Below are 230686 nucleotides of genomic sequence, written 5' to 3' on the forward strand. Positions count from 1 at the left end.
CGCCGCCCAGAGGGCGAAGAGGCCTGCCAGGGAGTAGCCCCCGATATAGCAGATTTTCGCGTTCTCCGGACAGATGTCCAGGAGCTCCCGCAGGGTATCCTTCGCTCCGCCCCCGAAATCCTGCCTGCCGAAGACGGCGGGCGCTTTCCAGGGGGACAGGCAGAGATTCCAGTCACTGACCCTGCACGCCAGGAGGCGGAAGTCTTCCCCCGCATTTTCCCGGATCAGGGCAACCTCCTGTTCCATGGTTTTTAGGTCATTGTCGTCCACCATCTGGAGAAGGACGGTTTCCGCATTTTTCTTTCCGTATTCCAGCACTTCCATCAGCATGTTTTCCCCATCAGGATGACTTCCTTCTCCCTGGTAAAGCCATATTTCTCATAGAAGGCGGGGAGGTTCCCCTCCGCGGCCGTGATCAGGTGAATGCCGGCGATTCCCTGCGCCTTGAGATCGGCGAGGCAACGTTCCATCAGCAGGCCTGCGATCCCCTGTTTCTGGTAAGCGGGGGCGACGGCAAGGTCATTGATCTCAAAGGTGCGCCCATAGTGAAAAAGCATCGATGTCCCGAGGAGGAAGCCGGCGACCTGGTCATCGACGAGGTATTCCAGCCCGTAACACTGCCTGGATTCCAGAAGCTCGGTCACGTGAATAATAGCATCGCTGGTTTTCCAGGCATCGTTCCAGGGCTCCCCGGAAAATGCTTCCGCATAGATTTTACCGTAAATTGCCGCGTGCTCGATGACCGCAGGCCTGATTTCTTTGCTCATGATTTCTGGTTCCTTTCTTTGCGTGTATGCATTAACTCGATCGGGCCGGCGATTCGGCCTTGCCCCGGAAGTTTTCCCGCATGCGCTGAACAGGTTCATTTTCTCATGTTTTGCCTTCCATGTCAAAATTCCCGGTGCCATATATCGGTCAGTATCAGGGGCATTACCGCGGGACATAGAAAAGCCGCGGCAGATCCGGATTTCTCCTCTGCCGCGGCTGAATTTTCCAGTCCGATCAATAATTGGCCCTTCCGGTTGTTGGAAGATTATCAATGATATTTGTTACAAACTTGTAAATTTCTGGGCAATTTGTCGTGAGCCAGCCCGGATCGTCCATGAAGATCCGGAAGGATTCGGCGAAAATCTCTGAGGAAGTGTAGACGTTGACTGCGGAATTCCGGTCGAAGCCGCCGATCACGTTTTTATCTTGCGCAGCCAGCGCGCTGAATTCACTTGAGGTGGAGCTGAGCGCTCCGCGGTACATCAGCATGCAGTCGTCCATCATGTGGCCGGTCTCGTGGATCAGTGTCTGATCCGGGGTTGTCCCCTCGGTGTCATAGAAGATCACCGCGGCGAAATCTGTGTGGGTGACTGTCCCGTCGCTGTAGTAATAGTAGGAGAACCGCATCGTCTCCCCGGCGGGGAGAGTGCCCGGGTTCTGGAAGTTCGGCACATTTGCGGCGTGCGCCTTGTCGGTGACCAGATAGTGGAAGCCGGCGACCGCGGCCATCGTCCGGACATTGTCCGGAAGGGAATCAAATGCGTTTATTACGGATTCTTTCACGCTGTCCGGCGTGCCGTCATAAAAGCAGAGCGGCGTTCCGGCCATCTGGGTGAAGCCGGACGGGATGCTTGTGTAGGTTGCGAAAGATGCACCGGCTACAGTGGTATTGCCCGCTGCGAGTGCCGGGAATGCGGAGCTGACCGCAAGGATCAGGGTGAACAGAAGAACGGCCAGTTTTCGATTCAGCGTTTTCATAAAAAACACCTCTTGTTCAACAGGAATTTTGTTAGCAACGTATCAATCTTTGTTAACAAGGTTAATTATACACGGGTTTTTCGTAGTTTATGTTAAGGCTTTGTTACAGAAGTATTCTGGAAAGTTTGCCTGTTATATGATAATGCAGTATCATGATTTCACAGGGCGCAGCAGGCGCGAAGGAGAAGATAAATATGAACGAATATCCCACACTCCCGGAAGGGCTTTTTCTCAGGGAGACCGCGCACGGCCTCGTGCTGACGGATGGAAATCTGGAGATCGGCGGCGATTTCTCCAAAAATCTGCGGCGGCTCCGCCAGAGCAATCTGGAGCGGGAGCTGATTGTCCGCGCATGCCGTATCCGCGGCGCGGAGATGCCGCTGACCGTGGTGGATGCCACCGCCGGCCTCGGGGAAGATTCCCTTCTTCTTGCCGCGGCGGGCTTCAAGGTGCGGATGTACGAGTATGATCCGGTTCTCGCCGTGCTCCTTGCCGACGCGCTCCGGAGGGCGGCGGACGACCCGGCGCTCGCGGAGGCGGCAGGCCGGATGGAGCTCTGCCCGGAGGACAGTATCCCGGCGATGAGGAAGCTCCCTTTCCGCCCGGATGTGGTCCTTCTGGACCCGATGTTCCCGGAGCGAACGAAGAGCGCGCAGGTGAAAAAGAAATTCCAGCTCATCCACAGCCTGGAGAAGCCGTGCACGGACGAGCGGGAACTCTTAGACGCCGCAAAGGCGGCCGGGCCGCAGAGGATCGTCATCAAGCGCCCAATAAAGGGGCCGCTGCTCGGCGGGGTGAAGCCGGATGCCGTGTATGCAGGGAAGGCGGTCCGCTATGATGTGCTGATTTTCCCGGCGTGACCGGGGTTGTATGCCGGAAGCGGGGGGCTACAGAATGGCGGATTCTCCCCGTGCTCCCCGGAACCGGCGAAAACCCGGCGAAAATTTGACAACTTTCCCCCGCGGAATTACTATTACCATAAGAAAACAGCGTGTTTTTGGGACGCCTCGCCGCGGGCGGCGCGGAGCAAGGAGGAAAGATGGACGCACAGGAGAACTATCAGCTCTGGCTTGAGAAAATTCCGAAAACCTCACCACTCTACGGGGAGCTTCTGGAGATCCGGGGCGATCAGGCGGCGGTTGAGGACAGGTTCTATAAGGAGATCTCGTTCGGAACCGCCGGCCTCCGGGGGATCTGCGGCGCCGGAACCAACCGGATGAACAGCCTGACCGTTGGCCGGGCGACCCAGGGGATTGCGAACTATATCCGGCAGGCAGGAGGGAGCGCGCGGGGCGTCGTGATCGCTTACGACTGCCGCTACCACTCCCGGGAGTTCTCGGAGCTCGCGGCGGAGATCCTTGCTGGCAGCGGCATCCGGGCGTACCTTTTCCCGGAGCTTCGGCCGACGCCGGAGCTCTCCTTCACGATCCGCCGTCTCGGTGCGGTCGCCGGCATCAATATGACCGCAAGCCATAACCCGAAGGAATATAATGGCTATAAGGTGTATTGGTCGGACGGGGCACAGATCTCCGGAACAGTCTCCGACGGGATCCAGAGGGAGATTCTTTCCCTGGATCTTTTTGCGGATTTCCGGCGGATGCCGCTTGCGGACGCTGTCCGCGAGAACCTCGTCGTGATGCTCGGGGAGGCAGATGACCGGGCGTATCTGGATTATGTCCTTTCTATGGCGGAAAGGCCGGCTAGGGAGCTTGACCTTACCGTCCCGGTGGTTTACACGCCGCTCAACGGGGCGGGATCGAAGCCGGTCAGGCAGATTTTCCGGGAGAGAGGATTTTCCGGGTTCCATATGGTATCCGAGCAGGCGGATCCTGATCCGGAATTTACCACGGTCGGCTACCCTAACCCGGAGGATCCGAAGGCATTTGCCCTGGCGGAGAAGCTGGGAAAGGAGACGGGGGCGGAGCTCCTCATCGCGACAGACCCGGACAGTGACCGGATGGCGGTCGAGATTGCCGATGGCGCCGGCGGCTTCCGGTTTCTGAACGGCAACCAGGCCGGAGCGATGCTGATCGCCTATATGGCGGAGAGCTTGCGCGCGGGGGGCAGGCTTCCGGCGCGCGCCGCGATGATCAAATCCATCGTCACCGGCGATTTCGGCGCGGCGATCTGCGAAAGCTACGGGATCCGGGTGTTCGAGGCGCTGACCGGTTTCAAGAATATCTGCGGGCGCATTCCGGAGATTGAGAAGGCGGGGTACCGGTATTTCTTTGCCTATGAGGAGAGTATCGGCTGTGCCCCGGGAGAACAGGTCCGGGACAAGGACGGCATCTGCGCCGCGATGCTGATGGCGGAGATGGCGGCTTATTTCCGGAAGAAGGGCATGCATCTCAGGGATGCCCTGGAGGAGCTTTATCGGAAGTACGGGTATTTCGCGGAGCGGCAGATTTCCCTGGTTCTCACGGGTGAGGCGGGAGAGCGGAAGATCCGCGCGATTATGGCAAGGCTCAGGGAGGAGTGCCCGGCGGAATTTGCCGGCATCCCGGTGGCGGAAAAAACCGATTATCTGCATGGCCATGCGGATATCCCCGCATCGAACGTGCTGAAATTCCGTCTCGCGGACGGCAGCTGGTTCGCGGCCAGGCCATCCGGAACAGAGCCGAAGCTGAAATTCTATTTCTACACGAAGGCAGGTTCGGAGAGGGAAGCTGCGGAGCGGGCAGACCGGATCGCCGGCGCGGTGATGGCATTCGCGGAGGCAGGGAACTCCCGGGGAGCCCGATGAGAAGGGGGCAAAATCGGGCGGGGAGCCTTGTGAGAAAGACCCAAAATCGGGCGGGGAGCCGCTGGAGAAGGTTCCGGCGCTCCCTGACGGTGCTCATGATCTTCTCCGTGCTCATCCTGGCCCTGCCCGGCTGCGGTGCGGGAGGATTATCCTCCGGTGGCTCCGCCGCGGAGGAGGGAACGGACGGCTACCGGGAATTCTCCGCCGGAAGCGGGGAGACGCAGGAAAACCGCGGAACCGGAAGGACGCTCTCGATCTCCGAGGCATCCACCATGTCGCCGGAGCAGGAGGAGTGGCAGGAATATCTGATGCCGCACGCTGAGCAGTACGTCAATGTCCGCGAGAAGCCCAGTGAGGATTCCGCTGTCGTGGGCAAGCTCTATATGGGGAGCCGGGCGCACATCGAGGAGAAGGGGGATACCTGGACCCGGGTGGAGTCCGGGAAAGTCATCGGCTACGTCATGAACAAATACTGCTATTTCGGGGATGATGCCCTGGAATGGGCGAAAGAGAACTGTGACACGCTGGCGACGGTGACCGGGGAGGGCGTCAGGGTACGCAGCGCGGAGAGCCAGGATTCGGACATCATGGCTCTTGTGCCGAACGGGCAGAGGATGCTGGTGGATCCCTTCGCGGACACCGGCGCAGGCTGGGTGGCTGTCCTCCTGGACGGCACGGATCAGACCGGCTATGTCCGGTCGGATCTGATCAAGATTTCTTATAAGACAACAAAGGCGGTCTCCATCGAGGAGGAGGAATCCAGCATCGCGGAATCCAAGGCCGCGGTGGAGGCAAGCATCGCCGCGGAGAAGGCGGCGCAGGAATCCCGGGATGCGGAGTCCCGCGCCGCCGCCAGATCCCAGGAGGCAGCGGCGCAGGCTGCTGCGGACGCCTCCCGGGCGCAGGCTGCCGCGGCGGCGAAAGAGAAGGCGAAAAAAGCCCAGCAGAATAGCTCGGAGCTTCGCCTGCTTGCCGCCCTCATCCAGTGCGAGGCCGGCGGCGAGCCATACGAGGGGCAGATTGCCGTGGGCGCCGTGGTCATGAACCGGGTCAGGAGCGGAAAATTCCCGAATTCCATCCGCGGTGTCATTTACCAGGGCGGGCAGTTCACCCCGGCAGGAAATGGCTCGGTGGACCGGGTGGCCGCGGCAGGGCCGCGCTCGTCCTGCCTGAAAGCGGCGACGGCGGCGATGAACGGCACCGACAATACCGGCGGCTCGCTCTATTTTGGCCGGTCGGTCAGCGGGACACCGAAGGCAGTGATCGGAAATCATAAATTCTATTGAGAGAAATTCTGCGCAGGGGGGAATGCTTCATGTCTTCGATTCGTCCGGAAACTGTTGAGAAAAAGTCTGCTGTGCGGAACGGCATCGGCCACCTGTTTTTTGCCGTTCTTGCTATCGCACTGGAGGGCGCGGCGATCGTCATGCTCATCACGCGGTTTGTCGGCTATGCCGAGGAGCTGACGATTGCAAGCCGCCTGTTCTCTATGGTGCTGATCCTCCTCATCTATGCGCAGCACAAGACGGCATCCATGAAAATGCCCTGGATCATGCTGATCATGGCCTTCCCGATCTTCGGCGTGACGTTCTACCTGCTGGTCGGCCTCTCCGGCTCAACCAGGAGGATGCGGGACCGGTTCCTCGCGATTGATCTCCAGCTCTTTCCCATGATGGGGCGGAGCGATGAGCGGATTGCCCGCGCAAAGAAGGAGCGCAATCCCTCCGCGAGCGTTTTCCGCTATATCCAGGATTATGCCGGTTTCCCGGTATTCCAGAATTCGGACGTCGTGTACTACAAGAACGCCTCCGAGGGGCTTGAGGCACAGAAGGAGGAGCTTCGGAAGGCGGAAAAGTTCATTTTCATGGAGTATCACGCGATTGAGGACGCTGAGGCATGGCACGGGATCCAGGAGATCCTGGCCGAGAAGGCGCAGAACGGCGTTGAGGTCCGGCTGTTCTACGATGATATCGGTTCTGCCTCCTTCATCAGCGGAGATTTCCGGCGGAAGATGGAGCACCTGGGCATCCAGTGCCGGGTCTTTAACCCGGTGACGCCGACGCTCAATATTTTCTTCAATAACCGCGATCACCGGAAGATCACGGTTGTTGACGGGAGAGTGGCCTTTACCGGCGGATACAACCTGGCCAATGAGTATTTCAACATCACGCACCCCTACGGGTTCTGGAAAGACACCGGCGTGCGCGTCGAGGGGGATGCGGTGAAGAGCTTCACCGTGATGTTCCTCGAGATGTGGAACGCGATCCGGGCGACCGACGAGGATGACCGGAACTTTGACCGGTTCTTCCCGCAGATCCCCTACCGCGCGAAGGAGCCGGGGGGATATGTCCAGCCCTTCGCGGATTCCCCCATCGATAACGAGCAGGTCGGGGAAAATGTCTACATCAGCATTATCGAGCAGGCGAAGGATTATGTCTGGTTTGTCACGCCCTATCTCATCATCACCGACGAGATGACGCACGCCTTCGGCCTTGCCGCCAAGCGCGGCGTCGATGTCCGGATCGTCACGCCGGGCATCCCGGACAAGCGGATTGTCTACGGGGTCACCAGATCCTACTATAACGGGCTCGTCCGGAACGGGGTGCGGATCTACGAGTACACGCCGGGCTTCTGCCACGAGAAGCAGTGCGTCTCCGATGACCGGATTGCCACCTGCGGGACGATCAACCTGGATTACCGGAGCCTCTATCACCATTTTGAGGACGGCTGTCTCATGGCGGACTGCAGCGCGGTGATGAAGGTCAAGGAGGATTTTCAGGAGACGTTTCCGGTCTGCCGGGAAGTTACCGAGAAATACAGGAACGGGAGATCGCGGTTCATGCGGCTCTATCAGCTGGTGTTCCGTTTGATCGCGCCGCTGCTTTAAAAGAAAAATCCGACCGCCAAATGCGAATCATCGGAGGAACGGAACATGAAAAATCAGGAATATACATTTTTCGCTTCGATCTCGCGGATGAAGTACATCGCGCGCTGGGCGCTCATGCGGAATTCCCGCGAGGAGACCCTGAGCGAGCATTCTCTGGAAGTAGCGATGATCGCCCACGCGCTCTGCACGATCGCGAATATCCGGTACGGGGCGTCGGTTGACGCGGACCGGGCGGCGCTCATCGGCCTCTACCACGATGCCGCGGAGATCATTACCGGGGATATGCCGACGCCGGTAAAGTATTTCAGCGAGGAGATCCGCGATGCCTACCGCGGGGTGGAGCAGGCGGCGGAGGAGCGGCTACTCGGGCAGCTGCCGGGGGATCTCCGGCCGGTCTATGCAGCAATTTTTCATGGGGAGGACACCACGGAGGACCGCCACCTGCGCCGCCTGGTGAAAGCCGCGGACAAGATTTCCGCCTACATCAAGTGCATCGAGGAGGAGAAAGCCGGGAACACCGAATTCCGGACCGCCAGGGAGACCATCCGCGCGGCAGTCCGGCGGATGGAAGAGGAGGATCCGGAAGTCGGTGATTTTGTCCGGGAATTTCTCGGCGCTTACGGGAAGACGCTGGACGAGCTGTCCGGGTAAGCAGCCAAGACCAGCTCACGGGGAGCCGCCCCCTCCGGAATTGCCGGTGAAGTTGATTTCTTCACAGATTCAGGGATAATGTAAATATTATTTTTTTGGAAGGAAGGTAATTTCAGAGAAAAACAGTTCTGTTGTGCAGGTGCAATGATAAATGCAGCAAAGATTATGAGGGGAATCAAAAGAAAATAGAGAAACAGGATGCCCTGTTTTGGCACGAAGCGGGAGATCGATTTGTAAAGATTGGTAGTTCAATTTTTAGAAATGTGAGGCGGTTAACATGAAGTACGGAATGAGAAAACCCAGTCTAAAGAAATCATTGAGCGCCAGAACAAAGGGAAGAGCAACCCGTGCTGTGAAAAAGGCATTGATTCCGGGCTATGGGAAGAAGGGAATGGGTATTCTTCATCCGAAAAAGGCAATCTATAACAAGGTCTATCGGAAGACCACCTTTGGACTGGGCGATCTGTTTAAGCTTTTTAAGTGATCGCAATGCGATTGGAAAGCTATTGTCAACATAAAAACTATGAGTACAACAACGAATCTGATTGACGAATATATCAATAACCAGGATTCGGCGCATAGAAGCAATTTGTATGCTGTCCGGGACACGATCAGAGAGCAGCTGCCATTTGCGGAAGAGAAAATCTCCTGGTCAATGCCGACGTGGTGGAAAGGACGCAACATTATCCACTTTGCGGCGGCAAAGAGACATATAGGGATCTACCCGGGACCTGAAGCGGTGGAACATTTCGCCGGAGAACTCATGAAACGTGGTTTAAAATTCAGCAAGGGAGCCATTCAAATCCCTTATGGCGATAACCTTCCTCTTGATCTGATTGCGGAAATTTCCCGTTGGTGTGGAGAACGCAATTCTGAAGGGGCATGCTGAAAAACGCTTCGAGGAAATGTGATATCCCGATCTTAGCGTGACAGCCTGGTTTTGAAGGATGTGGTTGAATGAAGGCTTCAATCAGCGAAGTAAAAGAGAAAATTGCCCCGTATGTCCACAGAGCATTCCTCGACCGAGAATGCATCAATGAACAGGATCTCCCGGCAGTCAAAACTCTTCTGCGGCCGTATTCCAACGTCAGGGTAAGCATTGAGAAGACCCGGCACGATGACGGATATCTTGACTGTGTGATCAGCGCAGATGCTTTCCTGGGCGGCGGAACGCTCCGATATGAGATCCGCGATAACGGGAGGAGAAAGAAATATTATGATCCGCTCGCATGGATCGATGAGATAGAGAAGTGGGACGCACTGTTCTTCTGAACGAAATTGTGCAGACATTCCTCTGCCATTGACGATTCCCGACGATCAGCTGGAGCTGAGCGCAGCAGCCAGCAGAGCGAGACAATAATCACCGAGATAATACTCATATCGGAGAGATTGGCGTGTCAATCCCGGATTTTCTTGCCTGTTCTTCCTGATCCTTCCGGTCAATATGATAGATTCGGCTTCCTTTCTTGAAGAGGCTGCCAGTCTGATGGAAGTGGAACGGCACGCCGTATTCGTCACACTGCATCTTTGTGATGATGATCCAGCCATAGTCGCAGAGCCTCGCACCTTCCCCGGATTCTCCGCCGCAGGAGACACATTCGATCTGATCGTGGTACCGTTCCAGATACTTTTCAATATGGATTTCCTCAAGCATCGGTTCGTGGATGATTTCCTTGTGGCGGATCGGAAGATTCAGAAAGACGGGGAGACGCCGGTCTGTCTGATACTGATTTTCGCAGGTGCAGCAGATGTGGACATTCTCATATCCGTCGCCCCAGTCCTCCGGGAGTCCTTCATAGAACCGCTCCGGGCGCTTGGTGACAAAATAAAACTGCAGATCCGAGCGGATCTTCATCATCTGCCAGGCTTCGGGACGCCATGCATCGGCGCCCGGATGAAAGAAGTCCGAGGTGAAGCAGGTCATGACCGTGCCGTCTTCCGGCTTCAGCTTATAGTTCCCATGCCGGTCTTTTTTCACCGGAAGGCTGAAGGAGGCTGTCTTCTTCACGATGGAGGCATCCCGGCCAAATTCGGCATCACGCCGGTACACATAGCAGTTTTGGCATCCGGGACTGCATTTGGTGCAGCCGTGCCATGAGCGCCTCTTTTCCCTGCTCAGATCCCGCCTCTTGGCGGGAACAATTCTTTCACGGTCCGGTGATAGTATTCGGAGAGCCGGATCGCCACATACACATTCGGGCACTGCGTCCCGTTTTCATATCGATAAAGCGTTTTCGGATCGACTCTCAGATCCTCGGCGGCTTTGCTCCGGGAAAGCCCAGCGGCCTTCCGGGCCGCCAGCAGGTTGTTTGGTGTTTCTCTCAAGCTGCATCACCCCCCATAAGATTTTGCATGACCGATTTCGGCTCTTACCGGGTGGCACTGCACACCTTCCCGAAGATGCGGAAGTCATCGCGGTCAAGATGCACCGGGATCGGCGCATATTTCTGATTCAGGGAAATGAGAAATGTCCCGTCGCTGTCATTTTTCAGCTTCTTGACATACGCGTTGTCGTTTAGCGAGAAAATCCCGATTTCCCCGTCATCCAGCGTTTCCTGCTGGTGCACATAAACCATATCGTGATCATGAAATGCCGGTTCCATACTGTTTCCGCTGATCGTAACGGCAAAATCCACACCCTTTGCGTCCCTGGCGGGCACTTCGATGGTCGTGTAATAATCGGAATCGAGAAAATCTCCGTGCCCGGCGGATACTCTTGCATCGTAGAGCCGGATCCGGGTCATGGAAGGGCTGTCCGCGGGAGCTGCCGGATACGGGATCACGTTTGTCCCCTTGACGTAGCTCACCGGATGGACCAGCATATGAATATAGGAGAGCGCTTTCTGCTTTCCCTCGTCATTCAGCATGGACAATGGATCTTTCGGGTTATTCCCAAAATATTCCTCCAGACAGTCCGGGATCTCCAGAATCCGGCAGATATGCAGGAAAATCCGCGCGGAGACCTCATTTCTCCCGGTCTCCCAGGCGGAAATGCTCTTCTGGCTGACATCAATTCCTTCGCCCTGCAGCCTTCCCGCAAGTTCGGTCTGGGATATGTGCGCCCTCTTCCGGTAAGCTGAGATGATAGCGCCGATATTATCCATAGAATACCTCTTTCTGACATTTCTGGGTTTGCTCCGCAGCGGATATCCCGCCGCATGAAGGGCTTTATCCTTTCCCTTACAGAATAGCACCCTGTGCGGCAAAGTCAAGAGAAATACTATCAATTGTAGTAAAAACGGGCTAAAGTGTCTATTTTCAACTATCAAAAATAGCGTTATACTGATCATGCAGGGAGAAAGCACAATGCCATGTTTCTCTTTGCAGAACCTGTGATCAGCAGGGCAGAACAGCCGCCGGGAAGCATCCGGCGGAAGATCAGGGAGGTGAGAAGGATGTCGGACCGGATCATACTGCATGTGGACTGCAACTGTTTTTACGCATCGGTGGAAATGCTGTATCACCCGGAGCTTGCCGGAAAGCCGCTTGCGGTCGGCGGGGATCCGGAAGAGCGGCACGGGATTGTCCTCACGGCCAACTACATCGCAAAGCGCCGCGGCGTGAAGACCGGCATGGCGCTCTGGCAGGCGAGACAGTGCTGCCCAGATATTGTCTTTGTTCCGCCGAGAATGTACCTGTACCTGCGATTCTCCCGCATGGCAAGAGCCATTTATCAGGAGTATTCCGAACAGGTGGAGAGTTTCGGCCTGGATGAATGCTGGATCGACCTCACAGCCAGCTGCCAGGTGTTGGGCGATCATACGCAGACCATCGAAAACGGTTATCGGATCGCGCAGGAGATCAGCGCGAGGATCCGCCGGGAACTCGGCATCACGGTCAGCATCGGCGTCTCCTGGAACAAAATCTACGCAAAGCTTGGGAGTGACTATAAGAAACCTGATGCGATCACAGTTTTTGACAGGAACAACTATAAAAAGCTGATTTATCCGCTTCCGGTGTCGGATCTTCTGTATGTCGGGAGGAGGACGGAGGAGAAGCTGGAGAAGTACGGGATCCGCACCATCGGGGAGCTCGCGGAAACGGTTCCGCATTACCTTCAGAATTGGTTTGGAAAAATTGGTCTGATGCTGTCGGTTTTTGCAAGAGGCGAGGACCGGACGCCGGTGAATGACCTCGGCGTGGAGGCGCCTATCAAGAGTGTCGGGAACAGCACGACAACGCCGCGGGATCTGGTCAATGACGAGGATGTGCGGCTTGTGCTCTATCTCCTTGCGGAGAGCGTATCAGAGCGCCTCCGGAAGAATCACTTTGAGGGGCAGGTGGTTTCCATCTATGTGCGGGATACGGATCTATGGGGATACCGCCAGCAGAAAAGAATGCCAGCTCCAACCAACATCTCCAGGGAAATCGAGGAGGCAGCGTTTGCGATCTTTCAGCGGCTGTACCGATGGGAGAAGCCGATCCGGAGCATCGGGATCAGCGTCGGAGACTTAAAGCAGGAAGGGCAGCCAAGGCAGCTCTCGCTGTTCCTGAACGAGCAGTACCGCGAGCGGCAGATGCGGGCGGACCGGATGGTGACGATGATCCGCAGCCGGTACGGATACGCTGCGGTGCAGCGGGGCATCATGCACGAGGACCGGTATCTTTCGTCGTTAAATGCGACGGCGGAGGATCACATGATCCATCCGCATTCGTATCTGGAGCATGGAAATCGGAGCGGCTGTGAGACGGTGCTTTGTGCGGAAAGCAGATGACACGGTGTGCAGAGAAAACGAGCGGCATTCGGGGAAGGATCCTCACTAATACCCACAGGCAACCCTTAGTGAGTAGCCTAAGCCCTGAAACAGGGGCTACGTTAAGAGAGAATATATAGTTACCTGCGGATGTAGTACCAAGTCTGCAGCTCTAAGGTCTGTGATTAAACAGTTCAGAGGTATAGGAACAGTGTTGCAGGCGCATAAACCTCTCATTAACATTGGCGATGGTACACTTACCACCCCTCGGGGTGAGTTATTAAATCTGTTATGGATTTTGAGGAGGCTCCAGAAATGGTATATGTACTTAATATCAGCGGTCAGCCACTCATGCCGACAGAGAATTGTGCTAAGGTACGCATCCTGTTAAAGAGCGGAAAAGCCAGAGTGGTTAAAAGATGTCCGTTTACAATACAATTGATGTATAACACCACGAGTTATACGCAAGAGATTGCTTTGGGCGTAGACAGCGGAAGCAAACATATCGGTCTTTCAGCGACCACAAAGGATAAAGTATTATTTGAGTCCGATGTAGAGCTGCGAAACGACATAGTAGATTTGCTCTCTGCCCGCAGACAGAACCGCAGTGCCAGAAGAAATCGCAAAACCAGATACCGCATGCAGCGCTTCAGTAATCGCGAACGTAAAGATGGATGGCTGTCGCCTTCTGTTCAGAACAAGGTGGATACCCATTTAACGGCAATTCGTAAGATATACGAAATTTTGCCAGTCAGCAAAATCATCGTAGAGGTGGCGTCTTTCGATATTCAGAAGATTAAAAATCCTGCCATAAGCGGTGCTGACTATCAGAAAGGCGAACAGATGGGTTTCTGGAATGTGCGTGAGTATGTTCTTTTTCGTGACGGCCATGAATGCCAGTGCTGTCATGGAAGGTCAAAGGACAGGATTCTGAACGTTCACCACATTGAAAGCAGAAAGACTGGCGGCGATGCGCCGAATAATCTGATTACGCTGTGTGAGACCTGTCATACAGGCTATCACAAAGGCGCAGTCAGGCTTCCGAAGACAATCCGCAGAGGCATGCCGTTCAGAGATGCCGCATTTATGGGCATTATGCGATGGGCGTTTTACGATAAGCTGAAGGAAATTTATCCAGACGTGCATCTGCCCTATGGCTACATTACAAAAAATACGCGCATCAGACACGCCCTGCCTAAAGATCACTACATAGATGCCAGATGCATCAGCGGTCATCCGGATGCTGTCTCTGATGGTACAGTGTACTGCCAGAAAAAGGTAAGATGCCACAACAGACAGATACACAAGGTAAACTTTATCAGAGGCGGAAAACGCAGACGGAATCAGGCCCCATATGAGGTTATGGGCTTCAGGCTTTTTGATAAGGTGCGGTGGAAAGGGCGTGAGTGCTTCATCTTTGGCAGACGTTCTACAGGCAGGATGGATCTGAGACTTCTGGACGGCACAAAGCTGAATCCCTCGGTCGGATATAAGAATATGCATCTATTGGAAATGCGCAAGAACATACTCATTGAGGAAAGGAGAAAAGCGGTTCCTCCCACAGGCAAGCCTGTGGGTTTCCCCGCTAAACATTTATGACACGGTATGCAGAGAAAACGAGTGACGTACGGGAAGGGAGTTGAGCCGCATGGGCGTTTACGACTATCATCATGATTCCGGGCGATCGGACCGCCCGGAGATGCGGAGCGATGCGCCGCTTAGTGAACACACGCAGGAGACGATGGCGGTCAGTCCGCACAAGGCCTATGTCGAGGTGGTTGCGGACTTTTCCTCCGACGGGAGGATGAAGCCGCTCCGCCTCATCTGGGAAGACGGACGCAAATACGATGTGGATCGCATCCTCCGCGTGGACCGGTGCGCCAGCCTCAAGGCAGGAGGCGCCGGGATCCGGTATGTCTGCCGGATTCTCGGGCAGAGAGTCGAGCTGTACTATGAGGAGAACGGCTTCTGGTTTGTGAACCGGAAGATATCGAGGGCATAGGAAGACAGAGAGCAGGATGAAGAGTGAGTAACGAGTCCTTGACTCAAACTTCCCACATCAAAAATGGGCATGTACATTGAAAACTCAATAGTTTAACCGGAAAAAATTACCATTTCATGCTGCTGTGGCAGTCGGAAGGATTTTCATGGACTGACTGAACGTGATATCTGCTGCCTCATCCACCATGAAGGAGAACAGTTGCTGGAAGATCTTTTTCATGCTTGAATCCCCAGCACATGATGGCATAGAACACCGGGAGCAGGTCTCTGCCTACAGGTGAGAAAGAATATTCCACGTGAGGCGGAATCTCGTTAAACTGCCTGCGGGTGATCAGGCCATCGGCCTCCAGTTCGCGCAGCGTCTTGGTCAGCATCGTGTTCGTGATACCAGGCAGATCATTTTTCAGAACGCCGAACCGTATGGTATCATAGATGCAGAATTCATAGAGAATCTGGGTCTTCCATTTTCCCTGCAGCATTTTAAGAAGAGGGGTAACGGGGCAGTTTCCACTATCCGTTAAGATTCCTGTTTTCACCTTCTGCAAGTACTCTTCATAACTCATATAGTTTTGATCAGAATTCTTCTGTGATGCCTTGTCTGATGGCTTGACACTCCACACGACTAAAGTCGTGGGATTCTTGCTTCAACCACTACTGCGTTCCTAACAAGTTACCTTGTTGGCTCGTCTTACACAGTGTCCACAAGCGTAAATTCCCGTATGCCCTACGGTATTTTATATATGTCAGGCTATTGACAGCCCTTTATTTAAGATGGTTATGCTTGCGTTGGTGTCTCTATCGTGCTTTGCGTGACAATTAGGACATTCCCATTCTCTGATTGAGAGATTCTTTACAAACGGGTTCTTATACCCACAACAACTGCATGTCTGACTGCTTGGATACATAGTAGGTACTTTGATTATGTCATTTCCGTACCATATAGCCTTGTATTCAAGCATTGCAAAGAACTTAGACCATGAACAGCTTGCTATGTGTTGTGCAAGTTTATGATTACGAATCATTCCTTTTACATTCAGGTCTTCGATACAGATCGTTTGGTTTTCGCTAACAAGTATCGTTGACTGTTTTTGAAGGAAATCGTTACGCTGATTAGTTATCTTTTCATGGACTTTAGCTACCTTAACACGCTGTCTATTGCGATTATTAGAGCCTTTTTGCTTACGAGAAAGCCTGCGTTGTTCTCTGGCGAGTTTACGCATTGACTTCTCTAAATACTTAGGGTTATTGACGACATTGCCGTTGCTGTCGGAGTAAAACTCCTTTATGCCGACATCAATGCCAATCATGCAGCCTGCATTTGGTCGAAACTCTGGCTCAAAGTCAACATTCAGAACTACAAAATATTTACCCGTAGGAGTACGCTCTACCGTGACATTATTGATATGCCCGACTTCCATGGACTGTTTGATTTTGACATACCCGAGCTTCGGGAGCTTAATATACTTCCCGATTATGCGGATGTTATCGCCCTGATTGATGGTTCTGTATGACTGGTGGTTATTATGCTTACTTTTGAACTGCGGATGTCTTGCACGCTTCTCAAAGAAATTTTTAAATCCACGGTCTAAATCCCTCAAAGACTGCTGGAGTGCAATAGAATCAACATCCTTCAGGAAAGCAAAGTCAGCCTGCTTTTTAAGGTTTGTGAGCATAGCAGATGTTTGGTTATAGCCAATCTTTTCGCCATTGGAATAGGCATCGTTACGCATAGCAAGACCTTTGTTGTAGATGAGCCTGCAACATCCGAGTGTTCGGTTTATTAAGTTTTGTTGTTCCTTATTGGGGTACGCCCTAAACTTAACACCTTTGTTCATACTTACACCTACGGTCTTGTTTTTTGGGTATCTACATACCACTGAATCGTTTCGGAACTTACATTACCTGCTGTACTTACAAAATAGTTTCGAGTCCAAAGACTCGGCATTGCTTTAAGCTGTGGAAATTCTTCCCTTAATTGAAGTGAAGTACAGCCCTTAATCTGCTTCATTATGTTTGGAATGGACATAGTTGGCAGTACACTAACGAAAATATGTACATGGTCTATATGACATTCCAGAGCAAGGATCTCAATACCTTGTTTTTTACATTCAGCAGTAGTAAGTTCTTTAAATCTATCCTCAACGCCTTGGATATTAAATATTTTTCTGCGGTATCGAGGACAAAATACAAAATGGTAGTTAATCAATGATACAGTTGTTTTTGTATGTTTATATTCATTCTTCATGAATATATAGTAGCACATTTGTAGATATTATTTAATATATTATCTACGAAAAGTAAAGAGGTGGGCTATCATCCTCACGTTTGAAACCGTGGGTTTTCTCGCCCACATGGGTTATAAAAACTGAGTACTTGAATACTAATATAGATAAGGTATATTTAATGTACTTAATAAAGTCAACACATGAAGCCAGAATCACAGGGCCTGTGATTCTGGACAGTATTGTGATATAGAAGGGAAGTAAAGGTGGTGTATCAATAAATGGATCTTTTTGAATATGCGGCTGAGAGTCGGAAAGAAAAGGAAGCTCCCCTTGCTGCCAGGATGCGTCCGCAAACTTTGGATGAGATGGTTGGCCAGGAGGATATTATCGGGAAAGATAAGCTTCTTTACCGTGCGATTAAGGCGGACCGGATCAGTTCGGTCATTTTCTATGGGCCGCCCGGTGTGGGGAAAACAACGCTTGCCCGTGTAATCGCCGGGACGACATCTGCGGATTTCCATCAGGTGAACGCAACGATAGCGGGAAAGAAAGATCTTGAGGAGGTTGTCGCAAAGGCGAAAGAGAATCTGGGCGGTTACGGAAGAAAAACAATTCTTTTTATTGATGAAATCCATCGGTTCAATAAGGCACAGCAGGACTATTTGCTGCCATATGTAGAAGACGGCACGGTGATTTTGATCGGCGCGACAACAGAGAATCCGTATTTTGAAGTGAATGGTGCGCTTCTTTCAAGATCGCGAATTTTTGAACTGAAGCCGTTGTCAAAGGAGAATATTCTGACTTTAATCCACAGGGCTTTCGAGTCAGAAAGGGGAGTAAAAGCATACCATGCAGAGATCACGGAGGATGCGGCAGATTTTCTGGCCGATATCGCAGATGGCGATGCCCGCGCTGCTCTGAATGCCATAGAACTTGCTGTGCTTACAACAGATCCGGGAAGCGATGGAAAGATACATGTCACACTGAAGGTGGCAGAGGAGTGCATACAGAAGAAGGCAATCCGCTACGATAAAACCGGGGACAATCACTATGATACGATCGCTGCTTTTATTGAGTCCATGTGCGGTTCTGATCCGGATGCTGCCCTTTATTATCTGGCCCGGATGCTGGAAGCGGGTGAGGATGTGAAGTATATTGCGCGCAGGATGCTGGTAGCTGCATCAGAAGAAGTTGGCAATGCCGACCCGATGGCGATCTGTGTTGCAGCATCAGCGGCAATCGGTGTAGAGCGTGTCGGTATGCCGGAAGGAAGAATCATCCTCGCTCAGGCAGCCGCCTATATTGCTTCCGCACCGAAATCCAATTCTGCTTATCTCGGTATTGAAAAAGCATTGTCGCTGGTCCGGAAGACAGGAAATCTGCCGATTCCATCCTATCTGCAGGACTCCAGCTATAAGGGGGCAAAAAAGCTTGGCCGCGGTGTCGGTTACAAGTATGCGCATAACTATCCGAATCACTGGGTGGAGCAGCAGTATCTTCCTGATGAGATTCGTAAAGAACAAATCTATGAGCCGAATGATATCGGACACGAGAAAGACATCAAAGCGTATTTCAGAAAAATCGGGAAAGAGCCGGAGAGATACGCTTACGTTGACCCGTCGCTTTCAGGAAAGCCCGAGAAACCATGGGAAGATTGATCATAGAGAGTAAAGCAGCCTGCAAAGGCAAAGAAACAATGATTGGGCGCGATGAGATATTCCAATATGTGAGAAAAAAATATAACGTTGCAGAGGATTATCCTTTGCCGACCGCTCCGACCTTTCCGGTCATGCGGCATCCGGACACCCGCAAGTGGTTTGCGATTATCATGGATGTTCCGAAGGAAAAGCTGGGATTGGCCGGACAACAGAGGGTGGACGTTATCAATGTAAAACTAAGTGATCCTCTGCTTGTGGATGTCGTGACGCGTCAGGACGGATATTTCAAAGGATATCATTTTAACCGCGGAAATTGGATCTCCATCCTTCTTGATGGAACGGTTCCTTTCGAAGATATCTGCAGATGGATTGATGAAAGCTTCCTCGTAACGGCTTCCAAACAAAAAAATCAGGAGTATCGTCCGCCAAAAGAGTGGATTATTCCGGCAAATCCGAAGTATTACGATATAGAGCACGCGTTTGATAAGGGAAGTGAAATAGACTGGAAGCAGGGAGCGGGAATTAAAGCGGGGGACATCGTATTTATGTACGCAGCTTACCCGGTATCGGCTATTCTCTATAAATGTAGGGTTACGCGGACGAATATCCCTTACGATTATCAGGATGATCATCTTACAATCAGGACAATCATGAAGTTAGAACTGCTTGAGCGGTATCAGCCGGACAGGTTCACATTTCATGTTTTGAAAAATGAATATGGCATCTTTGCTGTCAGAGGGCCGAGAGGTGTGCCCTGTTCTTTAAGCGAAGCGCTGAAACGGGGAGGAACCCATAATTATAGCGTAACTTCAAGTTTCCGCCATCTGTAAGGCTCTCGGGGATCCGAACAGGCTTCGAATTGTGAAGATGCTTCCCGGGTGTGAAAAGTGTGCCTGCGTGATTCTCGAAGCTTTTGATATTACGCAGCCGACGCTTTCTCATCACATGAAGATTCTCTGCGACTGCGGTCTGGTCAATGTCCGGAAAGAGGGAAAGTGGAGCTATTATTCCCTGAACTGTGATGCGCTGCGGAACTTTCAGGGCTTTAAAACAGCATCAGCAGCGTGCCTGCTGTGATTCCCGCAAGACCCAGCGCGGACTTCTTCGTCAGTTGCTCGTGGAACACAAGATAGGAGAACAGCACCGTTACCAGGATGCTCAGCTTGTCGATGGGCACCACGACGCTGGCCGGCCCTTCATGCAAAGCTTTGTAGTAGCAGAGCCAACTGCCGCCGGTGGCAAGGCCGGACACGCAGATGAAACCCAGCTCGTTTTTGGGAATGGCCGCAAGCTCCCCCTGTTTGCCGGTGACAAATACCATTATCCACGACATGAACAGCACCACCACCGTGCGGATGGCAGTTCCCAGATTGGACTCCACCCCGGAGATCCCGATTTTGCCTAGGATGGCCGTCAGGCTGGCAAATACCGCCGAACCCAGCGCGTACCACAGCCATGCGGCGCTTTTGGTTTCTCCGCTACCCTGCTTTTTCTCAATCATGAGGAATGTGCCGATGGCGATCAGCACCACGCCGACGCCCTTGGCCAGGCTGATGCCTTCCTTCAGGAAGACGGCCGCCAGCAGAATGGTCAGCACGGTGCTGGATTTATCGATGGGCACAACCTTGTTCACATTGCCAAGCTGGAGCGCCTTGAAATAGCACAGCCAGCTCGCGCCGGTGGCAAGGCCGGACAGGATCAGAAACAGGAGCGTCTTGCCCGTAATCCCAGAGATGGTTCCCTGCGATCCGACCACGAACACCATCAGCCATGAGAACAGCAGCACAACAATGGTACGGATGGCAGTAGCCACGGTTGAGTCCGTTTTCCTGATGCCGCACTTGGCAAGAATAGAGGTCAGCCCTGCGAAGAGAGCTGAACCGAAGGCAAACAGAATCCACATAAATTCTTTCGCTCCTTTCCTTCCCTGATCGCGCGTACCCAAATAGGTCAGGAATCACTTATCCTTAAATAGTGTCTGCTCAACATTGGGTCCAATTTTAGCAAACTGCAAAGGTATCTGGACGGCTGCCAACCGTACAGTGCAGCCCGGAATTCTGGCGAATTGCTCACGTTGCATCGTCCATTTCGATGAACTGCGCTGTTTCCGGCCCGTATCCGCAGTCCGCAAAATAAAGCACAAAAAGATTCCCTGTAGGAATTGCGAAGAGGTTGGTGACATAGACTGATAATGCGATAGATGCCAGTGTTGTTTCAGCCAGTCTGGTCATAATGAGACCAGCGCCGTTACAACGCTTCTCCCTGCTGAAGAAGCGCTCTACCTCGATCCGGTCAGTGTTGTCTTTATACTCCTCCCGGTTAGCCTTATGATCGGCTGCGGGACGCCCCAGTCTCGGGCCGGAGATGCGGATGCCGTGCTCTTTACAGTAAGCACGGTTCGCCCTTGTCCTGTAGATCTGGTCAACAAGAACCCGTACCGGATAATGCCCGGTGCGTTCCTTATAACGTTCTACCGCATCCTGCAGGACAGAGCTCTCATTGTAAGGATCAAACTGGAGCTTCTCCAGGCGGGCGTGGCCCTTTTCGTCAATGCTGACATCATACTTGGCGCCAAACTCCACGGGAGACTTGGCTTTGCCGCGCACGATGGGACGGATATACGGCTGGCTGATGCTCACAATCCGGTCATCCACTCTGTGAGTGTTGTTATCAAACATGTACTTCTGCTGTTCGTACAGCTTCTGGACGGTCAGATAGCAGTCAATATACTTCTGTGGCAGGGCATAGCCTTCTGTCATGTATGCCTCCAGATACCGCAGATCGCGATTCAGGCAGCCAAGCTGCTTACGGATCAGGCTCCGGAGCTTCTTCGTCGGGCGTTTTTTGGCTTTCGCCATGGCAAGATATTCTTTTCTTGCGCGCCTCCGGTATGTTCTGGGCTTCGTCCATGGATGATACTGGTGATGGAAATAGTCAATCATCTCTTCGAGCTTCTCCCTGGCATCATTGAGAAGCACAAAGTCCTGAGGATACTTGATGTTGGACGGAGAACAGGTGGCATCCAGAATGAAAGTCCCCACGTTCTCCCCGTCGGCGGATTTTTCCGGTTTATCGCCGGCATGTTCCGGCGTGGCAGCGCCTGCAGCAAGGTATTCTTCATTCGCCATCATCAGAAAACGGGAATCCAGCCTGCGGCGAAAATACACGAGAACTGTCGGCTTGAACGGGCAGGTGTCCGAAAACCGGTCCATACCAATGAAGTACTGGTAATACGGGTTTTGGGCGACTTCCTTAACCAGCCTGCGGTCAGAAAGCCCCTCACGTTTCTGAATGATCAGAGCACCGAGAGCAACACGCAGAGGAAAGGCCTGCCGTCCTTCGTGTGAGGGAAAGAGAGAAGCGTACACTTTTTCCAGGCTTGTCCAGTCGATGGCATTTGCAAGCCGGACCCATTCATTGTTTTCATCCAGCGGTGTTCCACAGCTCTGGTTGAAATCAAAAATCGAAATCTGGTGCTCGGACGGTTTTTTGTACATGGCGGACTGCCTCGGATATATCAATAAGTGCAAAGAAATTAGGAGAAATTGCAAAAATCTTTGCACTTATTATACCGCAATCCGCCGTTATTGTCAGTAAATATTGCATTCTACGCTATTGAGCAGACACTAAATATATCTAATTTTTAGTGATTTTTCAATTGCACATTGAACAGGATGAACTGCCGGCATAAGCATTGAGCGGGATGAGCTGCCGGCGTGCGCATTTCGAAAAAATGTCGTGCACTTTTCGGGAAAATTCCATCGCCAGCGAATTTCACCTGGCGGGGCTCTCAGTAGATGCCGAGTACGATCAGGACAAGGGTAATTTCCACGATGCTGAGAATGATGGTCAGGGAGTTTGCGGCGCTGGCTTTACCCTCATCGCCGTTGCACATGCTGGTAAATGCGGGAGAGATGGCGCTCATCGGCCCGAAAGCGACAATCACCAGAGCCTGTCGGATGACCAGGTCAAACGGCAGGACGAAATAGCAGAAGGCAGCGAGGATCACGGCCCAGATTTGCCGGAGCACAATCATTTTGACAATATCGCCCAGATACTCCCGCTTCAACTCGAGGTGAAAGGTTACCCCGATCATCAGCATGGCCATGCAGGCATTTGCGTTTGATGCGGGGGTAAGAATCGTCAGAACGCCTTCTGGCAGGTGGAGGTTCAGGCAGGTCAGAATGAACATGGCGACATAGACCAGGAAGGCAACGCTTTTGCTCAGCCGTTTGAAGACCATCCGGACATCCAATCCGTGTTTATTCGCGGCCTCGGCCGTGTACTCGGAGGCGAAGGCATAGGTTCCGCCGGTGCACATGATCGAGTTCCCGGCATCAAACATACAGGCGGCCGCAACTCCCATAGCGGGGAGAAAATCCTGTACAAAGGGCAGGCAGAACGCGCCGATGTTGTAGGCGGAGCAGCAGAGCATGTACATCGCGCGGTCGCCGCCTTTCCGTCCACGGCTGGCAATGCCTCCGACAAGGATCATGAGGATATTTGACCCGATTCCGAGGACGGTGAGCAGCAGCAGCGTGGTGCTGATAGATGCGATTCTGGCAAAAGAGGTGACCAGTGCACAGGGAAGCGTGAAATTCAGCATCAGCTGCATGAGCGCATCTCCGGCCTCAGGACCGACCAGATGCATTTTCCGGAAAATCATCCCGATGAGAATGATGAATACAAATGCCGCTGCTTTTAGAAGAATGCCTGTCATAACCGATTGCCTCTCTTGCGTGATTTCTTCAGAAAGTATACCTGACGCCGGCGCCGCCGGGTCATGAGTACACAGATACTATAAACGGATTTCCCGCAAAAGGCAAAGACTATTGGTTTCTCTACTGCCCTGCTTTTTCTCAATCCCGCGTCCCATACGGGGTTGGAAAAAACTCATCCTTATAGTATAAAATTCTCAGCGATTTTTCAATTATGCATTGAGCAAGGTGAGGTGCTGACGGCGTATTTCGGAAGAATGCTGCGCGTTTTTTGGAAAACTCCTTTGCCAATGAATGAAGAGCCGGCACATTGGGGATAGGGGATCGGTTAAAGGGGCTGTTGCAACTCCATGATAATGGAATTGTGGCAGCCTCTATTTTTTTTGGGGGGGGGCGGTAATCACCGCATTCCGCTGAATGATTCGAAATTTGTATTCTTGAAACTTTTTCCGTGCCAGAACGATCTATATAGTAAAAGACAAACAGAAAGGTGTGTGCCCACAGTGAAAGAAATCTTATATGAAAGGCTGGTTCAGTACATTCTTGAAAATCAAGACCGATTTTATCGAATGGCTTACAGCTATACCAAACATCAGGAGGACGCTCTTGATGCCGTCCAAAGTGCTGTCTGTAAAGCGCTTGAAGCGCATGAAAGTATTAAGAATGCGGATGCAATCAAGACGTGGTTTTATAGAATATTGATCAATGAATGCCTGATGATCATAAAAAAGCGGAAGAAATTTCCTTTAGCCGCCGATGCAGCGGAACAGGAGGAAGTGGCATATTTTGAAAAAGAGTACGAACAGGGAAATGAATTAGAGCAGGAGTTGGATAAGCTGGACTTGGATGTTCAGGGCATTATCAAGCTCCGATACTTTGAGGAAATGTCCTTGAAGGAGATATCCGGTATTACCGGATTAAATCGGAATACGGTCAAAACGAAACTTTATCGGGGATTAAAGCAATTAAAAGAAGATATTCAGGAGGCGGGGTTATGGGCAGATTACAGGATTTGAAAGAGAAATACGATCAGATCGTGATTCCGGAGGAGCTTCATGTGCGTGTGGAGCAGGAAATTATGAAGTCGCGGACGCGGCAGGAAGAAGAGAACAGGGCGAATTCGAAAAAAAGATTCAAAAAAGCACTCCTCATGATGAAAGTTACCGCCGCTGCGGCCGCTATTCTATTTACTACCGCTTTAAATACAAGCCCGATATTTGCAAAAGAGGCAGCACAGCTCCCGGTCATCGGAGGGCTGGCCAAGGTGCTGACATTCCGGTCTTATCAAGCAGAAAAAGATGATATCGCGGTATCGGTAGAAATCCCATCAATTCAAATGATTGCTGACGATACCGGGATAACAACCGATGCAATCAACCATGATATTTATGATTGCTGCAAGCAGTATGCGGATCAGGCGGTTTCGGCTGCGGAGGAATACAGAACCGCGTTTCTGGCTACAGGAGGGACGCCGGAAGAATGGGCGGAGCATAAGATACGGATTTCCGTAAATTATGAGATTAAGCAACAGAATCAGGACTATCTTTCTTTTGTGGTGAGAGGTACTCAAAACTGGGCAAATGGCAATAATGAGGCTAAGTATTATAATCTGGATGTAAACACGGGGAAATATGTTACGTTAAAAGATATGCTGGGCGACAATTATTCGAAAATTGTCAATCAGAGCATTGAGAAACAGATCACGGAAAGGCAGAAAGCCGGAGAAGTATTTTTCACGCCAGAGGAAGGCGGGTTTGCCGGAATTTCCGGAGATACGAAATTCTATATTAACGGGAACAACCGGCCGGTTATCGTTTTTGAACCATATGAAATTGCACCCGGTTCGTCAGGGGAAATCGAATTTGAAGTAGGCGGAGAAAATGGATGAATGTCGGCAGATCCGGCAAATGTCCGCTTTATGTCCGCCCTGATTGTGATATAATAAGACAGGCTGCCGGGGAAGCCGGACTGGCCGCCAGGCATCTTTGCGTAGCAAATTTGCTTTACGACATGATCATATCATCAGAGGAGGAGACGATACTATGCTGGATAAAAAAGTCAGCGATCTGATCAACGAGCAGATTACGAAGGAGTTTTATTCCGCCTACCTGTATCTGGATTTTTCCAATTACTACTATGATCAGGGGTTGGATGGATTTGCCCACTGGTATGATATCCAGGCTCAGGAAGAGCGGGATCATGCCATGCTGATGCGGACATACCTGCTGAACAACGGCGTCAAGGTAGAATTTGACGTGGTGCCGAAGCCGGATAAAACGTACAGCACGCCGCTGGATCCGCTGGAGGCGGGTCTTGCACACGAGCAGGAAGTCACCAGGCTGATCAACTGCATCTACCGCGCGGCCAAAGATGTGGACGATTTCCGCACGATGCAGTGCTTCGACTGGTTTGTCAAGGAGCAGGGCGAGGAAGAGAAGAACGCGGATGACCTGATTAAAAAGTACAAGCTGTTTGGCGGCGATCCGAAAGGCCTGTACGCGCTGAACCAGGAGCTTCTGGCGCGTGTCTATACAGTGCCGTCCCTGGTTCTCTGATCGGGAAAATTTACCAGATAGGAAAACGTCTCTCGGGTGCCTGGAAAATGCACTCGTCAGGCGTTTTTCCTTACCTTCGGGCAATCCGTGCGTATCGGGAGCACTGCTTCGCGGAATGGATGCCATTCTTACCGCTAAGTGTCTGCCCCGCATATCGCTGCAGTGGAGAAGAAGAATTGATCAATTCAGGAAGCTTTTCGACAGATCTGATATTTACCAGCGGCGTGATCACGGCCTATGTGCTGATTCTGGCCGCCGTCCTCGGTGCCGTGATGGCGAGTTTCCTCACCTGCCTTGCCGGGCGTACCGTGACCGGGGAGAGCATCTGGAGAGGGAGGAGCCACTGCGACAGCTGTGGCCATATTCTCGGCCCCGCCGACCTGGTGCCGGTGTTCAGCTACCTCGCTCTCAGGGGGAAATGCCGCTATTGTCATCAGAAGATATCGGCACAGTCCTTTTTTGCAGAAACCCTTTCCGCCGCCGTCTTCGTGGCGATCATTCTGCGGCTGGGACTGAGCTTTGATGCCCTGCGCGCGATGATCCTTTACTGCATCCTTCTTGCGCTGTCGCTCATCGACCTTGCCAGTTTCACGATTCCGGACAAAGCGATTGCCACCGGGATTGTCCTCTGGGCGGCATTTCTCCCGCTCATTCACGCACCGTGGAGAGAAACACTGAAAAACGGCATGATCGGGGGATTTGTCCTCGGGGCGGGCGTCCTTGCCATTTCCCTGATGATGGACAAGATCCTCGGGCGCGAGAGCATGGGCGGCGGGGATATAAAGCTCATCTTCGTGATGGGGCTCTACCTCGGCCTTACCGGCGGCCTGTTCGCGCTGATCCTCGCCTGCGTGATCGGGCTGATCTTCATTACCGTAAGGCATCAGGGGAAAATCCCGTTCGGCCCTTCGATTTCCGCGGCGTTTATGATCGTGCTGCTCTACGGCAGGCCGTTGATTTTCTGGTACAATTCCCTGATCGGGCTGTGATGGCTCTTCACGGGATTTGCATATCCTGCTATAATGACTTCCGTTAACGCAGGTTGATAGCTCAGCCACAGCAGGCTGGCTGCATAGTTGTAGCAAGATCCACAGCAGGCTGGTTGCACAGCCGGGGCAGGTTAAGGTGTGATTCATGACGAAAACGATGTTGGGAATTGACATTGGCACCAGTTCCGTCCGGATAGCTGATGTCAAGGGCAGCCAGATAATGAAATATCTGGAAGTCCCGCTGCCGGACAATGCGGTGAAGGGCGGGCGCGTGGTTGCGTTCAACGCGCTGGCTGACGTCATCCGGACGGCGCGGAAGGAAAACCGGATTCATACCAGGCGGGCGGCGCTTTCGCTCTCTGCCGCTAACAATATTGTCATCCGGCGGATTACGATGCCGAAAATGACCGAGGCGCAGCTCATGATCAATATGCCATACGAGCTGCACGATTTCCTGAACAGCGACATCAAGGATTATTTTTTCGATTATTCCCTTGTCTCTATGGGGGAGAAGGACATGACCCTGATCGCCTGCGCGATCGGGAGAAGGACCGTTGAAAATTTCCGTGCGATGGCTAAGCTCGCGGGCATCCAGATAGAAAAGATCGTTCCGGATGTTATCGCGCTCGAGGCGGTTCTGCCCGCGCCGGATGCATCGGCAGAGGTACCCGGGGATTTCGTCATTCTCGATGTCGGCCACGGCGGGACAAGAATGTATTTCTATTCGCGTCACGCCTTCGAGATCACCCGCAATATCGATGCCGGGGCAGGCCAGATCGCGGACATCATCGCGAAGAACCGGGGCATGGACAAGCACGCGGCGTGGACGCGGCTCTCTGCCGCCGATCCGGACGTCCTGGGCGACCCGGAGGTGGACGACGAGATCGGAAGCTTTGTGGCACAGGTTATGCGCTCCATCAACTTCTACGGATATAATAATCCCGGCAACACGATCGACCGGATTTACTACATGGGTTCGGGGCTTCCGCCGAAATGCTATCTGCACCGCCTGGAAGCGGCGACGAACATGAAGTGTGAGCCGGTGGCGGACCTGCTGCCGGACGGGATCTTCGCGGAGGGCATCAACGACGGGCCGCAGGTGTACGGCTGCATCGTGGAATAACGCGGCGCGGCGGCGGCCAGAACTGCGGCCATGCGCCGGCCGGCAGAAACGCAGCGGCGGCCAGAACCGCGGTCATGCGCCGGCCGGCAGAAACGCGGCGGCGGCCAGAACCACGGTCATGCGCCGGCTGGCAGAAACGCGGCGGCGGCCAGAACCGCGGCCATGCCTCGGATAGCGGAAAGAGGGACGAACGTTGTTATCATTGAAGACAGATTTACCGCTGGGAAGAAAAAACGCCCTTCCGGCGAAGAAGTCAATCAATCTCTATATTGTCGAGAGCCACAAAAAGCAGAATGTGATCTCCCTTAGCCTATTTGGCGTGTACCTGGTTGGGCTCTACCTCTTCACGCGGTTTGCGGTCATCGGGCAGCTCCAGAGGGTGAATGCGCTCGAACAGCAGTATAGCGGCACCAAACAGCAATATGCGCTTCTGCAGTCGGAAAACTCCGATTATAACCAGATCCTCCAGGCGTACAGCCATTATGGCGACGGCGGCCTGAACAGTGATGAGAGCGCCCTGCAGGACCGCCTCGATATTCTGAAGATCGCGGAGGAGCAGATTCTCGAAAAGGATGCGCTCGAGAGCATTTCGGTCACCGGAAATCAGGCGACACTGGTGATCAACACCGAGAAGCTGGCAAATGTCTCGTCCCTGGCGGCCGATCTTGAGAACTATAGCATTGTCTCCTATGTGACGGTCAGCACGTCCACCCGGGATGAGGCGTCCGCAAGGACGTATTCCGGGCAGGGTTCCGGGGGAAATGTGCCGGCGGGGACCCCGGCTGCCAGTGTGGTCGTGTCGACCATGGATATCTATTTTAAGCCGGCGGCCTCGACGCAGGCGGCGGAGAGCGGCGCGGATGGCGCGCAGGACGGCGATGATGCGGCTTCCCAAGCGGCGGAGAGCGGCGCGGATGGCGCGCAGGACGGCGATGATGCGGCTTCCCAGGCGGCGGGGAGCGGCGCCGATGGCGCGCAGGAGAGCCAGGAGTCGTCCACGGAGGGAGGCGAAGGATGATGAATCGTAAACTCCGGAAATCAGAAATCGCCCTCATTCTTATCCTCACGGTGCTTCTCCTCGGGCTCATTTACTACCAGTTTATCTTCCGTTATGTGCAGGACGCCAAGACGCAGTACGACACGGCGGACCTGATGCTGCAGATCCAGCAGGAGGAGCAGAAGAAGGGGAAGATCGAGGACATGAAGGCTGAGATCGAGAAAAATAAGGCCAGCGGGAGCGGGGAGGTTGCAACCTACGACAACTTAAAAAATGAAATCAACGCGCTGAATGACATTTTTTCTGCCGCGGATTCCTTTAACTTTACCTTTTCCCAGGCCACGGCGTCTGGAACGACGGTGCGCCGCGTGATCAGCGCAAGCTTTACGGCGGCAAATTATCCGGCGGCAAGGGCAATCATCGAAAATCTTCATAATTGCCCGTACCGCTGCCTGATCACCGACATTTCCCTCACCTCGGCGGGATCGCAGGGGGAGAACCAGTCCCTGGCGGATGTGCAGCCCAACCTCAACACCGACAGGATCAGCGCCACGCTGAATGTCACGTTCTTTGAGACACTCTATGACGCCACGACGACCGACGGGGTCCAGGTCGAGGACGATAGTAACACGAAGGACGGAGACCGCCCGCTGACGGACATCCTCTCGGAGGAGCGCGAGAGGTACGAGAGCGAGGGAGCTGACCAGGAGACGCACTGACGCGAGCGGCAGGAGCTGTCAGATGCCGTCGGGCTGTGGCAGGAAGCCGGGAATTCCCGACTTCTGGCAAGAACACCCGCCGGCATGGGCAAAGATGCATAACGATCGGAGGAAGCGATGAGGCAGAAACGTCTGGGGGATATTCTGATTGCCTCCGGCGCCATCACCCAGCAGGAGCTGGATGAAGCGCTGAAGCACAAAAAGCCGGGAGAGCGGATCGGCGAAACCCTGATCAGCCAGGGATACATCACGCAGCAGGATGTCATCAATTCCCTGCAGCAGCAGCTCGGCATTGACTATATCGACCTGACGAAGACGCAGATTGATGCGTCGATGTCCAGGTACATCCCGAAGCAGCTCGCCCAGGACAATGCCATTGTCCCGGTCCGCGTGTCCGGCGGCAATCTCTTTCTCGCGATGGCGGATCCGCTGAATTTTATGGCTCTTGAGCAGGCGAAAACCACGTCCAAGCTCAGCATTATCCCCATGATCGCCAAAAAAGAGGCGGTCGAGCACGCGATCAATGTGCTGTACGGGAATGTGTCCGCCACGGAGGCCATGGCACAGATGCGCGCCGAGGCCGGGTTCACCGCCGATGAGGTCGATGCGGCGGAACCGGGGGGAAATGAGGCTGTCGAGGGGCCGACCATCCGGCTGGTTAATTCCATTTTCAACCGCGCTCTGGATGAGAACAGCTCTGATATCCATATCGAGCCGGTAGGGGATCACATGGACATCCGCATGCGCATCGACGGGCGCCTGCACAAGACGCTGGAGATTCCGAAGGATCTGATCGATCCGGTGATCTCGCGGATCAAGGTGATGGCCCGGATGAACATTGTGGAAAGGCGGATCCCGCAGGACGGGCGCATCGACTATAAGGATCGGGACGGTTCGCCGGTCAATATGCGTGTGAACACGCTGCCGACCATCTACGGGGAGAAAATCGTTGTCCGCATCCTCGGGCGCAACCAACGGATGCTGACGCGTGAGGGCATTGGCCTGGTATTTGACGAGGACAACGAGAAACTTAACCGGCTTCTCGCCAATACGAGCGGCGTCATCATGCTTGTCGGCCCCACCGGTTCCGGCAAAACCTCAACCATGTTCACGCTCCTCCAGGAGCTGATCAATGAACAGATCAATGTCGTCACGCTGGAGGATCCGGTGGAGTACAACATCCCGGGCGCGACGCAGGTGCAGATCAATGAGAAGGTCGGGCTGACCTTCGCGAGCGGCCTGCGCGCGATTCTCCGCCAGGACCCCGATATTATCTGCGTCGGGGAAATCCGTGACGGGGAGACCGCCGAGATTGCGATGCGCGCGGCGATCACCGGGCACCTTGTCTTCACAACCATCCACACGGAGGACGCAGTCTCTGCGATCGACCGCCTGAAAGACATGGGCGTCGAGCCGTACCTGATTTCCGCCGGACTTCGCGGGATTATTTCCCAGCGGCTGCTCCGGCGGGTTTGCGGACACTGCCGGACGGAATATACCCCGGATGCGCGGTTACTCGCCTTGCCGGGGATCAATGCCTATCCCGGGCGGAAGTATTACCACGGCGCCGGCTGCGACCAGTGCTTCCACACGGGCTACCGCGGGCGGATCGGCGTGTTTGAGATTCTGCTCATGAATGACGAGCTGCGCCGCTGCATCACCGGGAATGTGGACAAGCAGACATTCCGTGAGGCCGCGCAGAGGACCGCGCGGTACACCACGATGCTCCAGCACGCGGATCAGCTCGCGGAGAAGGGGATCACCACCGTCGAGGAAATCTGCCGGACAATCATGGTGACGGATTAGAAGGCTGTGGCGGGGAACACAGAAGCCGGGGCGGGGAAGCCGCGGGAACAAAAGTGCACAGGCAGGGGCCTGCGCAGAAGCGGAGGTACATAGGATGACAGAGATCAGCTTGGAGGATCTGGTCGCCCTGGCGGCCGGGAAGGGCGCCTCGGATATCCACTTGATTTACGGCCTTCCTCCCAAATGCCGGGTCAATGGCGAACTCACCGACCTCGCGCCGGGGATTCTCGGCGACGATGCATGCAGAAGCCTTGCCGGGCAGGCCGCGGGCGGACGCCTGGAGGAGCTGGACCACATCGGGGAGATCGATCTTGCCCGGACCATCAGCGGGGCGAGGTGCAGGATCAACCTGTTTCACCAGCAGGGGCACCTCAGCATGGCGCTCCGGATCCTCAGCGATCACATCCCGGATCTCGAGGAGCTCGGCGTCCCGCCGGCCGTCCTGGAATTTCCCGGATACCGGAAGGGCATCATCCTGGTGACCGGCGAGACCGGATCGGGCAAATCGACGACGCTTGCCGCGATTCTTGACCGGATCAACCACACCAGGCGCGGGCACATCATCACGATGGAAGACCCGGTCGAGTATATCTACAAGCCGGACAAATGCATTGTCAACCAGCGGGAGATCGGGACGGACACGAGGGATTACGCCTCCGCGATGCGGGCAGTCCTCCGGGAGGACCCGGATATTATCCTGATCGGGGAAATGCGTGATCCGGAAACGATGCTCACCGCGATGACGGCGGCGGAGACTGGCCACCTGGTGTTTGCCACCCTGCATACCAGCTCGGCGGTTGATTCGGTCGACCGAATTGTCAGCTCCTTTGACGCGAATCGCCGGGATCAGATTCGCATGGAGCTCTCGATGACGCTCAGGGCGGTTCTCTCGCAGCAGCTCCTGCCGCGGGCGGACCGGAAGGGAAGGGCGCTTGCCTGCGAGTGCATGATCAGCACCGCGGCTATTCGCAACCTCATCCGCGAGGGCAAGACCCCGCAGATGTCCTCTATCATGCTGGCAAATGCGAGCGAGGGCAGTATCACGATGGACAACTGCCTTGCCCGCCTTGTCCGTGAGGGGACGGTCACGAGAGAGACCGCGCTGGAAGCGGCGAATGACCAGGAATTTCTCAAAAAGAGGCTTTCCACATACGGGTGAGGCAGCTGCTTTCACCGGAAAAGACCAAGATCGCTTATGAAGACATATTTGTACAGAGCACAATCGACAGACGGTTCTGTGGCCAATGGCATTGTCAATGCGGCTGATGAATATCAAGCCGCCGTGCAGGTCCGCCAGCAGTACCCGATCATTCTTTCGATCAAGGAGCAGAAGGAGAAGAACGGCATCCTTTCCCGGGAGATCAGGACGAACCGCATCGATATCAAGAGCCTGGCTGTCGCCTGCGCGCAGGTCGCCATCACGCTGCGCTCCGGCATACCGCTTGCGCGGTGCATGGAACTCATCGGGAATCAGACGGAGAATAAGACCGTCCGCAGGATTTTCCAGAAAACGGCGGAAGATGTCTCCGCGGGAAATGGCCTTGCCGACAGCTTTGAGCGTAACGGGCCGAAGCTGCCCGTCACGTTCATTGAGACCGTCCGCGCCGGTGAGGAGACCGGCAACATCGAGCAGTCCTTCCAATCGATGGCGGATTACTATGACAAGCTGAACAGGACACGCCAGAAAGTGCGGCAGGCACTGATTTACCCGGTATTCGTCCTCACGGTGGCGGTGATCGTCCTCATCATCGTCATGGTGTTCGTCATTCCCTCCTTGGCAAATGCATTTGCCGATCTCGGCGGCCGGCTTCCTCTCCTCACAAACCTGCTCATCGCGATGTCGAAATTCACTTCCCGTTGGTGGGCGCTCATCGCGCTCGTCATCGTCGCTGCCATTCTGGCCTGGAGATTCTATGTCCGGACGCCGAAGGGGCGGGAAGTGCAGGGCGTCGCACAGCTGAAAATGCCCATCTGGGGCAATATCCGCAGGATGAACGGCGCGGCGCATTTTGCCAGCACGATGTCGATGCTGATCCGCGCCGGCATCACGGTCGACCACGCCGTGGAGATCACCGGGAAGACGCTGGACAACTACATCATGCAGTCCCAGATCGCGAAAGTCCCGGAGCGCCTGGAGGAAGGGCATTCCCTGGGCGACAGCCTGAAAGACTGCGACAGCTTTCCGCAGACCCTGCGGGAAATGTGCGCGATTGGCGAGGAATCCGGCGACCTCGACCAGACCCTCAAGGTCATCGGCGATTTCTATGAGAACGAGACAGACAACGCGACCAAGCAGGCGCTCGCGAAGCTCGACCCGATCATCCTGGCTGCGCTCGCGGTCTTCACGGGATTCATTGTCATCTCCATCTATCTGCCGATGTTCACGATCTACAACTATATGTAGGGCCAGGGCAGGATATGGAAAAGCCGATATTTGTGGAAAACTGCTCAGCGCCACAAAGCCGGAAAGGTTTTAAAAAAGACTGCGAGAGGTCTTTTCCAAGCCTTCCCGGCTTATAATGAATATATACAGAAACGTAACAAAATGCGATCAATTTTCTCTTTACATTCTGTCAATCGGGGACTAAGATAGGTCACTGGAAAGGAAACTATTCCAAGGAACCTTCCCGGTTTCCCGGGAGGACAGTGTTGTAAAGGGAGTGAACAATTTTATGAAGAATCTTCTGAACAGAAAATTAAGAAATAAGAAGGGCTTTACCCTGGCAGAGCTGCTGATCGTTGTGGCGATCATTGGTGTTCTGGTGGCGATCAGCATTCCGATCTTCACATCGCAGCTGGAGAAGAGCCGTGATGCGGTTACGCTGTCCAATATCAGAGCGGCGTATGCCGAGGCACAGACTGCAGAACTTACTCAGTCAAGCGATACGACAAATGGTGTCACGTACACGCCAGACGCTTCTAAGGGAACAGCTACGGTTGAGGTAAAGGGTGTTGTTTCCAAGGGAACTCAAGAGGGTTTGAATAACCTTGATCAGCTTCCGTTCGGCAACCTTGTGAGTGGCAAAGACAAATGGGAAGCTAAGGGGAGTCTCGGTGGTACTGCACAGTCATGGAAACTTACGTTCAGTTATGACGAAAATGGAAAAATTACAAGCGTGACGGCTGTCGAAGACAAATAAATTTGCCTAGAAATTTCTAATGGCCCTCTGGAGTGCATCCGGAGGGTCTTGTTTTAAAGCAGGTTTTCATTGTTCTGTGTGTACGATAGCTGGGTTACTCGGAATGATGTCGTATATCATTAAAGGGCGGTCATGATGAAAAAGAATAAGAAAGGTTTCACCCTCGCAGAGCTCCTGATCGTTGTTGCCATTATCGGCGTGCTTGTCGCGATCAGCATTCCGATCTTCAGCAGGCAGCTGGAGAAATCAAGGGATGCCGTATCTATCGCGAGCATCCGCTCCGCTTATGCTGTCGCCATGTCGGATATGCTGACCTATAACGGATATCAGGGAGAAAATGGCTCAGGAACAGGACAAAACAACTATATCCATGAGGAAAATGGCACAAGAATATATGTCAATCATGCTGGATCGAAATACTATGTTTCTGCGGTATGGGTCAAGGTAAATGTAAAAAGCAAGAAGGCCAATGACTGGAGCGGGCTTGCGGATAATCTGCCCTTTACTCTTACGGATACGAACAAAAACCCGGCAACAGTGGCTTCTACGCATCCGCACGGAGACATGGGAAAAGATTTTTCCGAAAATAAGGATACTTATGTCGCGTTCTATTTCGATTCAAAGGGAACGGGAAATTTGCAGTATGCTTATATCTTCCAGAACGGGAAATCATAAAAGATCGGTATTTGCCCAGTACCAGTCTGTTTTCCGGGCAGATGCAAATCCAGACAGAGAACGCAGTCAGCTTAAAACGGGGATGGTTTGCGATATGCCGGGAATGTTCGCAAGATGGCTTGCCAGCGGCTTCTTTGTGAGTATTCCCGGTATATATTGAACAGCTCCGGTGATCAGTAATTCGGAAAGACGGCGATGACACGATGAGAAACAAAGACGGCTTCACGCTTGCGGAGCTCCTGATCGTGGTCGCCATTATCGGGGTACTCGCAGCCATCAGCATTCCGATCTTCAGCAGCCAGATGAAAAAAGCGAGAGTGGCAGTCAACCAGGCAGATCCAGGCGAATGACAACTACCGAAATAAAGCAACAGACCCATATTAATTTCACAAAATAGACAGCGCGGAACTGGCCAGCGGCGAATGGAAAGGGGTGACACCGGATGAAGAAAAAACAGAATAGGAACGGCTTCACCCTGGCAGAACTCCTGATCGTGGTCGCCATCATCGGAGTTCTTGTCGCCATCAGCATTCCGATTTTCAGCTCTCAGCTTGAGAAAGCAAGAGAAGCTACGGATGCGGCGAATATCCGGTCACAGTACGCGCAGGTGATGGCAGAGGCGATTACCGATGACGGTGATGTCAATGGCTGGAAAATGTTCGGCGCGGTCGAGCTCAAGCAGCAGAAGGATAAATGGCAGAGCACCGGGCTTGGAAAGAATCTGGAAAGCGTATATAACCGGGTAGAAGGAAAAGATCCCAAAGCAGGCGGAACCGCGTGGGTTGAGTACAAGGATGATCAGGTCATCCTGCACTATGAAGCGGGAAATGGCTCAGGAAGCGGAAATGCTGGGGGTGGAAGTACTGGTGGAAGTGTCGGTGGCAGTACTGGCGGTAGCAGTGCCGGAGGAAGCACCGGAGGTGGAAACACTGGTGGCGAAAGCGGCTCTGGTCCTTTAGCAAATCCAGATGATATAAACACGACTACAAAGCTTCCTAATGCTTTTAATCTCTATTTCCCGGGTAACTTGATAACTCTCGGGAATATTTCTGCACAATATTTTCAAAAAAGTGCCTAAAGCACGGTGTTTCTTGGCTACTACTATTGCGAAGCCGGGCAAAATATCGTACAATAAGTTATCATAAACAATAACTTGAGGACGAATAAATGCCTAGCATTTCTTATCGCAATAACTCATCCGGCACACTTGTTGCTGTATGGCCAGGCTCTACGATTCAGACGGATCAGGGCCCCAGGAAGCAGGGGCAGAAGTACCTCGGAAAGGTGATCGACAAGGACCGCCTTATCTTCTGGAAACGGGATGAAGGTTACTTCCATTTCAATCCGGATGATCAGAGCATCACTGCACTTGAGGCAAAGGATGTCCCGAACGCGGAACAGAACCCTGACGGAGCGCGAAAAGAGCGGCATGTGCTTGTGGACTTCGGCGACTCCTACTTCCTGAAAACACTGATCGATTCGATCGGCTATAACGAAGTCCTTGACTCTCTCAAATATGTGAATCGGGACACTCTGTACGCCCTCCTTTTCTATTACATCCTTGAGGGAAAGGCGAACGTGAATGCCGACAGGTGGTATCGACAGAACTATGCATCGTACCTGTTCCCGAAGGCCAACATTTACAGCCAGCGGATCAGTGATATGCTGGCAAAGCTCGGCGACGACAGCCAGCGCAGGGACTTCCTTCTTGCGCATATCAAGTATCTGCTGAATTCAACGGATCAGGAGGTTTCTATCCTGATCGACAGCACCGGAATGCCAAACAAGTGTGATCTCCCGGTCACCCGTGTCAGCAACCATGAGGGCGATATCAATATCGAGTTCCGGATGATTGCCCTTGTTCAGCGGTCTACCGGACTGCCGATCTTCTATGAGATCATCCCGGGCAACATCGTGGATGTTTCCACGACACAGCGCATCATTGAGCTGGCGAAACAGTATCACTGCGATGTTTCTTATGCCATTGGTGATGCAGGATACTGCTGTCCCTCTACCATGGAGAAACTTGTTCTCTCTGGCATTGACTTCATGACCCGACTGAATCCCACCTATGATCTGTACAAGCAGATCCTGGATGAGCATGCCGCGGAGCTTAAAGATGACACAAATGCGATTCGGTACAGGGACCGCATTCTCTATATCGTCAAGGTCGAGACGAAGATCGCCGTCGATCAGGAAACTGGGAAGGACGTCACAGGGTTTGTTTATCTCTGCAGAGACCGCGACAGCAGCTCCTTCAAGTACACACGGCTGATGAAGACGAAGTCTGCCAGGAAGATGACCTGTGACCAGATCCTCGAGATTTCTGAGCAGCTTGGTGTTTTTGCCATCGTCACTACAAGAGACCTTCCTGTAGAGGAGGTCCTTCCGGAATACTATGTCCGCCAGGATATCGAGCAGTACTTTGACTTTGGCAAGAACTATGCAAAGTTCCTTCCGGTACGGCAGCACAACATGGAGACCCTGAAAGGACACATGCTGATTGCGTTCATTGCCACGTTTCTTGTCATCGTTATCAAGAATCGGCTCGGCATGGTGGACAGCAGGTATGTGGAGGTATCCCCGGCACTCGCCAAGGCTCTGGATGAACCTTCCGAGGATGCCATGACCGACAAAAGCGGGAAGAGCTTTCTTGAACAGATCCCAGTTGGGCAGGTTTTCAGGGAATCTCCCTCCAGCCTGTTTCTGGAACTGCGTGGTCAGAAGGCGGAGGTCTTCGACGAAGTCATTCTCCCGGAGATTCCGATCCGACAGGCCAGAGATTTCTACGATGCCTTCCGGATTGCCAGCCCTTTCAAGATCAATCGGAAGGACAATGCGCTCACCTATGTCTTCAAAGAGGGTGAGAAAAACAAACTCACAAGGAAGTACGCATTTGCACGCAAAGCTTATCTCTCGGATGATGAAATCGAGAAAAAGCGCAAGGCAAACGAGCTGATTCGCGTGAGAAAAGCGGCGGATAAGGCAGGGCTCAGGATTGCTGAGGATGATGCCAGTGGAAAATCCGTTGCTTCTTTCGACACGAATAGCAGCGATCCGTTGACAGTACCAGAAGCCGGCGTCTCAGGTGAAAAGCCAACAGATGTCATCACAGATGGCAATGGTGCAATACCTGCTCCGGACAAAGGAAAGCAGGATGCAACTTCTGTACCGCGGACAGCCGACTCTTCAGACGGAATAACGAAAAAGAGAGGCCGGGGCAGACCGCCTGGATCCAAGAACAAGAAGACCCTCGAGCGAGAGGCAGCCGAGGCAGCTGCAGGTATCGTACACGTCAAGAGAAAGCCAGGCAGGCCACCGGAATCCAAGAACAAGAAGACACTTGAGCGTGAGGCCAGGGAAGCAGATCTTTCCGGGACAAAGCGAGACGGGGCCTGAGCAACAAGCGAAGTTATCATTGAGTTCCAAAAACAGGAGCCGATTACCATGGATCCGTAATATTTAGCCCATTATTTTCCGCGGGCGAAGTTCCAAAAAGCCCGCGGTTGATGGAAAGTTGAAAAGTGTAAAGTTATCAACATACCCGGGAATTAGAGTTAATTCCTCGATAAATGAATGGAATAAGGAAATAGAAAATAAAAGCAATTACGACATTGTTCCTGGAAAAGTCTATTCCTATAATGGAAATATTTATTTTGGAACTCAAAATAAAAATATAGACAATTATTGGATTACGATTGGTAATCCGGATAAATTTACTAGCTGGAGTGCTATGGCTAAATATACTGGTACTATTAGAGAGTTGTCATACTTCACCAGTTGGGATAAAGCTGTTTCAGCCGGTGATTTGTGTAAGGTTGGTAAGGATTATTATGTTTTCAAAGATGGGGGAAATACATCATCTGGGCCAGAAAAGGAGCCTGGGCGATGGCAGAAGATTTACCTGAATGAATAAGATGATAATAAAGTTCACAGCCTGCATCATTTTTTCGTCCTCATCAGATTATATTTACACAAGGACGGTCAGATAACAATTACGAATGCGTGAAAAGAGGGCGGTACAGACGTGATGCTGTATCGCCCTCTGGCTGTTATTCTGATTCGAACTGATCGTGAAGCTCTTTAATTTCGTTTCGATAATTTCTGATCATTCGATCTGAGACCTTGAGCATGCTTGCTACCATTTGAGTTGACTGATACATATGGCAAACCAAATGCATCAAATAAGCCTCATGGAGATTTGGGAGAAGGCTTTAACAAGTATAAGACTACCTATGTAGAATTTTTATTTGATTCAAAGAAAACAGGAGACTTACAATACGTTTATATATATCAAGGGTAGAAAGAGGTAAACTAGCACATATTGATGACTTACTTTGCATTATATATTTTTGGAGGGAAAGCTAGAGGATCATCATGAATTTAGAAGACTTCACAGATAAAGAACAGAAACAAATCAACGCCGGCCTCTCTACCGCCAAAATCACCGACAAAGAGGCTGCTGACAAGATCCTTGCTCTCGTCCCACAGGAGTGGATCAAGAAGATCCCCTTCTTCGTGAGAAAGCACGCAACGACGAAAACCATCGATCGGATCGCCAATCAGTATCCTGAGCTGTATGCAGTTGCAAAGAACCCGGGAGAACTGCCGGAAAAAGAGCGTGAAGAGCTTAGAACGATCATCACGGATATCTTCAAAGAGAAGATGAACAAGCACAATATCAAATAACGGATGCCGTATCACAATACTGAATGAGCGGTTCAGAGACTTTCACTGTACCAATGACATCGATGAGACCCGGAATAAACGGACAATCCAGCCCGCTTGTTTCGGGTTTTTCAGCAATCATAGGAGGTGTGATCTCATGTGGACAAAGAACAAAAAAGGCTTCACACTAGCGGAACTTTTGATCGTAGTTGCCATAATCGGAGTACTTGTCGCGATATCCATTCCAATTTTCAGCAGTCAGCTAGAGAAATCACGATTTGCAGTAGACCAGTCAAATGTCAGAAATGCGAAGGCCACTGCGGCAGCGGAATATTTGAGCACGGGAGCCAGTGGAGAAGTAGAGTATTATTATGACGCATCCAGCGGCAAGGTTACGTCGGATTTTGCAGCAGCGAAGCAGATACCTGGCTACGGCAAATCTACGATGAAGGAAGAAGGCGTAGAAGGCACTGGTAAAAGTAATGGGATGGCAGGCATTGTTATGGTTACCATTGATACCGCGGGGATAGGAGAGGTGCGCTGGACAAAGAATGATATTGAATACGTTCGGGACGATGCTAAATCCTATCTGTCCGAAGATGGTAAGAGCCTGATCTTTAAACCGACGGGTCTGAAAATATTGTCTTTTAAGGATTCACAGACACCGCTGCAGCAGTTATCAGAAGAGGAAAAAAGTAAGGTAATCACCATTTCTTTTGAAGCAAACAATGAATATCCTGATGACCTCAGTCGAAACGGGCAGGGGAGAGGTATGAATTTTGAGAATCAGTTCAATGGATATTCCAATGTGACGAGACTTGATTTATCCGGCATCAGTCTTTCAAGAATCAAATTAGAAGACTGGAAAGCTTTACCCAGCTTGAATACCATTGTTCTTCCTACAGCGACAATTAAAGATCCCTTCAATATTCCTGGAAATTGGTACTGTGTGGATGGTGGAGAAAAGGTATACCTTCCGAAGAATAAAGACGGTTCAAGAGTGAATAAGAATACTAGTGGATTGGAAGGAAAAACTATCCATAAAGATTGAAGTTGAGTGATGATACATGATGAAGAAGAAAAACAAGAATAAAGGCTTCACACTTGCGGAAAGTCAAGTCCAAATTTGTGTGTAAATTGATTTTCTCTTAGGTGCCTGTGGCGCCGGAGGATGCCTTGCATCCCTTGGCTGTCCACAAGCTCTCTTGAAGGAGGCGTCAAGGGTGTGCGGTCAGCGCAACCTCGAAGAGGTTCCCTTGACGGCGCCTGAAAGCGTGCTATGTCTCAGGCTGCCCGGAGTTTTTGTTGTTTCTCTGCCAGTGGCCTGGGGTGAGTAACCGTGCTGGATTTGATCAGCGCTGCATATGCCGCCGGGCTGAATATAGCCCTCCTGGCATTTAGTACATCGTTCCTTTCCAACAAAACAGAATCCATCAGCCGCAGCAGCGAGCTTTCATTTGGAAAGATCCCGATGACAGAAGAACGGCGTTTCAGCTCTTTGTTTAACTGCTCTATGTGGTTCGACGTCCTGAAATGTTTCCGGAGGTATTTCGGAAGTGTCATAACAGTCCTGGCCCTTTCGAACCCTTCATCCAGGCACATCATGGCAGATTCAGCGACATCCTTGTAATCGGCGATGATCGCATCCCGCTTCTTCCGAGCGGCATCTATCATTTCGCAGTTCCACATTTCCTGAAGCTCTGCCCGGATCCCCGCCTGATATTTCTTAGGCGCTTTTTCCGAGATAACTTCGGAAAATGAAACTGGCAGCGCTGCCACGGATCATTCGGGAACACCTTGCGGGTCGCTACACCGCTGACAACCATCTCCGCCATGCTGGTGATCAGAGCGGCTTCACTCCGGGAATAGTTCTCGAAGACAAGAGTCTTGAACGGGACATTGCGATGCCTGGGTACCGTTAATGTGATCCGCCCTATCCGGGTCTTAAGTTCACGCTCCCGTGTGCCGTTGCGGCTGTCTGTGCGCTCTTCTGACCGCTCATATGGCTCTGCTTTAAGCTGGGCAGTGGATTCCTGCCATCAGTATGCTGTTAAGGCTGCTCCGGAGCAGCTCGCGGAACGCCTGATCATGATCTTTTGAAAGAAGCTGTAGAATTTCCTCCTGATTCAATGTAATATTGAGTTGAGCCATTTGTTCATCCTCCTCGGTATTATGTTGATTGTGGAGATTTTCATTATACCTAAGAGATGAGCTCTTGGCTCTTTTATTTTTTTAATTTACACCATTATAAGGGCATTACCGGTTACGCTTTCTGGAATTGCCAGAAGGTATGGAACCAGCGTATCTGCCATCCAGAAGCTGAACGCCTCCTTGATCAAAAATGTAAACCTGATCCGGGTGGGGTGGAAGATCCGGGTGAGATAAAAAGAACCTGTGGGCACCTAACAAGATGCCTACAGGTAATTTTAAGCAGAAAAATAGAGCCCGATCTCTCGATAAGGCCCTTGCAAAAGCATTGCTACTTTTTTCTTGTATCTACAGTTTAGGCGATTGGAAACCAGTTGTCAATGACTAATTGCAAAAAATCAAAGGTTGATGAAATCAGTGAATTGCCAACATAGTATTTTGGATGTCTGAGCATACGATTTCCAAATACATGGAGCTTTTGAGCTGCTTTGCTGTGTACGCCTTTACTTGTCACAATCTTATTATGCATAAAGAGAATGGAAATTAAACCCTGAATGCGTTCATTGCTCATTTGATTTGCACGGATGTTACGGTTCAAGCCATGAATATGAGAGAGCTTTTGCGTTATAAGGAAGCTTGTGCCATATCGAGAGGTGTTTCTATGCAGATCATTTATAATACAGTCGCTATGAGCACAAGCATTGCGAATATTCTTGCACTGCAAGAGTATAAATAGATTTTTTTGCATGTCTTTCGATTTAAATCGATGGGCACAGAAACGATAGAAATATAGCATGGTTCCAAGTGGTATGAGCTCGAGAAAAACCCAAACAGGAAGATTGGAGATGTATTTCTTGTAAATATCACCGGTGTAAATACTGTTTCGGTTTTGTTCTAATTCTCTTTGCAGATGTTTTTTATGCTCAGCATCAAGAGAGTTTATATAGTCAATTACGATCTGATAGCCGTCTTCATTATGATTTTCGATTTCTCGAAGCAGTTCCAGCTTGGTGAAATGCTCAATATCAAGCGATAATTGGAGAAAGGTGTATCGAAGCTCCATATCGATTATTGCGAGATCCTGAAGGTAGCCAAAGTCAAGATTGACGTATTTATCAATTGGATTCTGGTTTGCGTCAAGCTGTTTGTTGTAGTTCTTCCGATATGAAGCTACACGAAAATAGTTATTGTTATTTCTCATATAATCGGCAGCATCATTCGGCGAGACAATATGAAAAGTGATGCCCTTTTGCTGCATATGAGCAACGAGCTCTTGAGCGGATTTAATAGGTTTTACGATTGTGCCCATGAAAATTCGATTCCTCTATTGTTCTTTGGCAAGCGAATGGCAGGTATTTATAATTGATTGTACATAATTTCCTTAATAAGATCAATGAACTGATAGAGTCCATATAATGGTGTAAATTCAATAATTCAAAAGAGCCAAGAGCTCATCTCTTAGGTATAATGAAAATCTCCACAATCAACATAATACCGAGGAGGATGAACAAATGGCTCAGCTCAAGAGCTGGATGGAGATACCTTGACATAGGACCACTTTTTTACTATGCGCGACAGTTGTATGGTTTAAAGAAAAGTATTTTATTTTGCGCAGAGGTTGTTATAATGATATCTGCAAATAAGGAAAAGCAAGACATACTTTGGTAAAATTATGTTCACAGGCGGAAGTGCTTGTCACCATCAGCCCTGCCGCTTTTATCATATCCGTGTAAGATGCGCTGTCTGCCTCTCTGCGGGAGGAAAGTACGATACGGCCTGTTTCCCCGCGGTGTGAACAGAATGCCGAATGGCACAGGGAACAGCACAGAGAATCGCACAAAGATAGCATAGAGAATTATATAGAAAGGACTGGAGGATACCTGATATCCGAAAATACAAGATAAACATGACATCAGAGAAGATACAGAATGATGATCCCACAAAACTCAGACTATTGGACGATATCCCGGTGCCATACGCGGTGTTCCGGGCACTTTTTGATTCTTCCCGTCACCGGGTGGTGAATACGCGGTATCTATATGTGAATGATGCGTATTGCCGGATGGCAGGGCGTCAGAGGGAAGAATTGATTGACCGTGAGTTTCTGGAGCTATATCCTTCTCGTGATATCTGGTTTCCTTATTGCCAGCAGGCACTGGAAGAGAACAGGACGGTGCATGCATGTTTCTATTCGGAGGAAGCGAAGCACTGGTTGGATTTCACCGTAGGCCCTGCTTCCGGGAAGGATAACGTCGCATTCATCTTTACCAATGTCGATGAATCCGTTCTGAAAAGTCGGCGTGACAAGAATACCGACAATATCATCCTCCTGATTTCCAAGCTTCTGAATAATGAAGAAAATTATGAGGAAAGCATGAATCATGCCCTGGAGCAGCTCAGCGTCTTTATTCATCCGGACCGCCTGTATGTCCTGGAGACCGATGGCAAGACCGTCAGCAACACCTTTGAGTGGTGTGCGGAAGGCGTGACGCCGGAGATCCAGACTCTGCAGGATTTGAACTATAAGGAATATCTCGGCGGATGGGAGAAGTACCTGGAAAAGAGCCCAAGTGTCATCATTGCGGATATCGAGGAACTGAAGGATGATGACCTTGTGGATTACGAGAATCTGAAACGGCAGGGAATCCACCGGCTGGCTGCGGCGCCATTTTACGATAACGGGAAATTGATCGGGTATCTCGGGGCGGATAACTATGAGCAAAATGACCTTGTCAATACGCAGGCGGTTCTGACTTCGATCTCTTACTTCATTGGGGCGAAGATCGTCAATCACCGGCTGATGGAAGACCTCAACCGGCTGAGCAGGACGGATATTCTGACCGGTGTGTTCAACCGCAACGCGATGATCGGGAAGATCGCTGAGCTTGCGGGGCATCATATTCCGGTCGGCCTGATCTACGCGGATGTGAATAATCTGAAAAATACCAACGATACGGAAGGGCACGGAGCGGGAGATCAGGCCCTTCGGGACACTGCAGGAAAGCTGGTATTGCAGTTCGGGAAGGAGAATGTCTACCGGGCTGGTGGCGATGAGTTCGTGGTCATGATCCCGGAGATCGCGCAGGAAGCATTTGGCGCGGAGTACAAAGCATTTTTGGAGAAACTGGGAGGCCAAAAGCCGATGCAGTTTTCTTCCGGTGCGTACTGGTGTCCCGACAGCCGCGGAATCGAAGAAGCGCTGCGGGCTGCTGACCAGCAGATGTACGGGCAGAAGAGAAATTTCTATGAGAGAAGCGGGTTCGACCGAAGAAGAAACTGATGAGCTGAAGCGGGTTTGACCGGAGAAGGAACGATGAACAGGAAACGATTTGAGCGATGGAACTGCTATGGCCTTGAGCCGGCGCAGTACCGCTCGTGCGGGGAACAGATTGCGGCGGCGAATTGGAAATCCGCCCGGGAGATTAACCGCATCCTGATGGTCATGATGGGCATCTATGCCTTGCTAGCCATGTTCAGGGCGCTGCCCAGCGTCTTTGCCCTTTTTTATATGATTTCCCTGGGGTATACGGTGCTTGTGGAACTCCTGCTTCGGATCCTGCGCCGGGGGAAGGTGGAAAATGCCCGGGTGGCAGATATCGCCATCGGCCTTGCCTGTGCCGGGCTGATGCTGTTCGGGATTTTCGCCTCCATTGCGGATCCGCGCCAGGTGGCGACCGCGTTTCTTGTCATGCAGACGCTCTCCGCGCTGTTCCTCGGCTATCCGTTCAGGCGCATCGTGCTGTTTGAGCTTGTTTTTATGCTGGTCTTTGTCCTCAGTTCATTTCTGGCAAAAAAGCACGCGGAGGCTGCCAGCGATACGCTCAATGCGCTATCCTTCTTCCTGGTGGCGGTTTTTATCGCCTACAGTTACCACAGGGAGAGGGTCCGCCACTATCTGGTCAGCAATCATGACCACCTGATGGCGCATGTGGACAGCCTGACGGGGCTTCTGAATCACCAGTATTTCTTCGAGGAGGCTGAGCGGATCCTGAAATATGACAGGCAGGGGGAGTTTGTCTTTGCCATGTTTGACATCGACCACTTCAAGGAGATCAATGACCGCATGGGCCATCAGGTGGGGGATTACTGCATCCGCGCAGTCGCGGTGAATATGCTGTGGACCCTTTTTCGCACTTCGCCGGAATCCTGTGAAGACCTTCTCGAGGCTATATTTCCGCAGGGGAAGCAGGCGCAGATCGATAATCCGGGCGCGATCTATAAAGATTTCTACGGCTGGGGAAATGACCGGTTCGAGAAGGCCATGGCCGCCGCGGGGCGGATCGGCGGGGACGAGTTTGCGGTTCTTGCCGGCGGGCAGGATCCCATGGACAGGGTGCGGAAGATCCAGGATGCCATCCGCACCATCAGGCTTCCTGACGGCAGTGCCATCACCTGCTCGGTGGGGTGCGTGCGGGTGAATGGGTGCCGGAGTTCTCAAATTGTCTTTAAGGACGCGGACGACGCCCTGTATGAGGCAAAAGAGAAGGGGAGAGACCGGATTTGCACGGTAACTGAGGAAGACGGCCGGCCTGCTCAACCATATCGATGATCTGATATACCGGGAGAAAAAAACACATCATGCCATGCGCAGCGGAAGCTGGCGCTGGCGCCACTGAATAAATAAATTAGTGCAAAACATCCCATTTTTTCATTATGGGGGGGGGTGGAGATCCAGGAGGGTCTGAAAAGATGAATGCATATGAGCTTTCCGCTGAAACCAGGGCTTTTCTTGAGAATATCCCGATTCCGCTTGCTGTCTACCAGTATATTGGCGACCAGATCATGCCTCTTGCGGTTTCCAAGGCCTATCTTGAGCTCTTCGGGTACGGCATCTGCCAGGAAGCGGTATATGTCCTGGAGAATGACCTGTACAGGAATGTCCATCCCGACGACATTGCCAGGATGGAGCAGTATTCTTACCGCTTTGCCACCCATGATCAAGGGAATTACGATATTGTGTTTCGGAACAAGAGGGAAGACCAGCCGGAATACCACCTGATCCACGGGACGGGCAGGCACATCACGGTGGGCGGGGTAAGGCTGGGCTTCATTACCTATGCCGACGAGACGGAGAGCGCGGGCAGCGACCAGGTCGTCAAGGCTATGCTGACCTCGCTGTCCGGGAAAGATAGTTCCTCGGAGAGTTTGGAATTCGCGAAGCATTATGACAGGCTGACCGGCCTGCAGAACACGGAGCGCTTTCTTCATTCCGCGATGGCAGGGATTGAGAAGATCTGGAAAAACGGCCAGATTCCTGTGGTCATGTACTTTGACCTGAGCGGGCTGAAAAAATATAACAGCAGGTATGGGCTTCATGCCGGGGACAGGCAGATCTGCGCCCTCGCGGAGCTGATCAAAATGCATTTTGGCCGGGAGTGCGTCTCCCGGTTTGAGAGTGACCATTTTGTCGCCTATGCGGAAAATCGTCAGATTGAATCCAGGCTGCGCGCGATTTTTTCCCAGATGAGAGAATTCGGTGACGGCGATAATCTGGCTGTGAAGACGGGAATTTTCCGCTTTGAGAACGATGGCACAAGGCTGACCGACGCCTGTAGCAGGGCAAGGCTCGCATGTGATTCGATTTCTCAGACGGAGAAATCTGCGATCGCCTGGTTTGACCATACGATCCAGGAGAATACTTCCCGGAAGTTCCATATTATGCGGAATTTTGAGAAGGCACTGGAAAATGGTTGGATACAGGTCTATTACCAGCCGATTATCCGTTCTATGACGAAGATGATCTGCGGCTGCGAGGCGCTCGCGAGGTGGAAAGACCCCGAGTACGGCATGATTTCCCCGGGACAGTTTATCCCGGTGCTCGAGGAGACCGGCCAGATCTGCCGCCTGGATCTTTTTATCTTCGAGCAGGTGTGCAGGGACTATGTCCGGATACAGGGGAGTGGGGACAGCCCGGTTCCGGTATCGGTGAACCTGTCGCGGAAGGACTTTCAGCGGGATGACCTGCCGGATGCCCTGGACAGGATCTCCCGGAAGTATGGGGTGCCGAGAGAATATACCTGCCTGGAGATCACGGAGAGCGCCTTTGTCAAAAATATCGACAAGGTTGATCCGCTGATCCGGCGGTTCCATCAGATGGGATACCAGGTATGGATGGATGATTTCGGCTCCGGGTATTCTTCCCTGGGCGTTTTGAAGAGGTATTCTTTTGATGAGCTGAAACTCGACATGTCCTTTCTCCGGGATTTTGACGAGAGGTCGAAGAAGATCATTACATCCATCGTGAGGATGGCGAAGCAGCTGAATATTTCCACCCTGGCCGAGGGCGTGGAGACGGAAGAACAGTATCTGTTCTTGCGGGACATCGGCTGTGAGAAGATCCAGGGCTTTTATTTCGCGTCCCCGATGCCTGTCGGGGAGATGCCCCGGCGGATGAAGCTCGTGGGGCTTGCCGTTGAACCGGCCAGGTGGAGAGCCTATTACACGAAGCTGAGCCGCATCGATTATCTGACGGACCAGCCGCTCTGCGTTGTGGATGATGATGGTGAACGGATGACGCTCCTCTTCGCCAACCGGACTTACCGGGAGAACCTGGCGAAGGACAATGTGCGCGACCTGAAAGCGTGGGAGAACAAGATCAACACGCCGGGCAGCCCGATCCACATTTTCCACCGGCAGTTTGCCGACCAGCAGCTGAGAAAACTGGACGGCCCGAAGACGGCAGCGTATCCCTCCGGCGACCACTTTATGCAGCTCACGGGCTCCGTGGCGGCCGCACAGGATAACCGTTATCTTTATACCGTCCATATCCGGTATATCAAAATCAACGGGGAGAATTTCCAGCAGACCAGGCTGGAAACGATGAGTGATCTCTATTACCTGTGCCATGATATCGCGATCTATGACCTGGAAAATGACACGGTGATGGGTGTAAAATCTTCCCTCTCCAGCCAGCCGATGGGCGTGGGGGTAGAACAGAAGGGCAGCTCGTCGGTGATCAATGCCTGGAAGGAAAAGTACTGCTATCTGCCGGACAGGGGGCGGTATGAGGAATTGATGGATCTCTCCACGCTGAGATCCCGCCTGATGAGCAGTAAAAACGGGATCCTCACGGGGCTGTTCCGGAGCATTACCGCCGACGGGGAATACCGCTGGTTTCTCCATATCCTTGCGCCGATACAGAGGTCCGATTTCCGGAGGGTTTTGTGTGTCACGCTCGATGCGGGCTCGATGAATCCGGCATTATAAAGATTGCTGCCTCGCTCAACGGCGTCATCTGCGGACCGAGGAGTGGGGAAATAACGGAAGAGGTCCTTTGGAAAAACCTCATCCAGAATGCCAAACGCATGTATTTCTGGAAGGATGTCCACCGGAGATTCGTCGGCGCCAGCGCGAGCTTTCTCACCTATTTCGGCCTTCATTCGGTGAAGGAGCTCATCGGGAAAACGGACGAGGACATGGGGTGGCATATCAACCCCGCGCCATTTAAGGAGGACGAACAGGAAGTCCTGCGCTCCGGCAAGAAGCTGTACCTGAGAAAGGGGAACTGCATTATCCACGGGATGAACCGGGACATTATCGCCAGCAAGATCCCGGTCTACCGCGACGGCAGGGTCATCGGGCTTCTCGGCAGCGTGATTGACGCGGAGGTATGCCAGAAGTTCTTTGCGGAGGAAAAAAAGCTCACCTATATTGATCCGGTTACCTGCTTGGCCAATGCCCGGGGAATTTCGGACGGGATGTATTCCTATCTCATCGAGCGCTGGCGCACCGGGAGAAATTTCGCGATGATCGAAGTCTATGTCCCGGAATATCGGGAAATTGTGCAGCTTTACGGGGACAGCTCGGGGGACTGCCTGCTGCGGGAAATCGGGAAAATCCTCCGGGACTTCGGCGGGACAGGCTGCGTGATCGGAAGAGTTGAGGGCGCCTTTTTTTGCCTGCTGATGAACTATGGCGGGAAGGAAGAAGTGAGAGAACTTGCCCGGAAGATCCGGGCATCGGTAGAGAAGCTGCGGAAAGCCGGCCAGTGGAGCGGGAACTGCAGCGCCAGGATCACGGCAACTTACGCGGATCATGCCAGCAGGGACAGAAGCGCGTATATCCGCGGCCTGACAGACATGATCCTGAGCAGCAGGGATAATGAGGAGCTCTGAAGCCGGGAGTGCTCGGATAGGAGGAAAGGACAATGGATGCGCTGCCAATGATTTATTCTGATCTCATCAGTGTAGTGATTGTGCTTTATGTCTGGGTCAGAATGGTTATCGAACCGTCGCTGGAACGCCGGGCAGTCCGCCTGTTCCGGGACGCCGGCATCCTGCTGATCCTGGCGATTATCGTCGACCATATCTGGGAGTACTGCTATGAGTATTCGGATTTTTCAGCCGGCTCCCTGAACCGGCTGCGCGTGCTTGCAAGCATCGAATTCCTGAGTGTTCCGGCAACGCTGTTCCGCCTGATGTGGTATAACCGGAAAAGTTGGGATATCTGGGATTATGCTGCCGCGGGCGCGGACATTTGCCTGTTTATCCTGGGGATCCTGAACTGCTGGTATCCGATTTATTTCACCCTGGACGAGGAGGGCGCCCTGGTCAATGTGCCGGGCTCGGCGTGGGTTTATCTCGGCGCGCTGATCCTGTTCGGATTCGCCCTTATCCATGATTTTGTCACGGTCAGCAAGATGGACATGGAGAATGGGGTCATGATTGCCTTCGTCCTGCTCATCACGGCGCTGGGGACTGCAGATCTCTATTATTATGGGGATATCCTCTCCCTCTGGGAATCCTACGCGATCGTCTATCTGCTGTATTATTTTGCACTCGTGCGCCTCTTCGCGAAGACCGACCAGGTGACCGGGCTTCCGAACCGGAATGCCTTTGCCGTGGACTATTTCCACAAGAGGATAAGGCCGGTGCCTGTCCTCGTCTCTTTTGACCTGAACCACCTGAAAAATTTCAATGACTCCCAAGGGCATGATACCGGCGACCACTATCTGCGGTCGTTTGCACAGACAGCGCAGAAGCGGCTGCGCCCCTATGGGAGGCTGTACCGTATCGGGGGCGATGAATTCTGCCTGACCTCGTTCTCTGATCCGGATCAGCTGAGAGAGGCTCTGGGGGAACTGCAGCGTGCCGGAAAAGGCGATCCGGAGTTTGGCGATTTCCCGTTGGATTTTGCCTATGGGATGGCGGAGCGGATGCCCGGGGAGAGCAATGAGGATTTTCTCCGGCGCGCGGATGCGGAGATGTACGCGGACAAGCGCAGGGAGAAAAGTGTCTGTCCGGGCCGCGGGGAAGAATAGATCGCAGGAAGGTTTGTGCAGGAGTTTGAAGGATAATGGCTGAGTTGATCGGGACATTACATGAGTTTGTCAGAATTTTCACACGGAAGGGGCGGAACCTGTCGCTGAAGGATCCCCGGATTAAGGCGGATTTTTATTATATGAACCTGCCGTTCGGAATTGCCGTCGGGGTGATGATCTGCGGGATTTCCTTAATCGCCATGATCGGAACCTATGCCCCTTTTGCCGAGGGCTATGTTCTTGCGGAGATCAATGCCACCTGGATGTATATCCTGATTTTCTGCATAAATCTCGTGTTTTCCGCGCTCCTGTTCCGGGAACTGAAATATTCCCGGGATACCACGGGGAAACGGGCGAATTGGATCTTTAACTGGTTTATCAGTATCGATATGGTGCTGGCAAGTTTCACTTTCTACACGACGCAGGCAGGCAGCAGCTTTTTCTTTGAGTACATTCTGGTCACCATCGCCTGCCTCATCATCCCGAATGTGGAGGGCAATGCCTTCATTCGGTGTGTGGTGATCAATGTCTGCGCCATGATCGCTGTGCTCTGCTCTGCCAGGCACAAGATCGCCTGGCAGGATGTCGTGGATATTGTCGCGCTTTTTGCTGTCTGCGGGCTTGTCAACTGGGTGCGGTGGCTGAGCTTCCTTGAGGCAGAGGAGACAAAGTTTAAGGCGGAGAATAAACGGGATGAGTTCTACCGCGACAGCCGTACGGACGAGCTGACCGGCCTCCGGAACCGGGCCGGGCTTAGGGATGATTTCTCCGGTTTTCTGGGTATACAGGTGTGTGCAGCTCTGCTTGATCTCGATTCCTTTAAAATCTTTAATGATACCTATGGGCATGCTTACGGGGACGAGGTTCTCCGGCAGACCGGCAGAAAGATGCTGGAGGTTTTTGGAAAAAGAACCGACCGGTGCTACCGCTATGGCGGGGATGAGTTCCTGATCCTTTCCGCGACCGGGGACGTGACGGGATTTGCCCAGAAACTGGCAAGGCTCCATGGTCTTTTCGAACAGGAACAGAACGGGATAAAATCGCCCTGCAGCATCGGATTTGCCATGGGCAGGCCGGGCGCGCCCGAAGAGCTCCGCACGCTGATCCGGATTGCCGATAGTAACCTGTACAGCGTGAAGAACAAGAGTACCGGCAGTCTGAAGGGCAGTTTTACCCTTGCAAAGCTGAAAGATTTCTCCTTCTCCAGTACGGCTTCCGTCCTGGAAAGCCTTAGGCATGAGGAGGATGCCGTGGCGCTGTTCCAGAAAGAACACCTGGAAAATAAAGCCTGGGACATCGGCTACCTGGATATCTGCCAGTATGGGGATATTGTCGAGGAGTTTGGCAGCAGCGAGGGAAAGAAGATTCTCACGAGGGTCTGCAAGATCATCCTGCGGCATTTCCCGGATGCCCTCCTGATCAACCGCGAGAACGATCATTTTGTGCTGTATTCTGAGCTCTCCAAGGAGGAGTTCATCAGCCGCATCCGGCGCGTTCAGGAAGAGGCGGTTGGCCTGGAGGAGAGGCAGATGATCATCCTCGGGGCAGGCGTCTGCCGTCATGAGGCGTCGGAGCCGCCAATGGACTTTATCACCGGGATGTTTTACGCAAAGTATGCCTCAAACCAGGCATGGGATCTATCCTGGAGTGCCAGGTATCTCTGCGTCTACGACAGCCGGATGGCGGCACAGCTGAAAAATAAGCAATTTGTCCGCAACACGTTCTCCTCCGCGTTAAAGGAGGGGCATATTGTTCCGTACTATCAGCCGATCGTCGGGTCGCTGAGCGGGACGACCTGCGGCTACGAGGCGCTGAGCCGGTGGATCGACCCGGAACGGGGCGTGATTCCGCCTGCCGATTTTGTTCCGGTGCTTGAGCAAAGCGGGGAGATTTTCCGGATGGATCTCAGTATCCTGGAACAGGTGTGCCGGGATATCCGTGATCACCGGAATATGTTCCCGGAGAACATTTTTGTGAACGTCAATTTATCCCAGCGGGATTTCCAGTTTGGCAATATGGCGGAGGAGATCTTCAGAATTGTCTCAGCGTATGGAATTTCGAGCCGGCAGGTCCAGCTGGAGATCACCGAGTCCGCCTTCGCGGATTCGGAGATGCTCTCGGAGGCGCTGAGTAAACTGGAGAAAATGGGTTTCCAGATCTGGATGGACGATTTCGGTGTCGGCGAATCCTCTCTCTCCACCTTGCGCTATCATGAGATTGTTGGCGTGAAGCTGGATCAGTCGTTCTTTGCGGACATTGAAAACCGCCGGGCGCAGATTATCATCCGGAGCGTCATCGACCTCAGCCATGACGCACGCTGCAAGATGATCGCCGAGGGCATTGAGAACCGCGAACAGCTGAGATTTGCCCAGGAGCAGGGGATCAATTTCATTCAGGGATTCTATTTCAGCCGCCCGCTTCCGCTCGCAAAGCTGCTGGAGAGCTCCTTTGCCGGGAACCTTACGGATGATGGCATTGATCAGTACTTGTGAACTCTTCAACTGAGTTCCACTAAAAGTTCCATTTCAACTTTGGACTCTAAAAAAGTAAGGAAATATGCGGGTTCCAGCCATTGCAGAAATGAATCGGCAGTGGTATATTTAGTGTAACGGTTACACTAAATATTGGAGGAGCCATGTACCTCAATACCACGGTCAAAATACCGGAAATGAAAGGCAAAATCATTTCCAAGAAAAAAGGTGAAACGACGTATATCCTGTACCAGTATGGCAGCGAATACCATCCGGATAAGCAGTACGCTGTCCCTCTGCGGACGATTGTCGGGAAGGTATCCCCAGCGGATTCGTCACTCATGTTTCCAAACGAAAAGTTTCAGGTTTATTTTCCGGATGCCGAGATTCCGGATGTACTCCCGTTTGCATACCGAAGCTGCTGTCTGAAGATCGGCTCGTGTGTCATCATCCGGAAGGTACTCGATGAATATAAACTTGTGCCGATGCTCAGAAAGCGTTTTGGCGATGATACCGGCCTTATACTGGACCTCGTTTCCTATCTGATCGTCGATGAAGAAAACGCCGGACAGTATTATCCTGATTTCGCCTTCACTCATCCCCTCTATTCAGAGAAGATGACGATCTACAGCGATTCCAAGGTCAGCAGGCTTCTGAAATCAATCACGAAAGATCAGTGCATCGGATTTCTGGATGACTGGAATCAGAACCGGGATCACAGGAGCAGGATCTATATCTCCTATGATTCCACCAACAAAAACTGCGAGGCCGGGGATATCGACATCGTTGAATTCGGAAAAGCCAAGGACGATAAAGGCCTTCCGGTATTCAATCTCTCGATCGCTATGGATAAATCCAACCGGGTGCCGCTCTTCTATGAAGAGTATCCTGGTTCTGTTGCGGATGTTTCCCAGCTCACCTTCATGGTCGACAAGGTCATGGAGTATAACTACAAGAAGATCGGTTTCATTCTTGACCGGGGCTATTTTAGTAAGGAAAACATCCAATATATAGATGAGAACGATTATACTTTCATCATCATGTGCAAAGGCTGCAAGGCACTGGTTTCGTCATTGATCCTTGAAAAACAGGGCACTTTTGAAACAAAGCGGGAATCAGCCATTCGTGCTTACAAAGTTTACGGAACAACGACTGCCGCAAAACTCTATGAGGATGATACGAAAGAGAGATACTTCCATATCTTTTATAATCCATCAAGACAGGCTGCCGAGCGTGAGCACCTGGAGCAGAGGATTGAAAAGTTCCGGCAGTTTCTCGACAAACACATCGGAAAAGAAGCAAAATTCGGCAAGACCTATCAGGAATACTTTCATCTGCACTACGACCGGAAGGGACATTTCCAGGGTGCAGATGAAAGAACCGATGTGATCGAGCGGCAGCTGCAGCTCTGCGGATACTTCTGCATCATCACATCCGAGAAGATGACAGCCACTCAGGCATTGGTTCAGTACAAAGGAAGAGATATCTCCGAGAAACTGTTCCGCTCCGACAAGACTTTTATCGGTTCTCAGAGCGAACGGGTCCACTCATCCGAGAGTATGTCGTCCAAGATCTTTCTTGAGTTCATTGCGCTGATCGTCCGCAATCGGATTTACAACCTTCTTAAGGAGCAGATGATCCGATTGGAAACCAGACAGAAGTATATGACAGTTCCGGCAGCGATCCGGGAACTCGAAAAGATCGAGATGGTCCGCCGCAATAACAACACCTATAAACTGGATCATGCAGTTACCAAAACCCAGAAGATTATCCTCAGTTCCTTCGGGCTGGGAGATGCCGATATCCGGAAAAACGCTGAGGAGTACAGCAGACTGTTAAGCGTGGCACAAGCATTCGAGAGTAAGGAGGAACCTGACAATGGCGAGGAAGAAATCGACTGAAAGCATCGATGCTGAAATCAACAAGGTCAAATCCGATATGTCCAGGCTGCAGGACAGATATGATAAACTCGCAGACAAACTTAAGGGACTTCAGGAACAGAAACGGCGGATTGAAGCTGATGTCATCATGGATGCTTACCTCAAGAGCGGCAAGAGTCTTGATGAGATCATGACGTTTCTGAATCCCTGAAGGCGTTTAGTGTAACTTTTTTGCAGAGTTCACAGTACTATGAGTCGCTCGCGGCGGTCTATCTGGAGATTGACAGCGCGCCGGACATTTACCTGAAGGATGGAACCCCGGCGGTGTTCGGCAACGCGGTGATGGAGATCGGCCATGGCTTTCATATCCTCCGGATGAATGACCAGATGAAGAGCCTGCTTCGCGATGATGTGCAGGCGGATGGGATGGAGTTTGTCCTTAAGGAGAATAGCGGGATCGCTTCCGTTCTCCGGACCGGGGCGGGAAAAGTGCGCGCACGCCACGGCGTCTGCGATCTCCGGGCGAATCTGGAAGGACAGACCATATACGGGCAGCTCTCTTTCCTTGCGGAGGATCCGGAGCGCGGAAAGACGGCGTTTATCCTGCATCTCTCCAATTTAAACCTGGATTTACTGTTGAAGGGCGAGTGAAGGCATGCCTGGCGGCGGACGCCGCATTTACTTCATTGCGGGTTGGGATTATAATGATTCTGCCCGTGAAGATGCGCGGCATCATGGATCGCGTGATGATCGTGTCAACGTCTGACACCATGCATGCCTGCATCCAGACGGTGGTGGACTTATGGAGCAGATTGTTTGAAAAGTACATACATCTTGGAAAATGAAACACACGCAGAATGTAAGGAAGATAATCAGGAATAAGCTGGGGTCGCAGGGCGGCGCCTCCCTGCTGGTGGCGCTGCTGTTTTTTGCCATGTGCGCGGCAGCCGGATCCGCTGTGCTGGCCGCCGCGACGGCAAGTATGGGAAGAGCCGCGGATGCGGACACGGACGCGAATATCCAGCGGTACAGCCTGGAATCCGCCGCGCAGACAATCGCGGCAGCGCTTGAGGTTCACGGCGATGGCAAGGCACCGGATTTCCAGGCCAGGCAGTCATGGCAGTTTCAGCAGGTTTCCGCGGATTACGGGACGGCGGGGGATACCGGAAGCCTGAATACGGCGGATGCGCAGGTGGTTTATACCGGGACGGTGCCGTCGTCAGACATCGGCGCGGCCATCTATAGCGGGAGCGATTACCTGACGCCCACAGAATCCTATATTACCGCAGGGGATTATGTCCTGAAGGCCGGCCAGGTTGCTGCCTCAGCAGGATATCGCGTGCCCTATCCCCAGCTGGACAGTGCGTGGAGTTCCTCCGGTGACGGCAGCTCCCTCAATAACGCCTGGAACGACACCTGGACAGGCGGCAATGCCGTGCCGGGCAGCGCAGGCCAGCCTGTTCAGTCTTCCGGAAATTCAGGGCAGGTGGCACAGGGCAGCACTGGGGTGGCCAGCACCCTGGCGGATCTGAGAAATACGCTGGCCGAAGGTATCTACCGCTATTACTGGGAAATCATCAATAACGAAGAAGATGATGATGATTCCGGGGATGCCGATGGTTCCGGGGATGCCGATGATTCCGGGGAGACCGATACTTCCGGGGATACTGAGGATTCCGGCGGCGATGAGGATGACCCGTGGGATATGGCCGCGCCGCCGGATATTACGGCGAGCGAGTGGCAGAGCCTCGTCGAGGATGCGGACAGCTACACAGTTGCCACAGATCAGGATGCCCCGCTGACGATCGACGCCTCGGAGATTTCCGGTTCCATCTACCCGGTCTATGCGGATCTCTCGATGGATCAGACGTTCACGATGACGATCCACCTGTATTGTGGCAGCAAAAATGGCAAAGATACCACGAAATCCATCAGGGGAAAATGTGATGCTTATACGTCGCAGCTCTGGCTGATCGTCCGGCCATCTGCGGGTTCATCGGATGCCGGGGACGCTTCGGGTAACGAGGACGCTCAGGGTAACGAGGACGCTCCGGATGCCGGGGACGCTCCGGATGCCGTGGAGGCTCCGGATGCCGGGGACGCTCCGGATGCCGGGGATGCTTCAGCGGCGCCGGGTGCTTCAGAAACTTTGGTATCTGCAGATGCTTCAGGTGGGGAGGCGGAACCGGTCGTCAGGTTTGAGCAGACGAGCGCGCCTGCCGAGACCAGGAACCTCCCTGACCTCTATACACTGGTGGGGAAGGATCTGACGGTGAGGGCGGCGAGCCTGGATGAGGCAAAAGAGGTTGTCTCCCAGCTGTACCAGGGGAGCAATGATATCGCCCAGTTTAAAGACGCACAGGAACCGGCCGGCGGGGACGCGGAGTATACCTACGACCTTTACCAGCTCACAAAGTCTGACGCGAAGGTATCCCGCACGACATACCAGCGCACGGTAACATTTTCCATGAACTGGGAAGACGCGGAGATCACCTCAGTGGATCCGGACAGCAGGGATTCTTCAAATGCGAAGGGGGATAGTGGTTCAGCCGATGGCCAATAAATATTTGAGAAAGCTTCATGACCGGAGAGGGGAATCCCTCGCGGAAGTGCTCGCTGCCATGCTGGTGATGGCGCTCGGGATGACGCTCCTGGTCTCCATGCTTGCCGCTTCCAGCAAGCTGATCGCAAAGTCAGATTCGCGATTTTCCCGAAAAATCGGACAGAAAAACAACATTGAGGCGGTGGGAAATGTCGATGGAGCGGTTTCCTCAGGCGAGCGTCGCGGAAATCTCAAGATCACCGGGGAAAATGGCAGTGCGGTAACCGGCAAAGACCCTGATTTTTCCAGCAGCCTGAGGAATCTGAAGATTTCCCTGCCGGTGATCGGGGAAAATTCGGATAATCTTGTCCTGACGTATCGGTATGGCGGAGACAAATGAAAAAAATGCGGAGTTCGGAACAGACCAAGAGATGGAACAGGAAGGGATTCTCCCTGGCGGAGACACTGGTGACGCTGCTGATCCTGTCGTTTGTCATGGGGGGCATTGTCAGCGGTTCTTCCGCGGCGCTCAAGGTATACCGGCAGGCAAGAAGGAAGGCGGATGCGCAGACGCTGCTTTCCACCGCGATTCTCGCGCTGTCGGAAAATCTGTATTACAGCAAAAACGTGTCGTATGATTCCAGTTTCCAGGTAACGGGCTTTGATTCGGAGACGACCGGATACCGGCAGACCTATGCGAATGGTGGAACAGACGGGATCTATATCGTGCCGCCGGAGGGCGCGGATGCTTCGAGTGTATCCGGGGCTTCTGACGCCGCCGGCGCTTCCGGGACTTCGGGTGCCTCCGGGGTCTCAGGTTCTTCCGGGGGCTCTGGCGCTGCCGGCGCCTCCGGAGGTTCAGGCACTGCCGGAATTTCCGGGACTTCGGATACCGGGTTCGAGGCGCTGCCCCGGTCAGAGAGCGTGCCGGTTGTATCCGCGAAGACCCAGGTGAAGTCAGGCCTCAACCTTTATGCCTCCCTCAAGGACGGCGCAATTTATTATGATCCTGGGCATCAGTGCTACTATTTTACCGTCGAGATCCTGGACGCTTCTGACGGCACACACCAACAGCCGGTTGTGGAGCAGAAAGCATATATCCGTTCGTCATTGACGATCGGGACAGGAGACGGCCAGTAAGAGGGAAGATCTGCGGGGCAGGATAAATGTCTAGTTTGTTTGGAAAGCATCAACGATTACAAAAGTTTGAGGAAAAGCGCGAAAAAAATCATTCCGGGTTTACGCTCGCAGAGGTGCTGGTGGTTATCGCAATCATCGGCATTCTCTGCGCGTTTGGCTTTACGGGAATAGCCCAGTATCAGCGGAACCTGAAACTCACAGAGATGGATGATACCGCCCGGGAGATATTTGCCGCTGCCCAGAACCATCTCACCGAAGCCCGGTCTACCGGCGAATGGGACAGGATTTACGCAAAGAATACGGCAAATGCTTCCGGCGGGGAGAGGTTTTATTTTGGGGAAAATCTCACGGAGAAGCAGGCGCAGGCTGCGGGGATTCCGGTTCCGGACGGCGATGATTTCCGAGTTGTCCGGTACCCGGATGGCCGGTTTTCTGATGAGGACAGCATCTTTGACCGCGATAAGTCTGTGCTCGGCATCATGCTGCCGCTGGGCTCCGTCGATGAGACTGTCCGCAGGGGCGGTTCTTATGTCATTGAGTATGACGCCACCAGCGCCTCCGTCTATGGCGTTTTCTATACGGACGACAGCAGCGGGGTCACGGAGGCGGATATCTCCGCGATTGACCGGATGGATGGCGGCCGGGACAATTCCGCGAACCGGATCCGCTACAGCCGCGAGGGAAGCGGCCATCGCTATGCCATCGGGTACTATGGGGGTTCTATCGGGGCGGATATCCGGAAACAGGGAAGCGGCTCGGCGGAAGAGGCGGACGTCACCTACACGCTGGATCCGGTGAAGGTTGAGCTGGTCAACGAGGAACGGCTCCTCCTGGTCGTGACCGATCCCAACCCGGTCTCCCTGGAGAGGCAGTATCATACCCTGTACTCAAAATATCCGCACAGCACTGTCGAGCGTGCCAGCTATCAGCTGACGCTCTCTCTTCATGAAAATCATTCGGACCGCCAGGTTCTGCTCCCCGTTGGCCAGCCCGACTACGCTGACCCGGAAAATGGCGTATCGGTCTATGTCCTGGACAGTGTCACAGACGGAGAGGATAAGCAGTTTAAGCGCTTTGCCTCGGCCTCGCCGCGCACGGCGGATGCTTCTTCCAGTGCAGCGGATTCGTCAGAGGGCACAGATGGCCTGACCCTGGGCGCGGATATCTACGTCTCCGCGGAGGCTTCGGCCACATGGGGTGGCCGCACCATCCGCGCGGAGGAGAAGTCGAACGTCACCAATTCCTTATTTGCCGATCATTCGACGCCGGTTTCCGCCAGGATCGCCAATGGCCGCCATCTGCAGAATCTTTCCCAGCCGGTGTCGTCCATCAGCACGGTCACGAGCGCGGTTATCGTGAAGGATATCCGCTGGAACGGGGGAGCGGAGGACAGTTTTGCCGGCAAGATCAAGGAAGAAAATCGGAAATATGCCGGTACTGCATCAAAGCTTACCGGAACCGCAGGGGATTTCCAGCCGATCGTCAACCCGCAGCTGGAGCAGCTGAGCGGCTCGTTTACTGCCCCGGATTCATCCGAGGCCTCATCGCCATATCCAGTCCTTTCCTCCTTTACCATCCAAGGAGAGGGAAATGCGAGTGCCGGCCTGGTCGCCTCGGCAGATCATAGTATCCGGATCTCCGGGCTTACGCTGGATAGATTTACGGTGACTTCGAACGGGGGGCCTGCCGCGGTACTGCTCGGCACCGTAACGGCTGGTTCTGCGGCGCCTGGATCCGGCAGCGCGCTGCTCGTCGATCTGGTCAGTGTCAGCATCACGAATTCTTCTGTGCAATCCCAGACGGGCTCTGCCGGGCTTCTGCTTGGCGAGGCGGCTGAACAGGTTAACCGGGTACTGATCTCGAATTGCGCTTCATCCGGAAAGATTTTGGTTCAAGGCGGCATAGCCGGCGGCTTTATCGGCAGCTCCCATGCAGGATCACTCATCATCACGGATTCCGCGATCGGGACAGATCCGGCGGGGACGCCGGCAGGCGCGTCAGCCGTGCAGGCAGGCACGTCAGCCGGTCAGTCAGATACGGTGCCGGCTTCGACAGGGAAATCGGCAGGTTCGGGCACCAGCCAGCCGTTTGCGGTTTCCGGAACCGGCGCTGCCGGGGGAATGATCGGTGCATTATCGGGCAGCCTTACCGTCAGGAACTGCCGGGTGATCGGGGGAAAAGAAGGCACCGTGACGGCGGGAAATGCCCCTGCCGGCGGCTTCATCGGCGCGCTGAATGTTACCTCGGCATCCAGTTTGTCTCAGAGCTTTTCCTCGGTGTTGGTCCGCGCGGCGGGGGATGCCGGCGGATTTGCCGGGAATGCCGCCGGAAGCGGAAACCTGGTCATCGACCGGTGCTATAGCGGCGGGCGCACGGTAAATGGACAATATGCGCAGGATGCCGCGAATGTTACTTCTACCGGCACCGGCAATGCCGGCGGTTTCATTGGAAGCCTGAGCTGCGCGCTCCAGGTTACCAGCAGCTATACGACGGACTCCGCACAGAGCGCGGCGGGTAGCGCCGGCGGCTTTATCGGTTATGTGGGTGGAAGTCTTGTCGCCTCGAATACATATTGTACCGGGTTTGTGCGCGCGCAGGGTACGGGCAGCGCCGGGCTCTTTATTGGGAGCCTCGGCGACAGCGCCGCGCTTAAGGGTGAAAATAATTATTGCCTGAAAGTTCCGGGAAATGAAGGACTTGCGGTGATAGGAAATGGAAACCCTGCGGTGGGGAATGGCAGCCTGTCTTCGGATTTTGTGAAAATCGCGGAAGTGACAGATCCGGATTCACCCGTTGCGGTCAACAGTGGGCAGCAGGCAGCGGCCTTTCCCTTTGACGGGAGCATTTCCTTCAGAAAGTATCCCTTTAAGACCGTCGAGCAGCTTGCCGGCGCCGCATCGGCGTCAGGAGAGCATGTGGGCGACTGGCCGGCGGCAGATGCCGCCGCACAGCCATCGGGAGGGTGAACATCCAACCAAGAGGCCAGATTCCCGTGAAGCGGGAGAACATCCATCAAGAAGGAGAGCATCCATCAGCGTTTTTTTCTCCCGGATAAGATGATGCCGGCGCTCACCATTACCAGGGCGAGGAAGACGCGGATACTGAAGGCCTCCCTGGCCTCCCCGAGAAACAGCGCGGAGAGCAGGACGCCGAGTACCGGGTTCATGAACCCGAGAATCGTGATCCGGCTCACATCGTTATATTTGAGCAGGAGCCCCCAGAGCGTGTAGGCCCCCGCCGAGATAAAGCCCATGTAGAGGAGAAGTACCCACGCGCTTGGACCGGTCGGCTGGAGCCGGCCGCCAAGCAGTAAGCCGGCAATGGCAAGCACGATTCCGCCGCAGAAAAACTGCCAGCCGCTCAGGGTGACCGGATTTTCCTTATTTCCGAACTTTTTGATGAAACAGCCGGCAGCCGCGTTGGCGAGGGCTGCGATGACCATGCAGCCCTCGCCGGCAAAGCTGACCGGACCTGCGGCAGACGCGCCTTTGGTCACGATGAGCAGGACGCCGAGAAAGCCGATCATGCAGCCGAGAACTTTGCCTGTGGTCAGCTTCTCAAATCGGAAGACAAACGCGGCAAGAAACAGCGAGAAGAAGGTTCCGGCCGCATTGATGACCGAGCCGCGCACGCCGCTCGTGTGCGCGAGCGCGGTGTAGAAGAAGATGTACTGCAGGATGGTCTGGAACAGCATCAGCACGAAGACATACGGCCAGCTGGTTTTCTTCGGATAGAGAAATCTGTGCTGCTGGATGCTTCCCAACGTGATCACCATGATCCCGGCGATAAAGAACCGGACACCCGCAAAAACGAAGCGCGATGCCAGATCGCCGGCACCGATCGTGAACAATTCATAACCAATCTTGATCGCCGGTGAGGCGGAACCCCAGAGAAAACAGCAAATGAAGGCAAAAAAGAAGACTGCTGCCGGGCGCGTCCAGAATTTTTCTGATCCGGTTTTCGTCTGTGTTGAATCCATGTCCGTTCTTATCCCCCTGTTTTTGGCTAAGTATGATTAGGCAATACGAAAGGTATTCTACCATACCAAAGGGGTTCTTGCCAGGACTCTCCGGTATGGAGGGATGGTTTGGCCGGCAGGGGGAACCACACGTGAAGAATGGAAGTTTTCAGTTTTTTAATCCCGTTCGTCTGCGGGAAGGTTGTAATAGTCCAGAACAAAATTCCAAAAATCCTGCGCAGCCTCGGTCAGCAGCATTTTCCGTTTTCGAAGGAGACGGATGCGGCGGAAGGATTCATAATTTTTAATTTTTAAGATTTTCAGTCCGGGGCAGAGCATCCGGGCGTCATCCAGACAGGCGTTGGGCAAAATGGCTACCGCAGATCCGGAACGGACAATGTGCATTTTCAGGAGAAAGTCATCTGTCTGAAATAGGATCCGGGGCCAGAAGCCCGCATTCTGGCAGATCTGGTAGGTTATGTCATTAATGAAGGCAGTATTGACGCGCATGGTAATGAATGGGGCGTCCTGCAGAAGAGACAAATCGATGGTATCGGTATCGACGGGCAGATCATTGAAAGCAGGAAAGGCAGGACCCATGACCAGAAACATCTGTTCTTCAAACAGGGTCTGGGAAACCCAAAACTGTCCGCTGCTGCTGTCTGATACCGCATCTTCATTTGCGGAACTGCGGAGAATAAAATCTGCTTCGTGATCGGAAAGGGAGCCCATCTGACCTAAGGAGGATTGCAGAAGCATGAATTCTGTCAGGGGATTCAGCCGCTGGTATTCCGCCACACAAGGCCAGATGATGGGTGCGAAGCACCAGCAGTCGACAGTGATGCGGTCTGTGATGTCATAGATGGTATTTTTTACATCCAGGATTCCGGCATCCAGGTATTGCAGAGATTTTTCCGCATATTCCCGGAACCGTCTTCCGTTGGCATTGAGCCGGATGCGGTTTCCTATCCGATCAAACAGCGGCGTGCCGAGTTCTCTCTCCAGGGTGTGCAGAGATTTGCTCAGGGTGGGCTGCGCGATATTTAGAAAATCCGCAGTTTTGGATACATGTTCATATTTGACCAGAGCCATAAAATATCGGAGTTGCTTCAGTTCCATTCTGTCACCTCAAAGGCTTGTTATAGCTTCCAGGCTATGATAGCATGATCGCCGTAAAATTGTAAAGAATAATGAAAAATAGTAGACTTTAATCATCAGATTTGGCAATATGGCGGCTGCGCAGAGCCAGAATATGAAGAAAGCAGGTAAATATGACGAAAATCAATCGTTTTGGCAACATGATGCCTTCAGAGGAACAGAAAAGACGGCCCTACCTTCTGGATCGCACGCCGTTTCAGATTGCGGGCAATCTTTATTATGTCGGAAATGAATGGTGCAGCTCTCACCTGATCGATACAGGATCCGGACTGATCTTGCTTGATGTTCCGTGCGCTTCAGGACTGCCGGGGCTTTTGTATAATATCGACTACCTCGGATTTCATATCAGAGATATCCGGTACATTATCGTATCCCATGCGCACACAGATCATTTCGGCTGTGTCAACGCGCTGGTGCACAGGACTCATGCCAAGACATTTCTCGGAGCGGTGGATGCACAGGATATGCGGGAGCATGCGGATCGCATGGAAGCAATGAATCAGAATCTGGGAGTATATAACGAGACCTTTTCGCCAGACGTGGAGCTGCAGGACGGCGACATCATTGAACTGGGCAATACCAGGATACGCTGCGTATTTACACCGGGACACACGGTGGGCGTGATGTCACACTTCTGGGACATGCAGTATAAGGGAAAAACGATTCACGTAGGCATCTACGGAGGGGCAGGTTTTGGGTCTCTCTCGCGGAAGGCGCTGGAAAAGAACGGGTTGCCGCTTTCCATGCAGCAAACGTTTCTTTCTTCTATCGATAAGGTATGGAATGAGCCGGTAGATCTGATGCTGGGGAATCATCCATTTCACAATGATGTCTATCAAAAGTACATGCGCAGATGCAGGGGAGAGGAGGAGCCCTTCATCGATCCGACGGAATGGCACAGGTATCTGCAGGAGCTGAGAGACTGTTATTCGGAATTTCTGAAGCTGAGTGACGAGGAGATTGAACGCATGTACGCTTCTAGCCAGCTGCAGGCGTATTATGACGGCTGTTTTGAGAGCGACGGAGGGGAAGGTGAGGATACACCTGGAGAATGCGATCGTGTCAGCTGACGGATGAGGTACGGCAGCAGATGAAGGATGCGGCGGCTCCGGCGATTGAGACAGTCAAGGAGGCGGTCGGAAATGACGCAATGTATGCGGCAGTGGAAAAGCTGATTGCAGAAGCCAAGTAAAAGGGGGAAGGGGAAAACTGATAGGCATGATACCGTACGGGGTTACCTGTGCGGTATTTTTGAAAATTTACCGGCGCATTCTCGTGACTTCAGTCATGAGTTAGCCGGTAGAAGAATTTAGAAACTTTTTAGATCATGCAGGTGCCAATTACCACTGCATATGCTATAATAATTACATGGATAAAAGTGTTTATGATACAAGAGAAAATGATCTTACATATGGTCGTGGATATGTGTACAGCATTCAGTATCACATTGTATGGTGTACAAAATATCGTAAAGCAGTCCTTCGGCACGGCATCGACGATGACCTGAAAGCGTATCTGATGCAGATTGCGGCAGATTACGATTTCAGTATTCAGGCTATGGAAGTCATGCCGGACCATGTACATCTGCTCATATCCTGTAAGCCGCAATTCTGCCCGTCGAATATGATCAAAATCCTGAAGGGCAATACAGCAAGATGGATGTTTATTCATCATCCGGAACTGAAATCCAGCCTTTGTGGCGGGCACTTATGGAATCCATCCTATTGTATTGTCACGGTAAGTGACCGAACAAAGGAAATGGTTGAGCAATATATTCATTCTCAGAAAGCGAAATCATGAAGCTGACTGCCACGTATTCCGTGAAACTAAATAAGAACGGCATATCCCGTGCCCTGAAAGATACGGTTGATCTCTACAGGAAAGCTGTGGATTTTTACATTTCCGTCATTAACGGTGAGTGGGATGCTGCCTTTTGCACGATCACAACGCAGAAAGCGGCGGTTAATACAGCGGAAGCATTGTCTGTTGCGACGAAGAAGCGCCCCGCTGTGAAATACGACTTTGGCACCGGGTTCTACAAGTTTCCCAGCTACTTACGAAGAGCGGGAATTGCGGAAGCCTTTGGAAAGGTGTCTTCCTACAGATCAAACCTTGCAAACTGGGAATCTTCCGATCCCCGTACCAGGGGCGCAAGACCCGGTTTCCCGAAGGCGGGCTTTGTGTGCCCTGCCCTGTACAGAGGCAACTGCTATGTCCGCGTGGATCATTACACCGCACGGATCAAAGCTTTTGTCCGCAACACATGGGATTGGATCACAGTCCGCCTCCGCAAAACGGATGTGGATTATATCCTGCGCCACTGCCAGTTTCGAAAGGAATGTGTACCTACGCTTCAAAAACGTGGCAAGTGCTGGTATCTGGATTTTCCATTTCAGCAGGAAGGTAAGCTGCACAATACAGAGATTTTCAATCAGACCATAGTGGCGGTCGATCTTGGCATGAACAGCTGCTGTGTATGTTCGGTCATGCGGCCGGATGGCACGATCCTTGGAAGACGATTTCTCCGCCTTCCAAGAGAGTACGACTCTCTTACCCGCAAGGTATCGCACATAAAATACGCGCAGCGGCATGGCTCGAGAAGCGTGCGCCGCTTATGGAAGCTTGCTGATGGTGTGAATGATGATATTGCCGTAAAGACAGCGCAGTTTATTCTTGATACCGCTGTCCTGTACAGCGCTGACACGATTGTCTTCGAACACCTCGACCTTAGCGGCAGGAAACGCGGCTCAAAACGTCAGCGCCTGCACTTATGGAAGGCAAGACGTGTACAGGCGGTTGTCAGCGACAAGGCGCACGCCCTTTCCATGCGGATCAGCAGGATCAATGCCTGGGGGACCTCACGTCTTGCGTTTGACGGCTCTGGCAGGATCCTGCGCGGCAGGGAGTCTTCCAAGACAAATGGGAATTACAGCCTGTGTGAGTTTCAGACAGGCAAGGTATACAACTGCGATCTCAATGCCAGCTACAATATCGGGTCACGATATTTTGTGCGTGAGATCTTAAAGTCCCTTCCGGTAACGGAAGGGCAGCGCATCCAGGCAAAAGTTCCCGGATGTGCAAAGAGAAGTACCTGCACACTGTCCACACTCATTCGTTTAGACGCAGAACTCCATGCTGCGGCATAGGGTATCGGTATCTTAACTGTATCTGTGGTCAGCGAGTCCATTACTGCCGGAAGGTGGTATGGAAGCACGCGACTTTGGTCGTGTGAGACTTCACTGGATGGAGTCCGCCATCCTTTTTGCCCACCTGATCTTTACTCTTGCTGCGCCTGAGTACATCTGGATCATTATCGGGATCTGAAAACCTATATCGCTTGACTTTCTGCTAAAAATACACTATCTTAAAACCAAGAAACAAAGAAATATGTATATCTGTGCTACTCGTGGCATAGAAGGGGAGGAATAGCAACGGCGGTTATGACGGCAAGGAGATCTCACGGTATGGAACGGAAAATGATTCGCATTTCTGGAAAACGTCAGATCACGATTCCTCAGAAATATTTTGATTTGCTGGGCTTTGATACGGAAGCCGAGTGCATTTTGCGCGGCAACGAGCTGGTGATCCGTCCGGTCTCTGAGCGCAGCGGCGGTGAGTTCGCCGAAGCGATCCTGGCGGATCTGATCTCACAGGGCTATCAGGGGGACGAACTGCTGTCAAAGTTTAAGGAAACGCAGAAAAAAGTGCGCCCTGCAGTAAAGACGATGATCGATGAGGCGGACGCACTAGCCGCAACTGGCGGAAGCACTGCTTCTCTGGACGACCTGTTTGGGACGGAGGAGCGGTGATGATGTATGAGCTGAAGTTTCTGCCCGGTGCGGAGCGGTACTTCAAGAAAATTAAGGAAAAGGGACTGAAAGCCGCTTTCCGCAAAGCCTTAGAGACCGTTCAGAACGATCCATACGCAGGGGAAGCCAAGGTCGGTGATCTTGCGGGTGTGTATGGGTTTGATGTGTTCTATAATAGAACGAACTACGAGATCGCTTATCGGATCTATGAGGAAAATGGGCAGCTTGTGGTCGTGATCCTCGCGGGAACGCGTGAAAACTTTTATCAGGAATTAAAACGCTATATGAAATGAAGAAGGCCGCCCCGAAAAGAGGCGGCTTTCTTCATGCAGTCAGAGCGCGGCAGGCCATCTGCCCAGTCAGCGCGTACTTCTATAGAATTGTCCGCAGGAATTACATCACCAGGTATCCGCCGTCTACCGGGATAACCGCGCCGCCGAGATAATTGGAAGCGTCGGAGGAGAGGAAGAGCGCGGGTCCCTTCATGTCGTCGCCGGTGCCCCAACGGTGTGCCGGGATCCGGTTGGTGAGTTCCATGAAGCGCGGGTTCGCGGGGTCAGTCAGGGCTGCATTCATTTCGGTATCCATATAGCCGGGCGCCAGGGCGTTGATATTGATGCCGTAGCCGAGGAGGTCATTGCTCATGCACTTCGTGAGCTGTGCCACGCCGCCCTTTGCCGAGGCGTAAGCCGGAACAGTCTTTCCGCCGAAGAACGAAGCCATCGAGGCGATCAGGATGATCTTGCCATAGCACTTCTTCGGGCCGTTCGTAATCGGGACAACGCCATCCGCCTGTGCCTTCTTGACGAAAAGATCCGATGCGGGTCTCGCGAGCCCGAACACGGAATCCAGATTGGTTCCGATGACCTCATGCCATTCATCTGCCGGGAATTCATTGGACTGATGGCGTCTCTGGATGCCGTGGGCTACGATCAGGATGTCCAGGCCGCCGCCGAGAAGAGAGACTGCCTTTTTGAAGGCATCCTCGCCGGCTTCCAGGGTATCCAGATTTGCCGCCAGGCCGTGGCATTTGTAGCCCTTGGCGGTGTACTCGTCCGCGACATCCAGCGCGCCCGGATGCCCGGCGGTTCCTCTTTCCTTCGTTCCGATGACAACAACTTCGGCGCCGCCCTCCAGCAGGCCTTCCGCCATGCCGCGGCCAAGGCCGCGGGTAGCACCGGTGACAATGGCTTTCTTGCCAGCTACATCAAACATATTCAGAGCACTCATGGGAATCTCCTTTCGCGATCAATCGCAATGCAATATTGGATGTTTTGGGGTATCGCCAGTGTGCGCCGGATGCGGCATACACTGGCGTCTGTTCGTGTGTTTTCAGGCAAATGCCGTACTTTTCTTTATTTGACCAGGCTCGGCAGCAGAAGGGCAATCTGCGGGATGTAGGCAAAGAGGAAAGCGCAGGCAATCTCCACGGCGACAAACGGGATGAGGTTTTTCGCAACCCGTCCGATCGGCTGGCCGCTCAGGCCGCAGGAGACGAACATGCAGGTGCCGAACGGCGGGGTCGCCTGGCCCATGGCGAGCAGGAAGACGAATACCAGGCCGAATTGTACCGGGTTGATGCCGAAGGCAGCGGCGATCGGAGCCAGGATCGGGCCGAGGATCAGGTTGGTGGCGCCGACCTCAAGGAACATGCCACAGATCGTAAGAAGGATGATGACAATCAGCCAGAAGATGTACTTATTGGAGACCACAGAGAGCATCAGCGCGGTAACCGCCTGCGGAATCTGGTAATAAGAAATCAGCCAGCCGAACATCTGCGCCGTGACAACCAGGATCATCAGGTTTGCGGTGCCAACTGCCGTGTTGCAGACGATATCCCAGACGTTCTTCATGGTTACCTCGCGGTAAACCGCGATGCAGATGATGAAGCCGTAAACCACGGCGATCACCGCGGATTCTGTCGGGGTGAAAATACCGGCATAGATGCCGCCGAGGATGATGATCGGCATGATCAGCGCCCAGATGGCATCCTTGAAGGAAATCAGGAACTGCTTGAAGGAGAAGCCGCTCGACTTCGGATAATTGGATTTCTTCGCCTTGTAATAGGCGTATACACAGAGGCCGATGCTGGCGACAATGCCGGGCAGGATGCCGGACATCAGGAGGGCGGCGACGTCAGTTCCGGTGATGTTGCCATAGATGACCAGCACGATCGACGGGGGAATGACAATGCCGAGCGTACCGCCGATGGCCTGGACGGCAGCCGCATAATCTTCCGGATAGCCGCGCTTCACCATTTCCGGGTACATCAGGCCGCCGATGGCAGCGGTCGTCGCAACCGAGGAACCGGAGATCGCCGCGAAGAAGGTGCAGGCGACGATGGATACCAGGGAAATTCCGCCGGAAATCCAGCCGACGAGAGAGTCTGCAAATGCGACCAGGCGCTTGGAGAGGCCGCCCTTCGACATGATGTCGCCGGCGAGCATGAAGGCCGGGATGGCCAGCATGGAGAAACTATTGGAATTGGTGAAAATTCTCTGGGAAATAACGACCAGGGTGAGTTTTGGGTCAATCAGGATCGCTGCCACGCAGGCGAGACCCATGGCCCAGGTGATCTCCAGGCCTGCTGCCATGGCAACGAGCATGACAACGATGAGAACAACGGCTGCGGTGCTCATGCTTTTTCCTCCTTCGCTTCGTATCCTTCGACATATTCATAGGTATCAATAATAATGGAAATCCCGTTCAACAGGAAGCCGATGAAGACGATCCCATACATGATTCCCATCGGGATCAGCATAGCGGGGCTCGTCTCCGCGTGGCCGATCGCGATCATTTTCCAGCTGCTGTAGACGAACATGAAGCTGACAATGGTTGCCAAAATGCGGCGGACCATGCTGAGAATGAAGCTTGCCTTCCCCTTCACATAATTGTCGATGATTTCAATGCGGACGAAGAGGTGATCCGTCGTCGCGAGGTTTATGCCGAGGGCGATCAGGGCCACGAACAGGAAGCGGGAGAGCTCCTCTGACCAGGTGAGGCTCTTGAAAATGACGAACCGGCAGAAGGTCTGCAGGAAAACGACCACCACGATTCCGACCAGGATGGCGCCGATCAGCCATCTGTTCAGTTTCTGAAGTTTCTTGAATGCGTTACTCAATCCTTCCATAGGGAAACCTCCTACTGTGTACCCAGCGCCTGAATCTTGGCGATGGTGTCGCCGTACTTCGCCTGCCAATCGGTATAGAGATCGGCAGCTGCATCACGGAACTGCTGTTTGTCGGGCTCGGTGATTTCCATGCCCTGTTCCTTCAGATGGCCGATGGCTTCCTGGTCCATCTGGCGGCTGCGCTCACGTTCTTTCAGATTCTCCTCGTTCATGCAGTCCATGAAGATTTTCTGATACTCCTCACCGAGAGAATCCCAGGTCGCGGGGCTCATAATAATGAAGACGGTGGAGTACGCGTGCTGGGTCAGCGCCAGATATTTGTTGACCTGCGCCACATTGTTCTTATCAATAACGGTGCAGGGGTTCTCCTGCCCGTCCAGGGCGCCCTGCTGCAGGGCGGTGTACGCTTCGCCCCAGGACATCGGCGTCGCGTCGGCGCCAAGCTTCTTCCAGAAGGCGATGTGAATCTGGTTTTCCATCGTCCGGATCTTCAATCCATGGACATCGTCCACAGAATTGACCGGATGCTTGCTGTTGGTGAGGTTCCGGAAACCGGATTCCCAGATCCCCAGTCCTTTCAGATTGATCTCATCGAGCTTGCCCAGATAGCTCTGGCCGATGTCGCCAAGGAAAACCTTGTCGGCGTGCTCCGGGGAATTAAACAGGAACGGAATATCCAGCGCCTGGAAGTCCTTCATGAAATTTCCGAGGGTGGACTGGTTGACCACCGCGATATCGATCGTGTTCATCTGGCAGCCCTCGATCGTGTCAACCTCGCCGCCGAGCTGGCCGTTGTGGTAGGTTTGGATCTGATATCGTCCATTGGTTGCCTGATAAATCCTGTCGGCAAATTCATCCATAGAAATGCCGATTGCGCCATCTGCGGCAGAGGTCTGCGCCATGCGCAGGGTGATGGTTCCTTCCGGATTCTGCTGCGGCTTGTTGTCATGTGCGATGCCGACCCCGCTCAGCGCCAGTGATAATATGGTAACTGCACAGGCGATGGCGGCTGCTTTTCTTTTCATGCGGTATTCCTCCTGTCCCCTTGGTTTTCCTGATTTCAGGGAGCGGCTGCGCTCCCATTCTCGCGGTTTCTTGTACTACAAGTTACAACTATGTATTATCACTGCCGGAGACGACGGTCAAGCAAAAGCAGGGCATAATTGCCAAAATCGTCGATTTGAACTTGTTATAGTCCGGCAATATGTTGAAATTCACGAAGCTGGGAAATTAGAGAATTTAGCACTTGCAATCCAACTTGTAATGAGTATACTGGAAATTGCAAATACTTGTAATACAAATAAACAAAACCACCAAGATAAACGGCAGTGGTCCGCAGGGATCCATCCAGGAGGGAATATTATGGCAGATATGATGAAGGAAGTTGTTGTCACAGAACCGTATCATTATGAAATCCGGGAAGTTCCGGTTCCGGAGCCGAAGGATGATGAGGTTCTGATCAAGGAGATGGCTGCGGGTGTCTGCGGCAGTGATATCCATATTTACCGGGGTGAGAACCCGAATTCCCGCTATCCGCTGATCCCGGGACACGAGAACGTCGGCATCGTAGTTAAGGTTGGCAAGGATTGCAAGAAGATTAAGGCCGGCGACCATGTGGTCATCGATTATGTGCTGCGCGACGGCACCTGCTGGCAGTGCCGGCACGGCAGGGGAAATGTGTGTGAGCATGTCCTGGTTCGCGGATCCGGCACGGACGGCGGCTGGCGCGAGTACTGGACAGCCCAGGAATCCTATGTCTATAAGATTGATGACCAGATTCCCTGGAAGGATGCCGCGTTGATCGAACCCCTGACCATCGGCGAGCACAGCACGACGAGAGCAAGGGTTGCCGAGGACGACACCGTATTCATTTTCGGCACAGGCACGATCGGCACGATCATTTGCCAGGCCTGCAAGCTGAAGGGGGTCAAGACCATCATCTGCTGTGACATCAGTGATTCCAGCCTGGAGCGTGCAAAGAGGGATTTCGGCGCTGACTATACCATCAACAGCAAGACAGAGGATGTGGTCAAGAGAGTGCAGGAGATCACGGACGGGCACGGCTGCACGGTAGCGTTCGACGCCGCCGCTTTCCCGGGAAGCCTCACCTTTGTCATGACGCCGGGCATTGTCTGCAATGCGGGCCGTGTGATCCCGCTCGGCTTCTCGACCGTTCCGGAGAAGATCACCCAGCAGATGATCAACGGCCGCGAGCTGGATATCATCGGCACCCGCATGAGCCTGAACCAGTGGGAGCCCACCGCGAAGAACATGGCGGAGGGCAAGTACCACATGCAGGGCCTCGCGACGACCTTCGTGAAGTTTGAGGACATCGACCAGGTATTTGAAAATATTGTTCATCCGGATCCGGCGGTGAAGAAGACCGTCATCCTGTTCCCGGGTGCTGAGGACTGAGAGAAGGAATAAGACGTATGAATCCGATCATCAAAAATGTCAAGGTCATCTGCACGGCGCCTGAAGGGATCAATCTTGTCGTCGTCCGCGTGGATACAGACCAGCCCGGGCTCTATGGCCTCGGCTGCGCAACGCTTGCCTACCGCTGGCGCAGTGTCAGGCATCTCATCGAGACGTATCTGGCACCGCTGGTGATCGGGCGGGAGGTCAACAACATCACCGAGCTGTGGCAGCTGATGCATCAGAATGCCTACTGGCGCAGCGGCCCGATCGCCAACAATGCCATTTCCGGCATCGATATGGCCCTGTGGGACATCAAGGGGAAAATGGCCAACATGCCGCTCTATGACCTGTTCGGCGGCAAGATGCGCGCCGGCGTCCCGGTTTACCGCCATGTCGATGGGAAGGACGCGGACGAGATCTGTGAAAACATCGAGAAATACCGTTCCATCGGCGTGAAATACATCCGCTGCCAGTGCGGCGGTTATGGCGGCGGCGGATACGGGCCAGCCCCGTCCTGGGCGGCGAGGGGAGCCCATGACGGCGTTTACCTGGACAGCCGCAAGTATATGCGGGATACCCTGAAGCTCTTTGCACAGATCCGTGAAAAAGAAGGAGATTCCATCGAGCTGGTGCATGATGTGCACGAACGCATCCATCCGACGGAAGCCGTGGAGTTCGTGAAAGAAATGGAGCCGTTCCACCTGTTCTTCATGGAGGATGTCGTACCGTTGGAACAGACAGAATGGCTGCAGAGAATCCGCCAGACCTCTGTCACCCCGCTATCCCAGGGAGAACTGTTCAATAACCCGGCAGAATATAAGAAACTGATCGAGACCAGGGCGATCGACTATATCCGCGTCCACATCTCCGAGGTGGGCGGCATTACCCCGGCAAGGAAGATCCAGCAGTTCGCGGCGGAGTACGGCGTCCGTATCTGCTGGCACGGGCCGGGCGATATGAGCCCGCTCGCGCATGCGGCGAATATCCACATCGACCTGGCAGCCGAGAATCTCGGCCTGCAGGAGTGGAGCGGTATCGAACCGCCGAATTTCGTCATTCAGAAGTTGAGCGGCCCGCATGGCGCGCTGCTGGATGTCTTCCCGGGCCTTCCGGAATATGGCAATGACGGTTTTGTCTACGCCAATGACAGGCCGGGGCTCGGCGTCGATCTCAATGAGGCGGAAGCAGCCAAGTATCCCTGCAATGATGATCTCACCACCTGGACACAGACAAGGAATCCGGACGGCAGCCTGCAGACACCGTAGGAGACAGATCTTTCGGATGGGGATTCTGTGCCGGTTCTGAACAAGTACCTGTGTTTCACTTTGAAGGCCTGCAGCCGGTGCTGCAGGCCTTTAAAAGCTGCGGCAGAGCTGATATACTAATGCTTGTATGACAACATGGAAAAAACCACGGATTTGTGTTTCTGACGGCGCACGGCGGAAAATTTTGCCGGACAGCTCAGGAGGAGAGGTCAGGACATCCATTGTCAGGACACGCTGGGAATAGGACAGAGGAATGAGCGAGAAACAGGTTACCAATAAGATCATTGCGTACATCACCAAAAATATCCAGGATGGCACCTGGCAGCTGGGGAGTAAGATCCCCAGTGAGAAAGCGTTCTGCGAAGCCCTCGGGGTCAGCCGCATTTCCGTCCGGAGCGCCATCCAGCAGTTTATCGCCCTGGGCATCCTCGAGAGCCATCAGGGAAAAGGCACCTTCATCATCAATAACGACGCCTCGGCATTTACCGGCACAGCGTCCTCCGGCGCGGTGACGGCTTCGGTCAAAACCCCGGAGACAGTGGGGGAGATGAGGGATCTGCTGAAATTCCGCGCGCTGATTGAACCCGAGGTCTGCGCCGAGGTGGCGCCCTCGGCAAGCCCCGAGCTGGTTGCCAAATTAGAAGCGCTTCTTGCCGTGATGCAGCGCGCGATCAAGGATACCAACGCCTTTGTCAATGCCGACATGGAGTTCCATCTGGCGATCTGCAAGGCATTGCGCAACCCGATCCTCAACTCGATCATGGAGGAGCTCATGCGACAGCGGCTGAGCAGCTATCAGCAGCTCAACCAGGTCGTGGGCAGCTATGGCGGCATCTATTACCATTCCCTGATCATTGACGCGCTCAAAAAGCACAACGGCAAACACGCCTATAACGTGATGAAGGAACATCTGGAACACAGCATCGATGACCTGTCGCTGGAGGCGTAGATTTCCGTAAGAATGTCATCGACTGGTACGAAGATCCATTTGCGTACGCAAAAACGTATGCTATAATGAGGTCAGAAGGGAGATGATGTATTCTATGACGTCTGTGAATGCGACAACGGCAAGAAAGAATCTGTATAAACTGATTTCTGAAGTCAATGACAGCAGTATGCCAATTACAATCACGAACTGCCATGGCAGAAATGCGGTTCTGTTATCAGAAGATGACTGGAATGCATTGCAGGAAACGCTGTATCTGAACTCGTTTCCGGGTTTGGCAGAGAGTATTCAGGATGCAGACAAAGAAAATCTCTCGGATTGTTCGGATTATGATCCGGATGAGGCGTGGTGATGTATCTGGTTAAATTCAGCAAGAGAGCTGAAAAAGATAAAAAGCTTTTGAAATCTGCCGGACTGGACCTACAGGCGAAAAGGCTGTTGAATATTCTTCGCGTTGATCCGTTTCAAAATCCGCCAGCTTATGAAAAGCTCGTGGGGAATCTTCAGGGAAATTATTCCAGACGAGTGAATATCCAGCATCGTCTTGTTTATTCCGTGCTGGCGAATGAAGAAAGGTGGGCGGATCAAGCCGGAAATCTATATGAAGGGATTGTTTTCGTGAAAAGGATGTGGACGCACTATGAGTAAGGAAAGCAGACACTTTCGGCAGGATAGAAGATATGATGGATTTCTATGATTCGCACAAGGTTCTGTGTTCCTATTATGCCGTGATCAATCTCGCGGCGTTCGGCGCCTTTGCCATCGACAAGGTGAAGGCGGTCATGGGCGCCTGGAGAATCCGGGAAAATGTCCTTCTGGGGCTTTGTTTCCTTGGAGGTGGAGCCGGCGGCCTCCTGGCGATGGGAATCTGTCACCATAAGGTGAGAAAAATGCGCTTCCGGGTCGGCGTTCCGCTCGCGATCGGCGTCCACCTTGTCCTGCTCACATTTCTTGTCCGGTAAGCGGCTAATTGTAACCCCGAAGCTCCGTCATGTGCCGAACAGATTCGATGTTAACAGAAAATCCCGGAGAACCGGTATCCTGTGGCTCTCCGGGATTTTTCCATGCGCGGATTTTTCCATGCGCGGATTTTTCCATGGCGCGCAGACGAAGTCTGCGCGCAGGTTTCCACCGTTACATGCTATTCTCGCGTCTTTTTCCTCAAATCATTACAGCGCGCTAAATACGCTGCTTCCTTGATGGCAGACCGGGCATTCGACGGGCGGTGCCGTGGCGATGACGATCTCCTGGCAGATGGTGCACTTCCACGCAATCACCTGATGGAAATGGCTGCTGTCCTGGTGGCAGAGATGGCACTCTGCCGGCGCCTGTTCGCCTTCTGTCAGGTAGTGGCAGACATCACATTCCCAGAGCTTCTTCCCGTCTCCATCCCGGAACAGGGTCACCTCGCCGGTGATCTCGATGAAGACATCTTTTCCCTGGTGGCAGACCGGGCACTCGGCAGGCGGTTCGGAGCCGATATGCACCTCGCCACAGACCGTGCACTTCCAAACCCTGACCGTATTCAGGTTTTCCGGGCGGACATGGGCAAGGATCCGGCCGGGAACCCCGGCGGAAGCCGCCAGATCTCCCGCGGCGCCGCCTGCCGGCGCGTTCATCCCGGCGGCGCCGGACGCTGTATTTTGTCCCGCGGCGCCGGCTGTGTTATCCTGCCCCGGGTGCAGATCCTGATAATGCTGGAACTTTCCCGCATCTTCGCCGAGGAGCGCGCTGCGGTCGAAATACGCGGTATGGAGCATTTTTTCTGCCAGCTCGCTCAGCGGCTTCCCGTAGAAGGACTGGTAGAGCGCCAGGATCTCCGAATTCTCATGGCTTGCGCGTTTGGCGGGCGCCATGGAGGCGTCGCGCGCATAGAGGCCGTCGATGCGCTCTTTGAGCAGGGCATTTCCCTTCTCCTGCGTCCCCTTCGGCTGTCCGCCGCCGCCGATACAGCCGCCCGGGCAGGTCATGACCTCGACAAAGGCGTAATCCTTCGGGTTTGTCCTCTGCCTGTCGAGAAATTTGCGGACATTGGCTGTCCCATAGAGGACGGCGACATTGACGTCCATGTCCCCGATTTTCACGGAAGCCTCGCGGAAGCCGTCCATCCCGCGGACCGGCGTGAGCTCATAGAGCTTTTCGGGAGCCGGGGTTTTGGTGATATAGGCGTACGCTGTGCGCAGGGCAGCCTCCATGACGCCGCCGGTATTGCCGAAAATCACCCCGGCACCGGACGCCTCGCCCATCAGCGGATCGTAGCTGCTGTCCGCAAGGGACGGGAAGTCGATAGCTTCCTCCTTCGCCCAGGCGGCGAGCTCCCGCGTCGTGATGACATAATCCATGTCGCGGATATCCTCGATTCCGAGATACCTGCCGGCGGCATGCATTTCCTCCCGGCGGATTTCGTACTTCTTCGCGGTACACGGCGTCAGCGCGACATTGACGATCGACTTCGGGTCAATGCCCATTTTTTTGGCAAAATACGTTTTGATCGTCGGTCCCTGCATGCCGATCGGGCTCTTCGCGGTGGAGATGTGCGGCAGAAGTTCCGGATAATACATCTCGGCAAATTTCACCCACGCCGGGCAGCAGGATGTGAACTGCGGAAGCGGGCGCGCGGGATCCCTGCGGGTGATCCGTTCCACCAGCTCGCTCGCCTCCTCGACGATCGTGAGGTCGGCACCGAAATTGGTGTCGAGCACATAGTCCGCGCCGAGCCTTCGGAGGAGCGCGACCATTTTCCCTTCCACGAAGCTGCCGTCAGGCATGCCGAACTCTTCCCCCAGGGAAATCCGCACCGACGGGGAGGTGCTGACGATGACGACCTTCTCCGGATCCTTGATGGCAGCCTTCACATACGCTGTCTCCGGGGTCTCCCGGATCGCGCCGGTCGGACAGACATTGGCGCACTGGCCGCAATGGATGCAGACCGCGGTGTCGTCCGTGTGCGCAAGGTCATAATATCCGAGGACAGAGATGTAATCGCGGCAAATGTCTCTGCAATTCCCACATTTGATACACTTTTCCTCGATACGCTCAACGGAAGGATTTCCCGGCTCAATCGGGACACGGATTTCTGGGGATAAATGCTTGCTCATGAGGTGCTCCTTTCAGTCGCTTGGGGACTTCGCAGTGCCAAGTCCTCCGGTCAGGTCTGCCAGTTGTTTTGGTAAGACCATCATAGCGCGGAAAGGGTAAGTTCGCAATGAGACATGGGTGGAGGCGAACGGAGTTCAGGCCTCCACAAGGGTTCGGTGGGGATGGGCTCCGGCTCTCTTATCGGGGCGTGATCAGGTCGTATATCGGTGTCCGCACAATTTTTAGAAAATCATCGGAAAACTGATCCGGGGGAGTAGGATTTTCCTGGGAGAGCCAGGTTTCCACGATGGCCATTGTAGATTCAATCAGGAATTGCATGACAGCCTCATCGGACAAGTGATATTCCTTCCCCCGCGTGTCATAGTGATCCAACCCCCATTTTCCATAGGTTTTCAGGATGAAGCTGCGCCATGTGGGATCAATCGCGGTAGTGAGGAAGCACCGGAGGAGTCTTCGGTCTGGGTAAATCGTGGGAATGACACAATAAGCGAAGTAATCGAATGCGTTCTGCCCGGAAGAAGGATCATACTGCTGGAAAACGGCGGTGATTTGGCTGGTCATCTGGTTGCGCAGGTATTTCACAATATCCGCGCAATTTTTGTAATGCTTCTGATAGATTGCCTGGCGGGAAATGCCTGCCCGCCGGGCAATCTCGCACATGGAAAAGACGGGTTTCGTCGGATTTTCCAGCGCGAGATCGAGAAGCGCCTCGGCGATTCTCGTTTGCGTATCGATTTCCAAAAGCTGTGTTCCTTTCTTCTCCTCCGGCAACAGAGTGCGTTGTGAGGTGATGGCAAAAGAGTGTGAATAAAACGCGTTAGATGTATTTTAACGCAGGATGAGAAAAAGAAGAAGATAGAGAATCTTGACAACGTGTAAAGTTATCAGTTTACATTGTGTAAAGATTTTATATTAACGAAAAAGCGTGAATACATAGACAATTCTCGGAAAGAAAATTAGTATGATTACAGTGTCGAAAAACAGTCGCGGTGAACCGGGGAAATGATGGCCAAGGGCGGGAAGAATCTGCCCGGAAAGGAAAATCATGAACAAAAAAGAAGTTATTGCAGAATTTGCCAGGAAAAATCAGATCACTAAAGCTGTCGCGGCGAGGGAAGCCGATGCTTTTCTCGATACCATCAAGGAAGCGCTTGAAGCAGGGGAGAAAGTTGTCCTCCCCGGGTTCGGGGTCTTTGAAGTCTCCGAGCGCGCGCAGAGAGAGGGGAGAAACCCGCGAACAGGGGAGAGGATAACGATCGCTTCGTCAAAAATTATCCGTTTCCGGCCAGGCAAGGACTTGAAGGACAGGGTGAAAAAATGATGCGGAGAATCAAGGATAGTATTAATCCCAGTTCATCTGAAGTTCACGTTTATGTTCTGCACAATCAGAGAGATAGAGATTAATTAGCGTCTGATAAGGAATCCCCTTTTTTTCTGCAAGCGCTCGGAAATATTTTATGGTATCTTCATTGATATAGAGAGTTACCTGCTTTTTCAAACGCTTGGAATAAGGATTCCTTCTCGGATTCAAATTCTCGATATCATATTCGTCTCTCATAATACGCTCCTTCTGTTGTCTGTATAGTATTTTTGTTCAGTCTTGCTGGCTTTCCGCGCGTCACAGGCGGGATTCGAGCTTGCTGACGACATAGCGCAGACAGCCGTCCTCCAGCGGGTTGACCAGCCCGGCCTCTTTCATCAGGCCGTCGAAGAAGTCTTTCGCGGAGAGGCGGCAGAGCTTCAGGTAACTCTCCCAGGCGGCACGGTAGTCCTGATCCATGCGGATCTTATACTGCAGCGCGTTCGTCCCGGCGATGCAGTACTCGATGTAATACAGCGGGCAGTCGTAGATGTGATGCTTCCGCTGCCAGAAACCGCCATTTTCGTAGTAGGGATTCCCGGTATAATCCAGATGCGGCTTATACTGGCGCTCCAGATCCCGCCATACCCCGTGCCGCGCCTTGGGCGTGAGATCCGGGTTCGCATAACAGATATCCTGGAACTCATCCACCATCGTGCCGTAAGGAATGAAGAGAACAGAACTTTCGAAATGCATCCGCATATAGTCATTTGCCCGGGAGCCGAAGAGCAGGTTCATCCAGGGCTCGGTGAAAAATTCCATCGCCATGGAATGGGTTTCTGCCGTCTCAGCGGTGATGTCGTTATGCTCAATGATCGGGTCCGGGTATGTGAGATACCCCTGGAAAGCATGGCCGCATTCATGAGTGATCACCTCCGCGTCGCCGGAGGTTCCGTTAAAATTGGCAAAAATAAAGGGCGCATGGTAATCCGGCAGCGTGGTCATATAGCCGCCGGTTTTTTTGTTCTTTCTCCCCAGCACATCAAAAAGCCCGTGGCGGCACATAAAGTCCATGAATTCCGCGGTCTCCGGGGACAACTCCCGGTACATGCGAAGCCCGGCGTCCAGAATATCCTGCGGGGTGCCTGCCGGCGCGGGATTTCCCTCCGGGAAATAGATCTCTTCGTCGATATAGCTCAGATGGCTGAGCCCCAGGCGGATCCTGCGGCGCTCGTGGAGCTTTTCGGCAAATGGGACAAGATCCCGCTTAACCTGGAGGCGGAAATTCATGAGGTCGGACCGCCCATAGCTGTTCCGGTTCATGCGCGCATAGCCGAGGGGCAGATAATTCTCATAGCCCATCAGGCGGCCCTGTTCGGTGCGGTTTTTGACAAGCCTGTCGTAGATGTCATCCAGCTCCTCCTGGTGCAGGGCAAAGAAGGCGGAGTATTTCTCCCAGGCTTCCCCGCGGACAGCGCGGTCCGCGGCGGTCAGATAAGGCTGCATCAGGGACAGGTTCAGCCCTTCGCCCTGCCAGTCGATCCTGGCGCCGGCGAGCAGCTGGTTATATTCGGTCTGCAGCCGGTTCTCCTCCTGCATCAGTGGGATGAGCTTCGCATCTACCGATTTCATGGCGAGTTCGATATTGCGGAAGGCAACTTTCCCGATTTTTTCCTCCAGCCACGGGCGGAAGGGAGATTCATAGAGCTTTTTCCGGTACATGGTGACCAGGTTCTGGAAGGCGGGCATGTTTTCATCGTAAAATCTCTGCTCGGCGGAATAAAAGGCATCGGACATGTCGATGTCGCTCCGGATCATCGCGATCTGCTGTTCGGTCAGCACATGATTGTAGATCCGGTAAAATTGCTGATGCACGGCAAACTGGGCTTCCCCGGAATCCGCCCGGTCGAGCTTTTCACAGAGCGTCCGGAGCTCCTTCGAAACCCGGTCAAAATCAATGCGCTCATAAGGTAATTCGGAAAATGTGGTCAGCGGCATGGATAGTTAGCGCCTCCTTTTTAAGAATGGACGGAAATCATGGTCAAGCTATCCTCATCATAGCACACTTTCTCCCTGTTCAGTACATGCGGGGGGCAGCCTGCAAAACGGCAGCAAGCGGACGGCTTTGCCAGCTGCCCGCCGATGCTGCCGAAGTTCGTTTGCAATCCGGCTTCCCATGCGATATGATCGAAGAAATGGGGAAAAGACTGCAGGAAATGGGGAAAAGACTGCAGCCGGCAGGCGCGTCTGCCGGCTGCCCCGGGCGAATCTTCCGGGGAGACGAGGACGAAAGGGAAGAAACTATGGGATATTGCAGCTGGGCCGGGCTAAATGAGGCAAATCGAATTTACCATGATACGGAGTGGGGCATCCCGGTCCATGATGACCGGCACATGTTCGAACATCTGACCCTAGAGTGCCTGCAGTGCGGCCTCTCCTGGGATCTGATGCTGAAAAAGTGGGAAATCTTTCAAAAATGTTTTGATCATTTCGATTATGACAGGATCGCGGCCTATGGTGACGCGGATGTCGAGCGCATCCTGAATACCGGGGGCATGATCCGCTCCCCGCGCAAGGTCCGGGCAGTGATCAAGAATGCACGCGAAGCTCAGAAGATCCGCGGGGAATATGGCAGCCTCAGTGCGTATTTCTGGAGCTTCACAGAAGGCAAAACGATTCTCTATCAGGGGCATGACACCGGGGCGATCCCGGTGAGCAACGGCCTCTCCGACAGGATCAGCAGGGATCTGAAAAAGCGCGGCTTCAAATACGTGGGCGCGGTCACGATCTATTCCCACCTTCAGGCCTGCGGGATCATCAATGACCACGATAAGGACTGCCCGTGCTGGAAGCACATCAACGAAGCATACCCGACGGTGATTTTGCCGCGGGATCAGGAGGTAATGCCATGATACTAGTCACTACAGAGTATATTTCCGGCAGGGAACTCGAAACGCTCGGCCTTGTGAAGGGGAGCACCATCCAGACCGTCAATGTGGCGCATGACATCGGGGCAAGCTTAAAGACTCTGATCGGCGGGGAGCTCAAAAGGTATAATGAGATGATGGCGGACGCGCGGGATATCGCCACCCAGCGGATGATTGAGGAAGCACAGCAGATGGGGGCGGATGCCATCGTTGATGTGCGGTATACCACTTCTTCCATCATGCAGAGCGCGGCGGAAGTGATGGTTTACGGCACGGCGGTGAAGTATCGCTGAGGAAGCGGGAAAAATGTCCTCTGGGCTAGTCCATCTCCCGGAACAGGTTGTCAAGTGTTTAGAAATTGGCAAATGGACGGCATCATGTCGAATATCAATGACAAAATGGCAGCGATGATCTTTATTTCGTGCTGCCCCCGGGAATCGGGATCAGGAGCTTTGCCTGGCAGATGTGATCTTTCGCCGAGATGTTCAGCGAGCCGCCATAAGAACGGGCGATATAATCGACACTTTTTACACCGTAGCCGTGTTCTTCCCCGTCTGTTTTTGTGGTGAGCGGAAATCCATGGTCAAATACAATTTCTCCGGTGAACAGGTTTTCCACCAGTATCATCAATAATGATTCATGAACCGAGACCTTGACGTTAATCACCCGCTGATCAACATCATCAATTTTTTCAGATGCTTCAATCGCGTTGTCCACCAGATTACCAAAGAGCGTATAGAGATCACCAGGACGAATAAAGGAGATGCCGGAGCCGTCAGCCATGCAGGTCCACTGGATGTGCTTATCCCTGCAGATCAATCCTTTTTCCATCAGCACGGTATCCAGCGCCTTGTTTCCTGTCCGGATAGCGGTGTCGTAAACCATGATGTTGTCCGCAAGGCTGTGCAGATATGCCTTTAAGGAATTGTTTTCTTCATTTCCTACGGCACCAAGGATTTGATGTTTGATATCATGACATTTCTGGTTGATCCGGTCAATCATGCTGCTGGTGATCTCATACTGCCGTGCCTGCTGGGAGACGAGGATTTCGAGATTTTCCTTTTCCCGCTCAAGAAGCTGCCGTTCCTGTTGGACAGCCTGCATCCACAGGACATAAGAACAGCAGGTGATGTCAGCCAGCTCATAGGCGAGAGAAGGCAGAATTGGGTGAATGTCCCCCTGCATCGTCACACCAAAAACCAGAAGAAGTACGACAAGAGAAGAAGGCACATCCAGATGTTTCATTTTCCAGAAGGAATCAGTGAACAGCCGGACAGCAAGAAAACGGAAGGCGAATGTGTATAATATGACCAGGATGATAAGTTCCGGGAGAACTGCCGGTGGATTAAACAGGCGGTAAATGAATTTTAAGCAGAGAAAAATATGCTGCAATGCCAGGGAACAAATCACGGTATATATGGCCTGCCGCCAGTGGCAGTGGAGGCAGAAGCGGACCAGGGGAATACATAGCAGGAGAAAGCAAGCCCAGAAAATTTGCCAGAGCACGATATTTTGTGCCCAGCTGCGGAGCGGCAGAAGAAAATAGAGCAGAATTGTAGCCATGAAACCGATAATCATACGGCGGAAGGCATTGATGCTTCTGCTGGCAGTGAGGATAAAGAGAGTGCAAGCAGCAAGCATTTGATAAGGACCCCATAAATAGGACATCAGGTGTTGCCTCCTTCCAGATAGTCAGCGATAGCTTGAAGAAACTGTCTTTTTCTCGGACGGCTGATTTTGAGCCACTCTGTTCCGATACGAACCTCGTCTTTATTGATCGCGTTTACATAATGCAAATTCACCAGATAACATTTATTGCATTTATAGAAAGATTGCTGTCCCAGTTCTTCTTCGATGTCATGCATGGTTTTCCGGACGCGGAATACCCCCTGTTTCGCGTGAAAGGACAGGTAATGGCCATTGACTTCTACATAGTAGAGATCCCGGCTTGAAATTTTTTCCATCCCATCGGCGGTTTCCAATACCAGGCTGATGTCCTGCCGTTGCTGCAGATATCTGAGAATCCTTCGAAGCTTCAATGTCAACGCATACACATTGATGGGTTTCAGAACAAAATCTATCGCATGAACTTCATATCCCCGAATGGCCATCTGGGCAAGATTCGTAATAAACATGATCAGGACATGGGAATCCATTTCCCGGATTTTTCCGGCCAATGTCATGCCATCCATAACCGGCATATCAATATCCAGACAGAGAAGATGGTATTGCGCGTGATAAGCTTCGAGCAAAGCGCTTCCGTTTTCATAGGTATCCAGCGAAAATTCAGCGTTCAGGGCGGTTAGTGATTCTCCTATTTTATCCCGAAGATCAGCCAATTCTTTTGGATTATCATCTACCAGTGCGATCCGGATCATTCCAGAACCTCCATTGCGGGGCATATTAGGGATAGGAAAGAACAAAGGAGAGGACAAGTCCCTGTACCTGTCCTCTCTGATCCATTTTCTGCTTTCGGGTTACCTCAAATCATTATGGCTATATTGGAAATTCCCAAGAAGGCCTTTAGTCATGAATATCATTTTTGTCCGTGTCGACCTGCACGGTGTCTCCGGCGTCTGTAAATGCTGATGGGCTGTAATACCGTTTTCCATCCTGCAGCCGGTATTTGGAGATGAAATCCCATGCGAAGGAAAATTCCACCGGGATACAGTTGTGTTCACGGGCAATGGTACGGTTAAACCGGACAATGGGAACACTACTTGTCTTGTCAGCCCAGGTGTAGGTATGATATCTGCCAGTTTCCGTGTAATCCATACAGGTAGCCAGGAAGCTTTCCTTGTCATCGGCGGTGAATGCCCAGTCGATACCGTTATCTTTCAGGCAATCATGTACCCAATTATAGATTGCACTGTCTTTGGTCACAATCCATGGCTCTTTGACCAGGTCACGGCTGAACGGGTTCGGCAGAGGTTCACTGATATCTGCCTGGCCGACAGACAGGTAAGACGGCATACCATTTTCAAAGGAAAAATCCGCGTTCGGGAAGGATGTACTGCCGACAGCGGCAAAATATCCTGATTCCGTCGTGTGAGTAAGTGTCTGGATCAGACGGCAGCCCGCGGAATGGCCGCTTCCATATACCCGGGTCGGGTCAATCTTGATGCCCTCTTTTTCAGCAATCGTTCCTTCCATAATGGCCAGCGTGGATCTGCAGAAATCAGCGCTGTCATTCTGATCCCCATAACTTAAGGATGCCGCATTGCTGTTGCAGAACTGTCCGAGAATGGCAAATGCGCATTTTTTCTGATTGGCGATGTTCCACCAGTATGAGCAGTCAAAGAACGTACAGGAAGCCTGTGTACTCCCCGGGCAGATCAGGACTACCGGGACTCCATTGGGATCAGCATGATCCTTTGCACTGTCGGGCACGTAGATGAGACATTCTCTGGGATCCAACGTGCCATCTCCATCATAATCATTAAATGCTGTCACGCAGGAGAATACATCACCTTCATTTCGGTTGTCCAAAAACGGAATGGAGAGACGCGCGGATTCCAGTGCGCGGATTTCCACGGTTTTTTCTGCCCCTTCTACAGACTGGAAGGCAACGTTATCGAGCGCAGTCCCGGATTCAGCAGCTTCCCGGGCTTTGTGCATTACCGGATAGTAATCGGTCCTCAGGCCGAGTGTATTGCTATAGGCGAATACATTGGTGTACCTGGTATACATAGAGAGGAAATCACGGATTTCGCTGGCAGGCATGTCCGTATTGTCTGCAATCTTGACCTCCGAAATTCCGTAGCTGCATCCCAGATCTTTGACGACAGTATTATTATACTCCGTCTGCCATGCGTCGGAATCCGATTTTTGATGGTATACACCATCTTTTGCCGTGTCCTCTGTATCATTAACCTCCTTCCAGTAGACAACACTCGGATCGTCATCCGCATAGCCGGCAAAAAGTGTAGGAACCGGAATGTCGTTGTTTGTGATGAAGCTGTCTGACGAGATCACCCCTTCATCTCTCAGCTTGATCAGTTCCATATGGAAGGAATTGTCATCAAGGCCGGGATAGTAACCGCCTGTATTGATGCCGTTATACTGGCGGGCAGCGTTGGATGAGAGAATGTCATTGCCGGCAGAAGTCCCGCCGATAAAGGCCTGCCCGGCAACATAGCACGGGTTCGCCGAAGTCCATGATTCAAGAGGCGCACATCCTTCTTTGTAGCCGACATAATAATTACAGGAATGACCGGTGAAAGCGGAAACCATCATCCCATCCTCGGTCTGAAAGCTCCCTCTGGTCACAATACCGCCGGGATTTTTCTCTCGCAGCCCGAATGCGTCATTGGACACCGTCTCTGCCAGACAGTCATTGAGATAGCCCGCTTCATCTTCCGGAGAGCCCCATTTTCCGTTCTGCGGTTCTAGGACAAAAATCAGTTCGCCATATTCATCGGCAAGATCCGTCCATCCCTGATCTTTGAGGAACTGCAGCGTGTCCGTCACGCCATCCGGAAGCGCGAGCACGGTAATATAAGCGCGCAGGGCAGAATGTTTCCCAATGTACATTTTGCAGGTACGGCCGGAGGGAAGCGTATAGGTCATGTATCCTTCGATCGGATGATCATTTACCCGTTTTCTGTCTACTTTCAGCGTACGCTGTTGCTGTTTTGTCCACTCATTGGTTGTGATTTCGGAGTTTTCCATCAGCCAGGTGTTGAGATTAAGCGGAGTTTCCCCGGCGTCTTTCTGAACGGTCTGTGCAGTGGTCTCTGCCGGTGTCGTGGTTTCTGGCTGTACAGAAGCCTGTCCGCCTGAGCAAGCTGTCATTCCTGCGATCAGGACAAGGCTAAAGACGGCTGTGGGCAGTGTTCTGCTCATTTTTTTCATGCGCTTTTCCTCCTTCGTCTCGAAATATCGTTTCAATTCCGAATTAACAACAAAAATAAGACAAACTATCTGAAAATATGGTAGCATACTTTTATTGCCCGTTAAGAGCTTTGGCATATATTGTCCATAAAACGGCACAAACTGCCGCGGAAGATAAGAGGAAAAACCATGAAAAGTGGAGAACCAGTTGCCGGGAATCCCATCCTTCGCTAAACTAGTCATGAAACTAGGAATAAATTTGTTGAAAATTTACCGGCGCATTCTCGTGACTTCAGTCATGATTTAGCCGGTAGAAGAATTTAGAAACTTTTTAGATCATGCAGGTGCCAATTACCACTGCATATGCTATAATAATTACATGGATAAAAGTGTTTATGATACAAGAGAAAATGCTCTTACATATGGTCGTGGATATGTGTACAGCATTCAGTATCACATTGTATGGTGTACAAAATATCGTAAAGCTGTCCTTCGGCACGGCATCGACGATGACCTGAAAGCGTATCTGATGCAGATTGCGGCAGATTACGATTTCAGTATTCAGGCTATGGAAGTCATGCCGGACCATGTACATCTGCTCATATCCTGTAAGCCGCAATTCTGCCCGTCGAATATGATCAAAATCCTGAAGGGCAATACAGCAAGATGGATGTTTATTCATCATCCGGAACTGAAATCCAGCCTTTGGGGCGGGCACTTATGGAATCCATCCTATTGTATTGTCACGGTAAGTGACCGAACAAGGGAAATGGTTGAGCACTATATTCATTCTCAGAAAGCGAAATCATGAAGCTGACTGCCACGTATTCCGTGAAACTAAATAAGAACGGCATATCCCGTGCCCTGAAAGATACGGTTGATCTCTACAGGAAAGCTGTGGATTTTTACATTTCCGTCATTAACGGTGAGTGGGATGCTGCCTTTTGCACGATCACAACGCAGAAAGCGGCGGTTAATACAGCGGAAGCATTGTCTGTTGCGACGAAGAAGCGCCCTGCTGTGAAATACGACTTTGGCACCGGGTTCTACAAGTTTCCCAGCTACTTACGAAGAGCGGGAATTGCGGAAGCCTTTGGAAAGGTGTCTTCCTACAGATCAAACCTTGCAAACTGGGAATCTTCCGATCCCCGTACCAGGGGCGCAAGACCCGGTTTCCCGAAGGCGGGCTTTGTGTGCCCTGCCCTGTACAGAGGCAACTGCTATGTCCGCGTGGATCATTACACCGCACGGATCAAAGCTTTTGTCCGCAACACATGGGATTGGATCACAGTCCGCCTCCGCAAAACGGATGTGGATTATATCCTGCGCCACTGCCAGTTTCGAAAGGAATGTGTACCTACGCTTCAGAAACGTGGCAAGTGCTGGTATCTGGATTTTCCATTTCAGCAGGAAGGTAAGCTGCACAATACAGAGATTTTCAATCAGACCATAGTGGCGGTCGATCTTGGCATGAACAGCTGCTGTGTATGTTCGGTCATGCGGCCGGATGGCACGATCCTTGGAAGACGAGTTCTCCGCCTTCCAAGAGAGTACGACTCTCTTACCCGCAAGGTATCGCACATAAAATACGCGCAGCGGCATGGCTCGAGAAGCGTGCGCCGCTTATGGAAGCTTGCTGATGGTGTGAATGATGATATTGCCGTAAAGACAGCGCAGTTCATTCTTGATACCGCTGTCCTGTACAGCGCTGATACGATTGTCTTCGAACACCTCGACCTTAGCGGCAGGAAACGCGGCTCAAAACGTCAGCGCCTGCACTTATGGAAGGCAAGACGTGTACAGGCGATTGTCAGCGACAAGGCGCACGCCCTTTCCATGCGGATCAGCAGGATCAATGCCTGGGGGACCTCACGTCTTGCGTTTGACGGCTCCGGCAGGATCCTGCGCGGCAGGGAGTCTTCCAAGACAAATGGGAATTACAGCCTGTGTGAGTTTCAGACAGGCAAGGTATACAACTGCGATCTCAATGCCAGCTACAATATCGGGTCACGATATTTTGTGCGTGAGATCTTAAAGTCCCTTCCGGTAACGGAAGGGCAGCGCATCCAGGCAAAAGTTCCCGGATGTGCAAAGAGAAGTACCTGCACACTGTCCACACTCATTCGTTTAGACGCAGAACTCCATGCTGCGGCATAGGGTATCGGTATCTTAACTGTATCTGTGGTCAGCGAGTCCATTACTGCCGGAAGGTGGTATGGAAGCACGCGACTTTAGTCGTGTGAGACTTCACGCGTTTTCCATGCGGGACACCTGCGTCCAGGCCGCGTGCAGCCCGCAGCGAAAAGAGGATGATGATGAACATTACCGTATATCTCGGCGCTAATGAAGGAAACAACCCGACATTGCGGGAGGCCGCCACAGAGCTCGGAACATGGATAGGGGAAAATGGCCATGCGCTGGTCTATGGCGGTTCCCAAGGCGGGTTAATGGGAACACTCGCGGACAGTGTGCTCAGCGCGGGCGGCAAGGTTACCGGAGTTGAGCCGCAGTGCTTTATGGATCAGAAATTCGAGCATGAAGGGCTGACAAAACTGATTGTGACGAAAAATATGTCAGAGCGCAAGAATAAGATGATGGAGCTCGGCGATGCGTTTATTGCGTTCCCCGGCGGAACCGGGACACTGGAGGAAATTGCCGAGGTGATGTCAAGGGTCTCCCTGAAGCAGCTGGATGCGCCCTGTATTCTGTACAATTTGAACGGCTATTATGATCATCTGAAAGCGATGCTGGAGCACATGATTGCGGAAGGGTTATCTTCCGCGGAGCGGCAGAAAGGAATCTATTTTGCCGAAAATCTTGCGCAGATACAGGAGATCCTGGGGATACCAGGTTACCGTAAGGGAAAGGAAAAAACATGATGACCATATCACAGCTTGCAGAAAAAATGATAGTATTTTCCGAGGGCAATATCCACGATATTGACCACTTCATCCGCGTGTGGACTTATGCCAGGACAATCGGAAAACTGGAGGGGGTCGATCAGGACACGCAGTTCATCATCGAGGCCGCGGCGATCACCCACGACATTGCCTGCCCGCTCTGCCGGGAAAAATACGGGAATACCAACGGCAAATATCAGGAGGCGGAGGGCGGTCCGCTGGTGCGGAAATTCCTCGAAGGCACAGGCCTTGGCGCGGCGCAGGTTGACCGGGTTGCGTTTCTCGTCGGGCATCACCATACCTATTCTGAAATTGACGGCATAGATTACCAGATCCTCATCGAAGCGGATTATATCGCCAATGCGTCGGAAAATGGCTGGGACAGGGATACGATCAGGAACTTCCGGGACAAAATCATGAAGACGAAGGCCGGCAGGCAGCTTCTGAGTGAGGTTTTCTGCCTGTAAGCAATCTCCGGGGGAATCATCCCCCGGCAAACAATTCCCCCCGGCAAATCATTCCCCCGGCAAACAATTTCCCCCGGCAAATCATTTCCCCGGCAAACTATACTTCACGAGTTTGCGGGGGGGGATGATTTATGTTGTCATAACAACATACTTTCTTTCCTTCCCCGGCTATACTGTCCACAGAAATGCAAAGAAAGCTGCAAACAACCGAAGGAGGCAGATGCCGATGATGAATGGAGCGGTAAAGCCGGGGGAAGTTTTCCGGCTTGCGGATCTCGTGCCGTATCAGGCGGGCAAAATCGTCAATATGGACGTGATCAACAACGACAATATGAAATTTGTGGTGATGGCCTTTGACGCAGGCTGCGGGCTTTCAGAGCACGCCGCGCCTGGCGACGCCCTGATTTTTGTGCTGGACGGAAAGGCAGTCATCCGGTACGAAGGCGAAGACCACCCGATCAAGGCGGGAGAGAACTTCCGCTTCGCGCGAGGCGGCATGCATGCTGTCCAGGCGGATGGAAAGTTTAAAATGGCACTTCTGGTCACTCTTCAATAAGGAGGCAAATGATGAGATACAAGGTAAATGAGAACTGCATCGGCTGTGGGCTGTGCGCATCGACCTGCCCGGAGATTTTCTCCATGAGCGATGAGGGAACTGCTGTCGCGAAGGATATCGATGTGCCGGAGGAGCAGCAGGCTGCGGCTGCGGAGGCGAAGGACGGATGCCCGGTTGGGGCGATCGAGGAGGTTTGATGATGGAAAATAGGATGTTCTGCTATCAGTGTCAGGAAACTGCCGGGTGCAAGGGCTGCACAATTTCCGGTGTCTGCGGAAAGAAGCCGGAAGTTGCGGCGATGCAGGATCTTCTGATCTATGTGACCAAAGGCCTGTCCGCGGTAGCAACCCGGATGCGCGAGGAAGGAAAGACGGTTTCGAAGGATGTCAACCACATGGTGACGAGAAACCTCTTTATCACGATCACCAACGCGAACTTCGACCGTGAGGCGATCCGCAAGGCCATCGAGGAGACGGTTTCCGTAAAGCAGGAGCTGCTCGCGGGACTTGACAATAAAGAAGGCCTTCCGGAAGCGGCTTCCTGGAATGGCACGCCGGATACTTATGACGCGAAAGCGAAAGAGGTCGGCGTTCTTGCGACCAAGGATGAGGACATCCGTTCCCTGCGCGAGCTGATCACCTACGGGCTCAAGGGACTTTCCGCATATTCCAAGCACGCGAACGCCCTGCTCCAGGACGACGAAGAGGTTGACGCATTTATCCAGAAGGCGCTTGCGAAGACGCTGGATGATTCCCTCACCGTCAATGACCTGGTTTCCCTCACGCTGGAAACTGGAAAATACGGCGTTCAGGGCATGGCTCTGCTTGATAAGGCGAATACCGGGGCTTACGGCAATCCGGAAATTACCCAGGTCGACATCGGCGTCCGCAAGAATCCGGGCATCCTGATCTCCGGCCATGACCTCCGCGATCTGGAGATGCTGCTTGAGCAGACCCAGGGAACCGGTGTTGATGTGTACACCCACTCCGAGATGCTCCCGGCACACTATTATCCGGCATTCAAGAAGTATCCGAACTTTGCCGGGAACTACGGCAATGCCTGGTGGAAGCAGAAGGAAGAATTTGAGAAGTTCAACGGCCCGATCCTGATGACGACCAACTGCGTAGTTCCTCCGGCGGAGAGCTATAAGGACCGCCTCTGGACAACCGGTGCCGCCGGATTCCCGGGATGCCGCCATATCGATGGCGCTTACGGGGAGACCAAGGATTTCTCCGCGATTATTGCCCAGGCGAAGAAATGCCCGGCACCGACGGAGATTGAGACCGGAACCATCACCGGCGGATTTGCCCATGAGCAGGTCTTTGCGCTGGCGGACAAGGTTGTCGACGCGGTGAAGTCCGGCGCGATCCGGAAGTTCGTCGTGATGGCCGGATGCGACGGCAGACAGAAGAGCAGAGAGTACTACACCGAGTTCGCGAAGCGGCTGCCGAAGGATGTCGTGATCCTGACCGCCGGATGCGCGAAGTACAAGTACAACAAGCTGAATCTCGGCGATATCAACGGGATTCCGCGTGTGCTCGACGCGGGACAGTGCAACGACTCCTACTCCCTGGCGCTGATCGCCCTGAAGCTCAAGGAGATTTTCGGCCTCGACGATATCAACGACCTTCCGCTTGCCTTCAACATTGCCTGGTATGAGCAGAAAGCCGTCATCGTCCTCCTGGCGCTGCTGTACCTGGGTGTCAAGAACATCCACCTCGGCCCGACACTGCCGGCATTCCTTTCCCCGAATGTTGCCAAGGTACTGGTAGACAACTTCGGCATCGCGGGAATCGGAACCGTCGATGATGACCTGAAGCTGTTCTTCGGGGAATAATCAGAATAGCTGATGATTCCAAACCCCTTATCTTGCGGAGCTTTGCCCCGCGAGGTAAGGGGTTTTAGGCGCCTGAGGGTTCTGGGCGCTCCCTTTGCATCTGCTGAACAGGGGAAAGAAAAAGGAACGAAGGAATCCGGCCCGTGGGCCGGATTCCTTCGTTCCTTTTTTGATGTTTGTTGATGGACAGCTGCCGCATCAGATACGGCAGCTGCATTTTCCTATTCGTGATCCATTCGATCTTTGGTTCGGGATCAGTCTACACCGACCGCTTTGCCGTCCTGTCTCGGGTCGCCGACGCCGGTGATGGTGCCGTCTCCGTTATAGATGATGGAGTTCACGCTGCCGCTCGCGGCGGACTTGATTTCGCCATGACCCATTTCCTGGAGCTTTGCGATGGTGTCATCGGTCAGGGCGTACTGCTCAAAGCCCTTGAGCGGTTTCTCATATTCCAGCTTGTTCTTGTTGCTGCAGTTCCAGATCTTCGGCACGCAGATCGCGTCGTGCAGGGACATCTTGCTGTCGATGACACGGGAGATCGTCTGGGCAACAGAAGAGAAGATTCTGGAGCCGCCCGGGGTACCGGTGATCATGAACGGGCTGCCGTCCGCGTTGAGGACGATGGTCGGGCTCATGGAAGAGAGCGGTTTCTTGCCCGGCTCGATCACATTGACGCTGTCCTTGTCGGTGGAGAAGTCGCCCATCTGGTTGTTCATCATGAAGCCGCAGCCCTTTACCATGACGCCGCTTCCAAAGTAGTAGTTGATCGTCTTGGTCACTGCTACGCAGTTTCCGTCGATATCGCCGACGGAGAAGTGCGTGGTGTCGGTGTGCTCATAGACCGTCGGGTCGTCCGGAGCAGCTTCTTCCATCGCCTGGTCAGGATTGATCAGGGCAGCGCGCTGGTTCGCGTACTCCTGGCTGGTCAGGCCTGCCAGCGGGACATCGGTAAATGCGGTGTCCGCCATATACTTCGCGCGATCCGCGAAGGCAAGCTTGAAGGCCTCGGCGAAATAGTGGACGTACTCCGGGGAATTGATCTGCATGGAGCCGATGTCATAATTTTCCAGAATGTTCAGGATCTCGATCAGGTGGGTACCACCGGAGGACGGCGGCGGGGAGGAGATCAGCTTGTAGCCGCGGTAATCGCCCTCGACCGGGTCGTGCTCGAGCACCTGATAATTTGCCAGGTCGTCCATGGTCATGACGCCGTCGTACTCCGCAAGAGAGTCAACGAGTGCCTGGCCGATCTCGCCCTTGTAGAAGACGTCAGCACCCTGGTCGGAGATTTTCTGCAGGGTGTCCGCAAGATCCGGGTTATTGATCACAGAACCTGCGCCGTAGGGCAGCTCGTTCTCATCCCAGTAAACCTTCTGCATCTCCGGGTACTTCTGGGCGGTTTCGTAGGCGTCGTTGATCGCGTTTGCGCAGTAGGTAGAAACCGTGAATCCCTCGCGGGCGATGCGGATGGCGGGTTCCATAACCTCGGCGCGGGTCATCGTGCCGTAATTTTCCAGCATGTACAGAAGGCCGGCGCACTCGCCCGGAACACCGGAAGCAAGGCCGCCTTCCTTGGCATTGTCGTTCGGCTCACCGTTCGCGTCGACATACTTGTCGAGCGTTGCCGCTGCCGGCGCAACCTCACGGAAATCGACGAAATAGTTCTTGCCATCCGCCGTGTGGATCGTGGCGATTCCGCCGCCGCCGAGGCCGGAGGTGAAGGGCTCGCATACGCCGAGGGCAAATCCCATGGCGACAGCAGCGTCAACGGCATTTCCGCCCTTCTTCAGGATCTCCGCGCCGACCTGGGAAACTTCATACTTGGAAGCTACGGCCATAGCCTTCTTGCTGGTGGCCTCGCGGTTGTCCGTAATGCGGTTTCCTTCAGAATCGACCGTCTGGAAATCATCGACCGGATATGCCGGGATAAGTGCCGGTTTGGTCTCCTCCGCGGAAGATTCCGCGGCGCCGGTGGTCTCCGGGGCGGTCGTAGAGGTTGTGCCCGATCCGGAGCATGCCGCCATACTTACGGCGAGCGATGCTGCCATCACAGAGCTGATGATTCTCTTGTGATTCTTTTTCATTGATGCCTCCCTCATGTAGAAATGAATAGTGTCTATCTTTACATGCCATACCACGCGAGAATATATTCGATCACGCGCAGCTGGCTGTAAATGCGCTGTTCAAGGTCATCCTCCCGCCGGGTCTCCACGGTGATGACCGGAAGATGAAGAATATCGCCTGCCGTGCGGTTGATACTCCCCGCAGGCGGAGAGCCGAAGACGTTCAGCTTGGGAAAATCCGGATCACGGTCGGAGGCGGTGAGGAGGCCGAGAAACAGCTCCTCGATGCCCTGATCGCTGCCGCAGATGATGCTGTTTCCCAGGGAATCGCTGCCGTCAGTGTGGACAAGCGCCTCATGGAGATCCAGCACGAGATCCGGCTGCTGCGCACGGATGTCGTCAAAAAGCGCCGCGGCGATCTGCTCCCCGTCATTTCCCGCGGGATCCCCCGGAAAACTCCGGTTGATATCGACATTCCCATAGGTCGTCCGCTTGTCGTGCGCGGCGCCCCACGCATTGACCGGCGCGGCCACGGAGACCTTGCCCCGGGCAAGCTTCCGGGTTCCATCGGAGAGCTCACGCGCGAGTGCATTTGCGGCCTTCCAGCCGGCGGTCTCGTTGCCGTGGATGCCGCCGACGATATAGATTGAGGTGCCGGCAGCTTCCGCGGTGAAGGTTACGCGGGTGAGATCGTAGGTGTCCGAGAGGAGTGCATCCTCGCGGGACACTGTTTCCGTGGGCGCCGCAGCGGCGGACGCTCCCGCAGGCGTTTCAGTTTCCGCTTCCTCCGTGAATGCTGTGGATGCCTCAGCCGGGAACCAGACAGTGTCCGCCGCAGCCGCGGATTCTCCTTTTGCCGGGCCGGTGCATCCGGACAGGAGCGCGGCGGCGGCCACAGCGAAGAAAAGCTGTTTTTGTATTCGATAAATGTTATTCTTCATTTACTTCAGAGTTTATAAGAAATGCCTTCGGACAGCTACTTTTTCGCATTTTTCTCTCGCAAATTGTTCGGATTCCAGTGCAGGATTTGACCCGGCAGCCAGCGCGTGCATCCCCCTCGGAAAAGCCCGATGAATATATTTTCGAAAGTGCGCATTTTTTCCAGCTTGTTTTCCATGTATTGACAATTTTTAAGATGACAAAAATGGGTAGTTTTTCCGGAAATCATGACATGATAAAGTAATATATGCACAAAACGCAGATCACCCGGCAATATTCAGACAAAGGCTGACCGTATCCGCCGGGACGGCCGATTCTGCGTGCCATAGGAAAATGGCTGTGCGCAGAGAAGTATTTTCCAATGTGGGTGACAGAAGGGGGAAAACAGATGAAAAATTTAAGTATCAAGCCGGCTTTGTGCCGGGCATCAGCGGTGGTATTTCTGTCCGCCGCGCTCAGCGGTTCAGCGGCGATGGTGTCCCTTGCGGACAATTCAGCCCCGGATGACGGAAGGATCACGAAGATTCAGGCGACGACAGTGCCAAATTATTACGGGTACAAGGTATCTACCATCGACATCACTTATCAGGAGGGGACAGACCTCTCCGGTGTTCAACTGGAGGATTACGCGGTCTACGACCGCGGGTTCAACAATCCGGAATTTGGAAAATTGAAGCTCAACGGCATCCGCGTTTCGGGCAATACCGTCACCCTGACCGCAGACCTTGATACCGACAAGGTGACAGACCGTACCCGCGAAACCTACGGGACACTCTGCACCAGCTCGAACTGGTACATCGACAAGAAGGGCGGGATCCATTACGGAACGGAGGCCTCCACCGACGCCCTCGGCATCACGATTCAGCCGAATACGCTGAAAAAGGGCCTGCAGTGGCGGAAAAATATGGATCTGATCCTCGCCACCAACGGTGAGGCGTTAAGCGACGGCGTGGCGATGACTGACGGCGCCGGGAAAATGCTGGACAATACCGTCTGGGCGGAAACTATCTGCTCTGGCCTTGAGGATGTCGAGCTGCGCATGGTAGATATCGGCTGGCAGTGCAACAAATACTCCCTGCTCGGCCGCAAAGGCGAGGTGCCGGTATATGTGATGCTTCCGGACAATTATGACCCGAACCGGGAGACCCCTTACGAGGTCATCGATTATCAGTGCGGCGGCGGAGTGTGCTATTGGGAGACCACCGGCGGCGCGGAGACCCCGGCGAACAATCTGGGCTGTAACGTTGTCTATGACACGATGATGTCGAAGTGGCATGAGCTGTACCCGGATGCCATTATCATGAGCGTCAACGTCCACTCCTCGCCGATCACCAATTCCGCGGCGGAAATCGCCGGCGCGCTGGACTACGCGGTCCGCAACTGGAACGCGGACAAAGATCGAATCGCGGTTGTCGGCAATTCGCAGGGCACACTGATCTGCTCCGACCTGATCCGGCAGCGCCCCGACCTGGTCGCGGCATTTATTGAGTGCAACGGCAACTTCGGCGCGATGACCTCAGCGGACACGATCGATGGCACCCTGGCCAACAGCAGCCTCCGAAAATGGACGGCGGACGAGGTTAATGCCGTGGTCAACAATGGCGTCGCCCTCTGGATGTTCAACGGCGAGACAGACGGAGACAACCCGGCAGCGCAGCAGGATGTGATTAACGTGATGAAGGACCTCTACCGCCAGGCCGGCAAGAATGAGGAATGGATCGACCTCTTTGTGCGGGCATCCGGGCTGCAGTCCTGGAAATTCAAGTACTGGGGAGAGACCGACCATTCCGTGACCAAGGTTGTCGCCTGGAACTATCTCGACCACCCGTACACGGACGTCTGGGAAAACCAGCGTGCGCTTCGCGCCGGCGACACCTATACATTCACCGGGAAAGAGAGCACGTACAAGCATTACGACAAGACGATGGATTATACCTACCGGGTATATGCGGAGAGCGTCTCCGAGTGGCTGCGGAAGATTTTTGATGCGCAGAAGTGACGGATGATGAGGATGATTAACGGAGGAAAACTACGGAATGAGAAGGAAAACTTTGGCAGTATTCACGGCAGCAGTAATGTCGGCATCTCTGCTTTCCGGGTGCGGCGGCAGCGGCCAGACCGCTGTGAAAACAGAGGAAACGACCGCCAATGAGGAAACGTCGGAGGCAGAAACAGCTCAGGAGACTGGGGTAAGTGATACAATGAAACAGGCAGCCAAGGCAGTGGCAGACAAGGAAGCTGCCGATTATGCGGCTCAGAAATCCGCGGCAGAGGCGGCGGATCCTCTGGAAAAAATGGTTGATCTGGATACCGCCCCGGTGCCGGAGCACAATTACACAAAAGCCAATCGTCTTCCCTTGACTGGTTATATGACCAAGGCATTCGAGGATGGAAGGACGATGAAAATCTATATCGCCCGGGAAGCTCCGATCCGGCCATATTTTACCGTGATCACTGTTCCGGACGGGCAGGATACAAAGGAATTTCTGAAAAATAGCGGTTGGCAGGCAGTCGCAGATGACCGCGCTGAGGGACTGATCCTTCTGGAACCTGGCGAAAATGGCTGGGGTTCCGCAGATGAGGAGAAGGATTATCTCACGGAGGCAATCGGATTTTATAGTGGAAATACGTTCTTCAGTGTCTTCGGAGAGCATTATCTCGTCGGGTATGGCTCAGGTGCGCCGGCTCTCGAGGCGTGGGCGGCAGCTAATCCTACGCGGGTTATCAGCCAGGTTTATGTCAATACGAACGGGCTTGCATCATCCTATTTCAATAGCATTGCCGATGTGCCGTATGAAGGCAAGGCAGGCAAGTACAATGATGTTGTTTTTCCGGACGGATTCACAAAGCTGACGAACAAGGATATTGCCCTGCCGACCTGGTATATTCAGTCCGATACGGCCAAGATTGCGGACAGCCTCTCTTACTGGAAAATGGTCAATGACTGTACGGCTGAAGGAACTCCTGATGACAAACAGGGAACCATTTTTAAGCAGAGTGCAGATTCCGATGCGTGGCAGACAGAATACTTTGGAAATATCTCCGAAGTAGCGGTCAAAGAAGAAGAACCGGAAATCGTTTCAGCGGATACCACCGAGCAGATAGAAACTTTCCTTAATCACTATTCCCGATATGAGAATATCACGCCGTATGCGAATCAGCTGGTTCTGCGCGCGGATACCAATGCGCCGGGGAAGCTTGAATACAAGAATATCGAGGTGGATGGCGAAGACCGGGAATATACGGTGTATACCCCGTCTACTTCAAAAGAAAAGTATCCGGACGGTGCACCGATGCTATTTGTTTTCCCGGGTGACAGCCAGACTAACCGTGTGTTTATGGACGCGACGAGTTGGTGGAAAGTTGCAGAGGAGGAAGGATTTTCTTTGGCAATCGTCTGCGAGCAGTATAATGACCGCTCTTATGCAGTCAGCCATAAAAATACATGGCAATTTTATGAGCAGCTTCGCAGCGAGCTTCTGAACAACAGCGACTACCATCTTGACCCGACCCGTTTCTACGCGACGGGCCAGTCGGCGGGAAGCTTTAACTCCCAGTCTATGGCCATGGTATTTCCGGAGTTTTTCGCGGCTGTCGCGTCAACATCCGGCTGCCCGAATGGCGGGAACAATGCCGCGGCAATTTTGGAATATGGGAATGACAATACGATAAAATTGGATGCTATTGGGGATCCTAAGACATTTGCACCGGCAAATGAATCCATTCCGGTCTATCTGCTCTATGGACAGGGTGATGTCGCCATGCTGGAAGGAACGCTCTGGGACGACATTGACAATAATCTTGATGGCTGGGCTGCTTACCATATGAAGGTTAACGGATTGGATCTGGGGGATGGAAGCAATGCTGAAATCAGTGGAAATCATGACCGTTATCATACCTGGACATGGAACAAGACATTTGACGGAATCGAGGTTCCAATCGTAAAATTGACGGAGAATATGTACCGCGCACACAACTGCCAGCATGAAGAGATGCCGATGCTCTGGGATTATCTGAAGCATTTCAGCGATGAGACAGATGCGGACGGAAAGGTAACGGCAAGATATTACAGCCCGTCGGCATTTGAAAAGGATGACCGGATCGCCATCAACTGAGCAAATCAGTTGATAAGAATGCAATTCCCTGGTCAGAAGGAAGCGGTGCAGAGAAGAACAACGGGGCCCTGCCCCGGCCAAAAGCCGGAAGCAGAGCCCCGCAAATTTTACGCTTTAAGCGTGTGCCGGTTTGATTATGCTATTCCGCGATAAGCTGCCCGGCGTCTTGGCTGCCCGTTGATCAGTACGCCAGTGCCTTGCCGTCCCGGCGCGGGTCAGCGCCGCCGTGCAGCGTGCCGTCCTTATCAATGGAGATTCCCTGGACGCCGCCGAAGAACAGCTGCCATGCGCCCTTGTCCGTGACCTCATGCCCCATCGCCTGGAGCTTCTGGGCGGTCTCCGCCGTCACCGGGTTCACCCCGTCGGACTCGTAATTGATGTTATTTTTGGAATTGTCATAAATCCTCGCGCAGTCGATCGCATCCTGGATCGGCATGTCGTAATCGATCATCTTCTGCACCACCTGGGCGATGGTCGGGAAAATGCGTGTCGCGCCCGGTGTGCCGATGGTCATAAACGGCGTGCCGTCCGGATAGAGGACGATCGACGGGCTCATGGAAGAGAGCGGCCGCTTTCCGCCTTCAACACAGTTTGTGCTGGAAGGATCATCGCAGGCGAAGTCATCCATCTCGTCATTCAGGCAGAAGCCGGTTCCCTCGGGAACGATTTTGGAGCCGAAGCCGTAATTGACGGTCTGGGTGCAGGCCACCATGTTGCCGTCCTTGTCAACTACAGAGAACGAGGTGGTGGCATAATGCTCCAGCTCCTCCGACGGAACAGCCTCATAGGTTCCGCTCTTCTCCGGGTCAATCTGGCTGTAGCGCCACTTCGCGTACTCCTTGCTGGTCAGCTCCTTCAGCGGGACATCGGCAAAATCGGTGTCCGCCATGTACTTTGCCCGGTCCGCGAAGGCAATCTTGAACGCCTCGGAGAACATGTGGACATATTCCGGGGAATTCACCTCAAGAGACTTCATGTCCGCATTTTCCAGGATGTTCAGAATCTCGCAGAGATGCGTGCCGCCCGAGGATGCCGGCGGGAGAGAATAGATCGTATATCCCTGGTAGGAACCCTCGACAGGCTCACGCTCCTTCACCGTATAATTCTCGAGGTCGGATGCTGTCAGGACGCCGCCGTACTTCTGCACGGCATCGACAATCTTCTGCGCGTTATCGCCGGTATAGAAGGCGTCCTTGCCGTTGTCGCGGATATTTTCCAGCGTCTTCGCGAGATCCGGATTCTTCACATGGTCGCCCACCTTGCGGGGAAGGCCGTCATTCAGATAGATCCCGGCGATCTCCGGCATCGCGTTGATCAGGTTGTAGCTCTCGTCGAGCTCCTCCTTGAAGGTTGCCGTGACCACATAGCCGTCATTGGCGAGGTCGATGGCGTCCTGGAAAATGTCCTTGCGGTCTACCCCTGAGCCGTAGTGCTCGAGCAGGTATTCGAGGCCTGCTACCTCGCCGGGAACGGCAACCGACGCGCCGCCGTACTGGGACGCCGGAGCCGCCGCTGTCGCGTCCGCCCCCTCCGGGGTGTAATTCTTCGGCTGGCCGGATTCGTCCAGGAACATATCCGCGGTGGCCGCTGCCGGCGCGGTCTCCCGGAAGTCGATGACGGAGACCTTCTTCGTTTTTGCGTCATAGAGGGTCATGAAACCGCCGCCGCCGAGGCCGGAGAAATACGGCTCCACAACCCCGAGGGTGTAGCCGACCGCTGCCGCCGCGTCGAAGGCATTTCCGCCGTTCTGGAGAACATCAAGGCCGGCCTTGGAAGCGTACCAGGAGCAGCTTGCCACGGCACCATTTTTCCCGGTGGCGTCACGGTCAGTTTTCTTCTTTTCCAGGTTCTCATCATAAGGAAGCCAGACCTCCTCCCCGTGGAACGTTTCCGGAGCCGCGGTCTCGGCTGCCGCCGATTCCGTCTCGGCCACGGTTGTCTCCGGTGCGGCAGTCTGCGCAGCCTTTGAACCTCCGCAGGCGGTCACACTGCCTGCGCCGAGGAGCAGGGCCATCCCGAGTGCAATGTGTTTCTTCATACTATACCTCCCTCAAGATACAAGGTTTTCTGTCAGCTTTACTATAAAAAATATCGAAATCCGCTGCCATATATTCTCATTTTTCGCGGGAATACGAAGGAAAATTGTTGATAATGACGAAAAACACGACATGATGTTGTACATCATGACCTGCGCACACGACCCTGTGGAAAATTCCCTGACAGCGGCAGAGTCCTCGAATCGAAGGAAAATTTATCAGGCATAGTTGACAAAACCTCTCAATCAAGTTAGACTTAACTTCTGGAATTAGTTGTATATAATTTAAATCAGCCAGAATAAACACAGAGACCATAAGTTAAACACTTATGACTTTTGAAGGGAGGGATCGGCATGCTTCCGCTGTCCATGGCAAAATCAGGCGAGAGGGTGATGGTTTCCCGGATCGGTGGGACCGACGATGTCCGGCAGCATCTGCAGGATCTCGGATTTGTCGTCGGCTCCGAGGTGGAGATCGTGTCCGCGCCGGGCAATGGCAATGTTATTGTGAAACTCAGGGATTCCAGGCTCGCGATTACGGCAAAGATGGCCGAGAAGGTTATGGTGACCATGTAAGCCCAAGACGCGGGCAATTTTTATGACCAAAAGTTAGTTAAAACTAACTTTTGATATAGACGTTTATAAAGAGGAGGATGGCATGAGAACATTACGCGATGTACCGATCGGACAGGCGGCGACAGTCGTCAAGATTCACGGCAGCGGAGCACTGAAGCGCAGGATTATGGATATGGGCATCACCAAGGGGACAGAAATCCGCGTCCGCAAGGTCGCGCCGCTCGGCGACCCGGTCGAGGTGACCGTCCGCGGATATGAGCTGTCCCTCCGGAAGGAGGACGCGGATATTCTGGAGATGAGCGAGTAATCCGGAACTTCGGGAGCACGGCGGCTGTAAAGCTCTCAATCTTCTCGGCCGCATTTGAGGAACCCCGACGGTAAAGAATTCAATACTTAAGCTATCGATTTCAAAAATCTCAATTTCAAAGATCTCAATGGCGAGAAATGATCTCAAAAAAGAGAACAGTACGAAATGTACAGAAAAGAGGAATTGCATTATGGCAATCAAGATTGCGCTCGCAGGAAATCCGAACTGCGGCAAGACGACGCTCTTTAATGACCTGACCGGCAGCACCCAGTACGTCGGCAACTGGCCGGGCGTTACGGTAGAAAAGAAGGAAGGCCGCCTGACTGGCCACCGCGATATCATTGTCCAGGATCTTCCGGGAATCTACTCTCTGAGCCCGTACACCCTGGAGGAGGTGGTCTCCAGAAATTACCTGGTCAAGGAGAAGCCGGACGTCATCCTGAACATCGTCGATGGGACAAATATTGAGAGGAACCTCTACCTGACCACCCAGCTGGTTGAGATCGGTATTCCGGTCGTGATCGCCTTCAACATGATGGACATTGTCCGGAAGAACGGCGACCGGATTGATTCCCGGAAGATCGGGGAGAAGCTGGGCTGTGAGACGATAGAGATCAGCGCCCTGCACAGCCAGAATACGAAGCAGGCGGCAGAGCTCGCGATCAGGGCGGCGGAACAGGGAAAGGCAGCGGAGCTGCCCCATGTCTTCACCGGGAGTGTGGAGCACGCGATTGCCCACATTGAGGAATCGATCCAGGATATCGTCCCGGAGGCGCAGCTGCGCTGGTACGCGGTGAAGCTCTTCGAGCGCGATACCAAGGCAACTGAGGGGCTTGCGCTTGATCCGGCCGTCCTCGAACATATCGAGACCCACATCAGGGATTGTGAGAAGGAGATGGACGATGATTCCGAGAGCATCATCACTAACCAACGCTACACCTACATCCAGTCCGTGGTGAAGGAGGCGGTGAAGAAGAAGCACGAGGTCGGGCACCTCACGACCTCCGACCGGATTGACAAGGTGGTGACCAACCGGATCGCCGCACTGCCGATTTTCGCCGTCATCATGTGGGCAGTCTACTACATCTCTGTGACCACACTCGGTTCGACGCTCACCGACTGGACGAATGACACCCTGTTCGGCGACTGGATCACCAACTGGGCGACCAATGCCCTGGAGGCTGTCGGCTGTGCTGCCCCGCTGGAGAGCCTGATTGTCGATGGGATCATCGGCGGTGTCGGCACCGTGCTCGGCTTTGTTCCGCAGATGATCCTCCTGTTCCTCTGCCTGTCCATCCTTGAGGATTCCGGCTATATGGCCCGTGTTGCCTTCATCATGGACCGGATCTTCCGCCGCTTCGGCCTCTCCGGAAAATCCTTTATCCCGATGCTGATCGGCACCGGCTGCGGCGTCCCGGCGATCATGGCCTCCCGCACGATTGAGCAGGAGAAAGACCGCCGGATGACGATTATGCTTTCCACCTTCATGCCCTGCGGCGCGAAGATGGAGATCGTCGCCATGATGGCCCTCGTGTGCTTCCCGGGAAATGCCTGGGTCGCGCCGGCGATGTACTTCCTTGGCCTGGCGATTGTCGTATTTGCCGGCATTGCCCTCAAGAAGACGAAATACTTCTCCGGGGATCCGGCACCGTTCGTTATGGAGCTTCCCGCTTATCACGTTCCAACCGTGAAGGGTGTCCTGATCCATGTGTGGGAGAGGGCGAAAGCGTTCATCATTAAAGCGGGGACGATCATTTTCACGATGTGCGTTGTGATCTGGTTCCTGATGCATTTCGGCTTCACAAACGGTACATTCACTTTCCTTGAGGATAATATCGACGAGTCTCTTCTCCGCTATATCGGCGAGGTTCTCGCCTGGCTGTTCAAGCCCCTGGGCTTCGGCTTCTGGCAGGGTGCGGTCGCTTCCGTCTCCGCTGAGGTCGCCAAGGAGCAGGCGACTGCAACTCTGGGCATGCTGGCTCATGCCGCAAGCGAGGAGGAGGCAGATATGGCCGCCGCGATCAGCTCTATGTTCGGCGGCAGTGCCCTGGTCGGCCTGAGCTTCCTTCTGTTCAACATTTTTGATGCGCCCTGCATGGTAGCCATCGCAACTGCTTTCCGTGAGCAGGCGAGCAGAAAGTGGGGATGGATCACCTTCGGTTTCCAGATGGGCGTCGGTTACTTCCTCGCCATGGTTGTCTACCAGATCGGCAATATCTTTGCCGGCGGGCCGTTCACCTTCTGGACGGCGGTGGCCATCGCGGTTACCGTGACAGCGCTGTATTTCATCTTCCGCCCGAATCCGTACGCAAAGAGAAGGACGCAGAATATCAGTGCGGTTGAAGCCCGTGGCTGACCGGGATGACCGGCGAAAAATATCCTGCTGCCGAGGAGGCGAGACAGATTGCGCATGCGATCAGCGACAGCGCGTATGAAGCGCTCCGCGGACAAACGGAATCCGGGAAAACCAAAGAATAATTGTAAGAATAATCGAGAGAGCCAGTCAGGGGCAGCGCACGAAAAATGCACTGCCCCTGACGCCATTTAGCGCTGTTCCAGCGCCAGTCCGAGGATTGGAATAATTGGTATTGATATTGACAGCAGTCCTATATTGGACTAATATATGAATGGTTGCTCATATATAAAATCCAAAGCGCGGATACCGGCCCGCCCGGCGCCGCCCCCTTACCAGACGAGAGGAGATAGGATAATGGAAGAGAAAAGAGATCTTTCCCGCGACATAGAAGAGGAGGAAGATGAGGACGAGGATGAGATGTCTCCCCGGCAGAAGGGGATCCAGATCGGCATCGCCGCGGCGCTTCTTCTGGCAGCCGTCGCGATCGACCGGCATTTCCCGGGACTTTCCATGGGAAAGCGGCTTCTGATCTACCTTGTGCCGTATTTTGCCGCGGGCTTTGACGTCCTCAGGGAGGCAGTGGAAAATATCGGCCATGGCCAGCTTTTCGATGAGGATTTCCTGATGTGCGTCGCCACCATCGGCGCCCTCGCCATCGGGTTCCTCCCGGGAACCGAACCGGAATTTACCGAGGCTGTGTTCGTCATGCTGTTCTTCCAGGTCGGGGAGCTCGTTGAGGGGATCGCCGAGGGCAATTCGGAGCGGTCGATCTCCCAGCTGATCGACATCCGGCCGGATACCGCGCATGTGGAGCGCGGCGGCAGGATTGCCACTGTAGACCCGGATGAGGTCAGCGTCGGCGAGACCGTGGTGATCCGCCCGGGCGAAAAGGTGCCGATGGACGGCCGGGTCATCGAGGGAACCTCCAGCCTCAATACCGTGGCGCTGACCGGGGAAAGCGAGCCCAGAGACGTCGGGGCGGGGGATGACATCCTCTCCGGGTGTGTCAATCTGAGCGGCGTGCTCCGGGTCAGGGTGACCAAGGGGTTCGGCGAATCCACCGCGTCGAAAATCCTCGACATGGTGAAGAACGCCGGGGAGAACAAGGCAAGGAGCGAGAAGTTTATCACTCGCTTCGCGCGGGTGTACACCCCGGCCGTCGTCTTCTCGGCGATCGCGCTGGCCTTCCTCCCGCCGCTCCTGTCCGGGAATTTCCGGATGAACTTTGCCATCTGGCTTACCCGCGCGCTGACCTTCCTGGTGGTCTCCTGCCCGTGCGCCCTCGTGATCTCCGTGCCGCTGACCTTCTTCGGCGGCATCGGCGGGGCCTCAAAGCGGGGAATCCTGGTCAAGGGGTCCAATTATCTTGACGCCCTCGCCAAGGCGGACACCGTGGTCTTCGACAAGACCGGCACACTGACCCGGGGAGTCTTCCAGGTGACTGACCTTCATCCGGAGGCGATTGACGAGCACGAGCTGCTCCATCTGGCCGCCCACGTGGAGCGCTATTCCAGCCATCCGATTGCCATGTCCCTGAGAACTGCCTTCGGCAAAGAGGATGACGGCTGCACCGTGGAAAATGTTGAGGAGATCGCCGGCCGGGGCGTCCGCGCGTCGGTCAACGGGCATGTGGTCTGCGTCGGCAACGCGAAAATGATGGACGATATCGGGGCAAAATGGAGCCGCTGTGAGACCCCGGGGACGATCATCCATGTGGCGATGGACGGAACCTATATCGGGCATATCCATATCTCCGATGTCGTGAAGCCGGAATCGGCGAAGGCGATCCGGGAGCTTCGGGAACTCGGCATCCGCCGGACGGTAATGCTGACCGGCGACCGGGAAAAGGTGGCCGCTGAGGTTGCGGGAAAGCTCGGGATCGAGGAGTACCGCGCGGAACTCCTCCCGGCGGACAAGGTCAGCGCGGTGGAACAGCTTCTCCGGGAAAAGGATCATGAGAAGACCCTTGTCTTCGTCGGCGACGGCATCAACGATGCCCCGGTGCTCTCCCGCGCTGATGTGGGCATCGCCATGGGCGCCATGGGATCGGACGCGGCAATCGAGGCGGCGGACGTCGTCCTCATGGACGACAAGCCGGACAAGGTGGCAGCTGCCTGCCGCATCGCAAGAAGAACCCTTGGCATCGCCCGGCAGAATATCGCCTTTGCCATCGGGGTGAAGGTGCTGATCCTCGTCCTCGCGGCGTTCGGCCTGGCCAATATGTATATGGCCGTCTTCGGCGATGTCGGTGTCATGATCCTCTGCGTGATCAACGCGGCGAGGGCGCTCGGGAGCGGAAAGCGCCGGACAGCGGGGTAACTGCCTCCCGTGGGGAAACCGGCCGCCGAACGACTGTGGCGCCTGCCACATGCCGGGGAAGCCCGCAAAGCTGTCCGCGGGCAGCCGATGTGAGGGCGCTCTTCCGGCATGTGCTGGACAGCAGCAAAAAGTGCCGCAGGGCGCGGAAAAGTGCTTGTACTTTATCTCAGCCCATGGTAATATATCAAAGTTGACGAAAATTCACGCCGGGCGGATCCCACAGGCCGGTGCCCGATCAGGGTCCCCGCGGGAGCAAAAGAAGACGGCGGAAGAAAAACCAAACATGGAGGAAAAAACATGAGCGTCATTTCTATGAAGCAGTTACTTGAAGCCGGTGTTCACTTCGGCCACCAGACCAGAAGATGGAACCCCAAGATGGGCCAGTACATCTACACCGAGAGAAACGGCATCCACATCATCGACCTGCAGAAGACGGTCGGCATGATCGACGATGCCTACAAGGCCATGGGCCAGATCGCTGCTGACGGCGGCACTGTTCTCTTTGTCGGCACGAAGAAGCAGGCTCAGGATACCGTAAAGAACGAGGCTGAGAGATGCGGCATGTACTATGTCAATGAAAGATGGCTCGGCGGCATGCTGACCAACTTCAAGACCATCCAGAGCCGTATCGCAAGACTCAAGGAGATCGAGCAGATGTCCAACGACGGCACCTTCGACGTACTGCCGAAGAAGGAAGTTGCTGGCCTTAAGAAGGAGTGGGACAAGCTGGAGAAGAACCTTGGCGGTATCAAGGATATGAAGCACATCCCGGATGCCATCTTCGTTGTTGACCCGAAGAAGGAGAGAATCTGCGTTGAGGAAGCACAGAAGCTGGGCATCACCCTGTTCGGCATCTGCGATACCAACTGCGATCCGGATGAGCTCGACTATGTCATCCCGGGCAATGACGACGCCATCCGCGCTGTCCGCCTGATCGTCTCCAAGATGGCTGACGCGATCGTTGAGGCAAAGCAGGGCGAGGCAGAAGCAGCTGCTGCCGGCGAGGCAGAGGAAGCTCCGGCTGAGGCCTGAGATTTCCTGGGAGAATAACAGATCATCAGGTGCCGGATCGGCGGTTTCGCAGACCCGGCACTCTTTGAGAAGAGAACTGGGATAACCATTAAGAAGGGAGATTACCATGGCAATTACAGCTAAGCAGGTAAAGGAATTACGTGATATGACCGGTGCCGGCATGATGGCCTGCAAGAAGGCACTGACCGAGACCGACGGTGATTTCGACAAGGCAATTGAGTTCCTGAGAGAGAAGGGACTTGCCGGCGCAGAGAAGAAGGCCGGAAGAATCGCCGCAGAGGGCATCTGCGCAACCAAGATCTCCGAGGACGGCAAGAAGGGCGTTGTCGTAGAGGTCAATGCCGAGACCGACTTCGTTGCGAAGAACGAGAAGTTCAGAAGCTATGTTGCTGACGTAGCTGCCCAGGCACTGACCACCTCCGCTCCGGACATCGACGCTTTCCTGGCGGAGAAGTGGGCACAGGATCCGACCGAGACCGTTGCCGAGGCTCTTTCCCGCGAGATCTCCATCATCGGCGAGAACATGCACATCCGCCGCTTCAAGCAGATCGACGAGCCGAACGGCGTTGTTGTCTCCTACATCCACGCGGACGGCAAGATCGGCGTTCTCGTTGACCTCGAGACAGGCGTTGTCAATGACGCGGTCCTGGAGATGGGCAAGAATGTTGCCATGCAGGTAGCTGCCCTCAAGCCGAAGTATACCGACCGCTCCGAGGTTGACCAGGATTACCTCGCGCACGAGACCGAGATCATCACCGCGGCCGCGAAGAACGAGAAGCCGGATGCCAACGACAAGATCATCAGCGGCATGGTACAGGGAAGAATCAACAAGGAACTCAAGGAAATCTGCCTTGTTGACCAGGTCTATGTCAAGGCTGAGGACGGCAAGCAGTCCGTACAGAAGTACGTTGACCAGGTAGCCAAGGAGAACGGCACGAAGATCAAGGTGAAGGGCTTCGTCCGCTTCGAGACCGGCGAGGGCCTGGAGAAGAAGAGCGAGAACTTCGCGGAGGAAGTTGCCGCGCAGATGAAGAAGTAATTTGAATCTTCACTGACATCAATATAGAGAATGGGAATCCCGGAAATGGTGGAAGATAGATATTTTTGCCGTTTCCGGGATTTTTCTGCATGCAGGGGCGGCGAGCAGGGGCTCCGTACGAATAATCAGGTCAGCACCCTTCCAGCCCGAATTGTGGTAAAGTACACCGCAATTCGGGCTGTGGGCGGGCAGAGCGGCTGCGCCGCTTGCCCGCCCCGTAGAAAGCCAGTAATATTTGTCCGGTGAGCGAGTTCCCGGGCAAATTCCATATCTTTCTACGGGGTGCTGACCCAGATACCAAAATCTTAAGTTTTTGCTCATATTTTCTCAAATCCCCGCCGGTTGAACCCCCTTCCATTCGATGCTATACTTATCCTTGTATTTCCGCAGCAAATCAGAGGATGGTCGGATCGATGAACCATTTTGAAAAATACAAACGCCTGATCAAGATTGGCTTTGCCGCCGTGCTGGTGTTCACCATGAGCGCGGTCTACGGCTATATCTGGATCAATTATTACAACAAGATCATCTGGGCCCCCTTCTGGCGCCGGGGCAACTGGATGATGATCTTCATCTACACGGTTCTGCTGATCTTTTTTAACTACATTTACGGCGGGTTTAAAATCGGCGTCCTGGAGCGGGGCAATCTGATCTACTCCCAGATCATTTCCCTCATCGCCACAGACTTTGTGACTTATTTCCAGATCACGGTGCAGGACAAGCGGTTCACCACGCCGATTCCCCTGCTGGTGAATTTCGGCATCAGTGTGTTCCTGACCTGCCTGCTGACTTACCTCTTCTCCCGCATTTACCGCCGCATCTTTCCACCCAGGAAAATGCTTCTGGTCTGCGGGGACCATTATGATTACCATCTGATGGAGAAGATGAACTCGCGGGAGGACAAGTACCAGATCATTGCCCGGGAACATTACCGGAATGTCTGGGATAAGATGTCCGAGATCGCGCCGCAGTATGACGCGGTGATCGTGGGCGATATCCCGTCCCATGAGAGAAACCGCATGATCAAGGACTGTTTCGCCCTGGGTGTCCGCACCTACAGCGTGCCGAAGATTTCCGACATCCTGCTCAGGAGCTCCACGGATTTCAATCTCTTTGATTCTCCGCTGCTGCTCTCCAGGAACAACGGCCTGCAGGTGGAGGAGGAATTCGTAAAGCGCCTGATGGATATCATCCTCTCGCTGATCGGCCTCATCCTGACCTCCCCGATCTTCCTGATCGCCGGACTTTGTATTCATCTGACCGACCATGGGCCGGTGTTCTACCGGCAGAAGAGGCTGACCAAGGACGGAAAGGTCTTTGACATCCTGAAATTCCGGACCATGGTGGTGGACGCCGAGAAGATCGGCGGCCCCCAGCTCTCCACCGAGAACGACCCGCGCATCCTGCCAGTGGGCCGCGTTCTCCGCAGTGTCCGCCTGGACGAGCTTCCCCAGTTAATCAATATTCTCCGGGGGGAAATGTCCCTGGTCGGGCCCCGGCCCGAGCGGCCGGAGATCGCCGCCGAGATTGAGAAGCAGATCCCGGAATTCCGCTACCGTTTGAAGGTCAAGGCCGGCCTCACCGGCTACGCCCAGGTCTACGGAAAGTACAGTACCTCCTTCTACGACAAGCTGAAGCTGGACCTCACCTATATCCGGAACTACTCGATGCTGCTGGACTTAAAGCTCATCGTCCTGACACCGAAGATTATGTTCATCAAGGAAGCCTCCGAAGGCATCTCCGAGGATTCCCCGATGTACACCGAGGAGAAGGTCCGCGGAGAGAGAACCTGCAAGGATGACCTCCCGGAGGAGACCAGAGGACAGAATACATGAGAAAAGTCTTGATTGTCAGCCATGTGAGCGGCTTTGTCCCGCAATTTGAGATGAACAATGTCCGCCTCCTGCAGGAGATGGGCTGCGAGGTCCACTATGCCTCGAACTTCCACAACCCGTCCTACGGGGACGACAACCGCCGCCTCGAGGGGACGGGGATTATCTGCCATCAGGTGGATTTTGTCCGCACGCCCTACAGCCTTAAGAACATCCGCGCCTATGGCCAGCTCCGCCGGCTGATGGAAGAACACGATTTTGCCCTTGTCCACTGCCACAACCCCATGAGCGCGGCGCTGACCCGCCTCGCCGCCAGGGCGACCCACACGGCGCCGGTCATCTACACGGCCCACGGGTTCCATTTCTATCAGGGCGCACCGCTGCACATGTGGTTCATCTACGGCACCATGGAATGGCTGCTGTCCTTCCTCACCTGCGAACAGATCTGCATTAACAAGGAAGATTATGCCTTCGCGAAAAAGCACTTCCACTGCAGGAGAGTGGACTATGTGCCGGGGGTGGGGATTGATATTGAGAAGATTCGCGGCACAGCCGGCGCTAATGAGGAGAGTGCTGAGGTAGCTGCGCGCTATGACGGTGAGGGAAGACGGAATCCGGAAAATATCATTTCATCGGCAGTCAAAAGGCAGCAGATGCATATCCCGGAAGACGCCTTTGTGATTGTAACTGCCGGAGAACTGATTCCCCGCAAGAATCAGGCTGTGCTTCTCCAAATGATGAAGTTATTGAAGAAATCAGAAAAAATTGAAGAAAAACGGTCAATTCTGCTGATCTGCGGTCACGGAGAATTGGACCAGGAACTGAAAAGACTCGCGATGGAACTCGGAGTTCAGGATCGGGTCCGCTTCCTCGGCTATCGGGACGATCTCTATGATATCTATCGGGCATCCGATGTCTTTGCATTTCCTTCACTGCAGGAGGGAATGCCGGCGGCCCTTATGGAAGCAATGGCGTGCGGACTGCCCGCTGTATGTTCCGATATCCGTGGCAGTTCTGAATTGATTGATCAGGGAAAGGGCGGATATCGCGCTGCACGGAAAGATGTAGAGGAATATGCCAGATATGTCCGAAGAATCCGGGCAAAGACAGCACTTGCTGACACGATGGGGTATTATAATCAAAATAAGGCAGAAAAATATTCGCAGCGGCATATCATCCCAAGAATGGCCGGAATCTACGAATATTGGATGTCTTTTCATAATGCATGAGGGCTGTCTATGCGGAAAAAGCGAGTGCTTCACCTGTTAAAATCGGAGATCTATTCCGGTGCAGAGAATGTCGTCTGTGAGATTATCCGGAATCTTTCGGATCAGTATGATTTTTTGTATGTGGCATCCGAGGGGCCAATCCGGAAAGTCCTGACAAGGGAACATATTCCCTTTATTCTTCTTCGGCCATATAATCTGATGACACTGCGGATGGTGATTGACCGGTTTCACCCCGATGTTATTCATGCCCATGACTTTACAGCCAGCGTCTATGCGGCACTGGCGGCGGGAAGAACTGTGCCGGTGATTTCCCAGCTCCATTATGATCCTCCGTGGGTGTATCATAAAAATGTGAAGACGCTGACATATTCGGTGGCTTTAAAGAACATTCAAAGGCTGTACCTTGTCACTCCTGTCCATATGAAAAAGCTGGCTTTTTACCCTGTCTGCCGCGATAAAATCCGGGTTATAGGCAATCCGGTCAGCACGGAAGAAATCCGTGAAAGGGCGGCAGAGCAGGAGGGAGGCGAGCCATCGGATGTTTTGTTCATCGGCCGGCTGGAAGAGCAGAAGGATCCTCTCCGTTTTATCCGAATTATTGATCATCTGAAAAGGAGCGGACAATTTCATATTCAGGCAATTATGCTTGGCGATGGAAATCTGAAAAGAGAGTGTGCACTTGAGATTCATAAGAGGGGATTAAGCGGGAACATTGCCATGAAGGGCTTTGTGAACAATCCTCTTGCCTATTTGAAAAAAACGAAAGTTTTGTGCATGACCTCAAAATTTGAAGGATTTGGTCTGGTTTGCATTGAGGCGGCTTCCCTTTCTATTCCGGTGGTGACGACGAAAACTTCGGGCACGCTGAACATTTATCACGCTGCGGATCAGATTCTCTTTGACCAGGATGAGGAGATAGAAAACCGGATTACAGAACTGCTCCAGAATAAGGATGAATGGAGCAGAGCCTCCAGGCAGTCGCAGGAAATCTCGGAAAAGATGGAGAATTATCACAAGTATTTCCGACGGATCGACAGAGGATATCAGGAGCTGACAGCAAGATGATCAGTAAGACGAAGGAAATTTTCTACGCCTGTGATGGAAATTATCTCACACAGACTCTGGTGTCGGCGGAAACACTGCTTCGGCATAATCCGGACGCACAGATCACAATTGCCGGTGATCATTTTACCAAAGAAGATCAGGCGCGGGTTTATCGTCAATTTCAGGTCTGGCACAAAGATATCCGTCTGATCGATTTAAATGGATTCTTTCCTGACGCCGCATTTCAGACTGATGCTTTTCATGCGAGGTCAATTTATGCGAAATTATTCATCGATCAGATCTACGCCGGCGGCCGTGTCCTTTATCTCGACAGCGATACGGTAATCTGTGGTAAATTAGATAAATTATTTTCGATGAATCTGGGAGAGTGCATTGCGGCAGCAGTGAAGATGCCTTATCCGGAAGAATTCCGGAAGAGGATGGGTCTTCCAGCAGAGATTCCCTATTTCTGTGACGGTGTGGTATTATTTGATATCGACCGATGGAGGGAAGACGGATGTTCCAGGAAGAGCCTGCAGCTTATCCGGAAGAATAAGGGAAATCCACCGGGACAGAGTGAGGGCGTTCTGAATGCCATCCTGTCCGGAAGGATCCGGGCATTACCGCCGGAATATAATCTCATGTCAGGCCTGATCTATTACTCTGCGGACCAGATGGCCAGGTTATATGGATGCTGGGATTATTATCCGGAAGATGACCGCAAAAAAGCATTGAAGCATCCGATCATTGTTCATTATCTGCGGGAATTGTATAATCGACCGTGGTTTTTGCCATGTGATCATCCATACCGGAAGATCTACTGGAGGGCCAATGCGGAATTATTGGAACCGGGAAAGAGAAAATGGAGATTTCTTCCGGCTCATACGATCGCTACGCGGGTTCTGCGCAGAATATTTCCCTTTGACCTATTCTGCCATGCTTTTCAATACAGACATCGATGGAGAAAATGAGTAGCAATGGATAAACAATTCTTTCAATTGCGTAATCTTGCAAAATTTATACTGGCCTTTGCCGCCCTGTTTTTGATCTTTTTCTTTTCTTCCTATGAGAAGATCCGCTATAACGATGTGGACCTGATTAATGAGAACACGGATGCTCCCATTGGAGAAATCTCTGAGAACAGGGAATTTCGGCAGAACTTTCACTACGATGGACAGTATCTCTATAAGCTGGAATTTATTACAGCTTCCTATGGCAGGAAGAATTCCGGTACAATCACCATGACCGTCACCGATGATCAGGGCGGAATAATTGCGCAGGGTAAAGTGAAAGCCGGCAAATTCCGGGACAATGCCATCTACTCATTCGCGGTGGATAAGCCGCTTCATTCCGCCAGTGGTAATTACACGCTGACGATTACTGATACCGGGAGCACAGAAAACAACAGCGCGACGCTGTACACCTCGAAGGAACCGCCCTATGAGGGAAAGCTGACGATCGATGGCACGGAGACGGATATGGCCCTTGCCATGTCCATCTATGGCGGTTACGATGTCGGCAAATTACATAAATTTTACATGTTCAGCGGGATCATACTCTGCCTGCTGATTGCTGTCTGGTTTTATAATTATTGCCGGCTCAATCACGGCCATAGCACAGTCCTGGGGAACATCATCAAAGAATTTCACCGGTACCGTTTCCTGATGAATCAGCTGGTAGCCCGGGAATTCAAGACAAAATATAAGAGGTCTGCCCTCGGCTTTTTCTGGAGTTTTCTCAACCCACTGCTCACGATGATCATTCAGTACATTCTGTTCTCGACAATATTCCGCTCGGGCATTGAGAACTTCCCGGTATACCTGCTCAGCGCGACAGTTCTGTTCAACTTCTTCACGGAATCTGTCGGCAACGGATTGGGCTCCATCACGGGCAATGCTTCCCTGATTGAGAAGGTGTCCGTTCCGAGGTACATCTATCCGGTATCCCGGGTGCTCTCGTCCGCGGTCAACATGCTGATCTCGACGATCCCACTGCTTCTGACCATTATTTTTACGGGTTCACGGATAACGAAGGCTTACCTGTGCATACCGCTTATTTATATTCTGCTGATTATTTTCTGTGTGGGAATGTCTCTGTTCCTGGCAACCAGCATGGTCTATTTCCGGGACACCCAGTTTCTGTGGAGCATCGTCAGCCTGATGTGGATGTACGCGACGCCGATTTTCTATCCTGAGTCCATTGTGCCGGCGAAATTTTCCTTCATTTTCAAGATCAACCCGATGTACTATTTCCTCAAGGCGTTCCGAATGATCACCATCAGCGGCATCTCCCCGGGGATCGGGCAGTATGGCATGTGCGCACTGTTTGCCCTGATTTTCCTGATTTTCGGATGGATCGTCTTCCACAGGCATGAGAAAAACTTCGCCCTGTATTTATGAGTAGAGGATAAACGGATGGATCAGAATAAGATCATGATCAAGGCTGAGGACCTGTCGATGCGGTTCAGGCTTGCCAGCGATAAGGTCCAGAGTCTCAAGGAATTTGTCATTACTTCTCTGAATGGAAAACTGAAATTCAATGATTTCTGGGTATTTCAGGATTTGAATTTCGAAGTTCACAAGGGAGAAATTGTCGGCATCGTGGGGCGGAATGGAGCAGGAAAAAGCACCCTGTTGAAAATTATTGCCGGTGTTCTGGCGCCGACGAGGGGAAAAGTCACCCTGGGCGGCAATGTCGTTCCCATGCTTGAATTGGGTTCCGGATTCGACTTCGAGTTGAGCGGACGCGAAAATATCTATCTGAATGGCGCGATCCTGGGATACAGCAAGGAGCTCATCGATAAGAACTATGAGGATATCCTGAAATTTTCGGAGCTGGGCGATTTCATTCACGAGCCGATCCGCAACTATTCTTCCGGAATGATGATGCGGCTCGCTTTCTCCATCGCGACGATCATCAATCCCGAGATTCTTATTGTCGACGAGATTCTGGCCGTCGGCGATGAATCCTTTCAGAAGAAGAGCAAGAGGAAAATGCTGGAACTCATGGGCGGCGGGACGACGGTTCTCTTCGTCTCCCACAGTCTTCCGCAGATCAGGGAGATGTGCAACCGTGTGATCTGGCTGGATGGCGGAAGAATCCGCATGCAGGGCGACGCCAAGATTGTCTGCGATGCCTACGAGGACGTTATTAATCCGAAGCCGGCGATCCGCGTGGAGCAGAATTCGAAGCGGGATGTGGATGCGGTCAAGTACTGCATGGACATTCTGCTGATTTACACTGACGGACAAGATGTACCTGAAAAGCTGACGGTCCTCAAGGAACAATTTCTGGCGGCTAATCTGACCAGCCATGAAGTCCACGAGGATGATGTGACGGAAGAGATCATCAGCCAGTACCAGATTGCCCTTTTTTATGAGTGTGATTATCAGAAGAACGCGAGAGCCGCAGAGTGGATCAGGAAGACAAATAAACGGTTTGTTGTTTTTTCCGATGAGCCTGAACGCATTAAAGCCTGGGCTGGGAATGCTGCGTTTACGGGGGCGATGTGCCATTCCCGGGAGGGCGTACAGCTGTGGGAGCAGGCCCGAAAGGAGGTTTACTGGAATCCCGTTGCCACCACAGAGGAGTGGCAGACGGTTTCCCGGCAGGCATACCAGGAGCGGCATGAACTTCTCAAGAAGGATGTTTCCGAGCTGAAAAATGAGGAGGAGATTTATCACTATAATCAGATTCACAGAGAGGCGGAGCGCATGTCTCCGGATAAGAAGAACATCAACGTTCTGACCGGGACAGTGACAAGAGGCGCAGTTCCGCTGATCAGGGAAAAGCTGAAAGCAATCCGGGAACGTGACCCGGAAGCGGAGATCAGCCTGGTTGTTCCGTCAGGTACGGAAGCGTACTTCACCGGCGAGAATGACAAAATAAGAAAATATGTCAACAACCTGGACCTGGCGAGACAGCTGATTTTTACGGATCAGAACATCGACATCAGCAGTGACGAATTCGAGAGGACGAAGTTCAGGCGTATTTCCGGGATGGTTCACATTCCCTATTTTTCCAGTGAAACAGAGAGCGAACCAGTCAGCGATGAAAAGTCTGAGCAGTACACGACGATATATACCGGATTTCGTGCCGGCAGGTTCATGATCGAGCACATGAATCTACTGACGGCGTTCTTCTTACAGAATTTCAGTGACGGCGATAATTCGAAGATGACTGCACAGCTGGCGGCGGAACATTTCCAAAGAGGAGAAAATGTCACTGTCTTTGTCGCCGGACCGGCAGATATGGATATCAATGCAGATGGAGTCAGTGTTCCGGTTATATCCAGAGGAAAAGCAGATCTATATGCGGGAATCCACAAGGCTTTTGCGATGGATGCCAGCAGTTTCACTTTTATTCTGAATTATGCGAATATCCGCCAAAGAAGCTATTATGTGGAAAAGTGGGAACCCGGGCAGGTAACTCCGGGGAGTCTGGAGAGATTTCAGGCCAATCAGTCCTACTGCCCGCAGGTGGATGTGGAGTACTTTACCAGCTCCAGGGAATGTCAGAGATGGCTGTTGGAAAATTATGGAAAGCAGGCGGAGATGGTCAACTTATCAGAGGAATAATTGTGAATAAATCGGAATTGATTCATAAGACCCTTAAATCACTGAAAAATGATGGCCCTGTGGGCACTATGCGCAAGGTGAGAACGTATCTTGCCTATCAGAAATCTCTCAGAAGCAATGCTCCGATTCAAAATCAGTACCTGGACGTGCTCTTTATCAACGGCTGTACTCTGCCCCATCCGTCCAGGTACCGTGTGGATCACCAGATGGAAGAACTGACCATGGCCGGGCTTGCCTGTGAGAAAATTTTTTACACGGAAGCCGATGAGAGCTATGCGAGATGCGCCAGAGTTTATATACTTTTCCGCTGCCCGCACACGGAGGGACTGCAGAGACTGGTGGAGAAGGCGCAGTCTTATCACAAGGTTATTCTGTATGACATCGACGATCTTGTCATCGACCGCAGATATACAGACAGCATTCCCTATATTCAGACTCTGTCGGAGGAGGACAGGAAGGTTTATGATGACGGGGTGATCCGGAATGGAAGGATGCTTCGGCTTTGTGATGCTGCCATAACAACGACGGAGACCATGGCGGAGGAACTGCGGAAATTTGTTCCCGAGGTCTATATCAACCGGAATGTCATGTCCGAAGAGCTGCAGAAGTATTCTCTGGAAGCACTGCAGGAGGCGCCTCATCAGGTGAAAACCGATGAAGTGCGGATCGGGTATTTCAGCGGAAGCATCACCCATAACGCCGATGTCGGAATGATTCTGGACCCACTGTGCCGCATACTGTCTGAAAATAAGAAAGTCAGATTAGTTCTTGCCGGGGAGATCGATCTTCCGGAACAGCTAAAGCCATTTCAGGGCCAGATCGAAAGTTCCGGGTTCCGTCCATGGCAGAAGCTGCCCGCGCTGATCGCTTCGGTGGACATTAACCTGGTACCGCTGGAGGACACTCTGTTCAACCGAGCAAAATCGGAAAACAAGTGGACGGAGGCGGCACTGGTCAAAGTGCCCACCATTGCGAGCAATGTTGGTGCGTTCAGGCAGGTCATTCGTGACGGCATCGATGGCATTCTCTGTGGAAACACAGAGGAAGAGTGGTATACAAATCTTAACCGTCTGATCGCGGATGCCGAACTGCGAAGGACCATCGCGGAACATGCCTATGATCGGGTGACGGAGAACTGGACGACAATAGCCAACGCCTGCTCCTTTGGCCGATGGATACGCCAGACCAGAAAGCACAATATTGTCTTCAATCTGCCGGTGCTGCAGATCAGCGGAGGGCAGCTGGTCACCCTGCGCCATGCTTTGTTCATGTTCCAGTCCGGATACGAGGTTGTGATCCTCAATGACGGACATGAGACCAGCACGACGGTAAACTTTGAGAATACTGAATTTCCCGTTATTCGCTCGATGGACCACAGCTTTTTCGCGGAAGCCGACAAGGCGGTGGCGACTTTATTTACCACCGAGAAATGGGTCGCTTCTTATCCTGAAATCAGAGATCGGTATTATCTTGTACAGAACTATGAAATCGGGTTTAATGCCCCTGGAGATTTCATGAGAATCCGCGCCAGCCGTTCTTATTGCAGCGCAAAGGTAACCTATCTCACTATCTCCAGGTGGTGCGAGAAATGGCTGAAGGACAGGTATCAGGTGAATGCCGCTTACGCGCCCAATGGCTTGGATACAGAAAAATTTTACTATCAGGAAAGAGATTTTCATGGCAAAATCCGCATACTGGTCGAGGGAAACAGCGACGACGAGTATAAGAATGTGGATGAAAGTTTCCGGATCATTCAGAACCTGGACAGGTCGAAGTATGAAGTCTGGTATGTTTCTTACCAGGGTAAGCCAAAAGAATGGTATACTGTCGATCGGTACTTTAACCGGGTTCCTTACGGGCAGATGCCGGATCTCTACCGGCAGTGCCATGTACTTCTGAAATCCAGCAAGCTGGAGAGCTTTTCCTATCCGCCATTGGAGATGATGGCGACTGGCGGGCTGGTGCTTGTGCGGGAAAATGGGGGCAATAAGGAATACCTGCGGGATCATTATAACTGCCTGTTTTATGATCCGGACCGGCTTGACGAGGCAGGAAATCTTCTCAGACAAATGATTGACGATGAAGGACTGCGTTCATCTCTGATTCAGAATGGACTTGAGACCGCCGACGAAAGAAGCTGGGGTAAGGTAAGAGAGCAAATCCTGAAGTTGTATGAAAGTTAAGACGAGGGGTCAGATACATGAGAGTTCGTTTCAGCATTTTAGTGCCGCTTTTTAATACTCCGGAAGTTTTTCTGCGGGACATGATCACTTCCGTGTTAAAGCAGAGTTATAAGGAGTGGGAATTGTGCCTTGCCGATGCCAGTGACGAGGATCACAGTGATGTCGGTGAGATTGTCAGCGAGTACGCATCAGCGGACGGAAGGATCCTCTATCAGAAGCTGAGTGGCAATGGCGGAATCTCTGAGAATACGAACGCCTGTATCGATCTTGCAACCGGAAATTACTTTGTCCTGTTGGATCATGACGATGTCCTCGATCCGGAAGCACTGAGAGCAGCTGCCCGCACGATCGCCAGGACAGGGGCGGATTTCGTGTATACGGATGAGGCAAAGTTTACGAAAAATCCGGAGGAGTGGTTTTCTCCCAATTACAAGCCGGATTTTTCCAAGTATGAGCTGAGGGCGCACAACTACATCTGCCATCTGACTATTTTCAGCCGAGCTTTGTTGGACAAAGTGGGGAGATACCGGAAAGAATGTGATGGCAGTCAGGATCACGACATGGTGCTGCGGCTGACGGAAAAAGCAGACCGCATTGTCCATATTCCGGGAGTTCTGTATTATTGGAGAATTCATGAAAATTCCGTCTCCTCCGGCGTAGAACATAAGGAATATGCGATTCAGGCGGCAAAAAAGGCGGTCCTGGACCAGGTCAAAAGGAGCGGGAGAAATGCGTCGATTGTCACGCACCGGCCATTTCCGCTGATTTATGATGTGAGATATGGGATACCGAAGGATGCCAGAGTCGCCGTTATCCTGTATTCTGCGGAGAGCATCGTCAATCTCAAAGAATGCCTTACCACCCTGCAGGCTAATGAACATGACATGTGCATGAATTTCTATATTCTCTCGGATTCTGAGCAAAAAGAATATTCCAAGGTAGAAGAATACCTTCTGGAGGGAAATTCCTGCAGCGTTGTCAGGGTCAGCGGCGGAGTGGTCAGGACGATCAATCAGATCATCCATAAGATTTCGGAAAAGTATATTCTCTTCATCAATGGGAATTCCGTCATCCGCTCGGATGGCTTTGTGAAAGAGCTTTTAAACCTGGCACAGCTCGAGGACGTGGCTGCTGTCGGACCGAAGATTACGACCGATGAGCGGGTGATCTTCAGCGCGGGCATTGCGGTATGTGCGGCTATTCCCAACGGCATCGTACACCGCTTCCAGGGAGAAGTGGCGGAATCCTACGGGTACGAGGCGGGGCTGTGCCATGTGCGGGAGGCCTCCGCTGTCTCCGGCAACTGTTTCATGGTGGCGAGAGAGAAGATCCTGGCATTGGGCGGATTCTCGGAACGATACGATCGTTATTTTGCCGTCGACTACTGCCTGAGAGCCAGGGATGTACAGCATAAGATCCTCTGGACTCCTTACGCGGAAATTACGGTGCATGATCCCATTGACCGGAAATTAAAAGAGGAGGAAACGGCACTATTCCGCTCGGAAAGAAGACATCTGCTTTCACAGGAGGATCCCTATTACAATAAGTTTATTCGATATGATGTCGACCATATTCCGGATAAAAATACTCCCGCTCTTTTGCTGCAGAAAGGACTTGAGACTCTGAGGGAAAATGGAGTATCCGGGCTCCGGGAGAAGGTACGTGTCTACTATGGCGGTTCCGGGAAGCGTTCCAGTTCTCATATGAACTACGCGAGAGAGACTGTGCGGAGGCACCGCTTCTATAAAGATGTCCTGTTTGTGAATGGGTGTTCACCGGATGTGCCGCACCCGGCGCGATACCGCGTTTATCACCAGCAGGAACAGATCAATGCCTGCGGGCTGACCAGCGATGTCGTTTACTACGCCGATGTCAGCGTAGACCTGGCGCGATTCTACCGGGCCTTCATCATTTTCCGCTGCCCGTATACCGATGAAGTCGGAAAACTGATTGCAAGCGCGAAGGCAATGAACCGGACGGTGCTCTTTGATGTCGATGATCTGGTCATCGATACGAAATACACAGATACTATTCCTTATGTGCAGCAGCTTACGGGACGGGACCGGGAGATCTATGATGATGGCGTCATCAGGATGGGGAAAACCCTGAAATTGTGCGACGGGGCGATCACGACGACAGAGGCGCTTGCGGAAGAACTTGGTCATTATGTCCCGGAGGTCTTTATCAATCGGAATACAGCCTCCGATGCCATGTACCAGTATTCGGAACAGGCAATGTACAAGAGAGACATCCTCCCGACGGTGGAGAAATCCTTCCTGCCCAAGTGGCTGAGCGGAAAAGAATACGAGGAAGCCATGCGGAGGGCGGAACTCCGCCGGAATGGCCATGTCCGGATTGGCTATTTCAGTGGAAGCATCACGCACAATAAGGATTTTGAGATGATCCTTCCGGCGGTTTCCCGGGTATTGCGGGAGAATCCCGAAGTTGAACTGCACATTGTAGGCATGCTTGATCTTCCGGATGAATTGAAGCCCTTCTCCCATCAGATTGTCGCGGAACCATTTACTGACTGGAAGAAGCTGCCGGATCTGATCGCCTCAGTAGACATTAATATTGCGCCCATCACGGAGGGCGTTTTTAATGCCGCAAAGTCGGAAAATAAGTGGACGGAGGCCTCCCTGGTCAAAGTACCGACAATCGCCAGCAATTTTGGCGCTTTTCAGACCGCAATCCGGAACAATGAGACCGGATTACTCTGCTCGACGGCGGAAGAGTGGTATCAGGCGCTGAATCTGCTGGTGCACAGTGCCGATGAACGGCGCCGTCTCGGGGATAATGCCTATCGTTTTGTGAAGGAACGCTATATCACCATTTATACGGGAGAACGGCTGACGGAGTATCTGAAGAAAAAAATGCGTCCCAACATCGTCTTTGCCGTGCCTTCTCTCAACATCAGCGGAGGAAATTATGTCACGCTCAAGCATGCGTCATTTCTGAAGAAAGCCGGAAGGGACGTCTTTCTAATCAATATGGGACATGAGGATGGATGGATCCGGTTTGAAGGGGAGAAATTCCCAGTCCTCTCTCAGACCAACTCGACGCTTATGGGGAGGGTGGACTGCGCGGTAGCGACTTTCTGGGAAACGTTGTCGTATTTTGAGCGTTATCGAAACATCCGAAAACTGCGTTATCTTGTTCAAGGGTATGAAACTGATCTATATCCTGCTGGTGATCCTATCCGAATCCGGGCGGAACAGAGTTATCATCCCACACAGCCTGTTCAGTTCATGACAATCTCCGCATGGTGTGCCGGCTGGCTGAAGGATCGCTATCATCAGGAAGCCGCATATGTTCCCAACGGCATTGACTGTGGGCAGTTCTATCCGAAGAAGAGGGAGATGAGTGGGAAAATCCGGATTCTGATTGAGGGAGACAGCCAGTCCTATTATAAAAATGTGGATGAGAGCTTCCATATTGTCCAGAAGCTGGACCCGGACCGCTATGAGGTATGGTATCTTTCCTATAATGGGAAGGCGAAAGACTGGTATCGTGCGGACAGGATGTTCTATAAGCTGCCCCACGAAAAAGTGGATGAAGTCTACCGGAATTGTGATATCCTCTTAAAGAGCAGCCTGCTGGAAAGTTTTTCTTATCCGCCGCTGGAGATGATGGCGACTGGGGGATATGTCGTTGCTGTGCCTAATGGAGGAAACAGGGAATACCTGAAGGATGAAGAAAATTGCCTCTTTTATGCTCAGGGTGACATTGATGGGGCAGTGCATCAAATTGACCGCATAGCTGCGGACAGTCAGTTGAGAGATCATCTGTATCAGAATGGCCAGAAAACAGCCCAGGGCAGAGACTGGAAGAATTTTGAGCGCGTTATCCGCAATCTATACGAATAAACACGTTTAATAAAGAGGTACTCGATTTATATGAATGCCAAAATCAAGGATGAGCAGCTTTTTGCTGTGATTGCGTTTATGGCGGGAATCCTGCTGATCTTTCTGATTCCCCCTATGTGTTCGCCGGATGAGAACAGTCATTACATCAATGCATACTCGCTGGCAAGAGGAATTTTCTTTCCGACTGTGTCATCAGATGGCTATATGGGAAGAATGCTTCCGCAGAGCCTGATTGACTTTGTTGAAACCTATAATCACAAATTTGCCGGCCATCTTGATGTGCAATATACTTTTGCTGAAGCTCATCAGAATCTGACAGCTTCGGAATCTTTCGGTAATTTGGCATTTTATGATTACTGGAATGCGGACCTGAATCTCCTTGCCTACCTGCCGTCAGGCTTCGCCATCTTTTTATATCTGCAGATTTCCAAGCTGCTTCCTTCACTGATCTTGTCCAACGGCAATCTGCTGCTTGTCGGGAGATTTGGCAATCTGATTTTCTTCATTACAGCTATGTACTTTGCGATTAAGCGGACGCCATATAAAAAATCAACTTTGTTGATGGCACTGCTTCCGATGAGTATTGCCCTGGCATCGACCTTGTCCTATGACACCGTGGTCATCTCCATGACCGCTCTGTTGTTTGCGAGGCTGTCTGATCTTCTGCAGAGCGATCGAAGAGTATGCACGGCCGATATTGCCGTATTTGCCGTCTGCTCCTTTTTTCTATTCAATGTCAAGATGGTGTATGCCGCTTTCCTGCTCTGCTTATTTGCGGTTCCCATCCGAAGATTCATCGACCGAAAACAGTATGCAAGATCCATAGTGATTGTGGGAGCGTCGGGATTGCTTCCTTTTCTGCTGTTCCGCGTGTTATTTCGATTGCTGGTTAATAAGAAGAGATGGTATTATTATTCGTTCCTTCATCAGCAGTCATTGTTCCTGAGAGGCCATTTGTTTTCCTTTTGTCTTACGATCCTCCATTCCTTCCGGCAATATGCATCGTTTTATTTTCTCTCTTTTGTTGGAGACTTAGGACAGCTCGATTATCTATTACCTGTCTCACTCTGCCTGCTGCTCTGCTTTATATTACTGCTGGTGGTGATTATCGATTACGGGCAGAAACCCGTCGGTTTTTTGCTGAAAGGTGCCAACCTGGTTGCACTCCTGATTTGTCTGTATCTGACTTTTGCGGGAACTTATATTATATGGACAAGTCATGAGGTGGGAATTGGGGTGAACTACGTCTCTGGTGTTCAGGGACGGTACTTCATCCCGCTGATTCCGAGCGCAGGCATAATTCTGGCCAATGGAAGACTGAAAAACAAGGAAGCACTGACAGTTTTCCGTGATCGGATCTCTCTGATATTTATTGCTTTGTCTGTGACCTATACGGTTATGTTTACTTTCTTGCGCTATTGGGTATAAAAATAGGAGCTGTCGATGGATAAGATTGCCGTATTGATTCCCTGCTATAATGAGGAAAAAACAATTAAAAAGGTCGTCGAGGATGCCAGAAGAAATCTGCCGGACGCGGCGATTTATGTCTACAATAATAATTCCAGTGATCGGACTGCGGAGATTGCAGCTGCTGCCGGAGCCATTGTCCGGAATGAGTTTATGCAGGGAAAGGGAAATGTCATCCGGCGTATGTTCCGGGAAGTTGATTCAGAATGTTATATCATGGTGGACGGCGATGACACCTATCCTATGGAATTCGCTCCCCAGCTGGCGGATCGGGTTCTGAACCACAATGCCGATATGGTTGTCGGTGACCGGCTGTCCTCCACCTATTTTCAGGAAAATAAGAGACCCTTTCACAACATGGGCAATTCCGTTGTGCGGAGCAGTATCAATCATCCGTTCCATTGCAATGTCCGGGACATCATGACCGGATACCGCGCCTTCAGTTATGATTTTGTAAAAACCTATCCGGTTCTCTCCCGGGGGTTTGAGATCGAGACGGAGATGACTATTCATGCTGTTTATCACAACATGCAGATCGACAATGTGATCATCGAGTATCGTGACCGCCCGGAGGGCAGCGTATCCAAATTAAATACCTATTCGGATGGCATGAAGGTGCTCCTTACCATCGCGAGACTGTTCAAAAATTATAAGCCCCTTGCCTTTTTTGGCACACTCGCGGGCGTTCTGGCCGTCCTCTCACTCATCTTCTTTGTCCCGGTATGGATGGCTTTCCTGAAGACGGGCGAAGTACTCCGGTATCCTACGCTGATCGTTTGCGGATTCACCATGATGGCAGCTCTGCTGTCCCTGTTTGCGGGGATGATTCTATCCAACCAGGAAAAAAATACCCGCAGAACATTCGAAATTCTTCGGAACATCGTACATTCAGGGAAGATGGCCGATAATCAGAAATAACCATTGCGGTAAAGGGTGACACAGATGAGAACGGCGAAGAAGCAATTTATCTTTATGGCAATAAAATATGCATCTGCCATAATGCTCACGATCCTGGCGTTCAGCAGTATGCATATGAAGAAATACTTTGTCGGAAGCCTTTTGGAACTGGGCATTATTTTCATTCTGTCGAATATCCTCATAACAAAGCACAGACGTACTGCGTACATTCTGAACAGCATCCTGATTTTTCTCTATAATGTGCAGCAGATTGTCCTGACGTTCGGGATGAGTTATGTCTCATTTATCATGGTTGACAATCTGGGATCTCTGGAAGACCTGCAGGGGCGCGCTTTCGAGTACATCGCCTTCGCTGTTATTGGAACCGCGATTTCCTTCCTGCCGATCACGGAGGTTGCACTGATCCGGTTAGGTCAGCAGGTCTATCTGTCGGCGTTTCTGCTCATGGCGTGGGGATTCACGCTGATTTACGGAAATGCTTATTCTCCGATGTACGGCTATGTCTCCCTCGGAATGCAGGAATTGCAGCATGCTCAGCAGAACCGATTTATTGAGAATCAGGAGAATATGACATCAGAGTTTTATCAGTCAGATATTGGAAGTTCCGTGCAGAAACCGGCGGAACTTCCAGATCATCCGAATGTTATTCTTATTTTCACCGAAGGTCTTTCGCAGGGGGTTATCGAGGATTCCCGCAATCTCACGCCCACGATCGCGGCTTACGAGGACAATTCCCTGAACTTTGACAATTACTACAACCACACGGCAGCTACATACCGGGGGCTGATCGGGCAACTGTATTCGGGATACCAGCTGGATAATTATGACAGCAATACTCTGATTTCCCTGCAGGAGATACTGAAGGAATGGGGTTATGACACGACATTTATCAATGTAGAACCGAACAACTATAAATTTACAAAATATTTGAACAGTTTCCAGTTTGACCATCTGCTCATGCCCGAAACAGATAATATGCTGTCGGATAAAGAGGCATATGCATTATTGTGGGATACTGTTCAGGGCAAGGAGCAGGAGAATAAGCCGTTTTTCACAGCAATGTATACGGTGGGGACCCATGTATCATTTGATTCACCGGATGAGATCTTTGGGGATGGCAGTGATGCGGAACTGAATAAATTCCATAATCTGGATGCTCAGTTTAATACTTTCATGGATAAGTTTAACGAGAGCACTCTGGCAGAGAATACGGTCGTTATCTTCACCACAGATCATGCAACCTTTGTCGATGACGCCTTCCGGACAGCATTTCCGGATTATCAGCGCAGCGATGGTTTTCTGGATAGAATTCCTCTATTTATCTACTACAAGGGAATCCCATCGGAACATATTGATGTCAGAGGAAGAAATTCCCTCTGCCTCGCACCGACAATACTCGACTATCTTGATATCTCCGCGCCGAATTAATTTTTGGGTCAATCCTTATTTCATAGCATTGATGAGGCGACTTCTGATTATGATATGATCTATACCATTTCCGGAGACGAGCTGTTGACATCCGAAAATGCGATGATCACTTCTGTTGAACCGGCGATAGAGAACGTCATCAAGCAGAAAATTATGCAGTATCTCACCGCAAAAACACAGCCAAGACTGCAGAAGGATTGATGCCGTAGTTTATCTGTCCAGAGATTTCGAACAATAAAATAGATACATTATGTACCTAAACGCGTATTCGATTGACTCATTCGTGTCAAAAAAGTATAATATCGATATGTGCGTTAGGAGGGACTGGGCATGGCAGAAGAGTTTGTTCGGTTGGCGGGAGTCGATATATATAATTTAAAAAATGTCTGTGAAGGCCACATTATGCTTTCGAATAATCGGACGAAATACCAGTCCAGCATACTCGGTGTCTATGGACAAAACGGTTCCGGTAAGACTACGCTGATCGATGCATTGCAGATTTTGAAATATGTTCTGACTGGCAGACCTGTACCTGCCCAATATGCCGAGTACATCAATGTCGATGCGGATGCAGCAAGGCTCAGGTATGAGTTTGTCATCAATGATTCTGAAGGAACCAGTCATGCTTTTTACGAATTTTCCATAAAAGCTGTGAGGGATCAGTCAGGACAGAATTTGGATACCCCGTCCGACTCTGAGGATAACATAAAGGTATGCGTTTTTGATGAAGTATTAAAATTCAGCGTTGAGAATGATCGTGCAAGGATGCGCAGAAGCACGGTCATGGATACGAGAAATGCGGATATATTTTTACCTGAGAGTAAGTATCAACTTTTGTTCGGGGATGATCAGAATGTAAAGAATAAACTGCGGATTGCAAAGGCAATGGCTCTTGGCTCTTCTCAATCCTTTCTATTTTCCAGAGCAATGATTGATGAACTGCATAAGCAGGAAAATGGCAGCCATCCTGAAGAATTTGAGCTGTATGCGGCTCTCACCAGGCGGCTGGTATATTTTGGCAATTATGAGTTGTATGTCATTGACCGAAAAAATACAGGGGTTATCAGCATAAACATCCTTCCCTTGTCCTTCCAATTCACGCACGAGCCCAAGCATGTAGTGGGAACCATACCTCTGCTTCTTGATCGGCCAACGCCGGTACCGGAAATAACTTACGATGTTATAAAAAAGGTCATCAACAATATGAATATTGTTCTGACACAAATTGTGCCAGGACTTACTATTGATATGCGTGACCTCGGTCCATCGGTAATGAAGAATGGGCAGAATGCCCGAAGCATTCAGTTGATGTCCAGGAAGAACAGCAAAGAGATTCCGCTGCTCTATGAATCGGAAGGTATTAAGAAGATCATCTCGATTCTACAGCTGTTGATCGTTGTTTATAATCATCCATCAATTACGGTGGCAATAGATGAACTGGATAGTGGTGTCTATGAATATCTTTTGGGAGAGCTCCTCAGAATCATTTCTGAGAAGGGAAAGGGACAGTTGATATTCACCTCCCACAATCTCCGTCCGCTTGAGACACTGGATAAGAATTTTATATTATTTACGACAACGAATCCTCAAAACAGGTACATTCGGCTATCCCATGTGAAGTCGAATAATAATCTCAGGGATTTTTATTTCCGGGATATTGTCCTGGGTGAGCAGAAAGAAGAGGTCTATAAACCGACCAATAATGCTGAGATCGCATTTGCATTCCGAGAGGCAGGTGAGATCTTTGAGTCGTAGGAAAGTTATAATGGTCATTGTAGAGGGCCCCTCGGACGATGAGGCTCTTGAGTTGCTCTTTAACAGGATTTATGATCAAAATGTGGTTCATGTTGAAATAGTCCATGGCGACATTACAACCACAACAGACTCAGCACATATAGTTGCTAAAATCGGGGATTTCGTCAGGATAAGAAGTACTCGGTATTTTCTGAAGCAGTCGGACTACCAGGAGGTAATTCATCTGGTAGACACAGATGGATGCTTTATTCCGGATTCTTCTGTAATTCTGGACTCATCGGCAGAAAAGCCCTTCTATACAGAACAGGGGATTCGAACGGTAAATCCGGATGGAATATGCTTCCGAAACAGGAAAAAACGTGACAATGTAAAGCGGCTGGCATCATTGAATCACGTTTGGAGAAGTATTCCTTACAGTGTCTATTATATGTCTTGTAACTTGGATCATGTATTATATAACAAATTGAACAGTACAGACGAAGACAAGGAACGGGACGCGATTGCTTTTGCTAAGAAGTATAAGGATGATGTTCCTGGTTTTATCGCATATATGACCAAGTCGGATTTTTCCGTGTGTGAGGACTACAGAAAATCCTGGAATTACATTCAGGAAGATCGGCATTCACTGAAAAGACATAGCAATCTGGGAATAGCTTTCTTAAAAAGTAGCTGATATGGAGTTGCTTTGTTTGAAATAATCTGTCGGGGGGACTGTTCGGCATTTCCGTGCGTCAGCCGGGAATGCTGAACAGTCCTTCGTCTGATAGATACCGTTGAAATTTGCACCGTTGAGACCTGCGAAGCAGAAAATTGCTGGAGAGTGTACAGTGAACAGGATATTCAGAAAAGCGATATTGGTTCTTTGGGAAGTGATCTTCCTTGTGACGGTTTTTCTCATGCTGGGAAAGCAGCGCGTCTGGAATGTGACGGCATCGAAGAATTTTTCCCTCGAGAATGCCGGCTACCTGATCATGGGGCTTATGATCTGCATCGCAGTGTACTTCCTGAACCGGAAATTCGGCCGGAGAATCGAAGACTTTCTGCGGCGCCGGAACCGCATTCTCCTGGGAGTCACGCTCCTGCTTCTTTTCGTTTGGGAGATGTATGCCTGCTACGGCGGCTATTTTGAGTCCGGATGGGATGCGCAGACGATCCATGATACGGTTTTCTACGAGGTCACCAATGCCTACCAGAATATTGATTCGGAGTATTTCTCCTGGTATCCGAACAACAAGCTGATCGTCTGGATTTTCACCGGGATTGTCCGGACATCGCTTTATCTGGGATTTTCCAACTGGGAGTATGCGCTTGTCGTGTTTCAGATTGTGCTCGCCGTCGTCACGATGTTCCTCGTCTACAGGGTGACCTTTTCGCTGACGAAGAGCTATCGCTTCTCCTGGGCGGTCTATGCTGCGGCCTGCCTCTTTGTCGGCCTGTCGCCCTGGCACATTGTCGTCTATTCGGATTCCACAGCGCTGATTCTGCCGCTGCTCATGGTACGGATTTACCAGCAGGCCGGGAGCACGGAGAACAGGAAGAAAAAGGCGGTTCTGTGGATACTGCAGGGCTTTCTGGGGGTGGCCGGTTTTTACCTGAAGCCCCAGACGATGATCGTGCTGATCGCTTTGGTCATCGTGGAGATTTTGACCGCACTGCACAAAGTTAGCCGGCCAAAGATCCGTGGTCTGGCGGCCAGGTTCTCGCTGATCGCTGGCGGCGTGCTAGTGTTCTGCCTCCTCTATACGGCGGGGGTTGCGCCGTCGCTCCATATGGAGATTAACCCGGATACGACCATCAGCTTCCGCCACTATATTATGATGGGGCTCAATTCGCGGACGGATGGGATATATTCCGACCGGGACCGGCTGTTCACGGAGTCATTTTCCACCAATGAAGAGCGGAACGAGGCGGACATGCGGGTAGTCAGGGGGAGACTCAAGATCTATGGACCGGGCGGGCTTCTCTATCACCTGGGTCGGAAGCAGCTGGTCAATTACGGGGATGGCACATTTGCCTGGGACGTGGAAGGCCATTCCTTTAACGGCGACCCGGCCTGGGCGGAAAATGCGGCCAGCGGCCTTGTCCGCTCTCTGATTAAGCCAAACGGGGAAAATTATGATGTATTCCTGTCCTACATGCAGATGATCTGGATGACGCTGGTGTTCTTTCTCTGTTTCACTATTTTCTATGGGAGAGATATTTCGGAGGGGACCCATTCCGACCGGGTGATCCTGGTCATGCTGCTGTCGGTGATCGGGCTTACGCTGTTTGAGCTGCTGTTTGAGGCCAGGGCGAGGTATCTGTTCTGCTATTCGCCGGTTTATGTTATTCTGGGAATGACAGGGATCAGAAATGTGTTTCATGCGGCGGACAGATATATCAGGTTTAGAGATGATGGCATTCGTTAAGACAAGAAAAAAGGAACTTATCCGGGGGATTCTTTTGATTCTGGTGATCAGCGCGGCGGTCATGGCTTTGGCGCTCGTGAGCTATCCCCGGATGACCTTTGACCGGAGTGCGCTGTACGGGGCGCAGAACGAGAATCTGAAGGATTTTTCGGAAAATGATGGCGCGATCACGGCGGAATCGAAGGACCCCTGGATCGCAGTGCCGATCGGGCAGAAGCTGGGCGTCTATTCGGTCCGGATTTATGTCTCGGATATGACCGGTCAGAACTGCGCCTATATCTATGTCTCCAACAGCGAGGGATGGTTTGATCAGTACCGGTTTCTGAAAAATGGCATGGACGAGATCAATTTTCGCTTTCAGGTTCTGCCGGCGGAGACCAATTATATCCGGCTCGATGTCACGGATGTGCCTGGAAATTCCATGCGGGTGGATTATGTCGTCATCAATTCCTGGCGGTCTGTGATCTCCGGCGTGTTTCGGGAACTTGTGCGGTTCTGGCTGGCAGCTGGCTTGATTTATGTGCTTTTCAACCGTTGGAGGGCACAGAAGAACAGCCGGGAGGATGGCGGGAAGGACGGCCGGAAGATCCCGGCTCTGGCGCTCATCTGTTCCGCCATTCTCATTGCCGCCTGGCTCGGCCTCACCATCCGGGATTATTCCTTTGTCGGGACGGTGGATGACCCGGAAATGCTCTGGGGCGCGTATTTCGGCGGGGCGGCTGCACTCTTATGTCTGGAGAGAAGAGGAAAGTATGAGGGATTGTTCCGCCACGGCGCTGTCTGGCTCTTCGCGGCGTTCAATTTCTGTCTTATTGAGCTGCTGTGCCCGACCGCATTTACGGAGATTTCCGCAGGCGGTGTCTTCCTCAATATTGCGATTCTTGCCGCCGGGTACTATCTTGCCGCGATTTTCTTCCCCGAGAGCAGGCTGATCTTTCTTCTGCCGAACGGCCTGTATCTTCTGCTGGGACTGGTCAATCACTATTATGACCTGTACCGGGGGCAGCTGTTTGAATACTCGGACATCCAGTTCGCGGGCACGGCGGCGAAGGTCGCAGACCATTACCGCTTTGCGGTGGACGGCGCGGTGCTCTGCGTGCTGCTGGCGGAGGCCGCCGTTCTCACTGTCGTCTGCCTGCTGGCGTATAGGGATTTTGAGAAATTCGCTCTCCGGTTGTACTTAAGGCGGCGGTTAGCCGCTCTCGCGGGTGCCGGGTTGACCTGCCTTCTCGCTTACTCCTCATTGACGCCGGTCTCTCTCTGGAACAACGACGAGAGCGCCGCAGAATACGGGTATATCCGGTCTTTCCTGAGTTATGCGAAAATGTCCCTGGAGCGCCCGGTTCCTGCGGGCTATGACGAGAATGCGGTTAAGGAAAAGCTGGCCTCTTATGCAGGAGGCGGCATGAATAACGAAAAGCAGGACTCCCATTCGGGCAGCGGGACGGAGACGGAGGAGCCGGCGCAGAATGTGATTGTCCTCATGAATGAGGCATTTTCCGATCTGCCGGCGGTCTATGGATTCGAGACCAATACCGATGGTATGCCTTTTATCCATTCTCTCTCCGGGGCAAATGTCCGGAAGGGCATAATGATGCCCTCGGTCTTCGGCGGTGGGACGGCGGACACGGAATACGAATTTCTGACCGGGAACAGTGTGGCGTTTCTGAATGCCGGGAGTGCGCCCTATACCCAGTACATCAACAGCAGCCGGCCCAGCATGGCCAGCGAGCTTGCCGCCGACGGCTATCGGACGGTGGCCTTTCACCCGGAACACGAGTCCAACTATAAGAGAAATAAGGTTTATCCGCTGCTGGGCTTTCAGAATTTCCTCTCCATCGAGGACGAGCTCACCTATACCGACACGGTTCGGAATTTTGTCAGCGATGCCGCCGATGTGAAGAACGTGGAGGAGATTTACCAGCAGAGCCAGGGAGAGCCAACCTTCATCTTCAACGTGACGATGCAGAACCACGGCGGGTACAGTCAGGATAAGAGCGCCGTCGACGTCACCGTTTACCCGACGGATGAGCGGCTGCAGAATCCCGAACTTGAGGAATATCTGTCTCTGGTCCGTCTGACGGATTCGGCGTTTGAGGACCTTGTGGGTTATTTTTCCAATGTCCCGGAGAAGACGATCATTCTGATGTTCGGCGACCACCAGCCGGGACTCAGCGACAGTGTGTATGACCTGCTGGACCCGAATCTCACCGGCGATGCGGTGTCGGCGGAGTACCTGGAGGAAAAGTACCAGGTTCCCTATATCGTATGGGCGAACTATGACCTGGACGAACCGGAGGTGCCGCGCATATCCCCGGGATTCCTCCATTCTTTGTTCCTTGATTATGCGGATATTGCGATGAGCTGCTACGACCGGCAGATTTACGAGTGCATGCAGAGCTGGCCGGCGGTCAACGCGCTGGGGTGCTATAATGCAGACGGGCAGTATTTTCCGACATCCCAGGTCGATGCGGACGAAGTGCTTTCGGATTACCGGAAGAGTGCGTACTACAGTCTGTTCGGGAAGAAGATGGAGTGGGGGTATTTCCAGTGAGAGGGCAGCAAAATGTGTTTCGCTTTGTACAATAATGTCAGGAGGCGCAAATGGATGAACAATTGACAGAAATCCGAATTCCGGGGAGAGTCCTGCGGGATATTTGCCGCTTTGCCGAGGCTGCGTCTGTGAAGAAACTGGTATTGTTTGGTTCAAGGGCAAGAGGGACGAACACAAAGTCCAGTGATATCGATCTTGCGGTTTATGGTGGCAGCTTTGACCAGTTTTATGAGGATATTCAGGAAAAAACATGGAGTCTGCTGACATTTGATCTGATTGATATGAATGGAAATATTACGGCAGATTTGAAAAAGGAGATACAGCGGGATGGGGTGATCATTTATGAAAAAAATTGAAAACTATTGCCGATGTTTGAAAGTGTTGGAAAAGGGAAATTTTGATCTGGCTGAAAATGATGAGATTTATCGCATGGGCATGATTGGACAATTTCAGCTCACGTTTGAACTCGCCTGGAAGGCGCTGAAGTTCATCCTGGAGCAGGACGGCGTGGGCGGAGCGGAGACTGGATCGGCGCGGGATATCCTGAAATTATCTGCGAAGACCGGCTTCCTGGAGGATGAGGACATCTGGCTTCTGATGCTGAAGAAGCGGAATCAGTCGACGCATATCTACAATGAACAGGATGCAGACGAGCTGATGATCCTGATCAGGGACAGCTTCATCCCGGCTTTTCAGAGACTGGAACGATTCCTGCTGAAGAAGCAGCGGGAGATCGAAGAGGACGAGGGTTGAATTGATGCGGATGCCTGTTGCTTGTGGTAGAATTTATCTGTAAATAGCTAATAAAATTCGGATGATTACAATCAGAGGTAGTAGTATTATGCCAGAGTTAAGTCGTTTTGGCGGTATGGTCATTTATATGTTGTTCCGGGATATCGGGCAGCATAATAAACCGCACGTTCACGTATACTATGGAGAATACGAAGCTGTCGTTGCAATAGATGGAGAACTGCTTGCTGGCTCCATCCCGCGCAAGCAGCTGAAAATTGTGGCTGGATGGCTCGCATTTCACGAAGAGGAAGCTTATAAGGCATGGAATCTTGCGGTCAAGGGCGAGCATTTTGACAAGATAGCACCGATGAAATGAGGTAGGACTATGTATGTTAAAGATGATGTATGCTATGCGGGTAAGTTGACGGATGACATAAAAGTTACAGATGTGAAACCTCTGCGAGGGCACATGATGCTTGTCACGTTTTCAACAGGGGAACAACGTCTGTTTGACGCAACTCTTTTGAAGGGTTCTGCCTTTGCACCACTCATGGATGATGAGATCTTTACTCATCCGGTTATTTTTCATGGGGTGATTACATGGAATAATGGAGAAATTGACATTGCACCGGAAACCGTATACAAAGAGAGCTATGCGTATAATCAGAAAGAAGCCATGTAATGTCCGGTAGAATGTGAATATCTCTATCAATCAGTAAAAAGTCGGATACAGGATAATACGTTCAGGTGAATGAAACAACGCAGGCCTCCGGAAAATCGGGGGCCTGCGTTAAGTTTTTGCTCTTCAGTGGGATTCCACGAAATCCTTGAATCCCAATCCGTACACTTCTGTGGTCTGGGTGACCATGACAAAGGCGTCAGGATCGGACGCGTAGACGAATTCCTTCAGCTGAGGAAACTCGGATTTTCTCGCGGTGCAGACGACAACGGAAAGTTTGTCGCCGCTGTATCCGCCTTTCCCTTCCAGGATGGTCGCGCTGCGGTCCAGCACGTCGATAATCTTTTTTACAATGATCTCCGGATGCTTGGTGACGATCTGTGCCTGGACGCCGACATCACTGCCGTAAATGATGGCATCGATGACTTTCGTCTGGGCGTAGAGGCTCAGCATGCCGAACAGCGCCGCGTCGATATTGCCGAACACAAACGCGGAGACGGAGAGGATGCAACTGTCGATAGCCAGGAGCAGTTTGCCGATCGGCATGTGAGGCGCTTTCTTCTGCACCAGATACCCGACAACATCGCTGCCGCCGGTGGTGGAGCCGGAGATGAAGATGAAGGCCATTCCGATTCCGACCAGAATTCCGCCATAGAGACTGCTCAGCAGACGGTCGCCGGCGTAGACCGGACATATCGGTGCCACCAGGTCGTCCAGAACAAAGGAATTCAGAACACAGGCAAAGGTTGTCCGGATGGTGAAGCCCTTGCTCAGGTTAAACCATGCAAGGATGAGCAGGGGAACATTGATGACCAGGATCATTTTCCCGACGGGAAGCAGGGAAAATACGTGATTAATCATCAGTGCCACGCCTACCGCTCCGCCCGGAGCGATGTCTGCCGGCTCGATGAAGGCGTGGGTGCCGATTCCATAGATGACGCATCCGGCAAGAAGCCAAAGGAAAGATTTTATGTTCTTTCCCATCAGGTTATTTACCTCCTCCTATAATAAAGTCGTAGGGTAAAGATGACCTGACAGCCAGTCAGGCTCTTATCCCTTCATTGCCAAAACTGTTAGAATGGAATGGCATGGTTATGACGCCATCCTCCTTGGACCCACAGTATATTCTGTGGCGTCCGTCAGAAAGCCAGTCGTCCAGCCATCCTCATTCGCAGCCGTTCGGTTTATGCAGGTTGAACCGCCGTTGACAGTTACAGTGCGTTCGTATGATACCCCAGGAGATTGAATAGGCAATGAGAATTCTGGAACCATTGCAACTCTTTATTCTGGAGGAATCAGTTATGTTAAACGCGGTAGGTATTGATGTATCAAAGGGGAGAAGCACGGTTGCTGTCCTGCAGCCAGGCGGTGTCATCGTCCATAAACCCTTTGACGTACCTCATAAGTCCAGGGATCTTCATGATCTCGCCCAATACCTTGGCTCTCTCGAAGGAGATACCAGGGTTGTGATGGAGAGTACGGGACGTTATCATGAGCCGATCCGGAATGCTCTTTCTAAAGCCGGCCTCTTTGTATGTACGGTCAATCCGCATCTGATCAAAAATTACGGAAACAACACAATCCGTAAGGTCAAAACGGATTCCGCCGATGCAAAGAAAATAGCCCGCTACACCCTTGACAACTGGGCTGAGCTCCGTGAATATACAAATATGGACACTACGCGTACTCAACTGAAAACTCTTAATTCGCAGTTCAGCTTCTTCATGAAGCAAAAAACTGCCGCAAAAACGAACCTGATTGCCTTGCTCGACACGACATACCCTGGCGTCAACAAGTTATTTGACAGCCCGGTTCGTGCCGATGGAAGCGAAAAATGGGTTGATTTTGCGTATTCTTTCTGGCATGTGGACTGTGTCCGCAATGCCGGTATAAAAGCGTTTACAGACCGCTACAAGCGTTTCTGCAAACATCATGGTTACGAGTTCCAGGAAGCCAAGGCAAACGCCATATATAAGGATTCCAAGGAACTTATAGCCACTTTGCCTAAGGAAGCTGTTTATAAAGAGCTGATCCAGGAAAGCATCCGGCAGTTAAACCTTTTGTCGGAAAATGTGGAGCACATCCGCAAAACGATGAACGAACTGGCATCTACTCTTCCCGAGTACAATACCGTTATGAACATGTACGGTGTAGGCTCTACTTTCGGTCCGCAGCTCATGGCCGAAATCGGGGATATCTCCAAATTTCAGCATAGAGAAGCTCTGACCGCTTATGCCGGTGTGGACCCGGGAAAGAACGATTCCGGGCAAGAAGTGCACAACAGCAGCCATGCATCCAAATGCGGCCCGTCGCGCCTTCGCTGCACCCTATATCAGATCATGACAACCATGCTGCAAAACGGAGTGAGGGAAGACGATGCTGTCAGCAGCTTTCTGTTCAAAAAGAAGGCTGAAAACAAGCCGTATCTCGTGTACATGACGGCCGGCGCGAATAAGTTCCTTCGTGTTTATTATGGCAAAGTGAAGGAATGTCTCCACAACCAGGAGCAAGCTGAACAGTAAAACTTCCGCCCAACATATTGCTTCCATTGTCAGACCGCCCTATGCAGACGGCCTGGATACTTGTGACCAAAATCCATCTCTAAACTTTTTTCAAATCACCCCTTGACTTTTTATTAGCAGGCTTTCTGTTCAGGGAGTTTCTTGCTTCCCCTGAGCCAAATGAAATTGCTGTACACGCCGCTGAAGGGTGGCGCGCGGAACTTCCAGAATCCTGGCTGCCTCGGTCACGTTGCCGCCGGAGGTCTCCAGAGCCTTCTGAATCACCTGCTTTTCGTAATTTTCCACAGCCTCACGCAGTGGGAGAGTTTCCTGACCTTGCGCGTCTTCGCCGGCCTCGCGATTTTCTTTGAGAGTCCGGAGGCCGAGTTTCCTCATTTCCTCAAGCCTGGCAGAGACATCGGAAAGCCTGAGGGTTTCATCCTCACGGCTGACCATGCTCATTCCGTAGACGATCAGATTTTCCAGTTCCCGGACATTGCCCGGCCAGGGGTATTCCTGCAGTTTCCGCATTAATCCGGCGGAGATATATTTCACATGTTTTCCAAAAGTCGCGTTATGTTTGCTGATGTACCGCCGCACGAAGACGGCGATGTCCTCTTTCCGTTCCCGCAGCGGAGGGATATTGATCTGCATCATGCTCAGCCGGTAGTAGAGGTCCTGACGCATCTGCCCTTTCTGGATAGTTTCAAATGGTTCTGTATTCATCGCCGCGATGATTCGGACATCGGCGGCGAGCGTATCTTTTCCGCCCAGATGCCGGAAGCTGCCGTCCTGGATCACGCGGAGAATCTTGGCCTGAAGGCTGATGGGCATCGAATTGATCTCATCCAGGAAAAGTGTGCCCCCGTCGGCCAGTTCAAACAACCCCTTGTGATCCACTGCTCCGGTAAAGGCACCTTTTTCGGTGCCGAACAGGATGCTTTCCAGCAGAGTTTCCGGAAGAGCAGCGCAGTTCTGTACAATAAACGGCATATTTCTCCGGGCACTGGCATTGTGGATCGCCTGGGCAAAGACTTCCTTTCCTGTCCCGGTTTCCCCGTAGATCAGGACCGGGAGAGAAGTTCCCGCCACGACGTACACATAGTCCCGGACACGGCGCATGGCCGCATTTTCCGCCACGATATCTTCCACGGTAAAAGAAGCGCGGTCGTGGTTGGTGATCAGCTTTTTCCCGATCGCGCTGATGTCGTCCACGGTCAGATCAATCCGGTCATCTTCCGGGACACTGTCTTCAGTGCAGGAGAGGTCAATGGCCCCGACGACCCGGCCGCCCCGCTTGATGGGGACAGACAGGGCGGAGATCAGTGTCGTGCCGTGCCCGATCGTAGTGAGCGGCTGGTCCTGAACATAGACGGGATAGCCCAGCTGCATGGCGCGGTAGATGGAACTGTTTTCCGTGTTGATATTCTGAAAGACGTCAAAGAGTTTCTTCCCAAGAAGATCGTCCTGCCCTTCCATATTCCCGAGCTTTTTGTTCATTTTTGCGCTGAACAGGATTTCCCCTTCCAGGTTGATGATGGTAATTCCATCGATATAGCCTTTCCCTTTGAACAAATTTTTCAGATCCTGCATGGGTGCACATCCTCCCTTCACCAAGAAAAAATTATGCCGGACACAGATGTCATTGTAGCAGACATGCACCCCTTTTTCCTATGACTTGATTTCTTTTTATGACTGTCCTCATTCCGGACAGCGGTGTGTTTTGCCGCAATCCGAAATGAGGTGGTTAACAGATATCTTATTTTTCGTAGCCGGGCCGCGTTTTCGGCTCTTTCGCCCACCACCAGTGGAACATCCGGCAGACGATGAAGCAGGCAGCGCTGATGGCGAGATAGATCAGGCAGAAGGTCCAGTGCTGGCCTTTCATCAGCATAACCGGGCCCAGCGACCAGGCAAACATTTCAATCGGTGTGTTGAGCGAACCGACGATGGCGGTATCATTCAGCGTCTTGGAACGGTTCTCCGGGTCAACAATCCGCAGCAGCACGAAACCGATGGCAAATACACCAGTGGAGTAGCCGTACACGAAGATGGACCGCTCAAACCAGCTGAGATCATTCATTGCCGGACCGACAACCCAAAGCATCCAGGAGACGATGACGATACCCACAATCAGAAGCATGGCAAGTGGGACCGCATACTTGATAATGACCGGAATCTTGATGGAGCAGATGCCGAAGAAGACCAGATAATCGGTAGCCGTGCCGGAAATCCTGCTGATGATGGTATTGTCGATGTAGCTGTAGGCAGGTGTTCTTTTCAGAATCAGGAACATTGCGATGCCCAGCAGGAAGGAAAACAGATAGCTGGGCAGGTCCAGCCCGGTGCTGTTGTACACCAGCTTCATCAGGCAGTATCCGACTCCGGACGGAAGCAGAAGGAGCGCCAGGTGGAAGGCCAGTGTGTCCAGCGCGGTCGAGGAGATGGTCTCATTGCCCATGGAAGCCCGGTTTTCCGGCGCGACAAGGCCGGTCCTGAGGTCTCCGGAGATGTAAGAGAAGTCCTTGATATACGCAGTGTAACCCTTTTTCGCTGCCAGCTTGATGTAGAGAAGACCGCCAAAGATTCCTGCCAGAAGGCCTACGGTTGCGCAGGTCATGGCGATATCCGAGGCATCGGCAAATCCCAGGTCCTGCAGCGCCGAACCGACTGCCGCCGCTGTGCCGTGGCCTCCGGAGAATCCGGAGGCGAGCAGAAGGCCGAAGGAGTAATTGATGTTCGGGAACAGGCGGGAGATCACCAGGATGGAGAAGATCACCGGGACGCTGAACTGAATGGCCTGGGCCAGTGTCTTGTAGCAGAAGTAGGAACCTAAGCGGGAGATCTCTTTTTTCATGTCAGAGCTGGAGAAGGAGAATCCCTGCAGCCCGACAGAGGCAAAGATCAGAATAATCAGTACGCCGGGATAGCTTCCGATGGAATCCGAAAACGGGAGAATGCCGGTCTGCCTGACGATCAGCGCCAGAATACCCGCCACCATGGCAGAGGGCATGAAGAACTTCTGCACAAACTGGATTTTTGCCCGGATAATCTGACCCACCAGGATAAATGCGGATGCTATGGAAAAATCTAACAGAAAATCATTGACGGTCATAACCAGGATACCCCTCCTTCTCGCATTTCCCCCGCGGTTTACAGTTTAATGAAGTTATCGGATTTTGTCACAGTTGCTGCCGGAGCAGGATCCAGTTTCTCGTTGGCGATGCCCAGAATGTCCTCAGGACGAATCCACGGTCTGTTCTGGAGTGCGCTGGTCTCTTCGTGAGTGAGGTATCCCTTATATGCCGTGAGACTTCTGCGGAGATAGCCGTCCTTAGCGCAGGCCTTGGCCACACCATTGTTGAGGATGCTGCGGAAGTGCGGAAGAACGGAGGCCGCATAGGCGATGGATGTGGACTGGGAGATTGCCCCCGGAATGTTGCTCACGCAGTAGTGGACGACGCCCTCTTCGATATACATAGGATCGGCGTGGGTTGTCTCATGGAAAGTCTCGATGCAGCCGTAGTCATTGCTGATGTCCACGATGGCAGAGCCCTTTTCCATCGACCGAACCATTTCCCGGGTGATCATAAACTCTTTGGCGGTCTTGGGCCATTTCACGCAGTTGTAAACCACATCCGTGTGCGGAAGAATCTGGGTGAGGTTATAGCGGTTGGAAATTTCTGTGTCCACTTCCTCGTTGAACTGGCGTCCGATGTCACGAAGGGTTCCGATATTGATATCCATGACGGTAACCCGTGCACCGAGGGAATGAAGAATCGAAGCGCAGGCTCTGCCGACAGTACCTCCGCCGACAACCAGGGCACGGACGCCCGGTGCGCCGCCGAGCCCGTTCACGCATTTTCCTTTGCCGCCGTTAATGGAGAGGAGAGCATAGAGGCCCATCAGCGCGCCCTGCTTTCCTGCTGCCTCACAGTTCGGGGAGCCGTAGCGGTGGCAGTCCTCAGCGGTGAAGGCGATGCACTTGCTGTCCAGGAGGGCCTGCACTTCATCCGGATGCGCCGCAGGGTGAATGCAGGTAAATACGATCTGATTCTCACGCAGCAGCTTGTATTCGATCGGCTCAAATTCCTTGACCTTGGTGACGAAATCGCACTGGCCATAGATTTCTTCCATGGTATCCACCAGTTTGGCCCCTTCTGCCACATATTTTTCGTCCGGGAAACCAGCTCCTTCGCCTGCGCTCTTCTGTACCAGGATTTCATGTCCGTCCGCGACCAGTGCGCTCACCTCAGCTGGGGTTGCGATCACGCGATATTCGCCGTTTTTGATGTCTTTCAGAATTCCTACCTTCATGATATTCTCTCCTTTTTTCTGCACAGGGCAGATATGTTTTTTCTGTTCCCTGATCCTCCGGATGATGCAGGAAACATTTTGTTTTCAGCATAGTAAGATGCAATTTCTGTGCCAATTTTTCGATTTCGGGTTTTTGAGAGAGAACATGCGGAATAAACGCCCAGTTTACGGCATTTATCCGCCCGGAGATGGTATTGAACGAGGGGAGAACTATGAAGATAACAGGCTGTGCGTGCTCATAAATGGTCTTTTATGCGCTCATATGTGAGCTGTACATATCAGCTTTGACGATGGGTTCGGACGACGGAGGGGTATAAAGGCAGAAAGGCTGGCACATTCCCGTGGTAAACGGTAGACCATAACTACCTGTTGCGGCGTGCTCAAATCTTGGATAATCAAATCAGAAAAACCTAAGGTTTTTCCGACTCACACTAAGGAGGGATTGTCCCATGGATCAATGCACGCATGACATACGTAAGCAGCAATGGGCAAAAATGATTCAGCAGTGTAACTCCAGCGGCCTTACCAAAAGGGAATGGTGCCGGCAAAACGGCATCAGCACAAAAACATTTTACTACAGGCAGAAACAAATGCGGAATGAAGCATACTGCGCTTTGGCTGGAAAAGCTCAGCCAGAGCAGGTTCCTTCGACCCAGGTCGAGTTTGCCGAAATTGAGCTCCCATCATCTGAATCGCTGAGTATGGAGACAGTTTCAGAATTCCATCCTGATGCAGTCATCCGGACTTGTACCATGACAGTTGAAGTATCCAGCCATGCTTCAAAAGAGATCCTGCGCCTGATCAGAGCGCTGATAAATCATGCTTCGTAAATTAACTGGCCTTACAAAAATTTACATCGCTTGTGGCAAGACAGACCTCCGAATGGGGATCGACGGCCTTGCCAGCATTGTAAAGGAAAACTTTCATCTTGATCCATTTCAGACGGATGTCCTGTTCTTGTTCTGTGGAACCCGCAGGGACAGATTCAAGGGGATTGTCTGGGAAGGCGATGGTTTTCTCCTTCTCTACAAGCGCCTGGAAGCTGGAAGTTTCAAATGGCCCCGGACATCCTCGGACATGGAGGAAATCTCGCCGGAACAGTTTCTCAACTTGCTGGATGGCTTGACGGTAATCGATGTGTCTACCGTCAGGACTGACCTGCATCCTACCGAGATTCTCTGACGTTTTGTGCAAAACAGAGAACTTGAACGTGACCGGACAGCATTCCGAGGTGGATAACGCCCCGCCGAAAACGCTGGCATGTGGATACTTTCCGCAATTGTTTTTAGTGAAAGCCTCTTCCTACGGAAAATGTCACCGGATGTTTGAAAATCACCCGTCCTATGTGCCCTCGTGGACGAAAAATCCCCTGCACTTTAGGAGTTATCCACAGTCATTATGACAAACCTCCCCCAGCAGCAGGTTCGCCTTTTTTGCAGGTTTCAGCTATAATGAAATCCGAAAGAAAGGCAGGGGCATATGGCAGCAAAACACTTCACCGAAGAAGAATTGAATAACCTCGATAAGCAGGCCATCATCACGCTTGCCTTGTCTATGCAGGATCAGATCCAGCAGCTGACGGACAGCATCAACCGTCTCACTGAGCAGGTCGCGACGTTAAACCAATATCGTTTCGGGCGGCGCACAGAGAGAAGCTATATCATCCCAGATGGGCAGATGAACCTCTTCGATTTCTTCAACGAAGCAGAAGCTGTCCATCAAGAGAATCCAGATCCTGGGGAACCTCCGGTTCAGGAAGTTGTGATTCATCGCAGAAAGAAAGCCAAGGGCAAACGGGATACAGATTTAGAGGGGCTTCCTGTAGAGGTGATTCATCACGAACTCAGTGAGACACAGCTCCGGAGAATCTTCGGGGACAAATGGAAATGCCTCCCCGATGAGGTCTATAAACGGCTGCGTTATGAGCCTGCCAGGTACATCGTCCAGGAACACCACATCAAAGTGTACGCCGGGACAGACAACCAGACCATTGTCCATGCGGATCGCCCGAAGGAGCTTCTTCGCAACAGTATCGTCACGCCGTCGCTTGAGGCGGGCATAATGAACGCAAAGTATGTCAATGCTGTCCCTCTCTACCGCCAGGAGCAGGAATTCAAACGGAATGGCATCAGCATCTCCCGCCAGGTCATGGCGAATTGGACGATCCAATGTTCAGACCGTTACCTATCCCTCATGTATGACTGGCTGCATGAGAAAATCTATAGTTATCATGTGCTGCAGGCGGATGAAACCCCGGTTGTAGTTACACACGACGGAAGGCATGCGGGCGCGAAAAGCTACATGTGGGTTTACCGCACGGGGAAGATGTATACGGAAAAGCCGATCATCCTGTATGAATACCAGAAGGAGCGGAAGGCTGATCATCCGCGGGAGTTCTTGAAAGCGTTCAACGGCGTGTTGGTGACCGACGGATATCAAGTATATCATCAACTTGCGAATGAGCGGCATGATCTGCATATATCCGGGTGCTGGAGCCACGCCAGACGCAGATTTTCTGAAGCGGTTAAGGCCGCGGGGGATCAGAAGGCGAAAACATCTGTTGCCTCAGTGGCGTTAGAAAAGATCGCAGAGATCTATCTTGCTGATAATGCGCTCGCGGACATGACGCCGGAACAACGGCTGAAATCCAGGCAGCTGACAGTGAAGCCTCTTGTTGAGGCCTTCTTTGCGTGGCTGAAAGAGCTTTATCCGCAAATCCCGGCAAAAACCAAAACCGGAAGCGGTTTCAGCTACTGCCTGAACCAGGAGCGGTACCTGAAATACTTTTTACAGGACGGCGAAGTGCCAATCGATAATAATGCCGCGGAGCAGACGATCCGCCCATTCTGTATTGGCAAGAAAAACTGGGTCATGATTGACACAATTGACGGGGCGAAGGCCAGCGCCGTGATTTACAGTCTAGCTGAAACAGCAAAGGCCAACCATCTGAATCCGTTCCGCTATTTTGAGTTTCTTCTCACCAGGATCCCAGAACACATGGATGATACAAACCTGTCATTCCTTGAAGATCTGGCGCCGTGGTCTGAGGCTCTCCCGGCGGAATGCAGGAAGCAACTTGATTAATAATGGACAGTCGGGCTGTCAGCAATGGCAGCCCTTTATCTGCTACGGTATGCATGATTTACCGTTTATAGTCTACGAACTTACAACGGTAATTACGTCTGCATGCTTCCACACAACAGGCAGACAGGAAATAAGACTTGCCGGCACCGGTGACTCCATAGACCCCGACGTTCTGCCGATTCTCAGCGAAATGAAATTTCAGGATCTGTTCAACGGTGGCATCATTGTAGATGCGTCCGTTGCCGGTTTTCAGATTCTCGGCCAAAGCACCTTTATTGATCAGGCTGCTGAGCCGCAGATTTGTTTCAAACCTGTTGTTGAGTGTTTCTATTTCCTGAGGTTCCAGAACCTCACGGATGAACTGCTAAGTGGTATAGCTGCCGAATTCAGGGCTTTTAGACAGTTCTGCGAAACGCTGGGCGGCTACCGGCAGGGATAGTGTATCCAACATCTCATAGATATCAGTAGTCTTATTCTTCATTGCCAGCCTCCGTTTCCTGACGCTTCAGCAGGTTCTTAAGGGAATACTTGCTGTCATCATCTTTGTAGGCGCCGGATACGGCTGTTGCAGCATCTTCGTTGGGGCTACTCTGTGGCATTGTATTTTGCAACGGCTCTTTATGGTAAGTTGAGATAGTGTTACAGATATAGGAATAGTTGCATCTCCCAGCTAAAACGAGCAACGTTCCAGGGCTTCCGGCGAGTACTTTTCCGCATACCGCAGAATACCAAAGCAGCTTCGGAATGACTGCACAGGATAAGCGTATTTCTGAATGACTGCATCGATCAAAGCACGGGTGCTGGGTCCGATAGCAGATGCTTTCTGTTGAAAATAAGGCACCGTCCAATAGCCATAGTCTTTGTATTCGGCAGGCATATCCGAGGGGATGATCACCCAGTCTTTCGGTGTGTAGCTCCGCTTATGCGTCCGGATGAAGTCACCGTGTTTGTTATAGACATAGATTTCTTTTTCCCCTGCCCGGATCTCGAGTTCCTGTCGCAGATATTTCCGGGGCATGCTATAATGGACCTTGTCGAAGGTGAAGGAGAAATCTTGTGCTACTTTAACAGTCTTTCGTTCAAGATATTCAAAACGGCTGGGCGGAAGAAGCAGGAGAGTCTCCTTCTCTTCTGTTGTAAAGAGATCGTACCGGGAATAGGTGAGTCCTTCAAAGGGCTTCCGGTTCTCAGCATCCACCTTTTCCATCAGGACACGGTTTAAATCATCCAGCGAATAAAAGACCATATCTTCCATATCCATGAGGATGTGCATGGTAATGATCTTTACGTGGCCTTTCACAACTGGTTTCCAGCGGGGGGGATTTCACTTTGGCAGGGGTTAAAACCGTATTGTTATGTTCTGCCCATGCCTGGAAATCTTTATTCAGGACAGGGCTGATCCAGTCCTTGTTCCGGGCAACTGCCACTTTGCAATTATCCGGGGTGATCGTCAGCGTCACGCCGCCAAAATAGGTCAGAGCATTATTATTGACCCGGATCCAGTTCCGGATATCGCATTCGGTCATTTCTTCAGCGTAAAAGTAATCACTGTAGGTGAGGGCAGCGATAAAGATCGTGACCTTTGTGGTCTCATCCGGGTTCCGGCGGTTATGCAGATAGAGCTACTTCCCCGCATAGTCCAGCTCGAGATTGACACCGGGATAACGTTGGATGTGGAAGGTCAGCTGTTTGGAATCAGCCCATTCGCTGTAACACCTGCAGTACTGGCGATAGCTCATTGGCTTCTTTCCATCTAGACACCTATGGCATTGTATTTCTGCCACAGATGCTTCCAGGGTCTCTCCTTTGCGGGCCAGAGCCTTGTAGACAGCTTCCTTGTTAAAATCCCGGTAGAGGAGCTGATCCGCCGATACACCAGGCCTTTTATAAAGCATGTTTCCGATGTATTCATTCGGGACATCTGCCGGTAAAGGGTATGAAAGTTCCGGATTCTCTCTGAAACGCTTCAGGAACTCGTTGACAGTTGTTTTGCTGCAGTCGCCGCAGCTTTCGGTGATTTCACGGCAGCTGAGATGGTTCACAAAGTGAAGCCTAAGTACTTTTTTTGTAATCCATAGTAGGACCTCCAGATATAATATTTCTCCATTTTGAGGAGATGCGCTTATTATATCTGAAGATCTATTGTCCGGTTAATATGTCATTACTTGTCCGCTAATTAGTGTCTGCTCAATAGCGTAGAATGCAATATTTACTGACAATAACGGCGGATTGCGGTATAATAAGTGCAAAGATTTTTGCAATTTCTCCTAATTTCTTTGCACTTATTGATATATCCGAGGCAGTCCGCCATGTACAAAAAACCGTCCGAGCACCAGATTTCGATTTTTGATTTCAACCAGAGCTGTGGAACACCGCTGGATGAAAACAATGAATGGGTCCGGCTTGCAAATGCCATCGACTGGACAAGCCTGGAAAAAGTGTACGCTTCTCTCTTTCCCTCACACGAAGGACGGCAGGCCTTTCCTCTGCGTGTTGCTCTCGGTGCTCTGATCATTCAGAAACGTGAGGGGCTTTCTGACCGCAGGCTGGTTAAGGAAGTCGCCCAAAACCCGTATTACCAGTACTTCATTGGTATGGACCGGTTTTCGGACACCTGCCCGTTCAAGCCGACAGTTCTCGTGTATTTTCGCCGCAGGCTGGATTCCCGTTTTCTGATGATGGCGAATGAAGAATACCTTGCTGCAGGCGCTGCCACGCCGGAACATGCCGGCGATAAACCGGAAAAATCCGCCGACGGGGAGAACGTGGGGACTTTCATTCTGGATGCCACCTGTTCTCCGTCCAACATCAAGTATCCTCAGGACTTTGTGCTTCTCAATGATGCCAGGGAGAAGCTCGAAGAGATGATTGACTATTTCCATCACCAGTATCATCCATGGACGAAGCCCAGAACATACCGGAGGCGCGCAAGAAAAGAATATCTTGCCATGGCGAAAGCCAAAAAACGCCCGACGAAGAAGCTCCGGAGCCTGATCCGTAAGCAGCTTGGCTGCCTGAATCGCGATCTGCGGTATCTGGAGGCATACATGACAGAAGGCTATGCCCTGCCACAGAAGTATATTGACTGCTATCTGACCGTCCAGAAGCTGTACGAACAGCAGAAGTACATGTTTGATAACAACACTCACAGAGTGGATGACCGGATTGTGAGCATCAGCCAGCCGTATATCCGTCCCATCGTGCGCGGCAAAGCCAAGTCTCCCGTGGAGTTTGGCGCCAAGTATGATGTCAGCATTGACGAAAAGGGCCACGCCCGCCTGGAGAAGCTCCAGTTTGATCCTTACAATGAGAGCTCTGTCCTGCAGGATGCGGTAGAACGTTATAAGGAACGCACCGGGCATTATCCGGTACGGGTTCTTGTTGACCAGATCTACAGGACAAGGGCGAACCGTGCTTACTGTAAAGAGCACGGCATCCACATCTCCGGCCCGAGACTGGGGCGTCCCGCAGCCGATCATAAGGCTAACCGGGAGGAGTATAAAGACAACACTGACCGGATCGAGGTAGAGCGCTTCTTCAGCAGGGAGAAGCGTTGTAACGGCGCTGGTCTCATTATGACCAGACTGGCTGAAACAACACTGGCATCTATCGCATTATCAGTCTATGTCACCAACCTCTTCGCAATTCCTACAGGGAATCTTTTTGTGCTTTATTTTGCGGACTGCGGATACGGGCCGGAAACAGCGCAGTTCATCGAAATGGACGATGCAACGTGAGCAATTCGCCAGAATTCCGGGCTGCACTGTACGGTTGGCAGCCGTCCAGATACCTTTGCAGTTTGCTAAAATTGGACCCAATGTTGAGCAGACACTAATTATGTCTCAGACTGTCCGCCGAATATGGCACAGATGTCCGTTTATCCCGACAATCTGCAATTATCTCACTACAGAGAATAATGCCGGACAGTACTATCCGGATTATGCCTATAACCATCCGCTTTTCACGCCGGAGTATAAGATCTACAGCGACTCCACCGTATCGACCTTCATCAGCCAGATCTCAGTGGAGGACAGCGTTTCTTTCCAGAACGAATGGAACGCGGTCAAGAAAAAGCAGGATAAGATCTATATTTCCTATGATTCTACCAATAAGAACTGCCAGGCCGGTGATATCGAGATCGTTGAATTCGGACATGCCAAGGAAGACCGGGGGCTTCCGATCTTCAACTATTCCATAGCGTACGATTGCAACAACCGGGAGTCGCTGTTCTACGAGACCTATCCGGGCAGTATCGTCGATATCTCTCAGCTTCAGCTGATGCTGAACAAGGCCGTATCGTATGGGTATAAGAATGCCGGTTTTATCCTGGACAGAGGGTATTTTTCCAGAGAGAACATCCGGTACATGGATCATCTGGGCTATGATTTCGTGATCATGGTCAAGGGGATGAAGTCTTTTGTGAACGATAAGATCCGGGAAGTCCAGGGAAGCTTTGAGGAGAAACGGCAGTATACGATCCGCCGGTACCAGGTAAATGGTACGACCGTAAAGACAAAGGTCTTCTATTCGGATGAAAAGGATCGGTATCTGCACATTTATTACAGCTACAGTAAAGCCGCTTCGGAGCGTGAAGACTTGGAATCAAAGATCGACCGGATCGCAGCATACTTGAAAAAGCAGGAAGGACAGCCGGTCATCATTGATAAGAGTTATGAGAAGTACTTCAGCCTTGAGTATTATCACGAAGGAAAAGATGACCAGTGTTTTGTCTGCGGGATAGAAAAGGCTTCTGTCATAGAAGAAGAACTGAAGATGTGCGGATACTTCTGTATCATTACTTCAGCTGAAATGTCTGCAAAAGAAGCGCTTGATCTCTATAAGAGCAGGGACGCCTCGGAAAAGCTGTTCAAAGCGGATAAGAGCTTCCTGGGCAACCGGAGTCTGAGGGTATATACGGGTGAATCTCTTGAAGGAAAGATGCTGATCGCGTTTGTCGCGCTGATCATCCGGAACCGTATGTACACGAAGCTGAAAGATGAGGAAGAAGAACTTCTGGAAAAGCCGAACTATATGAACGTGTCGGCATCCATACGGGAGCTTGAAAAGATAGAGATGATCCGCCAGGCAGACGGCGTGTACCGGCTTGATCATGCAGTCACGGCAACACAGAAAACGATACTGAAAGCGTTTGGAATCGACACGAACTATGTAAAAAGGAAAGCCCGGGAGATCAGCGACCAGCTGAACCCGAAGGTGCGGAAGGTCAGGATATAGGAGGGAAAGCAAGATGGCACGCGGAAGACGTAAGGTCAACACAGACACACTAGATGCAAAGATCGAACAGCAGAAGGCTGCTCTGGAGAAAGCAAAAGCGAAATACGAAGCAGAGAAAGAAACGCTGGCAGAGCTGATCAAACTCCGCAATGAGATGCAGAAGGAAGAACTGATGGGAGCTGTTATAAAAAGTGATCGCTCTTACGCGGAGATCATGGCGTTTATTAAAGGCGCTCCGGAGACAGAATAAAGAAAACAGACAGTAATATGTAAGTGAGACCGCTACTGGCTGTTGATTGGTTGAGTGTCAAAAAGGCTGGAAGTTAAGAGGGTCGGTTGAAATCCGAAGTTCCAGTTTGAAGGGGTAACTTCTACCATTGCCTGGATTGCAACCGAAAGTTCCATTTTTTCGCCCCGTGCTACTGTACATCTGATTCTGAAACGGCTATAACTGGGGCATAGAGACGGCCGTTTCTATAAAAATGCGTATCTTTATAAGAGGTCGAGCCTAAAATCCGAAATTCGGAACTTTTAAGTTCCACCCCTAAATCTGGTGCATGGGATGGTTCTCCGGGCTTGTTGCTCCGACCGATACGTATTAGTTCAACAGCTCAGGGCTCAGACTGATTTCGTCAGGTGGAATCAGTTTGAGCCCGAGCTTTTTTAAGATTGCCTCTCCGTACATGAAAGCGAACATCTCATAGGGACTCTTATTGCCCAGAGACGCTCTCCTGTATGAATTGATATGGCTCATCATTAGTGTGATCTGCCCCTGAGTATATGGTGTGATATCAACGCCTTTAGGAATAATGCGGCGTATCATTTCATGATGTACCTCACAGCTCCCCTTCTGATAAGGAGCAGAAGCATTACAGTAAAACATGCGACTGCGACGGTTCCCTTTGGCGTCGAATTCGATTCTCTTCGGATCGGAAAACTCGCTGCCGTTGTCTGCCAGCAGTACCGGAAACAGTGCAATAAACGTGTCCGGGCCAAGTTCAGAATAAAAGCGGTTAAAGATGTCAATAACTGACTGCGCATCGTTGTGATTGCGGCGGAAAGCCAGCTGCAGCCCCGTGGACGGGAAGGTGACCGTCAGCATCACCGCACCGCCTTTAACGCCCTCTACGGAGTCGAGTTGGGCCACAGGAGTATCAGGGTGTTCCTTCCTGTACTTCTCATAGTCCTGCAGGGTACGCCCTTCCCTGCATTTGGGATCGACCTTGATCGTATCAGGACGCTTGCGGCGGGGCTTCATCCTCACCTTGCGGGGCATATCGATGTTCCTGGCGGTAAACAGGCCGGCATCCATGTAGGTGTAGAGAGTCCGCTCTGTGACCATCAGTTCATCCATATGGTTCAGGCATATATGGTGGAGGGACTGGCCTTTACGGATCAGAGGCGAGATGATGTCATCCAGACGTTTCTTTTCCTCATCCGAGACAGCAAACCCCTGCCTTGTTTCTGACAGAACCTCAGAGTATTCCGCCTGGGCTGCTGCAGCATCGTAGATGCATTTTTCAAGTGTGCAGTACCGCTTATCAGGGCAGCCGTTGCAGACATACGGAGGTTTGGCGAGCCTGGGACATTTCTCCTTCTCATACATGATGCAGCGATCTATGCATCTGCCACAGATAGAGCAGAAGCGGGTACGCGCCCTGCTCTCGGGGCAGATATGACAGACACCGGAAAACTGACAGGTCTTGCGCCTCACACAGTCGTTGAACGGACGTCCGTAAGCACCGGTCTTCCTGAAAACCATGTGGGAACGAATCTCTTTGGAGATAGTGGAGCAATCCTTACCTATCTTCTCACCAATCTCCTTGAACGACTGCCTGTTATTCAGACCAGTCTCGATGTGAGAACGGTCTTCGCTATTCAAATGACTATACTTAGCCATCAGGTCCTCCTGTTCTGGTCGGAGCAACAGGTGGTGGACCAACAGTGGCTATTGTAGTCCTTTTTCGGAAGAATTAACCTCCAGTATTTTTTTGGAAGGATTAACTTCCAGTTTTAAAATTTGCGAGTGGAACTTCGTTTAGCAATTCACCTGGAAGTTAAGAGAGCACTTTGCGTATAGACTACATGCGCAGTAAACGTTGAATTATCATGTATCTTGTGCTATAATCACTCTTGCCTTACAAGATGTTGTAAGGGCTGAGAATTGTTGTCAACAGTTCGCCAGCGAGCTCCGATAAGAGCGGTTGGGTCAATCTGTCTGAGACGCAGACCAGAGCGGTCAGCACGAAGATGGTGATGATTAGGAACATGACAAAGTCCTCCTGCTTGATTATACAGTAATTAAGCATTGCTACAATTGGATAGCTGGTAATCAGACGCAGTATCAGCTGCACCCTTGTTACCACGATTATTTGTATACCCATCGGCTAAGGAATGCTATCCTCCATGCCAATGGGTATTGCAATTTAAAGGAGAGAGCATTATCGACGAATGGATTTTAAAACCGGAGACTGTTGCGAAAAGCAAAAAGTATTATGCTCACTTTGATTGCCGGACTGATATCAGAAAGGCTGCAAAAAATGTGACAGCTCCGAATTGGGTGGCTCATCATGGTTTTTATCCGTTTATCCATTATAAGAAAGACTATAGTAAGTATACCAGCAAGGGAATGAAAGATAAAAAACGGGACATATGTTATGCGGCACATATAGACCGCTGCATTTTACAGTTCTATTGTCACCGGATGAACGAGGTGTACAATCAACGCATCATAGAGTACCATATCGAGGATGTTCCGGTTGCATACCGCTCAGATCTCGGTCTAAACAACATTCATCTTGCAAAACAGGCCATTGACTTTATTAAAGCCAATCCGAATGCCTATGTGCTGATAGGAGACTTTACAAAGTTCTTTGATAATCTGGATCATGCATACTTGAAGGAGCAATGGTGTAAACTCCTGGGAGTTGACCGGCTCCCTTCTGATCATTACACCATTTTTAAGAATATAACCAGATACAGTGTATGGGAGTTGGATGACCTGCTCGAAATAAATGATCTTCCCAAAACGAGTTTAGGGAGAAAAAAGCTGAATGCTATGCGCACTGTTCTGACAACAGATCAGTTCAAAAAGTATCGTTCACATATACATAAGAACCTCAATTCATATGGGATTCCACAAGGGTCACCCATCAGTGCCTTACTGGCAAATGTTTATATGATGGAGGTCGATCAGAAAATCAAGGCGATTGTGGCGCAGCATAACGGGAAGTATATGAGATACAGTGATGATTTCATCATTGTTCTTCCTGCTGAGGAATCCGTTGCTAATGACGCTATCAAATCTGTCAATCAGATAATCCATGATACTCCTGGACTGGAACTGGAGCCGAAGAAGACGCAGATATTCAGAACGAATCTTCCTGAGATAATAAACGTGGGCGATTCATTTCTGGAGCATGCGGATAAATCAAAGAATGTAATAAACTTTTTGGGTTTTACCTTTGATGGGAAAAAGACGACACTCCGGCCGAAGACAGTAAGCAAGTACTATTATCGAATGTACAGAAAAGCTCATGTGATAGCAGAAAATCCCGGACAAAAGGGAAAGGATCATCTCTATGAAAGGTACTCAGAAAGAGGTGCCAGGTCAGGAGATGGGAAAAAAGGGAATTTCTTTACATATGTTCAGCGGGCTGAAAAAATATTTGGAGATGCCGAAGAAATTCGGCAGCCTGTAAAGAATCATATGGCTAAGATCCGAAAAGCTCTTAAAGAAGGTAAAACATAAATCTCGGGCTTAGCTGAGGCCCTTTGGCGTAACGCCAATTCTTACGCCAATCGGAACACGATGTATGTGAACCTGTAAGAACTTACATAAAAATGAGGCTCTCTGGAACAGCGGAAATATAAGAACTTACGTGAACCTTTGCAAAATCTGGAACAGAGTTCCCGACACTCAAGTCCCTCAAGGCTGAAAACAATGAAGCACATGCGGACGAAAAGGCCGGCGAAGAGAAGGCTTCCGAGGCTGTTTCCGATCAATCCGGGTTCTTCACCCCGAACGATAAGATCGATTTTACCGGTGTAAAGATCGAGCCGCTGTTCCAGGATTTCGTGGATTTTGACACCTTCAGCAAGTCCGATTTCCGGGCGGTGAAGGTAAAAGAATGCTCGGCTGTTCCGAAGAGTAAGAAGCTACTTAAGTTCGTCCTGGACGACGGTACGGGCGCGGACCGCGTGATTTTAAGCGGCATTCACGCCTATTACGATCCGGAAGAGCTGGTCGGAAAGACCCTGATTGCCATCACCAATCTCCCGCCGAGAGCGATGATGGGGATCGACTCCTGCGGCATGCTCCTGTCCGCGGTCAACGAGAGAAACGGCGAGGAAGAGCTCCATCTTCTGATGGTGGACAACCACATCCCGGCCGGCGCGAAGCTGTATTGATCGGGGGGAAATCACAGGCGGAAAACCTGACACACATCCCAGTTCCAAAAACCTTCAAGGCACTCCTTTTCAGAATCAATCTGAGAGGGGTGCCTTTTTTTGTGCAAACAGCAGGAAAAGAGGCGGAAAGCCTTTTATTGATTACACTGAAACATCATTTTTTACGTAATAGATGATAGAGTACAATAATGTTCGCAAAAACTGAATAAGCAATGGAAAAGCCATCGAGGCTCATGTAGAATGATTTGCGACGAAACAAACAACTACAAAGGAGAACTCTCGATGGCTCAGAAACAGAGTAACACAAATCTTTCCACTTTACTATTCAGTTTTATGAATCAGTCCGATCCTATGCTCAGCATGTTGGATTGGCTCTGTGAACAGATGATGGAGGCCGAGGTTTCCATGAAGTTGAGCGCTGACAAGAACGAACGCGCTGACGGAAGATCCGGCTATCGCTCCGGTTACCGTCCCAGACGTCTGGATACCCGCCTTGGAACGATTTATCTTATGGTTCCCAAAGTCCGTCAGGGCGGCTATATTCCATTCTTCGTGAACGCTTACAAGCGTAGTGAAGCGGCACTTATACAAGTTGTTCAGGAAGCCTATGTCAACGGTGTATCAACTCGAAAGATCGAGCGGCTCGCGAAACGGCTCGGAATTGAAGGTATCTCCAGATCCCAGGTCAGTGAAATGACTAAAGGGCTAAACGAGCAGGTGGAACAGTTCCGAAGCCGTGCGCTGGATTCGCACCATTATCCAATCCTCTGGACGGATGCTCTTTATGAGGATGTCCGTATCGACGGACATGTCGTCAGCGAAGCCATCATCGTCGTCTGCGGCGTGGACGAACACGGAAAACGTGATGTTCTTGCCGTTGAGCCAATGGCGGATGAATCGCGAGATCCGGCGACGCACTGGTGTTGTTGGAATCTTCCCGAATGAATCCTCCTATGTCCGGCTGGTGACAGCGTATTTGATTGAATACTTGGAGGACTGGTCAACATCCAGAGCATATATCAAAGAGGAATCAATTTCACGACTGTTACCTAAAGATGCTGCATAATCATTCAACTATGGGTCTGGATGGTTTTTGCGAACATTCCTTGACATCATCGCAACAGGTAGTTATGGTCTACCGTTTACTGGAAGAGTATCAGGTGGTTCTGGATAAGCCGATGTTCAGGGAGAAGTAAACAAAAAAAGGAGCCCGACGCATCAGGCTCCCTCTAGGTGTTGTCCGAAGACGACCACCGCAATTCGTATTACTAATATAACACAGACCGGGATTAAGTGCAAGCCATTTCAAGAATTGCTGATGAATTCCTGAAGCTTAAGTAGATGAGCCCTTTGTTGTGTACCAAGAATTTGGTTACAAACATTGGGACTCATTTGTACTCTAAGTTCATTTGTACAATCAGCAAAAGAATTAATAAATTGCTTGCACTCTGTTTTGGTCACGCCCATTTTTCGCAATACATAGGTAATTAGAATAACATAAGCTTCGATGTACTTAAAGTCTAATCCGTTAGTTCCTATTTCTGTTTCTAATAAGGAAAGAAGACGACGGTTTATAGAATTGGTTTGGATAGAGTCCATATAATGGTGTAAATTCAATAATTCAAAAGAGCCAAAGGCACAGCCTTCAGGTATAATGAGAATCGCGACATTCAACATAGTACCGAAAGGAGAACCAATGGCTCAACTCAATATTACATTGAATCAGGACGAAATTCTACAGTTACTTTCTGCCGACCGGGAGGATGCTTTCCGAACCCTCCTTCAGGATAGCCTGAATTCGGTTCTTAGGGCCAAATCCCAGGAGCAACTCCAGGCGGCGCCGTATGAGCGCTCAGAAGGCCGTACAGACTCGAGAAACGGTTTCCGGACCAGAGATCTCAAAACGCGGATCGGAACGATAACGCTGAATGTATCGAGGCACAGAAACCAGCCATTCCATACGATGGTCTTTGAGAACTACTCCCGCAGCGAAGCCGCTCTGGTTACGACCATGGCGGAAATGGTCGTGAGCGGTGTATCCACCAGGAAAGTTGCAAGGATCTCGATAAGGAAGTCGAGGAATTCCGCAACCGGCCAATCGAAGGGAATTATCCGTTCCTCAAGGTCGACGCCACGTATTTCAAGGTACGTGAGAACGGCCGGGTTGTCTCGAAAGCGCTGATGGTTGCCTATGGCACCAATGACGATGGAAAGCGCGAAATCCTTGGCTTCTCGGCCTACCGTAACGAGTCACGTGAGATATGGAAAGATTTCCTGACAGGTCTGAAAAAGCGCGGCTTGTGCGGCCTCATGATGATTACGTCCGATGCTCACGATGGCATTATCAATGCCTCCAGGGAGGTATTTCCGGACGTTCCGTGGCAACGGTGTCAGTTTCACTTTTCAAAGAACATCGCCGACAAAGCACCGAAGAAGGTACAGGCTGGTCTCCGTGCTGAACTGCAGGAAATGTTCAACTGCAAGAAGATCGAGGATGCCAGGAAAAAGCGGGACCAGGTTCTCGCCGATTATCAGGAATCCGCTTCGTCAGCCATGGAATGCCTTGACGAGGGCTTCGAAAGCGCTATGACCGTTATGACGCTTCCGGAAGGAATGCGCCGCTTCTTCCGGACATCGAACCACATTGAGCGACTGAACCGGGAGCTGAAACGGCGTTCTGGCGTTATCGGAATATTCCCAAATGAAGCTTCGCTGATCCGGCTGATGGGGTCAGTCCTGATGGAACAGAACAGCATCAGTCAGGCCAGAAAGGCAATCTTCAGCAAAGAATCTTATCAGAATCTGCTGAAATCTGATGTTTGAAGTCACCTTCACCTGATCGCTGAAGAACAGGCCGCCCTCCTGGCAGCATAGTTATCAACAATTATACCTGAAATCAATTTACACACAAATTTGGACTTGACTACCTACTATGTATCCAAGCAGTCAGATATGCAGTTGTTGTGGGTATAAGAACCCGTTTGTAAAGAATCTCTCTATCAGAGAATGGGAATGTCCTAATTGTCACGCAAAGCATGATAGAGACACCAACGCAAGCATAAACATCTTAAATAAAGGGCTGTCAATAGCCTGACATATATAAAATACCGTAGGGCATACGGGAATTTACGCTTGTGGACACTGTGTAAGACGAGCCAACAAGGTAACTTGTTAGGAACGCAGTAGTGGCTGAAGCAAGAATCCCACGACTTTAGTCGTGTGGAGTGTCAGATGATGCCACAGAAAGAGCATTACAAACGAGAAAAGGGTTTTATGCATTCTTATGGTAAACGTCAAATTATACGCCTTGCGGTGCGCTATTATTATTGAGAAACTTGAAAATTCCAGTAGATTATTCAGGCTTTTAGGAAGGGAAAATGAGCAGATGACCAATTCTGAAAATTCAGATGTACTGATGCATGAGGCTGGCGAAGAATTTCATATACCAAAAATTGTTTTGGAAGAACTGCGGGAGCTGGGGCAGAAATATGAGGTTAAAAGCATTCTCCTGTTTGGCTCTCGTGCTCGTGGGCAAGAACTTCCAAAGAGTGATATTGATCTTGCAGTTTGCGGATGTCGGAATTTTTATGATCTTGCATATGACATTGATAATCATACCAGCACGTTGCTTTCTTTTGACATTATTAATATGGATGATGGGATTTCCGAGAAGCTTAAGCAGGAGATCGCAAGAGATGGGGTTCTGATCTATGGAGAAATTTAAAAACTTTAAAAATAATTTGCAAGTACTGAGGACATCGGAAGGTGAGGATCTGGGGAACACGTTTATTGTCATTGGTATCATCGCTAAGTTTATGATTCAGTTTGAACTGTCATGGAAACTTTTTAAGGAACTACTGAAATACGAGGGGAGTGTTGAGGCGGCTTCAGGTTCGCCGAGACAGATTATCAAAACTGCGTACCAATACTATGATTTTCTGACGGAGTCGGTCTGGTTGGAGATGCTGGAGGAACGTAATAAGACCGCACATATCTATGATGAAAACGCGGCAGTTCAGTTGGTTGAAAAAATCATCAGTAAATATATTCCGGAATTTAATAAGCTGGAAGAAAAGCTTCTGGAACATTATGGAGATAGTCTGGAAAACTTATAAGTGAAGGTAATGGGTACTCTCTTCTCTATACTGCATAATTGCTTTTCCATCGACCGGTTTTTCCCCAGCTGAGGCTAAAAATCTTTCGGTAATTAGTTAGTGCGCTCAATTAACATTGAGCGCTTACGATAGCTATCAGCATTTATTGGATATTATGGAGGAAGGATGATAGAGGTTCTGAAACTGATCACGGATGAAACGGTAAAATATGCCAGTTTTCGCTATCCACTGCATCGGATTTTAAGAGGATTATGAAGGATGATAATTTTAAAAATTGGGATTGGGGACCGTATCAGCAGTATTTTCCCGCAGCACCTGAGAATGGATATGATTCGCTTCCCAAATTACAGCAATCAGGATTTCTCAGCGGTCTGGGATCTGTCCTGATGGAACAGAACAGCATCAGTCAGGCCAGGAAGGCAATCTTCATCAGAGAGTCTTATCAGAACCTGCTGAAATCTGATGTTCGAAGCCACCTGCACCTGATCGCTGAAGAACATGCCGCCCTCCTGGCAGCATATTTTTCAACAGTTATATCTGAAGGCAATTTACACACGAATTTGGACTTGCCTAGAAGTTCTTAGCACTCCATCCACTCTGTGAGGAATGCCTGCGACATGGCATTGCTACTCCAGCAACGGTTGTGAACCACATTGTTCCGCACCGAGGAGACAAGAAGCTTTTCTGGGATCGGAGTAACTGGCAGGCACTCTGCAAGAGGTGCCACGACAGAAAGACCGGACGGGAGGACTCCCATCCGGTTTACCATTATTGAGCGATCAATCGTTGAGTAGTTTATCCAGATTTCTCTTGGAATACAGAACGCGGCGTACCTCCATGGTATCATCGATGACAACATAGAAAACAGAAAAGTTTCTGACGTTGATTCTGTAATATGGGCGTGGTCTCATCTTTACTGAACGATATGGAGCAAATGACAACGGCGCTTCCAGGCGTTTATATATTGCAGATTCGATATCGTTAACCAGACGATCCGCGGCGCTGGGGTTCTGAAGATCGGTTGAGATGTAATCCACGATCTCATTCAAATCCTCCTCGAAAAGGGGAAGAAATGACAGCTTATATTTTTTCACGGATGTGGCTCCTTACTCTGGTGAAAACTTCATCTGCGGAGTATCGTTTGTCCGATTTTGCTGCTGCCGCATCGGCTTCATCGAGCTTACGTTCCGTATCGTCGGTGAGCGCAGAGTACTGTTCGATACTTAAAAGAACCATGGTGCCATAGCCGTTCTTTGTAAGAAAGACAGGTTCATTTGATTCCATGACAGTTTCTTCAAGCTCCGGAAACTTGTTTCTGAGGTCGGATACGGGACGAATGTTGATCATAGTGATTCCTCCTTTGTTATCATAATATTATCATAAATATATCATGATTACAAGAAGTAAGAGAAGGGACTTTCGCGGCATATCCTCACCGGCTGCGCCGGTTCCGGTATTCCACGGTTCCCCTGACAACGGTTCCGCTTCCCGCTTATGCGGCAGTTTCCTGCATCTTTTTCATGGTCTGCTGGCCGAGGAAGATCAGCAGCTGCCATTTTCCCGGCATGTTTTCGCCGTTGGCAATGATGTCATTCCTGACCGGAGGCTTTAACTTATGCGGCTTGTGTGGCCGCAGGAAGTTGTAGTAAGCAACCCATAGCGCGAGGTCGTAGTCAGCACCATTTAAGCGGGATACTTCTGCAGATAAAGGGAATCAGCCAGCAGTTTTGCACAATAAACAGGTAGCGAACTTGACACTATCTCTAAGTAAAGGGAGGAGCAGACAGGTATCAGGAAATTTCCCGCCGTCTCAATGACGGGTCAGAGCAGAAGTTCCCGTTTCTCGCAACGGGGACCACAGCATACCGCTATAAGCAGGTCTTCCACCAGGATCTCATGATCCTCTTGAACAAGATGGAGAACAGCGAGGATGACCAGACCGATATGACCGTCGGCGACAAGATGGCCTTTATCATGAATGCCCAGGCCAAGAAGCGTGACATGAACCAGTTGAATGAGGATGCCTTCCTTGAATGGGCGGATCAGTTCGACGGAGCCGAGCTCTTTCTTCACATGCAGGAGTTCGTCACGCTCTATCTTGGATCGCGGAGGACAAGCTCGAAACCCAAAAAAAGAAGCTGCCTAACGGAGCGGAAAGTAAATACGGCAGTGTTCCTCCTGAGGGCGAAGCAGATGGGACTGACACTGTCTGAGCTGGATGAACTGGATGAGGGAGTCGTGATGGATATGATTATTGAGTCCGTAAATGACTTCTGTGAAGATGAATACCGGCAGGTGGCAACACAGGAGGATTTCGATTTATTTTAATTTACGCAGAAGAAAATTGAATACCATGTAATCACACGGCATTTAAATACGCTATAGCACATAAAAAGCACTTGAATCATGCCAGCGCTTTCACTATAATGAAGGCATAAGTAAGGAGGTTTTCATTATGCCGAAAACAGAGGAAATGACAAATTTCACATTTAAAATGGATCGGAAGACTCGTAACAGCTATTCTAAGCTTTGTGATGACTTCGGCCTTTCCATGTCATCCGCAACGTTGGCTTTGATACGGCAGGCAGTTCGCACACAGAGCATGAGCTTTTCCATGCGTGATGAGAATGGTTTTACTCCGGCTCAGGCGGCAGAACTACAGAAAAGAATTGATGAAATTGAACAAGGCAATGTGATCAGACACGATTTGATTGAGGAGTGAGCATGAGAGAACTTCTTTGATCAGTGGGTGCCTGGGATGATTATCTAGGGTTTCAGACGGACAAGGCCGCATTGAAAAAAGTAAACATACTGCTTAAGGATGTGATGCGAAATGGCTATCAGGCTTCCTATGGGAAGGTTGCAGATGAGCAGATGATTCTGATCATGGACAGCTTCACCCCTGCCTTTAAGGGGCTGGAGAGATTTCTGCTGAAGAAACAGCAGAAGATTGAGGCAGACTCGTGATACATGAATTTGGCTTTTACGCCTGAGAGTACAAGAGACGCTGTAAATACGATGCGATACGAAATGAGAAAAAGCCCTTCAAGACTGTTCTGCGGCAGTCTATGAGGGCTTTTCGGCATCTTTACCAGCACTTGGAGCATTGCGTAAGGCCGTGCGCCTGCGCCTGTTCAATCGTTTCCTGATGTGCCTTTTGGGGATTCATCTTCCCGCAGTTGGGGATGCTGTGGTACTTTGATCCTGTAGCGGATACCCAGACTAGACCGGAAACACCGCTGGCATTATGTTCCGATACTGCGCTGGAACCTGTTGACGAAGATACGGCTTGCTTCTCCGGAGTGTTGGAGGAACTGGTTCCGGTGCCTGCCGTAATTTTCGTCTGCGTCCCGATGGTCTTTGTTTGAACCGTGCCGTTGATCATCCAGGCACCGTTTGCGTTCACGGAGTATCCGTCAGGCGTCGATTGGCTTTGAAATATGTACCCATCTGGATCAAAATAGTAACATTCGGCGACGCCGTCGTCATTCCCGTCTAGCCATGCCCATTCGTTTACAGGGTAAGTGCCGTCGTTATTCTGCCACCACCATCCGGACGTGTCCTGAACCCAGAGTCCCGGTATGTGGTTTTCCGTTTGGCCGGCAAAAGATACAAATGCTGTGCAGTATAGCAGCATGATCAACAGCATGGCGAAGGTTATCGGTTTCTTTTTCATCAGTTTTCCTCCCGTCTTTGCAGACAAGATATGTTCATCTGCAATGGTATCAAGTACTAAAATTCCATGCAGTACAGTTTGTAACTTATATACGATTAGGCTTTAGACAATACACGGTTTCGTATTGCAACCTCATATCTTGTCAATGGATAAACCGGAACTAACGGTTTTCTTAATCATGTAATAATCCGTAACGATTATATCACAACAAGGCTCCTTCATCCACCTAAAGGTAGTGTGTTTCCGCCTACAGCAAACGAGCTTTTCCTTTTGATTATTCCGGGCGATCAGCCCATGCGCTGAAGCGCCTGAGAACAACTCTTAACCAACAGGACCTGCTGATCCTCGATGAGTGGGGGTATGTGCCGGTAGATCGGGATGGATCCGAGCTGCTTTTTCAGGTGATATCGGACAGCTACGAAAGCAGGAGTCTGATTCTGACCACAAATATCGAATTTTCAAAATGGGGAGGCATCTTTACGGATGAACAGATGGCTGCCGCGATGATTGACCGTCTCGTCCATCATGGACACTTAATCATGTTCAACGGGAAAAGTTATCGGATGCAGCATGCATTGATGCGCCAGACAGTACCCCCCGAATGAAGAAATCGTGTCCTGACAACAACAAGGAATTCCCTTTCCAAAAACAGGGAATTTTGATGACAATTTTGAGGATTACCTATTGACAATATACAGTGAACAAGGAAATCCGGGCCACCCAGAGTAACCTGAGGGTCGTGAACAAGCTCCTCAAGATACGAAAAGATCATGTCATTCATCCAGAGTGCCCCGAGGACGCTGACGAATAAGGACAAAAAACTCCTACTCAATCCAGTCAATCCGATGGTTGAGTAGGAGTTTTTTAGGAAGTTCAGTGTGAACTTCCAGAGATTTTACAACTAAAGCACCAGATAACGAGCTTCTTTGCAGTCTCTGGAAGTTTTTCCCGTTTCAGTCTTCCTCTTCTGGCAAGCTGCCCTTGATGTAACGGAGGATATCCTCATAGCTTCGGGAGCTTTCAGCGATTGCCTTCATCAGTTCCTCGCTCTGCAGTGCTTTCTTCTTGTCCAGCAGCTCTTTCAGTTCCTGCGTCAATTGATCATACTGTTGCCTGTTCTTACTGATTGCCGTTTCAAGCTTACTGATCTTTTGCTCCAGTGCATCTCTGCTAATTGTTCTTGCCATTACTTTGTTCCCTCCTTTAGCGCACTATTGATGCAGGCAGCCTTATATTTCACATAAGATGCATCAATTCCAAAGGCGCTCAGGATTTCTTTCTGTGTCTTGGTCACCGCATGATCCATCCTGTACACGTTATCCAACTGCCTGCACATCTCGATTTTTTCCAGCTCCCGGATAGCTGCAGGCACCGTGAAATAATTTGGCTTTTTTAGCATAGTGCCTGCCTTGTCTTTTAACGCGGTATAAATTCTGCAGCGAATGATTAGCGCAATAAATCCGATAAAGATCTTGTTATTTGCCGCTTCTTCCGAGGCAACCCGGAGCGCCCCATTGCCAAGGTAGGACTTATCTGCGCGGAACAGTTTTTCTGACGCATCACGGTTTTTATACAGGCTGATTGCCTGCTTTGCATTCATCTTTTCCGATGTGATGATGGCAAAATAACCGCACAATTCCAGCTCGTCCCGGATCACCTGAAGCTTCGGCTCTGCGTAAACAAACATGCCGCTTTCCTTATCCCTGTGCAGGAAGAAGTATTTTTCAAATGTCGGGCCAAACTCCCGGTCTTCATCGCGGTGTGCATCCAGGAAGCTCTGCATCTGCTGGATCTTCTCTTCAAATCTGGCGCGTTCACCGGCCGCTTTCGCCGCGCTATAATACATATGTACATACCGCTTCCTGGTATCTGATGCATACACAAAAGTGTGAACCGTCTTCCCGTACACGCCGAATTCCGCGATCTGATTACCCCAGTCGTTCTCAAAGGAGCCTTTCTGCTGACGGATCTGATCATGAATAAAGTCCTTGATGCCTTTCACCATAATAATAAATGCAAATCCGTTTTCATCCATAAACTTCAGATTTTCTTTGCTGAAATAGCCCCGATCCAAAATAAAACCAATGTTGTTGTACCCGTACCCTTTTGCCTTCGCGATCATGTACTGCAGCTGCGAAACGTCATTGATGCTTCCCGGATACTTCTCATACATCAGTGGCTCACGGTTGTTCACATCGTAACCAATGGCATAATTAAAGATCGGCAGGCCGGCATCGACCTTCGCTGCGCCATACTCAATCATGCTGATGTCACCGGCTTCACAATTCTTGTTTGTAGAATCGTAGGAGATATAGACCCGTTCACGCTTATTCCGTTCCTCATTCCAAAGATTCAGAAAGTTCTGCCGCTGGTCTTCACTGAGATCCCGCAGGAAATCAGAAATCGTTGAATCACTGTAGATCCTCATATTTGGTGTGAAGAGTGGATGGTTATACGCATAATCCGGATAGTACTGTGCCGCATTATTTTCTGTAATGACGGAGTAGGCAGCCAGGTCAAGAATCATCCCGCTGTTTCTGACGCCAAAAGCAGCCTCCAGTTTCTCGCCCAGCCCGAGATCCTTCACCACCTGATTGATCACCATATATGTGCCGGCTTTCAGTGCGCTGCTCCGGCCGGCATCACCACGTTCCCCGGCTGCTTCCACCTCCGGAAAGAACTTTCGAAAGTTCTCATTCGGGCACATCTTATCCGGATCTTCATCCGACAGTTTTCCGATCGTCGATCTTTTCACGATCGTATACTTGCGTTTTGGATCATAGGCGCGATCGTATTCATAGTACACGTACTTCGCATTTCCCTTCTGTCGGAAAGTGATTTTTCCCTTTTCATCCGGCACATCAACAAGGTAACCAAGATACATAGCTTTCTCCAAAATTAAATAGTGGTATTTACGACTAAATATAGTGTATCAAAAAATCCGCACAATTGCAAGCAAAAATGCGGAATTATCCAGTGTTTTCAAGGCTTTTGGGGCGTTGTATTGCGCGCAGTTTTTCTCTAGTTGCACGTTTTATTGGAAGTCAACATTCAGAGTATCCGTTTGCAAACAAAATATTCCTTTCTTCTTCTCCGGCAGCAGATGTGTTGCGCGGTGATGACAAAATAAGTCTGAAAAATCAATACTTTCCATGTATATTATTACAATAACAATGGGAAAATAAAAAAGATTGAGTTTACAGCGTGTAAAGCTGCCTAAAAGTTTACATTGTGTAAAGATTTTGTAAACCATAAAAAAGGCGAAAAATATAGACAATATAAGGGGATTTTACTACGATAACTATATATTACGAAAAGCTTCGTATTGCTGAATGCTTCCGCAGACAAATTTACCTGCAGAGGTGTGAAATCATCAGCCTATGGAACCGGAAGCTTTGAACAAGATAATGGCAAGGGGGGAATGATGCCGGGAAATTACGATAAGTAACGTGTGGGGAAATGCGGATATTGCAGAATGATTTAAAGAAAAGGAAATCAAACTCGTGGAAAAGAAAATGTTTCAATCCGGGCGGGGGATAACTGTCCTCTCGTGTGTCATCCTTGCGGCTATGTCCATCTTTATTGCCGTGCTCGCCGCAGGCATCATCAGCCAGTCTGTCTACGGCAGGGAGATCTCTGAAGCTGACAGCTATGGTGGCCTAGTATATCTGGACGCGGAATACCTGACCGGGTCCTTCGCGACAGATGAGGAGGGAAATGAGTATCTGTTTGCCTCCAGAAAGAAAGGCGGCACCTGGTATGACTATATCGTGAGTGTTCCGAAGACTGTATACAACAGTGACGAATTTCAAAAGAAGATCGCGGCTGACAATGAGGATGCTTCTCCCCTGCGGATCAAGGGCACGCTCCGGCAAACGGACAGTGATCTTGATGCGCTGGCACAGGGGGCGTATGCGATCTATGCGGGCTTGGATTCCGGAGAAAATGCGTCAGATTATCTTGGGAATGTCTGCCTTGTCTATTCCGCTTCCGGCAACGCTCTTGCCGATATCAGCGCGGGACTGTGGATTGCGCTCGCGTTCATGGTGCTGATGATCGTTTTATGGATTGCGGAAATGATCCGCCTGATTCGTCGACAGAGGAAGAAAGACAGGAAGATCGCGAACGCGAAAAAGCTGTTTGAAACCAGCGCGGATTATCAGAATGGCGTAAGACAAACGTCGGAAACTGACGCCCGGCATTTCAAAAACTGCAGATGTTATGTGACAAGAGACTATGTGGTCAGCTATCAGGACGGGCTGGAGGTTTTCCGGATCGACCAGATCCGGGAATTGTATGGATATGACAAGCAAAGATATCATGCAATCCTGAGCGTTATGTTTGGCGCCTTCGCGGGATTCAGTATGGAACATTACCTGGTAGCGATAACGGCGGATGGGGAAGCACACCAGTTCGCAAGGCTCAATGCCGCTGTAAAAGCGCACAGCCAGATTGCCGGAGCCATTCTTTTGAAAAACCAGAGCATTGTTCTGGGCAGGATGAATCTGGCTTTGCGCGAGGCCGGACAAACGCCGGATGATCTGAATCTTGCGAAAGTCAAGGGATTCTATGGCAGTACGGATATATGGACGGGAAGAAGCATGAACAGCTTCGGCATAGAGTAAGTTATTTCCGTATAGATCTGCCGGATCAAGGGTTATCTGACGTATGGACAGCGGACGGATTTTTGTGAGTTTTTTCTGATTGGACTTGTCGGATAAAAGGACTTCTTGCTGCTTTACAAATTTTGAAGGGGGTATCTATGATTTCAGTAGAAACGATTATTCCTGCCGTGATCATTGTTGGCATTTTGCTCATTCTGATGAGCGGTTATGTGAAAGCGCCGCCGGACAAGGCATTTATTATTTCCGGGTTTCGAAAGAAACCGAAGATCCTGATCGGAAGGGCAGGAATCAAGGTTCCTTTCCTGGAACGGCTGGATACCCTGTATCTGGGTCAGATGACCGTGGATATCAAAACAGAACAGTCGGTTCCGACGACAGACTTCATCAATGTCAATGTCGACGCCGTCGCGAAGGTGCGCATTTCCCCGGACGGGGAAGGGATCGAAAAGGCATCCAGAAACTTTCTGAATAAAAAGGCGGAGCAGATCGCAATGGATCTGCAGGATTCCCTGCAGGGAAATATGCGTGAAATTATCGGAACGCTGACGCTCAAGGACATCAATACGAACCGGGATTCCTTCTCGGATCAGGTTATGATGAAGGCCGCCAAGGATATGGAGAAGCTCGGCATTGAAATCCTCTCCTGCAATATCCAGAACGTAACCGACGAGAAGGGGCTGATCAATGATCTGGGCGCAGACAATACGTCCAAGATCAAGAAGGACGCGGCAATCGCCAAAGCGCAGGCTGACCGGGACGTGGCGATTGCACAGGCAGAAGCGAACAAGGCGGCAAACGATGCCCGTGTTCTTGCTGACACGGAGATCGCGCAGAAGAACAACGAGCTGGCGATCAAACAGTCGGGATTAAAGGTGATTTCGGATACCAAAAAGGCGGAGGCGGATGCGGCCTACGAGATACAGAAGCAGGAGCAGCAAAAGAACATCGAGATCGCAACCGTCAACGCGCAGATCGCGAAAGCAGAACGGGACTCTGAGCTGAAAAAGCAGGAAGTTTCCGTCATGCAGCAGTCTCTGGAGGCGGAGATCAACAGAAAAGCTGACGCAGAGAAGTACCGCGTCGAGCAGGAAGCGGCGGCGGATCTTTCCAAGAGGCAGAGGGAAGCGGAAGCCAGAAAGTACGAACAGGAGAAAGAGGCGGAAGCGAAGAAAACCGTCGCGGATGCCGCGAAGTATGCGGCGGAACAGGAAGCCGCCGGCATCCGGGCAAAATACGAGGCGGAAGCCGCCGGTATTGCGTTGAAGGGCCGGGCGGAAGCGGAAGCCATGGAAAAGAAAGCGGAGGCATATCAGAAGTACAACAATGCGGCCATCGCGGAGATGCTGATCCGGGTACTGCCGGAAATTGCCGGAGAGATCGCAAGGCCTCTGTCCCAGATTGATAAGATCACGATTATCGGCGGCGCTGACCAGGAGAATGGTGTTTCAACGATTGCATCCAATGTGCCGGTTGTGATGTCCAAACTGTTTGCGTCCATGAAGGAAACCACAGGGATTGATCTCGGGGAGATTATGAGGGCCGGAACCTATGATGCCAAGGTAAACAGAAACGTTCATGTGACTGGGCTGGAGAATTGCGGAGCCGGACAGGCGAATGCATCGGACCGGATGCCTGATTCCTGCCATGATCCGGAAAAACAGGCAACGAACAGCGGAAAAACCAGTTCCGCTACCAAGGAGTAAAAAGGATGAAAATAAGCCGACATATTACCAGATTGACCGCCTTAGCGGTGATGATCCTATTCCTGGTACAGAGCGGACTGACAAGCTTTGCGGCCGAATCGATATCGGTAAATCCTCCGAGTGTGGAGGACAGTCTTGTGGAGAGCAAGATTGACGCTTCTGATGCTAAGGATGCGGATGACGCCGGTAATGTTGATGACGCGGATGACATCGGGGACGGTGCAGATCATGGGGAACTCCTCGACAAATACGCAACCGGGGCAAGTGAAGGCGAAATTGCCAGGAGGGTGACGCCTGCTCCCGCGGATATCCGGACCGAGGGCGAGACAGCAAAGACAGCGCCGAAATTGGCACCGGCAGGGATAAAGCAAGTGGATGCAAGAGTTACCGAGCTTACAATAAAGAGCTTGAGCGGAAATACTGTAGATCATGTATATTGGTCTGACAAATTTTACCTTGCCATGGACTGGGATGCCAGCTCAAACGGAGCGGATCTTCACGAGGGAGATTATTTTGACATTACGCTGCCGGAGAAAATGATCTTTCCCTCGGATCATGAAGCCGACAATTTTAACATCTACGGTGAAGATGGAACAACCGTGATCGGCAAAGCCCATGTGACGCCGGGGACGGGCGATAAAGGCGGATCCGTCCGGATAACCTTCACCGATTGGGTTGAAGGAAAGGAGAATGTTCGTGGAAGCATCCGGCTTTCAGCGCGATTCGACAAAGAGCAGATAACAATCGGTAAGGATAACACTTTTGAAATATCGGTCAGCGGAAAGGTTGTGCCGGTGACAGTTCGCATTAATGGGCCGACCGCACTTGAGCCGGAGATCCTCGGGAAGTGGGGACAATCGGTGGATGGGGAAAAACAACAGGCGGAATGGTATATCCGGATCAATCATCAGAAAGCGGATCTCCGCAATGTGGTGATCACGGATCATCTTTCCGAAGGAGCAGGCACAGAAACCTATATTGCCGAAAGTTTCATGCTTCGCCCTGTTGAATTTAATGAATATGGTGACGTTGTCCGTGCTTATGACGAAGTGAGCCTCACGGGAAAACTGGACATCGCCGCTAACGGAAAATCTTTCACGCTGAATCTGGGAGATATCCATGACGGCCAGTACCGCCTCCGCTACAGAACAACCTATACGCCGGGGACAACGCTTCGCAACAATATGAAGTTAACTTCGGCGAAACAGGTTGAAGTGGCAAGTGCATCCCATATCTCTGCAGATTCCGGCGGATCCGGGACAGGAAACCTGGCGAACAAAATCAAACTGATCAAGGTGGATGCGGATGATCAGAGCCTTCCTCTGGCAAATGCGGTATTTGAAGTTACGCGCCCCGATGGAACTTCCTTTGAAATGATCACCGGTGCCGACGGAACAGCAGTATCCGGCTACCTCACTTCAGGGACATATCAAGTAAAGGAAAAATCCGCACCGGACGGTTATGAATTGAACAGGGAAGAATTTTCAATGGTTGTGTCCTCGGCAGGCGGGGCGCTTCAGACCGTTCCTGATAAAAAGAAGAAAACGGATCCTGAGACGATTTCCATACCCATTGTAAAATTCTGGAATGGAGGTTATCTGCTTAGGGCGGCTTCTCGGTATCCGGTTAACAACCAGGATGAAGGAAGCAGTGAAAATAGGCCGGCTTCCGTCACGGTTAATCTGCTCGCAGACGGAACTGTTATAAGAACTGTCGAATTGAATGAGAGTAACGGGTGGGCGCTTATGCTTTCCGGATTTCCAAAATATGGGAATGATGGCCATGAAATTCAGTACACGGTTAATGAAGTCGGTGTGCCCGGATATACAACTACGATTACAGGAGATCCGTCGACTGGTTTTATAATCACGAATACGGCCACGACACAGGTGAAAGTGATCAAGAAATGGGTTGGCCCCGCGCGTGATTCTGCAACTTTGCATTTGCTGGCAGACGGAAGGACAAAAGAAACGGTTACGCTTAATGCCGGTAATGACTGGATATATACTTTTGGGAATCTTCAGAAGTATGACAGCTCAGACGGGCACGAGATTGTTTATTCTATTTCTGAGATACCGGTTGATGGATATAGCAGCGTCATCAGTGGTACGGCAAAGGATGGGTACACGATGACCAATACGATTACCGGGAAAATTTCTATTCCGGTAACAAAAGTCTGGTCCGGCGGAACCGGCAGTAAGGCTATCGTGCATCTGTTCGCGGACGGAAACGAGATTGCGAGCCAGGAACTGAACTCTGGTAATCAGTGGCAGTATACTTTTGAGAATCTTGACAAGTATAAGGACGGAAAGGAAATAAGTTATACCTTGACGGAAGATGGTATTCCCGGATATAGTGCCGCGATCACATACTCCACCGAACGGGGATTTACCGTCACAAATACGAAGGAACCCAGCGGACATCATGGTGGTGGTGGTGGTGGTGGTGGTGGACATGGCGATGGTCACCATAGCGGTGGAGGATCCGGGGTTGCAATGGTGACGGTCGTCGGCACAAAGTCATGGGAGGATAACAACAACGACGCTGGAACCAGGCCGTCCTTGATCACGCTACATCTCCTTGCGAACGGGACGGAGATTGCCACTGCTCAGACTTCGGCAGATTTCAACTGGACATACAGCTTCGGGAGACAGCCGCTCTGCGATGCAGGCGGAAAGGAAATCTCTTATATGGTCACGGAAGATGCAGTTTCCGGCTACAGCTTCTCTCAGGCTGCTCCGGTAACGGCGGACGGAAAGATCGTGATCAATGTCAGGAACATACTGGACCCAACAACCAAAGACACGAACGGCAGTATGTCAACAAATGAAGGATCAGGGGGACGGAAGACTGCTCCGAATGCCGGAACGAAGGTATCAGGAAGCGTTGCAACAAGTGACGATTCGCGCATGATGCTTTACCTGTTCCTGATGATCGGAAGTCTAATCGTCCTGGCTGCAGACCTGATTTTCCTGCGGAGACAGGAAGAAGCGGGGAAGTAACCGTATACATGGCGAAAAAATGACAAAGGATGCTCCGGTCAAGCATAAAGCCTGCCCGGAAAGGAAGAGAATGAATCAGTAAGAAAAGCCCTCCGGGACTGCCTTTTGGCAGCCTCGAAGGGCTTTTGGACATCTCCTGCGGCACCTGCGCCGGCCTAATACCCGTAGTTTGCCCGGTATCGGCCAAATTCCCAGATGTCAGCAGCAGGCACAGGCCGTCGGAGGCGGCAGCCACGAGCCGTTTCTCATCAGTCGTTCGAGTACGGATTCACGCCGTCGGCGCGAAGCTGTTCGTCGGTCTCATGTGTCCTGCCCCATCCGGACAGGATCGCGAACCAGAACACAACGAAGAGTGCCATGGACTGGAAGTTATAGCCGACAAAGGAGAGCGGGCTGTAGCCCTCGGAGACCACGCCGGTCGCGACGGCGACGGCAGCCAGGTTCAGGCACCCGGGGTTGGTCGGCACGAGGTATCCGACACCGCAGCCGAGGCCGTCCAGGATGTTGGCACAGCGGGCGCGGTCGATGTGGAACGGGCGAAGCAGGCGCCGGATAATCGGGCCGCAGAACGCGATCGCCGAGGTGCCGCTGCTGATGGCGATGGAAACCAGGCAGACCATGCCGCCGGCAGTGATTTCGGCTGCCCGGTCGGATTTTGCCTGATGCCGGAGCATGCCGAGAATCCAGTCGAGTACGCCGGCATTGCTGATCAGGCTGACCATCACGAAGATGAAGAGCAGGAAGATGATCGTGCCGACCATGCCGTCGAAGGCGCTCGGAATCAGGCCGTCCTTTGCCACCAGGGTTGGAAGACTGACGTAGCCGAAGGCAAAGAGAAGCACGAAGCCAACCAGCTCACTGATGATAAAGGAGGTGAAGAGCCCCTTCTTCCTGAGCATCAGGACTACGGCGAGCAGCGGGACAACGAGGAAAATGAGACTGCTCAGATACTGTCCGCTGACGTCGGTGGCCGCCGCGGAGGTACCGCCGAACCGACTGACGCCGAGAGCGATATAGGCTGCCGCGGAGACGATGCCGGCGATGATGGAATATTTCAGGCGGCTTTTGACTACGCGCATGGTGTCGACCTCCTGTGTCAGGGAGGAGGCGATGGTGGTGTCGGAGATCGGTGCCAGGTTATCGCCGAAGCAGCCGCCGGCGAGGATGGCACCGCAGATCACGTTGGCGTCGCAGCCCATGCCGACAGCCAGAGGAATCAGGACCGGGCCGGAAGCGTTGACGGAGGTAGCCGCCGATCCGGTGGCGGTGGACAGGATCATGGCGATAATAAAGCAGACAATCGGCATCAGCGCCGGGGAGACATTTGCCCGGGACATGATGTAGAGCAGGGCGTCAACCAGATGTGAGGAGGTCAGGATCTTCGACATGATGCCGGCGAGCAGGAAGCAGGCGAGCATATAGGCGAAGATGTGATCCTGGATGCCGGCAAGAACCGCCTTCTGGAATTCCGATTTGTCTTTATAGACGAGAAATCCGGCGACCATCGCGAAAAGTCCGGCTGCCCAGAAATTCCGTGTCGATCCCATGCCGTTTGCGACCATGACAATCATGGAGATAATCATGACCAGAAGCGGGAGCAGGCCGCCGAAATGGCCGAGCCAGGTCTCCGCAGGGCGGGCACCGCTTCCTGCTGCCTGTTGTTCTGCATTCATAAGAAATCCTCCTTCAAAAAAAGTGGTAAATCGGGTATGATGTTAGCAAGTTGCGTGTTATAATAGCACAATATTCATACTAAAACAATAGGCATTGCAAGAAAATGAAGGAGAACGGACCATTGAAAAAGAATCTTTTGCTGCCGGTGACCCCGGAGGATTATCTGGATGCCGCGAAGGCGGCGATGCGCTTTATCATGACCCGCGTGCGCACGGACGCTCCGGAGGGGCACTACTGGACACTGGAGGACGCCCAAACCGGCCATGAACGCTACTATGATGAGATCTGCATGTACTCCGGGGCCGCGGGTATTGTCTGCTATCTGCTCTCCCTGTATCAGGTGACCAGTGACGAAGCTTATCTCGCGGAGGCGAGGCAGGGCGGCACGTATCTGATGTACCGCTGGTATCATCAGCGGGAGCTCAAGAAGAATTTCTCCAAGTATGCCTTCTCGACCGGCTATTCCGGCGCAGCCTACGCGCTGACGGCGCTCTATAAGCTGACCGGGGATGAGGAATATAAAGCATGCGTGGAGAGCATTATCGACGGGATGAAGGCGGACGCGCAGCCGGGCGAGGGCGGACAGGGCTATACCTGGTCCACGTACCCGGGCATTGTGGGCAATGCCGGAACCGTTCTCTTCCTGCTCTATGCGGCGGATGTCTATGACCGTCCGGACTGGCGCAGCTTCGCCGTCGAGGCAGGGCACATTTTCCTCGGGAAGGGGCGCAGCATGGGGGACGGGAAGATCGTCTACAGCGGCGTTGATCCGACCTACTTCCACGCTTCCCCGGATTATGTTGACCCGAATTTCCCGATGGGAACCGGCGGCATCGGATTTACGCTGCTGCGCCTCTATGAGGCGAGCGGGGATCCGGTATTCCGCGATGCGGTCAATGGCGTGGCGGAATATATGGAGGACGCAGCGACGAAGACGGCGGACGCCGCGCTGCTGCCCCACGCGCTTCCGGACCGGCCGGATCTCTATTACCTCGGCTACTGCCACGGGCCGGCGGGAACAACCCGTTTCTTCTATAAAATGTATACCATGACCGGCGACCGCGCGTACCTCGACTGGGCGCTCCGGTTCGCGAACGGCACGACAAAGGCCGGCGCCCCGGAGATTCACTCCCCAGGCTACTGGAACACGTACAATATCTGCTGCGGTACGGCGGGAATCGAGAACATGTATCTTGGCCTCTACGCGGCGACCGGTCGGGAGGATCTCCGGAAAATGGCGCTGCGCTGCGGGCGGGTTCTGCTCGGCGCCGCGGACTGGACGGAGGAGGCGGACGGAACCCACGCATGCTGGAATTTTGCCCTTGACCGGGTGGCACCGAAGGTCATCACATCCCCGATCGGCCTCTTTGACGGGGCAGCCGGCATCGGGCTTATGCTGCTCGAGCTCTACCAGTGCGAGACCGGCACGTTCCAGGTGAGCCGTGCCATCGATGACCCGTTCCCGGAGAAGTTTATCTTCTGACGGCGGATTCTCCGGCTCCGGAGGTGAAGCCGAAGCCGGAGAATGCCCGCCGGCGGCCGGGAAGTGTGGGAGGCCAGAGCCTGGGCTTCTTTGGCTCAGCCGCCGGGAAGTGCGGGGAGCCGGAGCCTGGGTTTCTTCAGTTCGGGGTCCGGTTGTCGGCACGGTACACGGCGAGCATGTCGCAGACCAGCCAGCTTGCCTTCGGATAGCATACGTACCGGGAACTCCACTCTGGGGCATATTTTTCCTTGTACTGCCTGAGTCCGTTGAAGGAGTAGAACCGCCGGCTGAAGGTGTAGATCAGGTAGGCGACCCGTTCCTGGAAGAAACTGTGTTCAAAGCTGCCGACATTGGCCAGCGGCGCCATGCCGAGGTCGAAGTACCGGACGCCCTTTCCCTGGAAATAGAGGAAAAGGGAGACAAAAAGGAAATCCATGATGCCGTTCGGGCAAAGGTCCGCGTCGTAGCGCATGAGGTCGATGGTCGCGGTGTCCGCGGAGTGGTTCGGCATGATGTTCGCGAAGGCGCAGATTTCCCCGCTGCTGTTTTTGACGAGGGCGATCGGGGCCTTCTGCAGGTAGGCGCGGTCGAAAAAACCGAGGGAGAATCCCTTTTCCCGGCGGCCGTCAAGCCAGCGGCGGGAGATCGCGGAAAGCTGATCGAGAAGCTCGTCAGAATGGGGCTCGCCGGTGATTGTAAAGGTGAAGCCCTGTTTTTCTATTTTGTTCAGCGCGGTGCGGTAGCGTTTTCCGTGATTTCCCGCGGTGCTGAAGTTCTTGAGATCGACCAGGGCGCTCTCCCCGAATTTCATAAACTCATAGCCGTATTCGTGGAGCAGAAGGGTTGTCTGCTGGCCGATTTCATAGAAGATCATCTGGTATCCCAGCTGTTCGGCGTCCACGAGGAGTTGGCTGATGGCGTCGCGGAAGGCGTCCCTTTTCCCGATGGGTTCGCCCATGACGACGCATTTGCTGCCGGACTGGGCAAACTGGAAGGCGACGGCATCGGCGCCATTTTCCCGGTACCAGTAGAGGCGCTTGTCCCGGAGATACGCGAGGCCGCTGTTGCTGTCCCCGCCATATTTCTGGAGAAGGCTGGTGAATCGGGCATCATCGAAGGCATCGCCGAGGGGCTGGCGGCCGGCGGAGAGGTAGCGCACAATCAGCTGGTAGATGAAGGTGATCAGGAGAATGGCGGCGAGAAGCTGCAGCCAGAGGCGGCCGTAGCGGCTGAGCAGGTACCGCTGGTTCCGGAACAGGATGCCGGCTGCCCTGTGGCCGCTGAAGCGGAGGAAGAGCGCCAGGGTGAACATCAGGATCAGGAAATCGCGGGTAAATGCCTCCGCCGAGTAGACGAGCTGGATCCGGTTAAGCCGCGGCCGGATCTGCACCATCACCAGGACCAGCAGGAGCACCGCAGAAGACGCCGCCCAGCTGACTTCCCCGAAGTTGACGTAGAGGAAGGTCACGGCGAGAAGGCAGATGCCGAAGGGGAAAGCGCGGGAGACATTTTCCTGGACAGCGCGTCCGAGCAGGATGAAGCAGACGCCAAGGAGCACGCTGGGAAACTGGTAGAGCAACTGGCCGTGGACCGGGTCGAGGCTGCGGAGAAGCGGGATGCTCGAGAGTTCGTCCGGAATCAGTGCCGACAGGACCAGATAAATGCCAAACAGGCGGATCAGGAGGACCGCCGCCCGGTGCGCCGCGGAGGTCAGGAGCATTTTGGGGATCCCGTGAAATTTTGTGTTGATCCGCCCGCCCATGTAGTGGATAAAAAGCAGGACGCCGAAGAAGAACGGGATGATGTAATAGACCAGGCGGAAGAGCAGGATCCAGGTGACGACGCGGGCGCTCTCGATGCCGAGACTCTCCAGGCCGGCGATCATGATGAGGTCAAAGCTTCCGATACCGCCGGGGATCATCGAGACCAGGCCGACCGCGATGGCGATAATGTAGAGCGGGATGAGGTTGAAGAGCGGGATGCTGATGCCCATGAGATACCCGGTGAGGACAAAGCAGGTGATGACGCATGCCCAGTCGGCGGTGGAAGCGAGGAGCAGCTTTCCGGCGGTTGCCATCCGGAGCCGGCCGAAGTATTTCATGTTTTTACGGCTTGAGAGGAATAAAATGCATGGGACATAGCAGGCGGTACCGATCAGCAGGATCAGGTAACGGCGGATTTCCGGGCTCACCGGGGTGAATATGGTGAGAAACAGGGAAATGGCGCTGAAGACGGAGAGGCCGGACATGAAGTACGGCATGATCCGGGAGATCGCCTGCACTCCGTCGCTTTCTTTTTCCTCCGGGACATAGAAGGAATACCGGAGGCCGATATCCACGATGCCGCCGAACCCGGCGAGGTTATTGATGGTGTTCACACACCAGCTCGTCCCGAGGATGTAGGATTTCGGGTATATGGTTCCGAGCTCCCGGTTCAGGATGAAGTCGTAGGCCAGCATCGGGGTGACAGCGATGAGCCCGATCAGGATCATCAGGAGGATGTGCGGTGCCGGAATGTCCGCGAAGGCAGCCCTCAGGTCTGCCCCGGACAGGGTCCGGCGCAGGCGGAACAGCTCAATGATGACAAGGACGCAGACGGAGGTAAAAAAAACCGTCCGGATGGCGGTTTTGAGAGATTTTATTTTTTCAATCATGTGCTTCATTTGACCCTCCAGGGACACGAAGATTTACCGGAGAATTGTTATGAGCATGTTGTATCGCTTGACAGCGCCCAAGTCAAGATCAAACGCGGGCTCTTCCCCTGTGCGGTATAATGCAGGAGAAAGGAGCTGAGGGCATTGGATATCCGGCATTATTATCTTGAGAAGGGAAAGGGGTTTCCGCTGATCCTGCTGCATGGAAACGGGGAGAACAGCAGTTATTTCCGTGGCCAGATCGGGGCATTTGCCAAGGAATACCATGTGTACGCCATAGATACCCGCGGGCACGGGAGGACGCCGCGGGGGAGGAAGCCGTTCACGCTCGGCCAGTTTGCCGATGACCTCCGGGAATTTATGGATGCGCATGGGATTGCCCGGGCGCACATTCTCGGATTTTCGGACGGCGGCAATATCGCCCTGATTTTTGCCCTGCGGTATCCGGAGCGGGTAGAGAAGCTCGTCGTGAACGGCGCGAATCTCAACCCCGGCGGGGTGAAGCGTCTCTCCCAGCTGCCGGTGGAGATCGGCTACCGGTTTATCCGGATGTTTTCGGGGATGAGCCGGTTTGCCCGAAAGAGCACGGAAATGCTCGGGCTCATGGTGAATGAGCCGAAGATCACGCCGGAGGAACTCGGAAAAATCCGCGCGAGGACGCTGGTGATCGCCGGGACGAGGGATATGATCCGGGCGGAGCACACACGGCTGATTGCCCGGAGCATTCCGGGCGCGGAGCTTCAGCTGATCCCCGGGGATCATTTTATCGCCAGAAAGAAGCGGGAGGAGTTCAACCGGGCGGTTCTGCGCTTTCTGGATCAATAAACAGAGATTTTCGGTCACGGCTTGTCCGGCACATGCGGAAGTCATCGCAAGAGCCGCCTGTGCCAGCGCGTGACGGGAGCAGATCATGGGAGAAGGAGAATGATGCGTTATTTCGGATGCCTGTTTCTGGATAATGAGAAGGACATGATTGTCAGCCTTTATCGGGAGGAGAAGCGCCTTTTATACGAGCTGGAGACCCCGAACCATCATTCCGGGAATCTCATCCGGAATTTCGCGAGGCTTGGCGGGCTGCCGCTCAGTACGAATCAGAAGGGGCTGCTCTGCATCCGCGGGGAGGTGCCCTGTTATATCGACGCGGAGAACCGAGAGGTCTATATCCTGCGGTTTGCGAACACCAAGGTCGCGAACATTTACCCGGACGGGCGCATCGAGATGAAGGGATCCGTCCCGGCGATCGCGAAGACCCTGATGAGCCAGACCAAGGACTACCGGGGGGATGCCGCCCAGACCATTTTCAAGACGTACATTCTCCGTGATGAGAAGTTCCGGGGCGACCTGCACACGCACATGAACGGGAATCTTTCGCCGGATATCCTGATCGCGATGGGGATCGCCCACCAGATCCGCTACCCGCGCTATTATGTCAAAAAGCTCGGGCTTAAGCTGACTAAGCGCCAGGAGGAGCTTCTCACGGAGCAGCATGACCGGGTGGCGAGCCAGTTTGTGAATTCGGGGCTGACGGGAAAATATCTGGAGCGGCGGATCAACGACAATACGTTTATCAATTTCGCCGACCTGATCCTGAACAATCTCGGCAACGCGGAGCAGAATATCGTGGCGATCCGCAATTCCCTGGCGGTCCTCAAGGACGGCCAGGCGGTATTTACCAATCTGGAAAAGGTCTACCTCTACCGCTATGTGTTTACGAAGGGACAGGAATCGGAAAAGAAGATAAAATTCCGAAATATCGAAAAAATTCCGGACGACACCGTGCGGGGCGCGCTGGAACAGATGCTGGCCGACCGGGACAATCCGGAATACTGGAACAACAGCATTTTTCAGGACTGCCTGCTGTGGATCGCGAGAGCGTATATGAAGCAGGGGATCCGCTACGTGGAAATCAGCGATACGACGCTGGTCAAGAAGTACGAGTCGCTGTCCATGCTGACCGAGGTGCATGAGGTGATGCCCCAGATTTACCGGGAGACCGGTGTGCTGATCCGCTTTCTGGCGGCGATGCGCCGGATTCCGCTCACGATCATCAAGGACGCGGTCACGCCGTCGGATTACCTGCAGAAGAACCTGGTCGCGCTGAGCGCGGTGGCGCTTGACCCGTATGTCGCCGGCTGCGACTTTGTCGGGGAGGAGGTCAACGATATTTCTGATCTCGCGCCGCTCTTCCGGGATATTGACCAGATCGCCGCGAAGGATCCGGATTTTGTGATCCGGGTTCACGCGGGGGAAAATGACGGCCTCCGGGATAATGTCGCCCACAGTATTGCCTGCGTCCGCGGCGGGCTTGCGCCGGGGCAGGGCATGCCGAAGATGCGGATCGGCCACGGCCTGTATACCTGCGGCCTCCGGACCGCGAAGGGGAAGAAGCTTCTCCGGGAGCTTCGGGAGAACGGCGTTGTCCTGGAGTTCCAGCTGACCTCGAATGTTCGCCTGAATAACCTGAACAGCCTGGACAATCATCCGCTGCATGAATATCTCCGGGCGGGGATCCCCTGCGTCCAGGGGACGGACGGCGCGGCGCTCTACGGCACGAACCCGATCGACGAGCAGCTGTCGCTGGAAAAGCTCCTGCACCTGACCGCCGCGGAGATGAAGCAGATGAAGGAGGCGGAGACCTCCGTGATCGGGGACGGGGAGGCGGCGTTCCGCCGCAAGGACAGGGCTTTCCGCGACCTTCTCGCCGGGAGGACGCTCGAGACGGTCCTTCTCCGGAAAATGGAAGAGTATGAGGATGCCCACGCTTCCGCGGACTGGAAGTTCCGACGCAGGGGCCGGGAGGAATCCGCGACGGTTCTCCGGGAGAAGATCCGGGAACTTCCCTGGGACGTCACCCCGGTCATCCTCGCCGGCGGGAGCTTTAACACCGAGCGCCGCACGACGAGGGTCAGCCCGGAGGGGACGCGGGAGATCGACCGCCTGATGGAGGTGCTTGATCCCTCGGAGGTGATTTTTGTGACCGGATACCGGATGAGCGGATATGAAAAGTATCTGCTGGATCACAATACAAAGCATTTTCCGGTATACTGTTTTGTGCCGTCGCTCATCACCGGGATGGAGAAGAACCGGATTCTCCGGGAAAATGTCTATGTCCGGGTTTCCACGGAGAGCGAGGGCGCTGCGATCTACAAGAGCTTTAATTATGAGATTTTTGAGCGGCGGCCGTCCGTCGTCATCGCGATGGACGGCAATTCCGCCGGGGAAAACCTGATTCAGGAAGCCAGGAACGGCAAGGGAAAATCGGAGATTTTTGTCTGGGAGAAGGCCAAGGCGCTCCGCCGGAAGGCGGAGTCCCTGGAGGGCTATGTGCATCTGTTCGGGGGAAATGCGCCTCTTGCGGAACAGATCCGGAAACTGCAGGGGGATCGTGAGTGATGCAGCTGAACTCTCTTGTTTTTTTGCTTTTTTTTGCCGGCGCGGCGCTGGTGTATGATCTGCTTCCGGGTAAGTTCCAGGTTTTTGCCCTGCTGGTGTTTAATGCCCTGTTCTATGCCTCGTGGACAGGCGGGAATGGGAAGGCTTTCCTGCCGCTGGTTTTTGTCATCCTGCTCACCTGGGGCGGGACATGGATCCTGTCAGGGATGCAGCGTGCCGGCGCCCGCTGGCTTTTTGCCGTGCTCGTCGTTCTCACCCTGCTCCCGCTCCTGGCCTTCAAATACAGCAATTTTTTCCTGGAGAATCTTGACCGCGCACGCGGCGCGGCGTTCCATCCGCTCAGCCTCGCGGCGCCGCTCGGCCTGAGCTTTTTCACCTTCCAGGCGCTCGGCTACCTGATCGATGTCTACCAGGGAAAGACATCCCCGGAGCGCTCCCTTGTCCGCTATGCGGCATACGTCTCATTTTTCCCGACGATCACCGCCGGGCCGATCGGGCGGTCGGACGGGCTGCTCCGGCAGCTGCAGGGGGACGGGAAGCGGAGGCTAAGATACGAGAATCTCCGGGATGGGGGCATCCTGTTTTTGTTCGGCATGTTTGTGAAGCTTGTCCTAGCCGGCCGGTTTGCCGCTGTCGCGGACACGGTGTTTGCGGACGACATGCGCTACGGCGGGGCAGTGCTCTTTCTGGCGGCGGTCTTCTATACCCTGCAGATCTACTGCGATTTCGCGTCTTACTCGCTTCTCGCGCTCGGCCTGGCGAAAATGCTCGGGATTCAGGTTATCGACAATTTCCGGGCCCCGTATTTCTCGGAGAGTATCCGGGAGTTCTGGCGCCGGTGGCATATTTCGCTCTCGACCTGGTTCCGGGATTATGTCTACATCCCGCTCGGCGGGAACCGCTGTTCCAAGGCGAGAAAGTGGGGAAATGTTCTCGTGACGTTTCTTGTGAGCGGCCTCTGGCATGGCGCGGACTGGACGTTCCTTTTCTGGGGCGGCCTTCACGGCGTCTACCAGATTGCCGGCGATCTCACCAAGCCCGTGCGCACGGCGATCGTGCGGAAAACCGGCATGGATACGGAAACCGCGAGCACGCACATTTTCCGGAAGGCCTTTACGTTTTTGTGCGTCACCTTTGCCTGGATCCTCTTCCGGAGTGACGGGATGCACAGCACAATCCGCTATATCCGGCGGATGGTTACAGAGCCGCGGCTCTGGGAGCTGACAGACGGGACATTGTCGGGGCTCGGGCTGGACAGCCTGGAGCTGACGGTTCTCCTCATCGCGTTCCTGGTTCTCTACCAGGCGGACCGGGTGAAGTACCGCACGGGGGAAAATCTCGATGCCGTGCTCGGGCGGCAGAATGCCTGGTTTCGCATCCTTGTTGTCTTGTCTCTGATTCTCGCGACACTGATCTTCGGGGAATACGGGCCGCAGTTCAGCGCGCAGGCATTTATCTATATGCAGTTTTAAGGGAGGTCGGAATGAAAAATCGGGTGATTTCCCTGGCGGTGTTCGGCCTTCTCCTTATTCTTTCGCTGTTTAGCGTATGGCGGGCGCTGTCCTTCAAGTATATCGACGGGATCCGCCAGGCGGAAATGTTCTACCGGCAGCCGGAAAACAGCATTGATGTGCTCTGCGTCGGCTCGAGCCACTGTTTCTGTGATCTTGACCCGGGGGAAATGTACCGCTATGCGGGGATCGCGGCGTACGATTTCTCGGCGAGCGAGCAGCCGTTCTGGTATTCGTATGAGGACATCCGGACAGCGCTGAAGACGCAGAAGCCGAAGCTCGTCGTCCTTGAGGGGTACGCGGCGATCCATGTCCCCGTGGACAGTGAGAGCAGCCGGGTGATCAAGAATACGTTCGGGCTCAGGGCTGCGGACCGGTTCCGGGCGATTCTCGGTGCAGAGAGCCGGGCGGATGCCCCGGATTATCTTCTGGGCTACCGGTGGTGGCATTCCCGCTGGCGGGATCTTCATGAGGATGACTTTGAGAAGACGGATGTCTACCGGAACGAGGATTTCAAGGGAGGAACGTATGCCTCCGGAACGAAGCCGCAGGAGAGGCCGGCGGTGGAAAATTTCTCCAAAGAATCGCTTCCCCTGCAGGAGCGGGAGGAGGAGTTCTTCCGGAAGATCATGGAGCTGTGCCGGGAGAAGCAGGTCCCGGTTCTGGTCATGGTGTCGCCATATATCCTGACGGAGGCGGACCAGATGCATTTTCAGGCGCTGCGGGACATCGCGGAGGATTATCAGGCGCCCTTCGTGAACTTTAACTCCGCGGCGTGGTACGGGAAGCTCGGGCTGGATTTTTCCACGGATTTTGCGGAGGAAAGCCATCTGAATTACCGAGGGAACCGGAAGCTCACCGACGCGCTTTGCGACCTGCTGAGGGGCGGGGAGGACGCGGATACGGGAAATGCGCCTGCCGGGATTCCCGATCTTCCGGACCGGCGCGGGGATGCGGCCTATGCCTCCTGGGCCGGGTATGCGGCGGATATGGAGGCGCAGGCGGCGATGTTTGGCCTCCGGGATGCGGATTCGGCAGAGGCTCTGCTTGACGGCATCAGCGGCAATGCGGATCTCTGTACCTATCTTGTGACTTATTCTGACACGGCGCAGATCGACCGGGAGACCGGACTTTCCGCGAAACTTTGGGGCGGAAGCGCGCCCGCGGGTGGAGCTGCGCCAACAGGCGGAAGCGCGCCTGCGGGTGGATCTGCTTCTGTGAATCCATTTACGCCGGAGGATGGGGCGGTGTACCGGATCGCCGGTGGGACGGCTGAGCTTCTCGGAAGCGGAACCTACTTCTGTGAGGATGAACTGGATCACCGGACGCTGTCCATCCGGCGGACGCTCGACCCGGATACCGGCGAGGCACTGTCTCACTCGATTTTCTACAAGGATCATGAGTATCTGGATGATGCGTCGGGGGACTGGCTGGTGATCTACGACGAGCGTTGCCGGGATCTTGCGGCGGTGTACAGGATCGGCGTGGGCGAAGACGGGGAGGTTACGCTGGCGAAGAAATGAAGGTAAACGTAACAAAAGAAGCCGGGGCTCACGCTCCGGCTTCTCGGGAAATTGTCGTCATGCAGCGATTTTATCGGCGCGTCGGATCTGCGACCGCGTGGGAAGGCCGGAATAGAGGGGTCAGCCAATCCACTCGCCGTTCTGGTCCACCCGGTATCCGTCGGGGGTGTAGCCGTTCGTTAAGAGTGAGCCGTCGCTTGTCAGGTAGTACCAGCGGTCATTCAGATTGATCCAGCAGTCATGTGCCATCGCACCGCTGTCGAAGAGGAAGTACCACTTGCCTCCGGAGCGCGCCCAGCCCTTCTTCATGACGCCGTCCGCGTTCAGAAAGTACCAGGTGCCGTTGTTGTTGAGCCAGCCTTTCCGCATCGTGCCGTTGTCGTTGAAGAAGTACCAGTAACTGCCGATTTTCTTCCAGCCGATCGCGCTCTTGCCATTTTCCACATAGTACCAGTCATCCGCCCTCTGTTCCCAGCGCCCGGCGTAGGCGGAAAGAGGTGTTGCGACGAGGAGCGAGCAGAGAAGGGCAGTGCCGGCGAGAAGATTTGCGAGTTTCTTTTTCATGATCATTTCCCCCTTGGGTTCAGGCAGAAGGACAGCCGGAGCCGGCAGCCAGCCGCTCAGGTTCTCCCAGGTATTGAGGAATAATTTCTAGTAATATTTTAAAATGTTCTTAAGATTCTAGCAATATACAAATATCTTACAAATTATTTTCCATTGAGAGACCTGAGATGATATGATACACTGATCCATAACGAAAGATGGGAATAAGACGAATGGGAAAGGAAGTTGATGTTTCGTGAAATGTCCTGATTGCGGACGTGATATTCCGGACGGCGCGAGGGTCTGCCCCTTCTGCGGGAAGCGCATCATCCGGATTAAGCCAAAGTCGATCTGCCCGAATTGCGGTGCCGAGGTTCCGGACGGGGCTTCGGCCTGCCCGGGCTGCGGCAGGGCGGTGAGAAGGCGTACGGAGGAGGAGAAGAGGGAGGCGGAGCGGCAGATGCGCGCCGCGGCGGATTCCCGCCGGCCGGCGTTGAAGCCGGAGGCCGGAGGAACGCCTTCCGGGGGTCATTTGCCCGGCGGCCGGTTTCCCGCGTTTTTTGCCGGATTCGGCACCAGTCAGATGAGCCTCGGGCGGACGATCCTGATCGCGGTCATCGCCGCGCTCATCCTCGCGGGGGCGGATGTCCTCTATCTTGCCGGTGGGGAGATGCAGGCAGGGCCGGGAAAACTGATCACGGTCTTTCTGCTGGTTTTTGCGGTGCTCACTGTCCTGATCACCGCGCTGCTCCTGCTGATCCGGAAACGCATGGGGAGATCGTCGTAAGATATGGATAAGAAAGGGAAAGGTGCGCTCTGCGCCCTGGCCGGCGGCCTGTGCTGGGGAATCTCCGGGTCGATCGGCCAGTTTGTGTTCACCCATACGGAAATGCAGACCGAGTGGCTGGTTCCGATCCGCCTGTTCAGCGCCGGCGTGATCATCATGCTCTGGAATCTCCGGAAGTACCGGGGGGAGATCCTGAAACCCTGGCGGAATCGGCGGGATATCCTGGATCTTTTTGTCTATTCGATCCTTGGTGTCGGGTGCAGCCAGCTGTTTTATTTCCGGACGATCCAGTTCTCCACGGCAGGAGTGGCGACAATTCTCCAGGATCTCTCCCCCGTACCGATTCTCCTCTGGACCTGCCTGGCGGCGAGGCGGAGGCCGAGAGCGCCGGAGATCGCCAGCATTTTCCTGGCACTCATCGGGGTGTTCCTGATCACCACTCACGGGCGTGCCGGATCATTTTCGGTATCCGAAACTGCGCTTGGAAGCGGCATTCTCTGCGCGCTTGCGGTGGCGGTCTATAATGTCCAGCCGGTGCGCCTTCTTAAGCGCTACCCCATGCTGGTCGTACAGAGCTGGTCATTTCTCCTGAGCGGCATGATGTTCATGGTGTTCTTCCGGCCGTGGTCATACCATTATGTCCCGGGCGGCATCGCGCTTCTCTGCATCGCGGCAGTCATCGCGATCGGAAATCTTCTCGCGTTTCCCCTCTATATGCAGGGGGTCGCGGAGATCGGGGGAAAGAAAGCGAACCTCTACGGGTTCATGGAACCGGTATCCGCGGCGATCATCAGTACAGTCTGCCTCGGGAGCCCGTTTACCGTTTTTGATGCCGTGGGGTTTGTCTGTGTCTTCCTGATGATGGTGCTGATTTCCTCCGGGTGAGCGGATATGCGTGCGCGGCTCGCGACAGTTTCGCCGTGCGTGTGGGACGATAGGGTGCCATGGAGAGCCCCGCGCAGGCCGCGGCGGCAAGGGGCGCTGGGTGTCCTTCGTGTTGGGCTATGCGGTCAGAGTACCCCGCGGAGGAAAATCTCCAGGCCGATGCCGATGAGGATGATGCCGCCGAGGATGGCGGCTTTGCCGGAGAGCTTTGTCCCGACCGTCCGCCCGATGATCAGTCCGCCGATGCAGATGATGAAGGTGACCACGGCGATGATCAGGGAACAGACGAAGGCGGACGGGAAGGAATAGCCGGCGATGGTGAAGCCCACGGAGAGGGCGTCGATCGAGGTGGCGATTCCCTGCATCATGAGCGCGGAGAAGGAGACCCCGGGATCGTCCTCGCCGATTTCTCCGCCGCGAAGCCCTTCCAGCAGCATTTTCCCGCCGATCCAGGCGAGAAGGAGAAGGGCGATCCAGGGGATAAATTTCTGGAAAGCGGTGAAGAAGAGAAGAACCGTGTGGACGCAGACCCAGCCGAGCATGGGCATGAGCCACTGGAAAAATCCGTAGGTGCCGGCGATGGCGGACATGCGCATTTTCCCCATGGTGGGCTCCCGGAGCCCGTTGGCCATCGAGACGGAGAAGGCGTCCATGGCGAGGCCGACGCCGAGCAGGGCGCTGTTGGCAATAAAGAATGCGTTCATCAATTAAGAAACCTCCTGCAAAAAAAGACCGGATGCGGCGGACCGCACCTGGCCTTTTTCTACAAAGGAACCTGATCGGGAGCTGGTACCGCCTGCACAAAACAGATACCGTAAGTCTCGCAAATTAAGGCAGGCCAGACCCCATGGGCCAGTATGTTGACATGCCGCGCAGAGCGCTTGCTACTCCCTCACCACATTAGGATTGATTCTACCCTGAAAAGAGATGGCCGTCAACAGAAAGAAAAATTTTCCTGCGGGCAGAGCCTGCTGCCCGGCAGAAAGATTCTGTGTGCCGCGGATGGTGCCGGCGTGGACATTTTCCGGTTTGGGCGGTATACTGGTCAGGTCAAATGAATATGCTCTGCTGGGGGTGCCTTTCGGCTGAGAAATGTCTTCGGACGTTACCCTGAGAACTTGATCCGGTTCATACCGGCGTAAGGAATGCACAGTTGGTCCTCCCCGCAGGCGTTTGTCCCAGAGGGAGGTTTTTTTATGAACTTTTTTGCGACACCGGTCACCGATTCGTACGGTGACGTCACCTGGCAGCCGACGACGGCGGGTTTCACCGCCCTGGTCCTGATTTTTCTTATCCTGCTTCTTGCAGCGAGCACCATCTTTGGCGGGAAAAAGAAGATCGGTGTCCGCCAGCTGAGTTTTTCCGCCATGGCGATGGCGCTCGGGGTTGTGACGTCGATGATTGAGCTTATCCACATGCCGATGGGCGGTTCGGTGACACTTTTCAGCATGCTGTTTGTCTCGCTGATCGGCTACTGGTACGGCCTCGGCGCGGGCATCATCACCGCAGCAGCCTACGGGATCCTGCAGCTGATCATTGACCCTTATATCCTGAGCATTCCGCAGATGCTGATCGACTATGTCTTTGCTTTCGGTGCCCTGGGGCTGTCCGGCATTTTCTCTAATGCGAAAAATGGCCTTGTCAAGGGCTATCTCGCGGCGGTCCTCGGACGGTATTTCTTCGCGTTTCTCTCCGGGTGGCTGTTTTTCGGCATGTATGCGGGAGATTACGGTTTCCACAGCGCGGTGGTTTATTCCCTCGCCTACAATGGCGCCTATCTTGGCCTTGAGGCGGTTCTCACCCTGGTGGTGATCTCAATTCCGGCGATGAAGAAAGCTCTCGCTTATGTGAAGAACCTGGCGGTGCAGTGAGACAGGATGCACCTGAATTTTGAAAATTGTGTGTGACGCGGAGCGGCCGTTCCTGTCTTTTCTGATGAAGGGAGTTGATATGGAAGATCATCAGATTATCGAACTGTATTTTCAGCGATCAGAGCAGGCGGTAGCCGAGACAGCGGACAAATACGGCCGTTACTGTCACACGATTGCTGATCATGTGCTGGGAAATCCGGAGGATGCAGAGGAGTGTGTGAATGACACCTGGTTCCACACCTGGAATGCCATCCCGCCCACCCGGCCGAACTGTCTCCGGGCCTACCTTGGAAAGATTACGAGAAATCTCTCCATCAACCGTTTTCTCAGCCGCAGCGCTGCCAAGCGGGGAGGCGGTGAGACAGCAGCCATCCTGGACGAGCTTTCGGACTGTGTCGCCGCGAGGGAGACGGTGGAGAGTGCCATCGACGAGCGGGAGCTCGGACGGGCAATCAGCGGATTTCTGGAGACACTGCCGGAGAAAAAGCGGGTGATTTTTGTCCGCCGGTACTGGTATCTCTGCCCGGTCGCGGAGATCGCGGAATCTCTCGATGAGGGGGAGAGCATGGTGAAAATGTCCCTCTCCCGCATGAGGGGGAAACTCAGGGATTATCTGGAGAAGGAGGGGATTATCCTATGAGGGAAAGAAAAATGCCGCCGGAAAAGGCGGAAAAGCTCCTCCGCGCCTTCGGGGAAATTGACAGCCGCTTTGTCCGGGAGGCGGATCCGGAAGTCATGGCCGGGGATTCTGCCGACAAAAGGCAGACAACGGTGGGGGATTCCGCCGAAAGCAGGCCGACGCCCGCGTGGGCTTCGGGCAGCCGGCTCTCGGATTCCGGGAAAGCGGTGCCTGCGGGAAGACCATTCCGGAGTGCCCGAATTGCCGCAGGTTTTGCGGCCGCGATCACGGTGATGGCCGTCGCGGGGGGATTGATTTTCCAGCGAAAAGGTGCGCTGAGCGAAGCAATATCCGCGGAATCGCCCCAGATTGCAGCGGATCCGCGGGCAGCGGAGATTCCGGAAGCGGCAAGTCCCAAAATGGCCAGTTCGGAAGCTGCCGAGGGCAATCCTTTCGTCGATTATACCAGCCTTGCGGACGCGGAATCCGCGGCAGGATTCTCTTTCACCGCGCCGGAGAATGCCGGGGACGGCAAAGCCGCAGATTTTCGCGTGATGGACGGGATCCTGATCGAGGTGATTTACCGGAATCCGGACGGGGAGGAGACCTGCCGGGTGCGGAAGGAGACAATCCCGGAAGGACAGGCGGCGGAGGATATCAGCGGAAATTACACGCAATATGACATGTCAAAGACGGAGCAGGCGGACGGCATCACTTACTCGCTGAGCGGAGATGGAGATACCATTTCCAAGGTAACCTGGGCGGATGGGGGTTATGCCTATGCCATTGACTGCGCGGAACCGCTCACCGAGAGCGATGCGATGCGCCTCGCCGGTGAGCTGGGCGGAAAGGAGGAGAGCGGCCAATGAAAAAGTTTCGAAATCTGGCTTTCGTCGGCCTGGGCGTCCTGATCGGCGCTGCGGTCTTCGCGGCGGCAAGTTTAGCCGTGGGAAGCTTTGGATGGCGCTTTGCCGCCGGAAGCAGCGGCGCGTCCGCGAAATACGCGGCGGGAAACGGCCTTGCGTCCGCGGAGGCAGCCCCGGCGGCGGCCGCAGAATATGCGCTGGACGGCGCTGCGGATATCGCGCAGAACGACATCGCGGAGGCTGCCCCGGCGGCCTCGGAGAACCAGCCGGGGGCGGCCGCGGGGAATGCCATGTCCGGCACGGCGGTTCCGGACACCCGGAATGTTGACCAGATAGCGCCGGACAGGAAACTGATTCGGAATATCAGCCTGTCCTTTGAGACCGTGAAATTCGATGATTTTACCTCCGCTCTGGAGAAAACTGCGCAGGCTCTCGGCGGGTATGCGGAATCTTCTTATGTTTACAGAAATTCTGACGACGGCCTAAGGTCGGCAAATTATACCTACCGGATTCCCCGGGACAGGGCGGATCAGTTCGTGGACAGTACCGAGGGCGCGGCGACGATGACTTCCCGATCGGAGAATGTCCAGGACATCACCCTGGACTATCACGACGTTGAGGCGCGCAAGCAGGCTCTCCAGACAGAGTATGACTCCCTGACGCGGCTTCTGGAACAGGCGGGGGACGCGGACACGGTCATTTCCCTGAGCCAGCGCCTCTCTGAACTCCGATACCAGCTGGATTCCTATGAATCGGATATCCGCCGGTATGACAACCAGGTGGATTACGCGACCGTAAATGTGGACGTTACCGAGACCAGGGTGGAGAGCGCAACCGGGGAGAGCAGTGCCTGGGAGAAGATCCGCATCGGATTTCTGCGGAATCTCCGGGCTGTGGGCGGTTTTCTCGCGGCATTCCTGATCGGCGTCCTGACCTCGCTCCCGTCAATCGCCCTTGCCGGCGCGGTCATTGCCTTCATTGTCCTGATTGTCCGGAAAGTGCGGAAGAGTAGAAAAAAAGATGCAAATCTGGAGGAAAAACGCCAGAAGGACGCACCGGAGGCAGGGAAAGTGCCGGCGGAAGAGCCGGACGGCAGTACGGAGGAGCAGAACGATACGGCGAAAAAGTAAATTCCTGTGAAATTTGGCAGCCTGGAGATGCTTCCGGGCTGCTTTTTCTGAAGCTATCCTGTACCCCGCCGGGCGTTGTTCATTGTTTTTTTATATATGGGGAGCCTGTCCTATGCTATAATTAAGAACAACTGCTGATTTGCCTGAATTGATGGACGGGGGCTTTCATGTACTACTTTATCGTCAATCCAAGGGCTGGAAATGGCGCTGGACTTAAAGCCTGGCTCAAACTGGAAAAATCGATTATCCGCCGGGGGATCAATTATGAAGCGTATATGACCGATTCCGAGGGCAGGGCGCGCAAATTTGCCGCCAGGCTGAGCCGGGACAGGGATCCGGAGAAAATTATCGCGGTGGTCGGCGGCGACGGGACGTTCAGTGAGGTGATCGACGGGCTGAATGTGGATGCGGATGTGACGCTCGGCTACATTCCCGTCGGCGTAGGGAATGACCTCGCCAGGAGCCTTCGGATTTCCGCTTCGCCGGGAAGGCAGATCCGGCGGGTGCTGAACCCGCGGGCCTACCGGCTGCTGGATTACGGCGTGGCCACCTACGGGGAGGGCAAGGCAGAACACCGCCGCTTTATCGTGTCTTCCGGGCTCGGGCTCGATGCGGCGATCTCCTACGCGGAGGATCATTCGCCGCTGAAACGGCTGTTTACCCGGCTGAATCTCCGCAGGCTGCCCTGCTTTCTTGCCCGCCTGAACGCTTATGTCAATGCCCGGCCTTCCGCCGGATATGTACTTCTCGACCGCGTAAAACGGGTAGAGTTCAACAATATATATTTTCTGAGCGCCCAGCTGCAGCCCTGTGAGTGCGGCGGCCTCTACATCGCGCCCCGGGCTGATGCCAGCGACGGGAAACTGGATGTCTGCGTGCTCAGCCACTCCAGCAAGCGGGAGATTTCCTCCATCCTGTTCAATCTGCGCGCGCGCTTCAGGAAGATTCCGGGCATGCGGGTCTATGAGTGCCGCGAGGTGCACCTGCACCTGGACGTACCGCAGCTTTTCCACATCGATGGGGAGGGGAGCGCGGAGCTGGTCACTGATATGGATATCAACTGTATTCCGAGAAAGATCCGGATCATTGTGTGATAGAAGGAGATAGGTTATGAGAATCGGACAGGGTTACGATGTACATCGCCTGACGGAAGGCCGGGAGCTCATCCTCGGCGGGGTGAAAATTCCCTATGAGAAGGGACTGCTCGGCCATTCCGACGCCGATGTCCTGCTCCATGCCGTGATGGACGCGCTGCTCGGCGCGGCGGCCCTCGGGGACATCGGGCAGCATTTCCCGGACACGGATCCGGCGTATGAGGGAATCTCCAGCATGGAGCTCCTGGAAAAGGTGGCGGAGATCCTTGAGGAGCACCACTATCTGGTGGAAAATGTCGATGCCACGATTATCGCCCAGCGCCCGAAGCTTCTCCCCTACCGGACCCAGATGGCGAAGAATATCGCCTGTGCCCTCGGCATCCACGAGAACCAGGTGAGCGTCAAGGCGACCACGGAGGAGGGCCTGGGGTTCACCGGCAGCGGGGAGGGAATCTCCGCGCAGGCCATCGCGCTGCTCGCCTCGGCGGATGATTATCTGGACCGGAACGCGGCGCCCGGCTGCGGCGGCTGCCCGATGCGGCGCTGATCCGGCGGCCGGCAGCTGTATGTTTTCGCTGGAAAGCGATACCGGCGCCGGCCGGACCGCCGGAACCGCCGGGCTGTCTCATTTCCCGCGGGAAAGCCCGGAAGAGCGGGCAAAATGGTAGCCGTAACCACCGGAATATGATAAAATATTCGACAGACCAGGCGGTCTGTCGATTTTGCGTCTTTAGAAATCAGCCTTCGAGGAGGAAATCTGATGATAAAAATATTTAATACTCTGACCCGGACGAAGGAAGAGTTCAAGCCGATCCATGAGGGGGAAGTCCGCATGTATGTATGCGGCCCGACGGTTTATAACTTTATCCATATCGGCAACGCGCGCCCGATGATTGTGTTCGATACGGTGCGCCGCTATTTCGAGTATAAGGGATACAAGGTCAATTATGTCTCCAATTTCACCGATGTGGATGACAAGATTATCAAGGCGGCGAATGAGGAAGGCGTCGATACCGATACGATTTCCAAACGCTATATTGCCGAGTGCCGGAAAGATATGGAGGGCATGAATATCGAGCCGGCTACCCGGAATCCGCTGGCGACCGAGGAGATCAGCGGAATGATCGAGATGATCCAGAGCCTGATCGACGGGGGCCATGCCTATGTGGCGAAGGACGGCACGGTATACTTCCGTGTGAAGTCCGATCCGGAATACGGCAAGCTCTCCCACAAGAACATGGACGACCTCGAATCCGCATTTACCGAGCGTACCTTGAAGGTCAGCGGCGAGGATCAGAAGGAGGATCCGAACGATTTCGTCCTCTGGAAGCCGATGAAGCCCGGCGAGCCATACTGGGATTCCCCGTGGTGCAAGGGTCGTCCGGGGTGGCACATCGAGTGCTCGGTGATGGCGAAGCGCTATCTCGGGGCGACAATCGATATTCATGCCGGTGGCGAGGACCTGATCTTCCCGCACCACGAGAATGAGATCGCCCAGTCGGAGAGCGCGAACGGCGTGCCATTTGCCCATTACTGGATGCACAATGCTTTCCTGAACATTAACGGGGTAAAAATGTCCAAGTCGCTCGGCAATTTCCGCACCGTCCGCCAGATCAGCGAGAAATATGACCTCCAGGTGCTTCGCCTGTTTATGCTCTCGGCGCAGTACCGCAGCCCGCTGAATTTCACTCCGGAGCTGATGGAGGCGGCGAAGACGAGCCTTCTCCGGATCCGCACGGCGGCCGAGGCGCAGGAAGAGGCGCTCAAGAAGGCGGAGGATCGTCCGCTTACGGAGGAGGAGCAGAAGAACCTGGAGCAGCTCAAGGGCTATGTGGCGAAATTTGAGGCTGCCATGGATGACGACTTTAATACGGCGGACGCGGTTTCCGCGGTCTTTGAGCTTGTGCGTTTCTCCAATTCCACGGTCAGCGGGAGCTCCGCGAAGGCGTATGTCCGTCAGGTGAAAGACACCATGGATAAGCTCTGCGGCGTCCTGGGCATCATCACGGAGGTCAAAGAGGAGATGCTGGACGCGGACATTGAAAAAATGATCGCGGACCGCCAGGCAGCCCGGAAGGCGAAGAACTACGCCCTGGCTGACCAGATCCGCAATGACCTTCAGGCGAAGGGGATTATCCTTGAGGATACGAAGGACGGCGTCAAGTGGAGAAGGGCGTGATGAGCGGAACCCCGGCAGTGAATACGGGGAATGCGTCCGCGGCCGGAGCCATCTTATATGATGAGGGTTCGGCCATGGACAGATTCCGGAAGATTCTGCATTTCCGGGACCACGATCTCACCGATTATTCCCCGCTCCAGCTGGCCTATCTCGGCGATGCGGTCTATGAGCTGATTATCCGCTCCTATGTGCTGAACCTGGCGGGCCAGCCGGTGGAGAAGCTTCACCTCCACACCACGAGGCTGGTAAAGGCGGATGCCCAGGCGGCGGCTTACCATGCGCTCGAAGACCTGTTGACAGAGGAGGAAAAGGGCGTTTTCCGGCGGGGGAGGAACGCGAAATCCTACTCCCGGGCGAAAAATGCCAGCCTATCCGCCTACCGCACGGCGACCGGCTTCGAGTCGCTGATGGGATGGCTGTATCTGACGGGGCAGTTTGACCGGCTGGCAGTGCTCGCGGGCTTTATTCTGGACGCCGCGGGCGAGCCGCGGCCGGATGGAAGCAGGAAGGATACTGGCGGCGGGACACAGCGGGAGGACAGGAAAATGGCGTCCGGCGAAGGGACGGCCCCGGAGAATGGCGGAGAGAACAGGGAGGAAATGCATGAGTGAGAGGAAGAATCCCCCGGTGGCGGGGAATGCCGGGAACGAGCTGCCGGAGAGCAGCCGCATCGAGGGGCGCAACGCGGTCATCGAGGCGTACCGTTCCGGGAAGACCATCGACAAGCTGTTTGTCCAGGACGGCTGCCAGGACGGCCCTGTCCGCACCATCGTCCGCGAGGCGAAGAAGAACGGTTCGATCATCAATTTTGTCTCCCGTGAGCGCCTGGACCAGCTCTCCGATACCGGAAAGCATCAGGGCGTCATCGCCTTCGCGGCAGCTTACGGGTATGCGGAGGTTTCCGATATCCTGAACCGGGCCAGGGAGAAAGGCGAGCCGCCTTTCCTCATTCTGCTGGACGGCATAGAGGATCCGCATAATCTCGGCGCGATTATCCGTACCGCGAACCTTGCCGGCGCTCACGGGGTCATCATTCCGAAGCACCGCGCAGTGGGGCTCACCGCGACGGTCGCCAAGGCATCCGCAGGTGCCATCAATTACACGCCGGTGGCAAAGGTCACAAATCTGGGCGCGGCGATTGATGAACTGAAAAAAGAGGGCATCTGGTTTGTCTGCGCCGATATGGGAGGAGAGGTCATGTACCGCCAGAACCTCACCGGGCCGATCGGCCTTGTGATCGGCAATGAGGGCGAGGGCGTGAGCCGTCTCATCCGGGAAAAATGCGATTTTACCGCGTCTATCCCGATGCATGGCGATATTGATTCCCTGAACGCTTCTGTTGCCTGCGGTGTTATGGCCTTTGAGATCGTGAGACAGCGGCTTGCGGCGAAGAAATGAGATACGGCTGCGTTTCACAGATGTCCGGAACTTGGCATCGGGCAAAGCGGAGCGCTGCGGTCGATCAATTTGGAACAGATGGATGATGGCAGGAAAAGCCCTGCTTCCCAATCGCGTATGCACGGTCCGGGGAGCAGGGCTTTTGCTGATGCAGAGCACTTAGCGGACAGCTGCGAGGCCATTTTCCGTCAGGCGGTATACCTTGTCCGCAACCTCACGGATGTACATCATTGCGCTCTTATTCCACTGTATGTTGACGCCGTCTTGCAAGAAAAAAAGAAAATTTCCTGTTGAAAATTTTCAATGCTGTGGTATAATAGCATTCGTCATGGGGACGTGGCTCAGCTGGGAGAGCGTTGCGTTCGCAACGCAAAGGTCGCGGGTTCGAATCCCGTCGTCTCCATAAAATAAAGACCCGGAAATCTTGGAAAACAAGGTTTCCGGGTTCTTTTTTTATGCAGAGCACTAAACAAGCCAAAAAAACTTTTGTAACCAATCCTGGAGTTTCTGCGTCTATAGAGGTGAAGGGCGGAGAAAACAATAGAAGACAGCCCGACAGAACCAGCAAAGCTTTGCAGAATAGAGAAGGTCGCCGGCGGCGGAGACCATGGGACATCGCACACCGCCGGCGAAAAAAGGACGGGACAATGATCATGCAGAATACAAAAACAATCGGGCAGACACCCGGAAAATTCACGGGTGCGGTGTCTGACGAGCAGATCCTAGATCAGTACTTTGCCCGGGATGAACAGGCAGTGCGGCTGACGACAGAGAAATATGGCGCGTACTGCCACTCCATCGCCGGGAATCTCCTGGCGGACGGGAGGGATGCTGAAGAGTGCGTCAGCGACACCTGGTTTAAGGCCTGGAATTCCATTCCGCCGGCGAGACCGCTGAACTTCAAGGCATATCTCGGTCGGATCACACGGAATGAGGCGCTCTCGCTGATCCGAAAGGACGGCGCAAAGAAGAGGGCGTCGGCGCGTTACGCGGTCTCTATGGACGAGCTTGCCGAATGCCTGACCACAGAGGACAATCCCGTGGAAAAGGCCGTGGATAATGGCGAGATTGCGGCATGCATCAATGAGTACCTCGATGGGCAGCCGACGGAAAAGCGCAGTATGTTTGTCATGCGGTATTTTTACCTGGATTCCATCGAGGACATCGCGGCGGACCTGGATATGCGGAAGAGCCGGGTGAAGACCACGCTGTTCCGGATGCGTGCAGAATTAAAGATACACCTGATCCGGAGAGGGCTTGAGGAAGAGAGGGCAAAATAATGAAAAAAGAGGATCTGATGCAGGCAATGAGCTGTATCGATGAAAATTATCTTGCGGAAGCAGACAGAAGAAGAGCACATATTCGGAATAAGGAGAAAAATATGAGTAAAGTTACGAAATTCAGAACAATTCGGCGTGTGGCAGTGGCAGCGGCGGCTGCGGTTGCGATCAGCGTGATCCTGCCGAACACTTCGGCGGGGACGGCCTATGCGATGAGCAATATTCCGGTGATCGGTGCATATTTCCACGCGGTAACTTTCCGCCACTGGGATTATACCAATGGGAACAGCGAGGCCCATGTGGACGTGGCCGGAGTGGAAGCTGGGACCGGGACATCTGCAGAGGCTCAGGCCAAGGCAGAGAGCAGTGCGAAACTGACCAATGAACAGATTGCTCAGAAGACGGATGCCCTGATTGAAGAGTTCAAGAAGAGCCAGGCGGAAGGGGGAAATACAGCGCTCAGGGTGAGCACGGAGGTTGTGACGGATTCGGATGATTATTATGTGGTAAAGCTCACCGGCCTTCAGACGGCGGCAGACAGCTACGAGCAGAACTGGTATTTTGTCCTCTCCAAGAAGACGGGAGAGCAGGTGAAGCTTGCCGATTTGTTCCAACCGGGAAGCGACTATGTCGGCACCATCAGCAAGTATCTGATTCAGGCGATGAAGGAGGACATGGCCAAAAATCCGGACGACAGCTACTTTGTCGACAGCGACCTTCCGGAAACGGACTTTAGGTCCATCACCGCGGATCAGCAGTTCTATATCCGCTCGGACAATCAGCTGGTGATCTGCTTTAACCAGGGCGATGTGGCACCGATGTACATGGGCGCACAGGAATTTGCCATCCCGGACAGCGTCATTGCGGGAATCCGGAGGTAAACTGATCGTTGGAACTGTTCAGCCCCCGCATGTGCTGAACAGCTGCAAATGTTTTTTTGAGCGGCGCGGACGAAGAGTTTCTGCGCCGCTCAATTTTTTTCCGGGGGCTGTTCAACTTTGACCGGATGGTTCTTCAGCCATTCGGTGAGATCATAATCCATACGCTTAATCATGCGGACGGTGGTCCTGACATCACGGTCAGGCAGATTTGACCAGATTTTTCCAATCTCCGTTAAAGCTACCTGGACATACAGGTCATAGCAGGCTTTTCCTTTGGACGTGAGCTCAAGGTGGGTTGCCCGGCGGTCATTAGGGTCAGGGACACGCCGGATATATTGATCGCTTTCCAGCGTTTTGACAGCCCTGGTGATCCCGGGCAGGGCAATAGACAGTTCTGAGGAGAGATCGGACAGCCGGGCGGGTTTTCCATTTTCCGTATGGCGCTGGATATGGTCAATCATATGGATATGCAGCGGGGTCAGTGGTGGTGGAGGTGATGGAAGTATTGATGACAGCCGTCCCGCGTCGCGGAAAGCGTCCATCACTTGCCTGACCAGGTTAATATCCATAAAATCCCCCCATAAAATATGCCATACTCAGCTGCAGGACACATGAGGATTATAGTCTTCTGTCCATAGAAGGCAAGGTTATGAATAAATGATTAACAAGACCTTAACAAGTTCTTAGCGTTTTTTGCTTGTAGAGAAAATGAGCCGGGTATGATATAATTTTTCCAATTATTAACCAGAAGCAGGAGGTACTGCCCATGAAAATGATTATGGCGATTATTTCCAGTGAGGATGCGGATGACCTGGTTTACGAGCTGAATCAGCATCAGTTCTTCGTGACCAAGCTGTCCACCGTCGGCGGGTTTCTCAAGAAAAAGAGCACAACGCTCATGCTGGGCGTGGACGATGAGCGGGTAGACGACGCCATCGAGGTCATCAGGAAGATGTCCGGGCAGCGCGAGCAGGTGGTCTACACGCCGCCGGCGATGCAGGGCTCGAGTTATCCGAATGTCCAGATGACGATTCCCATGAACGTCCGGGTAGGCGGCGCGACGATTTTTGTCCTGAATGTCGAAAAATTTGAAAAAATGTAACCCATCAAAACATTTTTGACGGCAGGTCGATCCGGTCCAGGATACAGATGGCTGCGTCCATAAAGAGGTGCGCGATCAGCGTCGAAACGATGACCCCGTTGGATTTCAGCAGAAACTGGACATGGAATCCGTACCAGCAGACCGCGCCGGAGTAAGCGCACATGAGGAAAAGCAGGGGGAGGTTATGCCACAGCCCCCGGAGCGCGCCCGTGAAGTCCGCCCAGGTAAAGTCAAAATAAAAGAACCGGCCAAGGACCAGCGTCAGAAAGTAGATAATCATCCCGTCGTAGTTGGTGTCCTCGTAGATAAAGCGGATGTACACGAAAATCAGCATGATGTAGAACGTGCTGAGCAGGCGGATGGAAGCCTTCTGGCTGCTGGGCACCTGGGTCAGATGAACCAGGAGATGGTCCAGCAGGTGATTCAGGAGAATCGAGAGTAGGGTGAGGCCGATCAGGATGGCATCCTTGTAACGTGCCCACAGATCCTGCGTTGCCTGGATTCTCGTGCCGATCAGGTAGTAGAGCGCAAGGAAGAAGAGGATTGAGGTGCTGGAAAATACCATCTCATAGAAGCTTTCCAGCACAATGCGGGAGCGGTTTCTTCTTGCCGAGCGGAGGCTGCCGCGGCGGCGCGAACGGCCGGATGCATTTTTCCTCGCAGGCAAGCCGGAGATATTTTCCTCTGCAGGCAGGCCGGAGGCATTTCCCTCTGCAGGCCGTCCGTCCGGAGCCGGGCCTTCCTCTGCCTCTGCGTCCGCCTGACCGCCCTTTATTCGGGAGATCAGAATCAGGACAAGGAGAAGAACCAGGAAACCCGCCAGAGAAACCAGAAGGAAGCGGCCTGCCTTCTCCAGATTGAAGTAGTGTCTAAAGTAGTAATTATCCATACAGTTTCCTCGAATTGCAAAATCTTTGTACAGGAAAATGACCGGGCCGGAGTTCTATCCCCCTGCCCGGTCAATATGTACTTTTTTATCTGCCCGGAACTCCGGCAGCCGGAGAAATCCCGGATGAGACATGCGGCCAGCGGGATTTGAACCCGCACGGGCTGCCCCACAGGAACCTAAATCCTGCGTGTCTGCCAATTCCACCATGGCCGCAATGGAGATAGTATACCATTGCGGCAGAGGAAAAGCAAAGAGGACACGAAAACTTAACAAAATTCTAACAGCCGGTCTGCGTCTGCTTTTTCCCCGGCCGGTCAGCGTGCGCGCTTCCTCAGTCTCCGTATCCGTCCGGGTTCATGGACTGCCATCTCCAGGAATCGCGGCACATATCGTCCAGCGTTTTTTCTGCTTTCCAGCCGAGAACCTTCTCCGCCTTGGTGGGGTCGGAGTAGCAGGTGGCGATATCTCCCGGGCGGCGGGGATCAATGACGTACGGGATTTCTTTCCCGCATGCCTTGGAAAATGCGCGGATGATGTCCAGCACGCTGTAGCCGATGCCGGTTCCAAGATTGAAAATGCCGACGCCATCGATTTTGTCAAATCCGCGGATCGCCGCCACATGACCCTTCGCGAGGTCAACGACATGAATGTAGTCGCGGACGCCAGTGCCGTCCGGGGTGTCATAGTCATTGCCGAAGACGTGAACCTTTTCCAGCTTTCCGGCTGCAACCTGGGCTACATAGGGGAGGAGATTGTTCGGGATGCCCTTCGGATCCTCGCCGATCAGGCCGCTCTCGTGAGCGCCGATGGGATTGAAGTAGCGGAGCAGCATGACCTTCCAGCGATGGTCGCTTTTCCAGAGGTCAGTCAGGATGCGCTCCTGCATGGATTTGGTGGCGCCGTAGGGATTGGTCGTCTCGCCGAGCGGGCACTTCTCAGTGATCGGCACGAACGCCGGATCACCGTAGACGGTCGCGGAGCTCGAGAAGACAAACCGGAAGCAGTTGTGCTCCCGCATAACCTTGCACAGGGTCAGGGTTGTGTCCAGGTTATTTTTATAATATTCGAGGGGCTTGCGGGTGGATTCGCCGACCGCTTTGTAGCCGGCAAAATGGATCACCGCGTCAATCTGCCCTTCTTTAGCAAAGAGATCGCTTAAGGCGGCCTCATCACTGACATCAATCGGGTAGAAGGCCGGACGCTTTCCGGTAATCTTCTCGATCCGGTCCACGACCAGGGCTTTGGCATTATAAAGATTATCCGCGATGACGACGTCATAGCCGGACTTTAAGAGTTCAACACAGGTATGGCTGCCGATGAATCCGGCACCTCCGGTGACAAGAATTTTCATAGCTGGTCTCCTTTCTCGTGCTGCGTTTTTCTGTAACCATTATTGACTTGCCGGGGAGTTCTGTCAACCGGCGAAAATGTTGTGGAAGGCTGTGAATTTGTTGGGTCAGAAACATTTCCGGGGTATGCTGGACAGTAATAAGTAATAAAACAAAAAATCCTCTCAAACGTGGATTCCCACAAATTTGAGAGGATTTTTGATTCGAGCTGCTGACGGGAATCGGACCCGTGACCTCCGCACTACCAATGCGACGCTCTACCGACTGAGCCACAGCAGCTTGGTTTCGTGCTTGACCGCGAACAGGTGATATATTATCATGCAGTACACGGTTTGTCAATAATTCCTGTGCTGTTTTTGAAAAAACTTTTTGCAGCTGTTCGGCACAAGCGTGGGAGACATAAGAAAAGCGGGAAAGCCTCTTGACCTTTGCATCGTTCTATCCTGTATAATAAAAGAAAGAATAGACCAGGGAGGTTATTTTGATAGTGAATTATCTGGAGAAAATGGTATCGCCGGATACCGCGGCGAAACTGGCCGTAAAGTCCGGGGACTGGGTGGACTACGGGTTTGGCGCCGGATTTCCGGAGCTCATGGACAGGGCGCTGGCAAAGCGGCGGGACGAGCTTCACGATGTCAAAATCCGGGGCGGGCTTGTGATCCGTCCCAGAATTGAAGTCGTAGAAAGCGACCCGGAGCAGAAGGCATTTACCTATTATAGCTGGCACATTGGGGACTATGAGAGAAAGCTCCAGAAAAGGGGGCTTGTCCAGTTTGCGCCGGTCATGCTGCGGTCGCTTCCCGAATTGTACCGGCACGTCATCAGGACAGATGTAGCATTTGTGCCCGTGTCCAGCCCGGATGAGAACGGATACTGCGGACTGGGGATTTCCAACTATTGCTGGAGGACAATCTTTGAGCATGCGAGGACAGTTGTCTTTGAGATTAACGAGAAACTGCCCCGCCTCATGGGCGTTGACGGTTCGCACCGGGTGCATTTATCCGAGGCGGATTATATCGTCGAAGGGGAGCACGAGAACCTTCCGATCCGGACTTACCGCGCACCTTCCGAGATTGATATTAAAATCGCCGAGAATGTCATGAAAGAAATCCCCGATGGCGCTGTCCTTTCGCTCGGGGTCGGCACCGTTCCCTTTACGATTGCGGAGATGATCGGTGAATCCAACCTGAAGGATCTTGGCTGTCATACCGGTACAATCAGCGACGCCTTTCTGAACATGTACCGCAAGGGAAAACTGACAAATGCTGGTAAGGAGATCGACCGCGGATTTTCCACCTGGAATCTCGCCATGGGGTCACAGGAGCTATACGACTGGCTGGATGACGCAGGAGAGCTCTTTCATCCGGCGGATCTGGATTATGTGCATTCTCCCTGGAGAATGAGCCGGATGAAAAATTTTATCAGCATCAACGGCGGCGTGGAGCTTGACCTTATGGGGCAGGAAAATGCAGAATCCGCGGGTGCAAGGCAGCTTTCCGGCATCGGCGGCCAGATGGATTTCCTGGAAGGCGCATACCGGTCAGAAGGCGGAAAAGGATTTATCTGCATCAATTCTGTATTCCGGAAGAAAGACGGCTCCCTGAAATCGAATATTGTTCCCTTTATCCCGGCGGGAAGCGTGGTATCGGCGCCCAGGACAATGATCCAGTACGTCGCCACGGAATATGGCGTCATCTGCCTCTCCGGCCTTTCCCTCAGGGAACGGGCAAGGGCAATGATCTCCATCGCGCATCCGGCTTTCCGGGAAGAACTGTCCAGGTATGCGGAGGAGAAGTTCTGATGCTATTCCCCCCTTGGCGGTGATGCTATTCCCTCCCTTGGCGGGAATGTTGAAAGGAGGCAGGTCATGGCTAATTTTCTGAAAACGTACGCGGTTGTCCTGGTCGTATTTGTTGTTTTCCTGTTTTTCGGCGGATTGAATCTTTTGGATTTCAATACACACTATTATGCCGCGATCGCGTCCTGGGCGTTTGTCCTTGCCCTGCTGGTGGCCGCATTCGCCGCACAGGGGGAGAAGATTGAGCAGCTGGAAAAGCGGGTCAGCGAGCTGGAGGAGAAGGACAGGGACTGACGGGAAAATTCCCTCGGCGAGAACATTGCCACACGGCGTTGTTTCGTGTATACTGCCGTTACAAGGAGGTACGATCATGAAGAAGATTCTGTTATTTTATCTGACGGACTGCGGCTACTGCCAGCGCGCGCACCGTGCCATGGATGAGCTGATGGAGGAAAATCCGGCATATAAGGCTCTGGAGATCGAGAAGATTGAGGAGTCCGAGCATATGGATATCGCGAACCAGTACGATTATTTTGCGACGCCGACGTTCTATGTCGGTGGGGAGAAGGCCTTCGAGGCGCACATCGGCATGAGCTACGAGGACATCAAGAAAGAGGTCAAGCGGGTGTTTGACATGGCGCTCGCCGGCTGAAAAATCAGGCCGGTCCTGGCAGACAGGGAAGAGACGAAATCCCGGATTCTCCGACGGAGAAGGCCGGGATATTTTTGCACCTTATCCCTTTCCCTTGTCTGTTCTGTGATAGAATATAAGTAGCAACTCTGCACATTGTCAGACTTTTAATATCATTGCCATCAAATGTCAGAATCAGCAGGAGGGGCTTATGTGGGACTGGAAGATAGGACAGAGAAGGGAACTATCCCCGGGCGATCCGGAAAGGCAGACATTCTTTGGAAAGCTGGAGGAGCCTGAATATCCGGTTGATCCCGAAAATCCGGACGATCCGGAGGCGGATCCCGGAGAAGTGACCGAGGTGGGATATGCGGATTCCACTGTCGGGCCAGCGGGGGGCGATCCGGATGCGGCAGGAGATCAGGAAGGCGGGGATCTGGGCGGGGAAGCTTTGGATCCGGCGCAGGCGGCAGGAGCTTCAGAACAGGGATCCGGCGGGGATGACGGGGACAGCGATGAGGAAGATATTGCCTTCCCCTGGGAAGACCTGCCGCTCGCCGAGGCTGTCGGGAAGATGAAGGGCGCGGAGGAATTTCAGGCGCTCTGCGCGGAGCTCATGGCGGTGGCGCCGAAGCTCACGGAGAAGCAGCTGGCCGAAGTGCTGCAGAGCCGCGCGTACCTGTTTTCCATCGATGCCGGCTGCGGCATTTCCACGGCAGTGGCGCTCCTTACGCGGGTGATCGTCGAGGAGAAGCTTGCGGAGGCGGCTCGGATGCCAATTGAGATTGTGGTGCCCGGGACGCTCACTCCGGAGACCGGCGAGCATATCGTGAAGCTGCTTGGCCAGGTGGGAAACCGGGTGGTGTGCCTCGATATCACCGCCTGGATAACGCGCGGAAGAACCCCGGAATTCCTGGAGCTTTTGCTGAAGCTCTATGATCTCCGGGATTCCCTGACCTTTGTCTTTCGCGTCCCTTACATGGAGCAGTCCGTGATCAGTGAGATCGGGGATGCCCTGGGGGATGTCTTTTCCGTCCGGACGGTGGTGTTCACGCCGCTCCTTTCTGAGCACATGGCCGAGCTCGCCGAGGAGAGGCTCGGGGATGCCGGCATGGAGGCGGACGCGGATGCGAAGCACCTCTTCTCGGTGCGCATCGCCGAGGAGAAGTCGGATGGCCGGTTCTACGGCATCCGCACGGTTGAGCGGATCGTGGATGAGATGATCTACGACAAGATCCGGGCGGGGAGCCCGGGGAAGATGGTGACTCGGGATGACCTTGCGGGATTTGTCCGGTATGACGATACTGATCCTTCGGTGACTGCCGCGGAGGAGATGGACGGCCTTGCCGGTATGGCGCCGGTACTTGACCAGCTCCGCACGATTATGGTAGAAATTCAGAGGAACAGGAAAGCCGCCGGGGAGGGGAAGGAAGAGCTCCGGCCGATGAATATGCGGTTTTCCGGAAATCCCGGGACCGGAAAGACGACGGTGGCCAGGATCCTGGGGCGCTTCTTCCGGGAAAATGGCCTCCTTAGCCGCGGATATTTTCTGGAGCATACCGGCGCGGATTTTCTCGGGCAGTATCCCGGCTCGGCTTCAACGCAGGCGATGCAGATCTGCTCTGATGCGGCGGGGAGTGTCCTCTATATTGATGAGCTCGGCGCGCTGGCGGAGGAGTTTCCCGAGGAGGACGGCGGCAGTGCCCGTGAGGCGGCGGATACGCTGGCCAGCCAGATGGCAGCGTCCAGAGGGTCGATGGCGGTGATTCTGGCGGGTACGGAGAGTGAGCTGGATGCCCTGCTTAAGGCGGATCCGGCGCTGGAGAGGGAAATTCCGTTCACCGTGACCTTCCCCGACTACACGGAAGAGCAGCTCTCGGAGATTTTCCTGCGGATGGTCCGACGGGACGGAAAAACCGCCGGGAATGGCCTCGATGAGGCGGTGCGCGCGTATTTCCGGGAGCTCCCGGAGAAGATCCGCGGGGCGAAGGATTTTTCCAACGCCCGCTATGTGCGGAACCTGTACGAAAAGACTGTCAGCAAGACCATCGCGCGGACAAGGATCGATCACAGCGACCGGAAGACGATTCTTGCGTCGGATTTCGGCCTTGCCTGCGGGGAAAATATGCGGGAGCTTAATCGCAAGCAGACGGCGCACCGGAAGATCGGCTTCCAGGCGTAAGGCCGGGCTTTTGCGAAATCTGGTGACTGTTCAGCATCAACCGGCACCGATTTCCCCTGCATGTGCCGAACAGCCACAAAATTTGGAGGAAAAGAGGAGACCAGATGGCAGGAATTTACAGCCTGTGCGGTGCCGCGGTGGGCGACATTGCCGGGTCGAAGTACGAGTGGAACCCGGATAAGCGGAAGAAATCTCTTGATTTCAGTCGGTGCCGCTTCACGGACGACACGGTGATGACCATCGCGGTGGCACAGGCGCTGATGGATGCCGCCGAGCAGACGAATGGCGAGGCAGGCGGCAGGCATATTGACGCCGGTTTTCTGCGCAGATGCCTGATCCATTCCATGCGGAAGATCGGGAATGCGTACCCGAACGCCGGCTATGGGCGGAACTTCCGCGCGTGGCTGCTCGCGAAAACGGATGAGCCCTACGGGAGCCTTGCTAATGGCTCGGCAATGCGGGTTTCCCCCTGCGGCCTCGCGGCAAGGACGCTGGCGGAAGCCGAGAATTTCGCGGTGATCTCCGCGAAAGTGACGCATAACCATCCGGAGGGCATCCGGGGAGCCCGGGCGGTTGCGGCGGCGGTCTTCCTCGCAAAGAGCGGGATTTCCCGGGAGGAGATTGTCCGCTATATTCACAAGAATTATTATCCGATGAACCGCTCGCTCAGGGAGATCCGCCCGGCTTACCGGTTTGATGTGACCTGCGCCGGTTCGGTTCCTGAGGCGATCCAGTGTTTCGCGGAGTCTACCTCCTACGAGGATGCCCTGGAAAATGCGATTTCCCTCGGCGGGGACAGCGATACCCAGGCGGCCATCGCCGGCTCGATCGCCTGGCCGTACTATTACCGCAGGGAAGCGGTGCATTATGCGCTGTTTGAGCGGATCGCCGCGGAGAAGCTCACCGAGGAGTTTCTGGAGACCATGTGGCGGTTTGAGAATTTCTGCCAGGCGCGCTGCGGCCGAAGGCGCTTCTGACACAATTTTGTATGCGCACGGTTCAGACCTGCATGTGCTGGACAGTAACACTTGTATGCCGGAAAGAACGCGGGATTTCCTTTCTCTTCATTGAAGAAAGGGGATTTTTATGCGATAATGAAGCGATGAGGAAAGGAAGTCTCTTCTGCGATAAGAAAGGGGTATTTGAATATGAAAGTATCGATCTGCATTGGTTCCGCCTGTCACCTGAAAGGATCACGCGATGTGATCAGCATTCTGCAGAAACTGGTTCAGGAAAGCGGCCTTGAGGACAAGGTCAACCTGACCGGGGCATTCTGCAGCGGCAACTGTGAGAAGGGGGTTTGTGTCACCATCGATGATGGTGAGGAGATCTATACGGTGAGGCCGGAGACCGCGCAGGCGTTCTTCAATGACCAGATTCTGACCAGACTCGGAGAATAATCTATGCCGATTATTGACTTCAAAGAAGCAAAATGCCGTGATTGCTATCGCTGCGTCCGGAGCTGTGAGGTCAAGTCAATCGCATTCCGCAACGGCAGGGCGTTCATTCTTCCCAACCGGTGCATTCTTTGCGGCCAGTGCCTGGTGAACTGTCCTCAGTCGGCAAAGCGCCTTTCCAGCGAGCTGGACAAGGTAAAGGAGCTGGTAAAGTCCGGGAGGAAGATTGTCCTCTCGGTCTCTCCGGCTTATCTCGGCGTGTTTGGCGTCCGCCACGCGCGGCAGTTTATCACGGCGATGAAGATGCTGGGCTTTGCGGAGGTGCGCGACGCGGCAGAAGGCTGTGCCATTGCCTCCGAGCACTATGTACGGCTCCTGAACAACGGGACGATGACCAATATCATCAGCGCGAGCTGTCCCAGCATCATTTCCCTGATCGAGATGCATTATCCGCAGCTGATCCCTTATATGGCGCCGATTATGCGCCCGGCGGGAATCCATGTCAGGATGCTGAAGCAGGAGTTCGGCGAGGAAACCCCCGTCGTCTACCTGGGTCCCTGCGTTGCGGAGAAGGATAAGAACCTGGCAGTTCTGGCGGATGCTGTCCTGACGTTTGAGGAAATCCGCAGCTGGATGAAGGATGCGGGTATCCGCCTTGAAACCTGTATGCAGGATCCGTACACGGAGGAGTATCTCGGGGTGAATACCCGCTACGCCATGAGCGGCGGCATGCTGGACGCGATCCAGAAGACGGAGGACGCCTACGGGCTGACGGATACCTATAAGAAGCTGTACGCGAGCGGCGTCCATGACTGTATGGAGATCTGCGACGCCCTGGTGACCGGAGAGTTCCAGCACTGCTTTATCGAGCTGGATGCCTGCCACGGCGGCTGTATTAACGGCCCGGTATCTTCCCGTGAGGGAACCGGTTTCCGCCTGAAACTGGAGCTCCAGGACAAGCTCCCGGAGATTCCCGCGGACATCGAATGGATCCGGAAGTGGCGGCCGGTCATCAACCCCAGGAGGACATTTTCCGACTGCTCGGTGAAGGAGAAGATGCCGACGGAAGAGCAGATCCGCGAGATCATGCGCCGCACCGGCAAGTACCGGCCGGACCAGGAGCTCAACTGCGCCGCCTGCGGCTATCCGACCTGCCGGGACAAGGCGATTGCAGTGTTCCAGGGCAAGGCTGAGTTGGAAATGTGCGCCCCGTATCTCCATCAGCGCGCCTCCTCCCTCGCCCACATGGTCATGGAGACGTCGCCGTACGCGATTCTCGTGCTCAACCAGGATCTGCAGATTCTCGAGTGCTCCAAGGCGGTCTTCCGCTTCTTCGGCGTGAAGAAGGAGGAGGTCTGCGGAAAGAACCTGTCGGAATTTACCGATACGTCCGATGTCCTGAATGTTTTTGAGACACACACGCCCATCCAGGGGAAACGGGTCATTTACCCGGAGAAGAACCTGGTGACGTTCCAGAATATCGCCTATATTCCGGAGACCGATTATGTGATCATGACGATCATTGATGTCACCGAGGAGGAGAAGAATTCCGGCGAGGAATACCGGAAGCGCAAGGCGACCATCGACCTGGCCCAGGATGTCATTTACCGGCAGATGACGGTTGCCCAGCAGATTGCGGGACTTCTCGGGGAGACGACGGCGGAGACGCAGACCATGCTCACCAAGCTCTGCTCGATGTTCGAGACAGAGAATGAAAGCGAGGTCCGGTAAATGAGTGTGACCGTGGATGTGACGGCGAGAAGCCTCAATAAGCACGCCGAATACCTGTGCGGGGACACGACGGAGCTCCTGAAGACGGAAGACTCGGATGTCATCATCCTCGCCGACGGCATGGGGAGCGGCGTCCGGGCGAGCATCCTGTCCACGCTGACGGCAAAGATTCTTGGCACGATGTTCGCCGGCGGCGCCACGCTGGAGCAGTGCCTGTCGACGATTGTCAACACGCTGCCGATTGAAAAACGGAGAAAGGTCGCCTATTCCACGTTTACCATCCTGCAGATCTGCAGCAACGGGAATGCCTATCTGGTGAATTATGATAACCCGGACTGCATTTTTCTCAGGAAGGGGAAGCCGGAGCATCTGCCGATGCGCAGGAGGGTGATTCATGACCGGGAGGTCACCGAGTGCCGTTTTCATGTGGATACCGGCGATATGCTCATGCTCATGAGCGACGGCGTGACCCACGCGGGAGTCGGTACGGCGAAATATGCTTTTGGCTGGCCGCCGGAGGAGATCACGAAGTTCGTGGAAACGAAGTTTGCGAACGGGGCGTCCTCCGTCCGCATCGCCACAGCGATGGCTGACCGGTGCCGGCAGATCTACGGGGGGATTAACCGCGACGACACGACTGTCGTCGTTGCGCGGATTATCCAGTCAGAAGTGGTGAACCTGATGACCGGGCCGCCGAGGGACATGGAGGATGATCCGCGGATCGTCGCGGATTTTATGGCTGACCCGGAGGCAAAAAAGGTGGTCGCTGGGGGGACCAGCGCTACGATTCTCTCCCGCGAGCTCGGGCGGCCGCTCAGGGCGTCCCTCGACTATTTTGATCCGGATATTCCGCCGATGGCGAAGATGGACGGAATCGACCTGGTCACGGAGGGGATTCTTACACTCCGGAAAGCGGTGGAGCTCCTCGAACAGTTTAAGAAGGAGAAAGAGCCGGACGAGGCTTTTTTCCGGGAGCTTGACCGGAAGAACGGCGCGTCCATGATCGCGAAATTGCTGATCGAGGACTGCACGGATCTCAATATGTTTATCGGAACCGCCGTGAATAATGCCTATCAGAATCCCGACCTGCCGATTGACCTGGGGATCCGCCAGATTCTGGTGAAGCGCCTGATCGCAGCGGTCCGCGCGTTGGGGAAGCGCGTCAATGTGCGATATTATTGATTTCTGCCTAAGGAGGTTTTTATGGTAACCAATGACGCTACCGTATTGAAGCTTAAACACCGTGTACTGACCGAGGTCGCAAAGCTGGCCTGGGAGGGAAAACTGGATGAGGAGAAGGACCAGCTTCCCTATAAGATCATTCCGGGGCCGAAGGCAACCTATCGCTGCTGCATTTACAAGGAACGCGAGATCATCCGGCAGAGAATCCGCCTCGCGGAGGGAAAGTGTCCGACCTACCGAGACAACACGAACGTTGTCCAGGTCATCAATGCGGCCTGTGAGGAATGCCCGATCGCGTCCTACACGGTGACGGACAACTGCCGTACCTGCCTGGGCAAGGCCTGTCTCAATTCCTGCCACTTCGGCGCGATCACGATGACGCCGACCCGCGCCCATATTGACCCGGATAAATGCCGGGAATGCGGCATGTGCGCGAAGGCCTGCCCCTACAATGCCATCGCGCATCTGGAACGGCCCTGCAAGAAGGTCTGCCCGGCAGACGCGATTACCTACGATGAGTACGGCGTCTGCCTGATCGACGAGAAGAAATGCATCCAGTGCGGCCATTGCATCCACGCCTGCCCGTTCGGCGCGATCGGCTCCAAGACCTTCATGGTCGACCTGATCCGGCTGATCAACGCCGGGAAGCGAGTCATCGCGATGATGGCGCCGGCGACTGAGGGACAGTTCGGGCCGGATATCACATTTTCCAGCTGGAGAGAGGCGCTGAAGAAGATCGGCTTCGAGGATATGATCGAGGTCGGCCTCGGCGGCGACCTGACTGCCTGGTCGGAGGCGGAGGAATGGCTGGAGGCGCTCCACGAGGGCAAGAAGATGACGACATCCTGCTGCCCGGCGTTCGTCAATATGATCCGGCAGCATTATCCGGAACTCCTCGGCAATGTCTCCACGACGGTTTCCCCGATGTGCGCGGTCTCCCGTGCGCTGAAAGCCAAGGATCCGGGAGTGATCACCGTATTTATCGGGCCGTGTGTCGCGAAGAAGAGTGAGTCGCTCGACCTGAATATCGCCGACAATGTCGATTATGCCCTGACCTATGGGGAAATCCGGGCAATGATGCGGGCTAAGAACGTCGAGCTTGAGCCGATGCCGGAGGAGAAGCAGGAGGCCAGTGTCTACGGCAAGCGCTTTGCCGAGATCGGCGTGGCCAATTCCGTCATCGAGTGCATGAAGGAGATGGGAGAATCCGGGGATATCCAGGCGCTCCGGTGCAGCGGCGCAGCGGAGTGCAAGAAGGCGCTGCTTCTTCTCAAGATGGGGAAGCTTCCGCAGCAGTTTGTCGAAGGCATGATCTGCGAGGGCGGCTGTATCAACGGCCCGAGCAAGCACCAGACGATGCTGGAATCCAAGAGGAACCGGGAAAAGCTGATCGCCCAGGCAGATAAGCGCTCGATCAAGGCCAATCTCGATGAGTATGTGGATATGAGCACATTCTCGATGCACAGCAGGAGAAGATAAGGGATACCATGTTTTCTTTCCGGCCCGGTTTGCGCCCGCGTGAGGGCGGATTCCGGGCCGGGGTAGTCCTGGGGGTGGCTGAAAATACGGAACTTCCGGTTCCGGAAAGTTGAGGAAAGGTAAGGTGAATCTGAAGAAATTCATTCTGTTTCAAAAATACCGGAAACATGTCGTCCTGTTCAATCTGGCGGGGATCCTCGCGGCGGCGGCTCTCGGCGTGGCTATCGGTACGGGAGCGGTGCATTTCGGCCCGTTTGCAGGTACCTACGGGCCATCTTCGACAGGTGATGACGGCGTCCCGGGGCTGGAGCGGGCGGTGAAGTCCGGGAAGGTGGCTAAGGTATCCCCGATGCCGGACGGCGGAGCGCCGAATCCGGATCAGGCGGCGGCACAGGAGCCGGGTGGTCCTGCGGCGCAGTCAGGGACAGTCTCCTCGGGCGGAAGGACGATTGACCTCTCGAAGCCTATGGTTGCGCTCACCTTTGACGACGGGCCGTATGCCCCGGTCGGCAACCAGATCATGGACTGCGCGGAGCAGTATGGCGGCCGCGTTACCTTCTTTGTGGTCGGGTCGCGGGTCAACACTTACCGCGCGGAAATTCAGCGTATGGCAGATGACGGCCACGAGATCGGCAATCACTCGATGGATCACAAGATCCTGACAAAGCTTGGCGCGCCGGAAATCCGGGCGCAGATCGACAGATGCAGCGGCGCGGTGAAGGATATCACCGGGCAGGACACCGCCCTGGTGCGGACGCCGGGCGGCGGGGTGAATGACACGGTGAGGGCGAATATCAGCCAGCCGATTATCCTGTGGAATATTGATACCCTGGACTGGAAGACGCGAAATGCCGACCAGACTGTCCAGAAGGTGCTCAGTCAGGTAAAGGACGGGGATATCGTCCTGATGCATGAAATTTACTCGCAGAGCGGCGAGGCAGCCGTACGGATTATTCCTGAGCTGGCAAGAAGGGGCTTCCAGATGGTTACGGTCAGCGAGCTGGCAAAATACAAGGGGATAACGCTGGAGGGTGGGAAAACGTATTCCTCCTTCCGCTGATTTCCCCGAGCGGAGAGCAGCCCTCTCCCGGTTTTCTTTGGATAGCCGGGGGAGGGCTGGTTTTTTGCTCTGCGTAAAAAAAGCACAGCCATTTCCCGAAGAGGAAAAGACTGTGCGGATGATTTGCCTTGGGTTTTGGATCAACCGGTCTGACAAACAGATCAGTAAGCTCTGAACCGATGTCTTATGGCTCCGGCTCAGCGTCTTGCGGCGAGCTGTTCGGTGGAGTAGTGGGCGATCGGCTTCCATTCAACTTTCTTGAACAGGGCAACCATAGTGATCGGAAGGTAGGTTGCCTCGAAGATCGGGAAAAGCCAGATGTAGCAGATTTTCCGGAAGGAGGTTGCGCGGATTCGTTTCCACTCGGTGGCTACCGTGCAGATGCCGATGAACAGGAATTCGAAGTAGTAGACGGCAAGGGCGGTGATCAGGCTCCGGGTTGCCGTGTGCCAGAGCAGGACGCGATAGTAGATGGTCAGATCCTGCATATAGCCAAAGAGAAAAATATTGTAGAGCAGCAGGAAAATGGTCAGGATGCTGCACGGCGCGACTGTCATCAGGACGTCATAGCACGATGTCTTGTTCCGCTTGGCGGTAAAAATACCGTGGATGAGGGACGGAATATAATGCCAGTCGATCTGGAAAAATCCCTTGGACCATCTGAGGCGCTGGTTCCAGGACTGGGCGAAGGTCTCCGGCTGCTCATCGTAGAGGATGGCATCGTCCACATAGCCGATTTTTTTATCATGGATGGCGCAGTTGACGGAGAATTCGATGTCCTCGGTCAGCAGGTGGTAAGGCCAGCCGCGGTTTTCGGCGAGCAATTCCCGGGATACCAGGAAGCCGGTTCCGGAGATCATGCAGGAATTGCCGAGCAGATGGCGCGGGAAGTTGACATAGCGCGCCTCGCGGAGAAACCAGATGGAATACCCCGCCGTGATCCAGTTGGTGCCGAAGTTTTTCGAATTCCGGTAGCTGGTCAGGCAGTCATACCCGCCCTGGGAAAAGGTGCGGTTCATCTCATAAATAAAGTTCTTATCCAGGATATTGTCCGCATCGAAGACGAAATAGCCGTCGAAAGCCATTTCCCCGTAATCGCGGATGACGTGATGATAGAGGTAATTGAGGGCGTATCCCTTGCCTACCTGGTGCTGGTCGAAGCGCTCGTAGACGACAGCCCCGGCTCTTCGGGAGACTTCGGCGGTCCGGTCGGTACAGTTGTCCGCGAGAACGAAGATTTTGAACTTGCTGCCCGGATAGGTCTGTTCCTTAAGTGACTGGATCAGCTCGCCGATCACGCCCTCCTCGTTCCTTGCGCTGATGAATACGGCGTAGTTCAGAAACTTTGCCGGAGCCTTCTTGGACGCCTTGTTCATCTTACGGTACCGGAATCCGATGTACATATAGAAGATCTGGTACAGATAGGCGAGTGTCAGGACGATAAAAGCGATCTGGCTGACGGAGATAAACGTATGCAATACTTTCATAATTTCTCACTTGTCCCTGCTGAAAGATCAAATTTCGCTGCGGGTGTGCCGGAACTTGAAATGTCCTGTGCTGAACCGCGGCAATCTTTCGTTTGATTTATACAAGTTTATGTTTTACGCTATTTTGCGGCAAATTACAAGAGGCAGATAGAAAAGAAACCATTAAATTATGAACAAATCTCCAAGCGAATACGGACAAAATATGGACAAACTATTAAGATATTCTTAATATTGAAAAATCTGCCCGATGTGCCGGTTGAACAGTCACAATTTTCTGTACCCAGAGCAGGGATCCGTTTGTGGCGTCCGGAGCATGGACAGAAGATGGAAAACGTGCTATATCTATAGTAACGATTTCTGTAATTTCTGGTGGTTCACCGATGATTCCGCGTTCTTGTTATTGACAACCTAGAAGGGAAAGTTTATGATATAAGCACAGAACGGATGTTCGATAGTTGTGCCGATGGAGGACAGATTATGGATAAAGATGACAGACAGAAAGCTCTGGACGCAGCGCTGACCCAGATTGAGAAAGCCTATGGGAAGGGCGCGGTCATGAAGCTTGGCGATTACAGCGCGGATATGACGATCGAGACGGTTCCGACCGGGTCGCTCAGCCTGGATATCGCATTGGGGCTTGGCGGTGTGCCGCGGGGGCGGGTAATCGAGATTTACGGGCCTGAGTCGAGCGGCAAGACCACGGTAGCGCTCCATATGGTTGCCGAGGTGCAGAAACGCGGCGGAATCGCCGGTTTCATCGACGCCGAGCATGCGCTGGATCCGGTTTATGCGCGGAATATCGGCGTGGATATTGACAATCTCTATATCTCCCAGCCGGATTCCGGCGAGCAGGCCCTCGAGATCACCGAGACCATGGTGCGCTCCGGCGCGGTGGATATCGTGATTATCGACTCTGTCGCTGCCCTTGTGCCGAAGGCGGAGATTGACGGGGAGATGGGGGATTCCCATGTGGGGCTGCAGGCCCGCCTGATGTCCCAGGCACTCCGGAAGCTGACCGCGGTGATCAGCAAGACGAACTGCATTGTCGTGTTCATTAACCAGCTTCGTGAGAAGGTCGGCGTGATGTTCGGCAATCCCGAGACGACGACCGGAGGCCGGGCGCTCAAGTTCTATTCCTCTGTCCGTCTGGATGTGCGGCGTGTCGAGTCCCTGAAGCGGGGCGGCGATGTGATCGGCAACCATGTCCGGGTGAAGGTCGTCAAGAATAAAATTGCCCCGCCTTTCAAGGAAGCGGAGTTCGACATCATGTTCGGCAGGGGAATCTCCCGGGAGGGAGATATCCTCGATCTGGCTGAGAAGAATGATATCGTGGATAAGTCCGGTGCCTGGTATGCCTACAAGGGGGAGAAGATCGGGCAGGGCCGCGAGAACGCGAAGCTTTATCTGGTGCAGAACCCGGATGTCTGCCGGGAGATTGAACTCAAGGTCCGGGAGAAGTACGGCCTTCCGGATGACGGCCTGGCAGCTCCGGCGAAGCCGGGAGATCCTTCGGCTGTAAAGAAGTCCGGGCCTGCGGACGGAAAAGTGTCTTCTGCGGGAACCGTCAGCCTTAAGCCGGCCGGCAGCGCGGCTGCCGCGGATCCAGCCTCCGGGATTTCCGGAAAAACCGCAGCTGACCGCGCAAATGGCACGAAATGACCGTCACGGCAGTTGAGCCGCTCGATAAGCGGAGAAGCCGCGTTACTCTTGAGGGAGAACAGGCTTTCGTGCTCTACCGCGGAGAGATCCGACGGTATCATATTGAAGCCGGAGGCGATCTCCCGGAGCAGACGTACCGGGAGATTGTCGAGGACGTGCTTCGGAAGAGGGCTCGGGAGCGGTCTCTGTATCTTTTAAAATCTTCCCCAAAGACCGAGACGGAGATCCGGAGAAAACTCCGTGAGGGGGGGTATCCGGAGAAAGTGATTGGGGATGCCTTAAGCTTTCTCCGGCGGTACCACTATGTGGATGACGAGGCCTATGTCCGCAATTACCTTGAAGTGAACAGAATGCGGAGAAGCAGGCCGGAGATGGCAGAGCGGCTCGCGGCAAAGGGAATTCCGCGGGAACTGGTCAGTGGGATTCTCGAGGAGGAACCCTGCGGCTCCGGAGAAGCGATCGCCGCGGTTTTAAGAAAGCGGCGGGTCACGCCGGATCTGGCGGATGAGGGGATCAGAAGAAGAACCGTCAATTATCTGATGCGGCGGGGATTCCGCTATGCGGAGATCCGGGAAGCCGCCCCGTGGCTCTTTGGTGGGCCGGATATGCCTGATGCGGGATTGGAATAGTGACCAAAATTTTCAAGGAGCGATGAGGGTTTTTCATACATTATTTTCTCACCGCGCTCTCCGAAAAGGGATCAAGAATGGCCGGAAAACAAGCATTCCGGCCATTTTTTGCATGGTTTCCGCTGTGCTTGACAGATAATCTCAAACCGTTTAAAATTAGTTTGTTGTATAATTTTGTACAATGAAAATTTAATAAAGGAGGTGCTCCTGTGTCACTGGTAATTGCTGTGCTTGTTACGGCTATCGTTGTAGCTGCGATTACCTGGGTGATCTCCGGCGAGGTTCGCAAGAGAAGATATGAAGCGAAAATCGGCAGTGCAGACGAGAGATCCCGGGAAATTATAGATGAAGCATTAAAAGTTGCAGAGACAAAGAAGCGAGAAGCTCTCCTGGAAGCGAAAGAGGAGTCTCTCAAGACGAAGAATGAGCTTGAGAAGGAAACGAGAGAAAGAAGAGCTGAGCTTCAGCGGTATGAGAGACGCGTACTGAGCAAAGAGGAAAATCTCGACAAGAGAGCAGAGACACTAGAAAAGCGGGAAGCAGGTATGTCAGCCAGGGAGGAAGCGATCAAAAAGAGAGCTGCCGACGTGGAGACGCTGTACGGGAAACAGCAGGCGGAACTGGAAAGAATATCCGGCCTGACGACCGATGAGGCGAAGGCCTACCTGCTGAAGCAGGTTGAGGACGATGTCAAGCATGACCAGGCCCGAATGATCAGGGAGATGGAAGAGCAGGCCAAGGAGGAAGCGGACAAGAAAGCCAGGGATTATGTGGTTACCGCGATCCAGCGCTGCGCCGCAGACAATGTGGCTGAGGCTACGGTTTCCGTTGTCCAGCTTCCAAATGACGAGATGAAGGGCCGTATCATTGGCCGTGAGGGACGCAATATCCGCACCCTGGAGACCCTGACCGGCGTTGAGCTGATCATCGACGATACGCCTGAGGCCGTGGTTCTCTCGAGTTTTGACCCGGTCCGCCGTGAAGTCGCGAGGATCGCCCTGGAGAAGCTGATCGTCGACGGGCGTATCCACCCGGCGAGAATCGAGGAAACTGTCGAGAAAGCCCGAAAGGAAGTCGAGAACAAGATGGTCGAGGATGGCGAGGCCGCCATGCTCGAGGTCGGCGTTCACGGAATCCATCCTGAGCTTGTTCGCCTTCTCGGAAAAATGAAATATCGTACAAGCTACGGGCAGAACGCGCTGATGCACTCGATAGAGGTTGCACAGATCGCGGGCCTTCTGGCTTCCGAGGTGGGCGTCGATGTGCGGATGGCCAAGAGGGCCGGATTGCTTCACGATATCGGCAAGGCTGTCGATCACGAGCAGGAAGGAACCCATGTCGAGCTTGGTGCTGCGCTCTGCCGGAAGTATAAGGAACCGGCAGTTGTCATCAACTCGGTGGAATCCCATCACGGCGATGTCGAACCGACCAGCCTGATTTCCTGCCTTGTCCAGGCGGCAGATACCATCTCGGCGGCGAGACCCGGCGCGAGAAGAGAGACGGTTGAGACGTACACGACCCGTCTTAAGAAGCTTGAGGATATCGCCAATTCCTATAAGGGTGTCGATAAGTCATTTGCGATCCAGGCCGGACGTGAGATCCGCGTGATGGTTGTCCCGGAGCAGGTGAGCGACGATGATATGGTTCTTCTGGCGAGAGAGATCTCGAAGAAGATTCAGGACGAGCTTCAGTATCCTGGCCAGATCAAGGTCAATGTGATCCGCGAATCAAGAGTTACGGAGTATGCAAAGTAAGAAAGAGAAAGCCTTGTGGAATGATGATCCACAAGGCTTTTTTAAACGAAGAAGGGAAAAGCATCGTATTGAATATAACACATGAGAGGAGAAAGATCTATGTATGAAATCGGTATCATCGGTGTCGGGAGTATCGGCAGCGCGATCCTGAAGAGTATTCTGAAGCTGTACCGCAAGGATCAGCTCACATTCACCAACCGCTCAGTGCGCAAGATCGAGAAGCTGCAGGCAGAAACCGGAGTGCAGCCGTCCTCGTCCAACCAGGAGCTGGCGGAGAACAGCAAGATTATCGTTCTCGCGGTTAAGCCGCAGGTTTACGACAAGGTTCTCGGGGAGATCAGGGGACATGTGACAGACGACAAGATCATCATCGTCATGGCTGCAGGAACCACGATCCAGAGCGTTACGGACCGCCTGGACGGACATAAGCGTGTTGTCCGCTGCATGCCGAATACGCCGGCGCTGATCGGCGAGGGGATGACCGGGGTGTCCTACGACCGGAATCTGTTCACGGAGACGGAGAAACAGACCATCTCCAATATTTTTGAATCCTTCGGCATGATGGAATTCCTCCCGGAGGATCTGATGAACGCGGTTACCTGCATCAGCGGAAGTTCCCCGGCGTATATCTACATGTTTATCGAGGCGCTGGCGGATGCCGCCGTCAAATACGGCATGCCGCGGGATATCGCTTACCGGATGGCCGCCAAGTCGGTTGAGGGGAGCGCGAAGATGGTCCTCCTGAGCGGCAAGCACCCCGGAGAGCTCAAGGATAATGTCTGCTCGCCCGGAGGGACCACGATCGCCGCGGTTGCGGTTCTCGAGGAGTATGGCATGCGCAACGCGGTCATCAAGGCTTCTGACGCCTGCTATGAGAAGTGCCTGGAGCTTGCCCATAAGAAAGAAGGATAATCATGGCTGGAAGATTTGTGGGAAATAATCGTATCGAAGGACCTCTGGATGAGTCAACATTCCCGGTAAAGCTGCTTAAGCGTGAGCTGGCACATAAAGGCAAGGTAATTGATGTCTATACGGACACGGTGGAGGTCAATGGCAATGTCACCAACTGGGATTTTATCCATCACAACGGCGCTGCTGCCGTGGTGGCGGTAAATGACGACGGGCGCCTGATGATGGTCCGCCAGTTCCGCCACGCACTCAGGCGTTTTACCCTGGAAATCCCCGCTGGCAAATTGGACGGCGACAAGGAGACCACAGAGAGCGCTGCCGCCAGGGAGCTTGAGGAGGAGACCGGCTACCGCTGCGACAGGCTTGAGTATCTGATCAGCCTGAATACCACTGTCGCTTTCTGCGATGAGGCGATCGATGTCTTCCTTGCCAGAAACCTGGTCAAGACGCATCAGCATCTCGATGAGGATGAGGAGATCAATGTCGAACTCTGGTCCGTGGATGACCTGAAAAAGAAGATTTTTGCCGGGGAGATCACCGATGCCAAGACGGTGGCGGCGATTCTTGCCTATGACGCGAAGATGCGCAGGTGACCTGGTGGATGGCATCATGCGAGCCGGTGAAAGATCAAGGATGACAGCTGAAAAAGGCACCGCGGTACGGAAATCCCCCTGAAGGGGACCGTACCGCGGTGCCTTTTTCCGTCAGCAGCTATCTGCCTGTGTTGATCGAATTGTGTCGGGTGTTTATTTTGCCCGGAATTTCCATTCAAGTGGTAACTGTTCAGGATATTTCTTTTGCCTTCAGCCGCTTCTGGGCGACGGCAAGCATCAGCTTAATCCGGTTCAGCTGATTGACCTCGCTCGCCCCGGCGTCGTAGTCGATGGCGACGATATTTGCCTCCGGATTCGTGCGGCGGAGCTCCTTGATGACACCCTTGCCGACAATATGGTTCGGCAGGCAGCCGAAAGGCTGCGTGCAGATGATGTTGGGAACGCCGCTGTGGATCAGCTCCAGCATTTCCCCGGTGAGGAACCAGCCCTCGCCGGTCTGGTTGCCCAGGGAGACATAGTGCTTCGCCATTTCCGCCAGGTTGGAGATTCTCGACGGCGGGTCAAAATGGCGGCTCTTCTCGAACTCGTGGCGGGAAGCGCGGCGGAAATACTCGAGCAGGGAGACGGTGATGTTGCAGAGTCTCGCTGTGGATTTCTTGCCGCCCAGATTTTCCGCCTTGAAATTGCTGTTGTAGAAGCAGTAGAGCAGGAAATCCAGGAGGTCCGGCATTACCGCTTCAGCGCCCTCGGATTCCAACAGGTCAACGACATGGTTGTTGGCGAGAGGGGAGAACTTAACCAGGATCTCGCCGACGATGCCGACTCTCGGCTTCTTCACATCGAGCCGCGGGAGCTCGTCGAAATCGTGGATGATGCCGTGGATGTTCCGGCTGAATTCCCTCATCGAGAGACCCTTCTTGCTCAGGGAGGCGATACAGGTCTTCTTCCACTTCTCGTGCAGGGCGTTCGCCGAGCCGGGAACCGCCTCGTACGGCCGGGTCGCGTAGAGACAGCGCATGAAGACGTCGCCGTACACGACCGCCTGGATGCCCTTTGCGATCAGCGGGATGGTGATCTTGAAGCCGGGCGTAGTCTCCATGCCGTTGGCGTTCAGGGAAATCACCGGAATCTGCGCCATGCCCGCATTTTCCAGCGCGCGGCGGATAAAGCCGATGTAGTTGGAGGCGCGGCAGCCGCCGCCGGTCTGGCTCATGATGATCGCGGTGTGGTCCAGGTCATACTCGCCGGAGAGCAGCGCCTCCATCAGCTGGCCGACGACGATCGTGGACGGGTAGCAGGCGTCGTTGTTGACGTACTTGAGACCCATGTCCACGGCGGAGCTCCCGTTCTTGTAGGAGAGCACCTTCAGGTTATAGCCCGCGCTCCGGACAGCCGGCTCGATCAGGTCAAAATGGATCGGGGACATTTCCGGGCAGAGGATCGTATAGGTCTTCCGCATCTCCTTGGTGAAGAGGACGCGGTGGTAGGAATCGCTTTCTACCGGGCGGCTGTAATGCTTCATCTCGCGGATGCGGATGGCCGCGATCAGCGAGCGGATGCGGATCCTTGCCGCTCCCAGGTTGTTGACCTCATCGATTTTGAGCAGCGTGTAAATGCGCCCGGAGCGGGAGAGGATGTCGTTCACCTGGTTTGTGGTCACAGCGTCCAGCCCGCAGCCGAAGGAGTTCAGCTGGACAAGCTCAAGCGTGGGCTGGGTCTTCACGAAACTGGCCGCCTTGTAGAGGCGGGAGTGGTACATCCACTGGTCGGTGACGATCAGCGGGCGGTCCACATGGCCGAGATGGGAGACGGAATCCTCGGTCAGCACGGCAAAGCCGTAGGAGGTAATCAGCTCCGGGATGCCGTGGTTGATCTCCGGGTCAACATGATAAGGGCGGCCGGCAAGGACGATGCCGTGGCGGTGATTTTCTTTCATCCACTGGAGCGCCTTCTCCCCGGCGTCCTCCATATCCTTCCGTGACTGGAGGAGCTCCTTCCAGGCGAGGTGGGCGGCGTGGCGGATCTCCTTCTCCGGAAGATTCCAGTCACTGCCGGTGAAATAATCCACCAGGCGGTTCGTCAGGATCTCCTCGTTTGTGAATGCCATGAACGGGTTGTCGAACCGGACGTGTTCCGTCCGGAGATCCTCGACGTTGTTTTTGATGTTCTCCGCGTAGGACGTCACCATCGGGCAGTTATAGTGGTTGCCCGCGTCCGGGGATTCGTTCCGCTCATAGGGAACGCACGGATAGAAAATGTGCTTGATTCCCTGCTTGATCAGCCATTCAATGTGCCCGTGGACAAGCTTGGCCGGGTAACATTCTGACTCGCTCGGGATCGTCTCAATGCCCAGCTCATAGATTCTGCGCGTGGACTGGGGAGAGAGGATCACGCGGTAGCGGAGATTCCGGAAAAATGTCGCCCAGAACGGATAATTTTCAAACTGGTTCAGCACTCTGGGCATACCGATGACACCCCGGTCGGCCTCCTCGAGAGGAAGCGGCGTGTAGCCGAACATACGGTTGAACTTGTATTTGAAGAGGTTTGGGATCTCCTCCCTGGTCTTTGCGATGCCGAGGCCGCGCTCACAGCGGTTGCCGGTGATATACTGGCGGCCGCCGTCGAACCGGTTGATGGTCAGCACACAGTGGTTGGTGCAGCCCTGGCATCTGGCCATGCTGGTCTGATATTTCAGCTTCAGGATGCTGTCGATGGGCAGCATGGAGGTTCCCTTTTCGGCGTCATAGCGCTCACGGGCGATCAGCGCCGCGCCGTAGGCTCCCATAATGCCGGCGATGTCCGGGCGGACGGCGTCCACACCGGCGATCTTCTCGAAGCTGCGCAGGACGGCATCATTGTAGAAGGTTCCGCCCTGGACGACCACGTGCTTCCCGAGGTCGGACGGGTTCGTCAGCTTGATGACCTTGAAGAGCGCGTTCTTGATGACCGAGTAGGCAAGGCCGGCGGAGATATCCGCGACATCCGCGCCCTCCTTTTGCGCCTGCTTGACGTTGGAGTTCATGAAGACCGTGCAGCGGGTGCCGAGGTCAGTCGGATTTTTGGCAAATAGCGCGACTTTCGCGAAATCCTGAACACTGTAATTCAAGGACTTGGCGAAGGTTTCAATGAAGGAACCACAGCCGGAGGAGCAGGCCTCATTCAGCATGACGCTGTCCACGGTGCCGTCCTTGATCTTGATGCACTTCATGTCCTGGCCGCCGATATCGAGGATGCAGTCGACGTCCGGCTCGAAAGCCGCAGCGGCGTAGTAGTGGGCGATGGTCTCTACTTCGCCCTCATCCAGCATAAAGGCGGATTTGAGCAGCGCTTCCCCATACCCGGTGGAGCAGGAGAAGGCAATTTCCGTGTCCTTCGGCATCTGCGCCTTGATCTCCCCCATCGCGCGGATGGCCGTCGCCAGGGGGCTGCCGTTGTTGTTGCTGTAAAAATCATACAGCAGGGTGCCGTCCTCGCCGACGAGGGCAAGCTTCGTGGTCGTGGAGCCGGCGTCGATGCCGAGATAGCACCGGCCGTGATATTTGGAGAGGTCGCCCTTCTTTACCGTATGGCGGGCGTGATGCTCCCGGAATTCGTCGTATTCCTGCTGGTTCCGGAACAGCGGCTCCATGCGCTTGATTTCGGCGTTCAGGCGGATGCCGCGGGTCAGGCGGCCGATCATCTCGTCGATCGGGACGGAATGATCAGCGGCTGCCATGTCCGCGTTCATTGCTGAGCCGATGGCGGCAAAGAGGTGGGAGTGCTCCGGGGCGATGACCTGGTCCGGCCCGAGGTTCAGGGTGCGGATGAAGGCGTTCCGAAGCTCGGGGAGGAAGTGGAGCGGGCCGCCGAGAAAGGCAACATTTCCCCGGATCGGCTTGCCGCAGGCGAGGCCGGAGATGGTCTGGTTGACCACTGCCTGGAAAATGGACTCCGCCAGATCTTCTCTTGTCGCGCCCTCGTTGATCAGGGGCTGGATGTCCGACTTGGCAAATACGCCGCAGCGCGCGGCGATCGGGTAGATCATTTTATAGTTTTTTGCGTACTCGTTGAGGCCGGAGGCGTCTGTCTGGAGAAGGGACGCCATCTGGTCGATAAAGGAACCGGTGCCGCCGGCGCAGAGGCCGTTCATCCGCTGGTCGATCCCGCCCGTGAAATAGATAATCTTCGCGTCCTCGCCGCCAAGCTCGATCGCGACATCTGTCTGGGGCGCATAGTCCTTCAGCGAGGTGGCGACGGCCACAACCTCCTGGGTAAACGGAACTCCGAGATTTTTGGAGAGGGCAAGGCCGCCGGAACCGGTGATGACCGGAAGAAGGCGGATATCGCCGAGCTTCTCCCGCGCCTCGCGCAAAAGCTCAGCCAGCGTCTCCTGGATGTTGGCAAAATGCCGCTTATAGTCGGAGAACAGAAGATGGCTGTCCTTATCAAGAATTGCGATTTTTACTGTTGTGGAACCGATATCGATTCCGAGGCGAAACACTTTCTGCATAAAACGCAGGCGGAAAGCCTGATCCCTCCTTATAAATAGACGCAACCGCCCGGAACTCTTTGCTGGACGGCTGCAGATAACCAGAATAATTTGAACCGACTAGAGTTTAGCATGAGAAAATCCGAAAGGCAATTTGCACCCCCGTTAAGAATATGTAAAGATTGCAAAAGATTTTGGCAAATCCGCACAATGATCCGGGTGGCGGTTTCCTGTTCGGTTTTCCCCACACATGCAGCTGAACAGCGGCTGTGGGTTTCTTCCCCCGCGGGTGCAGAACAAGAACAAATTGACAAGGAACCGGTGATTTCATATAATAAAGCCCAAAGAAAAAGGAGTTTATATAATGAAATTTCTCGATCAACTGGAGCGCCGTTTCGGCCGCTTCGCGATCCCGCGCCTGATGTACTATGTGACGGGACTCTATGCGCTGGGCATCATCATCAGCCTGGTGAATCCGCTGTTTTATGCTCAGTATCTGTCCCTCAACATGGAGATGATTTTCCGGGGACAGGTCTGGCGGCTCCTGACTTTTCTGATCTGCCCGCCGTCGTCCGGCATCCTGTTTAACCTGATTGCCATCTATCTCTACTATTCCCTCGGCCTGACCCTGGAGAATATCTGGGGGACGTTCCGATTTAACCTCTATTTCTTCCTGGGAATTTTCGGAGAGATTCTCGCCGCGGGGATTGTCTACATTTTCTTCGGGCAGACCGTGCTGTTGACCACCTTCTATCTGAATGAAACCATGTTTCTGGCCTTTGCCGTGACCTTTCCCGAGCAGGTGTTCTACTTTTTCGGCATTCTGCCCATCCGCGCCAAATGGTTCGCCCTTGTCATCGGGATCCAGTATGCCTGGGATTTCATCCGGGGAAGCGCGGCGTCCAGGATCTGCATCGCCCTCTCGATTTTGAATTTCCTGATTTTCTTCCTGCTTACCCGGGATTACAGCCGGGTGGATCCGAGGGAAATCGCCCGCCGGAAGAAGTTCCGCGATGCCGTCCGCCAGTCGAGGGAGATCCACGGGGAGGAGAAAGGGCGTGGCTTTTTCGGACATGGGGAGAAGAAGGAGAGGCGCGGCCCCGCGGAGATTGTGAAAATGCAGCCGCGCGACAGGCAGACACCGCTTCACCGCTGCGCCATCTGCGGACGCACGGAACTTGATGACCCGAATCTGGAGTTCCGTTACTGCTCGAAATGCGCGGGCAGCAGGGAATACTGCATGGATCATCTGTATACACATCGGCATGTGACGGAGGAAGACCTCCGGAACGGCAGAGGATGACAGGGAGGAAGATCATGGACAAGAAACCATTCGTTTCAGCGGAGAAACTGAGAGAGATCGCGCAGCAGTATCCGACGCCGTTTTATCTCTATGATGAGAAGGGCATCCTGGAAAATGCTGACCGGGTAAAGAGGGCATTTTCCTGGAATCCCGGGTTCCGCGAGTATTTTGCCGTCAAGGCGACGCCGAATCCCTACATTGTCAAAATGCTCACGGACGGCTTCGGCTTCGGCACGGATTGTTCCTCCCTCACGGAGCTCATGCTGTCGAAGGCAATCGGCGTACCGGGAGATCATATCATGTTTTCCTCGAATGATACGCCCGCTGAGGAATTTGCCTACGCGGCGAAGCTCGGGGCGACGATCAATCTCGATGATTTTACCCATATCCAGTTCCTTGAGGACACGATCGGGTATATCCCGGAGACCATCTGCTGCCGGTTCAATCCGGGCGGCCTGTTCAAGGTCAGCAATGATATCATGGACAATCCCGGTGATTCCAAGTACGGGATGACGGAGGAGCAGCTGTTTGAGGCTTTCCGGATTCTCAAGGGGAAGGGCGCGAAGAACTTCGGGATTCATGCCTTCCTGGCTTCCAACACGGTGACGGACGACTATTATCCGATGCTCGCCGAGATTCTCTTCAAGCTCGCTGTCCGTCTCGAGAAGGAGACCGGCGCGGATATCAAGTTTATCAACCTCTCCGGCGGCGTGGGGATTCCCTACCGCCCGGACCAGACGCCGAACGATATCTTCAAGATCGGCGAGGGCGTTCACCAGGTGTTCAATAAGGTCCTGATGCCGGAGGGCATGGGGGATATCGCGATTTATACCGAAATGGGCCGCTATATGCTCGGCCCCTACGGCGCCCTGGTGACCAAGGCGATCCACGAGAAACACATTTACAAGGAGTATATCGGTGTTGACGCCTGCGCGGTTAACCTGATCCGCCCCGCGATGTATGGCGCTTATCACCATATCACCGTCATGGGGAAGGAGGACGCGCCCTGCGACCACAAGTATGATGTGACCGGCTCTCTCTGCGAGAACAATGATAAATTCGCGATCGACCGGATGCTGCCGAAGATCGATATGGGCGACCTGCTGTTTATCCATGACGCCGGCGCGCACGGCTTCTCCATGGGATACAATTATAATGGAAAGCTCCGCTCCTCGGAGCTCCTGCTCTGCCGGGACGGCAGCGTGAAGATGATCCGCCGTGCTGAGACACCGAGAGATTACTTCGCGACATTTGACTACACGCACATTTTTGACGGCGTGCTGGAAGAACTGGGATATTGAATAAGGAAAAAGGGAGCTGCCACCCGGCCGGAGGATTACGCGTTGGCCGGGCAGCAGCTCCCTTTTTGCTTTTCTCTGTCTGTCGAGATACAGCCCCGCCAACGATGCCGACGGGGCTGTGTGAACGGCGGTCCGGGAAGGGACGGCCTCCGCGGGTTAGGAAAAATCATTGACCGCGGCGACGAAGCGGAGCATGGCACGCCCTCCGGCGTCGTTCATCTTGAAGACTCCGGCATTTTCCAGGACATGGCTGAACACGATGCCGGTCTCCTCTTTGAGGATGCTGTCCGCATTGTCCGCACAGAGCTCAGGATGGCGGCGCTTTACGTCCGCCGCCCAGGCAGCGTGTTTTGCGGTCTCGGTTTTCTGCGTGAGATCCGCGCCGGTGAGCAGGCCGTCGGCGACAAGCCGGAGCTCCTCCTTCAGGCGGGCTGGCAGGATGGCGAGCCCCATTACCTCGATCAGGCCGATATTCTCTTTCTTGATGTGGTGATACTCCGCGTGCGGGTGGAAGATGCCGAGAGGATATTCCTCTGTCGTCCGGTTATTGCGGAGAGCCAGGTCGAGCTGGAAATCGCCGCCTGCCCTCCGGGCGATCGGTGTGATGGTATTGTGCGGAATGCCGTCTGTCTCGGCGAGCACGCCGGCGCCGGGGTCGGAGTAGGTTCTCCAGCAGCGGAGAATCCTGTCCGCGAGATCGGCCAGCTTCTCCCGGTCAGGCGAGGTCAGGCGGATTGTGGTGACCGGCCAGTTGATCCAGGCGGCGCGGACGTCCTCATAGCCTCGGAAGGAGAGCTCCTTCCGCACGGATGCCCGCTCGATCGCGAACTGATAGCGGCCGCCCTGATAGTGGTCGTGGGCGAGAATGGAGCCGCCGACGATCGGAAGATCGGCATTGGACCCGATAAAGTAGTGCGGGAAGGTCTGGAGAAAATCGAACAGCTTTTCAAAGGTTTTTCTCTCGACTTTCATCGGGACGTGCCGGCGGTTCAGGGCGATGCAGTGTTCATTGTAGTAGCCGTAGGGCGAATACTGGAAGAACCAGGGCTGGCCGTCGATCACGATCGGGATCATGCGCAGGTTTTCTCTCGCGGGATGATCCATCCGCCCGGCATAGCCCTCATTCTCCCGGCAGAGCTGGCAGCGGGGATACACGCCGGCCTTTGTCTTCCGCGCCTCGGCGATGGCCTTCGGATCCTTCTCCGGCTTGGCCAGGTTGATCGTAATGTCCAGAGTGCCATACGGGGTCGCTGTCGTCCAGGCGAGGTTTTTGGCCGCCCGGTCAGTCCGGATATAGTTAATGTCCTTGCAGTACTGGTAGAACCAGTCTGTCGCTTCCTGCGGGCTCCCGGCGTACTTCGCGTGAAACCTGCGGATGACGGCGGAAGGGCGGTCAGTGAAAACTCCCATGATCTTTGTGTCGAAGAGATCCCGCTCTGTGACGGAATCCCCGCAGAGGCCGCGGGCTGCCGCTTCGGAAAGAAGATCAGACAGAATGTCCGCGAGCGGACGGATCTTTCCGGTAGCTTCGGGTTCCCCGGAAAATGTCTCCTCGCCGAACAGGCTGAGCAGCTGGTTTACCGCCCAGATTTTGTCCTCCCTGGCAATCAGATCCTTCCGAATGCCGTAATCCGCAAGTTCAAGTATCGTTTCCTCAAGCATGATGGCCTTCCTCCCTTGGCGCTGCATGGAAAATTGATGCGTGGATAATACCGGACATTCGCCCGGCGGGACAATCAGATGATGGTCTTTCCTGCCTGGCGGCACATCCGGGCGATGTCCTTCCCTGCCTGGCAGAACATTCAGATGACGGTTCCGCCTGCCGGGCGGATGTTCAGGCGGTAGCAGCTTCCTTTTCCGAGAACCTGCTCGATCTTCTCCTGAAATTCCTCC

The 230686-nt window shown here is 53.1% G+C and carries 209 protein-coding genes, 3 tRNA genes, 5 pseudogenes and 1 riboswitch (2 of these 218 cut by a window edge); of the genes and pseudogenes, 158 read left to right on the forward strand and 59 right to left on the reverse strand.

The features are described from left to right. The 3 genes from ISF27_RS06100 to ISF27_RS06110 form a co-directional block, all read right to left on the reverse strand. On the reverse strand, positions 1-324 hold the 5' portion of the coding sequence (locus ISF27_RS06100; RefSeq protein ID WP_194610184.1) for an esterase. Its footprint begins 309 nt before the window's first position; 324 of the gene's 633 nt are visible here — the first part of the coding sequence; its start codon is at positions 322-324; the stop codon falls past the left edge of the window. Next, positions 324-767 (reverse strand): GNAT family N-acetyltransferase, encoded by a 444-nt coding sequence (locus ISF27_RS06105; RefSeq protein WP_194610186.1) that lies wholly within the window; start codon positions 765-767, stop codon positions 324-326. Before ISF27_RS06105 ends, ISF27_RS06100 begins: the two co-directional genes overlap by 1 nt. Before the next feature lie 235 nt (positions 768-1002). Further along, positions 1003-1746 (reverse strand): hypothetical protein, encoded by a 744-nt coding sequence (locus ISF27_RS06110; RefSeq protein WP_194610188.1) that lies wholly within the window; start codon positions 1744-1746, stop codon positions 1003-1005. A gap of 194 nt (positions 1747-1940) precedes the next feature. On the opposite strand from ISF27_RS06110, the gene ISF27_RS06115 reads away from it, so the two are divergent. The 8 genes from ISF27_RS06115 to ISF27_RS06150 all read left to right on the forward strand — a co-directional run bounded on the left by ISF27_RS06115 (position 1941) and on the right by ISF27_RS06150 (position 9299). After that, positions 1941-2606 (forward strand): class I SAM-dependent methyltransferase, encoded by a 666-nt coding sequence (locus ISF27_RS06115; RefSeq protein WP_235986051.1) that lies wholly within the window; start codon positions 1941-1943, stop codon positions 2604-2606. A 179-nt stretch (positions 2607-2785) separates the two neighbouring features. Further along, on the forward strand, positions 2786-4489 hold the full coding sequence (locus ISF27_RS06120; protein ID WP_194610192.1) for a phospho-sugar mutase: 1704 nt from the start codon (positions 2786-2788) through the stop codon (positions 4487-4489). 29 nt (positions 4490-4518) lie between these two features. Next, positions 4519-5775 (forward strand): cell wall hydrolase, encoded by a 1257-nt coding sequence (locus ISF27_RS06125; RefSeq protein WP_194610194.1) that lies wholly within the window; start codon positions 4519-4521, stop codon positions 5773-5775. Between the two features lie 38 nt (positions 5776-5813). Then, a complete protein-coding gene (gene cls, locus ISF27_RS06130) occupies positions 5814-7376 on the forward strand; it encodes a cardiolipin synthase (protein ID WP_194610560.1) in 1563 nt (520 codons plus the stop codon). A gap of 45 nt (positions 7377-7421) precedes the next feature. Then, a complete protein-coding gene (gene yfbR, locus ISF27_RS06135) occupies positions 7422-8027 on the forward strand; it encodes a 5'-deoxynucleotidase (RefSeq protein ID WP_194610196.1) in 606 nt (201 codons plus the stop codon). A gap of 277 nt (positions 8028-8304) precedes the next feature. Then, the gene (locus tag ISF27_RS06140) at positions 8305-8511 is read left to right on the forward strand and encodes a hypothetical protein (RefSeq protein ID WP_194610198.1); all 207 of its coding nucleotides are present in this window, start codon (positions 8305-8307) and stop codon (positions 8509-8511) included. Positions 8512-8550: 39 nt separating this feature from the next. After that, positions 8551-8916, forward strand: a complete 366-nt coding sequence (locus ISF27_RS06145; RefSeq protein WP_194610200.1) for an iron chaperone — start codon at positions 8551-8553, stop codon at positions 8914-8916. A gap of 68 nt (positions 8917-8984) precedes the next feature. Then, on the forward strand, positions 8985-9299 hold the full coding sequence (locus ISF27_RS06150; protein ID WP_194610203.1) for a hypothetical protein: 315 nt from the start codon (positions 8985-8987) through the stop codon (positions 9297-9299). Positions 9300-9402: 103 nt separating this feature from the next. Here the strand turns inward: ISF27_RS06150 and ISF27_RS06155 are convergent, their stop codons facing one another. Genes ISF27_RS06155 through ISF27_RS06165 form a run of 3 tightly spaced genes read right to left on the reverse strand, consistent with a single transcriptional unit; the run spans position 9403 to position 11131 of the window. After that, a complete protein-coding gene (locus ISF27_RS06155; protein ID WP_407926069.1) occupies positions 9403-10170 on the reverse strand; it encodes a DUF5131 family protein in 768 nt (255 codons plus the stop codon). Then, entirely contained in the window at positions 10143-10352 is a 210-nt protein-coding gene (locus tag ISF27_RS06160) for a helix-turn-helix transcriptional regulator (protein WP_194610205.1), read from the reverse strand. Before ISF27_RS06160 ends, ISF27_RS06155 begins: the two co-directional genes overlap by 28 nt. A gap of 44 nt (positions 10353-10396) precedes the next feature. After that, positions 10397-11131, reverse strand: coding sequence for an XRE family transcriptional regulator (locus ISF27_RS06165; protein WP_194610207.1), 735 nt, complete (start codon positions 11129-11131; stop codon positions 10397-10399). Between the two features lie 291 nt (positions 11132-11422). Between ISF27_RS06165 and dinB the strand changes: the two genes are divergently transcribed. From dinB to ISF27_RS06180, 3 genes are all read left to right on the forward strand, one after another. After that, positions 11423-12742: a DNA polymerase IV gene (gene dinB / locus ISF27_RS06170; RefSeq protein ID WP_194610564.1), complete on the forward strand. Its 1320-nt coding sequence runs from the start codon at positions 11423-11425 to the stop codon at positions 12740-12742. Between the two features lie 294 nt (positions 12743-13036). Further along, on the forward strand, positions 13037-14320 hold the full coding sequence (gene iscB / locus ISF27_RS06175; RefSeq protein WP_194610209.1) for an RNA-guided endonuclease IscB: 1284 nt from the start codon (positions 13037-13039) through the stop codon (positions 14318-14320). A 49-nt stretch (positions 14321-14369) separates the two neighbouring features. Continuing rightward, a complete protein-coding gene (locus ISF27_RS06180; RefSeq protein ID WP_235986052.1) occupies positions 14370-14723 on the forward strand; it encodes a hypothetical protein in 354 nt (117 codons plus the stop codon). A 175-nt stretch (positions 14724-14898) separates the two neighbouring features. Here the strand turns inward: ISF27_RS06180 and ISF27_RS06185 are convergent, their stop codons facing one another. From ISF27_RS06185 to tnpA (ISF27_RS06195), 3 genes are all read right to left on the reverse strand, one after another. Then, a complete protein-coding gene (locus tag ISF27_RS06185) occupies positions 14899-15201 on the reverse strand; it encodes a winged helix-turn-helix transcriptional regulator (protein WP_235986053.1) in 303 nt (100 codons plus the stop codon). Between the two features lie 264 nt (positions 15202-15465). Then, positions 15466-16557: an IS200/IS605 family element RNA-guided endonuclease TnpB gene (gene tnpB / locus ISF27_RS06190; protein WP_194610211.1), complete on the reverse strand. Its 1092-nt coding sequence runs from the start codon at positions 16555-16557 to the stop codon at positions 15466-15468. 8 nt (positions 16558-16565) lie between these two features. Continuing rightward, positions 16566-16967 (reverse strand): IS200/IS605 family transposase, encoded by a 402-nt coding sequence (gene tnpA, locus ISF27_RS06195; protein WP_194610214.1) that lies wholly within the window; start codon positions 16965-16967, stop codon positions 16566-16568. 258 nt (positions 16968-17225) lie between these two features. Here tnpA (ISF27_RS06195) and ISF27_RS06200 point away from each other — a divergent pair, with 258 nt between their 5' ends. From ISF27_RS06200 to ISF27_RS06210, 3 genes are read left to right on the forward strand one after another with little or no spacing between them, the layout of a single operon-like run. Further along, positions 17226-18605 (forward strand): replication-associated recombination protein A, encoded by a 1380-nt coding sequence (locus ISF27_RS06200; RefSeq protein WP_194610216.1) that lies wholly within the window; start codon positions 17226-17228, stop codon positions 18603-18605. Then, the gene (locus ISF27_RS13510) at positions 18593-19435 is read left to right on the forward strand and encodes an MmcQ/YjbR family DNA-binding protein (protein ID WP_328701534.1); all 843 of its coding nucleotides are present in this window, start codon (positions 18593-18595) and stop codon (positions 19433-19435) included. Before ISF27_RS06200 ends, ISF27_RS13510 begins: the two co-directional genes overlap by 13 nt. After that, complete coding sequence (locus ISF27_RS06210) at positions 19428-19682, forward strand: ArsR/SmtB family transcription factor (RefSeq protein ID WP_328701545.1); 255 nt, start codon at positions 19428-19430, stop codon at positions 19680-19682. The genes ISF27_RS13510 and ISF27_RS06210 overlap by 8 nt, the downstream gene beginning before the upstream one ends. Here the strand turns inward: ISF27_RS06210 and ISF27_RS06215 are convergent. From ISF27_RS06215 to ISF27_RS06225, 3 genes are all read right to left on the reverse strand, one after another. Continuing rightward, the gene (locus ISF27_RS06215) at positions 19651-20508 is read right to left on the reverse strand and encodes an EamA family transporter (protein WP_194610217.1); all 858 of its coding nucleotides are present in this window, start codon (positions 20506-20508) and stop codon (positions 19651-19653) included. The two genes, ISF27_RS06210 and ISF27_RS06215, sit on opposite strands and share 32 nt — an antisense overlap. A gap of 166 nt (positions 20509-20674) precedes the next feature. Next, positions 20675-22102, reverse strand: a complete 1428-nt coding sequence (locus tag ISF27_RS06220) for an IS5 family transposase (RefSeq protein WP_194608004.1) — start codon at positions 22100-22102, stop codon at positions 20675-20677. A gap of 293 nt (positions 22103-22395) precedes the next feature. Beyond that, entirely contained in the window at positions 22396-23325 is a 930-nt protein-coding gene (locus ISF27_RS06225; RefSeq protein ID WP_194610219.1) for an AEC family transporter, read from the reverse strand. A gap of 354 nt (positions 23326-23679) precedes the next feature. On the opposite strand from ISF27_RS06225, the gene ISF27_RS06230 reads away from it, so the two are divergent. From ISF27_RS06230 to ISF27_RS06315, 18 genes are all read left to right on the forward strand, one after another. Beyond that, complete coding sequence (locus tag ISF27_RS06230; protein WP_207727400.1) at positions 23680-24339, forward strand: RNA polymerase sigma factor; 660 nt, start codon at positions 23680-23682, stop codon at positions 24337-24339. Beyond that, entirely contained in the window at positions 24318-25211 is an 894-nt protein-coding gene (locus tag ISF27_RS06235; RefSeq protein ID WP_194610221.1) for a DUF3298 and DUF4163 domain-containing protein, read from the forward strand. The genes ISF27_RS06230 and ISF27_RS06235 overlap by 22 nt, the downstream gene beginning before the upstream one ends. 154 nt (positions 25212-25365) lie before the next feature. Further along, the gene (locus ISF27_RS06240; protein WP_194610223.1) at positions 25366-25878 is read left to right on the forward strand and encodes a ferritin; all 513 of its coding nucleotides are present in this window, start codon (positions 25366-25368) and stop codon (positions 25876-25878) included. A 176-nt stretch (positions 25879-26054) separates the two neighbouring features. Beyond that, complete coding sequence (locus tag ISF27_RS06245; protein ID WP_194610225.1) at positions 26055-26867, forward strand: prepilin peptidase; 813 nt, start codon at positions 26055-26057, stop codon at positions 26865-26867. Between the two features lie 145 nt (positions 26868-27012). Next, complete coding sequence (locus ISF27_RS06250) at positions 27013-27990, forward strand: type II secretion system protein GspL (RefSeq protein WP_194610226.1); 978 nt, start codon at positions 27013-27015, stop codon at positions 27988-27990. Between the two features lie 193 nt (positions 27991-28183). After that, the gene (locus tag ISF27_RS06255; RefSeq protein ID WP_207727401.1) at positions 28184-29008 is read left to right on the forward strand and encodes a hypothetical protein; all 825 of its coding nucleotides are present in this window, start codon (positions 28184-28186) and stop codon (positions 29006-29008) included. Next, positions 29005-29706, forward strand: a complete 702-nt coding sequence (locus ISF27_RS06260) for a hypothetical protein (RefSeq protein WP_194610230.1) — start codon at positions 29005-29007, stop codon at positions 29704-29706. Before ISF27_RS06255 ends, ISF27_RS06260 begins: the two co-directional genes overlap by 4 nt. Positions 29707-29823: 117 nt before the next feature. After that, on the forward strand, positions 29824-31512 hold the full coding sequence (locus ISF27_RS06265; protein ID WP_194610232.1) for a GspE/PulE family protein: 1689 nt from the start codon (positions 29824-29826) through the stop codon (positions 31510-31512). 94 nt (positions 31513-31606) lie between these two features. Continuing rightward, complete coding sequence (locus tag ISF27_RS06270; protein WP_207727402.1) at positions 31607-32671, forward strand: type IV pilus twitching motility protein PilT; 1065 nt, start codon at positions 31607-31609, stop codon at positions 32669-32671. 36 nt (positions 32672-32707) lie between these two features. Further along, the gene (locus ISF27_RS06275; RefSeq protein WP_194610234.1) at positions 32708-33916 is read left to right on the forward strand and encodes a type II secretion system F family protein; all 1209 of its coding nucleotides are present in this window, start codon (positions 32708-32710) and stop codon (positions 33914-33916) included. Positions 33917-34184: 268 nt separating this feature from the next. Continuing rightward, positions 34185-34652 (forward strand): type IV pilin protein, encoded by a 468-nt coding sequence (locus ISF27_RS06280; protein ID WP_194610236.1) that lies wholly within the window; start codon positions 34185-34187, stop codon positions 34650-34652. Positions 34653-34784: 132 nt separating this feature from the next. Continuing rightward, positions 34785-35327 carry a type IV pilin protein gene (locus ISF27_RS06285; RefSeq protein WP_207727403.1) on the forward strand — a complete coding sequence of 181 codons (543 nt, stop codon included), beginning with the start codon at positions 34785-34787 and terminating at the stop codon, positions 35325-35327. 203 nt (positions 35328-35530) lie between these two features. Further along, complete coding sequence (locus tag ISF27_RS06290; protein WP_194610238.1) at positions 35531-35677, forward strand: type IV pilin protein; 147 nt, start codon at positions 35531-35533, stop codon at positions 35675-35677. A gap of 92 nt (positions 35678-35769) precedes the next feature. Further along, entirely contained in the window at positions 35770-36405 is a 636-nt protein-coding gene (locus tag ISF27_RS06295; RefSeq protein ID WP_194610240.1) for a type II secretion system protein, read from the forward strand. Between the two features lie 89 nt (positions 36406-36494). Further along, complete coding sequence (locus ISF27_RS06300; RefSeq protein WP_194610061.1) at positions 36495-38726, forward strand: IS1634 family transposase; 2232 nt, start codon at positions 36495-36497, stop codon at positions 38724-38726. 118 nt (positions 38727-38844) lie between these two features. After that, positions 38845-39243, forward strand: coding sequence for a hypothetical protein (locus ISF27_RS06305; RefSeq protein WP_194610242.1), 399 nt, complete (start codon positions 38845-38847; stop codon positions 39241-39243). 461 nt (positions 39244-39704) lie between these two features. After that, positions 39705-40016: a hypothetical protein gene (locus ISF27_RS06310; protein WP_194610244.1), complete on the forward strand. Its 312-nt coding sequence runs from the start codon at positions 39705-39707 to the stop codon at positions 40014-40016. Between the two features lie 136 nt (positions 40017-40152). After that, positions 40153-41046, forward strand: a complete 894-nt coding sequence (locus tag ISF27_RS06315) for a type IV pilin protein (protein ID WP_194610246.1) — start codon at positions 40153-40155, stop codon at positions 41044-41046. 233 nt (positions 41047-41279) lie between these two features. Here ISF27_RS06315 and ISF27_RS13285 read toward each other — a convergent pair whose 3' ends face one another. The 4 genes and pseudogenes from ISF27_RS13285 to ISF27_RS06330 all read right to left on the reverse strand — a co-directional run bounded on the left by ISF27_RS13285 (position 41280) and on the right by ISF27_RS06330 (position 43452). After that, positions 41280-41774 (reverse strand): transposase, encoded by a 495-nt coding sequence (locus ISF27_RS13285; RefSeq protein WP_407926059.1) that lies wholly within the window; start codon positions 41772-41774, stop codon positions 41280-41282. Further along, positions 41666-41971 (reverse strand): annotated as a pseudogene (locus ISF27_RS13290) (transposase); the annotation flags it as partial. The gene ISF27_RS13285 and the pseudogene ISF27_RS13290, both read right to left, overlap by 109 nt. A 37-nt stretch (positions 41972-42008) precedes the next feature. After that, positions 42009-42146, reverse strand: coding sequence for a hypothetical protein (locus tag ISF27_RS13295; protein WP_235986054.1), 138 nt, complete (start codon positions 42144-42146; stop codon positions 42009-42011). 352 nt (positions 42147-42498) lie between these two features. Next, positions 42499-43452 (reverse strand): Abi family protein, encoded by a 954-nt coding sequence (locus tag ISF27_RS06330; protein ID WP_194610248.1) that lies wholly within the window; start codon positions 43450-43452, stop codon positions 42499-42501. Positions 43453-44049: 597 nt separating this feature from the next. Between ISF27_RS06330 and ISF27_RS06335 the strand changes: the two genes are divergently transcribed. The 13 genes from ISF27_RS06335 to ISF27_RS06395 all read left to right on the forward strand — a co-directional run bounded on the left by ISF27_RS06335 (position 44050) and on the right by ISF27_RS06395 (position 62401). Then, positions 44050-45423 carry a sensor domain-containing diguanylate cyclase gene (locus ISF27_RS06335; protein WP_194610250.1) on the forward strand — a complete coding sequence of 458 codons (1374 nt, stop codon included), beginning with the start codon at positions 44050-44052 and terminating at the stop codon, positions 45421-45423. Between the two features lie 33 nt (positions 45424-45456). After that, positions 45457-46692 carry a GGDEF domain-containing protein gene (locus ISF27_RS06340; protein ID WP_194610252.1) on the forward strand — a complete coding sequence of 412 codons (1236 nt, stop codon included), beginning with the start codon at positions 45457-45459 and terminating at the stop codon, positions 46690-46692. A gap of 140 nt (positions 46693-46832) precedes the next feature. Then, positions 46833-49349, forward strand: a complete 2517-nt coding sequence (locus ISF27_RS06345) for a putative bifunctional diguanylate cyclase/phosphodiesterase (RefSeq protein ID WP_194610254.1) — start codon at positions 46833-46835, stop codon at positions 49347-49349. Next, entirely contained in the window at positions 49307-50257 is a 951-nt protein-coding gene (locus ISF27_RS13515) for a sensor domain-containing diguanylate cyclase (RefSeq protein ID WP_194610256.1), read from the forward strand. The genes ISF27_RS06345 and ISF27_RS13515 overlap by 43 nt, the downstream gene beginning before the upstream one ends. A gap of 32 nt (positions 50258-50289) precedes the next feature. After that, positions 50290-51402 (forward strand): GGDEF domain-containing protein, encoded by a 1113-nt coding sequence (locus tag ISF27_RS06355; RefSeq protein ID WP_194610258.1) that lies wholly within the window; start codon positions 50290-50292, stop codon positions 51400-51402. A 35-nt stretch (positions 51403-51437) separates the two neighbouring features. Then, positions 51438-53894 (forward strand): GGDEF domain-containing phosphodiesterase, encoded by a 2457-nt coding sequence (locus tag ISF27_RS06360; protein WP_194610260.1) that lies wholly within the window; start codon positions 51438-51440, stop codon positions 53892-53894. Positions 53895-54070: 176 nt separating this feature from the next. Next, positions 54071-55774: an IS1634 family transposase gene (locus ISF27_RS06365; protein WP_235986045.1), complete on the forward strand. Its 1704-nt coding sequence runs from the start codon at positions 54071-54073 to the stop codon at positions 55772-55774. Next, positions 55752-55964, forward strand: a complete 213-nt coding sequence (locus ISF27_RS06370; protein ID WP_194610096.1) for a hypothetical protein — start codon at positions 55752-55754, stop codon at positions 55962-55964. Before ISF27_RS06365 ends, ISF27_RS06370 begins: the two co-directional genes overlap by 23 nt. 20 nt (positions 55965-55984) lie before the next feature. Then, positions 55985-56404: a hypothetical protein gene (locus ISF27_RS06375; protein ID WP_194610262.1), complete on the forward strand. Its 420-nt coding sequence runs from the start codon at positions 55985-55987 to the stop codon at positions 56402-56404. A 190-nt stretch (positions 56405-56594) separates the two neighbouring features. Continuing rightward, entirely contained in the window at positions 56595-58316 is a 1722-nt protein-coding gene (locus ISF27_RS06380) for an ICP22 family protein (RefSeq protein WP_194610264.1), read from the forward strand. A gap of 4 nt (positions 58317-58320) precedes the next feature. Continuing rightward, positions 58321-58695 (forward strand): type IV pilus modification PilV family protein, encoded by a 375-nt coding sequence (locus ISF27_RS06385; RefSeq protein ID WP_207727404.1) that lies wholly within the window; start codon positions 58321-58323, stop codon positions 58693-58695. A 5-nt stretch (positions 58696-58700) separates the two neighbouring features. Continuing rightward, positions 58701-59435 (forward strand): type IV pilus modification PilV family protein, encoded by a 735-nt coding sequence (locus ISF27_RS06390; protein ID WP_194610267.1) that lies wholly within the window; start codon positions 58701-58703, stop codon positions 59433-59435. Between the two features lie 26 nt (positions 59436-59461). Further along, entirely contained in the window at positions 59462-62401 is a 2940-nt protein-coding gene (locus ISF27_RS06395) for a type II secretion system protein (protein ID WP_194610270.1), read from the forward strand. Between the two features lie 65 nt (positions 62402-62466). On the opposite strand, the gene ISF27_RS06400 is transcribed toward ISF27_RS06395, so the two are convergent. The 3 genes and pseudogenes from ISF27_RS06400 to ISF27_RS13605 all read right to left on the reverse strand — a co-directional run. After that, on the reverse strand, positions 62467-63414 hold the full coding sequence (locus ISF27_RS06400; RefSeq protein ID WP_194610272.1) for a DMT family transporter: 948 nt from the start codon (positions 63412-63414) through the stop codon (positions 62467-62469). Positions 63415-63570: 156 nt separating this feature from the next. Next, positions 63571-64191, reverse strand: a complete 621-nt coding sequence (locus ISF27_RS13440; protein WP_328701536.1) for a substrate-binding domain-containing protein — start codon at positions 64189-64191, stop codon at positions 63571-63573. Between the two features lie 147 nt (positions 64192-64338). Then, positions 64339-64512, reverse strand: a pseudogene (locus tag ISF27_RS13605) (LysR family transcriptional regulator); the annotation flags it as partial. Between the two features lie 152 nt (positions 64513-64664). On the opposite strand from ISF27_RS13605, the gene ISF27_RS06410 reads away from it, so the two are divergent. The 7 genes from ISF27_RS06410 to ISF27_RS06440 all read left to right on the forward strand — a co-directional run bounded on the left by ISF27_RS06410 (position 64665) and on the right by ISF27_RS06440 (position 68653). After that, positions 64665-65621: an MBL fold metallo-hydrolase gene (locus ISF27_RS06410; protein ID WP_194610275.1), complete on the forward strand. Its 957-nt coding sequence runs from the start codon at positions 64665-64667 to the stop codon at positions 65619-65621. Next, positions 65603-65743 carry a hypothetical protein gene (locus ISF27_RS06415; protein ID WP_194610277.1) on the forward strand — a complete coding sequence of 47 codons (141 nt, stop codon included), beginning with the start codon at positions 65603-65605 and terminating at the stop codon, positions 65741-65743. The genes ISF27_RS06410 and ISF27_RS06415 overlap by 19 nt, the downstream gene beginning before the upstream one ends. A 176-nt stretch (positions 65744-65919) precedes the next feature. Next, positions 65920-66351: an IS200/IS605 family transposase gene (gene tnpA, locus ISF27_RS06420; protein ID WP_194610279.1), complete on the forward strand. Its 432-nt coding sequence runs from the start codon at positions 65920-65922 to the stop codon at positions 66349-66351. Next, positions 66348-67697, forward strand: a complete 1350-nt coding sequence (locus ISF27_RS06425) for a transposase (protein ID WP_194608890.1) — start codon at positions 66348-66350, stop codon at positions 67695-67697. The genes tnpA (ISF27_RS06420) and ISF27_RS06425 overlap by 4 nt, the downstream gene beginning before the upstream one ends. 97 nt (positions 67698-67794) lie before the next feature. After that, a complete protein-coding gene (locus ISF27_RS13610) occupies positions 67795-67875 on the forward strand; it encodes a hypothetical protein (RefSeq protein WP_407926070.1) in 81 nt (26 codons plus the stop codon). Positions 67876-68015: 140 nt separating this feature from the next. Further along, the gene (locus tag ISF27_RS06435; protein WP_194610283.1) at positions 68016-68360 is read left to right on the forward strand and encodes an AbrB/MazE/SpoVT family DNA-binding domain-containing protein; all 345 of its coding nucleotides are present in this window, start codon (positions 68016-68018) and stop codon (positions 68358-68360) included. Next, positions 68360-68653 (forward strand): type II toxin-antitoxin system RelE/ParE family toxin, encoded by a 294-nt coding sequence (locus ISF27_RS06440; protein WP_456236835.1) that lies wholly within the window; start codon positions 68360-68362, stop codon positions 68651-68653. Before ISF27_RS06435 ends, ISF27_RS06440 begins: the two co-directional genes overlap by 1 nt. A 100-nt stretch (positions 68654-68753) precedes the next feature. On the opposite strand, the gene ISF27_RS06445 is transcribed toward ISF27_RS06440, so the two are convergent. The 4 genes from ISF27_RS06445 to ISF27_RS06460 all read right to left on the reverse strand — a co-directional run bounded on the left by ISF27_RS06445 (position 68754) and on the right by ISF27_RS06460 (position 72515). Continuing rightward, entirely contained in the window at positions 68754-69581 is an 828-nt protein-coding gene (locus ISF27_RS06445; RefSeq protein WP_407926072.1) for an SDR family NAD(P)-dependent oxidoreductase, read from the reverse strand. A 134-nt stretch (positions 69582-69715) separates the two neighbouring features. Beyond that, positions 69716-70999, reverse strand: a complete 1284-nt coding sequence (locus ISF27_RS06450) for a TRAP transporter large permease (RefSeq protein ID WP_194610287.1) — start codon at positions 70997-70999, stop codon at positions 69716-69718. Next, the gene (locus tag ISF27_RS06455; protein ID WP_194610289.1) at positions 70996-71490 is read right to left on the reverse strand and encodes a TRAP transporter small permease; all 495 of its coding nucleotides are present in this window, start codon (positions 71488-71490) and stop codon (positions 70996-70998) included. The genes ISF27_RS06450 and ISF27_RS06455 overlap by 4 nt, the downstream gene beginning before the upstream one ends. An 11-nt stretch (positions 71491-71501) precedes the next feature. Beyond that, the gene (locus ISF27_RS06460; RefSeq protein WP_194610291.1) at positions 71502-72515 is read right to left on the reverse strand and encodes a TRAP transporter substrate-binding protein; all 1014 of its coding nucleotides are present in this window, start codon (positions 72513-72515) and stop codon (positions 71502-71504) included. Positions 72516-72852: 337 nt separating this feature from the next. Between ISF27_RS06460 and ISF27_RS06465 the strand changes: the two genes are divergently transcribed. From ISF27_RS06465 to ISF27_RS06490, 6 genes are all read left to right on the forward strand, one after another. Next, the gene (locus ISF27_RS06465) at positions 72853-73905 is read left to right on the forward strand and encodes a zinc-dependent alcohol dehydrogenase (RefSeq protein ID WP_194610293.1); all 1053 of its coding nucleotides are present in this window, start codon (positions 72853-72855) and stop codon (positions 73903-73905) included. Positions 73906-73922: 17 nt separating this feature from the next. Continuing rightward, positions 73923-75173 carry an enolase C-terminal domain-like protein gene (locus tag ISF27_RS06470; RefSeq protein WP_194610294.1) on the forward strand — a complete coding sequence of 417 codons (1251 nt, stop codon included), beginning with the start codon at positions 73923-73925 and terminating at the stop codon, positions 75171-75173. Positions 75174-75426: 253 nt separating this feature from the next. Beyond that, complete coding sequence (locus tag ISF27_RS06475) at positions 75427-76122, forward strand: FadR/GntR family transcriptional regulator (RefSeq protein WP_194610296.1); 696 nt, start codon at positions 75427-75429, stop codon at positions 76120-76122. Between the two features lie 103 nt (positions 76123-76225). Then, positions 76226-76471, forward strand: coding sequence for a type II toxin-antitoxin system Phd/YefM family antitoxin (locus ISF27_RS06480; protein WP_456236836.1), 246 nt, complete (start codon positions 76226-76228; stop codon positions 76469-76471). Further along, positions 76471-76767, forward strand: coding sequence for a Txe/YoeB family addiction module toxin (locus ISF27_RS06485; protein WP_194610300.1), 297 nt, complete (start codon positions 76471-76473; stop codon positions 76765-76767). The genes ISF27_RS06480 and ISF27_RS06485 overlap by 1 nt, the downstream gene beginning before the upstream one ends. Before the next feature lie 32 nt (positions 76768-76799). Then, positions 76800-77081 carry a DUF1294 domain-containing protein gene (locus ISF27_RS06490; RefSeq protein ID WP_235986055.1) on the forward strand — a complete coding sequence of 94 codons (282 nt, stop codon included), beginning with the start codon at positions 76800-76802 and terminating at the stop codon, positions 77079-77081. 207 nt (positions 77082-77288) lie between these two features. Here ISF27_RS06490 and ISF27_RS06495 read toward each other — a convergent pair whose 3' ends face one another. Next, entirely contained in the window at positions 77289-79217 is a 1929-nt protein-coding gene (locus ISF27_RS06495; RefSeq protein ID WP_194610302.1) for a [FeFe] hydrogenase, group A, read from the reverse strand. Positions 79218-79395: 178 nt separating this feature from the next. Continuing rightward, positions 79396-79959, reverse strand: coding sequence for a TetR/AcrR family transcriptional regulator (locus tag ISF27_RS06500; protein ID WP_194610304.1), 564 nt, complete (start codon positions 79957-79959; stop codon positions 79396-79398). Positions 79960-80263: 304 nt separating this feature from the next. Between ISF27_RS06500 and ISF27_RS06505 the strand changes: the two genes are divergently transcribed. After that, positions 80264-80539, forward strand: coding sequence for an HU family DNA-binding protein (locus ISF27_RS06505; RefSeq protein ID WP_194610306.1), 276 nt, complete (start codon positions 80264-80266; stop codon positions 80537-80539). Between the two features lie 21 nt (positions 80540-80560). On the opposite strand, the gene ISF27_RS06510 is transcribed toward ISF27_RS06505, so the two are convergent. Continuing rightward, positions 80561-80776 (reverse strand): BrnA antitoxin family protein, encoded by a 216-nt coding sequence (locus tag ISF27_RS06510; protein ID WP_194610308.1) that lies wholly within the window; start codon positions 80774-80776, stop codon positions 80561-80563. A 60-nt stretch (positions 80777-80836) separates the two neighbouring features. Then, positions 80837-82516 carry a M3 family oligoendopeptidase gene (locus ISF27_RS06515; protein ID WP_194610310.1) on the reverse strand — a complete coding sequence of 560 codons (1680 nt, stop codon included), beginning with the start codon at positions 82514-82516 and terminating at the stop codon, positions 80837-80839. Positions 82517-82701: 185 nt separating this feature from the next. On the opposite strand from ISF27_RS06515, the gene ISF27_RS06520 reads away from it, so the two are divergent. Together ISF27_RS06520 and ISF27_RS06525 are read left to right on the forward strand one after the other, a co-directional pair. After that, complete coding sequence (locus tag ISF27_RS06520; RefSeq protein WP_407926060.1) at positions 82702-83430, forward strand: DNA-3-methyladenine glycosylase I; 729 nt, start codon at positions 82702-82704, stop codon at positions 83428-83430. Then, positions 83427-83738: a YbjQ family protein gene (locus ISF27_RS06525; protein ID WP_194610312.1), complete on the forward strand. Its 312-nt coding sequence runs from the start codon at positions 83427-83429 to the stop codon at positions 83736-83738. Before ISF27_RS06520 ends, ISF27_RS06525 begins: the two co-directional genes overlap by 4 nt. 121 nt (positions 83739-83859) lie before the next feature. Here ISF27_RS06525 and ISF27_RS06530 read toward each other — a convergent pair whose 3' ends face one another. The 3 genes from ISF27_RS06530 to ISF27_RS06540 all read right to left on the reverse strand — a co-directional run bounded on the left by ISF27_RS06530 (position 83860) and on the right by ISF27_RS06540 (position 88299). Beyond that, entirely contained in the window at positions 83860-84690 is an 831-nt protein-coding gene (locus tag ISF27_RS06530; protein WP_194610314.1) for an ATP-binding protein, read from the reverse strand. 422 nt (positions 84691-85112) lie between these two features. Beyond that, a complete protein-coding gene (locus ISF27_RS06535; protein ID WP_194610316.1) occupies positions 85113-85823 on the reverse strand; it encodes a LytR/AlgR family response regulator transcription factor in 711 nt (236 codons plus the stop codon). Positions 85824-85968: 145 nt separating this feature from the next. Continuing rightward, complete coding sequence (locus ISF27_RS06540; protein ID WP_194610318.1) at positions 85969-88299, reverse strand: hypothetical protein; 2331 nt, start codon at positions 88297-88299, stop codon at positions 85969-85971. A gap of 358 nt (positions 88300-88657) precedes the next feature. Here ISF27_RS06540 and tnpA (ISF27_RS06545) point away from each other — a divergent pair, with 358 nt between their 5' ends. The 7 genes from tnpA (ISF27_RS06545) to hcp all read left to right on the forward strand — a co-directional run bounded on the left by tnpA (ISF27_RS06545) (position 88658) and on the right by hcp (position 94038). Continuing rightward, positions 88658-89089 carry an IS200/IS605 family transposase gene (tnpA, locus tag ISF27_RS06545; RefSeq protein ID WP_194610320.1) on the forward strand — a complete coding sequence of 144 codons (432 nt, stop codon included), beginning with the start codon at positions 88658-88660 and terminating at the stop codon, positions 89087-89089. Then, entirely contained in the window at positions 89086-90435 is a 1350-nt protein-coding gene (locus ISF27_RS06550) for a transposase (protein ID WP_194610322.1), read from the forward strand. Before tnpA (ISF27_RS06545) ends, ISF27_RS06550 begins: the two co-directional genes overlap by 4 nt. Positions 90436-90593: 158 nt before the next feature. Continuing rightward, positions 90594-91157 (forward strand): LOG family protein, encoded by a 564-nt coding sequence (locus ISF27_RS06555; RefSeq protein ID WP_194610324.1) that lies wholly within the window; start codon positions 90594-90596, stop codon positions 91155-91157. 26 nt (positions 91158-91183) lie between these two features. Further along, positions 91184-91645 (forward strand): HD domain-containing protein, encoded by a 462-nt coding sequence (locus tag ISF27_RS06560; protein WP_235986056.1) that lies wholly within the window; start codon positions 91184-91186, stop codon positions 91643-91645. Between the two features lie 226 nt (positions 91646-91871). Then, on the forward strand, positions 91872-92201 hold the full coding sequence (locus ISF27_RS06565) for a cupin domain-containing protein (protein WP_407926061.1): 330 nt from the start codon (positions 91872-91874) through the stop codon (positions 92199-92201). An 11-nt stretch (positions 92202-92212) separates the two neighbouring features. Further along, positions 92213-92398 (forward strand): ferredoxin, encoded by a 186-nt coding sequence (locus ISF27_RS06570; RefSeq protein ID WP_194610331.1) that lies wholly within the window; start codon positions 92213-92215, stop codon positions 92396-92398. A 2-nt stretch (positions 92399-92400) separates the two neighbouring features. Beyond that, positions 92401-94038: a hydroxylamine reductase gene (hcp, locus tag ISF27_RS06575; RefSeq protein WP_194610333.1), complete on the forward strand. Its 1638-nt coding sequence runs from the start codon at positions 92401-92403 to the stop codon at positions 94036-94038. Between the two features lie 254 nt (positions 94039-94292). Here the strand turns inward: hcp and ggt (ISF27_RS06580) are convergent, their stop codons facing one another. Both ggt (ISF27_RS06580) and ISF27_RS06585 read right to left on the reverse strand, forming a co-directional pair. After that, the gene (ggt, locus tag ISF27_RS06580; protein ID WP_194610335.1) at positions 94293-96122 is read right to left on the reverse strand and encodes a gamma-glutamyltransferase; all 1830 of its coding nucleotides are present in this window, start codon (positions 96120-96122) and stop codon (positions 94293-94295) included. 38 nt (positions 96123-96160) lie between these two features. Next, positions 96161-97042, reverse strand: a complete 882-nt coding sequence (locus tag ISF27_RS06585) for a DUF2817 domain-containing protein (protein WP_194610337.1) — start codon at positions 97040-97042, stop codon at positions 96161-96163. A 386-nt stretch (positions 97043-97428) separates the two neighbouring features. Between ISF27_RS06585 and ISF27_RS06590 the strand changes: the two genes are divergently transcribed. Together ISF27_RS06590 and ISF27_RS06595 are read left to right on the forward strand one after the other, a co-directional pair. Next, positions 97429-99039, forward strand: coding sequence for a hypothetical protein (locus tag ISF27_RS06590; RefSeq protein ID WP_194610340.1), 1611 nt, complete (start codon positions 97429-97431; stop codon positions 99037-99039). 37 nt (positions 99040-99076) lie between these two features. Then, complete coding sequence (locus ISF27_RS06595; protein ID WP_194610342.1) at positions 99077-101155, forward strand: hypothetical protein; 2079 nt, start codon at positions 99077-99079, stop codon at positions 101153-101155. Positions 101156-101336: 181 nt separating this feature from the next. Here the strand turns inward: ISF27_RS06595 and ggt (ISF27_RS06600) are convergent, their stop codons facing one another. Next, the gene (ggt, locus tag ISF27_RS06600) at positions 101337-103193 is read right to left on the reverse strand and encodes a gamma-glutamyltransferase (RefSeq protein WP_194610344.1); all 1857 of its coding nucleotides are present in this window, start codon (positions 103191-103193) and stop codon (positions 101337-101339) included. A 366-nt stretch (positions 103194-103559) separates the two neighbouring features. On the opposite strand from ggt (ISF27_RS06600), the gene ISF27_RS06605 reads away from it, so the two are divergent. The 26 genes from ISF27_RS06605 (at position 103560) to ISF27_RS06730 (ending at position 137494) form a co-directional block, all read left to right on the forward strand. After that, positions 103560-103766, forward strand: a complete 207-nt coding sequence (locus ISF27_RS06605) for a FeoA family protein (protein WP_235986057.1) — start codon at positions 103560-103562, stop codon at positions 103764-103766. Positions 103767-103848: 82 nt separating this feature from the next. Continuing rightward, entirely contained in the window at positions 103849-104073 is a 225-nt protein-coding gene (locus tag ISF27_RS06610) for a FeoA family protein (RefSeq protein WP_194610349.1), read from the forward strand. 190 nt (positions 104074-104263) lie between these two features. Next, complete coding sequence (gene feoB, locus ISF27_RS06615) at positions 104264-106429, forward strand: ferrous iron transport protein B (protein ID WP_194610351.1); 2166 nt, start codon at positions 104264-104266, stop codon at positions 106427-106429. Positions 106430-106846: 417 nt separating this feature from the next. Further along, the gene (locus ISF27_RS06620; protein WP_194610581.1) at positions 106847-108748 is read left to right on the forward strand and encodes a heavy metal translocating P-type ATPase; all 1902 of its coding nucleotides are present in this window, start codon (positions 106847-106849) and stop codon (positions 108746-108748) included. Positions 108749-109045: 297 nt separating this feature from the next. Next, on the forward strand, positions 109046-109780 hold the full coding sequence (rpsB, locus tag ISF27_RS06625) for a 30S ribosomal protein S2 (protein ID WP_194610353.1): 735 nt from the start codon (positions 109046-109048) through the stop codon (positions 109778-109780). Between the two features lie 106 nt (positions 109781-109886). After that, on the forward strand, positions 109887-110819 hold the full coding sequence (tsf, locus tag ISF27_RS06630) for a translation elongation factor Ts (RefSeq protein ID WP_194610355.1): 933 nt from the start codon (positions 109887-109889) through the stop codon (positions 110817-110819). Between the two features lie 413 nt (positions 110820-111232). Continuing rightward, positions 111233-112654: a sugar transferase gene (locus ISF27_RS06635; protein ID WP_194610357.1), complete on the forward strand. Its 1422-nt coding sequence runs from the start codon at positions 111233-111235 to the stop codon at positions 112652-112654. Continuing rightward, the gene (locus ISF27_RS06640; RefSeq protein ID WP_194610360.1) at positions 112651-113880 is read left to right on the forward strand and encodes a glycosyltransferase; all 1230 of its coding nucleotides are present in this window, start codon (positions 112651-112653) and stop codon (positions 113878-113880) included. The genes ISF27_RS06635 and ISF27_RS06640 overlap by 4 nt, the downstream gene beginning before the upstream one ends. A gap of 9 nt (positions 113881-113889) precedes the next feature. Continuing rightward, positions 113890-114945 carry a glycosyltransferase gene (locus ISF27_RS06645; protein ID WP_194610361.1) on the forward strand — a complete coding sequence of 352 codons (1056 nt, stop codon included), beginning with the start codon at positions 113890-113892 and terminating at the stop codon, positions 114943-114945. Continuing rightward, positions 114942-115895 (forward strand): glycosyltransferase family 8 protein, encoded by a 954-nt coding sequence (locus ISF27_RS06650; protein ID WP_194610363.1) that lies wholly within the window; start codon positions 114942-114944, stop codon positions 115893-115895. Before ISF27_RS06645 ends, ISF27_RS06650 begins: the two co-directional genes overlap by 4 nt. 72 nt (positions 115896-115967) lie before the next feature. Continuing rightward, the gene (locus ISF27_RS06655; protein ID WP_194610365.1) at positions 115968-117323 is read left to right on the forward strand and encodes an ABC transporter permease; all 1356 of its coding nucleotides are present in this window, start codon (positions 115968-115970) and stop codon (positions 117321-117323) included. Positions 117324-117338: 15 nt separating this feature from the next. Further along, positions 117339-119501 carry an ABC transporter ATP-binding protein gene (locus ISF27_RS13520; RefSeq protein ID WP_328701539.1) on the forward strand — a complete coding sequence of 721 codons (2163 nt, stop codon included), beginning with the start codon at positions 117339-117341 and terminating at the stop codon, positions 119499-119501. Positions 119502-119569: 68 nt separating this feature from the next. After that, positions 119570-121684, forward strand: coding sequence for a glycosyltransferase (locus tag ISF27_RS06665; RefSeq protein ID WP_194610367.1), 2115 nt, complete (start codon positions 119570-119572; stop codon positions 121682-121684). Between the two features lie 17 nt (positions 121685-121701). Next, positions 121702-125550 (forward strand): glycosyltransferase, encoded by a 3849-nt coding sequence (locus ISF27_RS06670; protein WP_194610376.1) that lies wholly within the window; start codon positions 121702-121704, stop codon positions 125548-125550. A 30-nt stretch (positions 125551-125580) separates the two neighbouring features. Further along, on the forward strand, positions 125581-126978 hold the full coding sequence (locus tag ISF27_RS06675; RefSeq protein ID WP_194610378.1) for a DUF2142 domain-containing protein: 1398 nt from the start codon (positions 125581-125583) through the stop codon (positions 126976-126978). Between the two features lie 15 nt (positions 126979-126993). Beyond that, positions 126994-127935, forward strand: coding sequence for a glycosyltransferase family 2 protein (locus ISF27_RS06680; RefSeq protein WP_194610380.1), 942 nt, complete (start codon positions 126994-126996; stop codon positions 127933-127935). 54 nt (positions 127936-127989) lie between these two features. Next, a complete protein-coding gene (locus tag ISF27_RS06685) occupies positions 127990-129363 on the forward strand; it encodes a sulfatase-like hydrolase/transferase (RefSeq protein WP_194610382.1) in 1374 nt (457 codons plus the stop codon). A gap of 54 nt (positions 129364-129417) precedes the next feature. Next, complete coding sequence (locus ISF27_RS06690; RefSeq protein ID WP_194610384.1) at positions 129418-129564, forward strand: hypothetical protein; 147 nt, start codon at positions 129418-129420, stop codon at positions 129562-129564. Positions 129565-129693: 129 nt separating this feature from the next. Next, complete coding sequence (locus tag ISF27_RS06695) at positions 129694-131118, forward strand: AAA family ATPase (RefSeq protein WP_194610386.1); 1425 nt, start codon at positions 129694-129696, stop codon at positions 131116-131118. A 10-nt stretch (positions 131119-131128) separates the two neighbouring features. Then, on the forward strand, positions 131129-131791 hold the full coding sequence (locus tag ISF27_RS06700) for a hypothetical protein (RefSeq protein ID WP_235986059.1): 663 nt from the start codon (positions 131129-131131) through the stop codon (positions 131789-131791). Between the two features lie 181 nt (positions 131792-131972). Then, positions 131973-133526: a glycosyltransferase family protein gene (locus ISF27_RS06705; protein ID WP_194610389.1), complete on the forward strand. Its 1554-nt coding sequence runs from the start codon at positions 131973-131975 to the stop codon at positions 133524-133526. Continuing rightward, a complete protein-coding gene (locus ISF27_RS06710; protein ID WP_194610392.1) occupies positions 133510-136080 on the forward strand; it encodes an LTA synthase family protein in 2571 nt (856 codons plus the stop codon). Before ISF27_RS06705 ends, ISF27_RS06710 begins: the two co-directional genes overlap by 17 nt. A gap of 50 nt (positions 136081-136130) precedes the next feature. After that, the gene (locus ISF27_RS06715) at positions 136131-136436 is read left to right on the forward strand and encodes a nucleotidyltransferase family protein (protein ID WP_194610394.1); all 306 of its coding nucleotides are present in this window, start codon (positions 136131-136133) and stop codon (positions 136434-136436) included. Then, positions 136423-136833, forward strand: a complete 411-nt coding sequence (locus ISF27_RS06720; RefSeq protein WP_194610397.1) for an HI0074 family nucleotidyltransferase substrate-binding subunit — start codon at positions 136423-136425, stop codon at positions 136831-136833. Before ISF27_RS06715 ends, ISF27_RS06720 begins: the two co-directional genes overlap by 14 nt. A 61-nt stretch (positions 136834-136894) precedes the next feature. Further along, on the forward strand, positions 136895-137188 hold the full coding sequence (locus tag ISF27_RS06725; protein ID WP_235986060.1) for a DUF4160 domain-containing protein: 294 nt from the start codon (positions 136895-136897) through the stop codon (positions 137186-137188). A 9-nt stretch (positions 137189-137197) separates the two neighbouring features. After that, entirely contained in the window at positions 137198-137494 is a 297-nt protein-coding gene (locus tag ISF27_RS06730; RefSeq protein ID WP_194610399.1) for a DUF2442 domain-containing protein, read from the forward strand. A gap of 123 nt (positions 137495-137617) precedes the next feature. Here ISF27_RS06730 and ISF27_RS06735 read toward each other — a convergent pair whose 3' ends face one another. Further along, complete coding sequence (locus tag ISF27_RS06735; protein ID WP_194610402.1) at positions 137618-138475, reverse strand: YitT family protein; 858 nt, start codon at positions 138473-138475, stop codon at positions 137618-137620. Between the two features lie 269 nt (positions 138476-138744). Here ISF27_RS06735 and ISF27_RS06740 point away from each other — a divergent pair, with 269 nt between their 5' ends. Continuing rightward, positions 138745-140013, forward strand: a complete 1269-nt coding sequence (locus tag ISF27_RS06740; RefSeq protein WP_407926062.1) for an IS110 family RNA-guided transposase — start codon at positions 138745-138747, stop codon at positions 140011-140013. Positions 140014-140142: 129 nt separating this feature from the next. On the opposite strand, the gene ISF27_RS06745 is transcribed toward ISF27_RS06740, so the two are convergent. The 3 genes from ISF27_RS06745 to ISF27_RS06755 form a co-directional block, all read right to left on the reverse strand. Then, positions 140143-141585 (reverse strand): sigma-54 interaction domain-containing protein, encoded by a 1443-nt coding sequence (locus ISF27_RS06745; protein ID WP_194610404.1) that lies wholly within the window; start codon positions 141583-141585, stop codon positions 140143-140145. Between the two features lie 166 nt (positions 141586-141751). Further along, a complete protein-coding gene (locus ISF27_RS06750) occupies positions 141752-143107 on the reverse strand; it encodes a sodium/glutamate symporter (RefSeq protein ID WP_194610406.1) in 1356 nt (451 codons plus the stop codon). 38 nt (positions 143108-143145) lie between these two features. Further along, the gene (locus tag ISF27_RS06755) at positions 143146-144309 is read right to left on the reverse strand and encodes an alanine dehydrogenase (RefSeq protein WP_194610408.1); all 1164 of its coding nucleotides are present in this window, start codon (positions 144307-144309) and stop codon (positions 143146-143148) included. Between the two features lie 449 nt (positions 144310-144758). Between ISF27_RS06755 and tnpA (ISF27_RS06760) the strand changes: the two genes are divergently transcribed. The 4 genes from tnpA (ISF27_RS06760) (at position 144759) to ISF27_RS13655 (ending at position 147832) form a co-directional block, all read left to right on the forward strand. Continuing rightward, complete coding sequence (gene tnpA / locus ISF27_RS06760) at positions 144759-145139, forward strand: IS66 family insertion sequence element accessory protein TnpA (RefSeq protein WP_194610410.1); 381 nt, start codon at positions 144759-144761, stop codon at positions 145137-145139. Next, complete coding sequence (tnpB, locus tag ISF27_RS06765) at positions 145129-145491, forward strand: IS66 family insertion sequence element accessory protein TnpB (RefSeq protein WP_194610412.1); 363 nt, start codon at positions 145129-145131, stop codon at positions 145489-145491. The genes tnpA (ISF27_RS06760) and tnpB (ISF27_RS06765) overlap by 11 nt, the downstream gene beginning before the upstream one ends. Positions 145492-145788: 297 nt before the next feature. After that, positions 145789-147393 carry an IS66 family transposase gene (gene tnpC / locus ISF27_RS06770; protein WP_194610414.1) on the forward strand — a complete coding sequence of 535 codons (1605 nt, stop codon included), beginning with the start codon at positions 145789-145791 and terminating at the stop codon, positions 147391-147393. Then, on the forward strand, positions 147386-147832 hold the full coding sequence (locus tag ISF27_RS13655) for a hypothetical protein (RefSeq protein WP_456236837.1): 447 nt from the start codon (positions 147386-147388) through the stop codon (positions 147830-147832). Before tnpC ends, ISF27_RS13655 begins: the two co-directional genes overlap by 8 nt. Positions 147833-148063: 231 nt before the next feature. On the opposite strand, the gene ISF27_RS06780 is transcribed toward ISF27_RS13655, so the two are convergent. Together ISF27_RS06780 and ISF27_RS06785 are read right to left on the reverse strand one after the other, a co-directional pair. Further along, positions 148064-148648 carry a Mu transposase domain-containing protein gene (locus ISF27_RS06780; RefSeq protein ID WP_194610416.1) on the reverse strand — a complete coding sequence of 195 codons (585 nt, stop codon included), beginning with the start codon at positions 148646-148648 and terminating at the stop codon, positions 148064-148066. After that, entirely contained in the window at positions 148617-148919 is a 303-nt protein-coding gene (locus ISF27_RS06785; protein WP_194610418.1) for a hypothetical protein, read from the reverse strand. Before ISF27_RS06785 ends, ISF27_RS06780 begins: the two co-directional genes overlap by 32 nt. A gap of 783 nt (positions 148920-149702) precedes the next feature. Between ISF27_RS06785 and ISF27_RS06790 the strand changes: the two genes are divergently transcribed. The 3 genes and pseudogenes from ISF27_RS06790 (at position 149703) to ISF27_RS06800 (ending at position 152878) form a co-directional block, all read left to right on the forward strand. Continuing rightward, a complete protein-coding gene (locus ISF27_RS06790) occupies positions 149703-151130 on the forward strand; it encodes an IS5 family transposase (RefSeq protein WP_194610420.1) in 1428 nt (475 codons plus the stop codon). Between the two features lie 157 nt (positions 151131-151287). Then, positions 151288-152628 (forward strand): annotated as a pseudogene (locus ISF27_RS06795) (IS1634 family transposase); the annotation flags it as partial. Between the two features lie 13 nt (positions 152629-152641). Continuing rightward, entirely contained in the window at positions 152642-152878 is a 237-nt protein-coding gene (locus ISF27_RS06800; RefSeq protein ID WP_194610422.1) for a hypothetical protein, read from the forward strand. Between the two features lie 348 nt (positions 152879-153226). Here the strand turns inward: ISF27_RS06800 and ISF27_RS06805 are convergent, their stop codons facing one another. Continuing rightward, positions 153227-154528, reverse strand: coding sequence for an IS30 family transposase (locus ISF27_RS06805; protein ID WP_194610424.1), 1302 nt, complete (start codon positions 154526-154528; stop codon positions 153227-153229). Between the two features lie 804 nt (positions 154529-155332). On the opposite strand from ISF27_RS06805, the gene ISF27_RS06810 reads away from it, so the two are divergent. The 4 genes and pseudogenes from ISF27_RS06810 (at position 155333) to ISF27_RS13615 (ending at position 158104) form a co-directional block, all read left to right on the forward strand. Continuing rightward, a complete protein-coding gene (locus ISF27_RS06810) occupies positions 155333-156379 on the forward strand; it encodes a reverse transcriptase/maturase family protein (RefSeq protein WP_235986062.1) in 1047 nt (348 codons plus the stop codon). A gap of 326 nt (positions 156380-156705) precedes the next feature. Beyond that, positions 156706-157038, forward strand: a complete 333-nt coding sequence (locus ISF27_RS06815) for a methionine--tRNA ligase subunit beta (protein ID WP_407926063.1) — start codon at positions 156706-156708, stop codon at positions 157036-157038. 282 nt (positions 157039-157320) lie between these two features. Further along, a pseudogene (locus tag ISF27_RS06820) lies at positions 157321-157938 on the forward strand (IS256 family transposase); the annotation flags it as partial. After that, the gene (locus ISF27_RS13615; RefSeq protein WP_407926064.1) at positions 157931-158104 is read left to right on the forward strand and encodes a transposase; all 174 of its coding nucleotides are present in this window, start codon (positions 157931-157933) and stop codon (positions 158102-158104) included. The pseudogene ISF27_RS06820 and the gene ISF27_RS13615, both read left to right, overlap by 8 nt. Before the next feature lie 239 nt (positions 158105-158343). On the opposite strand, the gene ISF27_RS06825 is transcribed toward ISF27_RS13615, so the two are convergent. Then, positions 158344-158715 carry a hypothetical protein gene (locus tag ISF27_RS06825; protein ID WP_194610426.1) on the reverse strand — a complete coding sequence of 124 codons (372 nt, stop codon included), beginning with the start codon at positions 158713-158715 and terminating at the stop codon, positions 158344-158346. Positions 158716-158734: 19 nt separating this feature from the next. On the opposite strand from ISF27_RS06825, the pseudogene ISF27_RS06830 reads away from it, so the two are divergent. The 6 genes and pseudogenes from ISF27_RS06830 to ISF27_RS06855 all read left to right on the forward strand — a co-directional run bounded on the left by ISF27_RS06830 (position 158735) and on the right by ISF27_RS06855 (position 161928). Continuing rightward, positions 158735-159861: pseudogene (locus ISF27_RS06830) on the forward strand (IS256 family transposase). Between the two features lie 109 nt (positions 159862-159970). Next, positions 159971-160132: a zinc ribbon domain-containing protein gene (locus ISF27_RS06835; RefSeq protein ID WP_407926065.1), complete on the forward strand. Its 162-nt coding sequence runs from the start codon at positions 159971-159973 to the stop codon at positions 160130-160132. Between the two features lie 189 nt (positions 160133-160321). Beyond that, the gene (locus ISF27_RS06840) at positions 160322-160762 is read left to right on the forward strand and encodes a nucleotidyltransferase family protein (protein ID WP_235986063.1); all 441 of its coding nucleotides are present in this window, start codon (positions 160322-160324) and stop codon (positions 160760-160762) included. Beyond that, positions 160749-161153: an HI0074 family nucleotidyltransferase substrate-binding subunit gene (locus ISF27_RS06845; RefSeq protein WP_194610428.1), complete on the forward strand. Its 405-nt coding sequence runs from the start codon at positions 160749-160751 to the stop codon at positions 161151-161153. The genes ISF27_RS06840 and ISF27_RS06845 overlap by 14 nt, the downstream gene beginning before the upstream one ends. Positions 161154-161404: 251 nt before the next feature. Continuing rightward, on the forward strand, positions 161405-161737 hold the full coding sequence (locus tag ISF27_RS06850) for a hypothetical protein (protein ID WP_194610430.1): 333 nt from the start codon (positions 161405-161407) through the stop codon (positions 161735-161737). 26 nt (positions 161738-161763) lie between these two features. Continuing rightward, positions 161764-161928: an HNH endonuclease gene (locus ISF27_RS06855; RefSeq protein ID WP_194610593.1), complete on the forward strand. Its 165-nt coding sequence runs from the start codon at positions 161764-161766 to the stop codon at positions 161926-161928. Positions 161929-161932: 4 nt separating this feature from the next. Here ISF27_RS06855 and ISF27_RS06860 read toward each other — a convergent pair whose 3' ends face one another. Both ISF27_RS06860 and ISF27_RS06865 read right to left on the reverse strand, forming a co-directional pair. Further along, a complete protein-coding gene (locus tag ISF27_RS06860; RefSeq protein ID WP_194610432.1) occupies positions 161933-162247 on the reverse strand; it encodes a type II toxin-antitoxin system RelE/ParE family toxin in 315 nt (104 codons plus the stop codon). Continuing rightward, on the reverse strand, positions 162234-162500 hold the full coding sequence (locus tag ISF27_RS06865) for a type II toxin-antitoxin system Phd/YefM family antitoxin (RefSeq protein WP_194610434.1): 267 nt from the start codon (positions 162498-162500) through the stop codon (positions 162234-162236). The genes ISF27_RS06860 and ISF27_RS06865 overlap by 14 nt, the downstream gene beginning before the upstream one ends. Positions 162501-163049: 549 nt before the next feature. Here ISF27_RS06865 and ISF27_RS06870 point away from each other — a divergent pair. The 3 genes from ISF27_RS06870 (at position 163050) to ISF27_RS06880 (ending at position 164120) form a co-directional block, all read left to right on the forward strand. Continuing rightward, positions 163050-163481, forward strand: coding sequence for a hypothetical protein (locus ISF27_RS06870; RefSeq protein WP_194610614.1), 432 nt, complete (start codon positions 163050-163052; stop codon positions 163479-163481). A 127-nt stretch (positions 163482-163608) separates the two neighbouring features. After that, on the forward strand, positions 163609-163875 hold the full coding sequence (locus ISF27_RS06875; RefSeq protein WP_194610436.1) for a damage-inducible protein J: 267 nt from the start codon (positions 163609-163611) through the stop codon (positions 163873-163875). 71 nt (positions 163876-163946) lie between these two features. Next, positions 163947-164120, forward strand: coding sequence for a hypothetical protein (locus tag ISF27_RS06880; protein WP_194610438.1), 174 nt, complete (start codon positions 163947-163949; stop codon positions 164118-164120). Positions 164121-164241: 121 nt separating this feature from the next. On the opposite strand, the gene ISF27_RS06885 is transcribed toward ISF27_RS06880, so the two are convergent. Next, complete coding sequence (locus ISF27_RS06885) at positions 164242-164829, reverse strand: hypothetical protein (RefSeq protein WP_194610440.1); 588 nt, start codon at positions 164827-164829, stop codon at positions 164242-164244. Positions 164830-165137: 308 nt separating this feature from the next. Here ISF27_RS06885 and ISF27_RS06890 point away from each other — a divergent pair, with 308 nt between their 5' ends. After that, complete coding sequence (locus ISF27_RS06890) at positions 165138-165434, forward strand: ATP-binding protein (RefSeq protein ID WP_407926073.1); 297 nt, start codon at positions 165138-165140, stop codon at positions 165432-165434. Positions 165435-165782: 348 nt separating this feature from the next. On the opposite strand, the gene ISF27_RS06895 is transcribed toward ISF27_RS06890, so the two are convergent. Both ISF27_RS06895 and ISF27_RS06900 read right to left on the reverse strand, forming a co-directional pair. Next, positions 165783-166016 (reverse strand): hypothetical protein, encoded by a 234-nt coding sequence (locus ISF27_RS06895; RefSeq protein ID WP_194609766.1) that lies wholly within the window; start codon positions 166014-166016, stop codon positions 165783-165785. Continuing rightward, on the reverse strand, positions 166016-167713 hold the full coding sequence (locus tag ISF27_RS06900) for an IS1634 family transposase (RefSeq protein WP_194609764.1): 1698 nt from the start codon (positions 167711-167713) through the stop codon (positions 166016-166018). Before ISF27_RS06900 ends, ISF27_RS06895 begins: the two co-directional genes overlap by 1 nt. A 631-nt stretch (positions 167714-168344) precedes the next feature. On the opposite strand from ISF27_RS06900, the gene ISF27_RS06905 reads away from it, so the two are divergent. The 3 genes from ISF27_RS06905 to ISF27_RS06915 all read left to right on the forward strand — a co-directional run bounded on the left by ISF27_RS06905 (position 168345) and on the right by ISF27_RS06915 (position 174159). Then, positions 168345-169454, forward strand: a complete 1110-nt coding sequence (locus ISF27_RS06905) for a hypothetical protein (protein WP_194610442.1) — start codon at positions 168345-168347, stop codon at positions 169452-169454. 137 nt (positions 169455-169591) lie between these two features. Further along, the gene (locus ISF27_RS06910) at positions 169592-171157 is read left to right on the forward strand and encodes an SPFH domain-containing protein (RefSeq protein WP_194610444.1); all 1566 of its coding nucleotides are present in this window, start codon (positions 169592-169594) and stop codon (positions 171155-171157) included. Between the two features lie 137 nt (positions 171158-171294). After that, positions 171295-174159: a Cna B-type domain-containing protein gene (locus tag ISF27_RS06915; protein WP_194610446.1), complete on the forward strand. Its 2865-nt coding sequence runs from the start codon at positions 171295-171297 to the stop codon at positions 174157-174159. Between the two features lie 248 nt (positions 174160-174407). Here the strand turns inward: ISF27_RS06915 and ISF27_RS06920 are convergent, their stop codons facing one another. After that, positions 174408-175832 carry a Na+/H+ antiporter NhaC family protein gene (locus tag ISF27_RS06920; RefSeq protein ID WP_194610448.1) on the reverse strand — a complete coding sequence of 475 codons (1425 nt, stop codon included), beginning with the start codon at positions 175830-175832 and terminating at the stop codon, positions 174408-174410. A gap of 122 nt (positions 175833-175954) precedes the next feature. Here ISF27_RS06920 and ISF27_RS06925 point away from each other — a divergent pair, with 122 nt between their 5' ends. Continuing rightward, complete coding sequence (locus ISF27_RS06925; RefSeq protein ID WP_194610450.1) at positions 175955-177316, forward strand: lanthionine synthetase LanC family protein; 1362 nt, start codon at positions 175955-175957, stop codon at positions 177314-177316. A 136-nt stretch (positions 177317-177452) separates the two neighbouring features. Here ISF27_RS06925 and mprF read toward each other — a convergent pair whose 3' ends face one another. Beyond that, positions 177453-179978: a bifunctional lysylphosphatidylglycerol flippase/synthetase MprF gene (mprF, locus tag ISF27_RS06930; protein WP_194610452.1), complete on the reverse strand. Its 2526-nt coding sequence runs from the start codon at positions 179976-179978 to the stop codon at positions 177453-177455. Positions 179979-180113: 135 nt separating this feature from the next. On the opposite strand from mprF, the gene ISF27_RS06935 reads away from it, so the two are divergent. The 4 genes from ISF27_RS06935 (at position 180114) to ISF27_RS06950 (ending at position 186396) form a co-directional block, all read left to right on the forward strand. Then, positions 180114-180794, forward strand: coding sequence for an alpha/beta fold hydrolase (locus ISF27_RS06935; RefSeq protein ID WP_194610454.1), 681 nt, complete (start codon positions 180114-180116; stop codon positions 180792-180794). 99 nt (positions 180795-180893) lie between these two features. Continuing rightward, positions 180894-183362 carry an amidohydrolase family protein gene (locus ISF27_RS06940; RefSeq protein WP_235986064.1) on the forward strand — a complete coding sequence of 823 codons (2469 nt, stop codon included), beginning with the start codon at positions 180894-180896 and terminating at the stop codon, positions 183360-183362. A gap of 23 nt (positions 183363-183385) precedes the next feature. Further along, on the forward strand, positions 183386-184834 hold the full coding sequence (locus ISF27_RS06945; RefSeq protein WP_194610456.1) for an MBOAT family O-acyltransferase: 1449 nt from the start codon (positions 183386-183388) through the stop codon (positions 184832-184834). An 11-nt stretch (positions 184835-184845) separates the two neighbouring features. Further along, positions 184846-186396: a hypothetical protein gene (locus ISF27_RS06950; RefSeq protein ID WP_194610458.1), complete on the forward strand. Its 1551-nt coding sequence runs from the start codon at positions 184846-184848 to the stop codon at positions 186394-186396. A gap of 120 nt (positions 186397-186516) precedes the next feature. On the opposite strand, the gene ISF27_RS06955 is transcribed toward ISF27_RS06950, so the two are convergent. After that, entirely contained in the window at positions 186517-186960 is a 444-nt protein-coding gene (locus tag ISF27_RS06955; RefSeq protein WP_194610460.1) for an N-acetylmuramoyl-L-alanine amidase family protein, read from the reverse strand. Between the two features lie 235 nt (positions 186961-187195). On the opposite strand from ISF27_RS06955, the gene ISF27_RS06960 reads away from it, so the two are divergent. Together ISF27_RS06960 and ISF27_RS06965 are read left to right on the forward strand one after the other, a co-directional pair. Continuing rightward, complete coding sequence (locus tag ISF27_RS06960; protein WP_194610462.1) at positions 187196-187726, forward strand: zinc ribbon domain-containing protein; 531 nt, start codon at positions 187196-187198, stop codon at positions 187724-187726. A 3-nt stretch (positions 187727-187729) separates the two neighbouring features. After that, entirely contained in the window at positions 187730-188611 is an 882-nt protein-coding gene (locus tag ISF27_RS06965; protein WP_194610464.1) for a DMT family transporter, read from the forward strand. A gap of 125 nt (positions 188612-188736) precedes the next feature. Here ISF27_RS06965 and ISF27_RS06970 read toward each other — a convergent pair whose 3' ends face one another. After that, positions 188737-189315 (reverse strand): manganese efflux pump MntP, encoded by a 579-nt coding sequence (locus ISF27_RS06970; protein WP_194610597.1) that lies wholly within the window; start codon positions 189313-189315, stop codon positions 188737-188739. A gap of 356 nt (positions 189316-189671) precedes the next feature. Continuing rightward, positions 189672-189774: riboswitch (TPP riboswitch) on the forward strand. Between the two features lie 33 nt (positions 189775-189807). Between ISF27_RS06970 and ISF27_RS06975 the strand changes: the two genes are divergently transcribed. The 12 genes from ISF27_RS06975 (at position 189808) to ISF27_RS07030 (ending at position 199929) form a co-directional block, all read left to right on the forward strand. Further along, a complete protein-coding gene (locus tag ISF27_RS06975; protein ID WP_194610466.1) occupies positions 189808-190482 on the forward strand; it encodes an energy-coupled thiamine transporter ThiT in 675 nt (224 codons plus the stop codon). Between the two features lie 64 nt (positions 190483-190546). After that, positions 190547-191122, forward strand: a complete 576-nt coding sequence (locus ISF27_RS06980; RefSeq protein ID WP_235986066.1) for an RNA polymerase sigma factor — start codon at positions 190547-190549, stop codon at positions 191120-191122. After that, positions 191119-191970 (forward strand): hypothetical protein, encoded by an 852-nt coding sequence (locus tag ISF27_RS06985; RefSeq protein ID WP_194610468.1) that lies wholly within the window; start codon positions 191119-191121, stop codon positions 191968-191970. Before ISF27_RS06980 ends, ISF27_RS06985 begins: the two co-directional genes overlap by 4 nt. Then, positions 191967-193097, forward strand: a complete 1131-nt coding sequence (locus ISF27_RS06990) for a DUF4349 domain-containing protein (RefSeq protein ID WP_194610470.1) — start codon at positions 191967-191969, stop codon at positions 193095-193097. Before ISF27_RS06985 ends, ISF27_RS06990 begins: the two co-directional genes overlap by 4 nt. 167 nt (positions 193098-193264) lie before the next feature. Further along, the gene (locus ISF27_RS06995; RefSeq protein ID WP_194610472.1) at positions 193265-194191 is read left to right on the forward strand and encodes a diacylglycerol/lipid kinase family protein; all 927 of its coding nucleotides are present in this window, start codon (positions 193265-193267) and stop codon (positions 194189-194191) included. A 16-nt stretch (positions 194192-194207) separates the two neighbouring features. Beyond that, positions 194208-194738, forward strand: coding sequence for a 2-C-methyl-D-erythritol 2,4-cyclodiphosphate synthase (gene ispF, locus ISF27_RS07000; RefSeq protein ID WP_194610474.1), 531 nt, complete (start codon positions 194208-194210; stop codon positions 194736-194738). Positions 194739-194954: 216 nt separating this feature from the next. Next, positions 194955-196370 carry a cysteine--tRNA ligase gene (gene cysS, locus ISF27_RS07005; RefSeq protein ID WP_194610601.1) on the forward strand — a complete coding sequence of 472 codons (1416 nt, stop codon included), beginning with the start codon at positions 194955-194957 and terminating at the stop codon, positions 196368-196370. Then, entirely contained in the window at positions 196370-196981 is a 612-nt protein-coding gene (locus tag ISF27_RS07010) for a Mini-ribonuclease 3 (protein ID WP_235986067.1), read from the forward strand. Before cysS ends, ISF27_RS07010 begins: the two co-directional genes overlap by 1 nt. Beyond that, a complete protein-coding gene (gene rlmB, locus ISF27_RS07015) occupies positions 196974-197768 on the forward strand; it encodes a 23S rRNA (guanosine(2251)-2'-O)-methyltransferase RlmB (RefSeq protein WP_235986069.1) in 795 nt (264 codons plus the stop codon). Before ISF27_RS07010 ends, rlmB begins: the two co-directional genes overlap by 8 nt. Before the next feature lie 330 nt (positions 197769-198098). Beyond that, positions 198099-198171 (forward strand) — tRNA-Ala (locus ISF27_RS07020). Between the two features lie 250 nt (positions 198172-198421). Beyond that, positions 198422-199048, forward strand: a complete 627-nt coding sequence (locus ISF27_RS07025) for an RNA polymerase sigma factor (protein ID WP_194610478.1) — start codon at positions 198422-198424, stop codon at positions 199046-199048. Positions 199049-199149: 101 nt separating this feature from the next. Continuing rightward, a complete protein-coding gene (locus tag ISF27_RS07030; RefSeq protein ID WP_194610480.1) occupies positions 199150-199929 on the forward strand; it encodes an RsiV family protein in 780 nt (259 codons plus the stop codon). A gap of 89 nt (positions 199930-200018) precedes the next feature. Here the strand turns inward: ISF27_RS07030 and ISF27_RS07035 are convergent, their stop codons facing one another. Further along, positions 200019-200498 carry a MarR family winged helix-turn-helix transcriptional regulator gene (locus ISF27_RS07035; protein ID WP_194610482.1) on the reverse strand — a complete coding sequence of 160 codons (480 nt, stop codon included), beginning with the start codon at positions 200496-200498 and terminating at the stop codon, positions 200019-200021. A gap of 197 nt (positions 200499-200695) precedes the next feature. On the opposite strand from ISF27_RS07035, the gene ISF27_RS07040 reads away from it, so the two are divergent. Continuing rightward, entirely contained in the window at positions 200696-201031 is a 336-nt protein-coding gene (locus tag ISF27_RS07040) for a cyclic-di-AMP receptor (protein ID WP_194610484.1), read from the forward strand. Positions 201032-201035: 4 nt separating this feature from the next. Here ISF27_RS07040 and ISF27_RS07045 read toward each other — a convergent pair whose 3' ends face one another. From ISF27_RS07045 to ISF27_RS07060, 4 genes are all read right to left on the reverse strand, one after another. Further along, complete coding sequence (locus tag ISF27_RS07045; RefSeq protein WP_194610486.1) at positions 201036-201920, reverse strand: hypothetical protein; 885 nt, start codon at positions 201918-201920, stop codon at positions 201036-201038. Between the two features lie 131 nt (positions 201921-202051). Beyond that, positions 202052-202133: transfer RNA gene (locus ISF27_RS07050), tRNA-Leu, on the reverse strand. A 118-nt stretch (positions 202134-202251) separates the two neighbouring features. Next, the gene (gene galE, locus ISF27_RS07055; protein ID WP_194610488.1) at positions 202252-203271 is read right to left on the reverse strand and encodes a UDP-glucose 4-epimerase GalE; all 1020 of its coding nucleotides are present in this window, start codon (positions 203269-203271) and stop codon (positions 202252-202254) included. Positions 203272-203475: 204 nt separating this feature from the next. After that, positions 203476-203548, reverse strand: a tRNA-Thr gene (locus ISF27_RS07060). 208 nt (positions 203549-203756) lie between these two features. Here ISF27_RS07060 and ISF27_RS07065 point away from each other — a divergent pair. The 10 genes from ISF27_RS07065 to ISF27_RS07110 all read left to right on the forward strand — a co-directional run bounded on the left by ISF27_RS07065 (position 203757) and on the right by ISF27_RS07110 (position 214729). Then, complete coding sequence (locus tag ISF27_RS07065) at positions 203757-205070, forward strand: acetyl-CoA hydrolase/transferase family protein (protein ID WP_407926074.1); 1314 nt, start codon at positions 203757-203759, stop codon at positions 205068-205070. Between the two features lie 66 nt (positions 205071-205136). Continuing rightward, the gene (locus tag ISF27_RS07070; RefSeq protein ID WP_194610490.1) at positions 205137-205361 is read left to right on the forward strand and encodes a hypothetical protein; all 225 of its coding nucleotides are present in this window, start codon (positions 205137-205139) and stop codon (positions 205359-205361) included. A gap of 76 nt (positions 205362-205437) precedes the next feature. Next, on the forward strand, positions 205438-205719 hold the full coding sequence (locus ISF27_RS07075; RefSeq protein ID WP_194610492.1) for a thioredoxin family protein: 282 nt from the start codon (positions 205438-205440) through the stop codon (positions 205717-205719). A 190-nt stretch (positions 205720-205909) separates the two neighbouring features. Beyond that, positions 205910-207880, forward strand: a complete 1971-nt coding sequence (locus tag ISF27_RS07080) for an AAA family ATPase (protein WP_194610494.1) — start codon at positions 205910-205912, stop codon at positions 207878-207880. 104 nt (positions 207881-207984) lie between these two features. Further along, positions 207985-208857, forward strand: coding sequence for an ADP-ribosylglycohydrolase family protein (locus ISF27_RS07085; RefSeq protein ID WP_194610496.1), 873 nt, complete (start codon positions 207985-207987; stop codon positions 208855-208857). 171 nt (positions 208858-209028) lie between these two features. Continuing rightward, positions 209029-209280: a (2Fe-2S) ferredoxin domain-containing protein gene (locus tag ISF27_RS07090; protein ID WP_194610498.1), complete on the forward strand. Its 252-nt coding sequence runs from the start codon at positions 209029-209031 to the stop codon at positions 209278-209280. A 3-nt stretch (positions 209281-209283) separates the two neighbouring features. Continuing rightward, positions 209284-211008 (forward strand): [Fe-Fe] hydrogenase large subunit C-terminal domain-containing protein, encoded by a 1725-nt coding sequence (locus tag ISF27_RS07095; RefSeq protein ID WP_194610500.1) that lies wholly within the window; start codon positions 209284-209286, stop codon positions 211006-211008. Further along, positions 211009-212190, forward strand: a complete 1182-nt coding sequence (locus ISF27_RS07100) for a SpoIIE family protein phosphatase (RefSeq protein WP_194610502.1) — start codon at positions 211009-211011, stop codon at positions 212188-212190. It begins immediately after the preceding gene. A 21-nt stretch (positions 212191-212211) separates the two neighbouring features. Further along, a complete protein-coding gene (locus tag ISF27_RS07105; protein WP_194610505.1) occupies positions 212212-213669 on the forward strand; it encodes a 4Fe-4S dicluster domain-containing protein in 1458 nt (485 codons plus the stop codon). Positions 213670-213793: 124 nt separating this feature from the next. Beyond that, on the forward strand, positions 213794-214729 hold the full coding sequence (locus ISF27_RS07110; RefSeq protein WP_328701543.1) for a polysaccharide deacetylase family protein: 936 nt from the start codon (positions 213794-213796) through the stop codon (positions 214727-214729). Between the two features lie 197 nt (positions 214730-214926). Here ISF27_RS07110 and ISF27_RS07115 read toward each other — a convergent pair whose 3' ends face one another. Continuing rightward, positions 214927-216216: a glycosyltransferase family 2 protein gene (locus tag ISF27_RS07115; protein ID WP_194610506.1), complete on the reverse strand. Its 1290-nt coding sequence runs from the start codon at positions 216214-216216 to the stop codon at positions 214927-214929. Between the two features lie 477 nt (positions 216217-216693). Between ISF27_RS07115 and recA the strand changes: the two genes are divergently transcribed. The 5 genes from recA (at position 216694) to ISF27_RS07140 (ending at position 221760) form a co-directional block, all read left to right on the forward strand. Continuing rightward, positions 216694-217875 (forward strand): recombinase RecA, encoded by a 1182-nt coding sequence (recA, locus tag ISF27_RS07120; protein ID WP_194610508.1) that lies wholly within the window; start codon positions 216694-216696, stop codon positions 217873-217875. Continuing rightward, positions 217872-218504 (forward strand): regulatory protein RecX, encoded by a 633-nt coding sequence (locus ISF27_RS07125; protein ID WP_194610510.1) that lies wholly within the window; start codon positions 217872-217874, stop codon positions 218502-218504. The genes recA and ISF27_RS07125 overlap by 4 nt, the downstream gene beginning before the upstream one ends. A gap of 209 nt (positions 218505-218713) precedes the next feature. Continuing rightward, a complete protein-coding gene (gene rny, locus ISF27_RS07130; protein ID WP_194610512.1) occupies positions 218714-220258 on the forward strand; it encodes a ribonuclease Y in 1545 nt (514 codons plus the stop codon). 99 nt (positions 220259-220357) lie between these two features. Beyond that, complete coding sequence (gene proC, locus ISF27_RS07135; protein WP_194610514.1) at positions 220358-221170, forward strand: pyrroline-5-carboxylate reductase; 813 nt, start codon at positions 220358-220360, stop codon at positions 221168-221170. A 2-nt stretch (positions 221171-221172) separates the two neighbouring features. After that, the gene (locus tag ISF27_RS07140) at positions 221173-221760 is read left to right on the forward strand and encodes an NUDIX hydrolase (RefSeq protein WP_194610516.1); all 588 of its coding nucleotides are present in this window, start codon (positions 221173-221175) and stop codon (positions 221758-221760) included. Between the two features lie 190 nt (positions 221761-221950). On the opposite strand, the gene ISF27_RS07145 is transcribed toward ISF27_RS07140, so the two are convergent. Continuing rightward, a complete protein-coding gene (locus ISF27_RS07145) occupies positions 221951-226210 on the reverse strand; it encodes a 2-hydroxyacyl-CoA dehydratase (RefSeq protein ID WP_194610518.1) in 4260 nt (1419 codons plus the stop codon). Positions 226211-226553: 343 nt separating this feature from the next. On the opposite strand from ISF27_RS07145, the gene ISF27_RS07150 reads away from it, so the two are divergent. Both ISF27_RS07150 and ISF27_RS07155 read left to right on the forward strand, forming a co-directional pair. After that, the gene (locus tag ISF27_RS07150) at positions 226554-227492 is read left to right on the forward strand and encodes a rhomboid family protein (RefSeq protein ID WP_194610519.1); all 939 of its coding nucleotides are present in this window, start codon (positions 226554-226556) and stop codon (positions 227490-227492) included. 14 nt (positions 227493-227506) lie between these two features. Then, positions 227507-228793 (forward strand): diaminopimelate decarboxylase, encoded by a 1287-nt coding sequence (locus ISF27_RS07155; RefSeq protein WP_194610521.1) that lies wholly within the window; start codon positions 227507-227509, stop codon positions 228791-228793. A 156-nt stretch (positions 228794-228949) separates the two neighbouring features. Here the strand turns inward: ISF27_RS07155 and ISF27_RS07160 are convergent, their stop codons facing one another. Together ISF27_RS07160 and ISF27_RS07165 are read right to left on the reverse strand one after the other, a co-directional pair. Beyond that, positions 228950-230455: a UDP-glucose--hexose-1-phosphate uridylyltransferase gene (locus tag ISF27_RS07160; protein WP_194610523.1), complete on the reverse strand. Its 1506-nt coding sequence runs from the start codon at positions 230453-230455 to the stop codon at positions 228950-228952. A 140-nt stretch (positions 230456-230595) separates the two neighbouring features. Then, positions 230596-230686, reverse strand: the end of a protein-coding gene (locus tag ISF27_RS07165) for a galactokinase (RefSeq protein ID WP_194610525.1). It continues 1196 nt past the right edge of the window; only the last 91 of its 1287 coding nucleotides appear in the window; its start codon lies off the right edge, out of view; it ends in the stop codon at positions 230596-230598.

This window comes from Clostridium vitabionis (assembly GCF_015351765.1).
GTDB lineage: Bacteria > Bacillota > Clostridia > Lachnospirales > Lachnospiraceae > Clostridium_R > Clostridium_R vitabionis.

Excerpts from the sequence above, each read along its gene's own strand:
- ISF27_RS06105 (WP_194610186.1), bottom strand. The coding sequence starts at position 767 with ATGAGCAAAGAAATCAGGCCTGCGGTCATCGAGCACGCGGCAATTTAC.
- ISF27_RS06110 (WP_194610188.1), bottom strand. The coding sequence starts at position 1,746 with ATGAAAACGCTGAATCGAAAACTGGCCGTTCTTCTGTTCACCCTGATC.
- ISF27_RS06115 (WP_235986051.1), top strand. The coding sequence starts at position 1,941 with ATGAACGAATATCCCACACTCCCGGAAGGGCTTTTTCTCAGGGAGACC.
- ISF27_RS06120 (WP_194610192.1), top strand. The coding sequence starts at position 2,786 with ATGGACGCACAGGAGAACTATCAGCTCTGGCTTGAGAAAATTCCGAAA.
- yfbR (WP_194610196.1), top strand. The coding sequence starts at position 7,422 with ATGAAAAATCAGGAATATACATTTTTCGCTTCGATCTCGCGGATGAAG.
- ISF27_RS06140 (WP_194610198.1), top strand. The coding sequence starts at position 8,305 with ATGAAGTACGGAATGAGAAAACCCAGTCTAAAGAAATCATTGAGCGCC.
- ISF27_RS06145 (WP_194610200.1), top strand. The coding sequence starts at position 8,551 with ATGAGTACAACAACGAATCTGATTGACGAATATATCAATAACCAGGAT.
- ISF27_RS06150 (WP_194610203.1), top strand. The coding sequence starts at position 8,985 with ATGAAGGCTTCAATCAGCGAAGTAAAAGAGAAAATTGCCCCGTATGTC.
- ISF27_RS06165 (WP_194610207.1), bottom strand. The coding sequence starts at position 11,131 with ATGGATAATATCGGCGCTATCATCTCAGCTTACCGGAAGAGGGCGCAC.
- dinB (WP_194610564.1), top strand. The coding sequence starts at position 11,423 with ATGTCGGACCGGATCATACTGCATGTGGACTGCAACTGTTTTTACGCA.
- iscB (WP_194610209.1), top strand. The coding sequence starts at position 13,037 with ATGGTATATGTACTTAATATCAGCGGTCAGCCACTCATGCCGACAGAG.
- ISF27_RS06180 (WP_235986052.1), top strand. The coding sequence starts at position 14,370 with ATGGGCGTTTACGACTATCATCATGATTCCGGGCGATCGGACCGCCCG.
- ISF27_RS06185 (WP_235986053.1), bottom strand. The coding sequence starts at position 15,201 with ATGCTGCAGGGAAAATGGAAGACCCAGATTCTCTATGAATTCTGCATC.
- tnpB (WP_194610211.1), bottom strand. The coding sequence starts at position 16,557 with ATGAACAAAGGTGTTAAGTTTAGGGCGTACCCCAATAAGGAACAACAA.
- tnpA (WP_194610214.1), bottom strand. The coding sequence starts at position 16,967 with ATGAAGAATGAATATAAACATACAAAAACAACTGTATCATTGATTAAC.
- ISF27_RS06200 (WP_194610216.1), top strand. The coding sequence starts at position 17,226 with ATGGATCTTTTTGAATATGCGGCTGAGAGTCGGAAAGAAAAGGAAGCT.
- ISF27_RS13510 (WP_328701534.1), top strand. The coding sequence starts at position 18,593 with ATGGGAAGATTGATCATAGAGAGTAAAGCAGCCTGCAAAGGCAAAGAA.
- ISF27_RS06215 (WP_194610217.1), bottom strand. The coding sequence starts at position 20,508 with ATGTGGATTCTGTTTGCCTTCGGTTCAGCTCTCTTCGCAGGGCTGACC.
- ISF27_RS06220 (WP_194608004.1), bottom strand. The coding sequence starts at position 22,102 with ATGTACAAAAAACCGTCCGAGCACCAGATTTCGATTTTTGATTTCAAC.
- ISF27_RS06225 (WP_194610219.1), bottom strand. The coding sequence starts at position 23,325 with ATGACAGGCATTCTTCTAAAAGCAGCGGCATTTGTATTCATCATTCTC.
- ISF27_RS06230 (WP_207727400.1), top strand. The coding sequence starts at position 23,680 with ATGGAATTGTGGCAGCCTCTATTTTTTTTGGGGGGGGGCGGTAATCAC.
- ISF27_RS06235 (WP_194610221.1), top strand. The coding sequence starts at position 24,318 with ATGGGCAGATTACAGGATTTGAAAGAGAAATACGATCAGATCGTGATT.
- ISF27_RS06240 (WP_194610223.1), top strand. The coding sequence starts at position 25,366 with ATGCTGGATAAAAAAGTCAGCGATCTGATCAACGAGCAGATTACGAAG.
- ISF27_RS06250 (WP_194610226.1), top strand. The coding sequence starts at position 27,013 with ATGACGAAAACGATGTTGGGAATTGACATTGGCACCAGTTCCGTCCGG.
- ISF27_RS06260 (WP_194610230.1), top strand. The coding sequence starts at position 29,005 with ATGATGAATCGTAAACTCCGGAAATCAGAAATCGCCCTCATTCTTATC.
- ISF27_RS06265 (WP_194610232.1), top strand. The coding sequence starts at position 29,824 with ATGAGGCAGAAACGTCTGGGGGATATTCTGATTGCCTCCGGCGCCATC.
- ISF27_RS06270 (WP_207727402.1), top strand. The coding sequence starts at position 31,607 with ATGACAGAGATCAGCTTGGAGGATCTGGTCGCCCTGGCGGCCGGGAAG.
- ISF27_RS06275 (WP_194610234.1), top strand. The coding sequence starts at position 32,708 with ATGAAGACATATTTGTACAGAGCACAATCGACAGACGGTTCTGTGGCC.
- ISF27_RS06280 (WP_194610236.1), top strand. The coding sequence starts at position 34,185 with ATGAAGAATCTTCTGAACAGAAAATTAAGAAATAAGAAGGGCTTTACC.
- ISF27_RS06285 (WP_207727403.1), top strand. The coding sequence starts at position 34,785 with ATGATGAAAAAGAATAAGAAAGGTTTCACCCTCGCAGAGCTCCTGATC.
- ISF27_RS06290 (WP_194610238.1), top strand. The coding sequence starts at position 35,531 with ATGAGAAACAAAGACGGCTTCACGCTTGCGGAGCTCCTGATCGTGGTC.
- ISF27_RS06295 (WP_194610240.1), top strand. The coding sequence starts at position 35,770 with ATGAAGAAAAAACAGAATAGGAACGGCTTCACCCTGGCAGAACTCCTG.
- ISF27_RS06300 (WP_194610061.1), top strand. The coding sequence starts at position 36,495 with ATGCCTAGCATTTCTTATCGCAATAACTCATCCGGCACACTTGTTGCT.
- ISF27_RS06310 (WP_194610244.1), top strand. The coding sequence starts at position 39,705 with ATGAATTTAGAAGACTTCACAGATAAAGAACAGAAACAAATCAACGCC.
- ISF27_RS06315 (WP_194610246.1), top strand. The coding sequence starts at position 40,153 with ATGTGGACAAAGAACAAAAAAGGCTTCACACTAGCGGAACTTTTGATC.
- ISF27_RS13295 (WP_235986054.1), bottom strand. The coding sequence starts at position 42,146 with ATGGCTCAACTCAATATTACATTGAATCAGGAGGAAATTCTACAGCTT.
- ISF27_RS06330 (WP_194610248.1), bottom strand. The coding sequence starts at position 43,452 with ATGGGCACAATCGTAAAACCTATTAAATCCGCTCAAGAGCTCGTTGCT.
- ISF27_RS06335 (WP_194610250.1), top strand. The coding sequence starts at position 44,050 with ATGACATCAGAGAAGATACAGAATGATGATCCCACAAAACTCAGACTA.
- ISF27_RS06340 (WP_194610252.1), top strand. The coding sequence starts at position 45,457 with ATGAACAGGAAACGATTTGAGCGATGGAACTGCTATGGCCTTGAGCCG.
- ISF27_RS06345 (WP_194610254.1), top strand. The coding sequence starts at position 46,833 with ATGAATGCATATGAGCTTTCCGCTGAAACCAGGGCTTTTCTTGAGAAT.
- ISF27_RS06355 (WP_194610258.1), top strand. The coding sequence starts at position 50,290 with ATGGATGCGCTGCCAATGATTTATTCTGATCTCATCAGTGTAGTGATT.
- ISF27_RS06360 (WP_194610260.1), top strand. The coding sequence starts at position 51,438 with ATGGCTGAGTTGATCGGGACATTACATGAGTTTGTCAGAATTTTCACA.
- ISF27_RS06365 (WP_235986045.1), top strand. The coding sequence starts at position 54,071 with ATGAAAGGCAAAATCATTTCCAAGAAAAAAGGTGAAACGACGTATATC.
- ISF27_RS06370 (WP_194610096.1), top strand. The coding sequence starts at position 55,752 with ATGGCGAGGAAGAAATCGACTGAAAGCATCGATGCTGAAATCAACAAG.
- ISF27_RS06380 (WP_194610264.1), top strand. The coding sequence starts at position 56,595 with ATGAAACACACGCAGAATGTAAGGAAGATAATCAGGAATAAGCTGGGG.
- ISF27_RS06390 (WP_194610267.1), top strand. The coding sequence starts at position 58,701 with ATGCGGAGTTCGGAACAGACCAAGAGATGGAACAGGAAGGGATTCTCC.
- ISF27_RS06395 (WP_194610270.1), top strand. The coding sequence starts at position 59,462 with ATGTCTAGTTTGTTTGGAAAGCATCAACGATTACAAAAGTTTGAGGAA.
- ISF27_RS06400 (WP_194610272.1), bottom strand. The coding sequence starts at position 63,414 with ATGGATTCAACACAGACGAAAACCGGATCAGAAAAATTCTGGACGCGC.
- ISF27_RS06410 (WP_194610275.1), top strand. The coding sequence starts at position 64,665 with ATGACGAAAATCAATCGTTTTGGCAACATGATGCCTTCAGAGGAACAG.
- ISF27_RS06415 (WP_194610277.1), top strand. The coding sequence starts at position 65,603 with ATGCGATCGTGTCAGCTGACGGATGAGGTACGGCAGCAGATGAAGGAT.
- tnpA (WP_194610279.1), top strand. The coding sequence starts at position 65,920 with ATGGATAAAAGTGTTTATGATACAAGAGAAAATGATCTTACATATGGT.
- ISF27_RS06425 (WP_194608890.1), top strand. The coding sequence starts at position 66,348 with ATGAAGCTGACTGCCACGTATTCCGTGAAACTAAATAAGAACGGCATA.
- ISF27_RS13610 (WP_407926070.1), top strand. The coding sequence starts at position 67,795 with ATGGAGTCCGCCATCCTTTTTGCCCACCTGATCTTTACTCTTGCTGCG.
- ISF27_RS06435 (WP_194610283.1), top strand. The coding sequence starts at position 68,016 with ATGGAACGGAAAATGATTCGCATTTCTGGAAAACGTCAGATCACGATT.
- ISF27_RS06440 (WP_456236835.1), top strand. The coding sequence starts at position 68,360 with ATGATGTATGAGCTGAAGTTTCTGCCCGGTGCGGAGCGGTACTTCAAG.
- ISF27_RS06450 (WP_194610287.1), bottom strand. The coding sequence starts at position 70,999 with ATGAGCACCGCAGCCGTTGTTCTCATCGTTGTCATGCTCGTTGCCATG.
- ISF27_RS06455 (WP_194610289.1), bottom strand. The coding sequence starts at position 71,490 with ATGGAAGGATTGAGTAACGCATTCAAGAAACTTCAGAAACTGAACAGA.
- ISF27_RS06460 (WP_194610291.1), bottom strand. The coding sequence starts at position 72,515 with ATGAAAAGAAAAGCAGCCGCCATCGCCTGTGCAGTTACCATATTATCA.
- ISF27_RS06465 (WP_194610293.1), top strand. The coding sequence starts at position 72,853 with ATGGCAGATATGATGAAGGAAGTTGTTGTCACAGAACCGTATCATTAT.
- ISF27_RS06470 (WP_194610294.1), top strand. The coding sequence starts at position 73,923 with ATGAATCCGATCATCAAAAATGTCAAGGTCATCTGCACGGCGCCTGAA.
- ISF27_RS06475 (WP_194610296.1), top strand. The coding sequence starts at position 75,427 with ATGAGCGAGAAACAGGTTACCAATAAGATCATTGCGTACATCACCAAA.
- ISF27_RS06485 (WP_194610300.1), top strand. The coding sequence starts at position 76,471 with ATGTATCTGGTTAAATTCAGCAAGAGAGCTGAAAAAGATAAAAAGCTT.
- ISF27_RS06490 (WP_235986055.1), top strand. The coding sequence starts at position 76,800 with ATGATGGATTTCTATGATTCGCACAAGGTTCTGTGTTCCTATTATGCC.
- ISF27_RS06495 (WP_194610302.1), bottom strand. The coding sequence starts at position 79,217 with ATGAGCAAGCATTTATCCCCAGAAATCCGTGTCCCGATTGAGCCGGGA.
- ISF27_RS06505 (WP_194610306.1), top strand. The coding sequence starts at position 80,264 with ATGAACAAAAAAGAAGTTATTGCAGAATTTGCCAGGAAAAATCAGATC.
- ISF27_RS06510 (WP_194610308.1), bottom strand. The coding sequence starts at position 80,776 with ATGAGAGACGAATATGATATCGAGAATTTGAATCCGAGAAGGAATCCT.
- ISF27_RS06515 (WP_194610310.1), bottom strand. The coding sequence starts at position 82,516 with ATGCCGCTGACCACATTTTCCGAATTACCTTATGAGCGCATTGATTTT.
- ISF27_RS06520 (WP_407926060.1), top strand. The coding sequence starts at position 82,702 with ATGATCGAAGAAATGGGGAAAAGACTGCAGGAAATGGGGAAAAGACTG.
- ISF27_RS06525 (WP_194610312.1), top strand. The coding sequence starts at position 83,427 with ATGATACTAGTCACTACAGAGTATATTTCCGGCAGGGAACTCGAAACG.
- ISF27_RS06530 (WP_194610314.1), bottom strand. The coding sequence starts at position 84,690 with ATGAAACATCTGGATGTGCCTTCTTCTCTTGTCGTACTTCTTCTGGTT.
- ISF27_RS06535 (WP_194610316.1), bottom strand. The coding sequence starts at position 85,823 with ATGATCCGGATCGCACTGGTAGATGATAATCCAAAAGAATTGGCTGAT.
- ISF27_RS06540 (WP_194610318.1), bottom strand. The coding sequence starts at position 88,299 with ATGAAAAAAATGAGCAGAACACTGCCCACAGCCGTCTTTAGCCTTGTC.
- tnpA (WP_194610320.1), top strand. The coding sequence starts at position 88,658 with ATGGATAAAAGTGTTTATGATACAAGAGAAAATGCTCTTACATATGGT.
- ISF27_RS06550 (WP_194610322.1), top strand. The coding sequence starts at position 89,086 with ATGAAGCTGACTGCCACGTATTCCGTGAAACTAAATAAGAACGGCATA.
- ISF27_RS06555 (WP_194610324.1), top strand. The coding sequence starts at position 90,594 with ATGAACATTACCGTATATCTCGGCGCTAATGAAGGAAACAACCCGACA.
- ISF27_RS06560 (WP_235986056.1), top strand. The coding sequence starts at position 91,184 with ATGATAGTATTTTCCGAGGGCAATATCCACGATATTGACCACTTCATC.
- ISF27_RS06565 (WP_407926061.1), top strand. The coding sequence starts at position 91,872 with ATGATGAATGGAGCGGTAAAGCCGGGGGAAGTTTTCCGGCTTGCGGAT.
- ISF27_RS06570 (WP_194610331.1), top strand. The coding sequence starts at position 92,213 with ATGAGATACAAGGTAAATGAGAACTGCATCGGCTGTGGGCTGTGCGCA.
- hcp (WP_194610333.1), top strand. The coding sequence starts at position 92,401 with ATGGAAAATAGGATGTTCTGCTATCAGTGTCAGGAAACTGCCGGGTGC.
- ggt (WP_194610335.1), bottom strand. The coding sequence starts at position 96,122 with ATGAAAAAGAATCACAAGAGAATCATCAGCTCTGTGATGGCAGCATCG.
- ISF27_RS06585 (WP_194610337.1), bottom strand. The coding sequence starts at position 97,042 with ATGAAGAATAACATTTATCGAATACAAAAACAGCTTTTCTTCGCTGTG.
- ISF27_RS06590 (WP_194610340.1), top strand. The coding sequence starts at position 97,429 with ATGAAAAATTTAAGTATCAAGCCGGCTTTGTGCCGGGCATCAGCGGTG.
- ISF27_RS06595 (WP_194610342.1), top strand. The coding sequence starts at position 99,077 with ATGAGAAGGAAAACTTTGGCAGTATTCACGGCAGCAGTAATGTCGGCA.
- ggt (WP_194610344.1), bottom strand. The coding sequence starts at position 103,193 with ATGAAGAAACACATTGCACTCGGGATGGCCCTGCTCCTCGGCGCAGGC.
- ISF27_RS06605 (WP_235986057.1), top strand. The coding sequence starts at position 103,560 with ATGGCAAAATCAGGCGAGAGGGTGATGGTTTCCCGGATCGGTGGGACC.
- ISF27_RS06610 (WP_194610349.1), top strand. The coding sequence starts at position 103,849 with ATGAGAACATTACGCGATGTACCGATCGGACAGGCGGCGACAGTCGTC.
- feoB (WP_194610351.1), top strand. The coding sequence starts at position 104,264 with ATGGCAATCAAGATTGCGCTCGCAGGAAATCCGAACTGCGGCAAGACG.
- ISF27_RS06620 (WP_194610581.1), top strand. The coding sequence starts at position 106,847 with ATGTCTCCCCGGCAGAAGGGGATCCAGATCGGCATCGCCGCGGCGCTT.
- rpsB (WP_194610353.1), top strand. The coding sequence starts at position 109,046 with ATGAGCGTCATTTCTATGAAGCAGTTACTTGAAGCCGGTGTTCACTTC.
- tsf (WP_194610355.1), top strand. The coding sequence starts at position 109,887 with ATGGCAATTACAGCTAAGCAGGTAAAGGAATTACGTGATATGACCGGT.
- ISF27_RS06635 (WP_194610357.1), top strand. The coding sequence starts at position 111,233 with ATGAACCATTTTGAAAAATACAAACGCCTGATCAAGATTGGCTTTGCC.
- ISF27_RS06640 (WP_194610360.1), top strand. The coding sequence starts at position 112,651 with ATGAGAAAAGTCTTGATTGTCAGCCATGTGAGCGGCTTTGTCCCGCAA.
- ISF27_RS06645 (WP_194610361.1), top strand. The coding sequence starts at position 113,890 with ATGCGGAAAAAGCGAGTGCTTCACCTGTTAAAATCGGAGATCTATTCC.
- ISF27_RS06650 (WP_194610363.1), top strand. The coding sequence starts at position 114,942 with ATGATCAGTAAGACGAAGGAAATTTTCTACGCCTGTGATGGAAATTAT.
- ISF27_RS13520 (WP_328701539.1), top strand. The coding sequence starts at position 117,339 with ATGGATCAGAATAAGATCATGATCAAGGCTGAGGACCTGTCGATGCGG.
- ISF27_RS06665 (WP_194610367.1), top strand. The coding sequence starts at position 119,570 with ATGCGCAAGGTGAGAACGTATCTTGCCTATCAGAAATCTCTCAGAAGC.
- ISF27_RS06670 (WP_194610376.1), top strand. The coding sequence starts at position 121,702 with ATGAGAGTTCGTTTCAGCATTTTAGTGCCGCTTTTTAATACTCCGGAA.
- ISF27_RS06675 (WP_194610378.1), top strand. The coding sequence starts at position 125,581 with ATGAATGCCAAAATCAAGGATGAGCAGCTTTTTGCTGTGATTGCGTTT.
- ISF27_RS06680 (WP_194610380.1), top strand. The coding sequence starts at position 126,994 with ATGGATAAGATTGCCGTATTGATTCCCTGCTATAATGAGGAAAAAACA.
- ISF27_RS06685 (WP_194610382.1), top strand. The coding sequence starts at position 127,990 with ATGGCAATAAAATATGCATCTGCCATAATGCTCACGATCCTGGCGTTC.
- ISF27_RS06690 (WP_194610384.1), top strand. The coding sequence starts at position 129,418 with ATGATCTATACCATTTCCGGAGACGAGCTGTTGACATCCGAAAATGCG.
- ISF27_RS06695 (WP_194610386.1), top strand. The coding sequence starts at position 129,694 with ATGGCAGAAGAGTTTGTTCGGTTGGCGGGAGTCGATATATATAATTTA.
- ISF27_RS06700 (WP_235986059.1), top strand. The coding sequence starts at position 131,129 with ATGGTCATTGTAGAGGGCCCCTCGGACGATGAGGCTCTTGAGTTGCTC.
- ISF27_RS06710 (WP_194610392.1), top strand. The coding sequence starts at position 133,510 with ATGATGGCATTCGTTAAGACAAGAAAAAAGGAACTTATCCGGGGGATT.
- ISF27_RS06715 (WP_194610394.1), top strand. The coding sequence starts at position 136,131 with ATGGATGAACAATTGACAGAAATCCGAATTCCGGGGAGAGTCCTGCGG.
- ISF27_RS06720 (WP_194610397.1), top strand. The coding sequence starts at position 136,423 with ATGAAAAAAATTGAAAACTATTGCCGATGTTTGAAAGTGTTGGAAAAG.
- ISF27_RS06725 (WP_235986060.1), top strand. The coding sequence starts at position 136,895 with ATGATTACAATCAGAGGTAGTAGTATTATGCCAGAGTTAAGTCGTTTT.
- ISF27_RS06730 (WP_194610399.1), top strand. The coding sequence starts at position 137,198 with ATGTATGTTAAAGATGATGTATGCTATGCGGGTAAGTTGACGGATGAC.
- ISF27_RS06735 (WP_194610402.1), bottom strand. The coding sequence starts at position 138,475 with ATGGGAAAGAACATAAAATCTTTCCTTTGGCTTCTTGCCGGATGCGTC.
- ISF27_RS06740 (WP_407926062.1), top strand. The coding sequence starts at position 138,745 with ATGAGAATTCTGGAACCATTGCAACTCTTTATTCTGGAGGAATCAGTT.
- ISF27_RS06745 (WP_194610404.1), bottom strand. The coding sequence starts at position 141,585 with ATGCAGGATCTGAAAAATTTGTTCAAAGGGAAAGGCTATATCGATGGA.
- ISF27_RS06750 (WP_194610406.1), bottom strand. The coding sequence starts at position 143,107 with ATGACCGTCAATGATTTTCTGTTAGATTTTTCCATAGCATCCGCATTT.
- ISF27_RS06755 (WP_194610408.1), bottom strand. The coding sequence starts at position 144,309 with ATGAAGGTAGGAATTCTGAAAGACATCAAAAACGGCGAATATCGCGTG.
- tnpA (WP_194610410.1), top strand. The coding sequence starts at position 144,759 with ATGGATCAATGCACGCATGACATACGTAAGCAGCAATGGGCAAAAATG.
- tnpB (WP_194610412.1), top strand. The coding sequence starts at position 145,129 with ATGCTTCGTAAATTAACTGGCCTTACAAAAATTTACATCGCTTGTGGC.
- tnpC (WP_194610414.1), top strand. The coding sequence starts at position 145,789 with ATGGCAGCAAAACACTTCACCGAAGAAGAATTGAATAACCTCGATAAG.
- ISF27_RS06780 (WP_194610416.1), bottom strand. The coding sequence starts at position 148,648 with ATGGAAGATATGGTCTTTTATTCGCTGGATGATTTAAACCGTGTCCTG.
- ISF27_RS06785 (WP_194610418.1), bottom strand. The coding sequence starts at position 148,919 with ATGACCGAATGCGATATCCGGAACTGGATCCGGGTCAATAATAATGCT.
- ISF27_RS06790 (WP_194610420.1), top strand. The coding sequence starts at position 149,703 with ATGTACAAAAAACCGTCCGAGCACCAGATTTCGATTTTTGATTTCAAC.
- ISF27_RS06800 (WP_194610422.1), top strand. The coding sequence starts at position 152,642 with ATGGCACGCGGAAGACGTAAGGTCAACACAGACACACTAGATGCAAAG.
- ISF27_RS06805 (WP_194610424.1), bottom strand. The coding sequence starts at position 154,528 with ATGGCTAAGTATAGTCATTTGAATAGCGAAGACCGTTCTCACATCGAG.
- ISF27_RS06810 (WP_235986062.1), top strand. The coding sequence starts at position 155,333 with ATGAACGAGGTGTACAATCAACGCATCATAGAGTACCATATCGAGGAT.
- ISF27_RS13615 (WP_407926064.1), top strand. The coding sequence starts at position 157,931 with ATGAATCGCGAGATCCGGCGACGCACTGGTGTTGTTGGAATCTTCCCG.
- ISF27_RS06825 (WP_194610426.1), bottom strand. The coding sequence starts at position 158,715 with ATGTTGAATGTCGCGATTCTCATTATACCTGAAGGCTGTGCCTTTGGC.
- ISF27_RS06835 (WP_407926065.1), top strand. The coding sequence starts at position 159,971 with ATGTATCCAAGCAGTCAGATATGCAGTTGTTGTGGGTATAAGAACCCG.
- ISF27_RS06840 (WP_235986063.1), top strand. The coding sequence starts at position 160,322 with ATGGTAAACGTCAAATTATACGCCTTGCGGTGCGCTATTATTATTGAG.
- ISF27_RS06845 (WP_194610428.1), top strand. The coding sequence starts at position 160,749 with ATGGAGAAATTTAAAAACTTTAAAAATAATTTGCAAGTACTGAGGACA.
- ISF27_RS06850 (WP_194610430.1), top strand. The coding sequence starts at position 161,405 with ATGAAGGATGATAATTTTAAAAATTGGGATTGGGGACCGTATCAGCAG.
- ISF27_RS06865 (WP_194610434.1), bottom strand. The coding sequence starts at position 162,500 with ATGATCAACATTCGTCCCGTATCCGACCTCAGAAACAAGTTTCCGGAG.
- ISF27_RS06870 (WP_194610614.1), top strand. The coding sequence starts at position 163,050 with ATGATCCTCTTGAACAAGATGGAGAACAGCGAGGATGACCAGACCGAT.
- ISF27_RS06875 (WP_194610436.1), top strand. The coding sequence starts at position 163,609 with ATGCCGAAAACAGAGGAAATGACAAATTTCACATTTAAAATGGATCGG.
- ISF27_RS06885 (WP_194610440.1), bottom strand. The coding sequence starts at position 164,829 with ATGAAAAAGAAACCGATAACCTTCGCCATGCTGTTGATCATGCTGCTA.
- ISF27_RS06895 (WP_194609766.1), bottom strand. The coding sequence starts at position 166,016 with ATGGCAAGAACAATTAGCAGAGATGCACTGGAGCAAAAGATCAGTAAG.
- ISF27_RS06900 (WP_194609764.1), bottom strand. The coding sequence starts at position 167,713 with ATGTATCTTGGTTACCTTGTTGATGTGCCGGATGAAAAGGGAAAAATC.
- ISF27_RS06905 (WP_194610442.1), top strand. The coding sequence starts at position 168,345 with ATGTTTCAATCCGGGCGGGGGATAACTGTCCTCTCGTGTGTCATCCTT.
- ISF27_RS06910 (WP_194610444.1), top strand. The coding sequence starts at position 169,592 with ATGATTTCAGTAGAAACGATTATTCCTGCCGTGATCATTGTTGGCATT.
- ISF27_RS06920 (WP_194610448.1), bottom strand. The coding sequence starts at position 175,832 with ATGAATGCAGAACAACAGGCAGCAGGAAGCGGTGCCCGCCCTGCGGAG.
- mprF (WP_194610452.1), bottom strand. The coding sequence starts at position 179,978 with ATGAAGCACATGATTGAAAAAATAAAATCTCTCAAAACCGCCATCCGG.
- ISF27_RS06940 (WP_235986064.1), top strand. The coding sequence starts at position 180,894 with ATGATGCGTTATTTCGGATGCCTGTTTCTGGATAATGAGAAGGACATG.
- ISF27_RS06950 (WP_194610458.1), top strand. The coding sequence starts at position 184,846 with ATGAAAAATCGGGTGATTTCCCTGGCGGTGTTCGGCCTTCTCCTTATT.
- ISF27_RS06955 (WP_194610460.1), bottom strand. The coding sequence starts at position 186,960 with ATGAAAAAGAAACTCGCAAATCTTCTCGCCGGCACTGCCCTTCTCTGC.
- ISF27_RS06965 (WP_194610464.1), top strand. The coding sequence starts at position 187,730 with ATGGATAAGAAAGGGAAAGGTGCGCTCTGCGCCCTGGCCGGCGGCCTG.
- ISF27_RS06970 (WP_194610597.1), bottom strand. The coding sequence starts at position 189,315 with ATGAACGCATTCTTTATTGCCAACAGCGCCCTGCTCGGCGTCGGCCTC.
- ISF27_RS06975 (WP_194610466.1), top strand. The coding sequence starts at position 189,808 with ATGAACTTTTTTGCGACACCGGTCACCGATTCGTACGGTGACGTCACC.
- ISF27_RS06980 (WP_235986066.1), top strand. The coding sequence starts at position 190,547 with ATGAAGGGAGTTGATATGGAAGATCATCAGATTATCGAACTGTATTTT.
- ISF27_RS06985 (WP_194610468.1), top strand. The coding sequence starts at position 191,119 with ATGAGGGAAAGAAAAATGCCGCCGGAAAAGGCGGAAAAGCTCCTCCGC.
- ISF27_RS06990 (WP_194610470.1), top strand. The coding sequence starts at position 191,967 with ATGAAAAAGTTTCGAAATCTGGCTTTCGTCGGCCTGGGCGTCCTGATC.
- ISF27_RS06995 (WP_194610472.1), top strand. The coding sequence starts at position 193,265 with ATGTACTACTTTATCGTCAATCCAAGGGCTGGAAATGGCGCTGGACTT.
- ispF (WP_194610474.1), top strand. The coding sequence starts at position 194,208 with ATGAGAATCGGACAGGGTTACGATGTACATCGCCTGACGGAAGGCCGG.
- ISF27_RS07010 (WP_235986067.1), top strand. The coding sequence starts at position 196,370 with ATGAGCGGAACCCCGGCAGTGAATACGGGGAATGCGTCCGCGGCCGGA.
- rlmB (WP_235986069.1), top strand. The coding sequence starts at position 196,974 with ATGAGTGAGAGGAAGAATCCCCCGGTGGCGGGGAATGCCGGGAACGAG.
- ISF27_RS07025 (WP_194610478.1), top strand. The coding sequence starts at position 198,422 with ATGCAGAATACAAAAACAATCGGGCAGACACCCGGAAAATTCACGGGT.
- ISF27_RS07030 (WP_194610480.1), top strand. The coding sequence starts at position 199,150 with ATGAGTAAAGTTACGAAATTCAGAACAATTCGGCGTGTGGCAGTGGCA.
- ISF27_RS07035 (WP_194610482.1), bottom strand. The coding sequence starts at position 200,498 with ATGGATATTAACCTGGTCAGGCAAGTGATGGACGCTTTCCGCGACGCG.
- ISF27_RS07040 (WP_194610484.1), top strand. The coding sequence starts at position 200,696 with ATGAAAATGATTATGGCGATTATTTCCAGTGAGGATGCGGATGACCTG.
- ISF27_RS07045 (WP_194610486.1), bottom strand. The coding sequence starts at position 201,920 with ATGGATAATTACTACTTTAGACACTACTTCAATCTGGAGAAGGCAGGC.
- galE (WP_194610488.1), bottom strand. The coding sequence starts at position 203,271 with ATGAAAATTCTTGTCACCGGAGGTGCCGGATTCATCGGCAGCCATACC.
- ISF27_RS07070 (WP_194610490.1), top strand. The coding sequence starts at position 205,137 with ATGGCTAATTTTCTGAAAACGTACGCGGTTGTCCTGGTCGTATTTGTT.
- ISF27_RS07075 (WP_194610492.1), top strand. The coding sequence starts at position 205,438 with ATGAAGAAGATTCTGTTATTTTATCTGACGGACTGCGGCTACTGCCAG.
- ISF27_RS07080 (WP_194610494.1), top strand. The coding sequence starts at position 205,910 with ATGTGGGACTGGAAGATAGGACAGAGAAGGGAACTATCCCCGGGCGAT.
- ISF27_RS07085 (WP_194610496.1), top strand. The coding sequence starts at position 207,985 with ATGGCAGGAATTTACAGCCTGTGCGGTGCCGCGGTGGGCGACATTGCC.
- ISF27_RS07090 (WP_194610498.1), top strand. The coding sequence starts at position 209,029 with ATGAAAGTATCGATCTGCATTGGTTCCGCCTGTCACCTGAAAGGATCA.
- ISF27_RS07095 (WP_194610500.1), top strand. The coding sequence starts at position 209,284 with ATGCCGATTATTGACTTCAAAGAAGCAAAATGCCGTGATTGCTATCGC.
- ISF27_RS07100 (WP_194610502.1), top strand. The coding sequence starts at position 211,009 with ATGAGTGTGACCGTGGATGTGACGGCGAGAAGCCTCAATAAGCACGCC.
- ISF27_RS07105 (WP_194610505.1), top strand. The coding sequence starts at position 212,212 with ATGGTAACCAATGACGCTACCGTATTGAAGCTTAAACACCGTGTACTG.
- ISF27_RS07115 (WP_194610506.1), bottom strand. The coding sequence starts at position 216,216 with ATGAAAGTATTGCATACGTTTATCTCCGTCAGCCAGATCGCTTTTATC.
- recA (WP_194610508.1), top strand. The coding sequence starts at position 216,694 with ATGGATAAAGATGACAGACAGAAAGCTCTGGACGCAGCGCTGACCCAG.
- ISF27_RS07125 (WP_194610510.1), top strand. The coding sequence starts at position 217,872 with ATGACCGTCACGGCAGTTGAGCCGCTCGATAAGCGGAGAAGCCGCGTT.
- proC (WP_194610514.1), top strand. The coding sequence starts at position 220,358 with ATGTATGAAATCGGTATCATCGGTGTCGGGAGTATCGGCAGCGCGATC.
- ISF27_RS07140 (WP_194610516.1), top strand. The coding sequence starts at position 221,173 with ATGGCTGGAAGATTTGTGGGAAATAATCGTATCGAAGGACCTCTGGAT.
- ISF27_RS07145 (WP_194610518.1), bottom strand. The coding sequence starts at position 226,210 with ATGCAGAAAGTGTTTCGCCTCGGAATCGATATCGGTTCCACAACAGTA.
- ISF27_RS07150 (WP_194610519.1), top strand. The coding sequence starts at position 226,554 with ATGAAATTTCTCGATCAACTGGAGCGCCGTTTCGGCCGCTTCGCGATC.
- ISF27_RS07155 (WP_194610521.1), top strand. The coding sequence starts at position 227,507 with ATGGACAAGAAACCATTCGTTTCAGCGGAGAAACTGAGAGAGATCGCG.
- ISF27_RS07160 (WP_194610523.1), bottom strand. The coding sequence starts at position 230,455 with ATGCTTGAGGAAACGATACTTGAACTTGCGGATTACGGCATTCGGAAG.